Source organism: Candidatus Binataceae bacterium (genome assembly GCA_035650475.1).
Lineage (GTDB): Bacteria > Desulfobacterota > Binatia > Binatales > Binataceae > JAKAVN01.
Map to the genome: position 1 here is coordinate 225210 of DASRHP010000009.1, position 230686 is coordinate 455895.

206 protein-coding genes and 4 tRNA genes (2 of these 210 only partly in view) are annotated in these 230686 nt (G+C 67.3%); 119 read left to right on the forward strand and 91 right to left on the reverse strand.

The genetic code is table 11. The annotated features are described in order from the left end of the window. Positions 1-391: the 5' portion of an acyl-CoA carboxylase subunit beta gene (locus tag VFB33_07310; protein ID HZO81489.1), read on the reverse strand. 1160 nt of this gene lie to the left of the window's left edge; 391 of the gene's 1551 nt are visible here — the first part of the coding sequence; the start codon lies at positions 389-391; its stop codon lies beyond the left edge, outside the window. Between the two features lie 200 nt (positions 392-591). Here VFB33_07310 and VFB33_07315 point away from each other — a divergent pair, with 200 nt between their 5' ends. Next, positions 592-945: a hypothetical protein gene (locus VFB33_07315; protein HZO81490.1), complete on the forward strand. Its 354-nt coding sequence runs from the start codon at positions 592-594 to the stop codon at positions 943-945. Between the two features lie 9 nt (positions 946-954). On the opposite strand, the gene VFB33_07320 is transcribed toward VFB33_07315, so the two are convergent. The 4 genes from VFB33_07320 to VFB33_07335 all read right to left on the reverse strand — a co-directional run bounded on the left by VFB33_07320 (position 955) and on the right by VFB33_07335 (position 4506). After that, entirely contained in the window at positions 955-1443 is a 489-nt protein-coding gene (locus VFB33_07320) for a DUF192 domain-containing protein (GenBank protein ID HZO81491.1), read from the reverse strand. A 13-nt stretch (positions 1444-1456) separates the two neighbouring features. Continuing rightward, positions 1457-2662: a cytochrome P450 gene (locus VFB33_07325; protein ID HZO81492.1), complete on the reverse strand. Its 1206-nt coding sequence runs from the start codon at positions 2660-2662 to the stop codon at positions 1457-1459. A 123-nt stretch (positions 2663-2785) separates the two neighbouring features. Continuing rightward, complete coding sequence (locus VFB33_07330; protein ID HZO81493.1) at positions 2786-3604, reverse strand: enoyl-CoA hydratase; 819 nt, start codon at positions 3602-3604, stop codon at positions 2786-2788. 38 nt (positions 3605-3642) lie between these two features. Continuing rightward, entirely contained in the window at positions 3643-4506 is an 864-nt protein-coding gene (locus VFB33_07335; GenBank protein ID HZO81494.1) for an LLM class F420-dependent oxidoreductase, read from the reverse strand. 171 nt (positions 4507-4677) lie between these two features. On the opposite strand from VFB33_07335, the gene VFB33_07340 reads away from it, so the two are divergent. The 3 genes from VFB33_07340 (at position 4678) to VFB33_07350 (ending at position 6573) form a co-directional block, all read left to right on the forward strand. Beyond that, positions 4678-5553 carry a TIGR03620 family F420-dependent LLM class oxidoreductase gene (locus tag VFB33_07340; protein ID HZO81495.1) on the forward strand — a complete coding sequence of 292 codons (876 nt, stop codon included), beginning with the start codon at positions 4678-4680 and terminating at the stop codon, positions 5551-5553. Between the two features lie 6 nt (positions 5554-5559). Beyond that, positions 5560-5865, forward strand: coding sequence for a hypothetical protein (locus VFB33_07345; protein ID HZO81496.1), 306 nt, complete (start codon positions 5560-5562; stop codon positions 5863-5865). 63 nt (positions 5866-5928) lie between these two features. Next, on the forward strand, positions 5929-6573 hold the full coding sequence (locus tag VFB33_07350; protein ID HZO81497.1) for a glutathione S-transferase family protein: 645 nt from the start codon (positions 5929-5931) through the stop codon (positions 6571-6573). Positions 6574-6601: 28 nt separating this feature from the next. Here the strand turns inward: VFB33_07350 and VFB33_07355 are convergent, their stop codons facing one another. Next, positions 6602-7672: an LLM class flavin-dependent oxidoreductase gene (locus VFB33_07355; GenBank protein ID HZO81498.1), complete on the reverse strand. Its 1071-nt coding sequence runs from the start codon at positions 7670-7672 to the stop codon at positions 6602-6604. A gap of 131 nt (positions 7673-7803) precedes the next feature. Between VFB33_07355 and VFB33_07360 the strand changes: the two genes are divergently transcribed. Then, complete coding sequence (locus VFB33_07360) at positions 7804-8835, forward strand: LLM class flavin-dependent oxidoreductase (protein ID HZO81499.1); 1032 nt, start codon at positions 7804-7806, stop codon at positions 8833-8835. A gap of 121 nt (positions 8836-8956) precedes the next feature. Then, positions 8957-9715, forward strand: a complete 759-nt coding sequence (locus VFB33_07365) for an SDR family oxidoreductase (protein ID HZO81500.1) — start codon at positions 8957-8959, stop codon at positions 9713-9715. 538 nt (positions 9716-10253) lie between these two features. On the opposite strand, the gene VFB33_07370 is transcribed toward VFB33_07365, so the two are convergent. Beyond that, complete coding sequence (locus tag VFB33_07370; protein HZO81501.1) at positions 10254-13088, reverse strand: vitamin B12-dependent ribonucleotide reductase; 2835 nt, start codon at positions 13086-13088, stop codon at positions 10254-10256. A gap of 295 nt (positions 13089-13383) precedes the next feature. Here VFB33_07370 and VFB33_07375 point away from each other — a divergent pair, with 295 nt between their 5' ends. From VFB33_07375 to VFB33_07395, 5 genes are all read left to right on the forward strand, one after another. After that, positions 13384-13833, forward strand: a complete 450-nt coding sequence (locus VFB33_07375; GenBank protein HZO81502.1) for a DUF721 domain-containing protein — start codon at positions 13384-13386, stop codon at positions 13831-13833. 200 nt (positions 13834-14033) lie between these two features. Next, positions 14034-14414: a hypothetical protein gene (locus VFB33_07380; GenBank protein HZO81503.1), complete on the forward strand. Its 381-nt coding sequence runs from the start codon at positions 14034-14036 to the stop codon at positions 14412-14414. A 188-nt stretch (positions 14415-14602) separates the two neighbouring features. After that, the gene (locus tag VFB33_07385) at positions 14603-15058 is read left to right on the forward strand and encodes a hypothetical protein (protein HZO81504.1); all 456 of its coding nucleotides are present in this window, start codon (positions 14603-14605) and stop codon (positions 15056-15058) included. 157 nt (positions 15059-15215) lie between these two features. Further along, entirely contained in the window at positions 15216-16838 is a 1623-nt protein-coding gene (locus VFB33_07390; protein HZO81505.1) for a DUF1800 domain-containing protein, read from the forward strand. Between the two features lie 31 nt (positions 16839-16869). Continuing rightward, the gene (locus VFB33_07395; GenBank protein HZO81506.1) at positions 16870-18171 is read left to right on the forward strand and encodes a DUF1501 domain-containing protein; all 1302 of its coding nucleotides are present in this window, start codon (positions 16870-16872) and stop codon (positions 18169-18171) included. Positions 18172-18292: 121 nt separating this feature from the next. Here VFB33_07395 and VFB33_07400 read toward each other — a convergent pair whose 3' ends face one another. Continuing rightward, positions 18293-19252, reverse strand: coding sequence for a hypothetical protein (locus VFB33_07400; protein ID HZO81507.1), 960 nt, complete (start codon positions 19250-19252; stop codon positions 18293-18295). Positions 19253-19516: 264 nt separating this feature from the next. Here VFB33_07400 and VFB33_07405 point away from each other — a divergent pair, with 264 nt between their 5' ends. After that, on the forward strand, positions 19517-19966 hold the full coding sequence (locus VFB33_07405) for a hypothetical protein (protein ID HZO81508.1): 450 nt from the start codon (positions 19517-19519) through the stop codon (positions 19964-19966). 140 nt (positions 19967-20106) lie between these two features. Here the strand turns inward: VFB33_07405 and VFB33_07410 are convergent, their stop codons facing one another. Continuing rightward, a complete protein-coding gene (locus VFB33_07410) occupies positions 20107-20781 on the reverse strand; it encodes a HEAT repeat domain-containing protein (GenBank protein ID HZO81509.1) in 675 nt (224 codons plus the stop codon). A gap of 127 nt (positions 20782-20908) precedes the next feature. Between VFB33_07410 and VFB33_07415 the strand changes: the two genes are divergently transcribed. From VFB33_07415 to VFB33_07445, 7 genes are all read left to right on the forward strand, one after another. After that, entirely contained in the window at positions 20909-21817 is a 909-nt protein-coding gene (locus VFB33_07415) for a DUF3108 domain-containing protein (GenBank protein HZO81510.1), read from the forward strand. 39 nt (positions 21818-21856) lie between these two features. Beyond that, positions 21857-22459, forward strand: a complete 603-nt coding sequence (locus tag VFB33_07420; protein HZO81511.1) for a 2-hydroxychromene-2-carboxylate isomerase — start codon at positions 21857-21859, stop codon at positions 22457-22459. Then, positions 22459-23076, forward strand: coding sequence for an RNA 2',3'-cyclic phosphodiesterase (thpR, locus tag VFB33_07425; GenBank protein HZO81512.1), 618 nt, complete (start codon positions 22459-22461; stop codon positions 23074-23076). The genes VFB33_07420 and thpR overlap by 1 nt, the downstream gene beginning before the upstream one ends. A 106-nt stretch (positions 23077-23182) precedes the next feature. Further along, positions 23183-24268 (forward strand): recombinase RecA, encoded by a 1086-nt coding sequence (gene recA, locus VFB33_07430; protein HZO81513.1) that lies wholly within the window; start codon positions 23183-23185, stop codon positions 24266-24268. A gap of 217 nt (positions 24269-24485) precedes the next feature. Next, positions 24486-25691 (forward strand): DEAD/DEAH box helicase, encoded by a 1206-nt coding sequence (locus VFB33_07435; GenBank protein HZO81514.1) that lies wholly within the window; start codon positions 24486-24488, stop codon positions 25689-25691. Between the two features lie 374 nt (positions 25692-26065). Further along, on the forward strand, positions 26066-26650 hold the full coding sequence (locus VFB33_07440) for a TIGR00730 family Rossman fold protein (protein HZO81515.1): 585 nt from the start codon (positions 26066-26068) through the stop codon (positions 26648-26650). A 95-nt stretch (positions 26651-26745) separates the two neighbouring features. Further along, positions 26746-27297, forward strand: a complete 552-nt coding sequence (locus VFB33_07445; protein HZO81516.1) for a hypothetical protein — start codon at positions 26746-26748, stop codon at positions 27295-27297. Positions 27298-27759: 462 nt separating this feature from the next. Here the strand turns inward: VFB33_07445 and VFB33_07450 are convergent, their stop codons facing one another. Both VFB33_07450 and VFB33_07455 read right to left on the reverse strand, forming a co-directional pair. After that, positions 27760-30201, reverse strand: a complete 2442-nt coding sequence (locus VFB33_07450; GenBank protein HZO81517.1) for an MMPL family transporter — start codon at positions 30199-30201, stop codon at positions 27760-27762. A 188-nt stretch (positions 30202-30389) separates the two neighbouring features. Then, positions 30390-31793, reverse strand: coding sequence for a tetratricopeptide repeat protein (locus tag VFB33_07455; GenBank protein HZO81518.1), 1404 nt, complete (start codon positions 31791-31793; stop codon positions 30390-30392). Between the two features lie 456 nt (positions 31794-32249). Between VFB33_07455 and VFB33_07460 the strand changes: the two genes are divergently transcribed. From VFB33_07460 to VFB33_07475, 4 genes are all read left to right on the forward strand, one after another. Continuing rightward, positions 32250-32900 carry a glutathione S-transferase family protein gene (locus VFB33_07460; protein ID HZO81519.1) on the forward strand — a complete coding sequence of 217 codons (651 nt, stop codon included), beginning with the start codon at positions 32250-32252 and terminating at the stop codon, positions 32898-32900. A 130-nt stretch (positions 32901-33030) separates the two neighbouring features. Next, positions 33031-34053: a phosphotransferase family protein gene (locus VFB33_07465; protein ID HZO81520.1), complete on the forward strand. Its 1023-nt coding sequence runs from the start codon at positions 33031-33033 to the stop codon at positions 34051-34053. A gap of 61 nt (positions 34054-34114) precedes the next feature. After that, complete coding sequence (locus tag VFB33_07470; protein HZO81521.1) at positions 34115-35821, forward strand: alpha/beta fold hydrolase; 1707 nt, start codon at positions 34115-34117, stop codon at positions 35819-35821. Positions 35822-35876: 55 nt separating this feature from the next. Further along, positions 35877-36245, forward strand: a complete 369-nt coding sequence (locus VFB33_07475; protein HZO81522.1) for a hypothetical protein — start codon at positions 35877-35879, stop codon at positions 36243-36245. 265 nt (positions 36246-36510) lie between these two features. Here VFB33_07475 and VFB33_07480 read toward each other — a convergent pair whose 3' ends face one another. The 6 genes from VFB33_07480 to queG form a co-directional block, all read right to left on the reverse strand. Continuing rightward, complete coding sequence (locus VFB33_07480) at positions 36511-37233, reverse strand: (Fe-S)-binding protein (protein ID HZO81523.1); 723 nt, start codon at positions 37231-37233, stop codon at positions 36511-36513. Further along, positions 37226-37930 (reverse strand): LUD domain-containing protein, encoded by a 705-nt coding sequence (locus tag VFB33_07485; GenBank protein HZO81524.1) that lies wholly within the window; start codon positions 37928-37930, stop codon positions 37226-37228. The genes VFB33_07480 and VFB33_07485 overlap by 8 nt, the downstream gene beginning before the upstream one ends. A 17-nt stretch (positions 37931-37947) precedes the next feature. Next, a complete protein-coding gene (locus tag VFB33_07490; GenBank protein HZO81525.1) occupies positions 37948-39387 on the reverse strand; it encodes a LutB/LldF family L-lactate oxidation iron-sulfur protein in 1440 nt (479 codons plus the stop codon). Between the two features lie 20 nt (positions 39388-39407). After that, positions 39408-40232: a tetratricopeptide repeat protein gene (locus VFB33_07495; protein ID HZO81526.1), complete on the reverse strand. Its 825-nt coding sequence runs from the start codon at positions 40230-40232 to the stop codon at positions 39408-39410. Positions 40233-40312: 80 nt separating this feature from the next. Next, the gene (locus tag VFB33_07500; protein ID HZO81527.1) at positions 40313-40900 is read right to left on the reverse strand and encodes a DUF2585 family protein; all 588 of its coding nucleotides are present in this window, start codon (positions 40898-40900) and stop codon (positions 40313-40315) included. Further along, complete coding sequence (queG, locus tag VFB33_07505) at positions 40900-42024, reverse strand: tRNA epoxyqueuosine(34) reductase QueG (protein ID HZO81528.1); 1125 nt, start codon at positions 42022-42024, stop codon at positions 40900-40902. The genes VFB33_07500 and queG overlap by 1 nt, the downstream gene beginning before the upstream one ends. A 158-nt stretch (positions 42025-42182) precedes the next feature. Between queG and VFB33_07510 the strand changes: the two genes are divergently transcribed. Then, the gene (locus VFB33_07510; protein ID HZO81529.1) at positions 42183-42569 is read left to right on the forward strand and encodes an iron-sulfur cluster assembly accessory protein; all 387 of its coding nucleotides are present in this window, start codon (positions 42183-42185) and stop codon (positions 42567-42569) included. Between the two features lie 119 nt (positions 42570-42688). Further along, on the forward strand, positions 42689-43435 hold the full coding sequence (gene fabG / locus VFB33_07515; protein HZO81530.1) for a 3-oxoacyl-[acyl-carrier-protein] reductase: 747 nt from the start codon (positions 42689-42691) through the stop codon (positions 43433-43435). Positions 43436-43545: 110 nt separating this feature from the next. Here the strand turns inward: fabG and VFB33_07520 are convergent, their stop codons facing one another. After that, positions 43546-45552, reverse strand: coding sequence for a transglycosylase SLT domain-containing protein (locus VFB33_07520; protein ID HZO81531.1), 2007 nt, complete (start codon positions 45550-45552; stop codon positions 43546-43548). Between the two features lie 118 nt (positions 45553-45670). On the opposite strand from VFB33_07520, the gene VFB33_07525 reads away from it, so the two are divergent. From VFB33_07525 to VFB33_07555, 7 genes are all read left to right on the forward strand, one after another. Beyond that, positions 45671-46183, forward strand: coding sequence for an alpha-isopropylmalate synthase regulatory domain-containing protein (locus tag VFB33_07525; protein HZO81532.1), 513 nt, complete (start codon positions 45671-45673; stop codon positions 46181-46183). Between the two features lie 5 nt (positions 46184-46188). Next, on the forward strand, positions 46189-46635 hold the full coding sequence (locus tag VFB33_07530) for a DUF393 domain-containing protein (protein ID HZO81533.1): 447 nt from the start codon (positions 46189-46191) through the stop codon (positions 46633-46635). A 67-nt stretch (positions 46636-46702) separates the two neighbouring features. After that, positions 46703-48136 carry a cysteine--tRNA ligase gene (gene cysS / locus VFB33_07535; protein HZO81534.1) on the forward strand — a complete coding sequence of 478 codons (1434 nt, stop codon included), beginning with the start codon at positions 46703-46705 and terminating at the stop codon, positions 48134-48136. A 63-nt stretch (positions 48137-48199) separates the two neighbouring features. Further along, on the forward strand, positions 48200-49069 hold the full coding sequence (locus VFB33_07540; protein HZO81535.1) for a CbbQ/NirQ/NorQ/GpvN family protein: 870 nt from the start codon (positions 48200-48202) through the stop codon (positions 49067-49069). 11 nt (positions 49070-49080) lie between these two features. Then, complete coding sequence (gene ltaE / locus VFB33_07545; protein ID HZO81536.1) at positions 49081-50139, forward strand: low-specificity L-threonine aldolase; 1059 nt, start codon at positions 49081-49083, stop codon at positions 50137-50139. 1 nt (position 50140) lies between these two features. Beyond that, positions 50141-50920 (forward strand): SDR family oxidoreductase, encoded by a 780-nt coding sequence (locus tag VFB33_07550; protein HZO81537.1) that lies wholly within the window; start codon positions 50141-50143, stop codon positions 50918-50920. Between the two features lie 30 nt (positions 50921-50950). After that, a complete protein-coding gene (locus VFB33_07555) occupies positions 50951-52399 on the forward strand; it encodes an amino acid permease (protein ID HZO81538.1) in 1449 nt (482 codons plus the stop codon). A gap of 90 nt (positions 52400-52489) precedes the next feature. Here the strand turns inward: VFB33_07555 and VFB33_07560 are convergent, their stop codons facing one another. The 6 genes from VFB33_07560 to VFB33_07585 all read right to left on the reverse strand — a co-directional run bounded on the left by VFB33_07560 (position 52490) and on the right by VFB33_07585 (position 56754). Then, positions 52490-52732, reverse strand: a complete 243-nt coding sequence (locus tag VFB33_07560) for a hypothetical protein (protein HZO81539.1) — start codon at positions 52730-52732, stop codon at positions 52490-52492. Between the two features lie 248 nt (positions 52733-52980). Next, positions 52981-53493 (reverse strand): DUF992 domain-containing protein, encoded by a 513-nt coding sequence (locus VFB33_07565; protein ID HZO81540.1) that lies wholly within the window; start codon positions 53491-53493, stop codon positions 52981-52983. Positions 53494-53748: 255 nt separating this feature from the next. Then, entirely contained in the window at positions 53749-54963 is a 1215-nt protein-coding gene (locus VFB33_07570) for a vWA domain-containing protein (protein HZO81541.1), read from the reverse strand. 126 nt (positions 54964-55089) lie between these two features. Beyond that, on the reverse strand, positions 55090-55575 hold the full coding sequence (locus VFB33_07575) for a biopolymer transporter ExbD (GenBank protein HZO81542.1): 486 nt from the start codon (positions 55573-55575) through the stop codon (positions 55090-55092). A gap of 80 nt (positions 55576-55655) precedes the next feature. After that, positions 55656-56123, reverse strand: coding sequence for a biopolymer transporter ExbD (locus VFB33_07580; GenBank protein ID HZO81543.1), 468 nt, complete (start codon positions 56121-56123; stop codon positions 55656-55658). Next, positions 56113-56754, reverse strand: a complete 642-nt coding sequence (locus VFB33_07585; protein ID HZO81544.1) for a MotA/TolQ/ExbB proton channel family protein — start codon at positions 56752-56754, stop codon at positions 56113-56115. Before VFB33_07585 ends, VFB33_07580 begins: the two co-directional genes overlap by 11 nt. A gap of 408 nt (positions 56755-57162) precedes the next feature. Between VFB33_07585 and VFB33_07590 the strand changes: the two genes are divergently transcribed. The 6 genes from VFB33_07590 to VFB33_07615 all read left to right on the forward strand — a co-directional run bounded on the left by VFB33_07590 (position 57163) and on the right by VFB33_07615 (position 61782). Next, positions 57163-58104 (forward strand): SDR family oxidoreductase, encoded by a 942-nt coding sequence (locus tag VFB33_07590; protein HZO81545.1) that lies wholly within the window; start codon positions 57163-57165, stop codon positions 58102-58104. A gap of 9 nt (positions 58105-58113) precedes the next feature. Continuing rightward, a complete protein-coding gene (locus tag VFB33_07595) occupies positions 58114-58674 on the forward strand; it encodes a hypothetical protein (GenBank protein HZO81546.1) in 561 nt (186 codons plus the stop codon). Positions 58675-58705: 31 nt separating this feature from the next. After that, complete coding sequence (locus tag VFB33_07600) at positions 58706-59134, forward strand: CoA-binding protein (protein ID HZO81547.1); 429 nt, start codon at positions 58706-58708, stop codon at positions 59132-59134. A gap of 21 nt (positions 59135-59155) precedes the next feature. After that, a complete protein-coding gene (locus VFB33_07605; GenBank protein ID HZO81548.1) occupies positions 59156-59719 on the forward strand; it encodes an NUDIX hydrolase in 564 nt (187 codons plus the stop codon). 418 nt (positions 59720-60137) lie between these two features. Continuing rightward, entirely contained in the window at positions 60138-60644 is a 507-nt protein-coding gene (locus VFB33_07610; protein ID HZO81549.1) for a GNAT family N-acetyltransferase, read from the forward strand. Between the two features lie 46 nt (positions 60645-60690). Next, positions 60691-61782, forward strand: coding sequence for a GNAT family N-acetyltransferase (locus tag VFB33_07615; protein HZO81550.1), 1092 nt, complete (start codon positions 60691-60693; stop codon positions 61780-61782). A 20-nt stretch (positions 61783-61802) separates the two neighbouring features. Here the strand turns inward: VFB33_07615 and VFB33_07620 are convergent, their stop codons facing one another. From VFB33_07620 to VFB33_07650, 7 genes are all read right to left on the reverse strand, one after another. Beyond that, a complete protein-coding gene (locus VFB33_07620) occupies positions 61803-62429 on the reverse strand; it encodes an MSMEG_1061 family FMN-dependent PPOX-type flavoprotein (protein ID HZO81551.1) in 627 nt (208 codons plus the stop codon). Between the two features lie 71 nt (positions 62430-62500). After that, on the reverse strand, positions 62501-63370 hold the full coding sequence (locus tag VFB33_07625) for a hypothetical protein (protein ID HZO81552.1): 870 nt from the start codon (positions 63368-63370) through the stop codon (positions 62501-62503). A 9-nt stretch (positions 63371-63379) separates the two neighbouring features. Continuing rightward, positions 63380-64615, reverse strand: coding sequence for a hypothetical protein (locus VFB33_07630; GenBank protein ID HZO81553.1), 1236 nt, complete (start codon positions 64613-64615; stop codon positions 63380-63382). A 114-nt stretch (positions 64616-64729) separates the two neighbouring features. Continuing rightward, positions 64730-67063, reverse strand: a complete 2334-nt coding sequence (locus tag VFB33_07635; protein ID HZO81554.1) for a glycosyltransferase — start codon at positions 67061-67063, stop codon at positions 64730-64732. Between the two features lie 29 nt (positions 67064-67092). Next, positions 67093-67881 carry a methyltransferase domain-containing protein gene (locus VFB33_07640; GenBank protein ID HZO81555.1) on the reverse strand — a complete coding sequence of 263 codons (789 nt, stop codon included), beginning with the start codon at positions 67879-67881 and terminating at the stop codon, positions 67093-67095. Positions 67882-68246: 365 nt separating this feature from the next. Then, positions 68247-69347, reverse strand: coding sequence for an aminotransferase class V-fold PLP-dependent enzyme (locus VFB33_07645; protein ID HZO81556.1), 1101 nt, complete (start codon positions 69345-69347; stop codon positions 68247-68249). Between the two features lie 2 nt (positions 69348-69349). Further along, on the reverse strand, positions 69350-70783 hold the full coding sequence (locus tag VFB33_07650) for an APC family permease (protein HZO81557.1): 1434 nt from the start codon (positions 70781-70783) through the stop codon (positions 69350-69352). 194 nt (positions 70784-70977) lie between these two features. On the opposite strand from VFB33_07650, the gene VFB33_07655 reads away from it, so the two are divergent. Genes VFB33_07655 through VFB33_07675 form a run of 5 tightly spaced genes read left to right on the forward strand, consistent with a single transcriptional unit; the run spans position 70978 to position 77405 of the window. After that, the gene (locus VFB33_07655) at positions 70978-72747 is read left to right on the forward strand and encodes a tetratricopeptide repeat protein (protein ID HZO81558.1); all 1770 of its coding nucleotides are present in this window, start codon (positions 70978-70980) and stop codon (positions 72745-72747) included. Between the two features lie 34 nt (positions 72748-72781). Beyond that, positions 72782-73573: a DUF4292 domain-containing protein gene (locus tag VFB33_07660; protein ID HZO81559.1), complete on the forward strand. Its 792-nt coding sequence runs from the start codon at positions 72782-72784 to the stop codon at positions 73571-73573. A gap of 9 nt (positions 73574-73582) precedes the next feature. Then, entirely contained in the window at positions 73583-75301 is a 1719-nt protein-coding gene (locus VFB33_07665; GenBank protein ID HZO81560.1) for an ABC transporter substrate-binding protein, read from the forward strand. 14 nt (positions 75302-75315) lie between these two features. Continuing rightward, positions 75316-76296, forward strand: a complete 981-nt coding sequence (locus VFB33_07670; protein ID HZO81561.1) for an ABC transporter permease — start codon at positions 75316-75318, stop codon at positions 76294-76296. A 2-nt stretch (positions 76297-76298) separates the two neighbouring features. Further along, on the forward strand, positions 76299-77405 hold the full coding sequence (locus VFB33_07675; GenBank protein HZO81562.1) for an ABC transporter permease: 1107 nt from the start codon (positions 76299-76301) through the stop codon (positions 77403-77405). Between the two features lie 38 nt (positions 77406-77443). On the opposite strand, the gene VFB33_07680 is transcribed toward VFB33_07675, so the two are convergent. Continuing rightward, complete coding sequence (locus VFB33_07680; protein ID HZO81563.1) at positions 77444-78286, reverse strand: isocitrate lyase/PEP mutase family protein; 843 nt, start codon at positions 78284-78286, stop codon at positions 77444-77446. A 199-nt stretch (positions 78287-78485) separates the two neighbouring features. Beyond that, the gene (locus tag VFB33_07685) at positions 78486-78905 is read right to left on the reverse strand and encodes a hypothetical protein (protein ID HZO81564.1); all 420 of its coding nucleotides are present in this window, start codon (positions 78903-78905) and stop codon (positions 78486-78488) included. 135 nt (positions 78906-79040) lie between these two features. Between VFB33_07685 and VFB33_07690 the strand changes: the two genes are divergently transcribed. From VFB33_07690 to VFB33_07720, 7 genes are all read left to right on the forward strand, one after another. Further along, entirely contained in the window at positions 79041-80144 is a 1104-nt protein-coding gene (locus VFB33_07690; protein ID HZO81565.1) for a hypothetical protein, read from the forward strand. A 24-nt stretch (positions 80145-80168) separates the two neighbouring features. Continuing rightward, the gene (locus VFB33_07695) at positions 80169-81521 is read left to right on the forward strand and encodes an acyl-CoA reductase (protein HZO81566.1); all 1353 of its coding nucleotides are present in this window, start codon (positions 80169-80171) and stop codon (positions 81519-81521) included. Next, positions 81518-82735 carry an aminotransferase class III-fold pyridoxal phosphate-dependent enzyme gene (locus VFB33_07700; GenBank protein ID HZO81567.1) on the forward strand — a complete coding sequence of 406 codons (1218 nt, stop codon included), beginning with the start codon at positions 81518-81520 and terminating at the stop codon, positions 82733-82735. The genes VFB33_07695 and VFB33_07700 overlap by 4 nt, the downstream gene beginning before the upstream one ends. 15 nt (positions 82736-82750) lie before the next feature. Further along, complete coding sequence (locus tag VFB33_07705) at positions 82751-84070, forward strand: HAMP domain-containing sensor histidine kinase (protein ID HZO81568.1); 1320 nt, start codon at positions 82751-82753, stop codon at positions 84068-84070. Between the two features lie 176 nt (positions 84071-84246). Then, positions 84247-85776 (forward strand): 4Fe-4S dicluster domain-containing protein, encoded by a 1530-nt coding sequence (locus VFB33_07710; protein HZO81569.1) that lies wholly within the window; start codon positions 84247-84249, stop codon positions 85774-85776. 5 nt (positions 85777-85781) lie between these two features. Beyond that, complete coding sequence (locus tag VFB33_07715) at positions 85782-88622, forward strand: molybdopterin-dependent oxidoreductase (GenBank protein ID HZO81570.1); 2841 nt, start codon at positions 85782-85784, stop codon at positions 88620-88622. Continuing rightward, positions 88622-89278 carry a hypothetical protein gene (locus VFB33_07720; GenBank protein ID HZO81571.1) on the forward strand — a complete coding sequence of 219 codons (657 nt, stop codon included), beginning with the start codon at positions 88622-88624 and terminating at the stop codon, positions 89276-89278. The genes VFB33_07715 and VFB33_07720 overlap by 1 nt, the downstream gene beginning before the upstream one ends. Positions 89279-89360: 82 nt before the next feature. On the opposite strand, the gene sixA is transcribed toward VFB33_07720, so the two are convergent. The 4 genes from sixA to VFB33_07740 are packed head-to-tail and all read right to left on the reverse strand — an operon-like array spanning position 89361 to position 92862. Further along, on the reverse strand, positions 89361-89864 hold the full coding sequence (gene sixA, locus VFB33_07725) for a phosphohistidine phosphatase SixA (protein ID HZO81572.1): 504 nt from the start codon (positions 89862-89864) through the stop codon (positions 89361-89363). Positions 89865-89877: 13 nt separating this feature from the next. Then, entirely contained in the window at positions 89878-90627 is a 750-nt protein-coding gene (gene tmk / locus VFB33_07730) for a dTMP kinase (GenBank protein ID HZO81573.1), read from the reverse strand. Further along, complete coding sequence (locus tag VFB33_07735; protein HZO81574.1) at positions 90602-91414, reverse strand: thymidylate kinase; 813 nt, start codon at positions 91412-91414, stop codon at positions 90602-90604. The genes tmk and VFB33_07735 overlap by 26 nt, the downstream gene beginning before the upstream one ends. Further along, positions 91327-92862 carry a Ppx/GppA phosphatase family protein gene (locus tag VFB33_07740; GenBank protein ID HZO81575.1) on the reverse strand — a complete coding sequence of 512 codons (1536 nt, stop codon included), beginning with the start codon at positions 92860-92862 and terminating at the stop codon, positions 91327-91329. Before VFB33_07740 ends, VFB33_07735 begins: the two co-directional genes overlap by 88 nt. Positions 92863-93093: 231 nt before the next feature. Here VFB33_07740 and VFB33_07745 point away from each other — a divergent pair, with 231 nt between their 5' ends. Further along, the gene (locus VFB33_07745) at positions 93094-94695 is read left to right on the forward strand and encodes a DHA2 family efflux MFS transporter permease subunit (protein HZO81576.1); all 1602 of its coding nucleotides are present in this window, start codon (positions 93094-93096) and stop codon (positions 94693-94695) included. 11 nt (positions 94696-94706) lie between these two features. Beyond that, on the forward strand, positions 94707-96305 hold the full coding sequence (locus tag VFB33_07750) for a DHA2 family efflux MFS transporter permease subunit (GenBank protein HZO81577.1): 1599 nt from the start codon (positions 94707-94709) through the stop codon (positions 96303-96305). Between the two features lie 36 nt (positions 96306-96341). Here the strand turns inward: VFB33_07750 and VFB33_07755 are convergent, their stop codons facing one another. Next, complete coding sequence (locus VFB33_07755; GenBank protein HZO81578.1) at positions 96342-96863, reverse strand: macro domain-containing protein; 522 nt, start codon at positions 96861-96863, stop codon at positions 96342-96344. Positions 96864-96968: 105 nt separating this feature from the next. On the opposite strand from VFB33_07755, the gene VFB33_07760 reads away from it, so the two are divergent. From VFB33_07760 to VFB33_07770, 3 genes are all read left to right on the forward strand, one after another. Next, on the forward strand, positions 96969-98573 hold the full coding sequence (locus VFB33_07760) for an ABC transporter substrate-binding protein (GenBank protein HZO81579.1): 1605 nt from the start codon (positions 96969-96971) through the stop codon (positions 98571-98573). Beyond that, positions 98570-99490 (forward strand): ABC transporter permease, encoded by a 921-nt coding sequence (locus VFB33_07765; GenBank protein ID HZO81580.1) that lies wholly within the window; start codon positions 98570-98572, stop codon positions 99488-99490. Before VFB33_07760 ends, VFB33_07765 begins: the two co-directional genes overlap by 4 nt. 63 nt (positions 99491-99553) lie before the next feature. Then, positions 99554-100300, forward strand: coding sequence for an ABC transporter permease (locus tag VFB33_07770; protein ID HZO81581.1), 747 nt, complete (start codon positions 99554-99556; stop codon positions 100298-100300). Positions 100301-100321: 21 nt separating this feature from the next. Here the strand turns inward: VFB33_07770 and mtnA are convergent, their stop codons facing one another. From mtnA to VFB33_07785, 3 genes are all read right to left on the reverse strand, one after another. Next, on the reverse strand, positions 100322-101356 hold the full coding sequence (gene mtnA, locus VFB33_07775; protein HZO81582.1) for an S-methyl-5-thioribose-1-phosphate isomerase: 1035 nt from the start codon (positions 101354-101356) through the stop codon (positions 100322-100324). A 134-nt stretch (positions 101357-101490) separates the two neighbouring features. Then, complete coding sequence (locus tag VFB33_07780) at positions 101491-101826, reverse strand: hypothetical protein (protein HZO81583.1); 336 nt, start codon at positions 101824-101826, stop codon at positions 101491-101493. 422 nt (positions 101827-102248) lie between these two features. Next, complete coding sequence (locus VFB33_07785) at positions 102249-103007, reverse strand: SDR family NAD(P)-dependent oxidoreductase (protein HZO81584.1); 759 nt, start codon at positions 103005-103007, stop codon at positions 102249-102251. Positions 103008-103537: 530 nt separating this feature from the next. Between VFB33_07785 and VFB33_07790 the strand changes: the two genes are divergently transcribed. After that, on the forward strand, positions 103538-103828 hold the full coding sequence (locus VFB33_07790; protein HZO81585.1) for an RNA-binding protein: 291 nt from the start codon (positions 103538-103540) through the stop codon (positions 103826-103828). 184 nt (positions 103829-104012) lie between these two features. Here VFB33_07790 and VFB33_07795 read toward each other — a convergent pair whose 3' ends face one another. Genes VFB33_07795 through thyX form a run of 3 tightly spaced genes read right to left on the reverse strand, consistent with a single transcriptional unit; the run spans position 104013 to position 105930 of the window. Next, positions 104013-104696, reverse strand: coding sequence for a uracil-DNA glycosylase (locus tag VFB33_07795; protein ID HZO81586.1), 684 nt, complete (start codon positions 104694-104696; stop codon positions 104013-104015). Further along, positions 104674-105060: a DUF309 domain-containing protein gene (locus tag VFB33_07800; protein ID HZO81587.1), complete on the reverse strand. Its 387-nt coding sequence runs from the start codon at positions 105058-105060 to the stop codon at positions 104674-104676. Before VFB33_07800 ends, VFB33_07795 begins: the two co-directional genes overlap by 23 nt. Positions 105061-105099: 39 nt before the next feature. After that, a complete protein-coding gene (gene thyX / locus VFB33_07805) occupies positions 105100-105930 on the reverse strand; it encodes an FAD-dependent thymidylate synthase (protein ID HZO81588.1) in 831 nt (276 codons plus the stop codon). 123 nt (positions 105931-106053) lie between these two features. Between thyX and VFB33_07810 the strand changes: the two genes are divergently transcribed. The 3 genes from VFB33_07810 to VFB33_07820 are packed head-to-tail and all read left to right on the forward strand — an operon-like array spanning position 106054 to position 108739. Then, the gene (locus tag VFB33_07810; GenBank protein HZO81589.1) at positions 106054-107148 is read left to right on the forward strand and encodes a quinone-dependent dihydroorotate dehydrogenase; all 1095 of its coding nucleotides are present in this window, start codon (positions 106054-106056) and stop codon (positions 107146-107148) included. A 26-nt stretch (positions 107149-107174) separates the two neighbouring features. Further along, complete coding sequence (locus VFB33_07815; GenBank protein HZO81590.1) at positions 107175-107984, forward strand: rhodanese-like domain-containing protein; 810 nt, start codon at positions 107175-107177, stop codon at positions 107982-107984. Positions 107985-108010: 26 nt separating this feature from the next. Next, positions 108011-108739, forward strand: coding sequence for a pyroglutamyl-peptidase I (locus tag VFB33_07820; GenBank protein ID HZO81591.1), 729 nt, complete (start codon positions 108011-108013; stop codon positions 108737-108739). On the opposite strand, the gene VFB33_07825 is transcribed toward VFB33_07820, so the two are convergent. After that, a complete protein-coding gene (locus VFB33_07825) occupies positions 108687-109655 on the reverse strand; it encodes a cyclase family protein (GenBank protein ID HZO81592.1) in 969 nt (322 codons plus the stop codon). The genes VFB33_07820 and VFB33_07825 overlap by 53 nt on opposite strands. Positions 109656-109967: 312 nt before the next feature. Here VFB33_07825 and VFB33_07830 point away from each other — a divergent pair, with 312 nt between their 5' ends. Both VFB33_07830 and VFB33_07835 read left to right on the forward strand, forming a co-directional pair. After that, complete coding sequence (locus VFB33_07830; protein ID HZO81593.1) at positions 109968-111086, forward strand: beta-propeller fold lactonase family protein; 1119 nt, start codon at positions 109968-109970, stop codon at positions 111084-111086. Positions 111087-111159: 73 nt separating this feature from the next. Beyond that, positions 111160-112362 carry a beta-propeller fold lactonase family protein gene (locus VFB33_07835; GenBank protein HZO81594.1) on the forward strand — a complete coding sequence of 401 codons (1203 nt, stop codon included), beginning with the start codon at positions 111160-111162 and terminating at the stop codon, positions 112360-112362. A gap of 36 nt (positions 112363-112398) precedes the next feature. Here the strand turns inward: VFB33_07835 and VFB33_07840 are convergent, their stop codons facing one another. Continuing rightward, on the reverse strand, positions 112399-113535 hold the full coding sequence (locus VFB33_07840) for a PAS domain S-box protein (protein ID HZO81595.1): 1137 nt from the start codon (positions 113533-113535) through the stop codon (positions 112399-112401). A gap of 77 nt (positions 113536-113612) precedes the next feature. Continuing rightward, positions 113613-113759, reverse strand: coding sequence for a hypothetical protein (locus VFB33_07845; GenBank protein ID HZO81596.1), 147 nt, complete (start codon positions 113757-113759; stop codon positions 113613-113615). A gap of 206 nt (positions 113760-113965) precedes the next feature. Between VFB33_07845 and VFB33_07850 the strand changes: the two genes are divergently transcribed. The 8 genes from VFB33_07850 to VFB33_07885 all read left to right on the forward strand — a co-directional run bounded on the left by VFB33_07850 (position 113966) and on the right by VFB33_07885 (position 126087). Continuing rightward, positions 113966-115276: a VWA domain-containing protein gene (locus tag VFB33_07850; protein ID HZO81597.1), complete on the forward strand. Its 1311-nt coding sequence runs from the start codon at positions 113966-113968 to the stop codon at positions 115274-115276. A 95-nt stretch (positions 115277-115371) separates the two neighbouring features. Further along, entirely contained in the window at positions 115372-115986 is a 615-nt protein-coding gene (locus VFB33_07855) for an FHA domain-containing protein (protein ID HZO81598.1), read from the forward strand. Between the two features lie 84 nt (positions 115987-116070). Beyond that, on the forward strand, positions 116071-117918 hold the full coding sequence (locus VFB33_07860) for a protein kinase (protein HZO81599.1): 1848 nt from the start codon (positions 116071-116073) through the stop codon (positions 117916-117918). Between the two features lie 24 nt (positions 117919-117942). Beyond that, positions 117943-120096, forward strand: coding sequence for a Stp1/IreP family PP2C-type Ser/Thr phosphatase (locus VFB33_07865; GenBank protein HZO81600.1), 2154 nt, complete (start codon positions 117943-117945; stop codon positions 120094-120096). Continuing rightward, positions 120096-122459 (forward strand): serine/threonine-protein kinase, encoded by a 2364-nt coding sequence (locus VFB33_07870; protein ID HZO81601.1) that lies wholly within the window; start codon positions 120096-120098, stop codon positions 122457-122459. The genes VFB33_07865 and VFB33_07870 overlap by 1 nt, the downstream gene beginning before the upstream one ends. Before the next feature lie 121 nt (positions 122460-122580). Then, positions 122581-123450: an FHA domain-containing protein gene (locus tag VFB33_07875; protein HZO81602.1), complete on the forward strand. Its 870-nt coding sequence runs from the start codon at positions 122581-122583 to the stop codon at positions 123448-123450. 9 nt (positions 123451-123459) lie between these two features. Continuing rightward, positions 123460-124242, forward strand: a complete 783-nt coding sequence (locus VFB33_07880; GenBank protein ID HZO81603.1) for a hypothetical protein — start codon at positions 123460-123462, stop codon at positions 124240-124242. 216 nt (positions 124243-124458) lie between these two features. Beyond that, the gene (locus tag VFB33_07885) at positions 124459-126087 is read left to right on the forward strand and encodes a DUF4382 domain-containing protein (protein HZO81604.1); all 1629 of its coding nucleotides are present in this window, start codon (positions 124459-124461) and stop codon (positions 126085-126087) included. A gap of 179 nt (positions 126088-126266) precedes the next feature. Here the strand turns inward: VFB33_07885 and VFB33_07890 are convergent, their stop codons facing one another. Then, the gene (locus VFB33_07890; GenBank protein HZO81605.1) at positions 126267-127181 is read right to left on the reverse strand and encodes a Ku protein; all 915 of its coding nucleotides are present in this window, start codon (positions 127179-127181) and stop codon (positions 126267-126269) included. 150 nt (positions 127182-127331) lie between these two features. Here VFB33_07890 and ligD point away from each other — a divergent pair, with 150 nt between their 5' ends. Then, positions 127332-130007 (forward strand): DNA ligase D, encoded by a 2676-nt coding sequence (gene ligD / locus VFB33_07895; GenBank protein ID HZO81606.1) that lies wholly within the window; start codon positions 127332-127334, stop codon positions 130005-130007. Positions 130008-130046: 39 nt separating this feature from the next. Here ligD and VFB33_07900 read toward each other — a convergent pair whose 3' ends face one another. From VFB33_07900 to VFB33_07940, 9 genes are all read right to left on the reverse strand, one after another. Beyond that, the gene (locus tag VFB33_07900; protein HZO81607.1) at positions 130047-130508 is read right to left on the reverse strand and encodes a MerR family transcriptional regulator; all 462 of its coding nucleotides are present in this window, start codon (positions 130506-130508) and stop codon (positions 130047-130049) included. Next, positions 130505-130801, reverse strand: a complete 297-nt coding sequence (locus VFB33_07905) for an integration host factor subunit alpha (protein ID HZO81608.1) — start codon at positions 130799-130801, stop codon at positions 130505-130507. The genes VFB33_07900 and VFB33_07905 overlap by 4 nt, the downstream gene beginning before the upstream one ends. A gap of 44 nt (positions 130802-130845) precedes the next feature. Next, positions 130846-133338 carry a phenylalanine--tRNA ligase subunit beta gene (gene pheT / locus VFB33_07910; protein HZO81609.1) on the reverse strand — a complete coding sequence of 831 codons (2493 nt, stop codon included), beginning with the start codon at positions 133336-133338 and terminating at the stop codon, positions 130846-130848. Continuing rightward, positions 133335-134384 carry a phenylalanine--tRNA ligase subunit alpha gene (locus tag VFB33_07915; protein HZO81610.1) on the reverse strand — a complete coding sequence of 350 codons (1050 nt, stop codon included), beginning with the start codon at positions 134382-134384 and terminating at the stop codon, positions 133335-133337. Before VFB33_07915 ends, pheT begins: the two co-directional genes overlap by 4 nt. A gap of 84 nt (positions 134385-134468) precedes the next feature. After that, a complete protein-coding gene (gene rplT, locus VFB33_07920; protein ID HZO81611.1) occupies positions 134469-134834 on the reverse strand; it encodes a 50S ribosomal protein L20 in 366 nt (121 codons plus the stop codon). 44 nt (positions 134835-134878) lie between these two features. Further along, positions 134879-135076 carry a 50S ribosomal protein L35 gene (gene rpmI, locus VFB33_07925; protein ID HZO81612.1) on the reverse strand — a complete coding sequence of 66 codons (198 nt, stop codon included), beginning with the start codon at positions 135074-135076 and terminating at the stop codon, positions 134879-134881. Between the two features lie 33 nt (positions 135077-135109). After that, positions 135110-135646, reverse strand: a complete 537-nt coding sequence (gene infC, locus VFB33_07930) for a translation initiation factor IF-3 (protein HZO81613.1) — start codon at positions 135644-135646, stop codon at positions 135110-135112. A 106-nt stretch (positions 135647-135752) separates the two neighbouring features. Further along, entirely contained in the window at positions 135753-137693 is a 1941-nt protein-coding gene (gene thrS, locus VFB33_07935) for a threonine--tRNA ligase (GenBank protein ID HZO81614.1), read from the reverse strand. Positions 137694-137827: 134 nt separating this feature from the next. Beyond that, positions 137828-137902, reverse strand: a tRNA-Val gene (locus VFB33_07940). Between the two features lie 128 nt (positions 137903-138030). Here VFB33_07940 and VFB33_07945 point away from each other — a divergent pair. The 3 genes from VFB33_07945 (at position 138031) to VFB33_07955 (ending at position 142042) form a co-directional block, all read left to right on the forward strand. Then, complete coding sequence (locus VFB33_07945) at positions 138031-139098, forward strand: AI-2E family transporter (GenBank protein HZO81615.1); 1068 nt, start codon at positions 138031-138033, stop codon at positions 139096-139098. A 92-nt stretch (positions 139099-139190) separates the two neighbouring features. Next, entirely contained in the window at positions 139191-140525 is a 1335-nt protein-coding gene (locus VFB33_07950) for a CCA tRNA nucleotidyltransferase (protein ID HZO81616.1), read from the forward strand. A 14-nt stretch (positions 140526-140539) separates the two neighbouring features. Further along, positions 140540-142042, forward strand: coding sequence for an ATP-binding cassette domain-containing protein (locus VFB33_07955; protein ID HZO81617.1), 1503 nt, complete (start codon positions 140540-140542; stop codon positions 142040-142042). Positions 142043-142130: 88 nt separating this feature from the next. Here VFB33_07955 and VFB33_07960 read toward each other — a convergent pair whose 3' ends face one another. After that, positions 142131-143060 carry a hypothetical protein gene (locus VFB33_07960; protein ID HZO81618.1) on the reverse strand — a complete coding sequence of 310 codons (930 nt, stop codon included), beginning with the start codon at positions 143058-143060 and terminating at the stop codon, positions 142131-142133. A gap of 148 nt (positions 143061-143208) precedes the next feature. On the opposite strand from VFB33_07960, the gene VFB33_07965 reads away from it, so the two are divergent. Next, a complete protein-coding gene (locus VFB33_07965) occupies positions 143209-146160 on the forward strand; it encodes an AAA family ATPase (protein ID HZO81619.1) in 2952 nt (983 codons plus the stop codon). On the opposite strand, the gene VFB33_07970 is transcribed toward VFB33_07965, so the two are convergent. Then, positions 146150-146866 (reverse strand): hypothetical protein, encoded by a 717-nt coding sequence (locus VFB33_07970; protein HZO81620.1) that lies wholly within the window; start codon positions 146864-146866, stop codon positions 146150-146152. The genes VFB33_07965 and VFB33_07970 overlap by 11 nt on opposite strands. A 146-nt stretch (positions 146867-147012) precedes the next feature. On the opposite strand from VFB33_07970, the gene nthB reads away from it, so the two are divergent. Genes nthB through VFB33_07990 form a run of 4 tightly spaced genes read left to right on the forward strand, consistent with a single transcriptional unit; the run spans position 147013 to position 149101 of the window. Next, a complete protein-coding gene (gene nthB / locus VFB33_07975) occupies positions 147013-147768 on the forward strand; it encodes a nitrile hydratase subunit beta (protein HZO81621.1) in 756 nt (251 codons plus the stop codon). Further along, positions 147765-148424, forward strand: coding sequence for a nitrile hydratase subunit alpha (gene nthA / locus VFB33_07980; GenBank protein ID HZO81622.1), 660 nt, complete (start codon positions 147765-147767; stop codon positions 148422-148424). The genes nthB and nthA overlap by 4 nt, the downstream gene beginning before the upstream one ends. Before the next feature lie 2 nt (positions 148425-148426). Continuing rightward, positions 148427-148780, forward strand: coding sequence for a nitrile hydratase accessory protein (locus VFB33_07985; protein HZO81623.1), 354 nt, complete (start codon positions 148427-148429; stop codon positions 148778-148780). A 27-nt stretch (positions 148781-148807) separates the two neighbouring features. Then, on the forward strand, positions 148808-149101 hold the full coding sequence (locus VFB33_07990; protein HZO81624.1) for a hypothetical protein: 294 nt from the start codon (positions 148808-148810) through the stop codon (positions 149099-149101). Positions 149102-149141: 40 nt separating this feature from the next. Here VFB33_07990 and def read toward each other — a convergent pair whose 3' ends face one another. Continuing rightward, entirely contained in the window at positions 149142-149684 is a 543-nt protein-coding gene (def, locus tag VFB33_07995) for a peptide deformylase (protein HZO81625.1), read from the reverse strand. Positions 149685-149881: 197 nt separating this feature from the next. On the opposite strand from def, the gene VFB33_08000 reads away from it, so the two are divergent. Then, entirely contained in the window at positions 149882-150652 is a 771-nt protein-coding gene (locus VFB33_08000) for a sulfite exporter TauE/SafE family protein (GenBank protein HZO81626.1), read from the forward strand. Positions 150653-150715: 63 nt separating this feature from the next. On the opposite strand, the gene VFB33_08005 is transcribed toward VFB33_08000, so the two are convergent. After that, positions 150716-152245, reverse strand: coding sequence for a thymidine phosphorylase family protein (locus VFB33_08005; GenBank protein ID HZO81627.1), 1530 nt, complete (start codon positions 152243-152245; stop codon positions 150716-150718). Then, complete coding sequence (locus VFB33_08010; GenBank protein HZO81628.1) at positions 152245-153660, reverse strand: MBL fold metallo-hydrolase; 1416 nt, start codon at positions 153658-153660, stop codon at positions 152245-152247. The genes VFB33_08005 and VFB33_08010 overlap by 1 nt, the downstream gene beginning before the upstream one ends. A gap of 146 nt (positions 153661-153806) precedes the next feature. Between VFB33_08010 and VFB33_08015 the strand changes: the two genes are divergently transcribed. Next, positions 153807-154988, forward strand: a complete 1182-nt coding sequence (locus VFB33_08015) for an acyl-CoA dehydrogenase family protein (GenBank protein ID HZO81629.1) — start codon at positions 153807-153809, stop codon at positions 154986-154988. Positions 154989-155026: 38 nt separating this feature from the next. Here VFB33_08015 and VFB33_08020 read toward each other — a convergent pair whose 3' ends face one another. Next, positions 155027-156271: a hypothetical protein gene (locus VFB33_08020; GenBank protein ID HZO81630.1), complete on the reverse strand. Its 1245-nt coding sequence runs from the start codon at positions 156269-156271 to the stop codon at positions 155027-155029. A gap of 244 nt (positions 156272-156515) precedes the next feature. Between VFB33_08020 and VFB33_08025 the strand changes: the two genes are divergently transcribed. Both VFB33_08025 and VFB33_08030 read left to right on the forward strand, forming a co-directional pair. Beyond that, complete coding sequence (locus VFB33_08025) at positions 156516-158222, forward strand: PQQ-dependent dehydrogenase, methanol/ethanol family (protein HZO81631.1); 1707 nt, start codon at positions 156516-156518, stop codon at positions 158220-158222. A 10-nt stretch (positions 158223-158232) separates the two neighbouring features. Then, positions 158233-158619 carry a cytochrome c gene (locus tag VFB33_08030; protein ID HZO81632.1) on the forward strand — a complete coding sequence of 129 codons (387 nt, stop codon included), beginning with the start codon at positions 158233-158235 and terminating at the stop codon, positions 158617-158619. A 234-nt stretch (positions 158620-158853) separates the two neighbouring features. On the opposite strand, the gene VFB33_08035 is transcribed toward VFB33_08030, so the two are convergent. The 10 genes from VFB33_08035 to VFB33_08080 all read right to left on the reverse strand — a co-directional run bounded on the left by VFB33_08035 (position 158854) and on the right by VFB33_08080 (position 168655). Beyond that, positions 158854-158928, reverse strand: a tRNA-Glu gene (locus tag VFB33_08035). A gap of 34 nt (positions 158929-158962) precedes the next feature. Further along, positions 158963-159038, reverse strand: a tRNA-Gln gene (locus VFB33_08040). Between the two features lie 61 nt (positions 159039-159099). Then, entirely contained in the window at positions 159100-159639 is a 540-nt protein-coding gene (locus VFB33_08045; protein HZO81633.1) for a ferritin family protein, read from the reverse strand. A gap of 106 nt (positions 159640-159745) precedes the next feature. Then, positions 159746-161305: a ribonuclease Y gene (gene rny, locus VFB33_08050; GenBank protein HZO81634.1), complete on the reverse strand. Its 1560-nt coding sequence runs from the start codon at positions 161303-161305 to the stop codon at positions 159746-159748. Next, positions 161296-161934: a 5-formyltetrahydrofolate cyclo-ligase gene (locus VFB33_08055; GenBank protein ID HZO81635.1), complete on the reverse strand. Its 639-nt coding sequence runs from the start codon at positions 161932-161934 to the stop codon at positions 161296-161298. The genes rny and VFB33_08055 overlap by 10 nt, the downstream gene beginning before the upstream one ends. 259 nt (positions 161935-162193) lie before the next feature. Beyond that, the gene (locus VFB33_08060; GenBank protein ID HZO81636.1) at positions 162194-162460 is read right to left on the reverse strand and encodes a cell division protein ZapA; all 267 of its coding nucleotides are present in this window, start codon (positions 162458-162460) and stop codon (positions 162194-162196) included. Positions 162461-162471: 11 nt separating this feature from the next. Then, positions 162472-162729: a cell division protein ZapB gene (locus VFB33_08065; protein HZO81637.1), complete on the reverse strand. Its 258-nt coding sequence runs from the start codon at positions 162727-162729 to the stop codon at positions 162472-162474. 31 nt (positions 162730-162760) lie between these two features. After that, entirely contained in the window at positions 162761-164101 is a 1341-nt protein-coding gene (gene ftsY, locus VFB33_08070) for a signal recognition particle-docking protein FtsY (protein ID HZO81638.1), read from the reverse strand. Between the two features lie 217 nt (positions 164102-164318). Then, a complete protein-coding gene (smc, locus tag VFB33_08075; GenBank protein HZO81639.1) occupies positions 164319-167870 on the reverse strand; it encodes a chromosome segregation protein SMC in 3552 nt (1183 codons plus the stop codon). A gap of 140 nt (positions 167871-168010) precedes the next feature. Next, on the reverse strand, positions 168011-168655 hold the full coding sequence (locus tag VFB33_08080; GenBank protein HZO81640.1) for an HNH endonuclease: 645 nt from the start codon (positions 168653-168655) through the stop codon (positions 168011-168013). Positions 168656-168921: 266 nt separating this feature from the next. Here VFB33_08080 and VFB33_08085 point away from each other — a divergent pair, with 266 nt between their 5' ends. Continuing rightward, positions 168922-170691: an Rne/Rng family ribonuclease gene (locus VFB33_08085; protein ID HZO81641.1), complete on the forward strand. Its 1770-nt coding sequence runs from the start codon at positions 168922-168924 to the stop codon at positions 170689-170691. A gap of 245 nt (positions 170692-170936) precedes the next feature. After that, positions 170937-171128 carry a hypothetical protein gene (locus tag VFB33_08090; GenBank protein ID HZO81642.1) on the forward strand — a complete coding sequence of 64 codons (192 nt, stop codon included), beginning with the start codon at positions 170937-170939 and terminating at the stop codon, positions 171126-171128. 28 nt (positions 171129-171156) lie between these two features. Here VFB33_08090 and VFB33_08095 read toward each other — a convergent pair whose 3' ends face one another. Then, positions 171157-172083 carry a ParB/RepB/Spo0J family partition protein gene (locus VFB33_08095; GenBank protein HZO81643.1) on the reverse strand — a complete coding sequence of 309 codons (927 nt, stop codon included), beginning with the start codon at positions 172081-172083 and terminating at the stop codon, positions 171157-171159. A gap of 199 nt (positions 172084-172282) precedes the next feature. After that, entirely contained in the window at positions 172283-173353 is a 1071-nt protein-coding gene (locus tag VFB33_08100) for an LLM class flavin-dependent oxidoreductase (GenBank protein ID HZO81644.1), read from the reverse strand. Positions 173354-173493: 140 nt separating this feature from the next. Between VFB33_08100 and VFB33_08105 the strand changes: the two genes are divergently transcribed. The 3 genes from VFB33_08105 to VFB33_08115 all read left to right on the forward strand — a co-directional run bounded on the left by VFB33_08105 (position 173494) and on the right by VFB33_08115 (position 175765). Then, the gene (locus tag VFB33_08105) at positions 173494-173817 is read left to right on the forward strand and encodes a hypothetical protein (protein HZO81645.1); all 324 of its coding nucleotides are present in this window, start codon (positions 173494-173496) and stop codon (positions 173815-173817) included. A gap of 128 nt (positions 173818-173945) precedes the next feature. Further along, the gene (locus VFB33_08110; GenBank protein HZO81646.1) at positions 173946-174752 is read left to right on the forward strand and encodes an enoyl-CoA hydratase/isomerase family protein; all 807 of its coding nucleotides are present in this window, start codon (positions 173946-173948) and stop codon (positions 174750-174752) included. Then, positions 174749-175765 (forward strand): alcohol dehydrogenase catalytic domain-containing protein, encoded by a 1017-nt coding sequence (locus tag VFB33_08115; GenBank protein ID HZO81647.1) that lies wholly within the window; start codon positions 174749-174751, stop codon positions 175763-175765. The genes VFB33_08110 and VFB33_08115 overlap by 4 nt, the downstream gene beginning before the upstream one ends. A gap of 302 nt (positions 175766-176067) precedes the next feature. On the opposite strand, the gene VFB33_08120 is transcribed toward VFB33_08115, so the two are convergent. Next, positions 176068-178449 carry an MMPL family transporter gene (locus VFB33_08120; protein ID HZO81648.1) on the reverse strand — a complete coding sequence of 794 codons (2382 nt, stop codon included), beginning with the start codon at positions 178447-178449 and terminating at the stop codon, positions 176068-176070. A 227-nt stretch (positions 178450-178676) separates the two neighbouring features. Between VFB33_08120 and VFB33_08125 the strand changes: the two genes are divergently transcribed. From VFB33_08125 to VFB33_08145, 5 genes are all read left to right on the forward strand, one after another. Beyond that, entirely contained in the window at positions 178677-178955 is a 279-nt protein-coding gene (locus VFB33_08125; GenBank protein HZO81649.1) for a hypothetical protein, read from the forward strand. Positions 178956-179101: 146 nt separating this feature from the next. After that, positions 179102-179392 carry a hypothetical protein gene (locus VFB33_08130; protein HZO81650.1) on the forward strand — a complete coding sequence of 97 codons (291 nt, stop codon included), beginning with the start codon at positions 179102-179104 and terminating at the stop codon, positions 179390-179392. Positions 179393-179561: 169 nt separating this feature from the next. Next, positions 179562-179762 carry a cold shock domain-containing protein gene (locus tag VFB33_08135; protein HZO81651.1) on the forward strand — a complete coding sequence of 67 codons (201 nt, stop codon included), beginning with the start codon at positions 179562-179564 and terminating at the stop codon, positions 179760-179762. A gap of 150 nt (positions 179763-179912) precedes the next feature. After that, positions 179913-181532, forward strand: a complete 1620-nt coding sequence (locus VFB33_08140) for a glycosyltransferase family 39 protein (protein HZO81652.1) — start codon at positions 179913-179915, stop codon at positions 181530-181532. A gap of 37 nt (positions 181533-181569) precedes the next feature. After that, positions 181570-182571, forward strand: coding sequence for a glycosyltransferase family 2 protein (locus VFB33_08145; protein HZO81653.1), 1002 nt, complete (start codon positions 181570-181572; stop codon positions 182569-182571). Between the two features lie 45 nt (positions 182572-182616). Here VFB33_08145 and VFB33_08150 read toward each other — a convergent pair whose 3' ends face one another. Next, positions 182617-183942: a YhjD/YihY/BrkB family envelope integrity protein gene (locus VFB33_08150; GenBank protein HZO81654.1), complete on the reverse strand. Its 1326-nt coding sequence runs from the start codon at positions 183940-183942 to the stop codon at positions 182617-182619. 283 nt (positions 183943-184225) lie between these two features. Then, on the reverse strand, positions 184226-186673 hold the full coding sequence (locus VFB33_08155) for a glycosyltransferase (protein ID HZO81655.1): 2448 nt from the start codon (positions 186671-186673) through the stop codon (positions 184226-184228). A 306-nt stretch (positions 186674-186979) separates the two neighbouring features. Here VFB33_08155 and VFB33_08160 point away from each other — a divergent pair, with 306 nt between their 5' ends. The 3 genes from VFB33_08160 (at position 186980) to VFB33_08170 (ending at position 190527) form a co-directional block, all read left to right on the forward strand. Next, positions 186980-188758, forward strand: coding sequence for an ATP-binding protein (locus tag VFB33_08160; GenBank protein ID HZO81656.1), 1779 nt, complete (start codon positions 186980-186982; stop codon positions 188756-188758). Further along, complete coding sequence (locus VFB33_08165; GenBank protein HZO81657.1) at positions 188755-190245, forward strand: sigma-54 dependent transcriptional regulator; 1491 nt, start codon at positions 188755-188757, stop codon at positions 190243-190245. Before VFB33_08160 ends, VFB33_08165 begins: the two co-directional genes overlap by 4 nt. A 66-nt stretch (positions 190246-190311) precedes the next feature. Then, positions 190312-190527 carry a twin-arginine translocase TatA/TatE family subunit gene (locus VFB33_08170; GenBank protein HZO81658.1) on the forward strand — a complete coding sequence of 72 codons (216 nt, stop codon included), beginning with the start codon at positions 190312-190314 and terminating at the stop codon, positions 190525-190527. Between the two features lie 319 nt (positions 190528-190846). On the opposite strand, the gene VFB33_08175 is transcribed toward VFB33_08170, so the two are convergent. Together VFB33_08175 and moaC are read right to left on the reverse strand one after the other, a co-directional pair. After that, entirely contained in the window at positions 190847-192049 is a 1203-nt protein-coding gene (locus VFB33_08175) for a class I SAM-dependent rRNA methyltransferase (protein HZO81659.1), read from the reverse strand. A 7-nt stretch (positions 192050-192056) separates the two neighbouring features. After that, a complete protein-coding gene (gene moaC / locus VFB33_08180; protein HZO81660.1) occupies positions 192057-192611 on the reverse strand; it encodes a cyclic pyranopterin monophosphate synthase MoaC in 555 nt (184 codons plus the stop codon). Positions 192612-192731: 120 nt separating this feature from the next. Between moaC and trxB the strand changes: the two genes are divergently transcribed. From trxB to VFB33_08195, 3 genes are all read left to right on the forward strand, one after another. Next, the gene (trxB, locus tag VFB33_08185; protein HZO81661.1) at positions 192732-193673 is read left to right on the forward strand and encodes a thioredoxin-disulfide reductase; all 942 of its coding nucleotides are present in this window, start codon (positions 192732-192734) and stop codon (positions 193671-193673) included. 61 nt (positions 193674-193734) lie between these two features. Beyond that, complete coding sequence (locus VFB33_08190) at positions 193735-194715, forward strand: potassium channel protein (GenBank protein HZO81662.1); 981 nt, start codon at positions 193735-193737, stop codon at positions 194713-194715. A gap of 49 nt (positions 194716-194764) precedes the next feature. Beyond that, positions 194765-195511, forward strand: a complete 747-nt coding sequence (locus tag VFB33_08195) for an isoprenylcysteine carboxylmethyltransferase family protein (protein ID HZO81663.1) — start codon at positions 194765-194767, stop codon at positions 195509-195511. A 71-nt stretch (positions 195512-195582) separates the two neighbouring features. Here VFB33_08195 and hemB read toward each other — a convergent pair whose 3' ends face one another. The 6 genes from hemB to VFB33_08225 form a co-directional block, all read right to left on the reverse strand. Next, positions 195583-196554, reverse strand: coding sequence for a porphobilinogen synthase (gene hemB / locus VFB33_08200; GenBank protein ID HZO81664.1), 972 nt, complete (start codon positions 196552-196554; stop codon positions 195583-195585). 113 nt (positions 196555-196667) lie between these two features. Then, positions 196668-198212, reverse strand: coding sequence for a uroporphyrinogen-III C-methyltransferase (gene cobA, locus VFB33_08205; GenBank protein HZO81665.1), 1545 nt, complete (start codon positions 198210-198212; stop codon positions 196668-196670). Beyond that, positions 198205-199224: a hydroxymethylbilane synthase gene (locus tag VFB33_08210; protein HZO81666.1), complete on the reverse strand. Its 1020-nt coding sequence runs from the start codon at positions 199222-199224 to the stop codon at positions 198205-198207. The genes cobA and VFB33_08210 overlap by 8 nt, the downstream gene beginning before the upstream one ends. A gap of 36 nt (positions 199225-199260) precedes the next feature. Continuing rightward, the gene (gene hemA / locus VFB33_08215; GenBank protein HZO81667.1) at positions 199261-200610 is read right to left on the reverse strand and encodes a glutamyl-tRNA reductase; all 1350 of its coding nucleotides are present in this window, start codon (positions 200608-200610) and stop codon (positions 199261-199263) included. A 3-nt stretch (positions 200611-200613) separates the two neighbouring features. Beyond that, a complete protein-coding gene (gene ccsB / locus VFB33_08220; protein HZO81668.1) occupies positions 200614-201444 on the reverse strand; it encodes a c-type cytochrome biogenesis protein CcsB in 831 nt (276 codons plus the stop codon). Between the two features lie 15 nt (positions 201445-201459). Then, a complete protein-coding gene (locus VFB33_08225; GenBank protein ID HZO81669.1) occupies positions 201460-202161 on the reverse strand; it encodes a bifunctional precorrin-2 dehydrogenase/sirohydrochlorin ferrochelatase in 702 nt (233 codons plus the stop codon). A 124-nt stretch (positions 202162-202285) separates the two neighbouring features. On the opposite strand from VFB33_08225, the gene VFB33_08230 reads away from it, so the two are divergent. The 11 genes from VFB33_08230 (at position 202286) to VFB33_08280 (ending at position 213187) form a co-directional block, all read left to right on the forward strand. Continuing rightward, on the forward strand, positions 202286-202663 hold the full coding sequence (locus VFB33_08230; protein HZO81670.1) for a DUF192 domain-containing protein: 378 nt from the start codon (positions 202286-202288) through the stop codon (positions 202661-202663). 287 nt (positions 202664-202950) lie between these two features. Next, entirely contained in the window at positions 202951-203250 is a 300-nt protein-coding gene (locus VFB33_08235; protein HZO81671.1) for a hypothetical protein, read from the forward strand. Between the two features lie 351 nt (positions 203251-203601). Further along, on the forward strand, positions 203602-204120 hold the full coding sequence (locus VFB33_08240) for a hypothetical protein (protein ID HZO81672.1): 519 nt from the start codon (positions 203602-203604) through the stop codon (positions 204118-204120). Between the two features lie 156 nt (positions 204121-204276). Continuing rightward, complete coding sequence (locus VFB33_08245) at positions 204277-204468, forward strand: hypothetical protein (GenBank protein HZO81673.1); 192 nt, start codon at positions 204277-204279, stop codon at positions 204466-204468. Positions 204469-204830: 362 nt separating this feature from the next. Then, on the forward strand, positions 204831-205328 hold the full coding sequence (locus VFB33_08250; protein HZO81674.1) for a TadE/TadG family type IV pilus assembly protein: 498 nt from the start codon (positions 204831-204833) through the stop codon (positions 205326-205328). Positions 205329-205415: 87 nt separating this feature from the next. Further along, positions 205416-206531, forward strand: coding sequence for a Flp pilus assembly protein CpaB (gene cpaB / locus VFB33_08255; GenBank protein ID HZO81675.1), 1116 nt, complete (start codon positions 205416-205418; stop codon positions 206529-206531). Positions 206532-206551: 20 nt separating this feature from the next. Beyond that, the gene (locus VFB33_08260; protein ID HZO81676.1) at positions 206552-208636 is read left to right on the forward strand and encodes a pilus assembly protein N-terminal domain-containing protein; all 2085 of its coding nucleotides are present in this window, start codon (positions 206552-206554) and stop codon (positions 208634-208636) included. Between the two features lie 30 nt (positions 208637-208666). Continuing rightward, positions 208667-209893 carry an AAA family ATPase gene (locus tag VFB33_08265; protein HZO81677.1) on the forward strand — a complete coding sequence of 409 codons (1227 nt, stop codon included), beginning with the start codon at positions 208667-208669 and terminating at the stop codon, positions 209891-209893. A gap of 14 nt (positions 209894-209907) precedes the next feature. Then, a complete protein-coding gene (locus VFB33_08270; GenBank protein ID HZO81678.1) occupies positions 209908-211251 on the forward strand; it encodes a TadA family conjugal transfer-associated ATPase in 1344 nt (447 codons plus the stop codon). Positions 211252-211266: 15 nt separating this feature from the next. Then, positions 211267-212217: a type II secretion system F family protein gene (locus VFB33_08275; protein ID HZO81679.1), complete on the forward strand. Its 951-nt coding sequence runs from the start codon at positions 211267-211269 to the stop codon at positions 212215-212217. Positions 212218-212245: 28 nt separating this feature from the next. Then, a complete protein-coding gene (locus tag VFB33_08280; protein ID HZO81680.1) occupies positions 212246-213187 on the forward strand; it encodes a type II secretion system F family protein in 942 nt (313 codons plus the stop codon). Positions 213188-213375: 188 nt separating this feature from the next. On the opposite strand, the gene VFB33_08285 is transcribed toward VFB33_08280, so the two are convergent. Together VFB33_08285 and VFB33_08290 are read right to left on the reverse strand one after the other, a co-directional pair. Further along, positions 213376-214764 (reverse strand): sigma-54 dependent transcriptional regulator, encoded by a 1389-nt coding sequence (locus tag VFB33_08285; protein HZO81681.1) that lies wholly within the window; start codon positions 214762-214764, stop codon positions 213376-213378. A gap of 613 nt (positions 214765-215377) precedes the next feature. Further along, a tRNA-Asn gene (locus tag VFB33_08290) sits at positions 215378-215453 on the reverse strand. 157 nt (positions 215454-215610) lie between these two features. Between VFB33_08290 and VFB33_08295 the strand changes: the two genes are divergently transcribed. Further along, a complete protein-coding gene (locus tag VFB33_08295; GenBank protein HZO81682.1) occupies positions 215611-215889 on the forward strand; it encodes a hypothetical protein in 279 nt (92 codons plus the stop codon). A 13-nt stretch (positions 215890-215902) separates the two neighbouring features. Here VFB33_08295 and VFB33_08300 read toward each other — a convergent pair whose 3' ends face one another. After that, on the reverse strand, positions 215903-216670 hold the full coding sequence (locus VFB33_08300) for an RNA methyltransferase (protein HZO81683.1): 768 nt from the start codon (positions 216668-216670) through the stop codon (positions 215903-215905). Positions 216671-216774: 104 nt separating this feature from the next. Here VFB33_08300 and VFB33_08305 point away from each other — a divergent pair, with 104 nt between their 5' ends. The 5 genes from VFB33_08305 (at position 216775) to VFB33_08325 (ending at position 221478) form a co-directional block, all read left to right on the forward strand. Continuing rightward, positions 216775-217431, forward strand: a complete 657-nt coding sequence (locus tag VFB33_08305; protein HZO81684.1) for a metallophosphoesterase — start codon at positions 216775-216777, stop codon at positions 217429-217431. A 178-nt stretch (positions 217432-217609) separates the two neighbouring features. After that, positions 217610-218326: an HAD-IA family hydrolase gene (locus tag VFB33_08310; protein ID HZO81685.1), complete on the forward strand. Its 717-nt coding sequence runs from the start codon at positions 217610-217612 to the stop codon at positions 218324-218326. Positions 218327-218486: 160 nt separating this feature from the next. Continuing rightward, a complete protein-coding gene (locus VFB33_08315; protein HZO81686.1) occupies positions 218487-220841 on the forward strand; it encodes a hypothetical protein in 2355 nt (784 codons plus the stop codon). Between the two features lie 10 nt (positions 220842-220851). After that, a complete protein-coding gene (gene mce, locus VFB33_08320; protein HZO81687.1) occupies positions 220852-221256 on the forward strand; it encodes a methylmalonyl-CoA epimerase in 405 nt (134 codons plus the stop codon). Between the two features lie 6 nt (positions 221257-221262). After that, complete coding sequence (locus tag VFB33_08325; protein HZO81688.1) at positions 221263-221478, forward strand: zinc ribbon domain-containing protein; 216 nt, start codon at positions 221263-221265, stop codon at positions 221476-221478. A 126-nt stretch (positions 221479-221604) separates the two neighbouring features. Here the strand turns inward: VFB33_08325 and VFB33_08330 are convergent, their stop codons facing one another. After that, complete coding sequence (locus VFB33_08330; protein ID HZO81689.1) at positions 221605-222762, reverse strand: VWA domain-containing protein; 1158 nt, start codon at positions 222760-222762, stop codon at positions 221605-221607. A 337-nt stretch (positions 222763-223099) separates the two neighbouring features. Here VFB33_08330 and VFB33_08335 point away from each other — a divergent pair, with 337 nt between their 5' ends. Beyond that, positions 223100-224317 (forward strand): LLM class flavin-dependent oxidoreductase, encoded by a 1218-nt coding sequence (locus tag VFB33_08335; protein ID HZO81690.1) that lies wholly within the window; start codon positions 223100-223102, stop codon positions 224315-224317. 183 nt (positions 224318-224500) lie between these two features. Here the strand turns inward: VFB33_08335 and VFB33_08340 are convergent, their stop codons facing one another. Beyond that, on the reverse strand, positions 224501-226096 hold the full coding sequence (locus VFB33_08340) for a GNAT family N-acetyltransferase (GenBank protein ID HZO81691.1): 1596 nt from the start codon (positions 226094-226096) through the stop codon (positions 224501-224503). A gap of 268 nt (positions 226097-226364) precedes the next feature. Here VFB33_08340 and VFB33_08345 point away from each other — a divergent pair, with 268 nt between their 5' ends. The 3 genes from VFB33_08345 to VFB33_08355 form a co-directional block, all read left to right on the forward strand. Next, entirely contained in the window at positions 226365-228497 is a 2133-nt protein-coding gene (locus tag VFB33_08345) for a cation:proton antiporter (GenBank protein ID HZO81692.1), read from the forward strand. A gap of 13 nt (positions 228498-228510) precedes the next feature. Continuing rightward, positions 228511-229446 (forward strand): NAD(P)H-binding protein, encoded by a 936-nt coding sequence (locus VFB33_08350; GenBank protein ID HZO81693.1) that lies wholly within the window; start codon positions 228511-228513, stop codon positions 229444-229446. A gap of 109 nt (positions 229447-229555) precedes the next feature. Further along, positions 229556-230686, forward strand: partial view of a M20 family metallopeptidase gene (locus VFB33_08355; GenBank protein HZO81694.1) — the 5' portion only. 36 nt of this gene lie beyond the right edge of the window; only the first 1131 of its 1167 coding nucleotides appear in the window; its start codon is at positions 229556-229558; its stop codon lies beyond the right edge, outside the window.

The following is a 230686-nucleotide window of genomic DNA, read 5'->3' on the forward strand; positions in this document are numbered from 1 at the left end:
CGGAGTCGTTCAGCCCGATCACCGGGCATCCGGTCTTCATCGCCAGGTCCATCACCTTGCACACCTTCTCGGCAAACGCGCCCGAGAGGCTGCCACCGAAGACCGTGAAGTCCTGCGAGAATACGCACACCTGGCGGCCGTCGATGGTGCCGTAGCCGGTGACCACGCCATCGCCCGGAATCCGCCGCTGCTCCATCCCGAAGTCGTTGCAACGATGGGTCTTGAATTTGTCGAGCTCGACGAAAGAGCCGGGATCGAGCAGGAATTCGATGCGCTCGCGCGCCGTCATGCGGCCCGACTCGCGCTGGCGGCGCAGGCGTTCCTCGCCGCCGCCGAGCTCGGCTTGGCGCGAAAGTTCGCGCATCCGTTGGATATTTTCCTTAAGTCCCATCGTCAGAATTCCGCGCAAGCGAGCATGATACGGGTTGCCGCCCGCGCCGTGCAAGCGCCGCCCGCCGGCTGTGGGCGTTCGGTTTGCGCCGCTTGCCAGGCGGCAGAAGTGCGCCGCGGCGCCTTGAAATCTTTCCGCCCGAGGCTGCGGCGTACGATAATAACCCGCCCTGAGGGCTGCCGGTTAAGGAGTGCCCTGACGTGATCGACAACAGGATGGCTGAGCGGATGGTGGCTTGCGGATGGGCCGCGGCGGCGGCTGCGGGGCTCTTCATGTTCGGGTGGAGCTTTTTCCAACGCGGCCCATTCATCTGGACGGGGGTAATTGCGGGCGCGATCCTGCTGGCGCTGGCTTGGGGGATGTACCGCCGCAGCCGCATCTGTGCACTGCTGGTTTTAATCAATCACGTCTCGGGCTTCACGGGACTGATGCGGCAAGGCCGGTCTGTCCCGCAAGGCGAGATCGCCGTCGCGCTTGTCCTCGGCGTGCTCTACGTGCTCGGCATCGTCGGCACGTTTGCCCATCACGCGCGCCGGCGCGAGCAACCAGCGTAGCGGCGCGGCTCAGTCGGCGGCGCGCGGCTCGAAGCCGACGAAGCGCATCCGGTCGCCCACCTGTACGCGGTGGCGCGCGCAGAAGCCGCCGTTAACCTCCAGCACGTACTGCGCGTCGGCGTCGGGGCCGACCGATTGCTTGGAGTAGGGTTCGGCGTTGGCGACGATCCCGACGATCTTCCCCGCAGGGTCGGCGAAGATCATGTCGAGCGGAATCTCGGTGTTCTTCATCCAAAAGCGCAAGCGGCCGGCGGTGGGAAAGACGAACAGCATCCCGGCATCCTCGTCCATGTGATTGCGGTACATCAGTCCCAGCTCGCGTTTGGCAGGAGTCAGCGCCAGCTCGACCCGCAACGCCGCGCGCCGGGCGCCGTCGGGAGCGTCGATCACCGTTTGGGGATCGCGTGCGCATCCGGCTATCACGGCGGCCATCACGAGCGCAGCGAGCGCGCGCACGACCGGCGCGCGCGGAAGGGCAGTGCGCGCGTCTTCGGCCATCGGCGGGGCGGCGTCAGCCAACTTCGAGCGGCAGCGAGGTCAAGCCGCGCAGGAAGAACGATCCCTTGTATCGAAGCGGCGCCTCCGGCGTCGCGGGCCGGATGCGCTTGAAGCGCTCGAGCAGCGAGCTGATCGCGATCGCGCCTTCCATCCGCGCCAGCGGCGCGCCGAGGCAGAAATGGATGCCTTCGCCGAAGGCGAGATGGTCGTTGGGCGAGCGTGCGATGTCAAAACGTTCAGGCTCGGGGAACTGCGCGGGGTCGCGGTTGGCCGCCGCCACCAGCACGAAAATCATCGTTCCCGCTGGAATCGTCATGCCCGCGAACTCGGTGTCCTGGCGGATGTGCCGCACGGTCGATTGGACCGGGCCGTCGTAGCGCAGCATCTCCTCGACCGCCGACGCCGCCAGCCCGGGTTCGCGGCGCAGGCGTTCGAGCTCGCCCGGATGGCGCGTCAGGGCGAGCATCCCGTTGCCGATCAGATTGGTCGTGGTTTCATTGCCGGCGAGCAGCAGGATGACCACGAAGGCGATCAGTTCCTCTTCGCTCAGGGTTTCCTCGGAGTCCTCGTGCGCGGCGACCAGCACGCTGACGAGGTCGTCGCCCGGGCTGCGCCTGCGCTTTTCGATCTCGGCGACGAAGTAGGCGCGCAGTGCGGCGAAGGCCTCGCGCACCTCCTGCGGCAGCGGCATCCCGGGTGGCGTGTTGTCGGACTCGATGACCGTGTCCGACCATCGCTTGAACATCGGGTAATGCTCGGGCGGCACCCCCAGCATGTGTGCGATCACCATCACCGGCAGCGGATTGGCGAGGTCGGCCATCACGTCGAGTCCGCCGCGCGCGGCGGCGCGGTTGAGCAGCGAGTTGGTGAATTCGCGGATTTTCGGTTCCAGCTCGCGGATGCGCCGCGGGGTGAAGGCGCGGCTCACCAGGCGGCGCAGGCGGGTGTGGATCGGGGGGTCGGAAAAGACCACGCGCGGCGCGTTGCCGAAGACGCTGATCCGCTCTTCGATCAGCGGACTGCGCGGCGGCACGCTGGAGAAATGCTCATGGTCGCGCAGGATCGCGCTGCAATCGGCGTAGCGCGCGACCAACGCCATCGGCACGAACACGTTAAGCAGCCGCGGCGGCCCCTGAAACAGCGGTCGGTAGTACGGGTATGGATTGGCGCGGAACGCTTCGTCCCACGGGTTGAAGTAGATTTCGCCGGCTTCGCTCATCGCAGGGCCACCGCCTCCGCGTGTCCAGAAGGGACGTGCCCGTATGTTAGCCCGCCCGGCGGCGGCAAATACAGCGGGGAGCGCGGCGAGCCGGACCCGCTCCATGTCGCGGACGATCCGCCGTCAGCGGCCCATGAAACGGGGTCGGCGCTTTTCGAGGAACGCGCGCACGCCCTCGCGGTAGTCCTCGCTATCGTAGCAGCGCGAGACCAGCTCGGCGACAAGCCCGAGGTCGCGCTCGGCGGCGTCCTTGAGTCCCTCGCGGACAGCGGCCTTCGCCGCCGCCATCGTGAGCGGCGCATTGGACGCCATCCGGGTCGCGTACTCGCGCACGTAGGGCTCCAGCTCTTCCGGCCCGACAACCTTGTTGACCAAGCCCATCGCGTACGCCTCGTCGGCGTCGAAAATCCGCGCCGACATCAGGATGTCGCGCGCGTTGGCTGGCCCACAGACCTGCGCGAGCGCCATCACGCCGTCCAGCGGATAGGCAAGACCGAGCCGCGCGGCCGGGATTCCCATCTTCGTGCCGCGCGCGGCGATCCGGATGTCGCACGAGAGTGCAACCTGGACGCCGCCGCCGATGCAGATGCCGGCGATCATCGCGATTACCGGCTTGGGGCAGTTGAGCAGCGCGTTGGTGGCATTACCTGGAGCGTCGCGATAGATGCGCGCCTGCTCGGCGTTGGCGCGCAGGCTCGGAAACTCCGAGATGTCGGCGCCGGAGATGAAGGCCTCGGGGGTCGCCCCGCGCATCACGATCACGCGCACGTCAGGATCGTCCCGGAGCTCCGCCACGCCCTTGACGATGAGCTGCCAGGTGCGCAGGTTGAGCGCGTTGCGCACCTGCGGGCGGTTGATGATGAGCCAGCCGAGCGGCGCCTCGCGACGCACCAGCAGCGGCTCGGCCTCCTGTGCGTTGACGTTCACATCCTGTGTGGCCATCGCTTCGACGCTCCTGGCTTTCGGTTTGCGCCTCGCGTTCACAACCTGGCGAGCACTTCGTTGGCGAGCTTGTCGAGCCCGCGCGTCAGGCCCTCGGCATCGAAGGCCGGCGGCGCGATTACGAGGCGCGACACGCCGATATCCTGGAGCTGCCTGACCGTATCGAGGTTGGCGCGGCCGCCGCTGGAAAGCTCGATCGTCGCGGGGTCGCGGCCAGCCTGCTGCGCCTCCACGCGCATGATCGCGAATAGCTCCTTGAGCTTTTCGATGTCGCCGATCGCGGGGAAGAAACCGTCGCCGAGGCGGCCGGCGCGGCGCGCGGCGGCCGGCGAGTGGCCGCCGATATGGATCGGTACGCCGCCCGATTGCGCCGGCTTCGGAAAGCTCTTCACTTCGCGGAAAGCGAAGTGTTTGCCGTGGAAGGTCGAAGTGGCGTCGCGCCACAACGTGCGCAGCGCCGCGATCGCCTCGTCGGTGCGCCTGCCGCGCTGACGGAAATCCAGGCCCAGCGCGTCGAACTCCTCCTTGAGCCAGCCGCTGCCGATGCCCAGGATCACGCGCCCGCGCGAGAGCACGTCGAGCGTGGCGACCTCCTTGGCGGTGTAGAGCGGATGGCGCTGGGGCAGGATCAGGATGCCGGTGGCGAGGCGGATGCGGCTGGTGACCGCGGCGGCGTAGGCGAGCGGAAGCAGCGGGTCGGGGATCGCAACGTCCTCGCCGCCGGGAATCTTGCCGTCGCGCGAGTACGGATAGGGGGTTTGGTAGTTGTGCGGGATGACGACGTGCTCGACCGTCCACAGCGACTCGAAGCCACGCTCCTCAGCGCTTGTGGCCAAATGGGCCAGCAGCTCGGGATTGGCGAACGGCCCCGCATTGGCGAACATCAGCCCCAGCTTCATCATCGGCTAGCTCCACGCCTCGCGTTGGTTTACTGAATCCGCGGGCTTGAAGACTTGTAGCCCAGCTCGCGCGCCGAGGTAAACCGCGCGCGGCGTCGGTGCGAGGCGCCGGAGGTGCGGACGGTCGGGTTGCGAGCTTGTCCGCAGCGCGCGACAAGGTTAAGTAGAGGAGTCATGGATATCGGCAAATACGGAGTGTGGTTCTTTTACGACGGGATGAGCGCGGAGCAGAGCGTGGCGTTCGCCCAGAAGGTCGAAAAGGCTGGCTACGGCGCGCTCTGGATCCCTGAGGCGGTCGGGCGCGAGCCCTTCGCGCACGCGGCCTATCTTGCCGCGCACACCGAGCGGCTGGTCTTCGCCACCGGGATCGCCAACATCTACGCGCGCGACGCGGTGACGATGGCGGCGGCGTCCAAGACCGTGGCTGAACTTTCGGGCGGCCGTTTCCTGCTCGGCATCGGTGTCAGCCACAAGCCGCTGGTGAGCAATTTGCGCGGCCACAGCTACGACAAGCCATACAGCTACATGCGCGAGTACCTGCCGCGGATGAAGAGTGCGCTATACCGCGCGCCCGAACCCAAGGAGCGCGTGCCGGTCGTGCTCGCCGCGCTGCATCCCAAGATGCTCGCGCTATGCGCCGCCGAGGCCGACGGCACCCATACCTACTTTGTGCCGCCCGAGCATACCCAGAAGGCGCGCGCCGCGATTGGGCCCAAGCCGATGATTTGCGTCGAGCAGGCAGTGGTCCTTTCCACCGACGCGGCCAAGGCGCGCGCCACCGCCCGCGAGTACATGAAGACCTACGTGCCGCGGCTGCCCAACTACACCAAGAACCTCAAGAACCTGGGCTTCGCTGACAAGGAATTCGAGAACGGATGCAGCGACCGGCTGGTCGATGCGATCGTCGCCTGGGGCACCGAGACTCAGATCCGCGACCGCGTCGAGGCCCATCTCAAGGCCGGCGCAACTCACGTCTGTATCCAGCCGCTGAGCACCGAGAGCGCCACGATGCCCGACGAGCGTGCGATGCAGGCGCTGGCGCCGCGGTAGTGCGCGATGCGGCCGGGCTGGGCCGCCGTGGCCTTCGCCGCGCTGGCGCTGGGCGCGCCGCTGGTGCTCGGATGCGGGCCGTCGGCCGAGGACAGCGCGGTCCAGGCCGAGGCGGCGGCCGCCCAGGCCCGGGCCGCGGCGGCCAATGCGCAGGCCGCCGCGCTCAAGGCGCGAGCGCAGGCGCTTGACGCCCAGCGGCGCGCCGACCATGCGGCGGAATTGTTCAGGGCCGCGGCGGCCGAGTTCGACGACGCGGCGCGAAAACTCGCCCAGCACCAGCGCGAGTTGCAGCAGAACGACGAGCAAAAGTAACGAGCAGAACCCCGCGGCGCGCGGCGCCGACATTTGGCCAACCGGGAAAGGACGGGCGTAGCGATGAAGCTCTACAACATGAACCTCTCCAACTTTGCCACCAAGTCGCGCATCGCGATCTACGACAAGGGGCTCAACATCGAGATCGCGCCGGTCCCCGGCGGCAATCTGAAATCGCCCGAGTACCTCAAGATCAATCCGCTCGGCAAAATCCCCGCGCTCGACGCCGACGGCATGATCATCGCCGAGTCCGAGGTCATCAACGAGTACCTCGAAGACAAATTTCCCAGCCCTCCGCTGCTGCCCAAGTCGCCCGAAGGACGTGCACGGGTGCGCGAGTTCACCCGCTTCCATGACCTTTACCTCGAGCCGCCGCTGCGCGCGCTGTTCGGCCAGCTCAATCCCAAAAGTCGCGACGAGAAGGTGGTCAACGAGCGGCTGACCGAGTTCAACCAGCGCCTCGACCAGCTCGAAGCGATGCTTGCGCCGAGCGGCTTCGCCAGCGGCCCCGACTTCACGCTGGCCGACTGCGCGCTGGCGCCGACGATGTTCTTCGCGACCAACATGCTGCCCGGCTTCGGCGCCAAACCGCCGCTGGAAGGGCGGCCCAGGCTCGCCGCCTGGTGGGCGCACGTGCAGACGCGCCCGTCGGTCAAGAAGGCGCTGGACGAGATGGCCGAGGCGCTCGCCGCGATGATGAAGCGCTAGGCGAGGCGCGCAAGCGGGGTCGAAACACCTAGCGCGCCGGCGCGGCGGCGCGCGCCTTGGGCTGCTCCGCCGCGCGTGCCTTGCGCCGAAAGTGTGGGATCACTTCCCTGGCGAACAGGCGCATGCTCGCGCGCACCTTTTTCGGATCCAGCCCCGGCAGCGACATCCCGAGCGCAAGATGGGTATGCCCGGTGTAGCGCTCGAGCATCTCGATCGCGTCGTCGGGGCTCCCGATGATCAGCGGCTCGCCCAGAAAACGCGTGTCGTTGAGCTTGCGCAACTCGCCCACCGGCGGGACCTGCGCGAACCGCTCGTCGCCCGGGACGTCGGCCGCCTCCGCGATCCACTGCCCGTACTTTGCCATCAGGTGATGGATCGCGTACTCGGCGTCGTCCCACGCGCGGTCACGGCGCGGCGCGATATAGCCGAAGCGCAGCTGGGCGATGTTGAAATGGTCGGGGTCGCGGCCGGCGGCGCGCAGCGCCTCCTTGTAAATCTCGGCCTGGCGCGGACCGGTGCCCGCCAGATGGTAGCCGTTGCGCGCGGCGCGCTCGGTCGCGCTGCGGCTGCGCGCGCCGATCCAGATCGGAATATGCGGCTGTTGCGCGGCTTTGGGATACAGCGTCGCGTTGCGCACGGTGTAGTGTTTGCCCTCGAACGTCACGTTGTCCTCGGTGAACAGGCGCCGGATTATCGCGACCCCCTCGCGCAGGCGCGCGGCGCGCTCGTTGCGCGGGACGTTGAAGCCGTCGAATTCCTGCGGCCGGTAACCTTGGCCCAGCCCGAGGTCCAAGCGCCCGCCCGACAGCACATCGACGGTCGCCGCCGATTCGGCCACGTGCAGCGGGTGGTGCAGCGGCATCAGCAAGACGAAGGTCCCGATGCGGATTTTCCTCGTGCGTGTGGCGATCGCCGCCGCCAGTGGAAGCATCGCCGGCGAGTAACCGTCCTCGACGAAGTGATGCTCGGTCAGCCAGATGGTGTCGTAGCCCATCTCCTCGGCCTCGACCGCGAGGTCCACGTGGCGGCGATAAAGCTCCGAGTAGGAGAGTTCATTGCGGTCGGAATTGCGGAAGGATTCGAGCAGCCCGAAGTTCATCTCGCTCCTCCTTGGCGATGCGGCCGGGGCGCGCCGATTTCATCGGCACAATACCGCGAAGGCGCAACTATGCGTCAACAGCTTGCGCATTGCGGAGTCGCCGCCATCCGCGCGATAAATAAACAGCCGCCGTGAAGCTCTCGGTAATCGATCAGTCGCCGGTCTCCGCCGGATTCACTCCGGCCGCCGCGCTGCGCAACTCGATCGAACTCGCCCGTCTGGCCGACCGCCTCGGCTACGAGCGCTACTGGATCGCCGAGCATCACGCGATCGAGGCGCTCGCGAGCCCGGCGCCGGAAATCCTCATCACGCGCGTTGCCGCCGAAACCTCGGGCATCCGGGTCGGCTCGGGTGGCGTGATGCTGCCCCATTACAGCCCGCTGAAGGTGGCCGAGGTCTTCCGGATGCTGCATGCGATGTATCCGGGGCGGATCGATCTCGGGCTGGGGCGCGCCCCGGGCGGCACAGCGCTCGATTCCTACGCGCTCCAGCGCGACCGCAGCCAGCAGCGCACGGTGGACGACTTTCCCCAGCAGCTCGTCGAGCTGCTGGCCTTCCTGGGCCGCGATTTCCCGCCGCGCCATCCGTTCAGCCGCATCCACGTCTCGCCCGACATGCCCGGCGCGCCCGAGGTCTGGCTGCTCGGCTCGAGCCCGTGGAGCGCCTCGGCGGCGGCGCAGCTCGGATTGCCGTACGCCTTCGCGCACTTCATCGATCCCCATCCGACACGCACCGCGCTCGAGCATTACTTCGCCCGCTTCACGCCGTCAAAGTATCTGCCGGTGCCGCGCGCGATCCTTGCGCTGGGCGTGGTCTGCGCCGAGACGCGGGCCGAGGCCGAGCGGCTGCTGATGAGCGCGCGCCTGTTCCGCCGCCGTATCCGCCAGGGCGATGTCCGTCCGATTCCGACCCCGGAGGAGGCAATCGCGGAGTTGGGCGCGGAGCCGCGGCCGGCGGCGAGCGAGTCCGGCGAATGGCCGCGTTACGTAGTCGGCGCGCCCGAGGCGGTGCGCGACCAGTTGATAGACATGGCGAGCGTGCTGCGCGTGGAGGAGCTGATGGTGGTGACGGTCGTGCACGACCATCGTGCCCGCATGCGCTCCTATGAGCTGCTCGCTGAGGCCTTCAGCCTCCCGCCGCGTCCGCCGCGCGTCCAACGATGACTGCTGCGCAAATTAAAATTCCCGTTCCTCTTTTCCCCCGGGGAAGGCGTCAGGCCGCGGTGCGGCTTTCGCCGCCACCACCAGGCACGTCTCTGAAACTCCCAGCGCAGGAGGCCACCCCATGAGCACGTCCGCCAAAGTCGCGATCGTAACCGGCGCCGGCACCGGGATCGGTAAGGCCAGCGCGCTCGCCCTGATGCGCGAAGGATACGCGGTCGCGCTGGCCGGGCGCCGCAAGGAGCCGCTCGAGGCGACCGCCGAGCAGGCGAAGGCGATCGGGGCCTCCGCGCTGGTCGTTCCCGCCGACGTAAGCGATGCCGCCTCGGTCAAGGCGCTCTTCGCGGGCACGGTCGAGGCTTTTGGGCGCGTTGACCTGTTGTTCAACAACGCCGGCATCGGCGCGCCCGCGATTCCGCTCGAAGATCTGACCGTGGAGCAATGGAAAAAGGTCGTCGATATAAACCTGACCGGCGCGTTCCTGTGCACGCAGGAGGCGTTCCGCGTGATGAAAGGCCAGAATCCGCGTGGCGGACGGATCATCAACAACGGCTCGATCTCCGCTCACGCGCCGCGTCCGAACTCCGCCCCCTACACCGCGACCAAGCATGCGATGACGGGGCTGACCAAATCGACCTCGCTCGATGGGCGCAAGTACAACATCGCCTGCGGCCAGATCGATATCGGCAACGCAGCGACCGAGATGACGGCGCGGATGGCGCGCGGCGTGCCGCAGGCCAACGGCGCGATCGCGGCCGAGCCGACCTTCGCCGTCGAGCACGTCGCGCGCGCGGTGGTCTATATGGCGAGCCTGCCGCTGGAGGCCAACGTGCAGTTCATCACTGTGATGGCGACCGCGATGCCCTTCATCGGCCGCGGCTGAGGTTTGCGTCGACGACCGCCTGACTTCCGTCCCCTTCCCTGAAGGAGGGTGCCGCGCGAGGGGTCAAGGCGTCTTCCGCGTAGGGGCGGTTCGCGAACGGTCCCTACGCAGAGATCACAGCGCTTGTGCGCGGCCCAATGCGCGAGGTGCGCTGGGCAGTCGCCGCACTTGCACCCTCCTCCGCTCGTGACGCGGGCAAGGGGTCAGAGCGGAGGCAACACTCCTCAATAATTCGGGGGGCCGGGCGTTTGCCCGACCCCCCTACCGCCTCCACATCCGCAACCCCACACCACGCCTGAGCGGGGCCGCTCACCTCATCGCCATCCGCACCTCGTCACGCTCGCCCGCTAAACCAGACCCCGGAGGAGTCCACCGCCTCTCTCGCCGCCGCCAAGCGCCTCTCCCGGACGCGCCCGCCGATCGCGCCGCTCCGCTAAGCGCGCCCAATCGCCTGTCCTGCCGTTCCCCCTCCTGCCAAGCTTTTCCGCCGCCAGCCCCCGCGCCCTTCACTCCCCCGGGGTCTTCCGACCTGCTCGGTTCACGAGCATCCGCTCGTCGCCCCGCAATTGAGGCATTTGTAACAGGTACCGTTACGCACCATCAGGCATCCGCAATCCGGACACGGCGGCGCGTCGGCCTGGTTGATGAAGGCCTGGCGCGAGCGCGCATGCGCGGCCACGTCACCGATCGCCGCGCTGATCGTCGCCGCCGCCTCCTCGATGTACGCCCGACCCGCCGCCGGCGTCGCGCTCTGTTCGGCTGCCGCCGCTGAACGTTCCGCCGCGACCACCCCGACCTCGCGCTTGGCTTCCTCGTCGAGGAACTTCGAGGCGAGCCAGCGGAAGAGGTAATCGACGATCGACTTCGCGTACGGGATCTCGGGATTCTTGGTGAAGCCCGAGGGCTCGAAGCGCATGTGCGAGAACTTGTCGACCAGGAACTGGAGCGGCACCCCGTATTGCAGCGCGTAGCTGATCGCGGTTGCGAACGAGTCCATCAGGCCCGAGATCGTCGAGCCCTGCTTGGACATCATCACGAAGATCTCGCCGGGCTTGCCGTCCTCGTACATGCCGACCGTGATATAGCCCTCGTGGCCGGCGATATCGAACTTATGCGTGATTGACTTGCGCTCGTCGGGCAGCTTGCGCCGGTTGAGCGCGCGATCCTCGCCCGCCGCCGCGCGCACCGCCGCGGCCTGCGTCGGCGCCGTCGCCTCGGTCCTGCTCTTGCCGGTGTTGAGCGGCTGGGTGCGCTTGGAGCCGTCGCGGTAGATCGCGACCGCCTTGAGCCCCAGCTTCCACGCGGTCATGTAGGCCTCGGCGACGTCGTCGACGGTGGCCTCGGCGGGCATGTTGATGGTCTTGGAGATCGCGCCCGAGATGAACGGCTGCACCGCGCCCATCATCCGCAGATGCCCGAGGTAGTGGATGGTGCGCGAGCCGGCGCGCGGCTTGAACGCGCAGTCGAAGACCGCCAGATGCGCGTCGGCCAGATGCGGCGCGCCCTCGATCGTTTCGTGCTCGTCGAGGTACTCGACGATCTCCTGGACCTCGCGCGAGTCGTAGCCCAGACGCTTGAGCGCGCGCGGCACGGTGCCGTTGACGATCTTCAGCATCCCGCCGCCGACCAGCTTCTTGTACTTGACCAGCGCGATGTCGGGCTCGATGCCGGTGGTGTCGCAGTCCATCATAAAGGCGATGGTGCCGGTGGGCGCGATCACGGTCGCCTGCGAGTTGCGAAAGCCCGCCGCCGCGCCGAGCTTGAGCGCCTCCTCCCACGCCTCGCGCGCCGCGCTCAGAAGCGGCAGCGGCACGTGGGCGGGATCGAGCTCGCGCGCCTTGTCGCGATGGTGCTCGATGACCTTGAGCATCGGCTCGCGGTTAGGCGGGTAGCCCGCAAACGGCCCCATCACCTGCGCTACCCGCGCCGATTGCAGGTAGGCCTCGCCCGTCATCAGCGCGGTTATCGCGCCGGCGTAGCTGCGCCCCTGGTCCGAGTCGTAGGGCAGCCCGAGCGCCATCAGCAGCGCGCCCAGATTGGCATAGCCCAGGCCGAGCTCGCGAAAGTCGCGCGCGTTGCGCGTGATCTCTTCGGTCGGATACGAGGAGTTGTCCACCACGATGTCCTGCGCGGTGATCATCACGTCCACCGCGTGGCGCAGCGCGCGCACGTCGAACTCGCCGCGTTCGTCGAGGAACTTGAGCAGGTTGAGCGAAGCGAGGTTGCAGGCCGAGTTGTCCAGGTGCATGTACTCGCTGCACGGATTGGAGGCGTTGATCCGCCCCGAATTCGGGCAGGTGTGCCATGCGTTGATCGTGGTGTCGAACTGCATCCCGGGGTCGCCGCAGGCGTGCGCCGCCTCGGCGATAAGCTTCATCAGCTCGCGCGCGCGGTAGGTGTCGGCGACCTGTCCGGTGGTGACGAAATGGGTGCGCCACTCGCCGTCGCGCTCGACCGCGCGCATGAAGTCGTCACTCACCCGCACCGAGTTGTTGGCGTTCTGGAAGAAGACCGAACCGTAGGCCGGGCCGTCGAGCGAGGCGTCATAGCCGGCGTCAATCAGCGCCCACGCCTTGCGCTCCTCCTCCTGTTTGCACTTGATGAAATCGACGACGTCGGGATGGTCAACGTTGAGCACCACCATCTTGGCCGCCCGCCGCGTCTTGCCGCCCGACTTGATCACGCCCGCCGAGGCGTCGGCCGCCTTCATGAAGCTCAGCGGCCCCGAGGCGGTGCCGCCGGCGGAGAGCTTCTCGCGGCACGAGCGTACAGCCGACAGATTGACCCCCGAACCGGAGCCGCCTTTGAAGATGATTCCCTCGTTGCGGTACCAGTTCAGGATCGAGTCCATGTTGTCCTCGACCTTGAGGATGAAGCAGGCCGAGCACTGCGGGCGCGGCTCAATCCCGACGTTGAAGTAGACCGGGCTGTTGAACGCCGCGCGCTGGGTCACCAGCAGCGCGGTCAGTTCGGCGTGGAAGGTGTCGCGCTCCTCGGCCGAGGCGAAGTAGTGCTGAGCCTCGCCCCATCCGGTGATCGTATCGACCACGCGCGCGATGAGCTGGCGGACCGAGGACTCGCGCTTGGGGCTGCCGAGCGGCCCGCGGAAGTACTTGGAGACCACCACGTTGGTCGCGGTCTGCGACCAGGCGCGCGGAACCTCGACATCACGCTGTTCAAAGACGACGCGCCCGTCCTCGCCGGCGATCACGGCCGAGCGCAGCTCCCACTCGACTTCGGACATCGGATCAACGCCGGGCCGGCTGAAAAAGCGCTCCAGCGCGAGGCCCTGCCGGGCTCCCGTCGAAGCGTGTTCAGCCGCTTTTGCTGGTTTCTTGTCTAGTCCTGGCATCGCAATTTCACCCGCCGCCATCTCCTCCACCTCCCCGGCTGCCCTGCGCCTCGGCTGGAACGCAAATTACTCCGGTTCGTGGTTGTGTCAAGGACCACACCCCAAGATATTGTATAGGATAACTTGTGGACAACCTATAGAAAGGGCTGTTAGTAAGTCTTCGTACTAATTTCGCCTCTATAGGAATGCCTTATTCTTCAAGCACATACTCGATGAGGGCTTTGATTGTCGGCCTGTTGATGAACGATCTGATTTTTCTGCCGTCATTGGGCGGACACAATTGCACTGCCCACCGACAGGCGTATCGTAACCCGCGATGGCGCTGCGCAAACGCAAGGCTCCCGAGCCCATCGCCAGCACGCTCGGCGCGCTAATCGACCGGCTAGACTCCGAGGGCCACTTCGCCATCGTACGCCTTATCTCGGCCTGGCCCGAGGTGGTCGGCGAGGCCGTCGCGCGCCGCACCGAGATCGTCGGCCTCAAGTTCCACACCGCTGTGGTCAAGGTCTCCGGCGCGATGTGGATTCAGGAGCTCAACCTGCTCAAGCCGCAGATTCTCGATCGCTTACGCGCGCGGATCGGTGACGACGCTGTACGCGACCTGCGCTTCGTTCAAGGGCGGCTCAGCCGCCGCCAGCCGCGCACCCGTCTGCGTCCGGTGCCGCGCGCGCCGCGCCGCGCGATCGAGCTGCCCGAGCTCAAGGACCCCGAGCTGCGCCGCGCCTTCGAGAGCCTCATCGAGGCCTGGGGCCGCGCCTCGCGCTAGCGCAATTCTCTCCTGTCCGTGCGCTCTCGCACGGCCGAAATCGTGCGCAAGACAGGCGCGATGCGCTGGCCTCGGACGCGCGCCATGCGTAAGATGCGCCGAAGCGGACGCACGCAGCGGCGCCGAGGGCGTTGCGGCGCGGCGCGGCGGCATGATACGTCGCTCCGAACGAACCAACTCACTATGGGAGGGGACGAGGAATGAAACGGATCACTTCGATGTTGGTTGGCGCACTGTTCCTTGGCGCCAGCTGGGGACTGGCGCAGGCCCAGGGCGAAGCGCCCGCGGCCCCGGCCGCAGCGCCCGCGGCCTCGGCGGCGGCGCCCAGCGCGCCGGCCAAGAAGAAGCACAAGAGCGAGATGCAGGCCTTCAGAGAACTGCGCGTGCAGCATCACCGGATGACCCGCCGACTCAAGCAGAATCCCAACCTCGCGCAGGACTCCGGCTTTCTGGCGAAGTATCCCGACCTGCAGCAGTTCTTCAACGACTATCCGGGTTCGCAGAAGCGCTTCCTTGCCAACCCCGGCAAGTACCTCGGAATGTCCGAGGCCAAAGCCAAGCATCGCGAGGAAACCCGCTAGGCTGCGGATTCCACGCAGTCCGGATCGCCTCGGCGGGGCGGGGGAAACTCCCTCGCCCCGCTTTTGCCCCATCGCCGCTGCAACGCTAAGCTAAAGCTGCGCAAAGTAGTGCGCCACAATCCAGGCCCGGTTATGCGCGGGCCTGCCAACCGCCTAATGTTTTCACCGGGCGCAGGGAGGACATCTACATGAGACGGACCTTATCGCTGGCTGTTGCGCTGCTGATGGCGGGCGGAATTGCGGCGCCTGCATTTGCCCAAGCCCAGCAACAGGTCACCATCGTCGGCGAGATGGACACGAAGGGCATCGCGATGGAGGAGCTGCACGACTTCGGCCAGCTCGCGATCGCCCATCGCAAGATGGCGCGCCGGCTGGCCACCAATCCGAGCCTCGCCGACGACAATGACTTCCTCAAGAAGTATCCAGAGCTGAACCGCTTCTTCAGCAAGTACCCGGGCTCCAAGGAGCGCTTCCTGGCCAACCCGGGCAACTACCTCGAAGGCGTCCACGGCCATCCGCGCAAGGTGGCGATGCATCATCGGGCCAAGGCCAAGCAGATGGAGAAGAAGTCCGACGGCAACGCCGCCGAGGCCAAGCCGTCCGAATCGGCCGCGCCGCCCGCGGCGGGCTCTTCCAATCCGTAGCGCGCTCCGCGTCTGACGCACGATTCGAAGGCGGGACGGGGTTCATCTCCCGTCCCGCTTTGCTTTGCGCGCGCCGCGCGCTGGTGGGGCGGCGAAACCGTGCACACCGCCCTTCGTATTGTGGAACGGCCGGGCCGGACGCCCGGCGAGGCGCTCGATGCTCCAGGTCGGCAACATGCCGCAGCACAAGCGCGCGCTCCACGCGCTCAACCGGCTCGCCTACGGGCCGCGACCCGGCGACGTCGAGCGAGTCAATCAGATCGGCGTCGAGCGCTATATCCGCGAGCAGCTCAATCCCGAATCGATTCCCGAGCCGCCCGCGCTGGTGCAGCGGATCGCCGCGATGCGCACGCTGCACATGACGCCGGTCGAGCTGTTTGAGGCCTTCCAGCTCCCGGTGCGCCAGGCCAAGGGCGACAAGGACGCGCAAAAGGCGGCGCGCCAGCGCGCGCGCGTGATCTTGCAGGAGGCGGTCGAGGCGCGGTTGATGCGCGCGATCTACGGCCCGCGGCAGTTGCAGGAGGTGATGGCGGCCTTCTGGTTCAACCACTTCAACGTCTTCGCCGGCAAGGGCCTGTGCCATCTGTGGGTCGGCGCCTACGAACAGGAGGCGGTCCGGCCGCATACGATGGGCCGCTTCCGTATGCTGCTCGGCGCGACCGCGAAGCATCCCGCGATGCTCTTCTACCTCGACAACTGGCAGAACACCGGGCCCGACAGCCCCGGCCGGCGCGGCAAATTCGAGGGCATCAACGAGAACTACGCGCGCGAGGTGATGGAACTGCACACGCTGGGCGTAAACGGCGGTTACACGCAGGCCGACGTCACCGCGCTCGCCCATATTCTGACCGGATGGGGCCTGCGCAAGCCCGGCGGCGCGGCGATGCGGATGGGCGCGATGCGTCCGGGGGCGATGGGCATGGAGCGGAGGCGATGGCGGACGTGGCGTGCGCACCGCCGCCTGCCGCCGGCGGGCGCCGTAGGCGACCAGTACGGCTTTTATTTCGATCCGCGCCGCCACGATTTCAGCGATCAGATCTTGCTTGGCGCGACCTACCGCGGCGCGGCCGGACTCGCTGAGGGCGAGCAGGCGCTTGACCTGCTCGCGCGCGCGCCCGCCACCGCGCGCCATCTGAGCTTCCAGCTCGCGCAGCACTTCGTCGCCGACGATCCGCCGCCCGCGCTGGTCGCGCGGATGGCCGAGCGCTTTGTGCAGAGCCAAGGCGACATCCGGGCCACACTCCAGACACTCTTCTTGAGCCCCGAGTTCTGGGACGAGCGCTACTACGGTGCGAAATTCAAGACCCCGTACGACTACGTCATCTCGGCCGCGCGCCTGGCCGGCGTGGACCACATCACCAACTACCGCCCGTTGTTCGGCGCGATGGCGATGATGGGGATGGCGCCGTATGGGCATGAGACGCCCGACGGCTACCCCGACGTGCGCGAGGCGTGGCTCAACCCGGACGCGATGATGATGCGACTGAGCTTCGCCGCCGCGCTCGGCCAGGGGCATCTGCCGCTGCTCGCCCCGCCGTTCGAAACCGCCGCCGGCGCGAAAGCCTTCCACGTCAGGTTTAAGCGGCCCGCCGCGAGCGCGGGCGGCGCGATGATGCGCGCGGGCGGAGTCGCGAGGATGCAGCCGCTCGATGCCGGCGCGCTCCAAGCGACGCTCGGCGCGGGCGCGCTCTCGGCCAATACGCGCGAGGCGATCCAGGCTGCGCCCGCGGAGCTGCGCGCCGCGCTCGTCCTCGGATGCCCGGAGTTTATGGTCTGCTGAAAAATCGCGGCGTGGATATGGAGCCAGTGGCGTGAGCAGATGCGAAGGCGAGCGATGGGGCGGCGCGGCGGAAGCCTGCGCCGGCGCGCATAGCCGGCGCGAATTTCTCAAACGTGCGGCGATGCTCGGCGCGGCGGGCGGCGTCCTAATGCTGAGCCCGTACGCATGGGCGGCGCGCGCCGCCGCCGGCGATACCAGCCGCAAGCGGCTGGTCGTGATCTTCCTGCGCGGCGCGGTGGACGGCCTCAATGTCGTCGTGCCGCACGGCGAGCCCGACTACTACGACGCGCGCCCGACGATCGCGCTCCCGCGCGCCGGCGGCGAGGGCGGCGTAGTCAACCTCGACGGCTTCTTCGGACTCCATCCCGCGCTCGCCGCCCTCGAGCCGCGCTGGCGCGAAGGCACACTCGCCTTCGTTCACGCCTGCGGCTCGCCCGATCCCACGCGCTCGCACTTCGACGCCCAAGACTACATGGAAAGCGGCACGCCCGGCATGAAGAGCACTGCCGACGGATGGATGAATCGCGTGCTAGGCGCGCTGCCCGGCCAGCACGGACCGACCGAGGCGCTCAGCCTCGGTCCCGCAGTGCCGCGTATTCTGTCGGGCCGTATGGCGGTCGCCAACCTCCCGCTCGGCCGCGCGGCGGCGCGTCCGATGCCGCTGGATCGGCCAATTATCGAAGCCGCCTTCGACCGCATGTACCAGGGCGGCGACGCGCTCAGCCGCGCGTATCGCGAAGGGCGCATGGCGCGCAAGCGCCTGCTCGCCGAGCTCGAGGCGGACATGCGCGAGGCCGACAACGGCGCGCCATCCCCGGCCGGCTTCCCCGACGACACCGCGCGGCTGGCGCGGCTTATCGCGCACGACCCGACGATCCGACTCGCCTTCCTAGCGCTCGGCGGATGGGACACCCACGTAAATGAGGGCTCGTCGCGCGGCCAACTCGCCAATCATCTCAAACCCTTGGGCGAGGGGCTGGCGAGCTTAGCCGCCGCGCTCGGCCCGCACTATCAGGACACCGTCGTGGTGGTGATCTCCGAGTTCGGACGCACCGTGCGCCAGAACGGCAACGGCGGCACCGATCACGGGCATGGCAACGTGATGTGGGTGATGGGCGGGCCGGTGCGCGGCGGCAAGGTTTACGCCGCGTGGCCCGGGCTCTCAACGCAGCATCTCTACCAGGAGCGCGACCTCGCGGTGACGACGGATTTCCGCGAGCCGATCGCGGCCGTGCTCAATACCCATCTGGGGCTCGGCGACGCCCAGATCGATCGGGTTTTCCCCAGACGCCCGCGTCCTACCGGCCACACCGCGACGCTCATCCGCGTCTGAAGAGACCGAGGATTCCCCGCGCACGTCGGGCACGGGCGCCGCAACGACGGCACGATGAGAACGGCACCCTATACCCAGCGGCGCGTCTCAGCGGACGGGCGTCTCTGCGCGCGCGGACAACTCAGTGTGAAACGCCCGCCCCGGCCGGGCGGTACGAAACCAGCTCCTGGCTTTTGAAGTCGGGATCGGTGGTGTCGCATTTGGCGAGCGCGGCTACCTCCGGCGCGTACCAGCAGCTCATCTTCACGTCGGAGAGCCCGGTCCGGTATTCGATCTCGACCTTGAGCGCGTCGAGCGTGCCCGCCGGCACGGTTACCTTCTCCCAGCCCAGCGCCTGTCCGTGCGTGGTGCCCGCGATCCGCCCCTGGTCCGTCTTCAGCATCCAGTCCTTCGACCATTTCTTGCCCGGCCACAGCGGAAAATCGAAGGTGCCGAGATCGGGATCGAACGAGCCCTCGATCAGCCCGACGTGGCCGGCGATCAGGTTGCCGTCGGCCGTGTAGAGGTTGCGGTGGCCAAACCAGTTTATCGTCACGCGCTTGCCCGAGACGCCGGTCACCTTGATCGCGCCGTCGGTGGACGCGCCATCGGCGCCTTCGAGCCTCACGACCCAGGTGTCGCCGATCGCGAGCATCGGCGCCGCAACTTCGCGCTGGGCGGGATTGGGCTCGTCGACGCGGAGCACTTCCTTGTGGCGGCAGAAGGCGCACGGCCCGATGACCTCGACCGCCTGCGCGGAGACCTCGAAGATGCTGCCGTCGCCGCTCGGGCCGCTCGTCAAATGTGTGATGGCGTCGACGCGGTCCTGGTAGCGCTCGATCGCGATGCTGCGCAGCCTGCGATCGATGTGCGAGGTATCGATCGCCTCGGCCGAGAGCGGCTCGCTGTACCTGATTTCACCCAGCAGCCTGTGCGGCAGCGAGAGGTCGCCGGTCATCACCATGATCTGCGACTCGTTGAGCACGGTGACGGTCTGGTGCAGCATCTCCTGGCGATGCTGCGCCGCCGCGACGCATCCGCCGAGCAGCGCCGGCCCCGCCAACAGCGCGGCGGTGATGGTCCTATGCGCCGGCCAACCCACAGGCACAGCCTACCATGCCTCTTGCTGGCGCGAGTCTCGTCGCCCGCGCCCGATTTCTGGCGCGCGTGATGTCGCTCGCGCGGCGCTGCCGAACACGGGCCGCGGTAGAAAGCCGCCGCCAAGCGGCGACGGCCATTCGCTCAGCGCGCAGCAGGCGGGCCCCGTCTGGCGCTTCTCAAGGCGCGTAACCGTGCGGTCGGCATTTCGTACTCGTCGATCGAGCGGATGCGCTCGATACGACTCGACCGGGAGGTACCACAACAGATGCGCAAGGCGATAGTCGCGATGGCGGCCGCAGGGATGCTCGTGCTGGCGGGCGTCGGGATGGCCCGGGCGGACGACGGGATTGGCTTCGGCAACGTCAATTTCCACGGCGTCTATCCGTTCGCGCTGCACGGCACGACGATCGATACGCCCGACGTGCCGATGGCGGGCGGCGGAATTCTGCGGCCCGACGGCAAGGGCAACTTCAGCGGCTCGCTCAACGTCAACGTCGGCGGCATTGTGTGCTCCAGCGATATCGCCGGCACCTATTCGATCGCCGCCAACGGCACCGGCACGCTAGCGATCACTTCCACGTCGAACACCTGCACCGGCGTGCCTGCTGATTACGACCTGGTGATGTTCAACGGCCGGCACGTTGACCTGTTCAGCACCGACAGCGGCTCGGTGGTGAGCATCAACGCCGCTCGCCGCCGCGCTGACTTGCGCTAGTTCTGTCGGGCGGGGCTGGAGTTTCTCCCCCTTACGGTCCCGCCCTTTTCTTCTGGGCAAAGCGGTGAGCGCGCGCCGCCGCGGGCCCCGCAGTTGAAACGAAACCGGAGTGGAATTTGGTTGTGCCGCGCGGCGAGGCGCTACTGGCCGAGCTTGTGCAGCTCCTGATCCATCTGGCGCATCTTGGACAGCCGCTGATCGGTCGGGATCATCTGCTTGAGGCGCTCGGCGGCGATCTGCTGGCTGTGCGCGGTGGGCAGCTCGCCGTCGATCTTCTCGAGCGACTCCTGGGCCAGCTTGCGCACCATCGCGCTCTTATCGTTGGTGACGGTCTGGATCAGGATGTCGTTGGCGCGCGGGTCGCCGATCTCGCCCAACGCGAAGACCGCGGTCCCGCGGCTGCGCGCGTCGTCAGCCTCCTTGAGAAAGCTGATGATCGGCAAGGTCCCGCGCGAGTCGCCGATCCGGCCCAGCGCCGCGACGATATGCACCTTGACCACCGCCGGAGTATCGCGCAGGAACAGCTGCTGGGTCATCAGCGGCACGGCGGCGGTGTTCTGCTGCGCGCCCAGGATGTCGATCGCGCGGATCCTGACCCGGATGTCTTGGTCCACCAGACCCTGCATCAGCAGCCCGCGCGCCTTAGGGTCGCTCACGTCGCGCAGCTTGTCGAGCGCTTCGGCGCGCACCCGCGGATCGACGTCGGCCATCCCCTTCTTGGCCTCGGTAATGAGCTCGTCGGCGGATTTGCTGTCCGGACGCTGCATGCCGGTGGGGCCGTTCATCAGCGTGCTCAGCATGTTCTGCTGTTGCATCGCCGCCGGGCCTCCGTACTGTGCGCGCGCCAGTCCGGGAGCGGCTGCGAGCCCAACCGCCAGGGCTGCACCAAAAATGAGCCGCTTTGACAATTCCATGCTCCCGCGAGTTTGGGCAGAATCATCGATGAAAGTGGCTTTCATTGCAAGTACGTGGAAGCGCGGGGGGCGCGCGGCCGCGGCGCTGGCGTTCGCCGCCCTGATGATCGCCGGCGCGGCCACGGGCGCGCCGCCAGCGCGTCGTGGCGCAAAACGCGCTGCGCCCGACCCGGCCGCGCAGCCCAAGCCGCTGCCCGACGGCGTCCTGGTGCCCGATTACTCGCCCGGCCCGCTTCCATTTCATCCTGGCGAGCAGCTTATCTACCAGGCCTCCTGGATCGGGATTCCGGCCGCTGGCGGCAAGGTCGTGCTCCATCCGGACTACGCGAACCCGGCGATGCTGACCGCCGAGATCTGGATCAACACCAACCGGCTCACCGACAAGCTCTACCGGATGCGCGATTATCTGCGCGAGAACTTCGCCGCCGACTCGCTCGAACCCGCCGAACTGTACATCCGCCAGAACGAGGGGCGCCGCCACGATACCTTCGATGTAACCTTCAACCATCGCAGGGGCGTCGTCACCCTAATCAAGCATGGACCGCGCGGCGTGCAGCGGCGCGCCTTTCTCTCCGACAATCCTTCCGGGCCGGTGTCGGCGGCGCTGATGGCGCTGAGCCAACCGCTCGCGGCCGGCGAGACGTTCACCTTTGACGCCTTCAGCGGGACGACCCGCTACGTCTTCAACCTGCGCGTCGTGCGCCGCGAGCGCATCGGCACGCCGCTCGGCGAGTTCGACGCCTGGCGGATCGTGCCGTCGGTCAGCTACCTGAGCGACGGCGAGGTCAACGACAAGGCGCACGATACAGTGCTGTGGGTATCGGCCGACGCGCGCCGCCTCCCGCTGCGCGTGGAGTCGGCCGTATTCATCGGCAGCGTGCGCATCGACCTGGTCAAAATCATCGACGGCGCGCGCCCGGAGTCGGCGCAGGACTGAAGTTTTAGCGCGCGCGGCGGCTGTGCTATGGCTCAGGGTATGGCCAAGCAACTCGAGTTTTTTTACGACTGCTCCAGCCCGTGGACCTACCTCGCCTTCAGCCGCATCGAGGAGGTCGCCCGCCGCCACGGCGCCGCGCTCGTCTGGCGGCCGATCCTGGTCGGCGGCGTGTTCAACGCGGTCAACCCGTCGGTCTACGAGAGCCGCGAGCGGCCGGTCAAAGCCAAGGCGCGCTACTCCCAGAAAGACCTTCAGGACTGGGCACGGTTGTACGGGCTGAAGATCGGCCAGCCGACTGTGTTTCCGGTCAACTCAGTCAAGGCGATGCGCGGCGCGTTCGTTGCCCACGAGCACGGCAAGATCTCGTCCTACTCGCGTCGGGTGTTCGAGGCCTACTGGGGCGAGGACCGCGACATCAGCCGCGACGACGTCCTGCGCGACGTCGTGCGCGCGGTGGGGCTGGACGAAGACGAGTTCTTTGGCAAGATCGCCGCTTCCGAATACAAGGAGAAGCTGCGCGCGAACACCGACGAGCTGGTCGCGCGCGGCGGCTTCGGCTCGCCCACGATGTTCGTCGACGGCGACATGTTTTTCGGCAACGACCGCCTGGTGCTGGTTGAGCATCGGCTCTCCGCCGGCTGATGATCGACACAGCGGCGCTGCCCGAGACGGTACGCGCGTTCATCGCGCTCAAACTCGATCCCGCGGTGGAGGCGGCGATCACGGCGCTGATCGACCGGCTCAAGGCGCCCGACGACGGCATCCGATGGGTGCGGCCGTCGAACTTCCATCTCACCCTGTTCTTCCTGGGCCCGGCGGTGATTCGCGAGCGGCTGGTGCCGGTCGCCTATGCGCTGGAGGAGATAGCGGCCGAGACCGCGCCATTCGACCTCGAGGTGCGCGGGGCCGGCGTGCTGCCCGACGCGGCGCGCCCGCGTGTGCTGTGGGTTGGCCTGCACGCCCCGGAGCTGATTGCGCTGGCCGGACGGGTCGCCGAAGCGGCCGAGCGGTGCGGCTTTCAACGCGAGCGGCGCGGCTACCTGCCTCATCTGACGATCGCGCGCGTGCGCACGCCGCGCGCGTGGCGCGCGCTGCGCCCGAAGTTCGAAGCCGTGGCCGCGCTGCGCTTTGGCGTCTCGCGGGTCGAGCGGTTAGTGCTCTATCGCAGCGAGCCGGGCCCGCAGGCCTCGACCTACACCGAGCTTGCCGTCTTCCCTTTTGGCGGCGGCCGGCCGGCGGGCGTGGCGGGTGAAAACTAGCGGCCGGCGCTGTGGACCGATTTGCGGACACCTAGCGCTATCCGCCGCCGTTTGTGGCAAGATTCGCTTACAGAAAAAGTCAAAGGCCCGCCCGGCGGGGTAAGTCATGGCGCAGGACATCAAGAGTAAAGCGCTTGACCTGGCGCTCAGCCAGATCGAGAAGCAATTCGGCAAGGGTTCGATCATGAAGCTCGGCGAGCAGGCAGTCGAGGCCGACCTCTCGGTCGTCTCGACCGGTTCGCTGGGGCTGGACCTCGCGCTCGGCGTCGGCGGACTGCCGCGCGGGCGGGTGGTCGAGATCTACGGCCCGGAATCCTCGGGCAAGACCACGCTCGCCCTGGAGTGTATCGCCGAGGCGCAGAAGCAGGGCGGCATCGGCGCCTTCATCGACGCCGAGCACGCGCTCGACGCCGCCTACGCGCGCAAGCTCGGCGTCAACGTCGAGGACCTGCTCATTTCGCAGCCCGACAACGGTGAGCAGGCGCTCGAGATCGCCGAGACCCTGGTGCAGTCGGGCGCGGTGGACGTGCTGGTGATCGACTCGGTGGCCGCGCTGGTGCCGCGCGCCGAGATCGAGGGCGAGATGGGTGAGCCGCAGATGGGTCTGCAGGCGCGGCTGATGTCGCAGGCGCTGCGCAAGCTGACCTCGATCATCGCGCGCTCGCGCACGATCGTGATCTTCATCAACCAGATCCGGATGAAGATCGGGGTGATGTTTGGCAATCCGGAGACCACCACCGGCGGCAACGCGCTGAAGTTCTACAGCTCCATCCGCATCGACATCCGCCGCATCGGCACGCTCAAGAACGCCAACGAGGTCATCGGCTCGCGCACCAAGGTCAAGGTGGTCAAGAACAAGGTCGCGCCGCCTTTCCGCGAGGCCGAGTTCGATATCCTCTACGGCTCGGGAATTTCCAAGGAGGGCGAACTGGTGGACCTCGCGGTCGAGCACGGGATCATCGAGAAGCTCGGCGCGTGGTACTCCTACAACGGCGAGCGCATTGGCCAGGGGCGCGAGAACGCGCGCGACCTGCTCAAGGCCAATCCCGCCTTGGCCGACGAGATCGAGTCCAAGGTACGCCACAAGCTGGCGGTCAAGGGCGGCCCTGCGCCCGTGCTGCCGTCATCCGAGGACGGCCACGGCGAGGCGGCCGAGGCGCCTGCGCCCGCCGCCCCGCGCCGGCGCGGCTAGCGCGCGGGCGCCTCAAGGGTATGGAGGGCGGTTGCACGCTGTCCGCGGCGTATGCGCCGACCGCCGTTGAATTGGCCGGGCGGGCTCTGTAAGCTAATAAGACAAGATGCCTGCTGAGGCCGACCCAGGGCGCTGGTTTAGACCGCGCCGCACCACCAGCTTCAAATCAACGGAAAGGCCGCGCCGCGATTCGCGCGCGACGGCCGAAGTGTAAGCTTTGCCCTTCAATTCGTTTCACCTCGCGCCCGAACTCAAACGTGCCATCGGCGACTGCGGCTATCATCAGCCCACGCCGGTCCAGAGCGAGACCATTCCGATCGCCCTTGAGGGGCGCGACCTGGTGGTCAGCGCCGAGACCGGCAGCGGCAAGACCGCGGCCTTCCTCATCCCGCTCATCGAACGGCTCCATCGCAAACCGCGCCGGCCGCAAAGCGCGCTGGTAATAACGCCGACGCGCGAGCTGGCCGCCCAGGTCGCCAACGAGTTCAAGCTGCTCGCGCGCCACACCGGACTGCGCGCGGCGGTGATCGTCGGCGGCGAGTCGATGCGCCGGCAGATCGACGAGCTGCGCGCCGGCGCGCAGGTGCTGATCGCGTGCCCTGGCCGGCTGATCGACCTGATGGAGCAGGGACACGTCAAGCTCGCCCACGCCGAAGTGGTGGTAATCGACGAGGCCGACCGCCTGCTTGACATGGGCTTCCTGCCGCAGTTGCGGCGCGTGATGCGGGCGGTGCCGGGCGAGCGACAGACGATGATGTTCTCGGCGACGATGGGTGCGGGGCCGGAAGCGATCGCGCGCGAGTTCCTGCGCCATCCGGAGCGCATCACCATCGGCAAAAAGGCCGCGCCGCCGCCGACCATCCGCCAGACCATCTATCCGGTCCAGTGGGCCGACAAGGAGGCGATGTTGCTGGAGATCCTGGCCAAGCCCGAGGTCCACAGCGCCATCGTCTTCACCCGCACCCGCGTGCGCGCCGATCATATCGGCAAGGTGCTCAAGCGCAACGCCGTGCGCGCCGCCGTGATCCACGGCGAGCGCTCGCAGGCCGAGCGCAACGCTGCGCTCAAGTCGTTCAAGCAGGGGGCTTGCCGCGTGATGGTGGCGACCGACGTCGCCGCGCGCGGGCTCGACATCCCGGGCGTCTCGCACGTCATCAACTTCGACCTCCCCGAGGATGCCGAAAGCTACATCCACCGCATCGGGCGCACGGCGCGGATGGGGCGCGAGGGCGAGGCGATAAGCCTGGTCACTCCGCAGGAGCGCGTCGCGCTGGGCCAGATCGAGCGCTCGCTGGGCGAGGAGATCAAGCGCCAGAGCCTCGAGGGCTTCGAGGCGCCCGAGGTCAAGGCGCCGCGGCCGGTGACGTTGTTCAGCTCCTCGGGCATCCGCTCGCGCGCCCGCGTCCGCTCGCGCTGGGGCTAGCGGGCCCACTGCCGCGCTGCTATCCGCGCCAGGTAATCCGCGCGCCGAAGAGGTTCTCGGCGTCGAGCACCTATCGAGATGGTCGGCCATGCAGGCCTGACCGCTTGCGCGTTTGCACCCAACGACGACCGCGGTTACGGCTTCGAACTTCGCGCAGGCGGAAAGCTGAGCCAGAGTGTGTGCGCGCCTGGAAGTCAGGCGCAATTCTGAACGATGATTGTCTAATTGCCAGGTTGTGCGCCGCGCGTCGCCTTCATGCATCCGGGAAAGCACGAGCGCAAGACGACCGTTGTCATGCCGGCGATGCGCGCCTGAGTTGCGGCCGCGCTTATTCATCGCTTCAAGCGGGGCGGCGGCTTCGCTACGATCCGTCCATGACGATCCGGCGGGTATGCGTTTATTGTGCCTCGAGCCGCCAGTGTGATCCGACCTACCATCAGGCCGCCGCGCGGCTCGGACACGAGCTGGCGCGCGCGGGAATCACCGTGGTGTATGGCGGTGGCAGCGTGGGCTCGATGGGCCATCTGGCGAGCGCGGCGCTGGCCGCCGGCGGACGCGTGGTCGGAGTGATTCCGCAATTCATGTACGACCTCGAATGGGCGCACCCCGGGCTGAGCGAGCTGGTCGTGGTCAATGACATGCACGAGCGCAAGCGCCTGATGATCGACGCCGTGGACGCGGTGGTCGCACTGCCCGGTGGATGCGGCACGTTCGAGGAACTGTTCGAGGCAATTACATGGAAGCGGCTCGGACTGTTCGGCGGCGCGATCGTGATCGTCAACACCGCCGGCTTCTACCGCCCGCTGGTCGAGCTGCTCGAGGCTGCGGTCGCAAAGCGCTTCATGGACCGCCGCCATCTCCAGATGTGGTCGGTGGTCGAGGAACCCGAGCAGGTGCTGGAGGCGATCCGGAGCGCGCCGGCGTGGCCACACGACAATCGGCGTTTCGCTGCGCTATGAGACTGGTAGAGCAAATACAGCCGCTTAAAAGCTCTATCTTTTAGTCCGGATGGCATATTATAATCGCGTGCGAGGGGGCTTGGGGGTGAGCTTCGATGGCTTCATCGGCACGCAACGAGCGTGCGCGGCTGGCCGCCGCGCTTAAGCAGCTGAGCGCGATCAGGACCGCCGACCTCGCGCGCGACGACTTGCGCGAGCGCGATCTGAGCTTCCGCGGCGGGCTCGCCTATTTCGAGAAGACCCTGGAGCTGTTCCGTCAGCTTGAGCGCAGCAACCTGCGCCAGATTCCTTCGCAGTATCTCAAGATCGTGGCCGACCATGCCGAGCGCGTGCTGGCGCAGTTTCACGAGATCCTGCGCTTTAGCGGCGAGGGCGTCGAAGACCCCGCCGCCGTGCGCAGCCATCTGATCGGCGAGGTGCGCGATTCCTACCGCAATATCCACGACGACGTCGCGCTGGTCGTCCAGCGCCCGCTCTCCGAGCTGGAGCGCTCGATCACCGCGCCGTGGTACGCCGGGATGCCGCTGGCGGCGCTGCTGCTGGCGGTATTCGCCGGATGCGTGTGGGTCGCTTATCGCTTCACGCCAGCCGCGCAGATGGCACAGGACTTCATGCACATGCTGCGCAGCCTCGCGCCTCAGCAGTAGTCGAATTGCCGCGCGTCGCGTGGCTTCTGCCGGCGCGGCGCCAAGGCCGCGCGGGCGCATCTCCGCGCGCCGCTCAGCTTGCCGCGCCCGCCGCCGGCGCCGCGCCGCTGCCGTCCGTCGCCACCTGGCGCGCCGCGATCATCGCGTTGCGCGGAATGTCGGGTGGTCACCGAAGAGACGCAGCGCGGATGGATGCCGGCGCTGGCGCGCTGGTGTCTGGCGCCGGATGCTGGTGCGCGGGCATCAGGGCTGGCTCGAAGAGCTGCGCCGCGTCGCCGAGCAGGGCGAGCCGCAGTAGCGGCGCACCTCGGAGGACTCCACAAAGGCAGCCTTGCCTAGGTGGCTTCCTACAGTGGTCTAAAAAGCAGGAACCTCTTTCTCGCTTTTTCGATCCAATCAGGCGGGGTGGCCGCCGCAGGATGTTGAGCCATTCTGGCTAAGCCGGGGTAGGCCGTCACCGCGCTAGCGGGAGCGGGCGCCGGCTAACACGGCGGACGGCGCGGCGGCGGACAAACTCGCGGATTCGTACCGCACGATAAACCGCGGGCGGCGCCAGGCGACGAATGCGGGCAGGATGAACAGTCCGACGATCAGGTTGGCCGTCATCAGCAGGATGAGCATCGAGCTCATCTCGTTGTGAAACAGCAGCGGCGAGAACACCCACGGCGCCATCCCGCCCGCCATCACCACGTAGGTCGCGAACACCCACACGCCGGTTGTGCGCAGAGCGGCCACGGTCGCGTCGTCCAACGCGCGCCCTTGGCGCACTTCGTCGCGGATGCGCGCGACCGTGTAGATCGCGTAGTCGATACCCAGTCCGACACCCAGTGAGATAACCGGGATAGTATCGACGGTCAGGCCGATCCCGCGCGCGTTCATGTAAAGGAAGGCGCCGAAGTTCGCCATCACGCACGCCAGCGCGAAAACAATCCCCGCGGCGAGCGAGCGGAAAATCAGTGCGCAGCACAGCAGGATCGCCGCTAGCACCAGTTCGAGGTTGGTCCGGTTGATCCGCGCCATCACGTCGTCGGTGGCCAGATACAGCCCGGCCTCGCCGCCGAGATAGCGCACCTTTACCTGGTCGAGCGCAGGGTCGTTGGCGACGCGCTCGCGGGCGAAAGCGTCGAGGTCGCGGCGCAGGCGGATCAGGCGGGCATTGGTATGGTCGGGCAGGAGCAGGCGGATACAGGTGTTGTTCATCGCCGGCGCGTAGGCGAAGTAGGCCTGCGGCTCGTCGGGGGCGGCCGCCGCGAAGAAGAATCCCCACAAATTGGCGCTGAGCTGATTGGTGTTGGGCAGTGCAAAGTACTTGGGATAGCCGTTGTGCAGCAGCATGTTCATCGGCTTGCTCGCCAGCGTGCCGAAGCCGAGCACCGCGACCGCGTCGCCGCGCGCCATCAGGTAGCTGGCGAGGTCGTCGGCCATCCGCAGGGTCTCGATCCCTACCGCCGATTGCGAGCTCGGGTAGCCGGGTCCGTCCACGATTACCCATCCCGAGTTGGTCGGCAGAAGCTTGCCGATCTCGGCGGTGTCGCGGTTAATCTTCGCCTCGGGCCGATAGATCGGAGTGCCCGCGGTCTGGTAGCCGACGCGCACCTCGCGCGCGGCCGCGATTGCGGCGATCATCACCCCGACGCCGGCGGCGATGAGCACGCCGCGTCCAAAGCCCGGACGAGTCGGGAAGGCGGCCAGCCGTCCGACCGGCGCGCGCCATCGAGCGGCCGCGCCGTCCAAGCGGTCGAGCAGCGGCGATCTGCGCCGCTGTGGCGTCGGCAGGTAGCTCATCAGGAGCGGCTGGAAAACGAACACCATCGCCAGGCTTGCGCCCAGCCACACCGCGCCGCCAAGTCCGATCTGGCGCAGGGCCGGAACGTCGCTGAGCGCGACGAACACGATGCCGGCGACGTTGGCAAGCACCGCGAGCAGCCCCGGCGCCGCCATCGCGTCGAACGTCGCCGCGCAGGCGCGCAGATTGTCGCCGTGGCGGTCGAGTTCCTCGTAGTATTGGCCGTGCCACTGGATGCCGTGGCCGAGGTCGCGCGCGGTAAGGATAAACGGCACCACCAGCATCACCGGGTCGAAGTTGAAGCCGCGCATCCCGACGAAGCCGAGCCCCCAGATCGTCGAGCACGCCCCGGTCGCGAGCGGCGCCCACCATCCGGTGCGCCGTCCCAGCGCGACGAACGCGAGCAGCGCCATCAGCGCGGCCGAGAGCAGGAAGATTAGTCCGATGCGGGCGAGGTAATGGTAGCCCCACGCCGCGAACATCGCGGCGCCGCTCGCGTAGATCCGCGTGTTAGCGTCCTCATGCTCGGCGATTATCCGCTCGACGCCGTCGAACAGCGCCTTGTAGTCGAGCCCGCTCTCGTTGAAGCTCGCGATCACAACCGCGCCGCGCTCATCGCGCGTGACTAGGCCGGCGAGCTGCTGGAGATGGGAGCGTACGACGCCTTTGAGCGCGTCGAGCTGCTGCGGCGTGCGCGGCACGTGCGGATACATATAGGGCGAGGAGACCAGCGCGCCGGGCTCGGCGCGCGCGTAGAGTACGCGGTAGGAAGCGAGCGAGAAGACCTCGTTATGATTGACGCCGGGCAGCTTGTCCACCTCGCGCGTCATGTCCTGGATCGCCTGCAAGGTGCGGAAGTTGAAGATGTCGCCGCGGCCGACGCGCAGCATCAGCACCAGCTGCTGCGCCCCGCCGTACTGGCGGCGGAACTTACGATAGAGCAGCACGTTGGGGTGGCCGGCGGGAAACAGATCCTCGAAGCGGGTAGCAATCGGGACGTGCGCCGCCCAGAACGCCATGAACAGCGTGATCGCGAGCAGCACGCCCCCGACGGGCGCGCGATTGCGTACGATGAATGCGCCCATCCCCCGGTCTTGCTCGCCGCTGGCAGTCGCCATCGCTAGCGCCCCGGCGGACGGTCGAATGGTTCCCCCCTCATAGCACGTTTTTCGGGGGCGCGTATGGCGCCTACCCCCTTCCCCCTTCAGGGAGCGGGAAAGGAGAAGCGGGCGATGCGCGAGCGCGGCGCCGCGCGGTATGCGTGTCAGTTTCCCTCCTCTGAAGAGCGAGGGGACAAGCGGAGAGGCTACTCGCTGACGGATTCCATCACGCGGCCGCTTTGGGCGTCGGCGAGATCGACGGTCACCGTGCCGGTGACGTTGTGCGCGGCCTTGGCGGTTTGCAGGCCGGCCTTGATGTCGGCGATGAACTTGTCGCGCGCAAACGGCGGCATCGCGCCCATCGGAAAGTTGTCCATCATTACCCGCGCCCGCGTTTTCGACGCCCACTGGACCGCGGCGACTTTGCGGCCCGCCACCGGCAGATTGCGCATCATCGCGGCAACCGCGTCCTGGAATGTCGCCGAGGATGACGGCGCGGAGGCGGCCGAGGCGACATTCGAGGGAGCGGCGGCGTCCGCATCGACGGTCAGCGAGCGCATCACGCGGTTGCTCGCCGCATCGGCGATCTCGACCGTCACCGGGCCGGCGACGTGATGGTCGCTCATCAGGTCGCGTGTGCCCGAGCGCAAGTCGTCAAGAAAGCGCTTCGCGGCGAACGGCGGCATCTGGTCCATCGGAAAATTGTCCATCAGCATCCGCGCTTGGTCGTCGCCGGTCCATTGCACGGCATGCACCTTGGCGCCCGCGATCGGCAGCGCCCGCACCATCCGCTCGAAGGCGCCCTTGAACGTCGCCGCGCTCTCGCCGCTCGCACTGCCGGCCGCGCCCGCTTGTGCGGCGACGGCGGTCTCGCCGCCCTCGACGCCACCGACGGTTGCGAGCATCTGGTCGATCTCGCTGCGCGTGCGATCGTCGGGCGCAAGCTCGCGCGCCTTCAGGAAGTAGCTGCGCGCGGTCGGCTTGTCCTCCTGTTCGGCGTAAGCCACGCCGAGGTTGAAGTAGGCTTCGAAGAACTTCGGATGCTTCGCGATGACCTTCTTGTATTCGACCATCGCGAGATCGGCGTTGCCGCTGGAGAGGTACATTGTGCCGAGGTCGGTGCGCACGCGCGGGTCGTCGGGCTTGCGGTCGAGGTAGTGCTCGTACGCCGCAATCGCCTCATCGTAGCGATGGCGGTCGTAGTCGAGGTTGCCCGTCCCGCGCAGGGCGTCGAGGTTGTCGGGATCGAGCTTGAGCGCATGGGCGAAGGCGCGCTCGGCGGTCGCGTAGTAGGCCTGGTCGAACATCGCGGCGCGCTCAGCGACCTGGCCGAGGCGGTTCCATGCGGCGACGTCGTTGGGGGCGGCCTCGGCCTTGGCCTGGATGTCGGCGATGAGCTTGCGGGCTTCGTCGGGGAGCTTGAGCTGCGGATGGCCGGGCGGCAGGTTGCTGGCGGTAGTGGCGCGGCTGGCGGCGCTGGCTAGTTCCTGCTGATGCTGGGGTAGCTTGCGCAGAATGAAAACGGAGGCGGCGAGTCCCACGACCAGGATGCCGCCGAAGACGGCGGCGAAGGCCGGGCTGACGCGCGATGCGGAGAGGGTAGAAGCCATGTCGGACGCCGCCGAGGACATGATGTCAGCGGCGGCAGGGGCATCGGTCCTGCCGCCGGCGCCGACCGACGCCGACGCATCCAGCGCGGTTCCGCACCCGACGCAGAACTTTCCGCCGGCCACCACCGGCGTACCGCATTGCGGACAGAATCGCATCTTGTCGACGTGTACGATGCCTGGGCCTTGCGCGGGCGGGTACTCGCTCCGTGCGGTGGGGCAGGCGCCGGGCCGCCACGGCCGGGCACCTGCCCCACTGACAACCCCTCACAGAATCACAGCGATACGGTGGTGCGCAACCGTCGCCGGCGCGCGTGCCGCGCCCGCCGCGTGCGCTTCGTCGATCCCCGCGCAACCGTGTACACGGATCCGGCGATGACGTAGCTTATGGAACGCCGCTGACGGGCGCGGACGCCGCGGCGGCGGAAAAAACCGAGTCGACCCAAGGAGAACGCCATCATGCTGCTCTATGATTCTTTCGGACCCAACCCGCGCGCAATGCGGATGTTCATGGCCGAAAAGGGGATCACCCTGCCCAAGCGCGAGCTCGACATCATGGGCGCGGAGAACCGCCGCGCGCCCTATACCACCGCCAATCCGGGGGGCCAGATTCCGGCGCTCGAGCTCGACAACGGCAAGACCATCGGCGAAACTGTGGCGATTTTCGAGTACCTTGAAGAGAAGCATCCCAGCCCAGCGCTGATCGGTTCGACGCCCGAGGAGCGCGCCGAGACTCGCCAATGGCAACGGCGGGTCGAGCTCAACATCACCGAGCACGTCTACAACGGCTTCCGCTACGCCGAGGGGCTGGAGCTGTTCAAGAGCCGGATGCCAGTCTATCCCGAGGCGGCGGCCTCGCTTAAGTCGTTGGCGCAGAAACGGATGGAATGGCTGAACGGGCTGATCGCAGGGCGCGACTGGATCGTGCCCAACCGTTTTACAATCGCCGACATCATCCTGTACTGCTGCCTGGATTTCGCTGCCGGCGTCGGCCAGAAGATTCCCCCCTCCTGCACCAACCTTCAGGGATGGTTCAAGCGGGTCGAGGCGCGGCCGAGCGCGACGGCCAGTCTCCATCCGAACTGGGCCAAGGTGAAGATGCGCGGATAGCAATTGGCGCATAATGGATTCGCGCCGTGCGGCTCGCGGCCCCGTCGCGCGGGGCCGCGAACCTGCGCGGTGCGGACGAGCTGCCGCGAGCGCGAACGGCAACTGAATAGGTACGGCAGTCCCCTACACGATGGATCAGGAAGTCCAGCGGATTACGCGGCAGTTGACCGAGCTGGTGCGCGAGAAGACGTCCGACCCGCGCGCCACAGTCAGCGCTCTGAGCGCGCTGCCCGGCCATGCCGGCGTCAGTTATTCCTTCGAACTGACGACTAGCGCCGCCGGGGCGCCCAAGAGTGAGCGCTTGGTGATCCGGCTCGCGCCAGCGGGGGTGCCGGTTGCCGGCCCCACCGACGTCGTGCGCCAGGCGAGGATAATGGAGTCGCTGGCGGGTACCGCAGTGCCCGTGCCGCCGATCAAGTGGTACGACAACGACCCGCGATGGTTCGGGCGGCCGTTCTTCGTCGCCGGCTTTGTGGCCGGCGACAAGCTCGCGCTGGGCGAACACACCTACGCAGAGGCGGAGACCCGCGCGATGGTGGAGCACGCGGTCGGCGCGCTCGCCGCCCTGCACGCCCTGCCATGGGAGCCACGCCGGGCGGTTTGGGGCGAGCCGTCTTCACTCGCCGACGAGATGAAGCGGCTGGACAACCTGCTCGACCGCCCGACGCTCGATCCGAAAGTCGTCGGGCGCGCGCCGCTTCTGCGCGAGCGGCTGCGTCAGAGCCTGCCCGCGCCCGCGACGGTCCACTTGGGATGCGTCCATGGCGACTTCCAATGGTCCAATTGCCTGTTCGAGCGCGGCAAACTCAACGCGGTCATCGACTGGGAGTTGGCTCAAATTGGCGCGACACTCATCGATCTCGGGTGGTTGTGCCTGTTTTCCGACCCACAGAGCTGGGAAACTCTCGACCTCGTGCCCCAGCACGTCCCGCCGCCCGAGGAGATAGCCGAGCGCTACGCCGCAAGTGCAGCAGCCAAGGTTTCAGCGGGACAGGTGCGCTGGTTCCGGGCGTTTGCGGGGTATCGTTTCGGAGTTATAACGGCGTTCAATTTGATGCTGCACAGACGCGGAAAGCGACTCGACCCGACATGGGAGGATATCGCGTTGTCCGGTCCACGCTTGTTTGAACGCGGTTTGGAGTTGCTAGACTAGCTGAGCTTTGCTAAGCCTGATAGCCTTGGGGCTGTTCCTCGCGTCCATGGAGGGCGACGGGATGGAAGCCAAAGTTCGCCATCAGGAGGACATCCCGGAGGAGGTCGCGGCCGCCGCCAATGCCATCCTGGGGGCGAATCCCTTCGTAGGCATCGATGCCCGCCAGTTGCTCGGCACCTATGGGACATTCCTTCGCGAGCTCTTCAGGCATCCAGAGGCTCTCGGCGACCGGCTAGCTTCGTTGGTCAGCGAGCTCGTCCGGATAGCGGTCGGAGTCTCCGAGGTTGCCCCCGACTCGGGCGACAAACGCTTCGCCGATCCGGCGTGGTCCGACAACCCGGCCTACCATCGCCTGATGCAGACCTACCTGGCGTGGCGTTCGGCGATGCAGGAGCTGATTCCGCCGGCTGACGCGCGCGACGGCAATTGGAAAGAGGCCGACCAGCAGCGCTTCGCAATCCGGCTGCTGACCGAAGCGCTCGCACCGACCAACACGCTTGCGGGGAATCCGGCCGCGCTGAAGCGGGCGTTCGAGACCGGCGGAATGAGCCTGCTGCGCGGGGCGCGCAACTTCCTCTACGATTTGTGGAACAACGGCGGGATGCCGCAGCAGGTGGACAAGCGGCCCTTTACGGTCGGCCGTACCATTGCGGTCACCCCCGGCGCAGTTGTCTACCGCTCGGAGCTGATCGAGCTGCTTCAGTACAGCCCAACGACCCGGCAGGTCTATGAACGGCCCGTCCTGCTGGTGCCGCCTCAGATCAACAAGTTCTACATCATGGACCTCGCGCCCAAGCGCAGCTTCACTGAGTATGCGGTTGCTCACGGAGTGCCATTCTTCACGGTGAGCTGGCGCAACCCCAAGCCCGAGCATCACGACTGGGGAATCGATCAGTACGTCGGCGCCTGCAAGGACGCCCTCTCGGTGGTGTGCGAGATCAGCGGCAGCCGCGACGCCAACCTGGTCGCCGTATGCGCGGGCGGGATCACTTCGACCCTGATGCTGGCGCATCTGGCGGCGCTCGGCGAACCGCGGGTGCATGCGGCGACGCTGATCGTGACGATGCTGGATTCGACGGAGCCGTCGATGACGGCAATGTTCGCGACCGAGGAGGCGGTGGAGGCCGCGCTCGCGCGTTCGCGACGCAAGGGCGTGCTCGACGCGGGCGAGCTGGCGCGCACTTTCGCATGGCTTCGGCCGAACGACCTGGTCTGGAACTACTGGGTCAACAACTACCTGATGGGCAGCGACCCGGCACCGTACGACGTCCTGTTCTGGAACGCCGACTCGACCAATCTGCCGGCCGCCCTCCACGCCGGGTTCCTCGACCTTCTGTTGCACAACCACCTGATGCATCCGGGGGCGATGACGGTGCTTGGCACGCCCGTTGATCTGCGCAAGATCGGCTGCGACATGTTCGCAGTCGGAGGGATGACCGACCACATCTGCAGTTGGCGCGCGGTTCACCATGGCGCGCGGCAGTTCGGCGGCCGCGTCGAGTTTGTGCTCAACTCCAGCGGCCACGTGCAGACCCTGGTCTGTCCGCCGGACAACTTCAAGGCGCGCTACTATCTCAATCCGCAGCTCGAAACCGACGCCGAGAAGTGGCTCAAGGGAGCGCGTGAGCACAAGGGCACGTGGTGGGATCACTGGCTCGAGTGGATAGATCTCCGCTCGGGCGACAAGCGCGAGGCGCCGGCGACGCTGGGCAGCGCGCGCTTCCAGCCACTGGGCCCGGCGCCCGGACGCTACGTTACGGAGGCCTGACGGCGGCGGTGACGCCGGCGGACTCGATGAGCGAATACGCCAGAGGGGAAATGCGATGGCCGATATGCAGGAGTTGCTCGAAAGCCAAGTAGTGCAGGAGGAGCCGCCGCAAGGCGGCGATGCGCCCGCCGACGCGCAGGTGGCCGAAGCGCCGAAAAGGCCGCGGGTCAAGCGGTCGTCGGTCAAGGCGGTCGAAAACCGCGCCGCCGAGCTCGAACAGCGCATCGAGGCGCTGGCCGAGCAGGTCGCCCAGTTCAGCCGCCGGGTCGTCGCGCTCGAAGAGAGCCGCCATCAGTCGCAGACCCACGGTGGCGCGAGCCACAACGGCGGCGATCTGGCCGAGCGCGTGCGCCAGCTCGACGAGCGCGTCCAGAAGCTGGCCAACTACCTGACCCAGCAGAACTGGGGAGTGAACCGGGTTTAACCCGCCCGGCGCCAAGCGCCTGGCCGGGTCGTTTTACCCGGCGGCGCCGCGGATATTGTCCTGTGCCCGGATTCCGGATAGCGCCGGGGCACGGCACCCTTCGGGTTTCCCTTCGCTCGAATGTTACCGATAAGGCGGCTCGGGCGTAGTGGCCTAACAGAGCTCGATCCCGAGCGCGGAGACAGCCAGCTTACCAAAAGCTCGTCCCTTGCCCGGGCAAACGGTACCGCTATCGGCGCGCGCGCCGCGGAGCTGCACGCGCTCGCTAACGCGCGGCGAGGACTTCGGCGAGGTGGCGGGTTTCGATCCTGAGCCCCGCCCGGCTCAGCCCGCCGCCGATCTGCATCAGGCATCCGGCGTCGTTGGCGACTACGGTGTCGGCGCCGCTGTCGCGAATCGCCGCCAGCTTGTCGGCCATCATCGCGGCCGAGATGTGCGGAAATTTGACCGAAAACGTCCCGCCGAAGCCGCAGCACTCCTCGACGTTGCGCAGTTCGCACAGCCGGATACCGCCGACCGCGCTCAGCAGCAGGCGCGGCTCGTCGCGCACGCCCATCTCGCGCAGCAGATGGCACGAAGGGTGGTAGGCGACGGCGTGCTCGAAGCGCGCGCCGAGATAGCGCACCTTCATCACGCCGACCAGGAACTGCGAGAACTCATAGACCCACGGCCGCAGCGCCGCCGCGCGCGCGGTCAGCGCCGGATCGCCCGCGAAGAGATCGGCGTAATACACGCGCACCATCGCCGCGCACGAGCCCGACGGCACCACCACCGGCACGCCCGGCTCGCAGGCGGCCAGCAAGCGCCGTCCGAGCTCGGCCGCTTCCGCGCGCATCCCTTCGTTGAACGCGGCCTGCCCGCAACAGAACGCGCGGCGCACCCGGCGCACCTTCAGCCTGAGTCCGGCGAGCACCCGCGCCGCGGCGTCCAGCGCGGAGGGATAGAATTCCTCGGCGAGGCAGGTGCCGAACAGTCGCACTTCAGTCATTGCTGTGCCAGACGACCGCGACGAAAAGCTCGCGCGGGCCATGGACGCCGCGCACGATGCGCTTTTCGATGTCGGCGGTCCGCGAAGGGCCGGTGACCAACGCCACGCGATGGCTCGCGATGGCGTCGGCGCCGAGCGCCGCAAGCGCCGCGGCGAGGTCGGGCTTCATCCGCGCCGCATCGACGATGATCACGTTGGCGGGCGGCAGCAGCGTGAGCGAACTGGGCCGCGCCGGCGTCGCGACCATCACCAGCGTCCCAGTCGAGGCGATCGCGTAGTGGGCCTCGACGACCGCGAGGTCGCATTGCGCAAACCGCGCGCGCAGCGCGGCGCGCGCCTGGTCGTCGTTGACCGCCGCAGTGCGCATAACCTCGATCCCGGCGCGCTCGAGGGCCGCCGCGATCGGCGCCGGATCGTTAACGACGCCCTCGCCGACGGCCGCAGTCTTCGTCTTGAGCGAGCCCGCGACCTCGGCGATTCGCGCCGCCGTCTCGGCCGGCGTGAGCGTGCCGAGGAAGCGGCCGCCGAGCGCTTCGAGCTCGCGCGCGAAAGCCGAGAAAAGCTCGGCGCGGCGCGCGGTCTCGGCGACCGGCACCACGACGTGCGGGGCGTCAGCGGCGCCGTCGTGATGGGCGGGAGCGCGGCGGCGTTCGAGCGCGTCGCGCAGGCTGGCGATCAGTTTGTGGAACTCCGCCACGGCTCGGATGCGCCCGCCTACGGTTTGGCCGCGCGCCGGCGGTGCAGGCGCGGGACCGGAAAATCGCGGTTGCCGCGGGTCCAGTTGCCGAACGGCGGCGGCATGCGGCGCACGTATCCGCGCCGCGCAAACGGACGCATGACGACCGCCGCGATCCGTCCCAGGACGCGCACGGTCGTCGGATGGTTGGCAAGCCGGGCGAACCGGCGTATGCCCGCGCGCGCGCGGTTGGCGGCACGCGGCCACTTCGGCGCCGGCAGCGCGCCGTCGGCGGCGCGCCCGCGCTCGGTCGCTTTCCATCGCAGATGGAGCAGGATGCGCGGGATGTCGATCTTGACCGGGCAGATCTCACGGCACGCGCCGCACAGCGTCGAGGCGAAGGGCAACGCGGCCGCCGCCGCGCCGAACAGGCTCGGACTGACGATCGATCCGATCGGCCCCGGGTAGGTCGAGCCGTAGGCGTGGCCGCCGATGCGCCGGTAAATCGGGCAAACGTTGAGGCAGGCGCCGCAGCGCAGGCAATAGAGCGCCTCGCGCAATACCGGGTCGGCAAGCATCCGGCTGCGCCCGTTGTCGAGCATCACCACGTGGACCTCGCGCGGGCCGTCGGCTTCGCCCGCGCGCCGCGGGCCGCTGATGAAGTTGGTATAGGTGGTCAGCTTCTGTCCGGTCGCGGTGCGCGCGAGCACTTCGAGGAAGTGGCTGAGGTCGGCCATCGCGGGGATCACCTTCTCGATCCCCATCACGGCGACGAAAATTTCGGGCAGCGTGCTCGACATCCGGCCGTTGCCTTCGTTCTCGACCAGCACCAGCGTGCCGCTCTCGGCGATCGCGAAGTTCACGCCGGTTACCCCCATCTCGGCGGCGAGGAACGTCTCGCGCAGCCGCGCGCGGGCGGCGGCAGTCAGCACCTCGGGCTCGGCGGTGTACGGGATGTGCAGCTTGTCGTGAAAGAGCGCGCCGATGTCTTCCTTGGATAGATGGATCGCGGGGGTGATGATGTGCGAGGGGCGCTCGCCGCGCAGTTGCACGATATACTCACCGAGGTCGGTCTCAACCACGTCGCATCCGGCCTCGGCCAGCGCGGCGTTGAGCTCGATCTCCTCGGTCGCCATCGACTTGCCCTTGACCACCCGGCGCACGTTGCGCTCGCCGGCGAGGCCGACGATGTACTTGCGCGCCTCAGCGGCGTCGGCGGCGACGAACACCCGGCATCCGTTCGCCTCCAGGCGCTCCTTAAGCCGAGCGAGCAGCTCGTCGAGGCGCGCGATCGCGTCCTCCTTGATGAGCCGCGCGGCGGCGCGCTCAGCGTCGTAGGCCGGGAACTCAGCGCGGGTCTCGGCGACGTGTTCGAGATGGCGTCCGCTGGCGTTCTCCAGCTTGCGCCGCAGTTCGGCGTCGCGCACGGCCGCCTGGGTGGCGGCGAAGAAGTCGTGCGCTGTGGGTCCGCTCGCCAAGGCCGCGCCTTTCCGCCGTCTCAGTTGATGCGCGCGACCTGGCGCGCCAGGCGCACCGCCGCCTCGCGCGCGGCGTCGGCCGCGGGATGCTCGGGGGCCTGAGTAAGGAAGCTCTGGAAATCCTCGAGCGCGGCGGCGAAGCATTCCAGCCGTTCGTAGAGCGTCGCGCGCTCGAGGATCTCCTCGACCGCGCGCGGTTCGAGGAGCAGGATTCGGTCGAGCGCGCCGAGCGCGCGCGGCCAGTCGGCCCCGCTGAGGTGGATCGCCTTGAGGTTGCGCAGCATCCGCGCCAGGATCTGCCGCGCGCTCGCCGCCTTGAGCATCGCCGGATGCAGCTCGACCGGGCGCCCGTAGATCCGGTTGAGCCGCTCGCGCAACTCGTCGAGGCCAAGGATCGCGCCGCCGTTGAACGGGTCGATGATCAGCTCGCCGCGCCGGTCCACCGCCTTGACCAGGAAGTGCGAGGGAAACGAAACCCCGTGGAGATTGAGCCCGGCGCGCCGTCCGACCTCGAGATAGACCACGGAAAGCGTGATCGGGATGCCGAGCCGGCGTTCGAGGACTTCGTTGAGGAACGAGTTGCGCGGGTCGCCGTAGTTCTCGCGGTTGCCCGCGAAGCCGGTTTGCGCAAACAGGAAGTCGGAGAGCAGCTGCACGCGTTCGACCGTGTCGGCGCCTTCGCTGACCGCGCGCGCTGCCGCGCGCCCGAGCGAAGCCAGATGGTCGAGGTAGCGCTCGACGTCGAGCTCAGGATACTCCTCCTTTGCGATCAGGAGCGCGGCGCGGGCGAGCGGAATCGGCTCGCGCTCGATCAGCCGCACAAATTCGGTCCGCGCGGGGTTCATCAACGATATATAACGCCTCGCCTGATTTTCATCCAGTGCGCCTCGCCGGCGCGCGTCCCAGCTGCCGGCCGCAAGGCGCGTCAATGGCGCATCTGCCAGGCTGCGATCGCATGCATCGGCCGAATCAGCATCACGATGTTCAGCACCAGGCTGTCGTGGATCCAGAGCGCCAGCGTGACCTCGAGCGCGAGCGCGACCGCCACGGTGGCGCGCGGCGGAAGGACGGCGGCGAGCGCGATCCCGACGAGACTCGCGGCGATGTCGCACATCGAGTTCATCACGCTGTCGCCGTAGTAGTTCAGCGAGATGGTCGCCGCGCGGTATCTGCGGATAACCATGTCGGTGTTCTCGACCACCTCCCACGCCGACTCCATTCCCACCGCCATCGCCGCCCGCGCGCCGCGTGCAAGGCCGGGCGCGATCAACCATGCCAGGCCGTAGAGCAGGATGCCGTGGGTGATGTGGCTGAAGCTGTAGGGGTCGAACATGTACTGCGAGTTGTGCGCGCTCCAGATGTCGCCCGACCATAGGCCGGGCTGTCCGCCGATTCCCCAAAGCCGGCGGCCTATCACGAGTTCCCCAAGCGCGGCCAGTGCCACGAAGCCGGCGCCGACGCCGACACATGCCCATCGCGGCGGCTCCCTCCCAATTGCGCTTCGGAGGTCCATCAGATTTCCCCGTCGCGCGGCGCCGCCAGCGCCGTCTCGATCTCCGCCGCCACCGACGGGTCGTTCTCACCGCGACGGCGGCGCTCGAGCGCGTCATGTGCGGCGCGGCCGCCGAGCTGGCCGAGCGCCCACGCCGCATGTGCCCGCACCAGCGGCTCGGGCTCGCAGGCCAGCGTGCGCGCGAGCACCGCGACAGCGTCGCGATTGCCGGTATTGCCAAGTACGACTGCGGCGTTGCGCAAGAGCCCGCGCCGCCGGGTGCGCATCACCGCGCTGCCTTTGAAGCGGCGGCGAAAGCCGTCCTCGTCGAGCGCCATCACTTCCGGCAGCGCAGGCATCAACGCCTCCGCTCCGGGCCCGCGCGAGGGGACGTTCCACGGACAGACTTCCTGGCAGACGTCGCATCCGAAGATCCAGTTGCCCAATCCGGCTCTCAGTTCCGGCGCAATCGCCCCTCGATGCTCGATCGTCAGGTACGAGATGCATCGCCGCGGCTCAATAACGTAGCCCTCGGCGAGCGCGCCGGTCGGGCACAAGTCGAGGCAGTGGCGGCAGCTGCCGCAATGCTCGCGATAGGGCCCGGCGTTGGACGCAAGCTCAACGTCGGTCAGGACTTCGGCGAGGAAAAAGTAAGAGCCATGGTAGCGGTTGAGCAGATTGGTGTTGCGCCCGAACCATCCGAGCCCCGCGCTCGCCGCCCAGTCGCGCTCGAACACCGCGCCCGTGTCGACGTAGACGCGCGTGATGGCGCCCGCTCGGGCCTCGGCGAGCCGCGCCGCCACCGCGCGGGCGCGCGCGAGCACGGTGTCATGGTAATCCGGCCCCAGAGCGTAGGCGGCGATCCGCCCGCGCATCTCGGCGCGCCAGTCAACCTCGGGAAGCGCGGGCGCGGCGTAGGGATACCCGAGGCTGATGACCGTGCGCAGGCGCGAATCGATCCGGCGTGGGTCCAGCCGCCGCTCGCAGTCGCGCCCCAGCCATCCCATCTCGCCCGCGCGTCCTTCGCCGAGCCATCGCGCGAAGAACTCCGCCCGCTCATCGAGTCGGCGCGTGCGGGCGAAGCCGACCAGGATAAAACCCTGCTCGTAAGCGGTCCGGATCAGCGTTTCCTCGAGGCTCGCCATCCCGAGCCCTATTATTTCGCAAGTGCGCCGCGATTGCGCGGGTCGCGCAGCAGCGTGCAGAGCAATTGTGGGATTTGCCGACCGGCTAATCCATGATTAGAATAGATCGCGAACCGGGCGGTCAGTACGATTCTGGCCGTCCGTTGGAGGATTGGAGAATGTCCGAGGAACCGCGGCACGAGCATCAGGAGACTCACGGCGAAGCAGCAGTCGGCGTACCCGGCGTGATCCTGACGCCCAAGGCGCTCGAAATGGTCAAGGCGATGCACGCCAAGGAGGGGCTCGGAGCCGAGCAGGGGCTGCGCGTGGCCGTGGTCGGCGGCGGATGTTCGGGGTTTCAGTATTCGCTGAGCTTCGACGCCCGTAAGGAGGGCGATACGGTGGAGGAGTTCGACGGCCTCAAGGTCTTTATCGACGAGGTGTCGCTCCCCTACATCGCCGGCACCACGCTCGACTATGTCGAAGGGCTGCACGCGGCGGGCTTTCGCTTCGACAACCCGCGCGCGAGCCGCACCTGTGGCTGCGGCTCGTCCTTCAGCGCCTGAGCGCGGCGCAAATCCGATTCGAACCGGCCGTCCGCGAAATCTGCGGGCGGCCCTTTTTTTTGGCCAGCCGCGCCCCATTTGCTATTAGGAGCGAGCGGGCAACCGCGAAGGAGAGCAGGGTGCGAGAGCTCGAGGGCAGGGGAATAATCATCACCGGCGCCACGCGTGGCATCGGACGCGCGATCGCGCTGGAGGCCGCGCGCCGCGGCGCCAACGTCGCCTTCAACTACGTCAGGAGCGAGCAGCAGGCGAGCGAGTTGTGCCGCGAGATCGACGCGCTGGGGGTTAAGTCGATGGCGTTTCAGGCCGACGTCGGCGACCTCAAGGCGGTGCGCCAGATGGTCAACGCGGCCAAGGCCGAGTTCGGCCGCCTCGACGCGGTGGTCAACAACGCCGGGCTCACCCGCGACAAGCTGCTGGTGATGATGAGCGAGGAGGACTGGGCAGCCGTGATCCAGACCAATCTCACCGGCGCGTTCAACGTCGCTCGCGCCAGCGCGTTCATCATGATGAAAGCCAAGCGCGGCGTGATCCTCAATGTCACCTCAATCTCGGGGCTGGTCGGGATGGCGGGGCAGGTCAACTACTCGGCGTCCAAGGCGGGGTTGGTCGGGATGACCAAGGCGATGGCCAAGGAGTTGGGGCCGCTCGGCGTGCGCGTCAACGCGCTTGCCCTCGGCTTCATCGAGACCGATATGACTGCGGCGCTGCCCGAGCAGAACCGTGCCAAGGCGCTCGAGATGATCCCGCTGGGGCGCTTCGGTAAGGTCGAGGATGTGGCGCCGGTCGCCGCGTTTCTGCTCTCTGACGCGGCCGCCTACATCACGGGCGCGGTGATCCAGGTCGACGGTGGCCTCGCGATGTGACCGGCGCCGGCGCCGCCGTCAGGCCGCCTGCTCATTGAAGCTTGCCGCGGAACTTGCGGACTCGCTTTCGCTGCGTGAACCTGAGCAACCGGCGCACATTCGATTTTCAATCAATGGCCGGGCGATTTGCCCCAATCGGCGGCGCAGCGCAGGATGTCGATCGAGCCGCCCGCGCTGAGCGCGCGGTACTTCTGCCAGAACGCCTCGTCGATCAACCGCCGCTGGGCCGGCTCGTCGCCCCGCCGCCATCGATCGAGCTCGTCGGGGCCGCCGTTGTAGCCGGCGTAGGCCGAGCGCGCGAGCGCCGCCGGATCGGTCTCGCCCGGCTTCGCGGCGGCGCGCGCCGCCAGACGCGCCAGGATCTGACTGCCCGCGCCGGCGTTGTAGGCGATATCCCATTCCAGGTGCGCGACGCTGTAGAAGCCGCGCCAGACGTGCTTGTTGACCTGCATCAGACCGACGTCGCCGCTGGATGAGAGCAGATAGCGCAGGCGTCCGTTGCTAACCACGAACTGCCGCCAACAGCTTTCCTGCCATGCGGTTGCGCGCACCATCGTGCGCCAGTTCGGCGGCAGCGGCGCGTCGGCCGCCTCGGCCACGTTCTGGGCGGCGGTGTCGAGAAGCGCGCCGAGCAGACGCCGGTAGGGATCGACATTGCGCTCGGTCACCACCGCGCGCCGCAGCTTGTGCCCGAGCTCGCGCAAACGATCGCCCATCGGCGGCGCGTCGGCCATCGCCTCGGCCGGGCCGATAAGCCGCAGCGCCACCCGTATGAACGATGCGGCCGACGACGGCCCGGGACTCGGCGATGCCCCGGTTGCTGGAGTGGGCGCCGTTGACGGGGCCGCCGAGGGAGCGAGCGTCGGGCTGGGCTCCTCGGTCGGCGCGGGCTCGGAGCCGGCGGCGTCGGACGGCACGACGGTGTCGGGCGTTTCTGGCGGGGGCGTGAAACCGAAGATCCGTTGCAGCTCGGGATCCGGCTTGTAGTTGAACTGGAGCGGATCGGCGGTGTTCGTCGGCGCCATGATCCGCGCGAGCCGGCGCAGATCGGCGGCCGAGATGCGCACGCCGAGCGCGGGTGCCGCCTCGTCGAACGCCATCAGCGCGTCGCCGGCAGAAACGAACGACAGGAACTCCAGCGCGTGATCGCCGAGCTGGCCGCGCGCGGCCGCCGCGCGCACGATATCACGCAGCGTTCGCCATTGATCGAGGAAGAGCGCACGCACCGGATCGGGGCCGCCTGCCGCCGGCGGTTGGTTCATCGCGGCCACCAGCTTGTAACGCCCGTCGAGCAGCACGTCGAGCAGCCGCGCGCGCGCCTCCTTGTCGGCGATCGCCGAGCCCAACTGCTTGACAGCGAAGACAACGAACGCGTCCCATTCGTCGAGCCGCTGGTTCCACGCCGCCAGCTCGGATGGGCTGAGCGGCCCCGAGGGCGCCGGCGGCGGTGGGGGCGCCGCGGCGGGCGCTTGGAACGCGAGGCTCAACCGGACGCCCTCGTCGGTCGCGACTACCGGCGCGACGCCGCGGATCGTGGCCAGCGCCTGGCGCAGGCGCGCGGCGTCGGCAGGGGGCGCGGCCTCCGCGGCCAGCGCGCGGAACTCGTCCACCGCCGGCGCGAGGTCGAAGTGAAAGGTTTGCAAGCGCGCGATGAAGTTCTGCTTGATCAGGTCGAAGCCGCGCCCGACGATGAGCGTCTTGTGATGCTGCGCGTCGTAGAGGTTGATGTCGGTGACGCGAAACATCAGGCGCAGGTTGGGCGCGAGATAGGGCTGAGCCGAGACCTCGATTATCCCTTGCCAGGCGATCGGGCTTACGCAGCTCTCGCCCATCGGCACGCCCAGGCTGAGCGTGCCCGCGCTCGCCAGCCTGACCGCGAGGCCGTCGCGCCCGAACGATGGGTTCTGCGCGTAGAGATATTCGCAGCGGTTGGCGCCGCTCCACAGCTCAGCGCGGTCGCCGGGCCCGTCGTAAATCTGGCGCTTGAGGGCCTCGCGCAGAGTGACGTAGTCGATCGTGAGCGGGACCGTAATCTGGGCCGCGGCGGCGGCGAGCGTGCAGCCGAGCAGCCATGCCGCGGCGGCCGCGGCGGCAACGAGTTTCGCGCCGGACTTCATCGTCTGCTTTCAAAATTAGCCGCGCACGCGCTCGAAAGCGACGCCGCCGGGCCGCGCTGCACCTTGAAAGGGCGGCTGGGGGAAAAGATAATTGACAGGATGATCGTTGAGTTGGGCGATGAACGAACCGAAGTCGATTTTTTACGAGACCGAGATTCCCCAGGCTTCGCGCGAGCTTGACGAACTGCGCCGCTCGGGCAGCTACGTGCCCCCCTTCATCGTCGAGCGCCGGCGCGTGATCGACGACTACTACGAAGGGAAGATGACGATCGACGCCACCGTGGTGATCCGCGTCGGCGCCTTCGAGGAAACCGAGGCCGCGCGCGGCGTCGGCGTGGTCCATGCGCTCGACCTCGCGCTGCGCAAGGCGCTCCTCAAGTACTTTCCGTTCCTCGAACCGGTGCGCGTGATCGAGACCTATATGCACGCCAGCGGCGAGTCCACCGAGGCCGAGGTGATGTCGATCAAGAAGTTTTCCGACGGCCAGAGCGTGTGGACCACGCTCGCCAAGTCGGCCAACACGGCGGAGGCCGGATGGCAGTCGCTGGTGGACGGCTACGAGTGGCGGATTAACGCCGAGAGCCACAAGGCGCAGCGGGTAACCCACAATCCGCGGCTGTCGAGGCGCTAGACGCGATGGGACGGCTGTTCGGAGAGCCCGAGCGGATCGCGGCGCGCGCCCGCCCGGGCAAGGTCGCCGTGCTGTACGACGGCGGATGTGCGATGTGCCGCGCGGTTGCCGACGGCATCCTCGACTACGACAACTCGGGCGCGCTCGAATTGATGGACCTCCACGCCGACGAGGCGCGGGTGCGCTTTCCGCAACTGCGGCTCGACGACCTGCTCTACGAGCTGCACGTGATCGACGACGCCGGCCGGGTCTATCGTGGGGCGCGCGCAATCAACGAGATTCTGCGCCGGCAGTCCGGGATGCGCGGCCTGCTCGCCTATCTGTGGTATTTGCCCGGCTACGCCTGGCTCGCGGATCGCCAGTACAAGGCGATCGCCGCCTCGCGCCATCGCTTCGGCGACGGCCGCGGGCGCACGCGCGCTGCGAGCACCGCGCCGGTCGAGGAGCCGTGAGCGCGGCGGCGCGGGGCGGCGCGCTGCGGCCGTTCCGTATCGCGCGGACGCGCCGGGCACGAACAAGGTGAAGCCCTTTTACATCTTCAATACGCTGAGCCGCCGGGTCGAGGAGTTCCATCCGCAAAGCCCGCCGACGGTGACTTACTACTCGTGCGGGCCGACGGTGTATTTGCCGCAGCACTTGGGTAACATGCGCGCCTACGTCTTCGTCGATACGCTCAGGCGCGCGCTCGAATTCAACGGCTACACCGTCCGCCACGTGATGAACATCACCGACGTCGGCCACATGACCTCCGACGCCGACACCGGCGAGGACAAGGTCGAGAAGACCGCGCGCAGCCAGGGCAGGACGCCGCGCGAGGTCGCCGATTTCTACATCGCGCAGTTCAAGCGCGATTGCGAGCGGCTCAATATCATGCTGCCGGCGCCGCCGATGCTCTGCCGGGCGACCGACCATATCCCCGACATGATCGCGCTCATCGAGCGCATCGTCGGGCACGGCTACGGCTACGTCACGCCGTCGGGGGTGTACTTCGACGTCGAGAAGTGGCGCGGGCCGGGCCGTGTCGGCAGGCTCTCGCGCCAGAGCCTCGACGAGCAGCACGCGGGCCAGCGCCTGGAGCACTCGCCCGACAAGAAGAGCCCGCACGACTTCGCGCTGTGGGTGCTCAATCAGCCGCAGCATCTGATGCAATGGGACAGCCCCTGGGGACGCGGCTATCCCGGATGGCATATTGAGTGCTCGGCGATGTCGATGCGCTATCTGGGCGAGACGCTCGACATCCATTCGGGCGGCCTCGACCATATTCCGGTCCATCACGAGAACGAGATTGCGCAGTCTGAGAGCGCAACCGGCAAGCCGTTCGTGCGCTACTTCATCCACAACGCCTTCCTGGTCGGGATGGAAGGGGCGAAGATCAGCAAGAGCGCCGGCCGCTTCCCGGTGCTCGACGATCTCATCGCCGAGGGGATAAACCCGCTCGCCTTCCGCCTGTTCTGCTTCGGCGCCAAATATCGCTCGGAGCTCGCGTTCTCGCTCGACGCGGTGCGCGCCGCCGAGCGCAACCTCGAATACTTCGTCGAGTTCGCGCGCAACCTATCGGATGAGGACGCGCGGGCCGACGATTCGCCATGGGCTCGGGAATTCGACGAGCGCTTCGTGGAGGGGCTCAACAACGACCTCAACACCGCGCAGGCGCTGGCCGCAGCGCTTGAGATGGTCGCGGAAGCTTATAGGAGAAACGATCGCAGAATTTGGCAAACTCTGAAGAGCTTCGACAGGGTGCTTGGCCTTGAACTGGAGGCTAAGCGAAGAGAGACAGCCCTTGCGCAGTTTCCCCAAGAGATACTAGAGATGCAGCGGCTGCGTGACGAGGCGCGGGCCGCCAAAGACTTCAGGCGTGCGGACGAGCTGCGCCGCGAGCTTGAGGGTCGTGGCTACGAGGTTAGAGACTCCCGCGGCGGCTCCACTATAATGCCGCGCAGAAGTGCAGGTTGAAGAAGGGACGGTGCTTGAAAATTTGCGCCACCCGCGTGGCCGCTCACGCCCAGAAGGTAAACGATGTCGATTGAACTGAGACGGTTCGACAGCCGGACGCAGGCCGAGGGGCCCGAGGTCCGCCACCTCGACCCGCACAACGCTCCCTATTACCTGCCGATCGGCGACGAGGTCGAGATCTTCGAGGCCGCCTACAAGGCCCGCCTGCCGGTGCTGCTCAAGGGGCCGACCGGCTGCGGCAAGACGCGCTTCGTCGAGCACATGGCGCATCGCCTGGCCAGCCTGCCCGACGGCCCCAACGAGCTGATCACGGTTGCCTGCCACGAGGACCTCACCGGCTCCGACCTCGTCGGCCGCTACCTCATCCAGGCCGACGAGACGGTGTGGGTGGACGGGCCGCTGACCCAGGCGGTGCGGCGCGGAGCGATCTGCTACCTCGACGAAATCGTCGAAGCGCGCAAGGACACCACCGTGCTCATCCATCCGCTCTCCGACCATCGGCGTATCCTGCCGGTCGAAAAGCGCGGCGAGACGCTCGAGGCGCACGTCGGCTTCCTGCTCGTGATCTCCTACAACCCCGGCTACCAGAGCATCCAGAAGAACCTCAAGCATTCCACGCGCCAGCGCTTTGTCACCATCGAGTTCAACTATCCGCCGGCCGACAAGGAGGTCGAGATCATCGCGCACGAGTCGGGCGTCGACCGCGACATGGCGATGCAGCTCGCGATGCTCGGCGAGAAGGTGCGCAACCTCAAAGCCTCGGGGCTGGAGGAAGGCGTCTCGACGCGCCTGCTGATCTACGCCGGCGAGCTTATCCGCCAGAGGATTCCGCCGCGCCGCGCGGCCACCGTCGCTGTCACCTGGTCGCTGACCGACGAGGCCGACAGCAAGCGCGCGATCGACGAAGTGGTCAAGGCGATCTTCCCCGAGTAGAGCGCCAGCGCGTGATTGATCTGCGCAGCGACACGGTCACTCTGCCGACGCCCGCGATGCGCGAGGCGATCGCGCGTGCCGAGGTGGGCGACGACGTTTACGGCGAGGATCCCACCGTCAACCGGCTCGAAGCGATGGCGGCCGACGCGATGGGCAAGGAGGCCGCGCTGCTGGTGGCCAGCGGCACGATGGGCAACCTGGTCGCGATGCTGACGCATTGCGCGCGCGGCACCAAGGCGGTGCTCGGCGCGCGCGCCCATACCTATCTCTACGAGGCGGGCGGCGCCGCCGCGCTCGGCGGCGTCGTGATGACGCCGGTGCGCAACACCGACGACGGCGAGCTCGACCCCGACGAGCTGGAAGCCGAGCTCGCCACGCCGGCGGACGTGCATTTCGCGCCGCACGCGCTGGTCGCGACCGAGAACACGCACAACCGATGCGGGGGCGCGGCGGTGGGGCTCGCGCACATGGCGGTGGTCGCCGACGCGGCGCATCGCCGCGGCCTGCCGGTCCATCTCGACGGGGCGCGCATCTTCAACGCGGCGCTCGCGCTGGAGACCACCGCGCGCGAGATCGCCGGCTACGCCGATACGATCTCGTTCTGCCTTTCCAAGGGGCTGGCCTGTCCGGTGGGGTCGCTGCTATGCGGGCCGCGCGCGTTTATCGAGCGCGCGCGCCGCGTGCGCAAGCTGGTGGGTGGCGGGATGCGGCAAGCGGGGATAATTGCGGCAGCCGGTGTCGTCGCGCTGGAGACGATGGTCGAGCGGCTGGCCGAGGATCACGCGAACGCGCGCATGCTGGCCGAGGGCCTGGCGCGCGTCGCGGGAGTCCGGGTGCTTCCGGTGCGCCGGCGCACCAACATGGTGTTCTTCGAGGTCGCCGGCGGAGCCGAGCGCGCGCGCCGCTTTGCCGCCGCGCTCAAGGAGCGCGGCGTGCTGGTCGGCGCGCGCGGCGCAACCGAGTTCCGCGCGGTCACCCACTACGGTGTGAGCGCGGCGGACGTTGCGGCGGCGGTGGCGGCGGCGGCCATGGCCGCCGCCGCCACCGCCGCCCCGGCTTCGCGGGAATAGAATGGACTCGCTCACCTCGCTCTTCTCGCTGCGCGGCCATGTCGGCTTCGTCACCGGCGCCTCCTCGGGACTCGGCGTCGAGTGCGCAACCGCGCTCGCGCTCGCCGGCGCCGACGTCGCGCTCGCCGCGCGCCGCGGCGAGCGGCTGGAGAAGTTCGCCGCCGAGCTGGCGTGCGCGTACGGCGTGCGCACCGCCGCGATCCCGCTCGACGTGACCGACGACGCCCAGCTCGACGCCGCCCTGGGGCGCGCGCGGCACGAGCTCGGCTTGGTCGACATTCTGGTCAACAACGCCGGCATCTCGCCCACCGGGCGCGCGGAGAATTTGCCGCGCGCGACCTGGGACGCCACTATCGCCACCAACCTGACCGCGCCGATGATGCTCGCGCAGCGCGTAGCGCGCGCGCTCATCGCGGCCAAACGCCCCGGCCGCATCATCAACATGGTCTCGATCTACGCAAATGTCGCCAGCTCGATCTATCGGCTCTCCGCCTACGCCGCGGCGAAGGCCGGGCTCGCCAATCTCACCCGCCAGCTGGCGGTCGAATGGGCCGGCTACGGAATTCTGGTCAACGCGCTCGCCCCCGGATGGATTCCGACCGAGGCGACCGAGGCCGGCATGGCCAAGGGCAATCGCGAACGGATGGAGCGGGCGACGCCACTGGGCCGGGTGGGACGGCCGGAGGAGATTCGCGGCGCGGTGATTTTCCTCGCCAGCGAGGCGTCGAGCTACGTGACCGGCTCGGTGCTCGCGGTGGACGGCGGCTACGTGGCCTGGTGACGCGCCGCGTCGGCGCGGGAAGGCGGAGCGGTGAGCGCCAAGCGCAACAACGATCTGCGTGCGCAGTTAATGCGGCGCAAGCCGGTAGCCGTGCTGATGGCCGAGGCCGGGCCGCATCAGGGCGGCCTGCGCCGCGCGCTCGGCGCGCTCGACCTCACCGCGCTCGGCATCGGCGCGATCATCGGCGCCGGCATCTTCGTGATGACCGGTGTGGGTGCGCGCGAGGCCGGGCCAGGGTTGATCGTTTCCTTTATCCTGGCCGGCGTGGCGTGCACGATGGCGGCGCTGTGCTACGCCGAGTTCGCCGCGATGATTCCGGTCGCCGGCAGCGCGTACTCCTACTCGTACGCTACGATGGGCGAGCTGGTGGGATGGATCATCGGCTGGGACCTGGTGCTGGAGTACGCCGTCGGCGCGGCGGCCGTCGCGGTCGGGTGGTCGGGGTACTTTCGCGTAATCCTCGACGGCGTCGGGCTCCATCTGCCGCGCGCGCTCGCCTCGGCGCCCGGCGCCGAGGCCGGCGCGCTAATCAACCTGCCCGCGCTACTCATCGTGCTGCTCATCTCGGCGGTACTTTACATCGGCATCCGCGAGAGCGCCTCGCTCAACTCGACCATCGTCGCAATCAAGCTCGGCGCGGTGGCGATCGTGATCCTAGTCGGGATGTTCTTCGTGCGCCCCGCCAACTGGACGCCTTTCGCGCCTTTCGGATGGTCGGGGATCTCCAAGGGCGCGGCCTACATCTTCTTCGCCTACATCGGCTTCGACGCGGTCTCGACCGCGGCCGAGGAGGTGGTGGTGCCCGAGCGCGACCTACCGCGCGGCATCCTGTGGTCGCTCTTCATCTGCACGTTTCTGTATATCGCGGTCTCCGCGGTGCTGACCGGGATGGTGCCGTTCGGCGAGATCGACAAGAACGCGCCGCTCGCCTCGGCGTTCGTCAGCCGCGGGCTCGACTTCGTCGGCGGCATCGTCTCGCTGGGCGCGGTGATGGGACTGACGTCGGTGCTGCTGGTGCTGCTGCTGGGGCAGTCGCGGATCTTCTTTGCGATCTCGCGCGACGGCCTCCTGCCCGAAGCCTTCGGCCGGGTGCATCCACGCTTTCAGACGCCCTACATCCCGACCGTCATCACCGGGGTCGCGGTGGGAATCGCCGCGGCTTTTCTGCCGATCCAGGACATCGCCGAGCTGACCAATATCGGCACACTCTTTGCGTTCACGTTGGTATGCTTGGGCGTATGGATCCTGCGCTACGTCGATCCGGATCAGCATCGACCGTTCCGCACGCCGTTCATGCCGGCGGTGCCAATTCTGGGCGTGCTCTCCTGCCTGTACCTGATGGCGAGTCTGCCGATGGTGACGTGGATCAGGTTCTTCGTCTGGATGGGGGTCGGATTGCTGATCTACTTCAACTACGGCCGCTACCACAGCCGCATTGCCGTCAGCGCCGCATCATCGTCGCCCGCCGCCGCCGGCTAAGCAGCCGTTGTAGATGGCACAGGCGCACCGCGGCACATGGGTGGGCGTGGCGGCGCGGCCCACCAGGAGCGAGAGAGGCGTAGGAACAGACTACGACGAAATTGGAGGCCGCGGTTGGAGGCCGGGCGGCAGCTTGGGCGGAACGACGCAGATGTAGCCTTCGCCCGGGCGCAGCGACGGGCACCACACCGAGCCGTCGTTACCGAGCCGGCAGTCGGTGGGCGAAGGGATATTTGCCTTTGCCAACTGTCGCGCGCTCCCGGGATGCATCGTGGCGAGCCGGTTGCGGACCAGCGGGCGGCTGACATAGCCGGCGAAGAAGCCGACGGCCAAGGTTATGAATAACAGAGCCGAAATTGTTGCAATCGATGCGCGCGGAGCGTCCAAGGGCGCTTTTTCAACCTCAAGCTGCCTAAGCTGACGTGGCGACCCGAACCTAATAGCACTCCGCGGTTCTTTTGCACAAGCCCACTTGCAAAAAAGGTTAAAAAATTCGGACGCTTAGCGCGCCCGACGCCAAAAAGCCGGGGAGGTCGAAACCGCCCCGGCCTTTCTGCCGCCGCTACATCTGGATGAGGGGCCTACTTCTTCACCTCTCCCGCATACTCCAGGTTCATCATTGCCACGCCCGCCGCCACGTTGAGGCCGGTGTTGCCCTCGATGCTCACCGGCTGCAGCGCGATCGAGCTGTCCATCCCGCCGACCAGCGCGTTGGCGCCCGCACCGAGCCCAACCGTAGCGCTGGCGGTGCCGCCGCCATAGTGACCGGCGAGCAGACCGGTCTTGTGGCTGACTTCGTGAGCCGGCGCAAACACGGTCCATAGGATCACGCCCGAAGCCAGGTAGCCGATGTCAGCGCCAAACTTGGTAATCGAGCCCTTGTAGTGCTCGACTTCCGGATGGCCAGCCACCGCCGAGGTGAACGTGCAATCCAGATCACGCGACGAGCCGAAGATGATGCCCCAGCCGCTGGCGACGTTGCAGCTCAGATAGCCGACCTTCGTCGTCGCCTCGTCCGCGCGCGCGCTGGGCACGGCGGACAGCGTCACGGCGAGCGCCGCGAACGCAACCAATGCAAGTGTGAACTTACGCATAGACAGTTCCTCCTGCACGGGCCAAAACGCAACTCCTGTGCCACGGTGAAGCTGACCAAGGGCAGGATCAAATTGTCGAATTGACGCTCCGCGCACGTTCCGCCGGCCCCCGCGGAGGCAGCCATGTCTCCCCCGGAGCCAAGGAATTAGCAAGCGACACAATCCTGACGCTGAAGCGGCGAAACGCGCCCTTGTGCGAGAGGCGCATTGCCGCACTCCCGCTAATCCCACGCTACGTTGGACAAGCTTGCAGACTTAGGGGTCGCTGCTGCGCGAGGTGATACCACGGCCGAACGCCGCCACCTCCGAGCGCCACTTCTCGCCGAAGGCCAAGATCAGCACCTGCTGGTTGATGTGTTGATCCTTGGTCAGGCTGCGCCATACGCCGCCGCCCGCCCGCGCCATCGCCTGATACGCCGCCTGCGTCTCGAGGTAGAACTCAGGCAGGGTGTTGACCGACATCGGCGCGCCGCCGTTGGTCTCTTCCCATTCCTTGACGAAGGCCTCGTGTTCCTCGACCGTCAGGTCCACCGTATTGAAAGTGCCGTTCTCGTTGTGGAACTGGCGGATGAGTTGGAGGCAGGGATCGAAGTCCTCCTTGAACGGCGGGGTGTCGCCGACCAGCACGATCACCTTGCGTGCGTACGACCGCCAGCCCATCGTATCGACCGCGGTCCGAATCGCGCCGAGTGTATTCTCCTGCCATTCACCGCCGTTGTGTGCGCGGATGTTATTGAGAAAGTTGATCAGCGGAGCGGTCTGCGTAGTGAGCGCCTGGACCTCCATCGGCTCGCCGCGTCCGCCGAAGACCACCACTCCGATACGCGCAGTCGGCACCAGCCGATGGATCGCGAGCATCAGCGATCGCATCTTCACCTTGACCTGGTCGATCACCAGGCGCATCGAGCCCGTGCCATCTATCACGATCACGACGTCGAGGCCGGTGCGGCGCAGTCCGCTGATAAACCCGCCGAAGCTGTTGCCGATACCCTGGCCGTAGCCCGAACCGATGCCGCCGCCACGGCCGATGCCGATGCCGCCGGTGGTTGCGCGAACGTAGTTGTTGGCCGTGGTCACGATTTCGCGCGCCGCGGTGTTGAGCTCCGTGGGACGCTCGATCGGCAGCGCCGCCATCTCGGGCAACTGCGTTTCGGGCAGGTTGGTGTCCTCGCCGGGCTTGGACTGGCCACCTCCCCCGCCCGCCTGGAGGCTAACCGGGATGAAATTCGGAGCGCTCTCGATGTGCACGGCGAAGAGCAGAAAAAGCAGCACGACGACGTGCAGGCCAATCGAGAGCGGGAAGGGGCCGAGCAGAAAGCGCAGGCTCTGGCGCAAGGCGTGCCGCAGCCCGGGCTTCTCCTGGTCGGGATCCTCTTCGCCCAGATGCGCCCGGCTGCTGATCCAGAACAGACCCAGCGCGACGACCACCACCGAGACCGCGAGGAGGCCGATTTCTTGCGCGACGCTCACAAATTCCTTTTTTTGTCGGCGGCGCTCGCCCGGCTCCCCCGAGAGGTCCGCGCCTGAGCTCTTATTATGCGCCCGCAGGCGCGTTTGCGGCCAGCGTAACTATTCTTACCTCGTCGCCCCGGCAAGCTACGTCCCCGGGCCTTCTGCCGCCGGCTCCGGCGGAGCAATCGGCCCGCTCGGAACCGGCGCCCCCGCGGCCGGCCCCGGCAGCTTGGCCACCGCAAGTGCGATCTGCTGCGCGCCGGCGGTCTTGGCCACGTCGAGAATGTGCACGGCGTCGGCGAGGATCACCGCCGGGTCGCCCTGGAAGACCACCAGCTTGTCCGGATCCTTGGTAATCGCGTCCTTCAGCGCCGTCGGCAGCATCGCCTCGGGAATCTCGGTCTGGTTGACGAAGATGCGATGGTCCGAGGTGTACATCACGAGCACGCCCTTGGGCTTCTCGCTGCTCGATTGCGCCTGGACCTTGGGCAAATCGACGTGCGCCGCCGACTCGATGGTGATTGCTGTCGCCACCATGAAGATGATGAGCAGGACGAGGAAGATGTCCGTAAGCGGCGTGATATTGATGTCGGCGAAGAGGCCTCCGCCCTGATTGCTGCTGATTGCCATCGTCTGGAGCTATCCGCTTACAACCGCTACTGGCCGTGCGCCGCTGTTCTCCGGCTGCAATGTGTTGACGCTGCCGCGGGCTAACCGCTGCGGGCGCCGGCGCCGCTCACTCCGCTCGTCTGCATCCGTTGCACCTGGCCCGGCGCAACCCGCTTGGCCGCGATCGCGATCTGCTGCGCGCCGGCCTCCTTGGCGATCTGAAGGATGCGGATCATGTCGCCCAGCAGCACCTTCTGGTCGCCCTGGAAGATGACGACTTTGGAGTCGACCCGGTTGAGCGCCTCGCTCAGCGCCGATTCCAGGTCGCGCTCGGTCACGTCCTTGGAATTGACGAACAGCTCGTGCTGTGCGGTGTAGGTCACGATCACGCCCTTGTTCTCGGGCGAGGTGTTCTGCGCCAGCGGCAGATCGACGTGGGAGGCGGCCTCGATGGTCACCGAGGTGGTGACCATGAAGATGATCAGAAGGACGAGGAAGATGTCGGTCAGCGGCGTGATGTTGATTTGCCAGAACATCTCGCCGCCGGTTTTGGGCCCGCTAACCGCCAACGGCTTGTCTCCCCTGGAGCGCGGCGTCGATCAGGCGCGCGGCGTTGATGTGGATGGCGGCGTTGATGTTTTCGATCTTGACCGAGAAGTAGTTGTAGAAGATGACCGCGATGATCGCGACCGCCAGACCCAGCGCGGTCGAAATCAGCGCCTCCGAGATGCCCGCTGCGACCACCGAAAAGCCGCCGGTCCCCATGATCGCCATCGATTGGAAGGCGACCAGGATACCAACCACGGTGCCGAACAGGCCGATGAACGGGGCCGAGGCACCCGAGGTTGCGAGCACCCAGATGTAGCGGCGCAGCTCGACCAGCTCTTGGAAGCGGCGCTCTTCGTCGAGTTCCTCCAGCCGATCGCGGTCGAGGTTGCGCGCCCCGCTGATGAGCGTATGGAAGACGCGGTCCGCGGCCGTGCGCCCGGCCTCGGTCTCTTGCAGGGCGGCATCGAACTTGCCCGCGCGCAGCGGGCCGACCAGGGCGTCGGCGGTCTTGGTCGCACGTGTACCGATGCCGCGCAAAGCCCACAGGCGCTCGAAAATCACCGCCAGGCAAACGATCGAGATGATGATCAGCGGGTAGGTGGCGTAATAACCCTGCTGGATCATCTGGATGATGCCGAACTGATTCTGCATTGCTTGTCCTTCCGCGTGAGAAACTTATCTGGAGACGCGCCGGCCCGCTCCCCCAGCGGCTCATCGGCTTCCCCGAGGCCCCTCATCATTACCCGCCCCTGGGCGGGTCCGCAATTGGGGCGCTAGCCTAATCGCAATATCCACGTTGCCTGTCAAGCCTTGGCTGGCGCTGCATCATAATTGGACGGCGCCCCGAAAAGGTTCCATTCGACCGCGCGCCCCGCCGGCCGGGCCATGCGCGGCGCTTGCGGGAGGACGGAGATACGGGATAAATCTGCCTAGGGCCGGGCCGGACCGCGCGCATCCCAGCCTGATTCGCGCCGGCCGGAACCCCGGGTCGCGCCGCGCGGCGCAATGCAGCCAGCCCCGCGCGCGCCCAACTACGACAAGGAGAGGACTCGGACGACAATGGCATTACTTGACGGAAAGGTCGCGATTATCACTGGCGCCGGCCGTGGCATCGGTCGCGAAGAGGCGCTGCTGCTGGCCAAGCAGGGGGCTAAGGTCGTGGTCAACGATCTCGGCGGCCACTTCGACGGCACCGGACAGTCGCGCTCGCCCGCCGAGGAAGTGGTCAAAGAAATCCGCGGCTTCGGCGGCGAGGCGGTGGCCAACTTCGAGAGCGTCAGCGACTTCAAGTCCGCCAAGCGCATCGTCGAATGTGCGCTGGACAACTTCGGCAAGCTCAACATCGTGGTCAACAACGCCGGTATCCTGCGCGACCGCATGATCTTCAACATGAGCGAGGAGGACTTCGACGCCGTCGTCAACGTCCATCTTAAGGGTACCTTCAACATGGCGCGCCATGCCTGCGCTTACTGGCGCGAGCAGCATAAGAACGGCAACCTGCTCAACGGCCGGCTGATCAACACCAGCTCCGACTCCGGGCTGCTCGGCAACGCCGGCCAGAGCAACTACGGCACCGCCAAGGCCGCGGTGGCTGCCTTCGCCATCATCGTGGACCGCGAGATGGCGCGTTACGGATGCACCGCAAACGCGATCGCGCCGGTCGCGCGCACCCGGCTTACCATCGACGCCACGCCGCAGACAGCGGCGACGATGCCTGCGGTCAAAGCCGGCGAGTTCGACCTTTTCAGCCCCGCGCACGTCGCTCCGCTGGTCGCCTGGCTGGGCAGCGACGACGCCAAGGACGTCCACGGCGAGGTCTTCCGCGTCGGGATGGGCCGCGTATGGATGATGCGCGGATGGCACTCAGTGGCCGTGCTCGCGGCACCGCCGCGCACGTTCTGGGAGCCGGCCGCGCTCGGCACCCGGGTCAAGGAAGAGCTGGCCAAGGGCGTCACCAAGAAGGAGAGCATGGCCGAGGTGATGTCCGCCGGGCGGGGTTAGCGTTCGCCAATGTCGAGCCGTTCGGCTAAGGGCGAGGCGAGCGCGGCGCGCCGGGCGCCGCGCTCGCGCTCCGTGCTGCTCGTCTGCGCCGCCAATACCGCGCGCAGCGTGATCGCCGAGCATCTGCTGCGCCGCGAACTGGGCGCACGCGGCGTCGACGGCGCGCTTGTGGTGCGCTCGGCGGGAATTGCGCCCTACGCGCGCGACGGCGCGCTGGTCTCGCTCGACACTCGAATGACGCTACGCACGGTGGGCATCGATCTTGGCGACGAGGCGACCTCCACCGACCTCAAGCGCCATCCCGAGCTGCTCGCCGAGGCCGATCTCGTGATCGCGATGACCGCCCAGCAGGCGCGCGAACTCGTCGAGCGCTTCGAGGGCGCGGCAAACCGCCCGGTCTTTACCCTGCGCGAGTTCGCGGGCGAGGCCGGCGATATCGAAGACCCCTTTGAGCAAGGCCACGAGGTGTTCGACGCCTGCCGCGAGGAAATCATGCGGCTTATCCCGAGAGTCGTCGACCGGCTGCTCGCCGACGAGCAGCGGCCGAAGGAGGCGCTCGCGGAGGACTGAGCGCAGGGGACGCGCGCCGAACGAGCCGGCGATGGAATTGACCAACCCCTCGGACGCTGAGATTCGCGCAATCCTATCGCGCCCGACGACGGTCGCGGTGGTCGGATGCTCGGAGAATCCGGCGCGCGACAGCCTGCGTATCGCGCTGTTGCTCAGGCGCAAGGGCTTTCGCGTGATCCCGGTCAATCCGCAGCTCGCCGCCGACGCGCTCCTCGGCGTACTGGGCGAACGATGCTATCCGGAGCTCGCCGCCATTCCCGACCCGGTGGAAATCGTCGACGTCTTCCGGCGCCCGGAATTCCTGCCCGCGATCGCCGAGGCCGCGATCGCCAAGGGCGCGCGCGTACTGTGGTGCCAGCTCGGCGTGGTCAATCTGGAAGCTGCCGCGCGCGCCCGCGCCGCCGGGATGACGGTCGTGATGGACCGCTGCCCGGCGATTGAGTACGCGCGCTTGTTCTGAGTGAGTGGCGTTCGACCGTCGATGGCGCGCAGGAAAGCCCGCCGCTGGGACACGCTGAGGAGCGAGCGCGTTTACTCGACGCCGATCTTCGACCTCCATCGCCATCAACGCGCCCATCCGCATCGCGGCGAGCATGCGTTCTTCGTCCTCGAGGCGCCGCCCTGGGTGAACATCATCCCGCTCACCGCAGCGGGCGAGGTCGTGATGGTGCGCCAGTTCCGCCACGGCGTGGGCGACTTCACGCTGGAGATTCCGGGCGGGATGGTTGACCCGCAGGATCCGAGCCCGCTGTCCGCGGCGCGGCGCGAGATGCGCGAGGAGACCGGCTACGACTCGGAGGAGATCGTCGAGCTCGGCCGCGTCCATCCCAACCCCGCCATCCAACCCAACTTCTGCTACTCGTTCATGGCGCGCAACGTGCGCCGCGTCGTCCGCCCGCAACTCGACAGCTCCGAGGAAACCGAAGTCGTGACCGTCGCGCTCGCCGACGTCAAGCGGCTCATCGCCTCGGGCGCGATCACCCATGCGCTGGTGATCGCGGCCTTCTCGTTCTTCCACGTTTACAACCCGCCGCGCCGCCGCTAGCCGGCGCGCGAATTACCGCCGCCCCGCAGCGTGCGCGATCCTCGCCGTGAGCGAGGCCAACTTTTGCTGATCGCAGGTAATTTTTGGATACAAAAGGTCCACACTCGGAGCCTAAAAGACCCCATCCACAACCTTACTTGCTTTGCATCAAGGCCATTTGAACTTTGGTTTTGCAGCATTTTGAGCCTTGGATTGCTCCGAAACGCGGCATGGCACGCCGGTTGCTGCTGACAATGCAACGGCCACTATGCTGGGCTCGTCTTTAGAGCGCGCCGGGGAAGAGACTGCCGAACCGCCACCAGGCGGTCGCGCGACGCCGAGCGCACGCTACTGTTTCTATTGCCGCAGCAGACGTTTCGCCAACTGCGAAATCGCGCCGCTATCGCCTCGCTATTCATGGTCGCTGTGGGAGCCGCCGATGCTGCCTGCGCCGCCTGCTGGATTGCCTGGACTGAGGCCTAAGCTAAGGTTCCTTTTCCGATGGCTGCTGCGTCGTGCCCGACTGTTCGCCGGCGCTGAGTGCGGCGCACTACTCATTCGTGATCGTGGCGCGGTAGTCCACTATTCGGGGTTCACCCCTCGCTATTGGCGCTTCCCCTTCATGGGCGACGACGACCTCCAGATTGGCGATACCTGGACCGCGCCCGCCCATCGCGGCCGCGGGCTCGCGCTCTTTGCGCTCGAAACCATCGTTGCGGCCGCCGCCCGGCCGGGCCGATGCTTCTGGTATGTCGTTGCGAATACCAACCGGCCGTCGATCCGCGTTGTGGAAAAGGCGGGCTTCACGTTGGCCAGCGACGGAGTGTGGATCAAACCGTGGGGGCTCAAGCTGCTCGGATACTACGTGCCGACCGCGCCGCGGCCGTCGATGGCTTTCAGCGACCCGGAACCGGATGGCACACGTGGCCCGGGCAGCGGTCGGTGACGCTATGAATCCGAACAGGCATTTCATCGAACAAGCTTCAGCGGGCATGAACGGAGGGCAGATCGGCCTGTCCGGGCCGCATGCCGCCTTGCACGATACCGCGCCGGAGGCCGAGCGGGTGACGATAGTGCCGCTGGAGCTGGCGGGGGCGCGATGGCGCGAGTTTGCCGACGCCCATCCCGCGGCGACCCTTTATCACGGCGCTCCGTGGGCCGAGGTTCTGGGCCGCGCCTACGGCTTCCGGATACTGGTCGCGATGGCCGAGCGGGGCCGAGAGGTCAGCGCCGGATGTCTCCTGAGCTCGAGCAAGATTCCCTTCGCCGGTCGCTTCATCGGGCTGCCATTTTCCGACTCGGCCGCGCCGCTCAGCGTCAACGCGCAGGCGGCCGCCGCGCTGTTGCGTGGACTGGCGGTAGCGGCGCCCCGCCGGCGCGCGAGCTTCGAGATCCGCGGGACGGCGGCACCGGCGCCATGGCAAACCAGCGAATGTTTCCGCCAATGGTCGATCGATGTCGCGCGGCCGTTCGCCGAGCTCGAGCGCGACGCGGACCGCAACTTTCGCCGCCAGGTCCGGCACGCGCTGGCGCAGGGGGTGGCGGTCGAGACAGGCGACAGCGAGGCGATGATGCAACGCTTTTATCGGCTCCAGCTCGAGACCCGCCGGCGCCTGGGCGTGCCGCCGCAGCCCTGGCGATTCTTCGCCGCGGTGCACGAGGTGTTCGCCGCCCGCGGCGCGCTGGAGGTCTGGATCGCCGCGCGCGACGGGCGCGATCTGGCGGCGGTCGTGGTCCTGCGCGAGCGCGACGCGCTGTACGCCAAGTGGTCGGCGCGCGCCTCGCACGGCGCCGACGGCGCCTCGCACCTGCTGTTCTTCTCGATGCTGAAGCGCTACGCGGGGCACGCCGCGCGGCTCGACCTCGGGCGCACCGACGCGCGCAACGCCGGGCTGGCCCGGTTCAAGGAGGAGATGGGGGCCGCCGCGTCGGTGCTGCCTTACAGCTACTTTCCGCGTATCCCGCAGCGCGCCAACGCCGAGGATCCCGAGCGCGCGACGGGCATGCTGGCGCGGGTCTGGCGCCGCCTGCCGCTACCGTTCACGCGCGCAATTGGCGCCACGGCTTACGGCTTTTTCGCCTGACGCGCGTGCAATCAGAGCTATCAGAGATTGCTCTTGTAATCGCGCTCGACGGCCTGGTCGATCTTGTGCGCGGTCTCCGCGCTGGCGCCGGCCTTTGCGGCGAGGTACCTGCCCCACGAGAAGTTGATTCGCTCGCCCCAGCTCTGGGGTTCCCACAGGCGCGCGCGCAGAAACGCCTTGGCGCAGTGGAAGAAGCACTCGCCCACGGCGACCCGGATCACGAGCTGCGCCGGCACGCCGCGCGCCGCGAGCCGCTCGAGCAGCGCGGGCTCGGCGCTGAGCTCGGCGGTGCCATTGACGCGCAACGTCTCCTCGGTGCCAGGGACCATGAAGATCATCGCGACATGCGGATTGGCCAGGATGTTCTGGAAGGTGAAAAGCAGCTTGTTGCCGCGGCGGTCGGGAATCAGAAGGGTGTGGCGGTCCTCGACCGCGACGAAGCCCGGCGCGTCGCCCTTGGGCGAGACGTCCTGGTTGCCGGCGGCGTCGGCCGTGCCAAGCACCAGGAACGGCGAACGCGCGATGAAGTCAATCGCGGTATCGTCGAGCGCGGTCAACAGCTTGCGTGGGGTCATCGGATTGGGCTCGCCGTAAAGCGCGCGCAGCCGGGCAATGCTGGTGATCCGGTAGTCGGCGCCGTTTTCCATCATGGTCCTCCGCCAATTCTGGGACGCGCCCGCCGCGGGCGACACTTCCTGTGTATCACCTCGGTCGCCAATCAATCGAGACTCGGCGCGAGATGGGCGAATTCGGACCGCGTCACCGCGTCCACCAGCTCCGCGTAATTGGAGAGCAGGCGCGCGTAAGGGACGTTGATAGCCTTGCGCAGGCGCGTCGCGTAGCGGAAGCCGCGGGTCACGCCGAGCGCGCGCGCGATCGAGCGCAGGGGCTCCGCCACCTCGGGGATATGCCCTGCGGGGTCGCGTTGCGCGATGGCGTTGACCAAATCCTCGTAGCAGGAGGTGACCACAGGCAGACCTTCTGAGCACTTCAGGAATTGCTCGCGCTGGCGGACGATCGCGCGCGCGGATGCAAGGCATTGCTCGGTATCGACCCGGTAGCTGCCGTCGATCACGCTGCCCGCGTAGTTGTGCCACACGCCGCGTTGCTCTGCGATCATGGCCGAGATTGCGCACTGGATCACGTTGCGGCGCACCGCGTGCACGATGATCGCGTTGCGCGCCCTCAGGTAGCCGAGCAGGTAAGGCGGCGCTTCGCTGCTCCACCCGGCCGGCGCGATCTCTCGCAACTGACTGTACTTGATGTCCATCCCGATCGCGGTGCAGCCGCGCTTGTCGCCGTCCACCCAGTGATTACGGATACGGTATTCGATGAATTCGAGATAGCGCCCGAGAAGCGACTCGGTATCGGCCAGGGTCGGTGGAACCCACCCGAGGCCGCGACTGGCGATAAAATTGCCCCAGTACGACGGCGCCTCACTGGGTGATAACACTTCGCCCAGCATCGCGATCCGTTCGTTGGTGTTGAGGATTTCGCGCAGGATATTGGTGCCGGTGCGTTGCGCGCCAACCACCACGAACAGGCAAGTCTTCGGCCTGCCGTTGTCCTCTGCGCGCTCTGATGGCAAGGGCTGCCTCTAGGGTTTGGCGATCTGGACCTGTGCGCGTCGCTTGCGTGCACGCCGGGCATGCCGACGCTCTCGCAGGTAGTTGTCGAGCGTGCGCCAGGGCCGGGTAAACCGCCAGTACCGCGATCTGTAGACCTTTGCCAGTTCCTCGCGTACACGCTCCGCCTCGGCGCGGTTGCGCACCAGTTCGTGGCGCACTTCGGTCAGCGCCACCTGCGTGTGGGCGCGCTCTGTGGTTGTGCGGCTCAACTCCTCGCGCAGCGTGCGCAATTCGCCGTGCGCTTGCGCCAGCTCGACGCGCGTGTTTGTCAGCTCGGCCTGTACGGCTGTCAGCTCGGCCCGCACGCCGGTAAGCGCGGCCTCCGCGCTCGCGAGTCCGGCGTCCCTTTGCTCGAGGCTGGCGCGGGCGGCCGTCAATTCGTCGCGCGCCCGCGTAAATTCATTTCGCGCCTGTTCCAGCGCGGCTCGCAGCCTTGCGTTTTCCAGCCCCACGTTTCTCACCCGTTCGAGCCAGCACGCGGACACGAAAGAATCGTATGGCGCGAGCTCGCGCCGCACACCGTCGAGAATTTCCTGCGCCCGATTGCCGGAGTCGTTCTCCTGTTCGAGCGCTCTGTAGGCGGCGACGATCCATTTGCGCAGCGGGGGCGCAAAATCGTTGAAGCGCGTGCTCTGGTGATGGCGTAGGTCGTCCTCGAGGAAGTCCGTGACGGCAGGGCCCGCTTCATCGTAGGATTTCGGCCAAGTGACGCCGAGGGCGCGGGCTACACGCAGCCACTCGGCCCGCCAGTCGCGCAGAAGATTGCCGTAGCGCAGCGTGACCCGCGGCAGGGCGCGCGAGTTGCGCTCGGCCTCCAGGAGGTAGCGCAGCCACAGCAGCCCGCTTTTGCCGGCGGCGAATCCGTTGCGCGCTTCCAGCGATTGCGCGACTTCCGCCGGGTGCCGCAGCACGCGTAGCGCCCGGACAGACACCGCGAGCCGCTCAAGCATCGGCAGCCACAACGGCAGCAAGCGGCAAAGCCGCGGGTCTTTGACGCCCCACAGCGGCGCCGTGATCAGATCCCGCCTGACTATCTCCGTCAATTGTTCGCGGAAGGGCCTCACGCGCCGGTCATGTTCCCATTCGTCGGGAAGCGGGCGCGGATCGTCCCACGAGGAATCAAAGGCCGCCATCAGTTCGTCGTGGATTGCCACGATCTCGGCATGCTCGAAATACCCCTTGGGCTGGGTCGAATCCTCGGCCATCAGATAAGGCCCCAGGTTGACCCCAAGCGCATGCAGGCATCCGGTGACCGCGGAGGTGCCGCTCCGATGCATCCCGAGGACCAGGATCGCCGTGCTTTCAGCCATCCGGACTGTTCACCGATCGCGCGACGGTTCCGACTGCCTCGGGGTGCGCCGCAGGTCGCGCAGCGCGCTTCCGAAGCCGTGGGCAAAGCGATGATAGTTGCCTTTGAACAGCTCGCGCGCGACGTGCGGGAGGCGCTCCAGGCGCCGTTCGGGCAAACCGAGGCGCACCCTGGTGTGATTCTGCCATTCGTCGAGGAAGGCGGCGATTCGGCGATTTCCGCCATTGGACAGGCGCTCCCGCACCGTTTTCAGCAGTTCGTCGTCGGCCATCATCACGGGATCTCTCCCGTTCGAGTGAGCTCCCGGGTCGTGCTGGGCATGTTTACTGAGGACCAGCGACAGCTTGAGCAGATCTCCGAAAGCGGGAGGCAAAATTTGCAGATAAGAGCGCAGCCGGCGGACCGCCATTCCATTGCCGTTGCCCAAAGAGCTTTCGAGGCCGTTTAGCCGGTACCAGGCCAGCGCCTTTGGCACTACCTTGAGGCGCAAATTCGCGAGCACAGCCTTGGTCAAAAATTCCCAGTCATCGCACTGTCGCCAGTCGTCGGCGGCGAAGCCGCCAACTCGTTGCAGAATCTCTTTGCGTAAAAAGATGACGCCCTGACCGTAGTAATTGCGGAAGATTCCAGGAATCGTCGCGGGTCCGAGAAACGGCTGCCAGCCGCAACCGGCGCCGTCAACAGGCGGGCTGTCACCGGTGTACAGGTCGAGGAACGAGGTCAGGATATCCGCATGCGTGCGCTGGAAGACTCCGTACAGAGTTCTGACCAGGTCCGGCTTTGCGACCGTATGTTCGTCGAGGAAAATCAGGCAGTCCCCGCGGGCCGCCGCCGCAGCCGCATCGCGCACGTTTTCCGCAGATCCCAGCCGCCGGCAAATCGTACGCAGTCTCGGCCCCTCGCCCGCGCTCTCCCCGCGTGCCAGCTCGATCTCGCTGTCGGAACCTCCGCTGGGGACAGCGAGGATGATCTCGAGGTTTCGCCAGGACTGGGCCTCCAGGGCGCCTAACGCCACGCGCAGCGATTGCGGGCGCGACGGCTGGGTCAGACAAACGCTGATGAGGGGCTCGCGCGACTCGATCGCACATTGAGCGTCATCCGCCGCTTCCGGCCGCAACTGATTGTGCCACGCGACCCATCGCTCACGGTTCTCCTCAGGGTCGACAGCCGGTCGCGCGGGTGCCACACCTTCGCGCAGCGCGATACGCAGACGCTGTGCAAGCGCAACTGGATCCAGAGGAAAAGTCACCCGCTCGACGTCCTCGGCGGCGATCGCTTCCGGGATTCCACCAGAGCGGGCAGCGATAAGCGGAATGCCGGCGCTGAGGCATTCGAGGACCGTGTTGGGAAGGTTGTCCACCAGCGAAGGGATCACGGCCAACCGTCCGCCTTCGCGCAGCAGCTCGAGCGCGCCCTGTTGATCACGGTCGGAGACAATCCGCCAGGCGAACGGCCAATGCCGGGCACGCTCCTCGATGTAGCTGATTGCGTCGCGGCCGGCGACTAGCGCGCATTTGCCCAGAAAGCTCACTGTGAAGCGCGGCGCGTTCATGCTGACCAGAAGGTCGAGGGCGTCACAAAACAGCGCGAGGCCCTTACGCTCTTCCAGTCGCCCGAAGAAGGTCAGCCCTGTGATTGGCTGCGGGGCCAACTCCGTGCCGCGCTCACGCCAGACGCTCCATAGCTCAGGCGAGAGGACGTATTGCTGGACGTAGGTGGCTTTCGGCAGACGCCATCCGTTGGCGCGCATCCAACCCAGCAGGTAGCGGCTGGGGCTGACGACCACGTCGGCCAGCGCGACCGACTCGCGCTCCATGAAATCGATCTCGGGCTCGTCGACGGTGTGCGGCAGCTCGCGATTGACCTCGCGAATCCAGGATATCGGGCTATGCACGCCGACGCAGATCAGCGTGTTGGCAAAAGCCAGACCCTGATGCTTGGCGAGCACGCTGTAATAGCCGTGTCCCAGCAGTTCGGGGAAATGAACCACGTCAAAGTCGCGGACTTTCAGCCACTGGTAGGCATCGAGCGCGATGGCGATACTTTGCGGGCTCCTGGTCAGGCGCGAGGCGGTCGGCAGAGGGCAGAATTGGATGCCGCGCTCGCGGTAGTACGCCTGCCATTCGGCAACGGTGCCGCTCTCGCACCAGGTGCCGAACAGATAGAGCAGGGTGACTTGGTGGCCGGCTTCGGCCAGCGCGCTGGCCAGAGCAGAATAGCCGGTCCCGATACCGCCATTGCGAGATGGGCCGCGCAATTCGTAGCTTGCGATGCAGATGCGCGCGCGGCCGGGGGGCCATGCCTGCCAGGACTCGTTGAGCGGGAGGTTGGGGAAGTCCGACATGAGCTTGTTGCGCCGCCGTTTCGCAGCACTCAGGGTACTTTACGGTACACGGCCTGGAAGGTATTGACCGTCTTTGTCAGCGAAGCATCGCTCCGCCAGCAGTAGCGGGTAAAACACCAGAGCAGGGGAAACATGAGCGCTTTGCCAAGCCGGCTGCGTTTCTCTTCCAGGTACTCCCACACGATCCAACCCAGCGTTTGTGCGATCGTATGAGTCGGATAGATCGCGAGCACCTCGAGACCGCTGTCTGTTCCGAGCTTGTACATCCCGGTGTGCGTGTAGCGGCGGAAATCGCCGGGGCACGGATGAAACGGCTGCAGGAACGGAACCGCCACCATCAGGTGGCCGCCGGGGCGCAACACCCTGACCATCTCACGCATCACCGGCTCGGGCGCTTCCACGTGCTCAAGCACCGCATTGCATAAGATCGAGTCGAACTCGGCCGTTCTGAACGGCATCCTCTCTAGCGGTCCGATAAGTGCGCCCGGTATTTCCGAAGCGATGTCGTAGTTGACGACTTCGGTTGCGCCGAACGCCTTCAGCGTCTCGGTGATGTCGCGGTTGCCACAGCCAGCGTTCAATGTTCGTCCGCTGAAATAGGAACTCATGGGTTCCAGCTCCTGTTCCAGCGGCTGAAAGTGAATCGGTCCGACGCGCGCAAAGCGTTGCTTTTTTGCCGCGGGCCGGCGGGACGCGAGCAGCGAGGTGAGCGGAGGCGAATCGTCGGCTACAGAGGTGCCGTTGGCGGCGAAGCCGGTCTCGATGATTGCCTCCGACAATGGTGATGACTGCTTTTCAGCAACGTTCTGGGCTTCCAAGATGAAACTCGCTGAGTCACTGTGTTGGACGGGCAGCCCCCTCCGGTTCGCCCCTTTAACACCGGCACCCACAAGGCGGTTCGGAAGCGAGACCAACCCGCTCTCCCCATCGCCGCATACTTCTTGCCGCTAGCCCTACGAGCCAACGGGCGATCAATTGCGGCGCAGGTGCGAGCTTAGGCTATCGGGTTTCAAGTTGTAAAGGGAGTTTGAAGTTGCAAGAAACAACTAACAGAAACTCAAAGTAGTTCGCGCTGCAAACATAGCCCGGTTTCCGGAAAATTTGCTCACAATAGCCCAACTTGGAGAACGATCGTCGTCTGGACCGCCAATTTTTTCCAAGTTGGAGACGTGGACGGAAGCCGTCAGACAGTATTCCGTGCAAGGTCTGACAGCGCGGCGGCGAGCAGGTCGATCTCGCGCGCGGTGGTCCGCGGCGAGAACGAGATGCGAAAACCGTTGGGCTCGCCCGGCGGGCGAAACGGCTTGATCGCCACGCCATGGCGCCGCTCCGCCGCTTCCGCCAGCGCCGCGGAGCTTTGCGAATCGCCGAGCGAGTAGGCGAGGATGCCGGGGGCGTGCGGTCCGTCCCATCGCACCCGCCGATAGAGCCGGTCGAGCCGGCGGTCTATCTCGTTGCGCATCCGCGCCATCGCGGCGACGCGCGCGCGGAACTCGGCCGTGTGGGTGCGGCACGCTTCGGCGAGCCCGGCGAAGAGCGCGCAGTTGATGCTCCCGCTTTCCAGCGCGGCGCCGCCCGGGCGCGGATGACCGCTCCAGGCGAGCGGGCTTCGACTGACGAACTCGTCGCTGGTCCACAGCCCGCCCGTGCCCATCGGGCCGAACAGCCATTTGTGCCCGGTGAACGCGTAGGCGCACGCCCGGGTCGCGCGCACGTCCACTGCGACCTGGCCCAGCGCCTGCGCGCCGTCCACCACGTACGGCACCTCGCGCGCGGCGAAGATCTCGCCCGCCTCCTCGACCGGCAGCACGCGGCCGTTTTTGTAGGAAACGTGGGAGAAGACGGCGAGCGCGGGGCGGCGTCTGGCCACCAGCGCGTCCACCAGTTCGAGAAACTCAAGCGGCGAGCCGGCGACGACGCGCTCGACTTCGATCCCGCGTGCGGCGAGGCGACCGAGCGGCAACTCGACCGCCGGATGCTCCTGGTCCGAGGTCAGCACCAGATCGCCGGGCTTGAGCGTTGCGCCGAGCGCACTGATCGCGAGGTTGAGCGCGGTCGACGAATTGGGCAGCAGCGAGACGCCGCCCGTTTGGCCGGCGCCGAGCGCCGCGAGCGCGGCGCGCCGGCAATCCTCGAGCACCGCCTCGTACATGCGCCAGCCGTCCTCGCTGAAGAGGAGCTCGGCGTACTCGCGCTCGATCGTTCGCATTCGGCGCGCGACGGCGGGCGTCGGGCGCGCGAGCCCGGCGTAATTGAAATAGGCCTCCACCTTGCGCGGACCCATCGCTACGACGTTGAATTCGCACTGAGCGCGCCGGCGACGTCCTCTCCCGCCGGCGGCCCGCCCCAAATTCCGCGGCACAGCGCGTAGGCGGGCCACACTGCGGCCGCGAGCACGATTGCGATGATGAAATCGACGCGGGCGCCGCCGTGCGCGAGCGCAAGGCTGAACGTCGCGAGCCAGGTCACGGTCGGCGCGAGCACGACCAGCCATAGCGCGGGCGTCCCGCCGCCGATCACGAACAGCCCCTCGCGCGCTGGATGCAGCCGGCGCAACCGCACCAATGCGCCCAGCTCAAGCATCAGCGCGCCCATATAAAAGAACACGTCGAGCACCACCAACGCGGTAAAGCCGAGCGGAACGAGCAGCGTGAACAGCACGCAGCAGGCGAAGATCGAGCGCCCCGGGGTTTCGGTAGCGCGCCACAGCTCGGCCAGCGACGGCGGCAGATAGCCTTCGCAGGCCAACACGTACGGCATCCGCGACACCCACAGCATCGCGGCCTCGAAGATCGCGAACGACGAGACCGTGCCGCCGAGCGCGAGTGCCCCGCCCAACAGCATCCCGCCCATCCGGTAGCCCTCTTCGGAGAAAAATCCGGTCTCCCACTTCGCGCCGCCATGGGCGCCGGAGAGCGAAACGCCGAGCGGCAGCAGATATCCGAGCACCACCAGCGGCAGCGCGATCCCCAGCGCGCGCAGATAGGTGCGGCGGGCGTCGCGAATCTCGCCCGCGACCACGCTGGCGTTCTCCCATCCGCTGAAGTTCCAGATGACCACGCTCAGCCCGGCGCCAAGGGCAGTGGCGAAGTCAGGGCCGAAGAGCCGGCCGGCGGGCGGATGCCAATGGAGCAACCGGCCGAAGCCGACCGCGACCAGCGCCGCAAACGGCGCGCTCAGCAGCGCCATCAGCAGGATCGACACGTTGCCGGTCGGGCGCACGCCAAGAAAGTTGAGCAATCCGGCGATCCAGACCAGCGCTATTCCGACCGCGAGCTGGCCGCCGCCGCCAAGCGGGTAGAGGAAGGCGAGATAGGCGGTGAAAAGAACCGGGTAGATCGCCATATCAACCACAGTGTAGAGGAGCGTCAGGTAGGCCTCGGCGAAGCCGGCGAACGGCCCGAAGGCCTCCTTGACCCAGAAGTAGAAGCCGCCCTCGACGGGCATTAGCGCATTGAGCTCAGCCGCCATCAGCGCCGTCGGCAGGCTCAGCATCAGCGGCACCATCAGGCACAGCAGCAGGGTCAGCCGTGGCCCAGCCATCCGCACTGCGTCCTCCATCCCGTAGGCACCGCCGCTAACGATCAAATAGATCACGCAGGTGAGCGCGAGCAGCCCGAGCTTGCGCGTCCCGGTCGCGCCGGACGCCGAGGATAGCCTGGGCGCGGAAGCATCCCCTTTTGCGCTGGAGAATGCCGCGGAGCTGCTGGACGTTGCCATAGAGGCTACGCTGTAGTCGAGCGGGTTAGCCGGCACAAGGCGCGGGGATTGCGCGTCGGCAGGCGTGCGGGCAACATTTATAAGCTGAGCCGGTATCCGTATAGTAGTAGCATCCTGTCCGCTGAAGGCCGGCGCTGACAATCAAACCCACTGTGTTAACTGCGAAGCAATCGGTCCCCGCTGACAAATCAAAGTTGGCAAAATTTCCGCGGTTGCCGGCGCTTATCGCCGCGCTGGCGTTGGCCCTTGCGGGATGTGCCCGTGTGGGTGCGCGGCCCAAGGGGCCTCCGGCGGCGGTCGTCCTGATTCCGCGGTCGTCCTTCGGCGGCCGGCCCGCGGTCGAGATTCCGGAGCAGGCCAAGGCGATGGGCGCGTTTCTCCAAGCCGAGGTCGCCACCGAGAACGGTGACCGCGCCAAGGCGCTGGAGGCGCTGGAAGAGGCGGTGCAATACGACCCGGGCAACGCCACGCTGCGCGCGACGCTGGCCACGATGTACATCCGCAACGGCCGCCTGCAGGACGCGCTCGCCCAGATCAACGAGGCGCTTAAGCTGGAGCCCGGCTTCGCCCGCGCCCATCTGCTGGCCGCCGGCATTGACACCGCGACCGGCGACGACGCCGGCGCCGAGCAGCAATACAAGGAAGTGCTGCGGCTGCGGCCCAAGAACCAGGAGGCCTACCTGTTCCTGGGCACGCTGTACGCCAATCGCGGCGACTACGAGCAGGCGCGCAAGACCTTCGAGAAGCTGATCGAACTCGATCCGCAATCGTTCCTGGGCTACTACTACGCTGGGCGCACGATGCTGGCGGCGAAGGACTATCCAGCCGCCGAGCGCTATTACAAGCGCGCGCTCGAGCTCAATCCGCAGTCTGAACTGGCGCTGCTCGACAAGGGGTCGCTGCGCGAGGCGCAGGGCAAGCGCGACGACGCCGTCGCGATCTACAAGAAGATCCTCCAGCTCAATCCCGACAACGACCGCGCGCGCAAGCGCCTGGCCGAGCTGTACTTCGCCGCTCACGCTTCGGCCGAAGCGCCGGTTTCGCAGGCGCCGGCGCCGGCGAAGATCGAGATCAGCCCGAGCGATACGCGGACCAAGATCGGCCTGCTGTACTTCGAGCGCGGCGACTTCGAGCGCGCGGCCACCGAGTTCAACCTGGTGCTCGGCGCGCAGCCCGACAACTACCGCGTCCACTACTACCTTGGCACCGCCTACAGCGAGATGAACGAGTTCGGCAAGGCGGCGGCCGAGTTCGACCAGGTTCCCGCCGACAACGTCCATTACGTCGAGTCGCGCCTTCAACTGGCCTACATCTACGATAAGCAGCAGGACTACGACCGCGCGCTCGGCGCACTCCGCCAGGCGCTCGACAAGAAGCCCGACAACGCCGAGATCATGCGTTTCATGGTCGGGGTGTACGAGGAAAAGAAGGACTACCCGCCGGCGATCGAACTGGCCAAGAAGATGGTCAGCCTCGAGCCCAACAACGACAAATACCACTTCACGCTCGGCGCGCTCTACGACGAGACCAAGCAGAAGCAGCTGAGCATCGCCGAGATGCGCAAGGCGATTTCGCTCAACCCCGATAACGCCCAGGCGCTCAACTACCTCGGCTACACTTACGCCGACGCCGGCGAACGCCTCGACGAGGCCGAGAAGCTCATCCGACGCGCGCTCAAAATCGAGCCCGAGGACGGCTTCTACATCGACAGCCTGGGCTGGGTGTATTACCGCAAGGGCGATTACAAGAAGGCGGTCGAGCAACTCGAGAAGGCGGTCAACCTGACTGGCGACGATCCCACGATCACCGAGCATCTGGGCGACGCCTACGCGCGCCTGGGGCGCTACACGCAGGCCGGCCAGCAGTACGAAGACGCGCTCAAACGGACCAAGGATCCTCAGCAAGCCGCGCAGCTCAAGCGCAAACTGCAAGCCCTGCGCAATGTCGGCAGCGCGAGCCATTGAGCGGGCACGCCGCGCGCTGCGCGCGGTTGTCGGCGTGGCCGCCCTCGGCGCGCTGGGCCTGCTGGCCGGATGCGCGCTGACGGCGCCCGCGCCGCCCGCGCTCGGCGCTCACGCCTCCGCCGCGCTCAAGGCGCTCGCCGCGCGCGAGGGCTCGTTGCGCTCGATGCAGACCGGGGCCGTAATGGAGTACAGCGCCGCCGACGGCCATCATTTCAAGACTCACGAAGAGCTTGCTCTGATGCGCCCAGCGAGCCTGCGCGTCGAGGCGCTCTCGCCTTTCGGGGCAACTATGGTGCTGGCGGCCAATGACGCGGGCCGCCTGATGATCTTCGACCCGGCGCACAACACGATGCTGGCGGGCGAGGCCAACGCGGCGACGCTCGCGCGCTACGTCCGGATCCCGATGGCGCCGGCGGAGGCGATCGATCTCCTGATGGGCCTGGCGCCGGATCCCGCCGAACTTGCCACGGCACCGGACTCGAGCGCCGAGGAAGACGGGATGACCGTGCTGGGCTGGCGGCTCAATGACGGCGGCACGCGCGAGTTGGGCTTCGCCGGCGGCGAGCTCGGAATGGTGCGCGAGCGCGACGGCGCGGGCGCGCGCCGCTACGAAGTACGCTACGCCGACTGGCGCGCCGCGGGCAACGTCAGTTTCCCGCACAAGGTCGAGGCGCAGTTTCCCACCAGCCGCATCACGCTGCGCTACGAGGCGCCCGCGCTCAACACCACGCTGCCCCCCGCGCTCTTCGTCCTGACGCCGGGGCCGGCGACCAAGCAGATTTCGATCGACGCCGGCGCCGGAGCGGGAGCGGGATCGGCGGGCTGAGTTGCAGCGGTGAATCCGCAGAAGAGCCGGCGCTTCGCGCTTGCGCTACTGCTTGGTGCGACGCTCGCGCTGGGCGCGGTGGCCGGATGCCGGGTTGAGCGGCCGTCCAATCAGCACGAACGCGAGCAGATTCTCTACTCCGCGACCACCAGCGACCCGCGCACGTTCAATCCCATCCTGGTCACCGACTCGGCCTCGGGCGACGCCGTCGGCAACCTGTTCGAGGGGTTGGTCAGGATTAATCCGTTGACCAATCTGCCCGAGCCAGGCCTGGCCGAGAGCTGGCAGGTCAGTGAGGGCGGCAAAGTGGTGACCTTCCATCTGCGTCACGGCCTAAAATGGTCGGACGGCCGGCCGCTGACCGCGCACGACGTGGTCTTCACGATGCGCGTGATCTACGACCCGCACGTGCCCAACAGTGTCCGGCCGACGCTGCTGGTGGACGGCAAGCCGATCAAGGTCGAAGCGCTGGACGATTACACCGTGCGGATGGCGATGCCGCGGCCGTTTGCGCCGCTGCTCTACTCGATTGGCTTCGACATCATCCCGGCGCACGTGCTCGGGCCGGCCTTTGAGGCCGGCCGCTTCAACCAGGCCTGGAGTATCGACACGCCGCCGTCAAAGTTGGTCGGCCAGGGGCCGTACCGGATGACGCAGTACGTGCAGAGCCAGTACGTGCGCTTCGCGCGCAATCCGGATTACTGGATGCGCGACGAAAACGGGCGGCCGCTGCCGCGGCTGAACGGCCAGACCCTGCTCATCGTGCAGGATCAGAACGCCGCCTACCTGCGCTTTCTCTCCGGCCAGATCGATGTTTACACGCCGCGGCCCGAGGAGGTCGTCGATCTGCGCGAGCGCCAGAAGCGGCTCGGCATTACGCTCAAGCGGATCGGCATCGATACCGGTTCGCTGTTCTTCGCCTTCAATCGCAATCCGCGCCACTACATCCACAATGGCGTCGTCGATCCGCGCTACCGCTGGTTCACCGACATCCGCTTCATGCGTGCGCTCGCCCATGCGGTGGACAAGCAAGGGATGATCAACCTGTGCTTCCACGGGCTCGCGGTGCCGGCAGTCTCCGATGTCTCACCCGCCAACAAGGTCTTTCATAATCCCAATCTCAAGGATTACGACTACGACCTGAAGGAAGCGGCCGGGATTCTCGAGGCCGCGGGCTACCACCTGATCAGGCCCGGCGTGCGGGTCGATCCGCAGGGCCACCGGCTCGAGTTCAACCTTACCACCAACACCGGGGTCAACGTGCGCGACCAGATGTGTGCGATCTTCAAGCAGGACCTCGCCAGCCTCGGCATCAAGGTTAACTACCGCCCGCTGGAGTTCACCACCCTGGTCGAGAAGCTCGACTCGAACTACGACTGGGATGCGGTGCTGATCGGTTTCGGCGGCGGCGGCGTCGAGCCGAACAACGCGGCCAACTTCCTGCGCTCGTCCGGCAATCTGCATCTGTGGTATCCGCACGAGCCCCAGCCGGCGACCCCATGGGAAGCCGAAATCGACCGCCTGCTGGATGAGGGCACGACGGTGATGGATCCGCTCAAGCGCGCGCCTTACTACTGGCGCATCCAGCAGATCCTGCACGACGAGCTGCCGATCATCGAAACCGTGCGCCAGGTGCATTACCAGGCGTGGAAGAATTCGCTGCGCAACTTCCAGCCCACCGTCTGGGGCTTCTACAAGCCCGAGTGGATCGAGTTCACGCCCGACTGAGCGCGCGCGGCCCGATGGCTAATTTCCTGGTCAAGCGTCTGCTCAACATGATCCCGCTGATCATCGGGATCACCTTCCTGTCGTTCCTCGTGATGTCGCTGGTGCCGGGCAACTTTCTTTCCTCGCTCAAGCTCAACCCGTCGATCTCGCCCGAAGTGATTCGCCAGATGGAGGCGCAGTTTGGCCTGGACCAGCCCCTGATGGTGCGCTACGGCAAGTGGCTCTGGCAGGTGCTCCATCTCAACCTCGGAGTCTCGCTGACCTACCGCGTTAACGTGACCTCACTCATTGCCGCGCGCGCGCTCAATACGGTGATTCTCGCCGCCGCTAGCATGCTGTTCGCCTGGCTGGTGGCGATTCCCATCGGGATCGTGGTCGCGGTCAGACAAAACTCGATCTGGGACCGGGTGCTGTCGTTCCTCGCGTTCTTCGGGATGTCGGTGCCGAATTTCTTCCTTGCCTTCCTGATGATGTATCTGGCGCTGCGCACGGGATGGTTCCCGGTGGGCGGCACTTACTCGGTCTATTACTCGAGCCTCGGCGAATGGGGCCGTTTAGCCGACCGCCTCAACCATCTCATTCTGCCCGTGCTGGTGCTGGGCACGGCCGGGATGGCGTCGTTGATGCGGCTGATGCGCTCGCAGATCCTGGAGATCAAGAACTCCGAGTTCGTCCGCACGGCGCGTGCCAAGGGGCTGTCCGAGCGGGTGGTAATCTACAAGCACGTGCTGCGCAACGCGCTCAACCCGTTTGTCACGCTGGCCGGCTACGGGCTCGCCGACCTGCTGGGCGGCGCGGCGCTGGTCGAGGCGGTGATGAATCTCCAGGGGCTGGGACTGCTGCTGCTCGACGCCGTGCGCTCGCTCGACATCTACCTGGTGATGGGCTCGGTGCTGATGGGCACGGTGCTGCTGCTGGTGGGCAACCTGCTGGCCGATATCGCGCTGGTCGCGGTCGATCCGCGCGTCGATTTTTCCTCGCTCAGTGCGGAGTGATGATGACGGCGGAACCGGCGACAATTGCCGCAACCCGCGGCGCCGACGGCGAGCCGGCCGCGCGCCCGTCGCGCGTGCGCGCCTTTGGCGCCGCGCTCGCGCGCGAGTGGCGGCTTGCGCCGTGGGTGGTGCGGCTGTCGGTAATCTGCCTGCTGCTGTTTTATTTCCTCGCCGCCGCCTCGCCGTTCGTCGCGCCCTACGACCCGACGCAGCAGTACCGCAACCTGCCCGATTGCCCGCCGATGCGGCTGCATCCAGCGCCGCCCGCCGAGTGGCGGCGCGGCTTCTTTTTTGCCTATCCGATGCGGATGGTGGATTCGGAGGCGCGGATTTTCGCACCCGACCGCACGCGCAAGACCTACGTGCGCCTGTTCCATCGCGGCCACCTGTTCACCACCGATTCGGCGGCCGAGCCGGTTTTCCTGATGGGCAGCGACGGGCTCGGCCGCGATCTGTTCTCGCGCATCGTGTACGGCGCGCGCGTCAGCATGTGCGTGGGACTGATCGGCGTCGCCATCAGCTTCTCGCTCGGTATCGCGGTCGGCGCGTTCTCGGGCTATGTCGGCGGGCTGGCCGACAACCTGATCATGCGCTGGTCGGAGATCGAGATGTCGCTGCCGTCGTTCTACTTTCTGCTCGCGCTGGCGGCGGTGATCCCCTCGGGCGTAAGCACGGTGATGACGTTCTTCATGATCGTAGCGATCATGAGCTTCATCAGTTGGGCCGGCTTCGCGCGGATTATCCGCGGGATGGCTGCCTCGGTGCGCTCGCGTCCCTACGTCGAGGCGGCGCGCGCGCTCGGCGCCTCGCGCCGGAGGGTGCTCCTCCACCACGTTATTCCGTCGGTGCTCGGCTACGCGATCGTCGCCGCGACGCTTTCGATCCCCGGTTTCATCCTGGGCGAGAGCGCGCTCTCGCTGCTCGGCCTGGGAATCCAGGAGCCAGCGGCGAGTTGGGGTAATCTGCTCGCCCAGGCGCAGGACGTGCAAAGTCTGGCGCGCTACCCGTGGATTCTCATCCCGGGCGTGTTCATCTTCCTCACGGTGATGGCGTTCAACTTCATGGGCGACTACCTGCGGGACCGCCTCGACCCCGGCCAAATCCGTTAACCCGTAAGGCCGTCGGGAGGCGTCGGCGGGCAGCTTGGTCACGCGCCGTACTTCTTGCCGAGCGCGTCGAGCTCGGGCGCACCGAGCAGGTGCAGGACTTCATCGAACGCCTTGCCCTGGCCCTCGCGGCGCACCGCGCCGGTCTGTTTGAGCTCGACTAAGATTTCGCGGACGCCGCGGTAGTAAGCGAGCAGCGTGCCGCTGTAAATGGTCAGCTTGAAGCCGTAGCGCGCGAGCTCCCCCGCGGGCATCAACTGGCCGTTGTACAGCAGGGGCAGGTCGCCGAGGCGGCGGGCGTAGGTTTCAAGGTCGTCGCGCGTGCGGATGCCGTCGACGAAGATGAGGTCGGCGCCCGCCTCGCGGTAGGCGCGGCATCGGCGCTCCGTATCCTCCCATCCGTTGACCGCCAGCGCGTCGCTGCGCGCGATGATCACCACGGCGGGGTCGCGCCGCGCCTCGCACGCCGCGCGTACCTTGGGCACCATCTCTTCGATCGCGATGACCTGCTTTCCGGCGAGAAAGCCACAGCGCTTGGGCCATACCTGGTCCTCAATATGGAGCGCCGCCGCCCCCGCGTCTTCATACTCGCGCACCGTGCGCCAGACGTTGAGCGGATTGCCGTAGCCGGTGTCGGCATCGCAGATCAGCGGCACATCGACCGCGCGCGCGATCGCGCGCACGTTGTCAACCATCTCGCTCATGGTCAGCAATCCAAGGTCGGGATAACCGCGCGCGGCGGCCGTTCCGAAGCCCGTCATGTACACCGCGTCGAAGCCGAGCTGCGCAGCGACCTTGGCCTGCAGGGCGTCGTATACGAACGGCGCGAGCACCATCGCCGGGCCCTCAAGCATCGCACGAAGCCGCGCTGCTCTTTCGCCCATCGCGAGTTCCTCCCTTGGATTGAGGGATGCAGCGAACCTAGGTCCCGGCGGCGAGGATTGTCAAACCTCTGGCGGGAGCGCGATGCCTGGCGCTCGGCAGAGCTGCGAACGACTTGGCCGCCCGCCTTTTCGGCAAACGACCGGCTCGCTAGGAGGCTTGCGAGTTTCGTTGAGAGCGCCCGACGCTCGGCGCGGAATGCTACTTGCTCGCCGCGGCTGGAGCCGGGGCGCTCTTGTCCGCAGCCGCAGGGCTCCGAATCGCGAGCAGCTGAAGCGCCGTGCCGAGGTCGAGCTCGGCGTACTTGCGATCGGAGTAAAGCTCGTCGAGGCGTTTCACCGCCTCTTCCGGCTTCTGCTCCGACATCGCCAGCTCGTGCGATAGCTGGTGAATGATCTTGTCGGCGCCCTTCCAGTGAAACAGGCTGGCGGCCGTCGTCAGGATGTTGAGCTTGCCGACGCTGACCTGCATCGCGTCGCTGTAACCATTGACGTAACCGGCCTTGGCCGACGCGTTCAGCTGGTTCCAGTACGTTCCGTTGTGATCGAAGCTGGGTGCGGCGAATACTCCCGCGCAGCTCAGCATAAAGCCAACCACCACACCCGCTATGAACTTTTTCATCTGAGAGACCCGCTTCCGGCTAACAGCCCCGCCACTCCACAACCCCGCGATCTTCTATCAGATCGCTGAGCAGGATTGAATACGAGCTTCGCGGGATGCCATCATGTCCAGTGGCTGGCGCCCCGGGAGCCCCGGATGGCGATTTACGACCGAGTTCTGTCCTTCATCAGGATGCCCAAGGCTGAGCACTTTGAGGCGCTTGCGCTTGAGGTTTTTCGCCATCAATTCGACTCCGTCGCTTCGTATAGAGAATTTTGCCTGAGTCAGGGCGTACGTCCCAACGGCGTGAAATCGCTCGCCGATATCCCGGCGCTCAGCACGGCCGCCTTCAAATACGCTGAGCTCAGCGACTCGGTTTCGGTTGCGGAGGATAGCGGCATTGCGGAATCGCGCGTTTTTATGACCAGCGGCACGACCGCCGGGCGCAACACTCGTGGCCGCCATCGCGTGCCCCGTCTCGATATCTATCACGCCTCGGCTCTCGCGCATGGCGAGCGGATGATGTTTCCCGACGGCGCGCGGATGCGGATGCTCAGCCTTCATCCGACCGCCGAACGGATGCCGGAGTCGTCGCTAGGCCAGATGATAAGCTGGTTCATCGAGCGCTTTGGCGCCGGCGCGGCGCTCTGTGTTGCCGACCGCGCCGGGGTTGACGCCGCTGCGGCGGTGGAGTTCCTGCGCACGGTGCAGCGCGACGCCGAGCCGGTGTGCGTGATGGGCACGACGGCGGCCATCGCCGAACTATTCGCGGAACTGGACGGACGCGGCGAACGGCTTGCACTCGCGCGCGGGTCGCGCCTGATGGACACCGGCGGCGCCAAAGGCCAGGCGGTGCCACTGGCTGCGGATGAGGTTATCGCGCGGGCGCACGCAATGCTCGGGATCGAACCGGCGCTGGTGATCAACGAATACGGCATGACCGAGATGTGCTCGCAGCTCTACGACGCGACCCGGTTCAACTCGCGCCGCGACGACGCGCCTGGCGCGCGCCGCAAGTTGGCGCCCCCATGGCTCGCTGTGTCCGCGGTCGATCCGGCGACGCTCAGGCCTGTGCCCGACGGCGCCACAGGCCTGCTGCGATTCTTCGATCTGGCCAACGTCGGGTCAGTGTCGGCGATCCTGACCGGCGATCTGGGCGTGGTCGAGGCAACAACAGTGAGGCTGCTCGGACGAGCCGCCGACGGCGAGGCGCGCGGCTGCGCGCTTGGCATCGAACAGTTCGCCGCCCGCGAAGGCTGAGTTTTGAGGCGCGCGCCCGCGCAGATGAATTCCATTGCATCGCCGTCCGGCACATGCCGGCGCCAGCGGCCGCCGAGCCCTTCTGATGGCGCTTCGCCTGAGCCGTCGGGGCGCGGCAGCGAAGCAGCCGCCGCGATAGATGCTGCCGCCGAGCGGCTGCGAGGCGTCGTGCGATGCGCACCGTCGCGTGTAGCCGCGGCGCTCGCTGCCAACGCCGAGCTGTGGCGCGCGCGCGCGTTTGCGTCGCGGCGCGAAACCGTCGCGACCATCGCCGCGACGTCCGGTATGGCGCCGGCCCTGCTCGATGAGTCGCTCGATGCGCTGCTCGCGCCGCTGAGCCGCGCGGCGCTTGAGACGCGAGCGGCCGAGGTGCCTTCGACCTCGCGCTTGTATGGCTTCGTGATGGCGGGCAACGTGGCGGGAGCGGGAATCCACGAGCTGTGCGCCGCGCTACTGGCCGGTGCGCGCGTGATCGTCAAGCCGGCGAGCGCGGAGCCGGTCTTTTTCGCAAATTTTATCGGCACGCTGCGCGACATCGATGCTCGGGTGGGCGCGTTGGCCGAACCGGTGCAATTCGGTCGCAGTGATACCGCCGCGATGCGTGCGCTGTGGGCGCGGTGCGATGGAGGCATCGTCGCCTACGGCGATGACGCCTCCATCGCTGCCCTCGGCGCGGCGCGTGAGGACCGCGCCTACCTCGGCTTCCCAAGTCGGCTGAGCGGCGCGCTGGTGATGGCCGATGTGGTCGCGGCGCCGGCGGCCGCCGACGCGGTGGCGGCCGCGCTGGCGCGCGACGTGACGTTGTTCGAGCAGCGGGGATGCCTCTCGCCGCATCACGTCTTCGTCGCGGGCCGGGCAGGCGCGGGCGCGGCGCGTGGCTTGGCCGCGCGCCTCGCCCGCGCGCTGGAGGTGCTGGCGCGCCGGTTGCCGCCGGCGCGCCTCCCGCTCGAGGCGGCGGCGGCGATTCGCGCGCAGCGCGAGCGCGTGCGTTGGCGCGCGCTCGCGCTGCGCGGCGCGGCTCCCGCCTCGCCGACGCCGGACGACGAGGCCGTCGCCCTATGGGAGGGCGACGGCCTCGGATGGACCGCCATCTACGACCGCGACGCCGGTTTTTGTCCGTCGCCCGGTTACCGCACCGTCGTTGTGAGCTGGCTTGAAGACCTCGCTGAGCTGGGCTCGCGCCTGGGTGCGGTCGCGGGTCGGCTGGAGGCATTTGCGCTCGTTGCGCCTCCAAACCAGCGTAAGGAGCTCGCCTCGACGCTCCGTGCCTTGGGCGTCTGGTACGTCTGCGAGCCCGGGCAGATGCAGTCGCCGCCACTGGATTGGCCGCATGGCGGCGACGCCTTCATCGAGATGTTGCGGGACGCCGCACGATGAGCGAGTTGCGCGAGGCTTTTCTTCGCCATCTGGCTCAGACTTCGCCGCTGCCTATCGGCCTGGAAATCGCGCGCGCGGAGGGTTCCTGGCTCTATACCAGGGACGGGCGCCGCTATCTCGATTTGATCGCGGGCATCGGCGTGGCCGCCCTGGGCCACGGCCATCCTGCGGTGCTCGAAGCGATCGCGAGGCAGGCGCGCCGCCATCTACACGTGATGGTTTATGGCGAGTACGTGATCGAGACCCAGGTGCGGCTAGCCGAGCGACTGGCTAACCTGCTGCCGTCGGGGCTCGGCCGCGTGTACTTCACCAACAGCGGAGCGGAGGCAATCGAGGGCGCGCTCAAGGCTGCGCGCAAACACACCGGCCGTGCGCGCTCGATCGCCTTCGACGGCGCTTACCACGGCGACACGCTGATGGCGCTCGCGCTGATGGGAAATCCGGCGTTCCGCGCGCCGTTCGAGCCGCTGCCCGGTCCTGTCAGCCATCTACCGTACGGCGACATCGCCGCGCTGGAGGCGATCGATTCGACCGTTGCGGCAGTGGTCATCGAGCCTGTGCAGGCCGAGGGGGGTGTGCGGATTCCGTCGGTTGAGTTCATGCGCGCGTTGCGTGAACGATGCGATCGGACGGGCGCGCTGCTGATATTCGACGAAGTTCTCACCGGATTCGGCCGCACCGGGCGGCTGTTTGCGATGGAGCATTTTGGCCTCGTGCCTGATATCGTGGTGCTGGCCAAAGCGCTCGGGGGCGGGCTGCCGCTGGGGGCGTTCTGCGGAAGCGACCAGATTATCGGCGCGCTCGCCGACAATCCGCCGCTGGGCCATATCACGACCTTCGGCGGCCATCCGCTGTCCTGCGCCGCCGGCCTCGCCGCACTGGAGGTTATTGTCGATGAACGGCTGTGGGAGCAAGCGAGCGCGATCGGGGATCGGCTGGGACGCGGCTTGCGGCATCTAGTTAGCTCGAGGTTGGCCGAAGTGCGCACAATCGGCGCACTGCTGGGGATTGAGTTCGCCACGGCGGCCGCGGCGCAGAGCTTCACGCACGCGGCGCTGGCGCGCGGCGTAGTCGTCAACTGGACGCTCAACGCGGAGTGCGTGGTCAGGTTGGCGCCGCCGCTCACGATGAGCGCGCAGGAGGCGGATTTCGCCATCGAGACGATGAGCGCTGCGCTTGAAGCATCTCGCGCCATCGGCAAAGCTAGTGGGTGACCTTCCGGGGGGGGTATGGCCACAGCCCAGGTTGTTGCAGCCAAAGAGCCCGGCGCCGAGCAGCCGCAGACCGGGGCCGTACTGGCACCGCGCCGCCCGGTCGCCGCCGACCGCCGCGTACTGCTCGAAATCGACCACGACGCCGAGGCCATCAGCACGCTGAAGGTCGCGGGACCGATCGCGATCCTCTTCATGCTGGCTTATGCCGTGCTGTACACCCTGCTCGGCGGCGGACGCCGTCCGTTGACGGTCTATCACTACGCGGCTTTCGCGCTGATCACAGCGTTCTTCGGAATCACCTGGCTCAGGGAATTTCGCAAGCGCTGGAAGGTCTGGACGCTGCTGTGCTGTGTCGTCCTGATCGCGTTGTTCATCAAGATCGCTTCGCTCGAACGCAACTTCGAGTTGGCGTTTATCGCGATCGTGCTGTGCCCGTTTGCAACCGCCGCCTTCGTGATGTGGGGGCCGCGCTGGCAGGCGCTGCTGAATCTCGGATGCCTGGCGCTGTTTGCCGCCGCGGCGCTCGCGGTTCCCTACCGCGATGAGTACACGCTCTACCGATGGCTCGGCTTCATCGCGGCGCTCGTCCTGTCGTGGTTCACGGCGTTGTTCCTCGATCGCTACCGCGGCAAGTTGCGCGCGCAGATGGAACAGTTGGCGGCGGCGGCCAAGTTCCGCGAGCGCCAGATCGGCACCATGACCCACGACATCCGCAACCCGCTCGCGACTCTGGTCGGGCTGGTTACGCTGCTCGAAGAGGACGAGCTCAGCGAAAAGGAAACCGCCCATCTGCTGGCTCGCGTCGGCTCCACCGCGCGCGCGCTGGACCTGCTGGTCAAGAACGTCCTCGACATGTACTTGCTTGAGGAGGACAACCTGACGCCCCATCCGCGGATCGTCGATCCCAACACCATCGTGCAGGAGGTCGCCGACGTTTACGGGCGTGAGGCGCGGCTCAAGGGGCTGCGGATGCGCACCGAGCTGGGCGGGATGCCGCGCGGCAGCCTCGACCCGCTGCATCTGGAGCGAATCGTCGCCAATTTGCTGAGCAATGCGGTCCAGCGCACTGAGACCGGCGAGGTCGTCCTACGCACCTTCCTTAGCGGGGATAAGGTAATAATGGAAGTCCAGGACACCGGCCAGCAGCTCAGCAGCGAGCAGTTCGCCCATCTTTTCGAGCGTCCGGTGCAGGATCGCCAGGGCATGGGCTCCTCGGCCTGGAAGCTCTACATCGCGCGCGCGCTGACCGAGACCAACGGTGGACAGGTGAGCGCGCGCTCGCACGTCAATCGTGGCCTGACACTGATCGCCGAGCTTCCGTTCTGGGAATCCTGAGCCGCGCTCCGCGTAGGTGCGCGAGCGTTCGGTTGCGCAAGCGGTCTCTTGGCCGGCCCGCTTTGACCCCCTCGGCGCGCGTATAGTAAAGCGAGTCATTCCAGGTGATTTGAGCGGAGTCGCATCAAAAAGAGGCGCAGTCGCGACTCGCCAAGCGCCAACCGGGAGGCTCGCGCGTGCGTTACGGCTTTGTGATCGACCAGAACCGCTGCATCGGATGCCACGCGTGCACGGTCGCCTGCAAGGAAGAACATAACGTCGCCGTCGGCGTCTTCCGCACCTGGGTCAAATACATCGAGAAGGGCGCCTTTCCCGACGTGAGCCGCCACTTCGGCGTGATGCGCTGCAACCATTGCGAGGCGGCGCCGTGCGTCGAGATCTGCCCGACCCGCGCGCTGTTCCGGCGCGACAACGGGATCGTCGATTTCGACAACAGCCGCTGCATCGGATGCAAATCCTGCATGCAGGCCTGCCCCTACGACGCGCTCTACATCGACCCCAACACCGAGACCGCCGCCAAGTGCAACTTCTGCGCGCATCGCGTCGAGCGCGGGCTGGAGCCCGCCTGTGTCATCGTATGCCCGACCCAGGCGATCATGACCGGCGACCTCGATGACCCGCAAAGCCGAGTCAGTCGCATCGTCGCGACCCAGAAGGTCGCCGCGCGCAAGCCGCATAAGGGCACCCGGCCCAAGCTCTTTTATGTCGGTATCGATGGTGACCTCTTGCAGCCTTCAATGATGCGGCCCGAGGCGAGCGCGATGTGGGCCGACCATAACCCGGCGGGCGACGAACGCCCGCCCACCGACGAAGACGGCTCCGCGGTCCCGGGCGGCGCGCGAATCGTGTACGACGTCGCGCGCGCGGCGCCATGGGGCGCAATTCCGGCCGCCTACCTGTGGACCAAGTCGATCGCCGCCGGCGCGCTACTGGTTGCGGCGATACTGCTCGGATGGAGCGGCGGCGCGAGCGCCACGACGCTGCTCGCAGTCGCAAGCCCGCTTGTGGCCCTGGGCTTTCTCGCAATCACGGTTGTCCTGCTGATCGTCGACCTCACGCAGCCGTGGCGATTCTACTATCTGCTCACCCGACCGAACCCGCGGTCATGGCTGGTGTGGGGCACCTGGATCCTGATCATCTACGGCGCGCTCGGCGCGGCATGGCTCGCGTGCGGCCTGCTGCTCAATTCGATTCCGCCGATGCTGGCGCTCATAAGCGCGCTCTTCGCGATTTGCGCCGCGTGCTACACCGCGTTCCTGTTCGCACAGGCCAAGGGGCGCGAGCTCTGGCAGAGCCCCGTGTTCGTCTGGCACCTGCTGGTGCAGGCTCTGATCGGCGGCGCGGCGATTGTGGTCGTGGCCGGTGTTACGCTCGGCGCTGACGACACGTCGGTTTTCCTCGGCGCGCGCATCCTAGCCGGCGCCCTCGCGCTCGGGCTGGTGATGGTCCTGGTCGAGCTCGCGCTGCCGGCGATGAGCGAGGACTTTCGCCGGGCCGCGGACCTGATCTCGCGCGGCGCGCTCAGCGCGCGCTTTTGGCTGGCGGTCGTCGGGCTCGGGACGATCGTGCCATTGGTTCTTATCGGGGTAGGACTGGGATGGCGCAGCCCCGCGCCGATCGCCGCCGCCGCGCTGCTCGGCCTTGCCGGGCTGTGGGTGTTCGAAAATATCTGGATCAAGGCGGGCCAGGCGGTGCCGCTGAGCTAGGAGAAATGGCCCCCGCATCCAAAGATATGCTCCCGCTCAATCCGGAGGCCGCCGGCCTCGAAGCGCCCGTCGGCGGGCTCGATGCGTTTCCTCCGGCCGAGCGATGGGAGGACTGGGTCGAGTTCGACCCTGCGGCATGGCCGCGCAAGGTCGAGAAGCACTACACGCTGGTGCCGACGGTCTGCTTCAACTGCGAGGCCGGATGCGGCCTGCTCGGATACGTGGACAGGCGCGACTTCTCGGTGCGCAAGTTCGAGGGCAATCCCGCCCATCCGGGCAGCCGCGGACGCAATTGCGCCAAGGGGCCTGCGACGGTCAACCAGGTCAACGATCCCGAGCGGGTCCGCTACCCGCTGCGCCGCGCGGGGGCCCGCGGCGAGGGCAAGTGGAAGCGCGTCACATGGGACGAGGTGCTCGACGATCTCGCCGCGCGCATCCGCAGCGCGCTGGTCGAGGGGCGACACAACGAGATCGTCTATCACGTGGGCCGTCCGGGCCACGAGCTGATCTATAACCAGCGCATCCTCCACGCCTGGGGCATCGACGGCCACAACAGCCATACCAACATCTGCTCGGCCGGTGCGCGCACCGGCTACGCGTTCTGGCACGGCGCCGATCGCCCGTCGCCCGACCATGCCAACGCCCGCTTCATCCTGCTCCTGAGTTCGCATCTCGAAGCCGGCCACTACTTCAATCCGCACGCCCAGCGGATCATCGAAGCCAAGGCGCGCGGCGCCAAGGTGTGCGTGATCGACACCCGGCTGTCGAACACGGCGACCAAGGCCGACTGGTGGCTTTCGACCTGGCCGGGCAGCGAAGCGGCCGTACTGCTTGCGATGTGCCAGGTGATAATCCGCGAGCGGCGGTACGACCGCGAGTTCCTCCGCCGCTGGGTCAACTGGGAGGAGTTCCTGCGCGAGGAGTATCCGGGCCGCCCGCAGACCTTCGATACGTTTCTCGAAGTCCTCGACCAAATTTACGCCGAATACACCCCTGAGTTCGCCGCGCGCGAGTCGGGCGCCTCGGCGGAGACGATCGTGGAGGTCGCGCGCGCCATCGGCGACGCGGGCTCGGCGCTCGCCGCCCACGTCTGGCGCAATGCGGCGGCGGGCAACCTTGGAGGATGGCAGGTTGCGCGCGCGCTCGAGCTCCTGGTCGTGCTGATGGGCGCGGTGGATGCGCCGGGCGGCACCGCGACCAATGCGTCGAACAAGTTCATCCCGGCGCCGCCGCTGATGCCGCCGCCGCCTCGGCGCTGGAACGAGCTGATGTGGCCGCGCGAGTTTCCGCTGGCCTTCTTCGAGATGAGCTTCCTGCTGCCGCACTTCCTCGCCGACGGCCGCGGCAAGCTCAGCGCCTATTTCACCCGCGTCTATAACCCGGTGTGGACCAATCCCGACGGCATGAGCTGGATCGAGATGCTCACCGACGAACGCAAGATCGAGCGCCACGCCTGCCTGACTCCGACCTGGAGCGAGACCGCGTGGTTTGCCGACTATGTGCTGCCGATGGGCCACGGGCCGGAGCGCCACGACCTGCTCAGCCAGGAGACCCATGCCGCGCGCTGGATCGGCTTTCGCCAACCGGTGGTGCGCGTCGCACTCGAACGCGCCGGCAGGCGCTTCGCCACGACCTGGGAGGCCCATCGCGAGGCCGGAGTTGGCGAAGTCTGGGAAGAGGACGAATTCTGGATCGAGCTTTCGTGGCGAATCGATCCCGACGGCGGGTTGGGGATCCGCAAGTACTTCGAGTCGCCCTACCGTGCCGGCGAAAAGCTCACGCTGGAGGAATACTACCGCTGGATCTTCGAGAACAGCGTGCCGGGATTGCCCGCGGCCGCCGCCGCCGAGCGGCTGACGCCGCTCGATTACATGCGCAAGTATGGCGCGTTCCTGGTCGAGCAAGGCGCCTACCGGGCGCATGAGAAAGAGCTTACGCCCGACGTCCTCAAGGGTGCGGCGGTCGATGCGCAGACGCGCGTGATCACGCGCGGCGGCGCCGCAATCGGTGTCGAGATCGACGGTCGCCCGTACGTCGGCTTTCCGACTCCCTCGCGCAAGCTCGAGCTCTATTCGCGCACGCTCAAGGAATGGAAGTGGCCCGAATACTCACTTCCGACGTACATCCGCAGCCACGTCCATCGGGAAAATATCGATCGTGAGCGCGGCGAGATGCTGCTGCTGCCGACCTTCCGCCTGCCGACGCTGGTGCACACGCGCTCGGGCAATGCCAAGTGGCTGTATGAAATCTCCAACCGCAATCCGCTCTGGATGCATCCCGAAGACGCCCGGCGCTTCGGTGTGAGGACCGACGACTTGCTCAAGGTCGCCACCGAGATCGGGTATTTCATCGACAAGGTATGGGTTACCGAGGCGATCCGCCCGGGCGTGATCGCGTGTTCCCATCACCTGGGCCGCTGGCGGCTTCAAGAGGAAATCGGCGGCGAGCGCTGGTCAACGGCGTTAGTGGAACTGACGCGCAAGGGGGAGGGCGCCTGGGCGATGCGCCAGGTGCACGGCGTGCGGCCGTTCGAAAGCGACGATCCCGACTCGCGCCGCATCTGGTGGCAGGATGCCGGCGTGCATCAGAACCTCATCTTCCCGGTGCAGCCCGATCCGATAAGCGGCGCGCATTGCTGGCACCAGAAAGTCACTGTCAGCCGGCCCGGACCCGACGATCGCTACGGCGACATCCGCGTTGACACGCGCAAGGCGCACGAAGTGTACCGGCGATGGCTCGCGATGACGCGGCCGGCGCCCGGTCCGGGCGGGTTGCGCCGCCCGCTATGGCTGGCGCGCGTCTATCGTCCGGCGCCCGAGGCGTTCTACATCACAGAGAGCGGCTGATGGACCGCTGGTTGCGCACACTGGCGGCCGCCGTGGGCTCGGCCGGAGTGACGGTCGCATTCGCGTGCAAACCGCCCGCGCCACTTGCCGAGAATACCGCGCCGCTGGTCAGCGAGACCGAGGTTGTGATGTACGAGCCCTCGGTTCCGTCCGGGCCGCATGAGAAGGGAGCGTGCTGGAGCAGTTCGATCGCGGTGCTGAGAGCGGGTGCCTGGCGATGCACCGTGGGCAACCTGATCCACGATCCTTGCTTCAGCATTCGGGCGCTCCATCGGGCCGTCGTGTGCGGCGCCGACCCGGCGACGGCGAAGCCGGGCTTCGTGATGGAGCTGGCCAAGCCGCTGCCCGACGCCGACCTGTCGGCGCAGGTGAAACCCGAGCCGTGGCTAATGCGGCTGGCCGACGGGACGGTGTGCGAGAAAATGACCGGCACCGTTGCTGATATTGACGGCGTCGCAGTGCCGTGGGGATGCAACGATTCGCGCGCGAACCCGAGGCCGGGCGAAGACGAATACTACAGCGGTGTGCTTGAAAACCTGCGCCGAGGCAAAGTCTGGATGGCTAACAAGGTCAGGTACGCGCCGACGCGCGATCCCGCGCACCCGCTCAGGGTGCTCAAGCGCCAGACCGTCGCGGTGCGCACGGTCTGGGAGTGACGAAGCTCGCCGCTGGGGGGACAGGCGGGCGCGATAGATTACAATCCACTGCCGACACGCGCGGCTATCGCCTGGCTGGCCGTTACTTACGCAGGCGGCGTAGCTGGCGCGGTGTGAGCATCCAGCACAACTGCGCCCGACCGCGTCCGACCCCGTCAGGCAGTTTTAACGCGATAAGCCCGCATTTCTTGAGGTCGATCGCCAGGCTGTTCGCCGAGCCGGTCAGCAGGAGCGAAGCGATCGAGCTCAGCCCCGGTTCGTGGCCGACGATCATCACCTGATCGTGGCGCTCGTAGGATTTGAGCGCGGAGACGGTCTCCGCGGGCGAGACACCCGTGGCGAGCGCGGCAAGCGTCTCAGGCTTCGGCGCGTTCGACCACGCCGCGGCGACCAGCTCGGCGGTTTCGGCAGCGCGCACCAGAGGACTGGTGAGGAGCGCGTCCAACTTGAGCCCGAGTGCGCGCATTCCGACCGCCGCGGCGCGTACCTTGTCGCGCCCGCGCGCGGTGAGCCGGCGCGCGCCGTCGTCGCCGCCCGCCGGCGGCCCGTCCTCGGCGATTCCATGGCGCAGGATGTAGAGAATCATGCGAAGGGGGCAGCTAGCCCTTGCGGTCCGACGCATCGAGCTGGACGACCGTTGCGGCCTGAGCGCGATGCAGGTAGTCCGAGACGTGATGGCGCAGCTCGGCCTGGATCTCGTCGATCGCGCGGCGCGCGTCCACCGTGACGAAGCCGAACTCGCGAGCGAGGCGGTTGTACTCGGCGATGAGCCGGCGCTGGTAATTCTGGAAGGAGTCGAAGATGTCGCTGGAGAGCGCGAGATGCAGTCCTGACTCCCAATAGTCCATTCCCTTGCCGCGCACCACCCGCGGCACCAGCGTGTCAATGTCGATTTCGAGATACAGCACGAGGTCGGGCACCAGCGCCATCCCGAAAACCTCGTGCGTCCACTCCGGATCGGCGCCCATCACGGCGTTGCGCGCAAACGCCGTGTACATGTAGCGGTCGGCGATCACGATGAAGCCGGCCTGGAGCGCGGGCAGAATCTCGTGCTCGAGGCGGTCGGCGAAGTCGGCGGCGTACAGCAGGCTGAAAGTCAGCGGGGTAAGCTGATGGCCGGCCTTGGCGTCGGTGATGGTTTCCGAGAGCAGCGGCGAGCGGGTCCATCCCGTGTTGCTGACCGCGTAGCCCTCCAGCTCCAGCCATCCGCGCAGCAGCTCGATCTGGGTCGAGCGGCCGACGCCGTCGGTGCCCTCGATCACGATAAGATGGCCGGGCAGCGGTTTGTGCTCGAGGTAGGGCAAACCGTGGCCGTACCAGCGCTTAGTCTGGGGCGGACGATCGGACATGGCTGTGGTTGACGCGCGGATGGTCGTACTCGCGCAGGACTTCGTTGGTCATCCGGCGCACGATCTTTTGCTGGGCGGCAATGTCCTGGCTGGCGTCGATCACCCGCATACCGAACTCCTCTGCGAGCTGGTCATAGATCCCCAGCACGCGCGCCTGAAACAGGCGGAAGCTCTCGACGGGGTCGCTCGACAGCCCAAGGTCCATCCCGGCCTCATAGTATTTGAGCTTGGCGCGTCCGGCGAGCAGGCGTTCGGCAGACACTTCGATCGGCACCCGGAACAGGAATGTGAGGTCGGGGCGCGGTGCAAAGCGATAGACCGCGCGCACCCAGTCGGGATCCACGCCGCGCGCGACGTCGCGCGCGAAGGCGGTGTACACGTAACGGTCGGCGAGCACGACCATCCCGGCCCGCAGCGGGGGCAAGATCTGGTAGATGAAACGGTCGGCGAAATCGACCGCGTGAAGCAGGCTGAACGTGCTCGGCGTCAGCAGGTTGCGCCGCTTACCCCGACGCATCGAGGTGCGCACCAGGCGCGAAGAGTTCCACTCGGTGAAGTGAACCGGGTAGCCACGCGCGCGCAGCCAGCGCTCGAGCAGTTGCAATTGGGTCGATTTGCCCGAGCCGTCGATTCCCTCAACCGCGATCAGCCGGCCCGGATAGGGATGGGGCGAGCTGAGCAGCGTGGGGCGATGCCCGTTCAGCGGACGCGCCGCGTCGCTGGTCTGACCGTGACCTGACGGCCGAGCAGCTTCGCCAGCAAGTCCGACCTTCTCTCGCACGTCCATAATTCGAGATCCGCCTGCCCCTTCGCAGCGTCAATTGTCACGGTGAAACGGCCCGGCGAACGCCTGACGTGTATATCTTTAACCACACCGAAGTGACTTCGGTCCAGCGCGTCGGCCAGGCGCAGGAGCGCGGCCAGCGAGCGCACCAAATGGCGCTTTGCCGGGCTCAGTGCCCGGAACTCGGGCGAATCGAGCCGCGCCGCCGGCTTGCGATGGCCGCGCGCGGCCTGCGCGATGATTTCGATTTCGAGCGGGTCGAAGCCCAGCAGCTCGGCGTTCTTGACCAGGTAGTAGGTGTGGCGGTTGTGGCGGTCATGATCGATCGCGCGCCCGATATCGTGCAGGAGCGCGGCGTGCTCGAGCAGCTCGCGCGCCTGCCCGTCGAGCTTGAGTATCGGCGCCGCCGCGTCGAACAGCTTGAGCCCCAAGCGCGCGACCTGTGGGCCGTGCCCGTTGAGCGCCACGAAGCGCCGCGCCAACGCCCGCACCGAGCGCCGACGCGCCTCAAGCCTGCCCTGTGCGCGGGCGCCCGCATTGACCATCGCGAGCAGAATACCCTCGCGCAGCGCCCACGTGCAGGCGCTAAGCTCGCGCACGCCCGCGCGCTCGAGGATGAAATCGGTGAGCATGGCCGCGGCGGGCAGCAGATCGGAGCGTTTGGGGTCGGCGCCGGGAAGCTCGGCGCGCTCGGCGGCCTCGAGCTTGAGCAGGCGCTCGCGCAGACGGCGGATGTCGCCGGCAGCGGCGCTCAGCCCATGCAGGCGTTCCTGCTCGCCGTCGCGCGCCACGCGCACCATCGCGACCAGCGCGTTGATCGTCCCCGAGGTGCCGATCGCGCGCTCGACGCCCGCGCGCCGCGCCTTGCGCATCAGCGCGTCGAGCTGGCGCTCGAGATGTTTCTCCAGACGGCGCACCTGCGAGGCGGTGGGGGGATCGGAGGCGAGGTAGCGCTCGGTCAACCGCGCCACTCCCAGCGGCAGGCTCGCCATCCACTGCGCCTGGCCGTCGCGCGCGAGCGCGAGCTCGACGCTGCCGCCGCCGATGTCGACGAGCAAATGGGGGCCGCCGTCGAGGCCGAGCGCCTGGCGCACGGCGTTGAAGATCAGCCGCGCCTCCTCGTCGCCCGAAATCACCCGGACCCGCAATCCGGTCTCGCGCCGGATGCGCGCGATGAAGGCGTCGCGGTTGCGCGCCTCGCGCACCGCACTGGTGGCCACCGCGCGGATGCGCTCGACCCGGCGCAGGCGGGCCAGGCGCACGAAATTTTTGAGCGCGCGCACCGCCAGGTCCATCGACACGCGCTCCAGCCGTCCGCTGGTAAACGTGCGCCGGCCCAGGCGCACCATTTCCTTGACGCGGTCGATGACTTCGAAGCGGCCGTCGTGGCGCGCCTCGGCGATCACCATGTGCACCGAATTCGAGCCGACATCGATCGCCGCAAGGCGCATAATTGAAGCCTACGTCGGGCGGCCCCCCTTGTCAGCCCGGTTCTGCGCGTGACTGCACAGTGCGCGGGCGGCGCTGTGGAAAATGCGCGCGGACGTCGCGCGCTTTCAACCCGTCCTCGGCTGCGCCATAGTTGGCGCCTTGGGGAGACGCCGCCGATGGCGGAGGGGACATTATGATCGCGCCAGTGCGCCGGCCGGCTGAGGGGTCGCGCGGCTAGGAGACCGGGACGCGTGGAAAGCGCAGCCGCAGCTGCTGCTCCCCAGGCGCATTCCGCCGCCGCTCACAAGTGGCTGGTCGCGATCGCGGTGATGCTCGGCACCGCGCTCGAAGTGCTCGACACCTCGATCGTCAACGTCTCGCTGCCGCACATGCAGGGCAGCTTCTCCGCCAGCATCGACGAGATCGCCTGGGTCGTCACCAGCTACCTCGTTGCCAACGGGATCATGATCCCGATGACCGCCTGGATCGCCGGGCGCTTCGGGCGCAAGCGCTACTTCCTGACCTCGGTAGCGGCCTTCGTTGCCTCGTCGGCTGCGTGCGGCGCCGCGCGGACGCTCGGCCAGATGGTGCTCTTCCGGCTGGCGCAGGGGGCGGCCGGCGCCGCGATGATCCCCTCCTCGCAAGCGATCCTGATGGAGACGTTCCCGCCCGAGGAGCAGCAGATGGCGATGGCGACCTGGGGCGTGGGCCTGATGGTTGCGCCGATCATCGGGCCGACCGTGGGCGGCTGGATCACCGACAACTGGAACTGGCGCTGGAACTTCTACATCAACGTGCCAATCGGGGCGCTCGCTTTCCTGATGGTTTCAGCGTTCGTCCACGACCCGCCCTACCTGCGCCAGCGCCGGGCGCGCGGCGGCGCGGTGGACTACTTGGGCATCGCGTGCCTGATCGTCGGCCTTGGCCTGCTGCAAATCGTGCTCGACCGCGGGCAGCGCGCCGACTGGTTTGCCTCGCGCTGGATTGTCGCCGGCACCGCATTGGCTGTGCTGGCGCTGATCACGCTGGTGTTCAATGAGCTGTGGTGCGAGCACCCGATCGTCGATTTCCGGATCCTTAAGGATCGCATCTTCTCGCTGGCGGTCTTCCTGATTGTCGTGATGAGCGCGACGCTGTGGGGCACCGGCTTGCTGACGCCGGTCTTTCTCCAGGAGCTGATGGGCTACACGGCCTGGAAGGCGGGACTGGTGATGGTTCCGCGGGCGCTCAGCGCAATGTTCTCGATGTTCGCGGTGGGCCAGCTCGCGCGTGTGCGTGTTGATACTCGCCCGATGATCGGCCTGGGCTTTCTGCTTACGGCAATCGGGCTGTGGCTGATGTCGCATTGGAACCTCGAAGTCAGCATGTACGTGATCGTCATCGACAGCATCGTGCTCGGCAGCGGGCTGGGGATGCTGTTCCCGGTGCTCTCGGCAGTGGGGTTTTCCGGCGTGAGCCGCGAGCGGATGGGCGAAGCCGCCAGCCTCTACAACCTGATGCGCAATACCGGGGCCGCGGTCGGCATCTCGTATCTGACCAATATGCTGGTAAACTATGAGCAGGTTCACCAGTCGAGGCTGGTCGAGCACCTGTCGGTGTTCGACGCCTGGCGCCTCAGCCAGCGCGCCCCGCGCATGCCGGGCGGTCCGCAGTTTCATTTCATGAGCCAGCTCGTTACCGGACAGAAACAGCAGCTCGGCATGGTGTACGGGATGATGATGTCGCAATCCGCGATCATGTCGTTCGACGATCTGTACCGGATCCTGTCGGTGATGATGCTGATCATGGTGCCCGCCTTTCTCGGGCTCCGCTGGGCCGTCCGGCCGCAGGCTGCTCCCGCGCACCTCGAATAGGTCGCGCGCCGATGGAAGCAGCACCTGTCGCGACGGCGCCGGCGGCGTCGGCCCTGCCGTCGCATAAGTGGCTGGTCGCGCTCGCTGTGATGCTGGGCACGACGCTCGAGGTGCTCGACACCTCGATCGTCAACGTCTCGCTGCCGCACATGCAGGGCAGCTTCTCGGCCAGCGTGGACGAGATCGCGTGGGTGCTGACCAGCTACCTGGTCGCCAACGGGATCATGATCCCGATGACCGGCTGGATCTCCGCGCGCTTCGGCCGCAAACGCTACTTCATGACCTCGGTCGCGGTCTTCGTCGCCGCCTCGGCGCTGTGCGGCGCGGCCGTCTCGCTGGACCAGATGGTGGTCTTTCGCCTGCTCCAGGGCGCGGCGGGGGCCGCGATGGTGCCGTCGTCGCAGGCGATTCTGATGGAGACTTTTCCGCCCGCCGAGCAACAGCTCGCGATGGCGACGTGGGGCGTGGGGCTGATGGTTGCGCCGATCATGGGGCCGACGCTGGGCGGCTGGATCACCGACAACTGGAACTGGCGCTGGAATTTCTACATCAACGTACCGATCGGCATTGTTGCCTTCCTGATGGTTTCAGCGTTCGTTCACGACCCCGCCCATCTGCGCCAGCATCGTGCGCGCGGCGGCAAGGTCGATTATGTCGGCATTGCGTGCCTCGTGGTGGGGCTGGGCGCGATGCAGATCGTGCTCGACCGCGGCCAGCGTGCCGACTGGTTCGCCGCGCCGTGGGTGATCTGGACTACGGTGCTGTGCGCGGTCTGCTTCGTCGTGCTGGCGCTCAACGAGCTGCGCTTTCCCGATCCGATCCTCGATCTCCGCATTCTCAAGCTGCGCCCGTTCGTCGTCGCGCTCACCCTAATCGTCGCGATGAGCTTTGTGCTCTACGGCACCGGACTGCTGATGCCGATTTTCCTCCAGGAGTTCATGGGCTACACGGCGTGGAAGGCGGGGCTGGTGCTGGCGCCGCGCGGGCTGGCCACGATGGCCTCGATGGTGATCGTCGGGCAAATCGCGCGCCGGCGCGTCGACACCCGGCCGCTGGTCGGGGCGGGCTTCGTCCTGATGACGATCGGGCTATGGACGATGGCGGGCTGGAACCTGCAAGTTGATCTGTGGACGGTGATCGTGCCGAGCATCGTGATGGGCGCGGGGATGGGGATGATCTTTCCCACGCTTTCGGCGACCGCGCTGGCCTGCGTCGCGCGCGAGCGGATCGGCTTCGCCGCCAGCCTCTACAACATGATGCGCAACACGGGCGCGGCGGTCGGGATCGCGTGGATGACCACGATGCTCGTCAATCACGAGCAGCTCCATCAGTCGCGCCTGGTCGAGCACCTCTCGGTGTTCGACGCATGGCGGCTCAGCCGGGGAGCGGCACGGATGCCCGGCGCGCCCGGCTTCAACTATCTGGCGCAGATGGTGAGCGGGCGCCATCAGGCTTTCGGCGCGATGTACGGTCAGATCCAGGCGCAGGCTGCGATGTTGTCGTTCAACGACATTTACCGCATCCTGGCACTGCTGATGGCGGTGCTGATTCCGGGCTTCCTGCTGCTGCGCCGCGGCCAGAGTGCGGGTGGCGGCGCGGCGTCGCACTAGACGGCGCCGCTTTTCGGAAGCGCTGCGGTGGCGGTTTCAGTCCGCCATCTTCGCGAGTGCCTCCTCGAAGGCCTTGAGCGCACGGGCGTCGAAGAGCACCATCTCAACCCGCTTGAGCGAGGTCGCGCCGCGCAGATGGTCGCGGATCTCCTCGAGCATCACCTCCGCGCAGCGCTCCATCGGAAAACCCGCGATGCCGGTGCCGATCGCCGGGAAGGCGATCGATTCGAGCCGTTTCTCCTCCGCCCGCCGCAGCGCATTGCGGGTCGAGTTGCGCAGCGCCGCCTCGGTGGTGCGCCCGCCCAGGCGCATCGAGGCTGCATGAATCACCCATCGCGCCCTGAGCTTGCCGCCCCCGGTTATCGCAGCCTCGCCAATCGGGACCGGCCCGAGTTTGTCGCATTCGGCCTGGATTGACGGACCGCCCTTGGCGCGGATTGCGCCGGCCACACCACCGCCCAATACCAGGTCGTTGTTCGCCGCGTTGACGATCGCGTCCACCGCCGCTTCGGTCAGGTCGCCCTGCCTGAGAATCAACTTCGAGCGCCATCCGTCCATATGCGCCTCCGTTCTGAGCCGAGCTCGTGCCGCCTTTGGGGCCGCCGCGGTCGCAAGGGGGACCGCCGCTTTATGCTATTATCCCCACCCATCCGAGCGCACCCGATGATTGAGACGAAGAGCAGGCAGGTGGCGTGGCCGGGTGCGACCTACGTTCCCGCTCGCCCGCGCGTGGCCGCGGTCTGCGCCGCCGCGCTCGCACTTCTGGTTGCCGCCGGATGCCATCGCGTGCCTGCGCGGCGCGTGCCCACCGGCTCGCTCCAGGTCGATATCGAGACCTCGCCGATTGCGCTCGACCCGCGCTTCGACACCGACGCGATTTCGGCGCGTATCGACGAACTGGTTTACGCTTCGCTGGTCAGGGTCGACGCGCACGGCAGCTTCGTCGGCGAGCTGGCTGAGAGCTTCGAGCGTCCGACGCCGACGACGATCATTTTCCATCTGCGCCGCGGCCTGCGTTTCGCCGACGGACGCCCGCTTACCGCCCGCGACGTAAAATATACATACGACTCGGTTCTTGATCCCGCCACCCGCTCGCCCAAGCGCGCCGGAGTTGAGGCGCTCGCCTCGATCGCCGCGCCCGACGACGCGACGGTGCTGATGACGACGACGCGGCCGTACGCGCCGGCGCTGGAGATGGGAACGCTCGGCGTGGTGCCCTACGGAACCCCGGCGGGCAAAGCGGAGACGCGCTGGCCCGCGGCGAGCGGCAGGTTTCGGATCCGGAGCTTCGCCCGCGACGAAGCGATCACGCTCGAGCGCAATCCGTATCGCGCTTTTACGCCCAATCGCATCGCTGAAATCGTCTTTAAGATCGTTCCTGACCCCACCGTGCGCGCGCTCGAGCTGGCCGAGGGGGTATGCGATCTGGCCGAGAACAACATCCAGCCCGACCTGCTGGGCTATCTTGGGATGCGCCCAAACCTGGCGATCGAGGTGACGCCCGGCACTACTTACTTTTATCTGGCCTTCAACTTTCGCAACCCGCATCTGCGCGACCTGCGGCTGCGCCGCGCGATCGCGTACGCGATCAACCGCCGCGCGCTGATCGGTTCGCTCTACAAGGGCACGGCGCGCGTGGCGAGCGGGATGCTGGCGCCGGAGAACTGGGCGTACACCGCTCACGTGACGCAATACCACTACGATCCGTTCAAGGCATCGCGCCTGCTCGACGAGGCAGGCTACACCATCGGGAGCGACGGCACTCGCCCGCTCAGCCTGGTTTACAAGACGACGCCCGAGGGGCGGCGCCTCGGCGAAGCGATCCAGGGCATGCTCAAGCAGATTGGCGTGCACCTCGACATTCGGACCAACGAGTTTGCAACCTTCTACGGCGACATCCAGCGCGGCAACTTCGACCTTTTTCCGCTCCAATGGGTGGGAATCAACGACCCGCACCAGTACTTCCTCGTCTTCGACTCGAGGATGGCGCCGCCCGCGGGCAACAATCGCGGCGGCTACTCGAATCCCGCGATGGACCGTCTGTTGGAGGCGGGCGACGCAACGCTGGACCCCCAGGCGCGGCGCCAAATCTACGCCCGCGTCCAGCAGCTTGCCGCCGACGACCTGCCGTACGTCTCGCTCTGGTGGGTGGACAACGTGGTAGTGCGCAACCGCCGTGTCAGGGGCTTCAAGCCGTATCCCAACGGCAGCCTGCGCTCGCTCGACGCCGTCACCCTAGTCCCGGCGTCCGACCCTCGCAGGCGATGACCAATCTCGTCCGCCGCCTGCTCGCGCTGATTCCGGTGGCGCTGGGCGTCGCGACGCTGACCTTTGCGCTGATACATCTCGTGCCCGGCGACCCCGTAGTGGCGATGCTTGGCGAGACAGCCGCGCCGGCGGATATCGCGCGCATGCGCCACGAGTTGGGGCTCGACCGCCCGCTCCTTGCGCAGTACGCGAGCTTCCTGCGGGGAGTTGCGCACGGCGATCTGGGCGAATCGATCTCGGCGCACGAGCCGGTCGCGCGGCTGATCGCACAGCGCTACCCGGCGACGCTCGAGCTCACGGGCGCGGGGCTGCTGGTGGCGGTCATGCTCGCGCTACCGCTGGGGCTCGTCGCGGGCGCCGATCCGGGTGGCGCCGCCGACCTCGGCGCGATGGGCTTCGCCATCCTAGGCATTTCGATACCCCATCTTTATCTCGGTCCGCTCCTGATGATCGTGTTCTCGCTCGACCTTGGATGGTTGCCGCTGACCGGGCGCGGCGGACTTGCGCATCTGGTGCTCCCTGCCGTGACGCTGGGGACGGCGCTGGCGGCAGTGCTTGCGCGGATGCTGCGCCAGAGCCTGGTGCAGGTGCGCGCGGCAGACTACCTGCGCACGGCTCGCGCCAAGGGACTCAGCGCCAGCAGCGCGCTGGTCCGCCACGGGCTGCGCAACGCACTGACGCCGGTGATCACGCTGCTCGGCTTACAGGCTGGCGGCCTGCTGACCGGCGCGATCATCGTCGAGATGATTTTCTCGTGGCCCGGGATGGGCCGGATGATGATCGCGGCGATAAGCGCGCGCGATTATCCGCTGGTGGAAGGATGCGTGCTCGTCTTCGCGCTCAGCTACGTCGTGGTGAACATGCTGACCGACCTCGTGTACGGGCTTATCGATCCGCGCATCCGGCTTGGAGCGTGAACGGTGGGCCCGCGGAATCCATCGCTGATTGCAGGCGCCGCCCTGGTCGCGACAATCGCGGTCATGGCGCTTCTGGGCCCGGCGCTCGTGCGCACCGACCCCCTCGCGATCGACCTTGCACTGGTGCTGGCACCGCCCGAGCATGGCCATTGGCTCGGATGCGACGCGCTGGGACGCGACATCCTGGCGCGCGTGCTGTGGGGCGCGCGGCTGTCACTCGGCGTCTCGGCCACGGTGGTGTTTGTCTCGCTCGCGCTGGGCAGCCTGGTGGGCGGAGCCGCCGCCCTCGTCGGCGGGCGGGTCGATGCCTTGGTGATGCGCACGGTCGATATCGTGCTCGCGTTCCCGGGCTTCCTCTTCGCGCTCGCGCTGGCCGCGATCCTCGGCCCCGGGCTGGTCAAGCTGGTGATCGCGCTGAGCGCGATGGGCTGGACGGGCTACGCGCGGCTGGTGCGCGGCGAGGTGCTTTCGTTGCGCGAGCGCGACTATGTCGAAGCAGCGCGCGCGCTGGGCGCGCCGCCGGCGCGGCTGCTCGTGCGCCATCTGTTGCCCGCGCTGGCCGGCCCGGTCGCGGTGCAGGCGACCTTCGGCGTGGGCGGGGTCATTGTGGCCGAGGCCTCGCTGTCCTTTCTCGGGCTGGGAGCGCGGCCGCCGACGCCCACTTGGGGCAACATGCTTGAGGCGGGACGCGCCTTCCTGCTCGTCGCGCCGCACCTTACTGCCGCGCCGGGGGTGGCGATCGGCGCGGCGGTGCTGGGCTTCAATCTTTTCGGCGATGGTATCGCGCAGGCGGTCGGCGTGCGCGGTTAGCCGCGCGGAGCCGGGCAGGTCCTACGGTTGCCGTTTGAGCGCGGCGAGGCTCTCGCCGTAGGGCGGGTAGGCGACGCCGCGCTCGGTGATGATCGCGCTGACCAGTTCGGCCGGCGTCACGTCGAAGGCCGGGTTGAAAACACTTACGCCTTTTGGTGCGACGAGCTTGCCGCCGACATGGGTAATTTCGGCGGGCGACCGCTCTTCGATCGGAATCTCGGCGCCGCTAGGGCAGTCGAGATCGATCGAAGAAAGCGGGGCGGCGACGTAAAATGGCACTCCATGGCGGCGCGCCATCACCGCCAGCGGATAGGTCCCGATCTTGTTGGCCACGTCGCCGTTGGCCGCCGTGCGATCGGTGCCGACGATGACGCAGCTTACGCCGCCGCGCGCGAGCACGCTGGCAGCCATGTTGTCGGCGATAATGGTCACCGGGATACGGTCCTTGCGCAATTCCCACGCGGTCAGGCGCGAGCCTTGGAGAAAGGGCCGCGTCTCATCGGCGATCACGGCCACGTGCTTGCCGGCTTCGCGCGCGGCGCGGATTACACCCAGCGCGGTGCCGTAGCCGGCGGTCGCCAGCGCGCCGGCGTTGCAGTGCGTCAGCACGATGGCCGGATCGTCAAGCAGTCGGGCGCCGAAGCGGCCGAGCGCGCGGTTGGCTTCCAGGTCTTGCTCGTAAATCCTGAGTGCTTCCTCGCGCAGACGGCGAAACAGCGCCGGCGCGTCAAGCGCGAGGTTCTCCTCGGCCACGCGGCCCATTCGCTCGACCGCCCAGGCCAGGTTGACCGCGGTGGGGCGAGTGGCGCGCAGGCCTTTTGCGACCTGAGCCAACCGTTTGCGAGCACGCTCGCCGCTGTAGCCCCGCATTCCTAGCGCGAGCCCCATTGCGGCCGCCACTCCGATCGCCGGGGCCCCCCGGATGACCATCGTGCGGATCGCATCGGCAACTTGCCGCCAGTTGCGACAGGTGCGGATGACCTCGCGCGTCGGCAGCAGGCGCTGATCGATCATGCGCACGGTGTCGTTGCGCCACTCGATAGTCTTTACGGCCATCGTCAGTCCGGGGTGATTACTAACCGAGCGCGGTGACGCGCGCTTGCGGGCGTTGCAACACGATAAGTCTTGGGAGCGGCCGCGCGGAATGGCGCGGCCGCTGTTCCCGGGTCGATTTGCTCAGCGGCGCGCCGCTAGGCCCGTTCGTAAAGGCCGCGCGACTTGCGCTTGACCAGACCGGCGTCGATCCAACGGGTGACCGCCGCGAAGATCTCGGAGGGGCGCTTGTCCTTGAGGCCGCGCACCTGGCGGATATTGGAGGCCTTGAACTGCTTGGGCAGCTGATCGAGCACCGCACGCCAGTTGATCCGCCGGCCGCCACCGCCGCCGCCATCACCACCTCGCGCGGCGCGCGGCCCGCGCGGAGCCATCCTGGCGCCCGCTATCCGGGCCAACGATTCCTCTTCCGCCTTCAGGCGCGTGAGTTCCACTTCCTTGCCGCGGATATCGCGGCGCAGCTTGTTGAGCATGCTGCGCGCCTGGCGCTGGAACTGACGAAACGCCGAAGCCGTGCTTCCGGCACTTTTCATTCGAGGCATTCAGTAATCTCCTTCGGTTGACCTGATAAAAGTCGAGTCACGCTACACGATACGCACGTGCCACGCAACTACCGCCAGTCCGGTTTGATACTAACAGCGGATAGCCATCGATGCTATCCAAAAATATATCGAGATGCGATGTAAGTGAACGTTCCTCCCAAGCGGACCGGATACGCAGGCGTCGCGTGAGATTCGTTTACCCGCGCAGTGGATGCTCGTATCGCGTCAAGGCGATAGTAGTAAAGGCGACTGTCCACTGCGGGGGTGCGGTTGCGGCATTGCCTAACGCGTCTTGCGGATGATCGAGCGCAGGCCGCGCAACCGCCGCGATCGGCCGGCGCCCGCGCGCAGTGTTATGGCACCACGACGGCGCCGCCACTTATCGAGACCACTTCGCCGGTGATATAGGACGACAGATCGCTGGCCAGGAACAACGCCAGGTTGGCCACGTCGTGCGGCTCGCCGAGGCGGCCGAGCGGATTCTGCTTGCGTGCCGCTTCGAACATCTTGGGCGGATAGATACGCTCGAGAAATTCATTGTAGATGACGCCCGGCGCGATCGCATTCACCCGTATGCCCTTGCGGGCGACTTCCGCGGACGCGGCCCGCGTCAGGCCCATCACGCCCGCCTTTGCCGCGCAGTAAGGCGCCTCGCCGTCGCGTGAGGCGATCCACCCCGCCGCCGATGCCATATTCACGATCGCGCCGCTGCCCTGTTTGATCATCTGCGGCAGCACCGCGCGCATCATCCAGAACGTTCCGCGCAGACAGACGTTGAGCACCAGATCCCACGTTTCGTCCTTGCACTCCCAGACATGTTCGAGCTTGTTGATACCTGCGTTGTTGAACAGGATATCGATTCGACCGAAGCGCTCGACGGTTTTTTCCACCGCCGTTTCGATCTGCTCGCGCCGGGTAACGTCAACCAGCATCCAGGGCACCGCGCGCCCGAATTTCGCGCTCAGCTCCTGCGCGGTTTCGGGCGTGCGCCGCGGATGCGCGTCGGTAAGCATCACTTCCGCGCCTTCTTCCATGAAACGGGTGGCTACAGCGCGCCCGATCCCGGCGCCCGCGCCCGCAGTGATTATTGCTACTCGGCCTTCGAGCAACATGTGGGATTCCTCCGTTAAACGGCTTTGGTTCGTATCTGACCGAGCGAGGCTGGCCTCGCCGCCACGTTGCGCCACGGCGGCTGCAACGAGCGGATTCTCACACAGTTGCGGCGCCGATTGACAGCGTACGCAAGAGGGCCGAAAAAGGAGATTCAATTCTGGCTGCGCGGCATTTGCCCGCTCCGCGGACGAATCGGACCTGCGGTTCGGTTGTTAATCCGAAGCGAAGGGTCTCCGACGCTATACTTGCCCCGCGCGCGCATGATACATCCGGGCTCAACCGCAACTCTTTTAAGCGTGTTTTAACGGCAAATTAATCGTGGCTGCGATACGTTTAGCTAGCTATTTTTAGGTGTGGCGCGATGGTATAAGAAGGCGAATTATTGACGAGGATGTGTGCCGCGCTGTCGTTTTCGGAGTTGAAAGCGTTCGACCGAATAGGAGCTTCGGCCGGGCGTCGTTTTGCTTGTGGGGACAAGCGGAATGCCGACGAGCGGCGACATCTGGTGTCAGGGTCAGGAGAGCACTGAATGGGCCGTAGACTGTATGTGGGGAACCTAGCTTGGACTGTCACCGACCAGGACCTGCACGACGTATTTTCGGAGGCCGGCAAGGTGGACAGCTCCCAGGTCATCATCGACCGGGCAACCAACCGGTCGCGAGGCTTCGGCTTCGTCGAGATGGCCACGGAAGAGGCCGCTGACGCGGCGATCAAGAAGCTCAATGGCAGGGACGTAAAGGGTCGTCCGATCCGCGTCAACGAGGCGCAGGCGCGCAGCAACGACCGCGGCGGGGGCGAACGGCGCGCCGGCGGACGCTAGCGACGACCTCGGCGGGCGCACCGAGGCGCGGGGAGCCCGGTCGCCACGCAGACCAAATTCAAGCACCGGCCTTGGCCTGCAGGTGCAGGCCAACAGCGGAAGACTGGTTGCTTCAACCACCCCCGGCCCGGCACGCCTGATCCAGGCTGCGCCGGAGCACTCACCAGGTGGTGAAGACTTCACATCATTCCAGAGTCGGATTCAGCCGCGCATGCGCTGCACGGCGCGCGCCCGGAGCCGGCGCAGTGTGCGCGGTGCCGACAGCCGCTTTGACGGCACCGGTTCTGACTAATTGCGCCAGGCGCGCGAAATCGCGCGCGTAGGCGGTTCGCGCACGCGCGCCGCGCACGATGTATCCCGGATGGTACATCGGATAGAGCAGCGCCGTCTCGGCGCGGCGCGCGCGCGGCCGCCGAGGCTCGAATCGCACGCCCTGCCCCGCAAGCTCGCGCCAGGCCAGTGCGCCCAACGCGACGATGATTCGGGGGCGGGCAAGCCCGAGCTCCGCGGCAAGATGCGTGCGACAGTTGGCGATCTCGTCCGCGCGGGGGTCGCGATTGCGCCCGCGCGCGTCGCGCGGGTTGCACCGTACGAGGTTGGTGATGAACACGCGCTCGAGGCCGCTGCGCGCGATCATCCGCCGCAGCAGCTCGCCCGAGCGGTCGCCGCTGAAGGGAAGCCCGGTGCGATCGCCGCCGAGGCGCCCGGGCGCCAGCCCGACGAAGGCGACCGTCGCGGGGACGGCGCCGTCGCCCGGCACCACCCGCGAGCGGCATCTCACGAGCGCCGCGCACCGCGCGCATCCGTGGATCGCTGCGCGCAGCGCCTCCAGCACAGCCGCACCGTCATTCCCGCCGTGCTGCGGCATTGATCCGGGGGGCGCGCCGGCGTTCGAGGAACAGTCGCGCGCGGTAACGCAGCCGGTCGCGCTCTTGGCGCGGGCTTGCGCGAATCTCATCGACCATCGCGGACAGCTCCGCGCACAGCAGCTCGACGTCGATTCCCGCCCGCGCCGGACGGAAATCCTCGAGCACGAGGAGGGCCTGTGAGAGCAGGTTGACCGCGGCCTGGCGTCCGCCGCGCTCGAACCGCAGATGCAGCGCGGCGGCGACGCGCACCAGCGCTCCAATCAGCTCGCGCTCCGCGGGCGCGGCCTTTGCCAGCGCCTGCTCGAAGCGTTCGCCCGCCTCGAAATACATTCCGCGGTTGAAAGCCGCGATCGCTTCGTCCAACTTGTCCGGCGTCCCGGGCACTTCGTGCGGAAAACTCGGCTAGAGCTGCTCTTTTTCTTCGACTGCGCGGAACTCGGCCTCGCCGAGCGCCTCGGTCTTGCGGTTGCTGTATTGCTCGTAGAGCTCGAAGAGTCTGGACTTGTGCGGGCGCACGCGGCCGAGCGGGCACTTCTGCCAGTCCTCCAGCGACTCGTCGCAGTAACCCATTCTGTTCTCGCCACACTTGGGCTGGAGAAAGACCGCAATCTCGGGCAGCACGCGTTTTATCTCGGCGCGCATCAGCGCGACCATCCGCCGGATCTCCCACTGCGCGCGCACGCACAGGCGCAGGTCGCAGATGTGCAGCATCTCGGCGAAGTTCACCATCACGTGGAAATTGGTCGGCGCGGCGTTGGGCAGCACGAAGCGCGCGTCCTCGGCTGGAATTCCCGCCTTTAGCGCCTTCGCGTACAGCTCCGAGGTGCGCGCGAGCAACCCGGCGAATTCGTCCTCCAGCCCCGCGCGCCGCCACGACTCCGGCATCACGAACGCCAGCCGCTCCTGCTTGAATTTGACGTAGCGCTGGCTCTGCTGCTCGAAGCTGATACCGATGCGGTGGCGGACGAACTGATGAGAGAGCGAGCGCGAGACGCCGGCGATCGCGAACCAGAAGACGATCTGCTCCAGCGGCGAGGCGTGGCCGGTCTTGAGCCGTTCGCCGATGAACTCGCGGATGCGCTCGTGGCTGATCTTCTCGGCCTCGATCTTCTGCCAGATCTCGATCGGCGAGTCGGACGAGTAGCAGGTGCGAAAGGCCGCGTAGAGTTTCTCGAGCGGCGCGCGCGCGTAGTCGACAAGCTTGACCTGCATCTCGGCGCGGTTGGTGTCCACCCCTCCAACTCTATGCCAGCGGCGGAGCCGGTGAAATCGGGCGCGCCGCCGTTATCAACTGCATCCACAGCCCGCGCCGCGGCGCGATTGCGCTGCGACGGCGAGCCTCTTAGAGTCCCGCTGATGCTCGCTGCGGGCGACGCGCTCTATCGCCGTATCCTGAGGCCGTTGCTGTTCCGGCTCGACGCCGAGCGCGCCCATCGCGTGACCCTCGCAATGCTCGCGATGCTGCCGCTGCGCGCGGCAGCGCAGCCCGATCCGCCCGAGCTTGCGGTAGCACCGTGGGGCGTTTCGTTTTCCAACCCGATCGGGCTCGCCGCCGGGATGGACAAGGATGCCCGCGCAGTCGGCGCGTGGCAGGCGCTCGGCTTCGGCTTTGCTGAGTTGGGGACGATAACCCCACGTCCGCAGCCGGGGAATCCGCGCCCGCGGATATGGCGCCTGCCCGAGCATCGCGCGCTCATCAATCGGCTCGGCTTTCCAAGCGCGGGGATGGACGCGGCCGCGCGGCGGCTCGGGCGCGTGCGTCGCAAAGGCCCGCGAATCCGGCTTGGGCTCAACTTCGGACCCAACAAGGACACCCCGCCCGAGCGGGTCGCCGCGGATTACGCCGCGCTGGTCGGGCGGCTGGGCGCGCTCGCGGACTTCATCGTGGTCAACGTCAGCTCGCCCAACACACCGGGGCTGCGCGACTGGCAGTCGCCTGAGCGCCTGTCGCCGCTGCTGCGCCCAATCCTCGAGGCCGCCGCGCGGTTCGAACCGCGCCGGCCGGTGCTGGTCAAGCTCGCGCCGGATCTCGAATCGTCAGTGCTCGCGGCGATCTGCGAGGCGACTGCCGCGCTCGACGTCAGCGGTATCGTCGCCTGCAACACCACGCTCGCGCGCGAGGCGGTCGGCGTGCGCTCGGAGCTTGCGGGCGGCCTCAGCGGCGCGCCGCTTTGCGGGCGCTCGCGCGCCGTGATCGCCGAGATTTACCGGCGCACGGGCGGCGCAATGCCGATCGTCGGAGTCGGCGGAATCGCCGGAGCAGAGGACGCATGGGGCCATATCCGCGCCGGGGCGACGCTGGTCGAGCTGTACACCGGGCTTGTCTATGAGGGCCCCGGGCTCGTGGAGCGGATCAAGGCGGGGCTGCTAGGATTGCTGCGGCGCGAGGGGATGCGTTCGATCGCCGAGGCGGTCGGCAGCGGCGCGAGTACCGTGCCGCGGCGCGGCTGAGCGGCACGGCAGGCAGGAGCGAAGTCGTGGCGGAGCAAACCAACTTCCTGGTCGATGCGCGATGGCTCGCGGGGCATCGCGCGGAAGCGGTTGTGATCGACACGCGCGCGGCAGCTGACTTCCGCGCCGGCCATCTCGAGGGCGCGCGCCATTTTGATCCTTTCCCCTTCCATCACGCGGACACCGGCGAGGCCGGGATGCGCGAGCTGCGCGCGCAACTCGAATGGATCTTCTCTGCGCTCGGGATTACCGGCGATGAGACGCTGGTGTTTTACGAGAACGATTCGGGGATGCGCGCGACGCGATGCGCGTGGCTGGCCGAGTACGCCGGCCATCCGCGCGCATGCATCCTCGACGGCGGCCTGAAGCTCGCCGGCACGGCGACGACCACGGTCGTCGAGCCGGTTACGCCGAGCGCCTTCGTCGCCGCGCCGCGCGATGAGATCTTCGCGGGTCATCAATACATCGTCGAACGCATCGGCCGCCGCGACGTGCAGATCTTCGATGTACGCACCGACGAGGAATATTTCGGCGAGCGCGTGCGCGCGCGGCGCGCCGGCGCGCTGCCCGGCGCGTTCCATCTCGACTGGATAAACAGCCTCGCGCCAAACGGTGCGTTCAAGACACCCGCCGAACTGCGCACAGCCTTCGAGCGCCTCGGACTGAAGCCGGAGAATGAAATCATTCCCTACTGCCAGGGCGGATACCGCTCGGCCAATGCCTACTACGCGCTCAAGCTTGCCGGCTTCGCGCGCGTGCGCAACTACATCGGGTCGTGGGGCGAATGGGGAAACCGCGAAGACCTGCCGATCGAGTATCCGCGCCGGCGCCGATGAGCCGGCGCACGGCGCGCGGAACGAAGATGCGACAAGTCGCCGCTGGCAGCGCCCCGGCGCCTGCGCGCGAGCGCGGGGTGCTGTTGCTCAGCGGCTTCGAACCATTCGGTGGCGAACGCAGCAACCCCTCGTGGGAGGTCGCGGCGCGGCTCGACGGGCGCGCGATCGGCGGCCTGGTCGTGCGCGCGATACGGCTGCCGGTGAGCACACCGCGCGCGGTGCGCGCGATCGAGGCAGCGATCCGGCGGATTCGTCCGCAGGCGGTGCTGGGGCTGGGCCAGGCGGGCGGGCGGCCGGCGATTTCGCTGGAGAAGGTCGCCCTCAACCTGGTCGAACGGCGCGCCGGGCGCGAGAGCGACGGCGGAACGGGTGGCGCGCCGGTGATCCGCGGCGGGCCCGACGCCTATTTCGCGCGGCTGCCGATCCGCGAAATCCTGCGCGCCCTGGAGCGGCGCGGGATCCCGGCCGCGCTCTCGCTCAGCGCCGGCGCCTATGTATGCAACTCCGTGATGTACGCCGCGCTGCACGCGCTGCGCGCGCGTCCCGGCGTTCCCGTCGGCTTCATCCATCTGCCCTACGCCACCCCGCAGGCCGTGCGCCGTCGCGGCGCTCCCAGCATGACTGTGGAGATGATGGCGGCGGCGGTGGAAGCGGCGGCCGCAGCGATCGCGCGCAACCTGCGGGCCGCCGCTGCGTCCCGCGCTACTTTATCGCCACCGCGTTGGGCGGCGAGGCGATCCCGCCCGGCACGTTGAGCGGGCACGACACCAGCATGAACTCGTACTGGCGGTCCTGATGGCAGTCGGCGGCGAGGTCGTCGAGCATGAACTGTTCGCCCAGCGGCAGGCCGAGCAGCGAAAGCGTGCGATAGTGGAGGGCGCCCTCGTTGCGGAAGTCCCATGGCCATTGCTCGACGGCGGGACAATCGGTGCCGATCGCGGCGACCCGGTTGTCCCACATCCACGCGACCATCTCGCGGGTGTCCTCGATGCCGCACGCCTTTAACGCGTTCATGGGCGCCATCGCGGCCTTCTGCTCGGGCGTCGCCTTGAGATAAGCCTGCATCCATCCGGTGCGCACCAGCAGCACGCTGCCCGGGCGCAGTTCGCTGCCCTGCGCCTTGAGAGCATCCTTGAGATCCTGGAGCGAGTAGCGCTCGGGGGTGAGCGGATTGATCGGGCGGCCTTGGTCGGCGCGGAACTTGAATGCGTCAATCAGATGAGCCTTGCCGACGAACTTGTTGGCCCATCGATGAATGCTGAGGCGGCCGGCGCGCACGTCGTCGTTGGTCTTGCCGTTGTAGAAGGCTTTGTGGCGAAGATTGCCGATGTGGCCGAAGCCGTCCCACTGGCTGCCTTCCTGGGTGTTGTAGTTGTCGAGGATGTCGTCGTAGCCCAGCAGCCCGTATTCCTCGAAGCTCGACAGGATGTGCTGAGTTGGCTTGCGCTGGAACAGCGGCGGGTTGGCGTAGTTGACCGGAGTGTCGAGGCGGAAGACCTTGCCGCGCTTGATCAGGCGTGCCGCCTCGACGACGCCTTCCTCGGTCAGAAAGTTGAGGCATCCGAGGTCGTCATCGTCGCCGAACACGCCCCAGCATGAATCGGGCGGCGCGTCCTTCTTGACCGGCAGTTGGGAGAACCTGGGGAGCTTGGCGAAATCGACTTTAGCCATGGCAGTGTCACCTTCCTCGCAGCCGTCGAGGTTTAGGCCGCGCGTGATGGGCAGGCGCCGTCCGCGGCGTATCCCGTGGCCGCCGCGGCGGAGTCCGCGATGAGCGATTTTCCGCTCCGATGGTCTTTCCAACAGGCGGGCAACTGTCAAGTGGCAGCGCGGGTTTTGCTTTTCGCGCCGCGCCCCCATCGGCTATCCTTGCGCCCGATGCGCACGCCAACGGGGACGACGCGGTGCGCGGCGGGGGAGGGCGCCGCAACACCCAAAATAACCAGAGGCATGGGGCTCGCACGGTTGGGCGCATTCGGATTGATGAGCGCGCTGGCCGTTGCGCTCGTGCTTGACGGATGCACGCGCAGGGGCGCCCCGCCGTTGACCGAGGCCAATCCGCCGGTCGGCTACGTTTATGTGACCAACAATGGTGACGGGACGATTTCCGCGTTCAGCCGGATGGCCGACGGCGGTCTTATTTTTCAGCGCCTGACCAAGGCCGGCGCGGTTGACGGCCCGACCGGGGTCGCGATTCATCCGTCCAACCGCTACCTGTACGTCGCCAACGAGGGCAACAACCGCGTCTACCAGTTCCGTATTCGCCGCCGCAATGGCGCCCTGATGCCGATCGAAGGCGGTTCGGTGGCAACCGGGCCTGCCAGCCGCCCGCAGCACATCGCGATTGTTCCCGACGGCCGGTTCGCCTACGTCACCAACGCAGGCCCGGGCAAGGGCGGCGCCGGCTCGATTTCGGCCTTCACGATCGACGCTTCCACCGGCGCGCTCGGTTTGCTGCAGACCTTCCGCGACAGCGGGCTCAAGCAACCCTTCGGGATCGTGGCCGCGCCGGGCGGCAGGTTCGTCTACGTCTCCGACCGCGGCGCCGGCGCGATACTCAGCCTGGCGGTCCAGTCGGACGGCACGCTGAAACTGCAGGCGAACGTGCCGAGCCTTGGAACCAAGGCGGGTGAACCCCAGATGATCGCAGGCGACAACGCGGGATTCGTCTATGCGGTTGACGGCCACGACGGGGTGGTCGCGGTATTCAAGGCCGGCGCTGACGGCAAGCTGGAGTTCCAGAAGAGCTACGCGGTCGGCGTCAGCACCGCCGAGCCGATGGCGATTACGCTTGCCGAAGCCGGCGGCCGCGAGTTCGCCTACACCGGCAACCGCTCGATCGACACGGTCTCCTACTTCATGATCCAGCACGGGGTGATGACGCTGGTGGGGCAGTCACCGACCGGACTGGGCGGCCCGAGCGGGATGGTGGTCGATCCCAGCGGGCGCTATCTGTATGTGGTCAATCGCGACGCGGCCACCGTCGCGCAGTTCAATATCGTGCCGTCGCGCAACGGCGCGGCGATGCTAAACGCGACGATCTTCAGCGAGGATCCGGCCAACGAGTCGAGCCATCCGTTGTACATCGCAATGACCCACTGAGACGGTCGGGTTCTCACAGCCGCAATCGCAAGTTCAGTAGCACGGCGGGCTCAGCTATCCTGTTCGAAGAACGATGGCTTCGGCGGGCGGGAGAGGGCGGTCGCGTCTGCGCGCGACCGCAAGGCTCGCGGGGTGGGCGGCGGCCGCCGGATGGCTCGGCGCTCTCCTGCTGCTGGCCGCGGCCTCCTGCGGCAAGCGCGCCTTTCTGACCGGTTTCGAAGTGACCCCGACACCGACTGGCGGCCCCACGCCGCAGCCCGGCGCGGGGCTGCTATTCGCGACCAATAACGCCGACGGAATGCTGAGCGAATTCAGCCGCGATACTGCCAGCGGAACGCTTACCCTGCTAGGCACCACTGCAGTAGGCGCGGCGGCCGGCCCCACCGGACTGGCGCTCACGCCGTCGAACGCCTTCCTGTACGTCGTCAACGCTGGCGATGCGCTGGTGCGGGAATTTGCCGTTAACCCTGGCAACGGCCTGCTCACCACGCTTGGCTCGGTCAGCGACGGCGCGGGCAGTGCGCCGCAGAACGTCGCAACCGATCCCTCCGGCAGCTTCTTGTACGTGACCAACTCCGGCGCGGGCGGCTCGATCTCCGAGTACAGGATTGCCGTCGGCGGCGCGCTGGTCGCCAACGGCAAACTGACCGGCATCGGACTGAGCGAGCCGATGGGAATTGCGGCGGCGCCCGGCGCCGGCGGGGCAGTCTATGTCGCGGATATTGGGGCGGGCGCGGTGATGTCGTTCCGTATCCAGCCGGGCGGTGCGCTTACGTTGGTGAGCAGCGTCCCCAGCCTGGGAACCGTCAAAGGGCAGCCGCGCGCAGTTGCGGTCGATCCCGGCGGCGGCTTCGTCTATGCCGCCGACGCCACCGGCGTGGTGTCGGTTTTCTCGGTCGGCGCCGGCAACTCGCTGGCCTTCGCGGCCAGCTATCCGACTTCGTCGTTCAGCAATCAGCCGTTCGCTCTCGCGCTGGCGGACAGCTTCGCCGGGCTCTTTCTCTACACCAGCAACCAGATCATTGATACGGTCTCGGATTTCGTCGTGACGACGGGGGTGCTGTCGCTGCAGACGTCGGTGAGCGGGCTCAACACCCCGGCGGGGATCGCGGCGAGTCCCGACGGCAACTTCGTTTACGTCGCGAACAAGGGAACCGGGCAGATAGTCGGTTACTCGATCGGCGCGGGCGGTGCGCCCACTTCGATCGGCGCGTTTGCGACCGAAAACCCGGCCAACCCTGCAAGCGAGCCGCTATTCGTTGCGATTACGCGCTGAGAGGTCCGACGCGCCGCGCTCGCGCATGACCGCGGATCAGGCCTGTGTTGCCGCAGCTGTCTTGGCCAGAGGCGCCTTGTGGCGCACATGGACCAGGAGTTCGCGCAGCTTGGCCGGATTGACCGGCTTTTTGAAGAGCGCGCCTTCCAGCCCGCGCATCCGGCTGCGCTTTATGATGTGGTCGCGGTCGTAATAGTAGGCGGTCATCAGGATCACCGGCAGCTCCGGCATCTCTTCCTTGACCCGCATGTAGAACTCGTAGCCGTCCATCTCCGGCATCACGACGTCGGAGATCACCGCATCCACGCGCACGTTGCGCAGGATGCCGAGCGCGGCGCTCGGGCGGGTCGCCGTGTGAACCAGGCAGCGCTCGGCGCGCAGGACGTCGGCGAGCGAGCTCACCACCGAGAGATCGTCGTCGAGCACCAGCACCGACATCCCGGCCAGCGGCCAGTCGCATCCGTTGGCGGTCTTGGCGACCGCGGCGCCTGCGTTGCCGTTTTCCTCGGGCTCGTTGCGCGGGGCGAGGTCGGCCATCTTCTTGCCCGCCAGGTAGTCGCGGGTTTCGTACACACCCTTGCGCGCCATTTCGTCCAGCCGGCGCACGATGCCCTGGACGCGGCGCAGTCCGGAGCGGATGGAGTCGAGCCGTTCGTGCTCAACCACCAGCTCTGCGTCGGTCAGGTGCGATTCGACGCATCGCGCCAGCAGTTCCAGGTTGTTGGTGATCGATTCGAGCGGGTTGTTGATCTCGTGGGCGAGGCTGACCGCGATCTCGCCTGCTGTCGCGAGCTGCTCGCGCTGGCGCATCAGGCGGATATCGCGGGCGAAGCCGATCGAGCCGGTCTCGGCCCCGCTCTGGTCGTAGATAATGGAACCCGAGATGGCGACCGGGATGAGGTCGCCGTCTTTGCTGCGCAGCACGGTTTCGAAGCTCGAGATGCGGCCGGCATCGCGCGACTCGCGCATCGCCTTCATCACCCGGCGCGCCTCGTCGAGAGAGAGGTAGATTGCGGTGACCTTCTGGCCGACGATTTCGGCCGACGAGTAGCGCAGGCTTTTGCGCGCGCCGTCGTTGTAGAAGACGATGGTGCCGTCGCGGTCAACCGCGATGATGATGTCGGGCGAGCTTTCAACCAGGCGCTGAAGATAGCTTTGGTCGAGTGATAACATGGCGGGTTGCCGCGGCTTAAAGCTGACCGTTCGCGGCGCGGCGCGCCAGGCGACGGGCTGATGATTTCATCGTGGATTTATGGGCAGTGATCCAGACGGCGGCGCACCAGCGCGGTCGAGCCCTCGCCTGCCGTCTCCACCACCGCGTCGTGCTCGTCCAGCGCCTCCGGCCCCCTGAGTATGGGCTGCGCCCCGGCCGGAACCGGATTTAAGTCCTTATCCATCCCCGCTCTCGCATAGTCTATCGCGCGCCGCAGTGCAATGCATCAAGGGGGCGGGAATCGACAGCCACCGGCCGGCTGAGCGCCCGGCCCGCCTTCTGTCCAGCCCGCCGATGACCGCCGGGCACGGGTTTCGTTGCCTGGCCGCCCCGCTCGGTTGCCATACCATTAGGCTTACACCTACAATTTGTGGCGCGGAGTACCTACAGATGGCAGAACCCCTGAGCTTCGAGGCGCTGGCGAGCCGCGAGTACGTCCTTTCGAGCGCGGAAAACTTCGTCCTCTACGTCTTGCTGGAGGCAGTCGCGCGCGGCGGCGCCGGCGCCGCCGGCGGTTCGCGCCTGCCGCTCAACCTGGGTGTGGTGATCGATCGCTCGGGCTCGATGTACGACGAGCGGCGGCTGGAATTCGTCGTCGAAGCGGTCAAGTTCCTCGCCGACAACGTCGCCCCGGAGGACAAGGTCGCGATCGTCGCCTTTGCCGATCGGGCCAAGGTGATCATCGCGCCCGACGAGATCCATGACAAGGGCGCCGTGCGCCGCGCGATCGATGACATCGACCTGCTCGAGATCGGCGGTGGCACGCAGATGGCGCTTGGGATGCGGGCGGCGATCGACGAGGTCAAGAAGAATCTCTCCACCGACCGTCTCAACCGCGTGCTGGTGCTGACCGACGGCCAGACCTATGAAGAGACCGCCTGTATCGACCTCGCCAACCAGAACCGCGATCAGATGTCGTTCTCGGCGATGGGCGTCGGTGTCGAGTTCAACGAGAAACTGCTGATGCGGATCGCGCAGGATTCGCACGGCAAATACCATTTCATCGGCGATCCCGCCGAGATTCCCGCCATCTTCGAAGACGAACTCCAGGGCCTGCGCGCGGTGACCGTGCGCAACGGTCGGATCGACATCACGCTCGCCCAAGGCGTGCAGGTGCGCGAGGCGTTTCGCGCCAGCCCCGAGATCTACGCCCTGGGTGCGCCGCTGGTCGGCGACGACCGCCGGGTCAGCTACGAGATCGGCGACCTCGAGGCCAACGTTCCCGGCTCGGTGCTGATGACGCTGGTGCTGCCGCCGCGCAAGCCCGGCACCGTGCGCATCCTGCAATCGACGCTGCGCTACGAGGTTCCTGGCGTCGGCGAGCAGAGCCTCGAACGCGACCTCACCGTGGAGTACACGCTCGACCGCACGCTCAGCGGCAAGGTCAACGCGCGGGTGATGAACCTGGTGGACCAGGTTTCGATCGCCAAGATGCAGGCGCGCGCCGAGGAAGAACTCAAGGCGGGCAACGTCGATCGCGCGACGCGGCTGCTGGGCAACGCCATCCAAGGCACTCAGCGGCTGGGCAACGTCAAGGCGACGCAGGCGCTGATGGGCCTGATGGACCAGGTCAAAAAGACCCAGACTTTGCAGACCAAGGCGGCCAAGACCACGCTGTTGCAGGCGCAAGCGGTGGTGCGCAAGACGCAGATGCTCGATCCGGAGGCGCTTAAAGATCTTTCCAAGTCCGACGGAGGGTGATTTAACCGCCCTAAGTGTCGGCCCAGAACCAGTCAGCCTAAGATGGCAATTCCAGACGGCGGTGCGGTGATGCCGGCCAGCGAGGTGCTTTGACGATGATCAAGTGCAGCGAATGCGGCTACGAAAATATTGACGGTCTCGATTACTGCGACGGATGTGGGGCCAAGCTCGAAGCGGCCGCCGCCGGCGCCGCGCCGGCCGGCAACAGTGGCGGGGCCGCCGCCGCTCCGCAGGAAGCTCCTGCGCCGCCTGCGAGCGCGGAGGCCGCCGCGCCGGCCCCAGGCGCGCCCGAGCCCACCGCGCCGCCACCCTCCGAGGCGCCCACCGGCGAGATTAAGCCGCAGCCCGAGACGGCGCCCGCGCCCGCCGCCTTTCGCGCCAAGCTGCAAATTATCCGCGGCGGACGCAAGGGACACGAGTTTCCGCTGGAGGACGGCAATAACCTGGTCGGGCGATGGGATCCCGAGACCGGCGCGTTTCCCGAGGTCGACCTCGACCAGGACGACCCCGAGGCCAAGATTTCGCGCAAGCATGCGCTTATTCGGATCGAAGGCGGTAAGATCACCATCGAGGACATCGGCAGTCTCAACGGCACCTACGTCAACCGCCAGCCGCGCCTGATGCCCGGCAATCCGGTGGAGATCAAAGCCGGCGACGAAATCATCATCGGCAAGACCTTCCTCAAGCTCATCGTCGAGCCGGTTTCCTAGGCGCGGGCGTGGCGGACGGCGCTGGGCGGCCGGATCGGTTGCCGCGCCTTCGGTGTCTCGGCGCCCGCCAGAATTGGTAGTGAAATGAAAGCGGGTGAGCAGCTTCCCGCAGGCCGGATGCTCGACGGTCGCTACCGCGTGCACAAGGTGCTCGGCCAGGGTGGGATGGGACGGGTCTATCTCGCCAACGACACCCGGCTCTCCAGTCGCCCGGTCGCCGTCAAGGAGATGATCATCGGCGACGGGATTGCCGAGAAGAAGGCGATCGAGGACTTCGCGCGCGAGGCGCGCGTACTCGCCGTGCTTTCCCATCCGGGCATCCCCAACGTCATCGACTACTTCGCCGAGAATAATCGCCACTACCTGGTGATGGAGTTCGTTGCTGGCGGCGATTTGCAGGGGATGCTCGACAAGCTCGGCCCCGGCGGCCGGCTGCCCGAGCCCAAGGTGCTGCGCTGGGCGCGCCAGATTCTCGATGTGCTCAGCTTCCTGCACGCGCAGGCGCCGCCGATCATCTACCGCGACCTCAAGCCCGGCAACATTATGATCGACAAGGACGGCCGCGCGATGCTCATCGACTTCGGCATCGCGCGCTTCCTGCCGCCGGGTGGCCGCGGGACTCAGATAGGCTCGGTCGGCTACGCCCCGCCTGAGCAGTACATGGGCAAGGTCGAGCCGCGCTCGGATCTCTACTCGCTTGCCGCCACGATGCATCATCTGCTCACCGGGCGCGACCCGCAGCTCGAGCCGCCGTTCAGCTTCCCGCCGCTGCGCGACCTCAACCCGGCCGTCTCGCTGAAGACGGCCGAGGTCGTAATGCGCGCGCTCGACAAGGACATCGAGAAGCGCCCGCGCTCGGCGCGCGACATGATGCATGAGCTGCCGGATCCGGGACAGGAGCCGAAGACCGCAGCTTCAAGCGGCATCGGCGCGGGTGCCGGTGCTAGCGCGGCAGCGCCGATCGCCTCAATGCCGACGGTCGTACTCGATCGCCCGCGACCGCCCGCGGCGGCTACGCCTCCCTCAACAGGCTCCGCGCCGGTGGTGCTGCCGGCCGCCACGCCCTCCGGAATGCGAGCGACACCGGCGTCCGGCGACAGAACCGATGCTGCGGCGCCGTCGTTAATAACGTCGATGCCGACGGTAGTGCTTAACCGGCCGGGGTCACCGCCCGCGCTTCCGCCGAGTCACGCGCCCGCGCGGATGCCGACGGTTGTGCCCGGGTCACCGCCCCCGATGCCCGCGGAGCAGGCGACGCCAGCGGCTTCCGCACCGTTGATGCCCGCGGCGGCCAAGGCGGCTAAGGTGCTCGCCCGCTCGGCCCGGGCGGTCGCCAAACGCGCGGCGTCTCGTCTCCAGGCGCAGCAGTCGTTATTCGCAAACAAGCCCGTCGCCACGCCCTCTTCGACCGCCAGGACGCAGGACTTGAGCCGCACGGGCCCGCCGCCCGCGTCGCGCTCGTCCTCTTCGTCCGCGCCACCGCCGACTCCGCGCTCTGCCTCCGGCGTGCCGGGCGTCTTTGCGCAAAAGGCCGACGTCGCACCGGCGCACCGCAACGGCGTCGCCGCCATCAACGTCAATCATGGAGCGGGCGTGGATGCGACTGTGGGCGCGGGCGCATGGCTGATCGCCAGTGGCAACTCGCCCCGTTTCGGCGTGGTCGGCAGCCGGACGGTGATCGGACGCGCGACGGCGGGACGGGAAGCGCCGGACATCGATTTGGGCATCCTCAAGAGCGGCGGCGATCGCGTCTCTTATCGCCACGCCGAGATAATCAAGCACGGTGCGGACTATTACATCCGCGATCTTGGCAGCCTCAATGGCACTTACATCACCGGCCGCGGCCGGCTTGGGCGCGACCAGCTTTACAAGCTCAAGGACCGTGACCAAATCGTGTGCGGAAGCGCTAAACTGGAGTTCAGGAAGAGCTAGGGCTGGCGGAAGGATCCAAGCGCAATGATCACGTGCCCGGAGTGCGGCCAGGCCGCGGCCGACGACGCCCGCTTCTGCGACCGTTGCGGCCAGGGATTAACCAAGTCCGCCGCTCCGAGGGCTGATTATGCGCTGTCCGCGCTTAATCCTGGCGCCGTGCTGCGCGCTGGCGAATTCCGCATCGTCGAGCTTATCGGCCGCACCGCGCTCGAAAACCGCTACCGCGCGGAGCGCCTGCGTGACGGCGCCGTAATCGGGCGCGTGCAACTGCGCGAGCGCTCCGGCCCCGCAGCGGCGGTCGAGGGGGCTGTCCCGTCCGCGCCGAGTCCCGGGGCCAACGGCAAGTCCGCCGACGAAGACCCCAGCGGACCGCGCGCCAAGACGGCGGAACTCAAGCGTCCGCCGCAGCCGGCCGGCGCGCCAGCGCCGTCGGCGCAACCGCAGCAAGGCGCGCCAACGGCTTCGGCGTGCGAGGAGAGCGGAGCGGGAGCGAGCGTCGGTGATCGCAACGGCTCCAGCGACGCTGTCGGCACGCTCCCGACGCCGGCGGGAGTCGCAGATGCCATCGAGGGCGGCGGCAACGAGATGGCACAGGCGCCGCTTGCCGCTCGCGGCTCGGCCGCGACCGAACCCCTTACGCTTAGCGAGGCGATGGCGGAGGTTGGCCAGGTACAGGTCGAGGCCGAAGCCACCGCGCCGCCGGCTGCCGTTTCAGAGAGAACGGAAGCGACGGTTTCCCCCGAGCCGCCAGAGGCGGCAGCGAGCGCAGCGCAAGCCGGCGCCGATCTGGGAGATCTGTTCGGGCGCGTGCTCGCACTTTCGCTCACCGTCAACCATCCAGCCTTCCAGCGCGCAAGCGAGGGCTTCGCGCAGAACGGCCGGGTTTATCTGGTCTGCCCGGACGAAGAATACACCGTGCTGGCGCATCGGCGCGGCGGTCTCAGAATGACCGAAAGCGAGGCGTTGAACGTCGCCATCCAGGTCTGCCAGGCGGTTTCCTTCCTCAATCGCCGCGCTCTGCGTCTCAACGATATCTGCCCGCAGTCGGTGGCTTGCGCGCCCGACGGACGGGTGAAGCTTTTAGGCCTCGATTACGTCAGCAACGATACCGAGCTCCAGGCCGAGCCGATCCTCAACGACGGCTACACGGCGCCGGAGATTTATCGCGGCAAGCGGGTGGACAAACGGGCGGACGTCTTTTCGATCGGAGCGTTGCTCTACAGCTGCCTGACCGGCGAACGCCTGGAGTCCGAGAGCTGGCGCGAAGAAGGGGGATTGATCCGCTTCTATCCGCCGCACGTGGTTTCGCCCGCGCTCGAACAGGCAGTGCGGCGCGCCCTGGCGTTCGACCCTGCGGGGCGCTGGCCGACCGTGGACGCGCTGAAGGCCGAGCTGGTCAGGCTTGGCGGGATACTGTCGATTCGTGCCGCAGCGTTGACCGACGTCGGGATGGTGCGCGAGCACAATGAAGATTCGGTGATGGCGGTCGAGTACGTGCGCCAGAGCCTGGTCGAGCCGGCCGAGCGCTACCTTTACGTGGTTGCCGACGGGATGGGCGGTGCGGAGGCGGGGGAAATTGCCAGCGCAATTGCCGTTGCGACAGTTCGGAATTATGTTGAGGACAGGATTTCAGGCGCGGAAGTCCACAATCCGGGGCAATTGGTGAGCGCGGCGCTCGAGGAGGCTAACCGCAAGATCATCGAGTACCAGGCCGCGCATCCCGAGTCCCGCGGCATGGGCTCGACCGCAGTGAGCGCGCTTATCGTGCCGCCCGAGGCGGCGGTGGCATGGGTGGGCGACAGCAGGGCTTACCTGTGGAACCTCTCCGGCTTGCGTCAGTTGACCCGCGACCATTCCCTGGTCCAGCGGCTAATCGAGATCGGACAGATCACACCCGAAGAGGCGCGCCATCACGAGCACAAGAACGTGATCACGCGCTCGCTGGGCGCCCGCCAAAGCGGGGCCGCGGGCGCCGAGGCGGTGGCGCTCAGGCTCAAGCGCGGCGACCGCCTGTTGCTGTGCAGCGACGGGCTGACGACGCACGTCGAGGACAAAGCGATAGCCGAGGTGATGCGCCGCCACGACGATCCGTACACGGCGGCGCGCGAGCTGGTGGTGGCGGCCAATGCGGGAGGTGGAACGGACAACGTCTCAGTTATCGTTGTGTTTGCTGACTGATGGCGAATTCCTCCACAACCGGCAACCTGCCAACCGAGGCACTTTCGCCCGGCACCGTTCTGCAAAACCGCTACGCGGTCGAGCGCCTGCTCGGCGGCGGCGGGATGGGGATGGTCTACCTGGCCCACGACCAGCGCCTGGCCAACCGGCCGTGCGCGGTCAAGGAGATGGTCGATCACTTCATCGACCCTCAGCAGCGCATCGAGGCCAACGAGTACTTCGCCCGCGAGGCCGACACGCTCGCCCAGCTCAAACACTCCGCGATCCCGGCGATTACCGACCGCTTCGACGACCATAACCGGCACTACCTGGTGATGGAGTACGTCGAGGGCCGCAACCTCGAAGAGGAACTGGCGGCCCGCGGCGGTCCGCTGCCCGAAGGGCTGGTGATCGATATCGCGCGCCAGCTGTGCGACGTGCTTGCCTATCTGCACGGATGCGTGCCGCCCATCGTGTACCGCGACATGAAGCCCTCCAACGTGATGCTGACGCCGAAGGGCAGGGTGGTGCTCATCGACTTCGGCATCGCACGCCTGTTCAAGACCGCGCGCAAGGGCACGATGATCGGCACGCTCGGCTTCGCGCCGCCCGAGCAGTATCAGGGCGCGGTCGACCCGCGCAGCGATATCTACTCGCTGGGCGCAACCCTGCATTACGTCCTCACCGCGCGCGACCCCGAGAAGTTCCCGCCTTTCAGTTTCCCTCCGGTGCGCGACCTGCGCCCGGAAACCTCAACCAACCTCGCCGCCGCCATCGACGCCGCGCTCGCCTACCAGGTCGAAGCGCGGCCGCAGACGATCCAGGACTTCCGCGACATGCTGCTGTACGGGCGCGGGATCGGTGCCGCGGCGGGCGCCGGAGCGCCCGCGGTCAGCGCGCGCGGCGGGACGGCAGACCTCTCGTTGCCGATGCCGGAGCCGGCGGAGACCCACGTCGCCCCGCACCATCGCCGTCGCCGCCGCAAGCATCGGCTGATCGCATTGGCCGCGTTTTCGGCGGTGATGGCAGGCGCGGCGTTCGGCGCGACCTACGTCTACAATAACCCCCAGCTTCAGGAGCGGCTCGGCGTAAAATCCTTCATCGACAGCCTGCCCTGGAAGATGCAGGAGCGTCTCGCCCGCGCCGAGCAGCATCCGCTCGACTTTCATCGCCTCACCCTTCAGCTCTCCACTCGTTCAGGGACTCCGCTAAGCGCGCCGCGGGCGAGCTTCACCAACGTCGAACTGTCGAACAACCGCTATCTGCAATGGGATGCTGCGTTCGCCAATCGCCTGGCCGGGCTCAAGGGCCGGAACGAAAAGGTCGAGGCGCGCTTCTACAGCCCCTCAGGGCTGCAAATCGCCTCCAGCAGCACCAGCCGTTTCGTCGGGCCGGGCGAGCAGAGCGCCGAGTTCAGCGGCGTGGCGCTGATGCCCGACCTGAGCGCGCTGTCGCCCGGCAATTACAAGGTCGGGCTGTATGTCAACGATCAGTTGGCGGCTGAGCAGGCGTTTACCGTCAACCGCGACGAGGCCGCGGTGGCCGCGGCCGCCGCCGCCGTGGAGGCTGAGAGAGCGCGCGAAGAGGCTGAGCAGCGCAGACAGCGCGAAGCGGCCCAGCGGCTGGCGATGCTCGATGAGCGCAAGCGTAAGCCGCTGCAATTGCTCAACATCGAGTTTCTCAACACCACCAAGTCGGGCACTCCGCTGAGCGGCCCCAGCGGGTCGTTCCCCGCCTCCAAGCTGCTCTTCGTCGATTGGCGGGTGACCTTCGAAAACCGCCTGTTCAACCTCGACACCGGGCAGTACCGGGTGGACGCCGCCTACATCGCGCCCGACGGACGCACGCTGGGCAGCGTGGACGATATCCGGATTGTCCCGCCGAGCGCGAAGACCGCGACGTTCAGCGGCCGGGTCGGCAATTCCGCCGGCGGCGCGTTTTTGCCCGGGCAATACACGGTCAACTTTTATCTCAACGGCCAGTACGTCGCGCAGAAAAAGTTCCGCGTGCTGGCCGATGCTCCGCGGTCTTACTCTCCCGTGCTCGGCACCGCGCCGCCCGCGCCCGGCGGTTCGATCGACGTGCCCACGCTAACCACCGGACGCATCGATGGGCTGGGCGGCGCGAGCAGCGTCCCGATGGAGTTGCGCTTGCGCCCGCAGCCCAACGGTTTCCTGCACGGCGAGTTGGTGATCCATCAGGCCGGCTACGGCGCTACGCCAATCCAGGGCTTCATCCGCGGCGACCATGTCGAGTTCCAGGTCCCATACGGGACCAAGACCTTGTACTTCGATGGGCGGCGCAGCGCCGACCAGCTCAGCGGCACCTTCTCCGCGATCCCGAGCGGCGAGCGCGGGACCTGGACCACAACCATGACCAACTGAGCGGCGCCGACTGTGCTGTACGGCAGCCGGCGGTACGATTTCACGCTCGGCGGCGGACAGGATGGCATCGTGCGCTTGAACCGCCGCGGCCGGCGCGCAATGCTCTAGACAGGCAGGCGGTATGGCCGTCAACGTTTCGCGCGAAAAGCTTCTGTTCTATGCGGCGGCGGGGGGCTTGGGCGGCTTTGCCGCCTGGGGAGTGCAGGAGTCATTCGCCGGCATCCGCTACTACTTCCTGCGCGACGCGGTCCAGGGCGTAATCATCGGGCTCTTCATCGCCGCCTTTCTCGCCTCGATCGAGGCGCTCAGCGTCAGCCAGTGGCGCCAGGTGCTGCGCGGCGCGAAGAGCGGCGCGATCTTCGGCGCGCTCGGCGGCGCCGCCGGCCTGGTCGGCGGCGAAATACTTTTCGACATTCTCCACGGACTGGTCGGGCGCGTCGTCGGATGGGCGCTGCTCGGCGTGGTCGTGGGACTGGGTGTCGGGTGGGCCTCCGGATCGGCGGCGCGCAAGCGCAACGGCGCGCTCGGCGGGCTCATCGGCGGCGCGCTCGGCGGGCTGTTCTACCAGACGCTCACCGCGAGCTTCCCGCAGGCGCTCGGACGCGCGATCGCGATAATCGTGCTCGGCGCGCTCATCGGCTTCTTCATCGGCCTGGTCGGCGAACTGCTCAAGCGCGGATGGCTGATGGTGGTCCGCAGCCAGAGCCGCAACGCGCGCGAGGGGCGCGAGTATCCGCTGACCAAGCCGGTCACGATCATCGGCCGCGCCGAGGAGAGCGATATCGGATTGTTCGGCGACCAGAGCGTGCTGGCGCATCATGCGATCATCCGCCGCGAAGGACGCAACTTCGTCGTGGCGCCTGCGGGCGGCGGCCAGGTGATGGTCAACCGCCGGCCGGTGGCCGGGCGTCAGGCCCTGCGCAGCGGCGACAGGCTCGAAGTCGGGGGAACGCTCTTCATCTTTCGCGAACGCGCGCAGGCGCAAGGCTGAGGCCATTCGGTGCAACCACGCGCCCTTCCCGCACGACTGCTCGCGGCTGCGCTCGCGGCCGCGGCGGCGGCGCTGACCGCGTGCGCGACGCGGGCGGTCCAGCAGGAAATCGCCAATACGCCTCCGACCTCGATCGAAACGCTTTCCTACTTTCCGTTTCTGGTGAAAGGCTATCAGAACAGCTACCCGCGCAAGCGGATTCTGGTGCTGATGCCGGTCGAGGCGCGTGATTTCAAAGACGCCGCCGGCCAGAGCCACGACCCGCAGGACGGCAATCCGGCGACCGGCATCGTACTTGGGCCCTCAGGGGAGGTCGTCCAGCGCATCTACAGCTCGCCGCTGGCCGCAATGGTGCAGCAGGCGATCGTGCAGTCGGCCGACGAGGCCGGGATGGTCGCGACGGCGTCCAGCGCGACACTGGAGGCCGCCCTCGAGCAGACGGGTGAGGACTACGTGCTCGCCAGCAAAATCACCCGATGCTGGGTGAACAAGCACGTAAGCACGAGCTCCGCCGCTCAGAGCTGGCTTACCACCGCCGACGCTGCGCTCGACGTCACCATCTACAAGCCGCCGTTCAACGTGCCGTTCTGGCAGGGCGTCAGCAGCGCGACCTACAGCGATCCCCCGGCAGACAACGGGTCCGGCACGGGCGATCAGGTGCCGATTTACGAACACCCCGGCGAGGTGCTCTCGGTTGCGATGACCCGTGCGGTGGCCGGGATTTTCAAGCGCGAGGCGCTCCACGCGCTGGTGCTTCAGGATACGATACGACCGCCTGCGGCGGCGAATTGAAGACCGCCAAAGACCCCCATCCTGGCGCTTTTTTTCCGCGCTTTTCCCGCCTGGAGCAAGCTGACGCATGGCACGCAATAAGTCTTGTCCAAATTTTGCTAATTGTTCTCTAAATTATCCCTGAATTGCACAAAGTAGTATCTTGTAATCCAACGAGCAAAATCCTAGACTTTGGTGCGCCATCAGACGGTCTGTTTTGCCTCGATGAGGGAAGCTATGAGCATCAAAAATAACTGCAATCGGGCCAGAGCGATGACGCTCGTCAGGATCGCTGCGCTCGCGACGATCATCTCGTTCATGGTGGTCGGGTTGTGGACATACGGGCCGCAGGGCTCGGTTGCCGCCTCGTCGGGACGTTCGGGACTGGTGCGCACGCACGTCAAGGATGTGGGCAAGGCGTGCATCGCGCCCAATGGCCCCTACGACAACGTATGGGTGACCATCACCGGCGTCCAAGCGCACATCGTGGGCCTCGGTTGGAAGAACCTGACGCCCAATATCATGCCGGGGCAGGCGATCCAGGTCGATCTGCTGGCCGAACCAAGCAACGAATGTTTCCTCGCGACGCTCGGAGTCAAAGACGGGCTGCCGGCGGGCAAGTACACCCAGTTGCGCGTCTTTCTCGCACCGAACAACGCCAGCGGCCTGACGCTGCTTGCGCCGAATACGGTCAATGCCTGCGATTCGGTCAAGGCATGGAATTGCGTGGTTGACGGCAACGGGACCCACGTCCTCAAACTCACCAGCGAGGCCAGGACCGGACTTAAGATTCCGTCGAGCCAGATCGCTCACGGCGGCCTCACGCTCAAGCCCGGACAGAACGCCGACATCGATGTCGACTTCAATGCGTGCAAGTCGATCGTCAGGGCCGGCGGGCCGCATAGCCATCACGGCGCCGGGCCGAAGTTCATCCTAAAGCCAGTGCTGCACGCCAACGAGATTGGTCTCAACGCGCTCATCGCAGGCACCGTCTATGAAGGCGCCGTCAGTGGCAACAACGTGATCGTGCCCACCGCGAACCCAACCGTAGTGCCCGGCGCGCAGGTATGGCTGGAGCAGCAGTCGGATACGTTCACGATCGGCGCTCCGGAGCCGACCAGTTCGCCTGCGCCGGAGATGGTCGAGAAGACCGAAGCGGTGGACATGACCGAAACCGACGCCAATGGCCGGTTCCAGTTCTGTCCGGCCGGGCCCGGACCCTACGAAGTGGTGGTCGATTCGGCGGGCCTGCCGAGTTCCGGCCTGCCGTCCAACGCGACGATTACGACCAACGTGGCGGGAGGCACCAGCGATCTCGCTATTCCGCTGTTGGCGGAGCCGTCGCCTACAGGCACGCCGGCCTTCGACTGGGCCAAGCTCGAGGGTGTGGTTTCTACCGACAGCACCACACAGGGCGAAAGCGTGACGTTGTGGGCATTGCAGCCGTTCGCCAACGCGAGCGCCCAGACGGTGCAGGCGCTGATCCCGATGTTCGACGCGACGCCGAACGGCACGATGCCAACGCCGGTGCCGCCGACGGTCACTACCGGCTCGAGTCCCACCGCGGCCAACTGCCCGGACATCGCCTCGCCGAGTTGCCCGGCCAACACCGACTGCGAGTGCTTCACGCTGGCGCTACCTGCGAGCAATCCGGTGGTGGGCGACGGGACGACCTACGCGACACCGGCGGCGACGCCGGCCGCCTACACGGTGGGCGCAGTAGTCAACACGGTTAGCGACAGCAACGGCACGCATAGCTGCTCGCCGTCGATGCTGGCGACGGATCCGAACAATCCGATCGACGTCACCGGCGGCGCGGCGACGGTGGCGCCGACGCCGACGCTGAGTTTCGTCAATTGCCAGTAGGCTTGTGAATGGTGCTGGGGGTCGAGCGCGTTACGCGCGCGACTCCCAGCGCCCAACCGCCAGAGACGGATGCGCCCGGCGCGCGCGGCGGGCATCCGCCGCGCGCGCCGGGCGCAGTGTCATTTGCGCGGGGCACGACCCTCGCGCCGACGGGCGCGCGGTCGTGCCCCGCGCTGACGCTACTTCTTGCCGCCCGCGCGCCGGCGCTCGCCCCGCGCGCGCGTAGCGCGCGCGGACGGCTTGCGCGCGCCGGCCTCGGTCGACGCGGCCGCTTCGATGGGCGCGCCGACCTGGGCGCCGTGCTCCTGCTCCACCCCCGCGCGCTTGGCCAGTGACGCCTTCAGCGCCGCCATCAGATCGATGACCTGGGCGCGGCGCGGTGTCTCGGGCGCCTCGGTCACCTGCTGGCCGGCGATCTTCTGCTGCGCCGCCTCCATCACGCGCTCACGGAAGGTGTCATGGTACTTCGTGAGATCGAGCTTCTTCGCTGTGAGCTCGTCGATCAGACGCTGCGCCAGCCGGAGCTCGCTTTCCTTGACCACCTCCTGGGTGCCGCGATCGATCTCTTCGACCGGCCGCACTTCGTCGGCGTAATAGACGGTGTGCATCATCAGACCTTTCTCGTACGGGCGAATCAGTACGAGGTGCTCCTTGCCGCGCATCGTGAAACGCCCCAGCGCGACGCGCCCGCTTGCTTCCATCGCCTCGGTCAGCAGACGGTAGGCCTTTGCCGAGCCCGGCTCGCATCCGAGATAGTAGGCGCTCTCGAAGTAGACCGGGTCGATTTGCGCGAGCGGCACGAATTCGGTGATCTCGATCACATGGTTGCTGCCGCGCGCTTCGAGATTCTTCAGCTCCTCGTCGGTGAAGGTCACGTAGCGGTCCTTGGCGACCTCGTAGCCGCGCACCAGTTCGCTGCGCTCGATTATCGCGCCCTCGACCGGACAGAAGATCTTCTGCTGGATCCGGCTCAGGTCCTTGGCGTGAAGCAGGTTGAAGCTCACCGACTTCGAGCGCGTCGCGGGGAACAGGCGCACCGGAATCGAAACCAGGCCGAACGAGATGTTGCCGTTGCCGACCGGACGTGCTGCCATCTGCGCTACCTCCCTTGCGGGCCCACGGGCACAGCTTACCGGCCCGGCGACAGCGCAGGCCATACCGTGGGACGGCGAAAAGGCGAATTTATGAGATCCAGCAGCCGCGGCGGAAGCCGACGCTGACGGCGAAAGCGAAGCGAAATCAGCATGCTCGAAGAGTACCATCGCAAGCGCAGCCCCCAACACACCCCGGAGCCGTTCAGTGGGTCGGCGCGCGTCGGCAGTTCCGGCGGCGGAATGTTCGTGGTTCAGAAGCATCACGCGCGCCGGCTCCATTACGACTTCCGTCTCGAGATGGAGGGCGTGTTGCGTTCATGGGCGGTGCCGCGTGGGCCGTCGCTCAATCCGGCTGACAAGCGGCTGGCCGTGATGGTCGAGGACCATCCGCTGGACTACGCGAACTTCGAGGGTGTGATTCCCGCTGGCAACTACGGCGCCGGGCCGGTCATCGTATGGGACCGCGGCGCGTACCGTGTAACCGATCCGCCCAACGACGCCGTCGGCGGCGTCCGCGCCGGCAAGCTCGACTTCGAGCTGCACGGCTTCAAGCTTCAAGGGGGGTACACGCTGGTGCGCACGCGCGGCGGCGGCGCGCGTGCGAGCGGCGACAAACCGCAATGGCTGCTGATAAAGAAGCGCGACGCCTTCGCCTCCGCCGAGGACGACGTCCTTGAGCGGCGCCCGCGCTCCGTACTGAGCGGACTTACGGTGGAGGAGATGCGCACCCCGGCCGCGCTCAGTGACGCTATCACGGCGGAACTCGAGCGTCTGCGCGCACCCGCGTTGAAGGCGCCGTTTGCGCCTAAGAGTTTCCCCTTCGGACTGGCCAGGCTGGAGCGCGAGCCCGTCAGCGGCACACAGTGGCTATACGAGTTGAAGTACGACGGCGTGCGCGCGCTTGCCTTGCGCGACGGCCGGAGTGTGCGCCTGGTCGGCCGCAGCGGCGCCGACTTCTCTGCCAGCTATCCGGAGGTCGTCCTCGCGCTCAGCGCGCTGCCCTGCGAGCGTTTCGTGGTCGACGGCGAGATAGTCACTCCGGGCGCCGACGGCCGGCCGAACTTCCAGCTTCTTCAGCGGCGAATCCAGGCGCGCGACCGCGACGAGATCGCGCGTCTGGCGCTGCTCGCGCCGGTACTCTACTATGCCTTCGACTTGATCGTCTTTGGTCGCTTCGACCTGCGCGGGCTTGCCCTCGAAGATCGCAAAGCGCTTCTGCGCCGTATGATCCAAGACGAGGGCCCGCTGCGCTATCTCGACCACCATCTCGGCGACGGACGCGCGTTTTACGACGCCGTATGCGCGGCCGGTCTCGAAGGCGTGGTAGCCAAGCTGCGCACGGCCGCCTATCCGTCGGGGCGGACCGGCGCGTGGCTCAAGATCAAGTGTCCGACGGTCGGACGTTTCGTTATCGGTGGATGGACCGAGCCGGGCGGCGCGCGCGCGCACTTCGGAGCGCTGTTGCTGGGGCAATACGAAGCACCGGGGGTTTTGCGCTTTGTCGGCCGGGTCGGCACCGGCTTCGACGAGGACGCGCTGCGCGCGCTGAGCGCGAAGATGCGTGCTTTCGCGGTGGACGCCTCGCCGTTTCGTCGCCCGCGCGCGGGTGAACCGGTGCCGCCGCGCGGCGCGCACTATTGCACGCCCGCGATGGTATGCGAGGTGAGATTCTCGGAATGGACCGACGACGGCGCACTGCGCCATCCGAGCTTCATCGCGCTCGCCGAGGATGCCAATCCGACGCAGTGCGTATATCAGGGTCCGCGCGCCGCCGGCTCTGATGGCGCTCGCGCCAAGCCCTCGCGGCAGACCCAGACTGCTCTCTCAGACATAGAGAGCCGCCCGTCGAACCCCATCCGCAACCTCCCCAACGATTCCCGCAGGGAGCGGACCAAGGCTTCACCGCGCGGGGGCGGCGTTCCCGCCGAAACGCGACGCGTCAAAGTCACCCATCCCGACAAGGTCTTCTGGCCCACCGAGGGCTACACCAAGGGCGAGCTGATTTCCTACTACGAGGCGATCGCGCCGTGGATGCTTCCGTATCTGAAAGACCGCCCAGTAGTGCTCACGCGTTATCCGGATGGGATCGCGGGCAAGAGTTTCTTTCAGAAGGATGCGCCCGACTATGCACCGGGGTGGATCCGCCGCGCGCGTATCTACTCCGAGGATTCCCGGCGCGAGATCAGCTTCTTCATCCTCGACAGCGCCGAGGCGCTCGCTTATGTCGCCAACCTCGGCGCGATCCCGATCCACATCTGGTCTTCGCGCGTGCCGACGCTCGACAGTCCGGACTGGCTATTGTTCGATATCGACCCGAAGGGTTCGACCACAGCGCAGGCGGTGCGTGTAGCGCTCGCCACCGGCGCGGTGCTGCGCGCGGTCGGGATGCGCCCGTACGTGAAGACGTCGGGGCAGGCGGGCTTGCACGTGATGGTCGGGCTCAGGCCCGGCTATTCGTACGCGCAGGCGCGGATGTTTTCCGAGTTGGTGGCACGGCTGGTCCTCGAGCGTCTGCCAGGCGCGGCGACGCTCGAGCGCGAGGTCGGCGCGCGCGCCGGCAAAGTGTATATCGACTACCTCCAGCTCGGCGAGGGCAAGACGATCGCGGCTCCCTTCTCTGCGCGGCCATACCCGGGTGCCCCGGTTTCGGCACCGCTGCGATGGAACGAGCTCAAGATGAATCTCAATCCCGCCCGGTTCAACATCAAGACCATGCCGGCGCGCATGAAGCGGCAGGGCACCGATCCTTTTCTCGGCGTGCTGAACGATCCGCAGGAGCTCGAGCCTGCGCTGGCGAAGGTCGAGTCAGTGCTGCATCCGGGTTAAAACTGATGCCGCTCAGCGGCTTCGGGCCCGCGCTCCCGCTTACTGCTCAAGCAACTTGTGCAGGGATTCGAGCTCGCGGCGGACTTCAGCGATCGTGCGCAGCATCGCCGCGTTGCCATCTGCGCGCGCGCTCGCCGCAGGCGTTGGCGCGGGCGCCGATTGCGCGGCGGCCGCCGGCCGGGTGACCATCGCGCTCTCCAGTCCGACCTCGCGGATGTATTTCCTGGCGCCCTCGATGGTGAAGCGCTCTTCGTGGAGCAGGCGCTTGATCAGCCGCAGCGTTTCGATGTCCTTGTCGGAGTAGAAGCGATGCCGCGAGCGAGCATGCCGCGGGCGCAGGAAGGGGAACTGGGTCTCCCAGAAGCGCAGCACATACGCCTCGACCCCGAGCAGCGCCGCCGCCTCGCCGATCTTGAGCAGGCGCTCCCCGACGGCGCCGGCCGCCGCAGGGCGCGGAGTCTTGGCGCGCGCCGGGCGCGCGGGATGGGCGGAGCGACTCACTGCGAGCGCTTATGGACGCCGTTGGCGATCAGGTCTTTGAGCACCTGGCTCGGCCTGAAGGATAGCACGCGGCGGGAGTCGATGATGATAGCGGCGCCGGTCTGCGGATTGCGCCCCCGCCGGGCCTGCTTGTGGTTGACCACGAAGCTGCCGAAGCCGGACAGCTTGACTTTGTCGCCGCGGCGCAAGCTGTCCTCGATGATTTGGAAGACCTCCTCCACGATCTCGCAGGCTTCCTTTTTTGACCAGCCCACGCGCTCGTAGATCAGGTCCACGAGATCGGCCTTGGTCATGTCTTGCGGAGTGAACCCCCAAGCCGCTCCCCCGGAGCGAGATTTTACTGCCGCAACTCCGCCCCCAGCCGCAGCCGCGCCGCCTCCACCACCCTACCGTGGGCGCGATTCACCTCCTCGTCAGTCAGCGTGCGATCCCTGGCCCGGTAGCGGCAGGCGAGCGCCACGCTCTTGCGCCCGGGCGCGATCGACTCTCCCTCGTAAATGTCGAATACTTCGACGCTTTCGAGCCACGGCGAATCGGTCTCGCGAACCGCAGCCACTACTTCGGCCGCCGGCAAAGCGCGATCCACCACCAGTGCCAAATCGCGCCGGACAGCGGGGAATCGCGGTGGAGCGACAACCACTAGGCGCGGCTGAGAACCGTAAGCCATCAGCAGTGCTAAGTCAAGTTCAGTAAGCGCGCATGGATGACTAAGTTCGAGTCGTATCGCTTCCGCCGGATGCAACTCGCCCACGCATCCGGCCAACTTGCCGTCGAGCATCACCCGCGCCGAACGTCCCGGATGCAGAAAGCGATGCTCAGTCTGGCCCGGCGGGGCGAAGGCGACGCGTGCGCTCAGCCCGAGCGCGCTCAGCCACTGTTCGAGCACGCCCTTGAGCGTCCAGAAACCCGCCATCACGGGTGGTTGCCCCACCGTGCCCATCGCGTACTCGCCGTAGCTGAGCGCGGCCAGGCGCTGATGCTCGCTGGGCGCGCCAGCCTCGAGCGCGAACACTTTACCAATTTCAAAGCCGTGGAAGGCCGTCGCCTGACGGTTGAGGTTGAAGCGCAGCGCGCCGAGCAGTCCGGGTAGGAGGCTTAAGCGCAGCTCGCTCAGCTCGGCCGAGAGCGGATTGTCAACCCGCACCGCTTTCCCACTGAGCCCCGGATAGCGCTGGTTGTCGGAGGGCGCGACGAAGGCGATGGTTTTGACCTCGGTCAGCCCAGCGCCGATCATCAGCTCGCGCGCCGCGCGGTGAAAGCTGCGGTTCGGATTCGGAGCGGCGGGAAGAGCGGCGCGCTCGGGCACGATCGCGGGGATTTCGGCGAGCCCGCGCAGGCGCGCCACCTCTTCAGCGAGGTCGGCGGTTTCGTTCAGATCGGGACGGAACGTCGGCGGGGTGACGATAAGCCGCCGCCCGCCCGCCGCTTTGACCTCGGCACCCAGCGCGCGCAGGCGCTCGCGCACCTCGTTGGCGGGCAGCGCGACGCCGAGCAGCGCGGCGAGCGCGTCAACCTCAAGCTCGATCTGCCGCTCGGCCATCGGGCGCGGTTCGGCGACCGCCGGTGGACCGGCAACCTTGCCGCCCGCAGTACGCACGATAAGCTCCGCCGCGCGTGCGAGCGCGCGCAGCTGCCCCGCGCGGTCGATCGCGCGCTCGAAGCGATAGCTCGCCTCGCTGCGCAGGCCCATCCGGCGCGCCGTGCGCGCCACCGTCATCGGTTCGAAGTAGGCGCTTTCGAGCACGAGCTCCGTGGTCGAGTCGCTGACCTCGGAGTTGAGCCCGCCCATGACGCCGGCGATGGCCAGCGGCTTTTCGGGATCCGCTATCAACAGGTCGGCGGGAGCGAGTTCACGCCGGACGTTGTCGAGGGTGACGAAGTCGCGGTCGAGCGCGCCGCCGGGCGCCTGGTCGGCGCGGCGGACCACGATCCGGTCTTGGGCAATGCGCGTGCGGTCGAAGGCGTGCAGCGGCTGTCCCAGCTCGAGCATCACGTAGTTGGTGACGTCGACCACGTTGTTCAGTGCCCGCATCCCGCACAGCTCCAGCCGCCGGCGCATCCAGATCGGCGAGGGGCCAATTTTCACTCCGCTGATCGGCAGCCCTGCGTAATGCGGGCAGAGCTCGGGCGCAAGAATTTCGACGCGCAATCCGGAGGAGTTGTTTCCCGTCCCGCTGCCCGAGCGCGTGCGCGGCTTGAGCAGCGCGCCTTTGATCGCCGGCGGTGTCAGCTTCAGGCCGAAGAGCGCGGCGACTTCGCGCGCGAGCCCGAGGACCGACAGGCAGTCGCCGCGGTTGGGCGTGATCGCGATATCGAGCACGGTGTCGTCAACGCGCAGATACGCGGCCAGCTCGACGCCGAGCGGCGCATCGTCGGGCAGCGCGAGGATTCCCGTATGATCGTCGGAAAATCCCAGCTCGCGCTCCGAGCAGAGCATCCCTTCCGAGCGCACGCCGCGAATCACCGCGGCCTGAAGCGGCGCCACCTCTTCCAGACGTTGCGCGCGCGGCCCGCTGCCGTGGCCGGCGCCGCTGAGCCGCGCGCCGACCCGCGCGAACGCCGCCATCATCCCGCTGCGCACGTTGGGCGCGCCGCATACCACGCTGAAACGGCCGACCGCGCCGGCGTCAACGTCGCACAGGCTCAGGCGGTCGGCGTTGGGATGGCGCTCGGCTTTGAGCACCCGCGCGACGACGACGTCGCTGAAGCCTGGCGCGAGCTTCTCGACACTCTCGACCTCCAGCCCAGCCAGCGTCAGGCGCGTGCACAGCTCGTCGACGTCGGCCTCCAAGGGGACGAATTCGCCCAGCCAACTCAGCGCAAGCTTCATGACAATCGCTCGACGAAGGAGGGAAACTGGCCCAAAAAGCGCAGGTCGTTTTCAAAGAACAACCGCATGTCATCGACCCCGAGCTTGAGCAGCGCCGTGCGTTCGACCCCCATCCCGAAAGCAAAGCCCTGGTACTCGGCGGGGTCGTAGCCGACCGCGCGCAGGACGTTGGGATGGATCATTCCGGAGCCCAGGATTTCGGTCCATCCGGTCTGCTTGCACACCCGGCATCCCGCGCCCGCGCACAACAGGCAAGAGATATCGACCTCGGCACTCGGCTCGGTGAAGGGAAAGAAGCTGGCGCGAAAGCGCACCGCGGTTTCTGCGCCGAAGAAGGCGCGCGCGAACTCGGTCAGCACGCCCTTAAGATGGGCCATCGTAACCCGCCCCGCACGGTCCACCATGAAGCCCTCGATCTGGCTGAACATCGGTGAGGCGCGCACGCTCAGCTCGTCGCGCCGGTAGCAGTTGCCTGGGCAGACCACGGCGAGCGGCGGCTTGCGGCTCTGCATCACGCGGATCTGGCCGTTGGAGGTATGGGTGCGCAAGAGCATCCCGCCCGGCAGGAAAAAGGTGTCTTGCATCTCGCGCGCCGGATGGTCGGGCGGAAAGTTGAGCGCCTCGAAGTTGTGAAAGTCGTCCTCGACATCCTGGGTGGCGGCGACCTCGAAGCCCATCGAGGCGAAGATGTCGAGCATCTGCTCCATCGCGAGGGTTATCGGATGGAGCCGGCCGCGCGGGATGCGCGCGCCGGGCAACGTGATGTCCAGGCGCGCCTCGTTGAGCGAGCGCTCCAGCGCCTGCGCGCGGATCCGCTCTTGGAGGACTTCGAGGCGCTGCTCGAGCTCGCGCTTGACCTGATTGATAAGCTGGCCGATTGCGGGGCGCTCGGGCGCCGGCACCTCGCGCATCCGCCGCATCAGCTCGGTGAGCTGGCCGGCGCGGCCGAGCACGCGCACGCGCACGGCCTCGATCTGTTCGGGGCCGGCATCGTCGCCCAGCTCGGCCATCGCGGCCGTGCGGATCGCCTCGATCTCTGCCTTCATCCTCTACCCCCGCGGCGATGGCGCGCGCCAAATAAAAGACCATGTGGCACGCCACATGGTCTTCGCCCGGTGCGCGGGCCGGCGTCAGGCCGCGGCCGCGCCGAGCGCCTTTTTGGCGGTGTTGGCCAGCTCTGCGAAAAGCCCGTCGCGCTCAAGGGCGAGCGCCGCGAGCTGCTTGCGATCGATCTCGACGCCGGCCTTGTTGAGTCCGTCGATGAGCCGGCTGTAAGTGAGCCCGTACTCGCGGGCGAGCGCGTTGATACGCGCGATCCAGAGCGCGCGGAAATCGCGCTTTTTCTGCTTGCGGTCGCGGTAGGCGTAGGTCAGCCCCTTCTCCAGCGTGCTGCGGGCCTGACGGTAGAGCTTGCGCCCGCCGACGAAGCCGGAGGCGAGTTTGAGCTGCCGCTTGTGGCGGCGGCGGGTCTTGGGGCCACCCTTGGCGCGTGGCATTGGAGATCAGTCCTTCCTTTGGATTTGGCGGCGCGCGCGCATCCTCACAGGTACGGCACCAGCGCGCGCATCGTGCGGGTGTCGGTCGGGTTGAGCAGGCCGGCGCTGCGCAGCCTGCGCTTGCGCGCGCGTTTCTTGGAGGAGAGCAGGTGGCGCAGGTAGGCCTTCTTGTGCTTGATCTTGCCGGTCTTGGTCACCTTGAAGCGCTTGGCGGCGCTGCGATTGGTCTTCAGTTTGCCCATCGGTTGCGGCTCACCATCCGGTTTCTCTTGCGCTCAGCGCGGGGTCAGCAGGACCGACATGTTGCGCCCTTCCATCCGCGGCGTTCCCTCGGCCTGCGCGATATCCTGCACCTGCGCGATGATCGTATCGAGCAGGTTCCGTCCCAGCTCGGGATGGGTTATCTCCCTGCCGCGGAACGAAACCGACAGCTTAACACGCTGGCCCTCGCTGACAAAGCGCCTGATGTGTTTGATCTTGAAGTCAACGTCGTGTCTTTCCGTACGCGCGCCCATCTTGACCTCCTTGATCGCCGAGGCCGCGGCGTGGCGCTTGGAGTCGTGGACCTTTTTCTTTTGCGCGTAACGGTACTTGTCGAAGTCGGTGATCCGGCAGACCGGCGGTTGCGCGGTGGGCGCGACCTCGACCAGGTCGAGGCCGCGGCTTTCGGCCACGCGGATCGCTTCGCGCGTACTCATGATGCCGGCCTGGCGGCCGTCGACGTCGATTACGCGAACCTCGGGCGCCCGGATCTGGGTGTTGACCCTTATCGCCGGTTCACGTGAGGGCGGGGTTCGAAAATCTCTACGGATAAATCACCTCCGTCGGCATCCCAGCCGACCTGCCGCCCGGCTGACCGTCCGCCGGCTCAACGGCACTGGCGAGTCGAATTGTTCCCTCCCGCCGCCGTCGCGCTCGCTAGCCCGGCAACGGTTCACTCTTGAGCAGCGCCACCAGATTTTCAAGCGGCATGCTCTCATTCTTGGCCCCGCGCAGCCGGCGCAGCGAAATCGCGCGCCCGGCGGCCTCGCGCTCGCCGACCACGACCATGTAGGGCACCTTGGCCAGCTCGGCCGCGCGCACCTTGAAACCCAGCTTCTCGTTGCGCAGGTCGGCCGCCGCGCGAAAGCCCTCGCGCTTGAGCACGCCTGCGACCTCGGCGGCGTAGCTCTCGACCTTCTCGCTCAGCGAAAGCACCCGCGTCTGCTCGGGCGCGAGCCAGAACGGCAGCACGCCGCCGGTATGCTCGAGGAGCACGCCGATGAAGCGTTCGAGCGAGCCCAGGATGGCGCGATGGATCATCGCCGGGCGCTCCTCGGCGCCGGCGGCGTTGGTAAACGTCAGCCCGAAGCGCTCGGGCATGTTGTAGTCGAGCTGGATGGTGGCGAGTTGCCATCGCCGCTTGAGCGCGTCGGGCACGTAGACCTCGATCTTGGGCCCGTAGAACGCGCCCTCGCCCGGGTTGATCTCCCACTGCAGGCCATTGCGCGTCAGCGCCTCGCCCAGGATCGCCTCGCTCGTGCGCCACAGCTCCTCACTGCCGAGATGCTTCTCCGGCATGGTGGCGACTTTGGATTCCAGGTGCTCGAAGCCGAGCGCCTCGTACACGTCGCGCACCATTCGCAGGTTGATGTCGATCTCGGCGGCGATCTGTGCCGCAGTGCAGAAGATGTGGGCGTCGTCCTGCGACATCACGCGGACCCGGGTGAGCCCGTGGAGCACGCCCGAGCGCTCGGCGCGATGAAGGCGCGAGAACTCGGCCACCCTGAGCGGCAGGTCGCGGTACGAGCGCTTTTCCGCGCGGTACACGAAGGTGTGCCCCGGACAGTTCATCGGCTTGACGCCGTAGCCTTTGCGCCAGCCCTCCGGGCCGGTATCGACCGCGCTCTCGCCAGACTCCGGGTCGGGCGAGAGAAACATGTTCTCGCGGAAGTTTTCCCAGTGGCCCGAGGTATGCCACAGCTCGTTGCGGAAGATCTGCGGCGTGATCACCTCGTCGAAGCCGTAACGCCGGTACAGCCTGCGCACGTAATCGACCAGCGCGTTGAAGATCACCATCCCCTTGGGCAGATAGAACGGCTGGCCGGGCGCGATCGGGTCGAACACGAACAGCCCCATCTCGCGCCCGAGCTTGCGATGGTCGCGGGTGCGGGCGAGTTCGAGCAGCTTGAGGTGCTCCTCCAGCGCGGCTGCGCTGGCAAAGGCGGTCCCGTAGATCCGCGAGAGCATCGGATTGCGCTCGTCGCCGCGCCAGTACGCGCCCGCCACGCTGGTCAGCTTGAAGGCGCGCAAGTGGCCGGTCGAAGGCACGTGGGGCCCGCGGCAGAGGTCCATCCAGTCGCCCTGGCGGTAAATCGACACGCGCTCGTCGGGAATCCCGCGCAGGATTTCCACCTTGTAGTGCTCGCCCATCTGCGCGAAGCGCTCGATCGCTTCGGCGCGTGGCAGCTCGATGCGCTCGACCTTGAGATCGGCCTTCGCCAGCTCGCGCATCCGGGCTTCGATCTTCGGCAGATCGTCAACCGTGAACGGTGCCGGCGGGGCGAAGTCGTAGAAAAAGCCATCCTCGATCGTCGGGCCGATCGTCACCTGGGTGCCCGGGTAGAGGCTCTGCACCGCCTGCGCCATCAGATGTGCGGTCGAGTGGCGCAGCACGTCGAGCCCCTCGGGGCTGTCGGCCCTGATCGGCTCGAGGACGGCATCCTCCTCCAGCGGGCGGCTCAAATCGACGACTTTGCCGTTGACCCGCACGGCGACGACGTCGCGCGCGCGGGCGCCGTTGAGAACCTCGCCGGCAGGGGTGCCGCGCGGCACCCTGCGGCGCTCGCCGTCGAGTGTTACGTTGACCAGCGAACTCATTCTGTGGCGAAGGTCAGCATCGGCAGGGCGCGACTGAGCGGGCGGAAGCCGGCGGCGCGAAGCTCGTCAGGAAGCGCGCGTGTCGCGCGCGCAGGAGGCGTTCAGCCATGCCGGCATTGTAGCGCAAGACAGGTTGGTAGGCACGGGCGGGTTTGAACCGCCGACCCCTTCCGCGTCAAGGAAGTGCTCTCCCACTGAGCTACGTGCCTTCGTAACGATCCGCGGCCGCATGGCACCGCAGCCTCGATCCGCTAACAAAATTCCCGCCCCGGAGCAACCGAGGCGCCGGCGCGGCGACCCGGGCTATCTGCTAAGCTTGCCCGCCAAACGGGACGCGATGGATCGCGAACGGATCGCGCGCATTTTCTTCTTCGGCTTCCTCGCCGTGATGGGCTACGAGCTGTACCTGCTGCTCAGCCCGTTTCTGGCGCCCATCGCATGGGCGATGCTGCTGGCCTTCATCGTGCACCCCGCGATGCCGGGGCTGTTGCGCGCCGTGCGCAGCCGCAGCGCCGCCGCGCTCCTGCTCACCCTGTTTTTGGCACTCATCCTCGCCCTGCCCACCGCGTGGCTCTCCGGCAAGCTCGCGGTCGAGGCGTCCAAGGCGGTTTCGCTGCGCGATTTCATGCGTCAGGGAGTCGGACCCGCCAGCGCACAGGCGCTGCCCGCGGGCTGGATGACGACGATAGAGGCGTGGCTGGAAAACCAGGGGTTGCACCTTGAAGATGCGCGGCGCTGGATGAGCGAGGGCAGCGCCTATCTCGCCAACTACTTCGCCGCCAACGCCGCAACCATCGCGCGCAACCTGCTCACCTTCATCATCGACCTTGGCATTATGCTCTTCAGCTTCTTCTACCTGCTGCGCGACGGTGAGGAGTACTACGAATTCGTGCGCGCGCTCACGCCGCTTAGCGAGGACGACAAGGCGATGGTGTTCGAGACGCTGCGCACGATGCTTTCCTCGACGGTGCGCGGGCTGCTGCTGACCGCGCTGGTTGAGGGGATCCTGCTCGGCCTCGGGTACCTCGTCACCGGCATCCCCGACTGGCTGCTGCTGGGCGCGGCGTCGGGCGCGGCGGGGCTCCTGCCGGTCGGCGGCACGGCGCTGGTATGGGTGCCGGCGGCGATCTACCTGTGGGCGACGACCGGATGGGGCTGGGCGATCGGGCTATTGATCTGGGGCGTGGTCGTGGTCGGCGTGATCGACAACATGCTCAAGCCGATGACGATCGGCCAGGACAGCGGACTGCCCGCGCTGGCGCTGTTCTTCGGGATCACCGGCGGGCTGGAAGTATACGGCCCGCTGGGAATTTTCGCCGGCCCCGCCGTGATCGCGATCTTCGCCGCGCTCATCCGCGTCTATCGGCGCAGCTACGGCGCGCCCCCGCCGCCGTCGCCGGTCTAGCGCCTGTCGCCACCGCGGCCGCCGTCCGGCGCCCCCGGCCTTGGCGGATGGCGCAGGGGCGGCGCGCGACGCTAGATTAGACTGCGGACCCGATGAGCGCGGTCAAGGAACAGAAGGCGATTGCGATAATCGCGCGGCTGCGCGAGCGCGGCTTCAACGCCTACCTCGCCGGCGGATGCGTGCGCGACCGCGTGCTCGGCGTGCCCGCGCAGGACTACGACATCGCCACCGACGCGCGCCCCGAAGTCGTGCAGGAGCTGTTCGACAACACGGTCGCGGTGGGCGCGCGCTTCGGCGTGATCATGGTGGTGGACGGCGACGACAGCTTCGAGGTCGCCACTTTCCGCGCCGACCTGCCTTATCTGGACGGCCGCCGCCCCTCGGCGGTGCGCTTCGGCGTGATCGAGGAGGACGCCCGCCGGCGCGACTTCACGATCGGCGGGATGTATTACGACCCGATCGAGGAGCGCGTGATCGACCTGGTCGGCGGGATGCGCGACCTGCGGGCGGGAGTGATCCGCGCGATCGGTGACCCTGCCGAACGCTTCGCCGAGGACCATCTGCGCGTCCTGCGCGGCGTGCGCTTCGCCGCGCGCTTGGGCTTCGAGATCGAACCCGCGACATGGCGCGCGATGCGCCGGGCAGCGCCCAAGGTCGCCGGTATCGCGGCCGAACGCGTCGGCGAGGAGTTTGTCATGATCATGACCGGCGGCCATGCCGCGCGCGGGCTCGACCTGCTGCGCGACAGCGGCCTGCTCGAGGTCGTGATGCCCGAGATCCTGCCGATGATCGGATGCGCGCAGCCCGAGAATTTCCATCCCGAAGGCGACGTTTACCGCCATACGCGGTTGGCGCTCTCGATGCTCGAGCCGGGATGCAGCGAGACGCTGGCCTTCGGCGTGCTGCTGCACGACGTCGCCAAGCCGCAGACCCGCGCCGAGGCCAACGGCAAGGTCACGTTCTACGGCCATACCGAACAGGGGGCCGAAACCGCGGCCGGCATTATGCGCCGCATGCGCCGCTCGCGCTTCGTCCAGGAGCGGGTCGCCTATCTCGTGCGCAACCATCTGCGGCTGTGCATGGCGCCGCGGATGCGCCCGTCGACGCTCAAGCGGATGCTCGCCGAGGACGGCTTCGGCGAGCTGCTCGAACTCGCGCGCCTCGACGCGCTCGCCTCCAGCTCCTACCTGGGCTTCTATCACTTCTGCGCCCGCGCGCTCGCCGAGCTGGGCCACGAGGAGATCCGGCCGCCGCGCCTGGTCAGCGGCGACGACCTGATTGCGATGGGCTTCGCGCCCGGCCCGCAATTCAAGACCATCCTCAAGGACGTCGAGGATCAGCAGCTCGACGGCGCGCTCGGCTCGCGCGACGAGGCGCTCGACTACGTGCGCCAGCGCTACGGCGCGACCGCCCGGCAGGCCGACTGAGTGCGAGCTTAAGGGTGCTTGTCGCCCGCAACATCACGCGCCGCTTCGGCCGCCTCGTCGCGCTCGACGCGGTGGACTTCGACGCCCGTCCGGGCGAAATCCACGCGCTGCTTGGCGAAAACGGCGCCGGCAAGACCACCCTGATGAACATCCTGGCCGGCCGCTTGCGCCCCGACGGCGGTTCGGTCGAACTCTTCGGCCGCCCGCTGCGCGCGGGTTCGCCCGCCGCGGCGCTCGCCGCCGGCGTCGCCGCGGTGCATCAGAGCCCGATGCTGTTCGAGCGGATGACTTGGGAGGAGAACCTCGCGCTCGGCGGCTTCGACGCGGCCGGCGCGCGCCTCAATCTGGAGAAGGTCGCCGGACGCGCGGGCGAATTGGCCGCGCGGCTCGGCTTTGCGCTGCCCGAGCCCGGCGCGCGGATCGAAGGGCGCACGATGACCGAGCGGGTGCGGCTGGAAGTTCTGCGCGCGCTGAGCTTCGCGCCGCGCGTGCTCATCCTGGACGAACCCACCGGCCTGCTTGCGCCGGGCGAGCTGGCGGCCTTCCTCGAGATGCTGCGCCGGCTGCGCGGCGAAGGCCGAATCGTAATCCTGGTCACCCACAAGCTCGCCGAAGCGCTCGCGGTAGCGGACCGCATTACCGTCCTGCGCCGCGGACGCGTCAGCGCGCGGCGCGCCGCTGGCGAGGTTACGGAAACCGAGCTTGCGCGTTTGATGATCGGTGAGCTTGGCGCTGCGGACGACTCCGCCCGGCATCCCGGCGCGCCCGGCGCCGCGGCGCTCGTACTCGAAGCTCTGGTCGTTGAGCGGGACGGGCGTCGCGCACTCGACGGTGTGAGCCTCGCCGTCAACGCGGGCGAGATCGTCGGAATCGCGGGCGTTGACGGCAACGGCCAGAGCGAATTGGTCGAGGCGCTGGCCGGGACGCGCCGCGCCGCTGCTGGACGGATCCAGGTCAGCGCCGGCGCGTCCGCCGAGACGGATGGGACCGACAATGCGGGCGCCACCGCGCTGGCGGTGATCCCGGAGAATCGCGATCTCGACGGGCTTATCCTCGACATGACGCTGTGGGAGAACCTGCTGCTCGCGCCGGCGCTGATGAAACGGGCGGCGCGAGGCGCGGGATGGCTGAGCGCAACACGCGCGGTTGAGCTGTGCGCGGCGCTGCTCGCGCGCTTCCGGATCCGCGCCGCCGGTCCGGACGCGTGCGCAAGGGAGCTCTCCGGCGGCAATCGTCAGCGGCTGTGCGTCGCGCGCGCACTGGAGAGCCGCCCGCGCGTGCTGGTCGCGCACAACGTGACGCGCGGCCTTGATCTCCGCGCCACCGCCGAGGTCCATCGGATGCTGGCCGATTTCGCGGCCGCCGGCGGCGCGGTGCTGCTCATTTCGAGCGACCTTGACGAGTTGCTTTCACGATGCGGCCGGCTGGCCGTAATCAGCCGCGGGCGTCTGCGCCCGCTCGGCGCGGCCGAGCGCGATCCCGTCCGGTTGGGCCTGCTGATGGCCGGCGCGTGGTAGGAGTCCGGCAGGGCGCGCAACGCGCTTATTGGCGAAGCGGTCAAGGAATAAGTCGACCGCCGTCGCCGGCGTACCTGGGCGGCTGCCGTCATGAACTTCCGCGGGATACGTGGAAGCGTGCGTGGTGTTGAAGCTCAACCCCAGTCTCGCGTCGATTAGGGCCGGTGATGGACGCCTTCTTCGGCGCGGTCCATGAGCTCGCGTTCGATCGCGCTGCCGCCCAAAGGACCGCGCGGCTTCGCGCGTCGATCGGCGCGTATGACGCTTTATCGCCGGCGTTGCGCTTGCCCACGAACTGATTCTGGTGACGTCGAACGTGCGCGAGTTCAGCCGGCTGACCGAGTTGCGCGTCGAGAACTGGCGGGAGTAGCCGGCGCCAACGCAGCAAGCGCATCGGGCGTCCGCCATCCTGGCCCACGCGCCTGGCGCGCCCGGGCTCGAGAAACCATCCGCCGAGCGACCCGCACGCGGCGATTGCCGCCAGGCCGAAGAGCATCAAGGTTACCGGGATTTGGTCAGTTGTCGGCCAGCCACTGCCGCCAGGGTCTGGGGGCTCGGAGGCGAAATCGGAGCCGCTCGGAACGAGCGGACCGTTCGAACTGTTAGCGGCGGCGTTGCCGCCGGCAGGGCTGAAAAAGGCCTGCGCCGGGCGCCGGGGCGCGCGCGCGTTGAGGCGCGCGTCGGCCGAACATACGCAGACGGCGTAATGGTAAAGCAGGAGCTTGAATTGGGTTGCCGGGGACGTGACATCGGCGCTCCGGTACATCCGAATCATGTTGTCGCGCTGTTCGTCGCAGCCCGCGGCGGTTGCGGCTGAATCCATCTCGAGCCACCGGCTGAGCGGCGCTTGAAGCTGGAGCGCGCCGGGCGGATCGCCGGCAGTAAACGGCGGCGCCATCAGGTACCAGGCCGCGCCGCGGGAACTTGCCTTGGCCGTGGCAGCCAAAGCGACACAGGCAAAACACCCGGCAGTGAGTAAACCAACGAGCAAGCCGGCGGACTTCTTTACGCTTGACATCGAAAATACTCCCCTGGCGCTTGGCGACGCGCGATTTTTCACGCGGCCGACGATTTGATCGACCTTGCCTGCCTTCGGACACAGGAGTAGCGAGGGTGAGGGCGGAAGTCGCAAGAAAATTCCGAGATTTGTGCAAGATTTCTCGGCGATGAAAGCGGAGCAAAGCTTTTTCGGCTCCTTTGAATTGGATTCCGCTAATGCATGTCTGCGGCAGGGCGAGCGCGCGATCTTCCTCACGCCCAAGGCCTTCGCGATGCTCCGATACCTGGTGGAGCACCCTGGCCAGCTCGTGACCAAGGACGATCTCTGGCGCGCCGTCTGGCCTGGGGTCACAGTGACCGACGCCGCACTCACGGTGTGCATGAGCGAAATCCGCAAGGCCCTCGGCGACGAGGCGAAGGCTCCGCGCTTCGTTCAGACCGTGCATCGGCGCGGTTATCGGTTCATCGCTCCCGTCGGCAGCCGGCCGGTGTCAGGCTGGGCGCCCAACGTCGGGAATCAAGATCACGCAGTATTTTCGGGCCCTCGGTCCCGTGCGGGCGGCTTCGTCGGGCGGGAACCCGAGTTGGCGCGGTTGCGCGAATGGCTGGAGAAAGCGCTGGCCGGCAAGCGTCAAATCGTCTTTGTCACCGGCGAGCCGGGAATCGGCAAGACGACCCTGGTAAACGAGTTTCTGCACAAGGTTGCGGGCCGCGCGAGCCTGCGGATCGGGCGTGGGCAGTGCATCGGGCACTACGGCATCGGCGAGGCCTATCTGCCGGTGCTGGAGGCGCTTGGGCGGCTGTGTCGGCAGCCGCACGGGGAACGCCTGATTGAGCTCCTCGACCGGCACGCGCCGACGTGGCTGGCGCAGATGCCGGCGCTCCTCGATGCCGGCGAATTAGAAGCGCTGCACAGAAAGGTCGCGGGCGCCACCCGTGAACGGATGCTGCGCGAGCTGGCCGAAGCAATCGAGGTAATCACCGCCGAAGTTCCGCTCGTATTGATCCTCGAAGACCTGCACTGGAGTGACTACTCGACGCTTGACTGGCTCGCGTGTCTGGCGCGCCGCGAGGAACCGGCAAGGCTGTTGGTATTGGGCACCTACCGGCCGGTGGAACTGGCCGTGCGGGAGCACCCGCTCAATGTGCTCAAACAGGAGCTTCGGGAACACGGCCTATGCGAAGAACTCTCGCTGACGCTGCTGAGCGAAGGGGCGGTGGTTGAGTATCTGGCGGCCCGCTTCGCATCGCTTTCCCGCGAGTCACTCGGCAAGCTGGCGCGCGCAATCCATCGGCGCACGGATGGCAATCCGTTTTTCATGGTCAATATAGTCCACTATCTAATCGCGCAAGAACTGATAGTCGAGACCGGCGGGCGATGGAGGATGCGAAGCGACCTGCAGAAGGCGGAACAGGATATACCCGAAGGCCTCATGCAGATGATTATGCGGCAGGCCGAGCGACTGGATTTCCGTGAACGCCGGTTACTCGAGGCGGCAAGCGCCGCGGGGGCAGAGTTTTCGGTTGCGGCCGTCGCGGCAGGCCTGGAAATGGCAGTGGCAGAAGTCGAAGGGTGGTGCCAGGCGCTGGCGAGGCAGGGACAATTCCTGCGCACAGCCGGAATCGGCGAATGGCCCGACGGCACGGTTGCGGCGCGTTACGCATTCATCCATGCGCTCTATCAGGACGTCCTCTATCAGGCAACGGCGGCCACCCGGCGCATCGATCTGCATCGCCGGATCGCTCGACGCGAAGAGGCCGGCTACGGCGCTCGCGCAGTCGAGATCGCGGCGCCGCTTGCCGTCCACTTTGAACGCGCCCGCGATTACTCGGCTGCTATTAGGTATTACCGGCTTGCCGGAGAGAATGCCGCCCGCGTATCCGCTCATCAGGAGGCGATCCAGGATTTCCTCGCCGCGCTGGATCTGCTGGCCCGCATGCTGCCGGATAACGCCGAGCGCAGCTCGCAGGAATTGGCCCTCCAGCTTGCCCTTGGTTCCGCTCTAAACGCCATAAAAGGATGGGCCGCGCCGGAGGTCGAGCGGGCCTACGCCCGCGCACAAGAGCTCTGCAAGCGGCTGGGCGAGCCGCCGGAGGGTTTCCCCGTCCTTCATGGACTCTGGTCGCTACATTACGTGCGAGGCGAGTTACCGACAGCCTATCGGTTCGCCGAGCAGCTTCTGTGCCGCGCGCGGACCGCGCACGATCAGACGTTGTTGCTGTTCGCTCACGGCGCTCTGGGAGATACCTCGTTCTCGATGGGAGAATGTCTCCTCGCCCGCAAGCAGCTTGAAACCGCATTCGCTCTGTACAATCGTGAGCGGCCGATGGCGATCGGTCATGATCCGGGGGTGAACTGCCTGTCGTACCTGGCGTTGACCCTGTGGACCCTGGGCTACCCGGACCAGGCGCTCGGGAGAGCCGATGAAGCGCTCGCGCTGGCCCACACGCTATCCCATCCGCCGAGCCTGGCATTTGCCGAGGGTGTCGTTGGATATTTCCGACAGTATCGGCGAGAGGCAGCCGCCGCCCAGAAGATTGCCGAGCATCTGATTGCATTCTCCGTCGAGCACGGGTTTGCCCACTGGCTGGCTCAGGCAACGATTACACGAGGCTGGGCGATCGCAGAACAAGGGCACAGCGAAGAGGGGATTGCACAGATACAGAAGGGACTGGCTGCATGGCGCGCGATCGGAGTCGAGTTTCTGCGCCCGCACGCTCTTTGCCTGCTGGCCGAGGCCTATGCACAGGCGGGCCGGCCGGACGACGGCCTGTGCGCGCTCACCGAGGCGCTGGCCGCCGCGGACAAGCACGGAATCCGTCACTACGAGGCTGAAGCATCTCGGCTTAAGGGCGAACTGCTGCTCAGGCAGGGTCGTTCCAGTGCCTCGCAGGCGCATGCCTGCTTTCAACACGCGATCGAGATCGCGCGCAAGCAGAACGCCAAGTCACTCGAACTGCGCGCCACCCTCAGCCTTGCGCATCTGCTCGAAAACCAGAACAAACGTGCCGAGGCGCGCGCGATGCTTGCCGCTGTCTATCGTTGGTTCACCGAGGGCTTCGGCACCGCCGATCTCAGGGACACCGCGGCGTTGCTCGGGCGGCTCGCTAGTGCCTGAAGCTCATCAGCTCGAGGTCGATCTCGACTGCGCGCTCCATCGGGCCTTCGCCCACGCTTTCCCGATGCTTGCCCTTGATCACGCCCACCCCGGGCGCCATCCAGTAGTAGTCCTCGACGCGAATCGCGCGCGTTGCGGCCGGCGCCACGCCGCCGGCTGCCGGACGGAAGTCCGCGACGCCCTTCAGCGGCGAGGCGATCCCGGTTTCACGCACTCGCACGCATGCGGTGAACGTGCCTGCCGGCACCGTGATCTTGTCGCTTACGCTTTCGATCATCGTCTTGGCGAAGAACACGGTGCCGTCGAGCGTGCGGTCCACTTCACGCCAGATCGTGCCGACCTTGATCGGGTACTTGATGACCCACGAATTGTCGTCGAGGTGCGGCTCGAGGCCGTCGGGCGACTCGCGGGCGACATAGCGGATCCCCTCGGGTTGGGCCGCGTAATACTCGGTAAACGTTTTTTCGCCGCCGCCGGTGTTGCGCTGCCCCACCGCCATCACGCCCAGGAGCTTGCGCGGCGCGAGGTTGGTCGCCGTCAGTCGCCCGCTCGCGCCGGTCGAGGCGCGATAGCGCAGCATCCAGGTCATCCCCTGCTCGAGTGGGAAATAGTCCGTCGCGCCCGGCGTGCCGCGATGGCAGGCCGAGAGGACGAGCGCAACAGCGATGAGCGCGGCGGCCGCCGCGCGAGCGATTTTGCGTTTCATGTTATCTCCCGGGCTGCGACAAGATCTGCCGTGCCGCGCCGCGGCGGTCAAACCGCCGCCCGCCGCTTTCGCCTTGACTGCCGCTGACGCGCGCGCTTAGCCTACAGCCGTATCCGGCGGCACCTCGAGCAAAGGCGGCAGGCGCGATGAACAGCGTTCATGACCTCGGCGGGATGCACGGCTTCGGACCGGTCGTGCGCGAAGAGCACGAGCCGGTCTTTCATGCCGACTGGGAAAAGCGCGTCTTCGCGATAGCGCTCGCGCTGATGGGGCGGCGGGTCAATAACGTGGACGAGTTCCGCCGCGCGATCGAGCACATGCCGCCGGCGCGCTATCTCGCCGCCACCTACTACGAAAAATGGCTGCACGCGATCCAGTCGCTGCTAATCGAGAAGGGCGTCGCCACCGCCGATGAGCTCGCAAGCGGCCGCGCAAGCGCGCCCGCGCCGGCGCGCGGGACCGGGCCGCTCGGTACCGGCGGCGGCGACGGGGTGGAGTCGTTCGACAGCGCCGCGGTCAAGCTGCGCTTCGACAAGAGCTTCCGCCCGCGCTTCAAGCCGGGCGACCGCGTCGTCACCCGCAACTTCAACCCCGAGCATCACACGCGCCTGCCCCGCTACGCGCGCGGCAAACGCGGCGTTATCCGCTACGACCAGGGCGTCTTCGTCTTTCCCGACACCCACGCGCACGGCCGCGGCGCCAGGCCGCAGCACGTCTACACGGTCGCCTTCGAGGCGCGCGAGTTGTGGGGCGCCGACGCCAATCCGCGCGCGCCGGTTTATCTGGACTGCTGGGACGACTATCTCGAGCGCGACCGCGCGGCGGCAAAGCCGGCGGCGCGCACACGCCCGACGGCCAAACCCGCCCGCGCAAGCCGGGCGCGCAAGGGACGCAAGCGATGAGCGACATGCATGATCACGACCACGGCCACGACTACCATAATGCGCCGCTCTCCGAACCGGCGCAGCGGGTAAAGGCGCTGGAGTCGCTGCTGGTCGAGAAGGGATTGGTCGATCCGCAGCTTCTCGACCAGCTCATCGACACCTACGAGCGCAAGATCGGGCCGCGCAACGGTGCCCGCGTCATCGCCCATGCCTGGGTCGACGGCGAGTACCGCAAGCGCCTGTTCGAAAACGCCGCCAAGGCGATCGAGGAACTCGGCTACCCGCCGGGCCCGCAGGGCGAGCACATGATGGTGGTCGAGAACACGCCGCGCGTGCACAATCTCGTCGTCTGCACGCTGTGCTCGTGCTATCCGTGGTCGGTCCTGGGGCTGCCGCCGGTGTGGTACAAGAGCCCGGCTTACCGCGCGCGCGCGGTCATCGATCCCCGCGGCCTGCTCAAGGAGTTCGGTGTCGACGTGGGCGACAAGGAAGTGCGCGTGTGGGACAGTAGCTCTGAGATGCGCTACGTGGTGATGCCCGAGCGACCGGCGGGCACCGAAGGATGGAGCGAAGACGAGCTGGCGGAGCTGGTCACGCGCGACTCGATGATCGGCACCGCGGTGGTCAAGGCGCCTGCGCGCCGGGCCCGCTCCGAGTCCCGCGCCGCCGGGTAGGGATGAGCCCGAAGAGCACCGAGGAGCTGGTCGCCGCCGCGCGCGCCCGCGTGCCCGAAGCGATCTTCAGCGAGCCGTGGGAGGCGCGCGCCTTCGCGGTCGCGGTCGCGTTGTGCGAGTCCGGGTGCTTCCCGTGGGCGGAATTCCAGCAAAGCCTGATCGACGAGATCCGCGAGGCTGAAGGTGCCGGCCGAGCCGCCCCCGGCGGCGCCGACTACTACCATCGCTGGCTCGGCGCGCTCACTCGCCTGCTCGCCGCCAAGGGAATCGTCGGTGCGGCCGAGCTCGAAGCGCGAATCGCGGTCGTCGGTCCGCCGCCGCCCCCGCAGGACCCCAGGCAGGGACAGACGAAGTAGGCCGACTCCTCCGGCCCGGACTCCGCGATGTATCGCTATGTGATCGGCGCGATTGTCGTGGCAGTTGCCGCCGCGCTCATCGGGTGGAAATGGAACCGGCGGCAACAGGCTGAGCATGCACGCGAACAGGCGCAAATCGCCGAACTCTCCGAGCACGTTCGCCAGCTGGAGCAGGAAAATTCCGATCTCAAGGCCGCACTCGCCAAGGTCCAGGCGGAAGAGAACCGGCTCGTTACCGAAAATCAGATCCTGACCAAGACGCTGGAGCAAGCGCGCCTGACCGGCAAGATTCCCGACAAGCTGCCCTATCCGCCCAAGTGACGGCGCGACCACGAGCGTGGGCGCAGGACCTGCGCGTCGGTCACCGCTCGGCCGGCGGCGACGCCGCGAAGCGCTGCCATTCGGCGAGGAACGCGAGCGAGCGTAGGTTCGGCATCCGGTCCAGATAGACTTCGCCGTTCAGATGATCGTGTTCATGCTGGACGACGCGGGCATGGAAATCGGCGGCCACGAAGTCCAGCGTCTCGCCCTTGCGCCCGAGCGCGCTGACCCGCAGCCGCCGGTATCGCGGGACCAACCCCCGCAACTCCGGAATACTCAGGCATCCCTCCCAGTCGTCGACGGTGTCGCGCTCCAGGATTTCGATCTGCGGATTGATGAGGAACGTCAGGGGCACCGGCGGCATCTCGGGATAGCGCGGATGGTGGCCGACCTCCAGCACCGCCACCCGCAAGGGCAGATGGATCTGTGGCGCGGCCAGTCCGACGCCGTTGTACTCGCGCATCGTGTCCACCATGTCGTCGAGCAGGCTTTGAAAGCCGGGCGTCGCGATGCGCTCGGGCGCGACGGGCTGCGCCTGTGAGCGCAGCACCGGATGGCCCAGACGGCTAACCTTGAGAATCATCTCTGCACGACCCCCTTGCCTGGCGGGGCGATTCTAGCGCATCGCGGACGCATCCGCGTGAATCCTGACCGCCGCCGCTCTCCTGCGGTACACAATCTCCGGCGGGGTCTCCTTTTGCTTGACCGCCCGATGTACACCGGATAACTTACAGAAAATTCATGAGAAATATGACTATTTAAGTCTTTTATTTTTCCAGAATGATCGAAATTCATGCCGTTTTGGTTGGTTTTCTCGTCGCGGCGCTGGTCGCTATGACCGGGATCGGTGGCGGCTGCCTGATGGCGCCGATACTAGTCGCGGGGATGGGGGTTCCGATGCCGGTCGCGGTGGGTACGGACCTGCTGTACTCGACCGCGACCAAGCTGGCGGCGTTGGCCTTCTATTGGCGCCGAGGCAAGGTGCGCTGGCGGGTTGCCGCTTTGATGTTGACGGGCAGCCTGCCGGCCGCGGTGCTTGCTTTGGGCGCTATCTGGTGGATGCGGTCGAGCGCCGAGGGCCTCACAACTCTAATGAGCGTGTCGCTGGCTGCCGCGTTGACACTCAGCGCCGGCGCGATTTTTACTCGCGAGCGGCTCTATGACGTCAATGGAGATACGTCAGGCGGCGGTGGGCGATCGGGGCGGGCGGCGGTGATTACGGCGGGGGCGGCGGTGGGCGCGCTGGTGAGCCTGTCCTCCGTCGGCGCGGGCGCGATCGGGGTTGCCGCGCTGCTGCTTATCTACTCGAGCCTTGAGCTCGGTGAAATCATCGGCACCGACCTCGCGCATGGTGTCGTGCTCGCGGCGCTCGCCGCGGTGGGACATGCGGCGCTGGGCAATGTGGATTTCGCCCTGCTCGCTAATTTACTGGCCGGCATGATCCCCGGGATATGGCTGGGCGGGCGGTTGACCGGCTGGCTGCCGGAGCCGATGCTGCGGCGGACGATCTCGCTCCTGCTGCTCGGCAGCGCGCTCCGGCTCGTCGCCTGAGCGACGGATTCCTTCGCCGACGGCCGCTGCAAGCCGCGCACGGCCGCGCCAGGCATGGCGCGGTCAGAAACCGTAGCCGACGAGTTCCGGATGGCTCGCCGCATACGAGCGCGCGAAACCGAGTTGCGCCTCGCTTTCCGCATGGATCTCAAGTAGCGGCTCGCCTCTGGCGACGATGTCGCCGACGGTCCTGAGCAGGCGCACTCCCGAGGAGATGTTGGCCGGCGCGCCGGCGAGCTTGGCCAGCCGCGCGACGCGCCAGCAGTCGATCTGGCGGATTCGACCGTCGGCGGGCGCGCTGACCACTGCGCGGAACGGGGCCTCGGGCGGCAGCTCGCGCGCGCCCTGCGCCTCGACAATCTGCTCGAACTTGCGGAGCGCCGCGCCCGAGGAGAGCGCCGATTGCGCCGCGCGATAGCCTTCCAGCGCCTCGACCACGCCGCTCATCTCGAGCAGCCGCGCGGCCAGAAAGAGCGACTTTTCGCGCAAGTCGACCGGCGCGTCGGGCTCGCGCCGCAGCACCGCGAGGACGTCGAGCGCCTCCAGGCGCGGGCCGACCCCGCGCCCGACCGGGCCGCGCGCCTCGGTCAGGAGGGTTTCGATTCGCAGCTCGATCCGCTCGGCGACCGCGCGGAAGAGCGCCGCGAGCTGCTGGGCGGCGGCGGTGGTGCGCACCTTGGCCGTGGGGCCGACCGGGATGTCGATCAAGACATGCGTGGCGCTGACGCTTTTCTTCTTGGCCAGAATCGACGCCACCATCTGCTGCTCGGTGTCGAGCTCCATCGGCCGCTCGACGGTGATCAGGATGTCGTCGGCGGGGGCGAGCTCGAGCGCGCCGCCCCATGCGATGCAGGCGCCGGTCTTCTCGACCACCGCACGCAGTTGTTCGGCGCTCAGCTCGACCTCGGCGACCGCGCCCATCGTGTCGGCGGTGCCGGCGGGCGAAGTGATCGCGCGCGACGAGGTCTTGGGCACGACCAGGCCGTGGGCGGCAAGGATCGGCACCACCACCATCGTGGTCCGATTGCCAGGCACGCCGCCGATACAGTGTTTGTCGAGGACCGCGGTGGAATCGAAGCGCAATTGCGAACCGGTCGCGATCATCGCCCGTGTGTAATCGACCAACTCGTCGAGATCGAGCGCGCGCAGCGCGCACGCCATTACGAACATCGCGAGTTCGACCTGCGAGTAGCGCCGATGGACGACGTCGGTGAGGATGGCGTCGAACGCCGCGCGGTCCAGCCGCCGCCCGCGCAGCTTGTCGCGCACGCGGTCGACGCTGCGCGGCGGCACCGCCAGGGTGGCGCTAACGGCCGCGCCCTCGGGCAGGCCGAGGTCGCGAAAGGCATCGCGCGTAAGCCCGATCTCGTCCGCGCTGACCATCTCGTCGTCGCAGAAGTCGAGCACGCCGGTAACCTCGCGCGTTTGGCCGGTCTGCGGGTCGACGCCGATGATGCGGGCGCGGTCCATCGGGTTGAATCCCAGGTTGCCGCGGGTGACCGCTTTGCGGTTGATTACCACCACGTGCTCGCGCAGGGTGTCGATATGCAGACGGCGGATGCGGAAGGTTCCGCCTTTGCTCCCATCGTCCATCAGAGCCGAACTCCTTCGAGATGGCGCGCGACCGCCGCCTTCCACCCGAGCTCCTTCTCGATCGCCTCGCGCAGCGCGGCCGCTGCCGGCGGTTCGCCGTGGACCACGTACACGATCTCGGGTCGGCGCACCGCCGCACGCAGCCATCCGATTATCTCACCTTGGTCGGCGTGAACGGAGAACGCCTCGACGTTGACCACCTCCGCCTTCACCGGCACGTAGCGCCCGAGCATCTTGACCTCCGGTTCGCCCGCGAGCAGTCGGCGCCCGCGCGTACCGTCGGCCTGGTAGCCGACGAGGATCACCGTGTTGCGCGGGTCGGGCAAGCGGTTGGCCAGATGGTGGAGCACGCGCCCGCCGGTCGCCATCCCCGAGGCTGAGATAATTATTGCCGGCCCGCCGACGAAATTGAGCCCGATCGATTCCTCCACCGTGCGCGTCTCGATTATCTCCGGGGGGTCGAACGAATCCGGTTCGCGCGCGACCTCGGGGCGCAATCCGCTGTCAGTGCGCTCGGCCGCCGCCCGATAGACCTTCAGCGCCGCCGACGCCATCGGGCTGTCGATATAGACCGGCGCCGCCGGCAGCCGGTGCGCGCGCACCAGCCGACGCAGATGAAACATCACGACCTCGGTGCGGTCGACCGCAAACGACGGAATTACCGCCACCCCGCCGCGCCCAAGCGTGCGCGCCAGCGCCTGCTCGAACAGCGCCAGCGAGGCGGCGTCGTCATGGCGGCGGTCGCCGTAGGTCGATTCGACCACGACAACGTCGGCCGCCGGCGGCGGATCGGGCGCTCGGAGCAACGGATGGTGCGGGCGGCCGAGGTCGCCGCTGAACAGCACGGTGCGCGGGCGCGGATGGCCAAGTTCGACCGCGACGCTGGCCGCGCCCAGGATATGTCCCGCGCGGCGCATCGTGGCGAACACGCCGTCGGCGACGGCGAAACGCTCGCCGAATGGCCGCGGCTCGAGCGCCTCCAGCGCGCGCAGGGCGTCGTCTTCGGTGTAGAGCGGGCGCGCCGGCGCATGCTTGGAATAGCCGCGGCGGTTGGCGTAGGCGGCTTCCTCCTCCTGAAGATGACCGCTGTCGGGGAGCAGGATGCGGCAGAGCGCCTGCGTGTCGGCGGTGGTGAAGACTTTTCCGCGGTAGCCGTCGCGCCAAAGCGCCGGCAGATAGCCGGAGTGGTCAAGATGCGCGTGCGAGAGCACCAGCGCGTCGATCGCGCGGGGCTCGATCGGAAAACGATCCCAGTTGCGCAGGCGCAGCGCCTTGAGCCCCTGGAACAGCCCGCAATCGACCATCACGCGCGCCTGCGCGGTCTCGATCAGAAACCGGCTGCCGGTGACGGTGCCGGCCGCCCCCAGGAAGCGCAGCGTCGGCGCAAAGCCGGATTTCGCTGTCAGTTCTGACACGTTTCGATGATATCTCAAGCGCGCGCCTGATCGGCGAATCCGCGCGCGCGCGTTTCAAGAGATTTACGCTCGACCCCGGGCGCCGTTGCCTAATCGGGTGCGGGCGGGAGAAAATCGGCCGGTGCGCAAAGCGCAAGGGGGTAACGATGAGCGAAGGCGCAAACGAGGGTGAGCGACTGATCGCGGCCGCAGCCGCACTGAAGCCGAAAATCCGCGAGGCCGCGGCGGAGATCGAGCAGGGCCGCCGCCTGCCCGCGCATATCGTCGACGCGATGCGCAAAATCGGCATCTTCCGAATGGCGATGCCGCGCGCGTGGGGCGGGCCCGAGATCGACCCCATCGCGCAACTGCGCGTGATCGAGGTGCTCTCGGAGGCCGACGGCTCGGTCGGCTGGTGCGCGATGATCAACTCCGACAGCGGCTACTTCAGCGCGTTTCTGGACCAGGACGTCGCGCGCGAGATGTACCGCGACATCGACGCTTCCACCGCTTCCAGCCTGCTGTGGGCCGGCCGTGCGCAGCCGGTTGACGGCGGCTTCCGGCTGAGCGGGCGCTGGCCGTTTTGCAGCGGCTGCACGCACTCGCAATGGTTCGTCGGCAGCAGCGTGGTCCACGACGGCGACGCGCCCCGCGTGGGCGCCGGCGGCGTGCCCGACGTGCGGCTGTGCTTTGTGCCGATCGCCGAGGGCGAAATCCTCGATACCTGGTACAGCACCGGATTGCGCGGCAGCGGCAGCAACGACTTCCAGGTCAGGGATATCTTCGTTCCCGCCCAGCGCGTATGCAGCCTGATCGAGCTGCCGGTGCGCCGGCCGGGCCCGCTGTACGCGTGGCCGTTGATGTTCGCCTACAATTTCCCCGGCATCACGCTCGGCATCGCGCGCAGCGCGCTCGACACGTTCGCCGAGATGGCCGCGCGCAAGCCGGTCACCGCTGCCAATCTCATCGGGCGGCGGGCGATGCTGCGCGAGGAGGGCTACGCGCAGACGGCGCTCGCACGCGCCGAGGCGCTGGTGCGCTCCGCGCGCGGATTCATCTACGAGACGATGGAAGAGATCTGGGCAACGCTGGTGCGCGGCGAGCCGCTGCCGCTGCGTCTGCGCGCGCTCTACCGGCTGGCGATGGTCCACGCACATGAGGCCTGCACCAGCGCGGTGGACATGCTTTACAAGGCCAACGGCGGCGGCTCGGTTTACCAGAGCGGCCCGCTGGACCGCTACTTCCGCGACATCCACACGATCAACCAGCACACGCTCAACGGGCTGAAGACCTACGAGAACGCGGGCGCCGCTCTGATGGGGCTGACTCCGCTCGATCCTCTGTTCTAAGGCGAGCCACGCGCGGGCTGCGGGCTGTATTCAGCCGGTCACCAGGCCGCCCTGCGAAGGAAGCTTTCCCATGCCGCCAGCGCGCGCGCCGCCAGCTCGCGACGCAGCGCGGCGCCCGACGCCGCACGCGCGTTGAAGGCCGCCCGCAGTGCGCGGGCGAGCTCAGCATCCGAGTCGCTGAGCTCGCTCCAGTAGAAATGGAGCAGGCATCCGGCGGCGTAGAGCGCGTTGGTGGGCGAGCCGACATCGAGCGCGGCAGCGGCGCGACGCAGCTCGCGCGCGCCGTCGTCCGCCACGAAGAGCCATCGCATCCAGTCGCGCAGCATTCCGGTGGTCCCCGCCGCGCGGCGCATCCGGCGCACCACCGTCCGCCAGTCATCGCAACCCTCGTCCGCGGAGGCGCCGGCGAGCGCGGCGCTTTCCAGATGCCAGAGACTCGCGGCAAAGCGCGCCGAATCTTCGAAATCGGCCGCGCTCGGCCATCGCGCCGGATCGAGCTTTCCGGTTCGCAGCAGAATCGCGTCGTCCAGCTTTCGCAGCAAGTCGTTGCCGACGACCGCCGCGCGCGCGCCAGCGTCCGCGACCAGAGCGGTTTCTACCGCGAACACGCGCTCACGCAGATTCGGCCGGTAGCATCCAAGGTGCAGCGAGAGCGACGTCGCCAGCTCCGTCCAGTATTTGGCGAGGCCGTAGCCGGCCTCGATTGCGTCAGCCCATCCGTCGGCATGCCTCACGCGCAGCGCGACCTGTTCGACGATTCGGTTGTTGAGCAGGCGAAAGGCCTCGCCCGTGTCCGGAACGTCGGTGCCCGGCGGCCATGTTGGCAGCGCGATCTCGTTCGGGCGCCCCCATACCAGCTTCCCGTGCGCGACAAGCTCGCAGGCGAACAGAGTAGGGCCGGTCGCGGCGAGAGCGGCGGCCGCTACCGGCCAAAGCTTGATCTGCACCGCGTCGTCATGCGAGCGCGCCTCGATCTCCAGGCGCGCCGCGATTGCGGCCAGCGCTGTTTCGAGCTGGTCGCGCGATGCGCGCGCGCGCCGCGGAATGACCACGATGCACTGCAGGTCGCTCAGCCATCGGCGCAACCGCCGCTCGCCGACGATGAGCGCTTCACCGCGCGCCGCGCTGCCGACGACAATCACGCCGAGCGGCGCAAAGCCGGCGGCGCCCTGGACGACCGCGTCGATCACCCGGCGCAAGCGGAGCACCGCGTGCTGCTCATAGGCAGGGTTTGCGCACAGCCGGAAACTGCCCGGCGGACGCAGTTCGAGGGTCGCGGCCACGCTCTGAGCGCCGGAGCACGTTACATGCCGGAGCGAATCGGCGATCTGCGGCTTGCTTTGAGCGGCGTCGACGCCGGGCAGGATTTTCCCGCCCGGGAGGGCATCAGAATTGAGACATGCAGTGTCACGATATGCGACGTCGATTCAGAAGAATCGCCGTTCGGCCAAGGTTTGAACAAACCCTTACAAATCGCTATTCTCGCGCCGGTTTGCACCACAAGGCGTGCGGAAGGGGACCCCGATGATGCCCAGGACCCAAGCTCGAAATCTCGTGTTCGCGGCGGCGATCGCGCTGCTGCTCGCGACGCCGGCGGCGGCGCTGGCCGCCGAAGGCGCGGCGCAGGACGTGGGCTGGCCGATCTACGGCAACAGCTATGGCAACACGCATTACAGCTCGCTGGCCCAGATCACGCCCGACAATATCTCCAAGCTGCACGTCGCCTACGCCTTTTCGCTCGGTACCCTGCGCTCGAACGAGTCCACGCCGCTGGTGATCGGGGACACGATGTACGTCTCGAGCTCGTGGGGGCCGCGCTTCGTCTATGCGCTCGACGCGGCGACCGGCGCGCTGAAGTGGCGCTACAGCTCGCATATCGGGGAGAGCGTAATCCGCTACGCCTGCTGCGACGTGAACAACCGCGGGGTGTCGTACAGCGACGGCAAAATCTTCGTCGGCCAGCTCGACGGCACGCTGGTCGCGCTCGACGCCAGGACCGGCAAGCTGCTGTGGAAGACCACGGTGGTCGACGTCAAGCAGGGCGCGGTCATCACCTCGCCGCCGCTGGTCGTCGGCAACAAGGTGATCACCGGCTTCGGCGGAGGCGAATACGGCGTGCGCGGCTATATCTCGGCCTACGACGCGGCGACCGGCAAGCGGCTGTGGCGCACCTACACCATCCCGGGCCCCGGCGAGCCCGGCAACGAGACCTGGAGCGGCGACAGCTGGAAGCACGGCGGCGCCGCCGCATGGCTGGTCGGCTCGTATGATCCCAAGCTCAACATGATCTACTACGGCACCAGCAATCCGAGCCCGTGGTACGCGCCGACCCGCTCGACCAACGCGCCCAACGACAAGTTCGCCAACCTCTACAGCTCCAGCGTGATCGCGCTCAACCCCGACAACGGCAAGATCCTCTGGCATATCCAGTACACGCGCGCCGACGCCTGGGACTACGATGGTGTCAACGAGTCGGTGCTCGCCGACCTCGATATCGACGGCCAGCCGCTGCCGGCCCTGATGCATGCCGACCGCAACGGCTTCTTCTACGTCGCCGACCGACGCACCGGCCGGCTGATTTCGGCCGAGCCGTTCGTCCACGTCACCTGGGCTAAGGGCATCAACCTCGAGAGCGGCGATCCGATCGAGGTCGCCGGGATGCGCCCCACCCAGACGAAGATGGTCGATAACATCTGTCCCAGCGCGCTTGGCGGCAAGAACTGGCAGCCGATGTCGTACGACCCCGACACCCGCCTGGTTTACCTGACCGCCAACAACCTCTGCATGGACGCCAAAGAGGACAAGGTCGAGTATCACAACGGCCTGCTCTATCTCGGCCTCAATCCGTTCAAGATCTACGCCGGGCCGGGCGGCTTCGAGGGCCAGCTCATCGCGTGGGACCCGGTCAAGCATTCGCCCGCGTGGAGCGTAAAGGAGCCGATCTGGTTCAACGGCGGCGTGCTGACCACCGGCGGCGGAGTGGTCTTTTACGGAACGTTTGACGGATGGTTCAAGGCGGTCGACGCAAAGAGCGGCAAGGTGCTGTGGAAGTTCCGCGTCGGCAGTGGCGTCGGCGCCGCGCCGATGACGTACGAGATCGGCGGCAAACAGTACGTCGCGCTGGTGGCCGGCCGCTCGGTGACGATCCCCGGATGGCTGGGCAAGCTGGGCGCTGAAGCGGCGGCCAAGACGCCGGAGTCGGGGATGCTGTTTGTCTTTGCGCTCGATCAGTAAAGTCTGACCGATGAGAAACGGGTACGCGCGGCTGCTCGTCGCGATCATCCTGCCGGCGGCGCTGGTGAGTCTCAGCGCCGCCGGCGCATTGGCGGGACACGCGCAGGCTTCGGACAAGCAGGCGGTCGAGCGCGGGCGCAATACCTTCAACGGCAACTGCGCGCATTGCCACGGCGAGGACGCCGCGACCGACGATCCCTACTTCAACCTGCCGCAACTGCTGAGCGACAAAAGCGACGCGTTTTTCTTCAAGACGGTCTCCAACGGGCTTGCGGACAAGGGGATGCCGCCGTGGAAGACCGTCCTCAAGCGCCGCCAAATGGAGGACATCTTGTCCTTCCTGCGCTCGGTCGAGCAGGAGCAGGGACTCACCGACAACAGCGGCGGCGGCGATTAGCACAAGAATCTTGCGTCAAGTGGCGGGGTCTTCCGTGCCCGCCCTGGTTTAGCGGATCACCGGCGATCCCACGCACGATTTCCGAAGGCCTTTCCCTCCGGGCTCAATCCGCAGCGTCGTCTTCGCCCCGAGCGGTTTGCCGCCGCAGCCCAGGCGGATTCTGGGATCAAGTTTGAGCCGGCGCATCGAGTCCGCATTCGCGCGCGGATGAGGTCGTTTTCAAAGTCGTGCGTTTGGTGATCCCAGCGGGAGTCGAACCCGCGTTCCCGACGTGAGAGGCCGGTGTCCTAACCACTAGACGATGGGACCCGCCGCGGCGTGCGCCCTCCCGCTCAGGGAGGGTTGGCTGAGGAGGGAGGACTCGAACCTCCAATCGCCTGATCCAGAGTCAGGTGGCTTGCCAATTAGCCGACTCCTCAGCGCGAGGCGCTATTCTAACCGACGCACGCGCTTGCGTCCATGCGTTGCGGCCGCCAGCGCTCAGCGCACGGCCGAGCGCCGCAGGGTCTCGGCGTGATGGTTGACCAGCTCGTCGCATCGCTGCAGCATCGCCGGGTCCTGGCAGTATTGCTCGATCATGTAGCTCAGTTCGCCGAGGTCGTGGACGAGCAGCCGCATGCAGCGCTCGTACTCGTCGTGCTGCTGGAGCGCCTTGAGCAGGTCGCCGACCTTGTCCTCGAGCTCGGTCTCCTCGACCTCCAGCGCCAGTCCGAGCGCCTGCTCGATATCGATCCCGCTGCGCGCGGCCTCGACCCCGCGCCTTAGAATCGCGTCGAGCTTGGCGACCGTCGCCTCTTCGAGGGTCACCGGGCTGTGGCGGTCGAGCACCCCTTCAAGTTCGAGCACGGCGCTGACGAGGTCGAGCGCGCCGACGTGGCGCGCCTCGTCGCGCGCCATGTCGAACCAGAAATCGTGCACCCGCGGATTGCCGGCGAAGGCCTTGGCCAGCCGCGCGTAGAGCGCCATGCTGCGCCTCTCCAGGGCGATGGTGGCTTCGAGCACTTCGCGCGTGGTCGGCATCCTAAACCCGATGATAGCCCGCAAGACGCCAGCGCGCCAAGCACGCCCGCATCGGCGCGGCGGCGTGGTTTGCCCCTGCCGCCGTCCGCGCCGCGAGTGGCTTGCGCTAGCGCGCGACCTCGGTCGCGCGCGTCTCGCGGATGACCGTCACCCGGATCTGCCCGGGGTAGGTCATGTCGGTTTCGATCTTCTTCGCCACTTCGCGCGCGAGCAGGGTGGCGTCGTCGTCGGAGACCTGCCCGGGCTCGACGATGATCCGCATCTCGCGCCCGGCCTGGACGGCAAAGCACTTGTCCACGCCCTTGAACGACTTGGCGATCTGCTCGAGGTCTTCGAGCCGCTTGACGTAGCTTTCGAGGACCTCGCGCCGCGCGCCCGGGCGCGCGCCGCTGAGCGCGTCGGCGGCGTCCACCAGCGGAGCCAGGATCGTTTCGGCCTTGACCTCCTCGTGATGGGCCGCGATGGCGTTGACGATCTTGGCCGACTCGCCGTACTTGCGCGCGAGCTCGGCGCCGATCAGCGCGTGCGAGCCTTCGATCTCGTGGGTCAGGGCCTTGCCGATGTCGTGCAGGAGAGCGGCGCGACGCGCCTGCTTTTCGTTAAGCCCCAACTCGGCCGCCATCGCGCCGCACAGAAACGCCGCTTCCAGCGAGTGCATCAGCACGTTCTGCGCGTAGCTGTAGCGGTACTTCAGCATCCCGAGCAGCTTTACCAGCTCGGGATGCACGCCGTGGACCCCGACCTCGAGGATCGCGCGCTGGCCCGCCTCGCGCATCGATTCCTCGACCTCCTGCTCGGCCTTGCGCACGACCTCCTCGATGCGGCCGGGATGGATGCGGCCGTCGGAGATCAGGCGCTCGAGCGCGATGCGCGCGATCTCGCGCCGGATCGGGTTGTGGCAGGAAATGACGACCGCCTCGGGGGTATCGTCGATGATGATATCGACGCCGGTGGCGGCCTCGATCGCGCGGATGTTGCGCCCCTCGCGGCCGATGATCCGGCCCTTCATCTCGTCGTTGGGCAGGGCAAGCACCGACACCGTGCGCTCGGTGACGAACTCGCCGGCCAGGCGTTCGATCGCGATCGAGACGATGCGCTTGGCGCGGCGGTCGGCTTCCTCGCGCGCCTCCTCCTCGACCACCCGGATCTGGCGCGCGGCGTCATGGCGCGCCTGCCCGACCATCTCGTCGACCAACTGGCGGCGCGCCTCCTCGCGGGTCAGCCCGGCGACCGCCTCGAGCTTGGCCCGCGCGGCTTCAATCAGCGCCTGCTGCTCGCTCTCGCGCTCGCCGAGCGCCTTTTCGCGCGCGCGCAGGGCCTGGTCGCGGCGGCCGAGTTCGGCCTCGCGCCGCTCGAAGTTCTCCAGGCGTTTATCGATGCTTTCCTCGCGCGCGGCCAGCTTGCTCTCCAGCGCGGCCAGCTCACGGCGCTCCTCGCGCACCTCTCGCTCGGCCTGCGCGCGCGCGTCCACCAACAGATCTTTAGCCTTGAGTTCCGCCTCCTTGATTATCAGTTCGCCCTTGGCCTTGGCTTCTTCGATGAGAACCTCGACTTCGTGCCGCGTAGCTTCGGCGCCGGCGACGAACGAGCGTCGCCGCGCCAGATAGACCGCGAAGACCCCCATCGCGGTAGCGATTATCGCCAGGACGCCGATTATTACGTCCACTTGGTTGTACCTCCTTGGTCCGCCGGTTGCGCAGCCGCGCCCGGCGCGCGACCGGCCGCGTAAACGGCGGACTCCGTCACGATCAGATCCAGCCGCCGGTCGCAAAGCTCCTCCGGTAGCCGGTCAAGTAGTTGGAACGAATAGGCGAGCCCCACGGCGATCGCGCCCTCTCCCGCCTCGGCAAGCGCCCGGTCGTAATAGCCGCCGCCGCGGCCAAGCCGTGCGCCGGCGGGGGTAAAACCGAGGCCGGGAACGCAAATCAACGCGTCGCGACCGAGATCCCTCGCCTCCACGACGGCGGCGCCGGTTGGAGGTTCGGGAATCCCATAGGCCCCTGGGCGCAGTTCGGAAGGGGCCGACACGGCGCCAAAAGCCATCCGCCGGCGCGCGCGCTCGACGATCGGGTAAAGAAGTGCCTTGCCCGAGGCGCGCGCGTCGGCGGCTATGATCGCGGTATCGACCTCGTTGTCGTGCGGAGCGTAAAGCGCGACGCGCGCGGCAGCCCGGTAGGCCGCCGAGGTCAGCAGACGCTCCTGCACGCGAGCCGAGAACGCAGCCGCGCTGCGCGGCGGCAGATTGCGGCGCGCCTCGGAGAGGATTTTGCGTAGGCTTTGCTTTTCGTCCGCCACTGACATTTGCCGGTGGCGGGCGCGGGCTAATTCGGCGGGTGCCCGGAGCTAATCATCGCCGTGGGCAGTGCTGTGGGCCACCGCCGGGCGCTTGATCGCTGTTCGGAAAACCGCGGCATGCAGCCGCGCGTTGCGTTCCGCCCATCCGGCACAGACTCTGTATGGTGCAAGCGCATCATCGCGCCTTTGCTGGATATTCCGGCCCCCCGCCGATTTCGCCCGAACCCGCCAGCCCGAAGCCCCCACAAACCGCGCCAGCCTACGAATCGATCGCGCTCGAAAGCCGCCGGTTCAGTGCCTCGATCTGGTCGATTAACGCCTGATGGTCCTGCCTCAAACGTTCAAGTTCGTCGGCAAATTTCAACGCTGCCAAAATCGCCACGCTGACCGTGTTGACCGCGCGGCTGTTGGCGCGAATTGACTTTATCCTTTCGTCAACTGTCTCCGCCAGTGCCTTCGCCCATTCATCGCCGTGGTCGCTGGTGACGGTCAGGCTCTGGCCGAGGATTTCCACGTTGACGCCCATCGCGCTCCCATCTAGCCGAGGTCGAGGCCGTCGAAGCGCGCTAGGATGCGCTCGATGCGCGCCTTGACCTCGTTGCGCTCGGACTCGTGTTGCTCCCGCTCGGAGTTATAGCGGGCGCTGATCTCGTTATAACGCTGTTCGCTTTCAGCCAGCCGCTTCGCCAGCGCCTCGTTTTCGCGCTGGAGCTGCTGGATGCGGTCGACCGATGCCTGGATTCTTTCTTCGAGCTGCTTAAGAGCCTCAAGGGTCATGGCGGATGCGTTTTCCACTTTTCAGTTTAATTTTGGATTAATAAAGCTGTCAAGCTGCATAAGAACCGCTGGGCGCTTCTGCCCGCGCCTCGTCCTCGGCGAACAGCGCTTCGACGAACTCACGCGGATCAAACGCCCGCAAATCTTCGATATTTTCCCCCAGCCCGACGAAGCGCACCGGGAGCTTGAGCTGCTCGGCAATCGCGACCACGACGCCGCCCTTCGCCGTGCTGTCGAGCTTCGCCAGGATTACGCCCGTCAGCGGTACCGCCTCACCGAAGAGCTTCGCCTGGCTGAGCGCGTTCTGGCCGGTGGTGGCGTCGAGCACAAGCCAACACTCGTGTGGTGCGCCGGCGAGTTCGCGTCCGACGACGCGCGAAATTTTCTTCAGCTCCTCCATCAGGTTGACCTTGGTCTGGAGCCGGCCGGCGGTGTCGATGATCACCGTCGAGGTATCGCGCGCAACTGCCGCCTTGACCGCGTCGAAGGCCACCGCCGCCGGATCGGAGCCCTGCTTCTGCTTGATGAGATCGACGCCGACCCGCCCGCACCAGACTTCGAGCTGCTCGATCGCCGCCGCGCGAAAGGTGTCGGCCGCTGCGACAATCACCGCGCCACGCTCGGCTTTCATCCGCGCCGCCAGCTTTGCCACCGTCGTGGTCTTGCCCACTCCGTTGACACCGGCGAGCATGATCACGAAGGGGCCCTCGGCCGGGACGTTCATCGGACGCTCGGTCGCCGCCAGCATCCGCGCGATCTCGTCCTTGAGCGCGTCGCGGATAGCGCCGGACCGGCTGCCGTCCTTGACGCGGGCGCGTACGGCCTCGACAAGCTTAAGGCTGGCATTGACGCCGACGTCGGCGGCGATCAGCGCCTCTTCGAGGCCCTCGCAGATTTCGTCGAGTCGCGCGCTGCCGGAGATCGCCGCGCGGATACGTGCAAGAAGATTCTCGCGCGTGCGCCGCAGCCCAAGCCCGATCCTTGCCGGCGCTTTCTCCCCAGGCGGAGGGAACGGAGGGGCACAGGGAGCAGCGGCGGTTTCGGCCGTCGCTGCTTCGGACCGCTCGGCAGCAGAAGGGGGCCCGGCGGCAGGGGGCGGAGCTTCGACGCGCGACGGCGGTGTCGGAGCGCGCGCGGCCCGCGCTTCGGTTTCTTCAAACTTCGGACGTTCCCGCGCGGGCGGCGGAGCGGCAAGCGGCGGCGCGGCCTCCTCGGCGGGCGCCGCGACCGGCGCGGCTTTCTCCGGAGCAGTCACTGGCGCGGCAGCCGGAACCGCCGCGCGTTCGGGAGAGGCGACGCGGCGCCGCTTGCGCGCGCTGAACTCGATGAGCGTCGCGACGATCAGCAGGACGGCCTGGAGTGCCGCCGCTTCCAGCGCGAGGCGAACCATCAATGACACCGGGACCGAGACCTCGACGATCTATTGCGGCGCGCGGCGCGCACGCCGACACGCGCCCCGCCCGAGTTCGTGGGGTACGCGCGAGCAGTGGATGCGCCGGATGCCTGCAACACAATAACAGGCTCGTGCCACAACCGAAACCGAGGCGCACCGGTCGCGCCGCTTGGATCGGGCCAGGCGCCCGCGAGGCGCCGTGCACGGAGCCCTGCTACGCCGCGCGCGGAATCTCGAGCGAGATCAACCGCGAGACGCCCGGCCGTTCCATCGTCACACCATGAATGTGGTCGGCGCGCTGCATGGTGCGCTGGTTGTGCGTGATCACGATGAACTGCGAGCGCTGCTTGAGCTCGCCGATCAGGCTGGTGAAGGCGGCTAGGCTGAACTCGTCGAGCGGCGCGTCCACCTCGTCCATCACGCAAAACGGGCTCGGATTGAGCAGGAAGAGCGAGAAGATGAGCGCCATCGCGCACAGCGCCTTCTCGCCGCCTGAAAGCAGGCCGATCTCCTTGACCTTCTTGCCCGGCGGCTGAACCAGGATGTTGACACCCGCCTCCAGCACGTCGTCGGCGGGCATCAGCTCGAGCCGGCCCTTGCCGCCGCGCAAAAGCTTGGGGAAGAGCTCGGCAAAGTTGCGCGCCGCGCCCTCGAAGGTTTCATTGAAGCGCCGGCGCGCCTCGCGGTTGAGTTTCTGGATCGTTTGGCTAAGGTCTTTGAGCGCGGCTTCGAGGTCGGCGCGCTCGCTATTGAGCACCGCGGCGCGCTCCTCCAGTTCTTTGACCTCGCTTTCGGCCGCGAGATTGACCTCGCCGAGCCGCTCGGCCTTGGCGCGCAGCTCGACCAGGCGCGCCTCGTCGGCGGCGACGTCGCGCGCCGCGAGCGCGGCCGTGAGGTCGCTCTCGACCTCGGCGAAGGCGATCTGGAATTTCTCGGCGAAGGTGCGCTCCAGCTCCTCGGCCAGCGTGCGCGCCCGTTCGCATCCGAGCGCGCATTCCATCGCCTCGCGCTCAAGCGCCGCGCCGCGCTCACGCGCCTGGGCAAGCTCGGTTCGGCGCTCGGCCAGCGCCGCCGCCGCGGCTTCGCACGCCGCGCGCATCGCGGCGGTCTCCGCTGCGAGCTCAGCCTCGCGCGCCGCGGAGGCCCGGTCCTGTTCGTCAATCTGCTCGACTTCGCGGGCGAGTTCGCCGCGCTCGGCGCCCAGGCGCTCGAGCGCGGCGCGGTCCTTGGCGATCTGCGCCTCATGCTCGTCGGCAAGGCGGCGCAGATGGCCGAGCTCCTGTTCGATTGCACGCAGATGGGTGCGGCGGGCCTCGACGCGCCCGGCCGCTTCGAGCATCGCCGCCGCCGCCCGCTCGGCGCGATGCTTGTGCTCGGCGAGGCCGGTGCGCAGGGCGCCGAGGCGCTCGCGGCCCGCGGCTTCCGCGTGGGCAAGCTCCTCCAGCCGCGCGTTGCACTCGGTCATCAGGCGCGCGATTTCGTCGAGTCGCGCGCGCGCCTGCTCGTGCTGGCTGCGCGCGGCGGCGGACTCGGCTTGCGCGCGCTCGATAGCGTTCTGCCGCTCGCCAATCGCGCGCTCAGCCTGCGTGAGGCCCGCGTGCGCCGCGCCCAGCTCGCGCTGGGCCACCTCCAGTTCTGCGTGCGCAGCGTCGAGGTCGGCGCGCAGCCGGGCGGCGTCGGCCTCGGTCTGCTCGACCCGCGCGGCCGCCTCCTCCAGCGCGTGCGCATCGAGCGGCTCGTCGTCCGCGCCGGCGCCGTCAGGCAACCCCACGCTGCCGCCGGCGATCATGCGCCCGGGCCATACGAGGTCGCCCTCGCGGGTGACGAAAAGGGTGCCGTGGCCGTTGAGGTTGGATGCCGCGAGGGCGGCGCGGAGATCGTCGGCGACGATCACGTGGCCGAGCATCGCTTCGGCGGCGGGTCTGAAGCGCGGCTCGACTTCCAGCATGTCGAGGAGGCGGCCTGCGATTCCTGGGGCCTCGATCGCCGGATGAGAATCGACGGGGCCGGGGTCGGGGATGAAGCTGAGGCGGCCCGCACGGTTCTCCTTGAGAATTTCGATCGCGCGTAGCGCGAGATGGGGCGAATCGACGATCACCGCCTCGGCCTGCTCGCCGAGCACCGCGCCCAGGGCGTGGCGCAGCGCGGCGGGCGCGCGCAGAACCTCGGAGAGCATCGCCGGGCGTTCGGCGGGGCCGTCGCCGTTGAGCGATTCGAGCACGACACGCAGGCGCTCGGCAGCGGCCCCGCTGCCGGCGCGCGCGGCGAGCCGCTCCGCGCGGGCGCGGGCGACGCCCAGCGCCTCGCGCAAGAGCGCGAGGCGCGCAGCGCTGGCGTCGAGTGCGGTGCGGGCGGCGTTTTCGCGCGCGCGGGCCGCGCGCTCGCGCTCCTCGGCCCGCTCAAGCTCGCTGCGGCGTGCGGCGAGCTCGCCGCCCGCCGTGCCGAGCGCGTCATGGGCGGCACCGACCGCGGCTTCCAGCGCCGGCATCCGCGCCTCGGCGAGGCCCAGGCGCTCGGCGAGTTCGGCGCGCTCGCCACCGAGCGCGCCGAGCCGCCCGCGCAGCGCGGCCGCCTCGCGCATCTGCTCGGCGACCTCATCGCGCGCCTCCTCGGCCGTCCTTTCGGCCTCGCGCAGCGCGGCCGCGGCGGCCTCATGCAGCACGCGCAGCTCGGCGAGCGTAGCCTCGCCGCCGTCGTCGGCATTGCGCTCGCGGGCAAGGCGCGCGCCGGCCTCGGCGCGCGCCGCACGCGCGGCGGTCGCCTTCGTCTGGAGTTCGTCCAGGCGCGCGGCGAGCTCGGGCGCAGCGGCCTCGGCCGCGCGCAGACGCCGTTCGAGGAAAGCGCGCGTATGGCCACGCTGGGCGATCGCCGCACGCAGGTTGTCGAGCTCGTTGCTCAGAGCGGCGAGGCGATCGCGGTGCGCCGCGAGCGCGACGGCGTCGGCATCGGTTTGCGATTGAAGCCCGGCGAGGGCGGCGCTCAACTCCCCGCGCTGCGCCTCGAGCGCGGCGGCGCGCGCGCGATGGTGTTCCAGGCGCGCGCGCTCTTCGAGCAGGCGGTGCGCGGCGCTGAGCCGCTCGAGTTCGTCCAGTTCCTGGCGGATTGCCTTGTAGGCCTCGGCCTTGCGTGCCTGACGGCGAGCAAAGGCCAGTTGGCGCTCGATCTCCCCGAGCACATCGTCAACGCGAGCAAGGTTCTCGCGTACGCGCTCCAGTTTGCGCTCGCTCATCTCGCGCCGGCCCTTGAAGAGTGACAGCCCGGCAGCTTCCTCGACCAGGCCGCGCAGTTCCGTGGGCTTGGCCTGGATGATCTCCTCGATCCGTCCCTGCTCGATTAAGGCGTAGCCGCGGCTATGGATCTGCGCGGCCATGAAAAATTCGGTGATGTCTTTGAGGCGGCAAGGAATGCGGTTGAGCAGATATTCGGACTCGCCCGAGCGGTAGACGCGGCGCGTGACGCAAACCTCGCTCAGCCCCGCGTAAGGCTCAGGCAACGGCGAACCCTCTTCGGCTTCGAGCAGCAGCGACACCTCGGCCATCCCGGCCGCCGGGTTGCTGTCGTTGCCGGCGTAGATCAGGTCTTCGGCGCTCTTGCCGCGCAGGCGGGTGGGCGCCTGTTCGCCGAGCACCCAACGTATAGCGTCCACGACATTGGACTTGCCGCATCCATTGGGTCCGACGACCGCCGTAATTCCGGGAGTGAAGCCGATTGTCGTCGGCTCCAAGAACGATTTGAAGCCGACTAGGTCAAGGCTTTTGAGCCGCATACCGCCATCGTCCTCCACCTCACCACATCATCAAGGCGAGCTTAACCCAAAGCGCGCGGGCGGGGAACCATGCGCTCGCCGATCTATCCCCGCAACTCGCCGACGCGCTGTGGATTGTTGAAAACCGCGTCAGGGCGCGGTTATTCCTGCAATTCAGTGTTCCAGTAGGCGCTATCCACCGCAGTCAGGTAGGGCATCCATTCCCGGTAGCGACGCAGGCTGAACATCTCGCTGCTGAAGGGCGTCCATTGTGGCCGCTGCGGCTTGCGGATGAGTGCCATCCCGGCCTCTTCGGGTGTACGGCCGCCCTTGCGCCGGTTGCAGATATGGCAGGAACAAACGATGTTCTCCCAGGTCGAAAGCCCTCCGCGCGATCGTGGCTTCACGTGGTCAAGATTAAGCTCGGTGCGCGGAAAACGCCGACCGCAGTACTGGCAGGTGTTGCCGTCGCGAGCGAAGATGTTAAAGCGCGAGAAGCGCACGTGACGGCGCGGCACCCGCTCGTAGGCCGTCAGCAGCAGCACCCGCGGGACGCGGATAAAGCCGCCGACAATGCCCAGCCGCTCGTGATGGAGCTCGATCGCGAGATCGCGCCAGCTCTCGAAGTCGAACGTGCGGTACTGTTCGTCCACCGCACGCGCCACCCCCTGGTAAAGCAGGGCGAAGGCGCGCTTGACCGAGGTGACATGGACGGGCAGGTAGGATCGGTTAAGGACGAGAACCTTGCTGTTGAGCAAGGTGATTCCCGAGCTCGGCAACCCCGCGCTTTGGACGGCGGCAGCCATTAGGCACAACGACTATCGGCAGCGGGTGGGTATGTCAAGGTTAGCGGCCGCGGACAAACTGCGTTTTCCCCAGCGCGACAGCGCCTTGCGCACTTTGCGGCCCGCCCGTATGATTCGTCTCAAACAAGATGGGTGGAAGGGGCAGCGACACAATCACGACCGCGCACGAGCCGCCCGGCGGCTGTCTCCGCCACCCCGGCGCTTTACACGCCGCACGTCGGCGCCTGGCTTGAGCGCCCCCTTCATCCGCGGCCCACGGTCCACTCGTGAAACGTGAAATCGTCATCAACGCGAGCGCGCTCGAAGTGCGCGTGGCGGTGCTTGAGGATGGCGCGCTGACGGAATTGTTCCTCGAGCGCGGGCCGCGCCGCGGGCTCGCTGGCAACATCTACAAAGGCAAAGTCACCCGCGTCCTGCCCGGGATGCAGGCGGCGTTCGTCGATATCGGCTTGGAAAAGGCCGGCTTCCTCCATGTCTCCGATTTTTATGACACCGCGGGCTCGATGGCCGCGGTGATCGGTGAGGAGGAGGTCGAAACCGAGCCCGTGCGCGAAACCCACGGCGCCGCGCCCGACAGCGAACGCGCCGAGGCCCATGCGCCGGGCGATGAGCCGTTCGACTCCGAAATCGCCGCCTCGGCGTCGGGCGACCCGCTTTCGCCCGACGATCTGCCCCACGACGTAGCGGGTGCCGGCGAGGCAGCGCCGGCGGGCGAAGGCGGACAGCGCGGCGGGCGGCGGCGCGGCAGGCGGCGCGGACGGCGCCGGCGCGGCGGGGGGCGCGCGCATGCGCAGGTCCATGCGCGGATTCAGCACAAGGCGCTGCCGATCGAGCAGCAGCTACGCCGTAATCAGGAGATCATCGTTCAGATCGCCAAAGAGCCGATGGGGACCAAGGGGGCGCGGCTGACCTCGGCGGTCTCGATTCCGGGCCGCCACTTGGTTTATATGCCGACCAGCAATCATATCGGCGTCTCGCGCCGCATCGCCAGCGCCGAGGAACGCGCGCGCCTGCGCAGCGCGGTGACCGAACTCGGCCCCGTGCAGGGCGGCTTTATCGTGCGCACCGCCTGCGAGGGCGTCAGCAAGCGCGAGATCCAGCGCGACGCCAACTTCCTCACCCGTCTGTGGGCATCGATCCTGCGCAAGGCGGAGACCAGCCCGCCGGCGTCGATCCTCTACAGCGACCTCGACGTTGCCCTGCGCACGGTGCGCGATCATTTCTCCAGCGACGTCGAGCGCCTGTGGTGCGACGACCCGGAAACCTACGAGCGCATCGTGCAGTTCGTTCAGCAGTACCTGCCGCGCCTGCGCTCGCGGGTCGCGCTTTACCAGGGCGCGGAGCCGATCTTCGATCACTTCCGGATTGAGGAGCAGATCGAACGCGCGCTCGACCGCAAGGTATGGCTGAAGTCGGGCGGCTACCTGGTTTTCGACCAGGCCGAGGCGCTCACCGCGATCGACGTCAACACCGGGCGCTTCGTCGGCAAGACCAGCCAGGACGAAACCGTGCTGCGGACCAATCTCGAAGCGGTCGAAGAGGTGGTCAAACAGCTGCGCCTGCGCAACATCGGCGGCATCATCATCGTCGACTTCATCGACATGTCGCGCGAGGCTGACCGCAAGAAGGTCAGCGACGCGTTGCGCGAGGCACTGCGCCGCGACAAGGCGCGCACCTCGGCGCTCAAGATCTCCGAGCTCGGCCTGGTCCAGATGACCCGCAAGCGCACGCGCGAGAGCCTCGAAGAGCTGCTCACCGAGACCTGTCCGCGCTGCCACGGCCGACGCGTGGTCAAATCGGTGCCGACGCTCGCCGCCGAGGTCCTGCGCGCGATCCATCGCGAGGCCGGCCGCCGCCGCGGCGTCGATATGCTGGTGGTCAAGCTCAACCCCGACGTCGCGCGCTACCTCTACGACCACGGCGCGCGCGACCTCGAGACGCTCGAGCGCCGGCTGGGTTTCAAGATCGTGCTGCGCTCGAAGGAAGGGCTCGAGCCCGGCGCCTTCGAGATGTCGCAGGCGCCCGCCGCGGCGTGAAGCCGGCGTCGGGCGCCGCAAGCCAAAGCCAAATAAAGCCGAAACTTGGCGGCAGTAGTCGCCGATACAATCCATCGGCGTCCAATGGCTAGTCCATTCTGCATCAACTGAAATTTATTTCGAATTCCAACTGGATCGGTGCGCGCGCAACTGACTATAATGCGCGGCGCGCTCTGGGATTCGCGGCCCTAAAGGGGGGCGGTGCGGACGGGGCGACTATTCGAACGGTGGAGGAGGGCCGCGCGATGAAGAGAGTGCTCTCGATTGTTATCGGGTTTTCGCTCTTGGTACTGTGTCTGGTGAGCGCGATCCGCGCGGACGCGCTGCTCAAGCGGGAAAAGGCGCTCAACGTGCCGCGCGCGCTCAACGCGGCGCCGCGCCATAAGTTGACAATTCCGCCGCTCGCCGCGGCCGTGTTCCGGGAGATTATTCGCTAGAGGCGCACGCAGCGTGCTCGCGCACTGACTATTGATGCTCGACCGTCGCGGCGGCGACCAGTTGTGCCGCGCTTTGCACCTGGCCGAAGTGAATCCGGCCGAGGTCGAATTCCTCGAGCGCCTTGACCAGGCTGTTAAGCGCCGTGCGGCAGGCGGGCAGGTTTTTGCGCGCGCGAGTGAGCGGGTTACACCGCGCGACGATATAGTTCTTCAGATAGGGATGGGTCAGGCCGCGCTTTTGTGCGCGCGCGACCAGCGCGCCCAGCACCTCATCGGCATGCGCGACCTGCGCGGCGCGCTCCGCGCGTTCCTCCATCGCTTCGCGCATCGGCTTGGCCATGAAGTTGTCGACCCGGCTCAGCAGCGGCGCGTACACGCCGCCTGAGAAGCGCGGCGTCTTGTCATAGAGCAGACCGAGTGTGACGAAGTATGCGCGCTCGAACTCGAATGCATACTCTTTCTCCGCCGTGCGCGGCGCCGCCTCGAGCCGCGCGCGGTACATCCGGATCACTTCGAGCGCCTTGTCCTTGAGGTTGTGCGCCTTCTCGGTATTGAGCGCGAGGATCTGGAAGGCGACGGCCGGCTCGGGGATCACGATTGCGGGGATGGTTCTGGCGCCGAGCTTGGTCGCGGCGGCGCGGCGATGGTTGCCGTTGGGAGTCCAGTAGGCGCCGTCGTGGCGCACTACAACCACCGGCTCGGTGAAGCGGTCGAGCTTCTTCATAACCTCGCCCAGGCGCTTGATGTGGGCGGGCGAGAGGTCGCGCTGAAAGGGCGTTGGCTTGAGCATCGCGGCCGGGATCAGGGCAAAGAGCTGCCAGTGGTCTCCGATCGGCTCGCGATAGGCGGCGAGGGCGGCGCCGCCGTCGGCCTCGATCGCATTTGCCAATTCGTCGATCGCGGCGGGCCGCCTCGCACCGCGCGGAAAAGTGGCTATTTCCGAAGCCTCAGCCATGGAATGAATACATCAGGTAATACCCCCGGCATCAAATCAGATTTCCATTGCCCTGGGTCGAAGAGGCCTGTGGGGGCGTCAGGCCGCTCGCTTTATCAGCGGCGCAGGGCTAGAGCCCGTGCCACCCGAGGGAATCGTTGTATTCGGCCAAGACGCCGCGCGCGCGAGGATGACCAGCGCCCCGGGTCATGCGCAACCGTCAGCCGCGCTCGCCCAGCCCGCGCACGGCCGGCATCACCTTGGCCGCAAAGCGCTCCATCGTCGCCATCACCTCCCGATGCGGAATCAAGCCACCCGCGTTGAACCAGCATACGAGCTGGTTGATCCCGCCGCGCTCGTGGATCTCGCCAATGCGCGCGACGCACTCCGCGGGCGGTCCGTACACCGCCATCGTCTGCTCGACCATCTCCCACGTGATCGCCTGCGCCCGCTCGCGCACCTGCTTGAGGTAGGCGTAGGAGCCCTCGTACTGGCCGCGTCCGCCGACCAGGGTCTGCTCGACGATCGTCTGGAAATAGTGCATCAGGCTGCGCTCGGCCTCAGCGCGCGCGGCGGCGCGCGTCGGCTGCGGGTTGACGAAGAAGAGTGCGGCGACGTCGCCGCGGCGCTCGGGATGCGCGCCGGCGGCGAGCGCTTCGCGGTAGACGCGCACGTGTTCGTAAAAACCGGGCGTCGGGTTGATCGGCGAGGCGACCAGCACGTCGTAACCGTGCGCGCCGGCGAAACGCGCGGTGTCGGGGCTGTTGGCGGCGATGCGGATCGGCGGATGCGGCTGCTGGAGCGGACGCGGCGCGGGCGCGATGCCGTCGATGTTGAAAAAGCGGCCATTGTAGGTGACGGCGCCGCCGCCCCATGCGCGCAGGATTATCGCCAGCGCTTCCTCGAAGCGCTCGCGGCTTTCGTCGCGCGGGACACCGAAGCCCTGGAAGTGGACCGCGATGGTGCCGCGCCCGACGCCGTATTCCAGCCGTCCGCCGGTCAGGATATCGGCGGCGGCGGCCTCCTCGGCCGCGCGCAGCGGATGATGAAACGGAAGCAGCGCGACCGCGGTGCCGAGCCGGATGCGGCGGGTGCGCTGGGCGGCGGCCACCGCCACCATCAGCGGCGACGGCATGATCGAAAAGCCTTTGAAGAAGTGCAGCTCGGCGAGCCAGGCAACGTCGAAGCCGAGCTCGTCGGCCAGCGCTATCTGTTCGAGGGTCTCGCGGTAGCGCGTCGGCTCCGACTGGTCGGGAGCACACGGCAGTTGGTAGAAAAGGCCGAACTTCACGATTCGTCGCCCTCCGCGCCGGCGCGGAACCCGGGCGCGCCGCGCGGCTCAGAGCTTCATTGCACACCCGCCCGCGCCCGGCAACCCGCGCGCCGCGCGCGGGCGCCGGCGGCCGCGCGCGATGCGCGAGGGCGCGCGGGATGCTATCCTCGGCTCGGATGGCCAGCGTGGATTTGAGCCTGGTCGAGCGGCTTGCGCGGCTCGAAGAAGACGCTCTCTGCGTGCTGGTGGCGCGGCTGGAGTACTATCCCGCCGACGCGCCGACCCATGCGCCCAGCTCGCCCGAGCTGATGATCCTTGACGTCGCGATCAACCTGCGCGCGATCATGCTGCGCGGCACGCCGGTGAGCGCCGAGCGCGAATGGCTGGAGCTGGCGGGGCGCCCGGAACTGGTCGAGCTGGCGCAGCTGGTCAACGACATCGCGGCCACAAGCCTCGCCGTTGGCGTACGTGAACGCCGCTGAGTTTTCCTGACGGAGCAGGGGCCCGGGGGCAAGTCGTTCGCGCCGCCGCGCCCGCTTCGCGCTGCGGCTTTGAGAATTGTGCGCGCTGCGCTAAGGAATGAGCGCAGCCAAGCGAGTCGGAGGCTCCGATGAAATACGAGGAATATCAGCATCTGCTCTTCGAGCGGCACGAGGACGGCATCCTGCTCATCACGATCAACCGCCCCGAGGTGCTCAACGCCACCAACAACCGCCTGCACTGGGAGCTCAGCCGGGTCTGGAAGGACGTCGACGAGGACCCGGAGACCCGCGTCGTGATCGTCACCGGCAAGGGACGCGCGTTTTCGGCCGGCGGCGACCTTGAAATGATCGAGAAGATGAAGGGCAGCGCCGCCAACATCGGACAGGCGTGGCGCGAGGCCGGCGATATCGTTTACAACATGCTCAACCTCGACAAGCCGATCATCTCGGCGATCAACGGCGTCGCGGTCGGCGCGGGCCTCGCGGTCGCCTTCATGGCCGATATCCCGATTGCCTCGGAGAACATGCGCATCACCGACGGCCACATCCGCCTCGGCGTCGCCGCCGGCGACCATGCGGTGATCATCTGGCCGCTGCTGTGCGGGATGGCCAAGGCCAAGTACTACCTGCTCACCGCCGACTTCATCGACGGCAAAGAAGCCGAGCGCATCGGGCTGGTTGCGGCGTGTGTGCCCGCCGAGCAACTGATGGACAAGGCGTTCGAGGTCGCGCGCAAGCTCGCGCGCGGCCCGCAGCAGGCGGTGCGTTTCACCAAGCGCGCGCTTAACAACTGGCTGCGCATGTTCGGCCCCGCCTTCGACGCTTCGCTCGCGCTCGAGATGCTGGGCTTCTTTGGCGACGACCTGGCCGAGGGTGTGGCAGCGCTCAAGGAGCGGCGCGCGCCGTCGTTTCCGAGCGCGCGCGCTGGCCGATGAAGGCGTGCGTGTACCGCGCGCCCGGCGCGCCGCTCGAAGTTGTCGAAGTTCCGGATCCGGTCGCCGGCGCGGGCGAGGTGGTCGTGCGGGTCAAGGCCTGCGGCGTCTGCGGCTCCGACCTGCATGCGGCCGGGCGCAACTTCCGGCTCCCGCCCGGAACCATCATGGGCCACGAATTCTCCGCCGTGGTCGAGACCGTCGGCGCAGGCGTCGAGGGCCTGACGCCCGGCGACCCGGTGGTCGTGATGTCGTATCTCGGATGCGGCGACTGCGAGCCGTGCCGCACCGGCGACGCCCATCGATGCCGCTCGGTCAAGCTGGTCGGCTTCGGCGAGGTTCCGGGCGCGTACGCCGAGCTGATGAAGACGCGGCCGGGGAGCGTATTCAAGATGCCGCCCGGGATGGACTTCCGCGCGGCGGCGACGGTCGAGCCGCTGGTGGTCGGCCTGCACGGCATCCATCGCGCGGGCCTGCGCGCGGGGGAGAGCTGCGTGGTGATGGGCGCGGGGCCGATCGGGATCGTCACGATGCTGTGGGCCCGCTTCGCCGGCGCGCGCGCGGTCGTGGTCTCCGAGGTCGCCGAGCATCGCCGCCGGCTCGCGCTCCAGATGGGCGCCGACGCCGCGGTCGATCCGCGGATGCAGAATCCGGCGGGCGCGGTCGAGAAGCTGACCGGCTCGGGGCCCGACGTGGTCTTCGAATGTATCGGCGCGGCGGGCACGATGGCGGAGGCGATCGCCTACGGCCAGCGTGGCGGCCGCGTCGTGATCATCGGCGTGTGCACCGAGGAGGACGGCTTTCAGCCGATGGCGGCGCTGAGCAAGGAGCTGGATTTACGCTTCAGCCTTGGCGTGGAGCGCGCCGAGATCGAGACCGCGATCGCGACGCTGGCGGCGGGCCGGATTTCGACCGCGCCGATGATCACGCACACGCTGGGAATCGACGAACTGCCGCGCGCGTTTGCTGCGCTCAGCCGCCCGACCAATCAGACCAAGGTGATGGTTGAATTCTAGGCGAAAGCAGCGTCTGCGCGCGGCCGATCCGGTTAGACGCCGAGCTGGTCAAGCAGCGCTTTGGCTCGCACAGGCCCGCCGCGTCCGGGGCGTCGGCCAACCAGCCAAAAATTCCAGTAAGCGCCGCACGCGCTTCATCGCGCCCTCCGGTCAGCCGCGCCAGACTCATCACCGCCCGCAATTCCGCCGACCCCGCTTTTTGCTCGCGGGCGAGCGCGAGCGCCCTTTCGAAACCGCTGCGCGCCCGCGACCAGACCAAGGCGGTCGGGCTTTATGTCCGTTTCAAATGCGGTGGCGGCGCTTCAATGCGCGCCGGCCGCCCGCGCGAGCGGCGCTGCCTCGGGCTCGGAAGGCGGCTCCAGGTCGCGTGCGACGAAGCGCGGCCGCATGATCGAGAAGATCGACGGCACCAGCGCGATCGCCGCCAGCCAGTGCGTAAGCATCAGGAGCGCGAGCAGCAGCGCCATCTCGGCCGAAAAGCGCAGGCTCGACATCCAGTACCACGGGATAACGCCGCCGACCAGGGTGGTGGCGGTGAACGTGACCGCCATCCCCGAGGTGCTGATTGCGCGCCTGATCGCGGCGTCGTAGTCGCCGAGCCGCCCGTATTCGCGCTTTATCCGATCGACGATATACAGTATGTAATCGACGCCGATACCCATTCCGACCGCGGTCACGGGCAGAGTATTGATATTGATTCCGACGCCTTTGAGCCCGATGTATAAGAAGCTCACCACGCCGGCCGCCACCAGCGTCAGCAGCACCATCCCGCCCGCCGCGAACGAGCTGTAGCTCGCCGAAACCAGCAGGAAGATCACCGCCATAATGAGCAGCGTGCTGGCGCGATCCGAGTAGGCAATCTCCTCGTTGAGCGCTGCGGTCAGTCCGACGCTGCCGCCCGCCAGCACGAACCTGACGTGGGGAAAGGGATGGGCCGCGATAAAGCGCCGCGCGCGCTCGAGCGCCTCCATCACGGTCGAGCCGCGGAGGTCCTTGTAGTAGATGACGAACTGGCCGTCGCGCGCCCTGTAGTCCATGTATTGAAGTATTGTGGTGCGCGAGGGCGTCGAGGTCTGGTACATGAAGACCATCTGGCCGACGCCATCGAGCGTGCGCGGAATCAGCTCCCAGAGCGGGTCGTTGTAATGAAAGAGCGTGTTGAGGCTGCGCACCAGGCTCGCGGTCGAGCGGCTGCCGGTCGCCTCGTGCTGCTCGAGCAGGTAGTGGCTGAAGTTATCGAGCAAGGCGAGCAGCGCGGGGTCCTTCATCGCGTTTTCATGGTCGCCTTGCAGGTAAATCACCAGTTGGTTGTAGCCGCCGAAGGTTCGGTTGATTTGGCGGGAGGCGAGGTTGAACTCGGAGTTCGGCCATAGGAGCGGCGAGCCCGCCTCCGTGTAGCCGATCGGCAGCTTGAGCGCCTGCTGGACGCCCAGTGCGACAATCGCCGCGCTGACGCCGAACACGGTCCATCGCCCGCGCCGGCTGGTGCAGCTCTGGCCGACCCGCCGCAGCGACTCCGCCATCCAGTGCGGCACGTAATGGCGCGTGACAGCGGGCGTGGGCAGCAGGTCAAGCAGCACCGGCAGCAGAATAAGGATCGTGAAGATGTTGGAGAAGCCCCAGAAGCTCGCGAAGAAGGCGACCTTGCGCACCAGCGGGATCGTCGCCACCGCGAGCGCCAGAATGCCCGCGGCATCGGCCAGGATTCCGATTGCGCCGGGCAGAAACAGTTCGCGCATCGAGTTGCGCACCGCCTGATGGCGGTCGCCGGTGCGCTCGAGCTCCTCGAAGTAGCGCTCCATCAGCTGCACGCCGTGGCTGGCGGCGCGCGCGGTCACCAAGAGCGGAATCACCAGCACCAGGACGTCGAGGTTGTAGCCGAGCAGGCCCAGGAACCCCAGCCCCCAGATAACCTGCGCCGCCGCGCCGACCATCGGCAGCAGCACGCCGTAGGCGCGGCGGAAGTAAAAGACCAGCGAGAGCACGATGAAGAGTCCGGTGACGGCGAAGATAAGGGCCAGTTCGCCTTCGTAGTACCAGCACCAGGCCTTGAGCACCGGTTCGCCCACCGCGCGCAGGACGGTGTTGCCGTCTTCGACCTTGAGCTTGATGCGCTCCAGCGCGCGATGCATCTGGGCGTAATCGACTCGCCCCTCGCTGAACGGCGCGGTTACCAGCGCGCTCTTGCCGTCGGGCGAGAGCAGCACGCCGTAGGCAAGGCTGTGCAAGACGTCGTTCTTCAGCCTGGCCAGCGCAGCAGGAGAAGTCGGGATCCGCTCGGGCATCAGCGGGCGCGAAATGATCAGTCCGCCGCTGGTGGCAGTTACCTTGCGCAGGTTGCTGCCGACGATGGAGTTGATCGCGTTGTGGTCGACGCCGTCGAGCAGGTCAACCTGCGAGGCGATGTAGCGCAGCTTGTTGAGCGTCGGCGCGGTGAAGACGTCGCCGCGCCGGACCTGCAACTCGAGCGTCATTAGGTTGGCGCTGCCGAAGATCTGTCTGAAGTGGTCGTAGGATCTGACGTACGGGTGGGCTTGGGGCAGCAGGTCGCTGAACTTGCTGTACATCCGTACCGAAAGCGCCTGCCAGCCGAAGAAAATAGTAACCGCGACGAGCCAGGCGAGCGTCAACCAGCGATGCTTCAGGGTGTGGCTGACAATCCACTGAACCAGGCGTTCGGCCATCGAAACTCCATCGCGGGATTCATCCTGCAGGCCCGCGATTGTTAGAAGATCGCGAAATTCGTGTCAACGCGTGCGCCGCGCATTGCCCAATCGCCGGGCGGGCTGCGAGGTGCCTGGCTGCCGAGCGTGGAAGGATGGCGAGGCGCCGAACAGGTCTTCTCGGAGTTGTGCTTTTTTGAAATACTGCATGCAATCCGGTCGAAATTCTGCAAGGCGGAGGGAGCACGATGAAGAAGCTCGCCCTAATCGCTCTGCTCGTGTTCGGGGCTGCGATAAGCCTCCAGTTTGCGGTGCCGAGCACTGCGATGGCCGCGCGCAAGAAGGTGAACTGCGCGAAGGTGATGGAAGAGCTGGGTGGCGGCAAGAAGGTCGCCGACGTTGCCAAGGACCTCAAGATATCGCGCTCCAGTGTCTATCGCTGCCGCAGGGCGGCCAACAAGAGCGCCGGCAAGATCGCCAAGGCACAGGCCAGCCCCGCCGCGACGCCTGAGGCTTCGAAGAAGTAGCGCGCTCGGGCGCTCGCCGAGCCAAGACGCGCCGCGCTCTGTGGCGACGGCGGAGCTGTCGCTCGCCGGCCACTCCGCGGCGGAGATTCGCCGCCGACGTGCCCGCGCTCTTGTTGCGCGCTGCGCCGCGGGCTAAGTCCTAGGCCATGGCCAAGTGCGAACTGTGCGAGCTGCGCGAGTACACCCAGCACTACGCGCGCTTCATCTATCCGGTGAAATTCACCGTGCTGGACTGCGATTCCTGCGACACCCCGATGGCGGTGCTCGGCGAGCATCGCGTCGCCGCAACCGAAGCCGAGCGGGCGCTGATGATCGACGTGCTTTCGGCGATCGGGCGGGCCAAGTACGGCGCGGACAAATTCGTCATCGATGACGTGATGCGGCAGATTCCCGACCATTGCCATATCCACGTCCGGCCGCGTTTCTGGCGCGGCTGATCGTCCTGCAAATCCGCTATCGATGCCCGCAAACAGCGGGAGCGATCGTACGAATTCGCTTGGTTGAGTTCTGGCGTTGTGCTATATGCGCGCCGGTACACGGCAGAGGCCCGAGGCGGGCCGGCCATTAGGATCCACTCCGCATTCATCCAGGGAGGTCCTCGGGGAGATGGCTACTGGGGTAGTTAAGTGGTTTAGCTCGAAGAAGGGCTATGGTTTCATCACGATGGAGGACGGGCAGGAAGTCTTCGTCCACTACACTTCGATCGACGGCAACGGCTTCCGCTCGCTGGAGCAGGGTGAGGAGGTTCAATTCGAAGTCGCCCAGGGCCCCAAGGGTCTCCAGGCCTCAAAGGTCGCGCGCCGCTAGCGGCATCCTTCCCTTACTATCTGGGGCGGGCCCGGTTCGGGCCCGTATCCCGAAAAAGCAACTCTCCCGCGAGCCATAGGCTGCACGGCCCAAAGGCCGCAGCCCAACCGTTTGCTCCGCCGGCGTCCGCCAGTACGATAGCGGGACGCTATGGAGCTTGCGGCTGAGGGCACTTCGCCGACTGCCGCCGCGCCCGATGGCGCGGCGGAGAGCCGGCGCATCACCGGCTGGCTGGCACGCTGTTCGGAGCGACAGGTGGTGTGTGCGGTCACCGCGCTGGCGGCGCTTATCCGGCTTTACCTGGTCGCGACCAGCTATTGCATCGCGGCTGACGGCGTCGCCTACCTGGCGATGGCCCGCGAGTTCGCCGCGGGCCGCGCGCGAGACGCGCTCGCATGGGTCTTCTCGCCGCTTTATCCGTGGCTTGTCGCGCAGGTCCACTGGGCGATTTCGAACTGGGAGCTGGCGGGCGAGCTGCTATCGGTCGCGCTCGGCAGCGCCGGCGTGGCGCTGCTCTACTATCTGATGCGCGAGGCTTTCGGGCGGCGCGCCGTCGCCGCGGTCGCGGCGACGCTCGCCGCGATCCATCCGATGCTGGCCGCGTTTTCCGCCTCGGCGCGCACCGAGGCGGGCTACGTCGCGCTGGTCACCGCGGCGCTGGCGCTCACGATGCGCGCCGGGCGGCGCCAAAGCCTCGAGCTGGCCGCCGCCGCCGGCGCGTTATGCGGCCTTGCGTACCTCTACCGCACCGAGGGCGTCGGAGTGCCGGCCGCGGCGGCCGTGATGCTCGTCGCGGGCGCGCTGGTGTGGCGGCAATGGGCGCTCCGATGGGGAATCGGCGCGGCTGCGATTCTCGTCGCGGTGTTCGTCCTCGTCGCCTCGCCCTACCTGCTCTGGCTGCGCCAGTATACCGGCCACTGGACGGTCGGACGCGAAGTGGGCGTGGTCACGATGGAGGCGACAGGCTCGACGAAGGGCGAGCTCGAGCGCTGGCGCCATCTGGGCTACCGGCGCGAGAACTCCTGGCTGAGTGCGGTGCGGATGGATCCCGGCGCCTACCTGCGCAAGGTCGGACGCGACTTTGTGGGCTCGTGCTATGCCTTCGTCCAGGCGACCGATCCGCTGCTGTTCGCCGCGCTGTTGGTCGGTCTGTGGGCCGGCGGGCGGGCGCTCCTCGTGCGATGGGAGGAGGCGACGCTGGCGTTGATCGTCGCGATGTACTTCATCGGCTTTGTCCTCACCGATACAGGGCCGCGGCTGATGTCGCACGTCGTGCCGTTTGTCTTCGGATGGATCGCGATTGGCCTGGAAGTGGCAGCGGGACGGCTCGACGCGCACCTGCGCCGCGCGCGCCGGCCGATACTGCGGCGCGTGGGCGGGGATGTCATAGTCGCAACGGTGGTGGCGCTCGTGCTGCTGCCGCGTACACTCTTTCCGCTCGGCTACGATCAGCGCGGACTGCGCTATGCGGGGCAGGAGCTCGCACGCCGCGGCGCAGGCGCGGTCACCGTTGCGGGCACCGACGTGCGCGTGGCGTTCTATGCCGAGGCGCGATTCATCCGCCTGCCAGCCTATCCCGCCGGGCCCGGCGGACTGTGCGGGTGGCTTGCGGAGCATCGTGCCGCCAACTATCTCATGATCGATGACCGCACCGAGCGGCGTTGGGGCGGTGGCGGGGGGAGCCCATGCCTGAGCTTGATCAAGCGTTATCCACGCGTCGGATCCACCTGGTACGACCTGTATGCGCTGCGCGAGCCGTCGTCCTCCTGATTAGGCCGCGCGGCCGCCGGCAGGCCGCTGAGCCGCTATGAAGCAGGCCGCTTCGCAAACTCCGGCCGAGAGCGGAGCGCAGGCGAGCCTCGGCGCCGACGCGCCGCCCGAGCTTTCGATCGTCGTGCCGATGTTCAACGAGGCGGCGGTTATCGACCGCTTCTTCGAGCGCCTGGGCCGCGTGCTCGAGCGCCTGGGCCTGAGCTACGAAGTCGTGGTAGTCAACGACGGCAGCAGCGACGACACGCTGGCCCACCTGCTCGAGCATCGCGCGCGCAACCCGGCGATCAAGATAATCAGTCTCTCCCGCACCTTCGGCAAGGACGTCGCGCTCAGCGCGGGTTTCGACCATGCGCGCGGCCGCGCCGTGGTGCCGATTGACGCCGATTTGCAGGATCCGCCGGAGCTGATCGAGCAGATGGTGGCGCGCTGGCGCGAGGGCTACGACGTAGTGTACGCGACGCGGATGCGGCGGCCGGGCGACAGCTGGCTCAAGCGCACCACCGCGCATTTCTTTTATCGCGTCTTCGAGGCGATCGCCGACGTCCCCATCCCGCGCGACACCGGCGACTTCCGCCTGCTCGACCGGCGGGTGGTGGACGTGATGATCCGGCTGCCCGAGCGCACGCGCTTTATGAAGGGGCTGTTCGCGTGGGTCGGCTTCAAGCAGACGGCGATCTACTACGAGCGCGAGCCGCGCCCGGCCGGCGGCACCAAGTGGAATTACTGGCGGCTATGGAACTTCGCGATGGACGGGATCACCTCGTTCAGCTCGGTGCCGCTAAAGATCTGGAGCTACTTCGGCTTCGTAGTCTCGCTCTTCGCCTTCCTCTACGCGGTCGTGCTCGCGGTAAGGAAGCTGCTCAACGACGTTGATGTGCCGGGCTATACCTCGCTGATGGTGGTGGTGCTGTTCCTCGGCGGCATTCAGCTCATCACGCTCGGTATCCTCGGCGAGTACATGGGGCGGGTATACAACGAGGTCAAGGGCCGCCCGCTCTATGTCGTGCGCGAGCTCTACGGCTTCGACCGCGACTAGCGCGGGCGCCGCGCCGCGCGCGTTGAATCATACGGCCGCTGGAAGCTAGCCGGCAGTGCTGCCGCTGGAGGGTGCGTTCTGTTCGGCGGGGGACGGAGGCACCGTCGTGGGCGAGGACGCTGCGCGCTCGACCATGTCCTTGACCGTGAGCGCGCCCAGCGCCTCGCGCTCGGCCGCATGCACCCGCTCGACTATCGCGGCCACCCGCCCGTCGACGGCGATTGCCTGCGCGTGCTCGTCGGCGCGCATGCAGTCGATTACTTCGCCCAGTCCGATCGTTCCCGAGTCGCGGGCGAGGAACAGGCCGCCGCCCGCGCCGTCGCCACTGGTTTCGATTACCAGCCCGCCGCGCTGGAGCCGGCGCACTACCTCGGTCATCGTCGGCTCGTCGATTGCGAACTCGGCCGCAAGGCTCGCTCGCGTAACCGCGCCCGGCCGTCCCGCCATCCGCTCCCCCAGCCGTAGAACCGCCATCAGCGCGGCCGCTCGCTCGCTCTGCATCCAGGGCTCCATGGCGAGCGGCTGGTTGCGCCGCTCGAAGGCCGCGGTCATCTCGCCGCCGAGCAGGACGACCACCCACGTCATATATATCCAGGTCAGCAGCACGGGCACCGCCGCGAGTGCGCCGTAAATGGCGGCGTAGCGGCTGATGCCGAGCTGAAAGTAGATGAAGCCCCACTGCGCGATCTGGAGAAGAATCGAAGCCGCGAGCGAGCCGAGCGCCGCCGCTTCCAGCCGCACGCGGCGATTGGGGAAGAACACGTAAAGGAAGAGAAAGCCGGCCCAGATCGCAATCGTCGAGCTGATCCATCCCGCGCCAGGAACCTCGGGCAGACGGTTGACGAGGAACTGGCGCACGCCGAGCGCTCCGGCGAGCAGCACCGGGACCGCAAAGGTCACGCTGAGGTAGTCGGCGAAGCGCCGGCCGAGGCTGCGGCCGCTAACGACGCGGAAGATCTGGTTGAAGGCCTGCTCGATCGTGCCCAGCGTCAAGACCACGGTGACCAGCAGGGTGGCGGCGCCGACCGCGCCGAGCGTGCGCGCGTTAGCGCGCGCGACGAACGACAGCAGGCGATCGGTAATCTCGGGCGAGTGGGCGCCGACGAAGCGCTCAATCAGCGGACGGATAACCTCGGCCCCGCCCAGCCCCTTGAGCGCCGAGAGCGCGACCGCGAGGATCGGCACGATGGACAGTCCGGTAGTGTAGGTCAGCGCGGAGGCCCAGAGCAGGTCGTTGTTGCGCTGGAAGCCCTCGATGACGCGCTCGATCACGCCGGCGGTGCGCGAGCGTAGCGCGCGGGCCAGGCGTGAGTCGCGTGCCTGGGCGCGGGCGTAGAGTTCGCCAAGCAGGTCGTGCGGCGAGTCGCTCATCGGAGCCCCCCGGCCGGCGGCATGCGGCGTGTCTGGCCCTCGCGCACGTCGCGCCGGCATTGCCTTGCGGCGGCCGGGCAGTAAAAAGCCACCCCGGGGTCGCCGCAAGCGACAGCGCTAATTCGGGATATATCGGATGAGGCGGGGTGGGGGAAATCCACACTGCAAAGCTGCGGGGCGGGCGGCGCGCGCGCCGCCCGCCCCGCCACCCACTCCACCTCTGCCACCCATCTGGGCCGCGCGGGGCGCCTGCGCGGCCGTAGCTCAAAGGGCGGGGTATCTTCTAGTCTGCGAGGGTCTGGTTGTCCACCAGCAATTTCGCCGGCGTCGCCAGCGGACGCGCCGCTGCCGCGGACGGGCGTGCCGCGGCGGCTGCGGCGCGCCGCGCCGCTGCCGTGGGTTTGCCAAGCGGCGTCAGATTTAACTCGTGTGCGGATTGCTCGACCGCCAGCCAGGCAAGCCGCGCCGACTCGATCGCATCGGCGGCCACGAACAGCGCGCCCGCAATCGTCATCGCGGTGAGCGCCGCGGCGACCAGCGGCTGGCCGAGCGCGATGCCGAGCGCTGCTGCCACGGCCGCGGTCAGGAGGCCGGCGCGGCTCAGCCAGCTCAGCCGCACGCGCACGGCGACGTGATTACGCAGACGCGCGCCTTCATGTTCCTCGTCAGCGGTCTTGAAGCGCAGCCGGGTCCATGGGCCGGGCCGCGCTTCGAGGTCAAAATCGTTCCATCCGCTATCGGTAATGACTGCGGCGCCGGCGCGTGAGAGATGGCGCGCCAGGCGTTCGAGCAGCGCCTCGCGCGTGGTCCACGCCTCGTTCCAGTACGACAGACCCAGCGCGCGGGCGCGCAGCCGGAGCGAGGGGCGCTGGCGCGGCTGCGCTTCGCCGCCGGCGGCGCCGCCCGCGCCCAACCGCGTTTTCCATCGCGCCCACGTCCGCGCCATCGGGCCGCTCCAGGCGAGCGCCGCGACCAGCAGCCGCGCGCGCCACGTGTCATGGCACTGCTCCAGCGGCGCGCGCGCCGCGTAGTAGAGCGCCCATAACGGCCCCATGCCGAGCATCGCCAGCGCCGGCAACGCCGACAGTCCACCAAGCCACATCAGGGCCGCCGCCGCGCTCCAGAGCAGATGCCACTCCAGCGTCTGCGGCAGGAAATTGGCGATTCCGGGTGGCCGCTCCTTGATCGTCTGCCATCCTGCCGCCGCATGCGTCCATCCGATCCGTGGGCGTCCGGCGCCGGGCACGGTCGCCGCGAGGCCGGGGATGATGCCGCGCCATTTGATCTGGCCCAGCGCGTTGAAGCGCTCCGGATACTTGAGGTAAAGCATCGCCTCGGCCCGCCCGTATCCACGCTGTTGACCGTAATAGGCCCTTATCGTGTTGCGCCGGAAATGCCAGACGAAAGCGGAGGGGCAATAGCCCAGCCGGTAGCCCGCGTCGAGCAGGCGCCAGCACATGTCGACATCGTCGCCTGCGGCGGTGAACCGAGGATCGAAGCCGCCGAGCGCGACCAGGGCCGGCTTGCTGAACGCCATATTGCATCCGGCCAGATGCTCGGCGCGGTCGTCAGCGGTCAGCACATGGCAGGGCGCGCCGGGCGACGCCGCAACGCAGGCCTCGATGCGCCCCTCCTCGTGCGGAGCGTAATTGGGACCCCCGCAGCCGTCCAGACTATCCTCGACTATCGCCCGCACCATCAGGGTCAGCCAGTCGGGATCGACCACGCAATCGGAGTCGGTGTAGGCCACTATTTCGCCGTGCGCCGCATGCAATCCGACGTTGCGGGCCACGCTCAGCCCCTTGTTGGGCTGGCGGATAAGCCTGAACTGCGGGAACTCCATCGCGATCTCGGCGGTGCGATCGCGCGAGCCGTCGTCCACGATGACGACTTCGTAATTGGGGTACCGAAGCCGGGTGAGCGACTCCAGGCAGGCGCGCATCGTGCGCTCGGCGTTATAGGCGCAGATCACCACCGACACCATCGGGCGGCGCGCCGGCGCAGGCGGAACACTCCCGTTCAGCACCAGGAAAGGCGTTGCTTCGTCGGCGCGCAGCATCTTCAGGCCGAGCAGGCCCGAGGAGGCGGTGCCACGCTGGACCAGCGGCGCGATCACGCCGGCCGCGCCGACACCGAAGGCGGTCGCGACCAGTTCATCCTGATCCGCCGCCGCCATGGGAAACTCGATCACCACCGGACGCGCCATCGCCAGGTTGTGCAGCGCGACCACGAAGCGCGCCAGTTCAGCCGGCGCAAGCCCTTCCACCGAGGCATAGAGGAAGTCCTCGACCGGCATCGCTAGCGCGAGCGTCTGCGGGCGATGTCTTAGCGCAACCAGTGCGCGTGCGTCGCGCAGGCGAATCGCGCGTACGAGCCGCCGCAACCCGCGCTGCAGACGCGTCAAACCGAACTCCTTGAGCTGTGCGGAAGCGAGCGGGCAGTCAATCAGGTAGCCGATGAGCGCCGGATGGTTGCGCCAGGCGTTCGCAGCGTGGGAGACGCGGGAGAGTGCGCCGCGAATTGCATCGGCTCCCGTGAGCTCCGAGGGGTCGATCACCAACTCGATCAGCGCGCTCAGATCAGCCTGCGCGGCAAGGTCGAGCACTGGCTCACTCTGGGCTTCGCTGAGGACGAGCGCGGTGGTGTGGGCGTTGCGCAGAGCTTCGAGGCGGGCGCGCAGGTCGAGCTTTTGGCTCAGGTCAAGCGTCGCACCGACCTCGGGCAGGCGCATCGCCTTCAAAAAGAACTTCTGGCCGCAACGGGAAAAGAACTTGCCATGACAGAGGATCGCCGGAGGCGGGTTATTTTCTGGTCGCACGTTGGGGCTAGGGAGCCAAAGCTATGCCATCAAAAAATGCCCGTGGCGCCTTAGGTTTTTGCCTGATCGGCGGGCGTGGAGCCGAACGAATTGGGATGGCGGCTAACCCTTTTGCGACTTTGCACAATCAAAGACAGCCGTTTTGCGGCTTGCAAATCGGAGCCGGGGCTCCTAGAAGGCTTTTTTAGCCGGTGTTATAAGAAATCCTGGGAAATCGTCGTGGAGCAGCACCCCAAGGTCCATCGCCCGGCGCGCGTCACCGAGTCCACAGCCGGTTGTGCCAGCGTGCTCGACACCTGCGGGCAGAAAGCGAAGAAAGTCCGTCCGGGCCATGCGGCCAGGGCGGCGCGCCGCCCCAGCGACGCGCCCATCGAGGCGACCCCCGAGGAGCTGGACGCCATCCGCCGGCAGCTCGGCGCGATCGAGCATTCGCTGGCGACCCTGTTCGGCGACTGTTACGCGCGGGGGCCGCAAAGCGAAAGTTCGCGCCGCGCCGCCGCCGACATCGTCGAAGGCGACTTCGACGCGATCGTTGCGCAATGGACTGGCGCGATCCGCGGGATGTTCAATCCGCAGGCGATCCCGCAAAACGATCAAATTCCCGAGAACTGCACCAACGCGCTCATCCGCTTCATCGACAACCTGCGCGACCGCGACGACCTCGCCACTTACGTCTATCTGCGCCGCCACTGCCAGGAGGGGATGCTGTCGCGGGTCAAGCCGTCGGAGTTCAACGTCCTGCACATCGCGCTCAAGCAGATCATCCTCGAGCGGGTGCGCGCGACGCTCAAGGGGCGGCGGATGGAGCGGGTGCGCGACGCGGTGGTGGCGGCGATCGACGAGCGCCGGCTGATGGTCTCGCAGTTCTACATCGAGTCGCGCGAGCGCGCACTGCGGGTTTCCGAAGAGAAGTACCGCAACTCGATCGACCACGCCCCCGACCCGATGTACGAAATCGAGCCGCACACCTGGACTGTGCTCGGCGCCAACGCCGCCGCCGAGGAGCTCCATCGGATCGTTCCCGGACAGCAGGATACGCCGCTGGTCGGCCGTTCGCTGGCCGAGCTGGGGCCGCCGCCGGAGCGCCCGCACATCCTCAAGCACGTCGAGAAGGTGGTGCGCGAGGGCTCCGACCAGATCCTCGACTGGCCCCTGGCGGGCCGCTACTTCGACGTCAACTCGGCGCTGATCTCGTTCGGCAACCGCCAGTTCGTGCACATGATCCTGCACGACGTGACTCAGCGGCGCGAGATGCTCGACGAGCTGCTGCGCGCCGAGCGGCTGGCCGCCGCCGGCACCTTCGCCGCCGGGGTCGCGCACGAGGTCAACAATCCGCTCGCGTCGATTTCCTCGCTCGTGCAGTCGCTGCTCTCCGAGGAGTGCGACTCGGCGCGACGCACCACCCTGCACACCATCCTGGGCCAGATCACACGCATCTCGGGCACCCTCAAGGACCTGGTCAACTTCGCCCGCCCGGCGCCCGCCCAACGCACCCGGCTCGACCTCAACGGCCTGGTCACCGAGACCATCCGCCTGGTCGGGTACAACAACCGCTTCCACGGCATCAGCTTCGAGCCCCATCTGGCGGCGGACCTCAAGCCCGCCTTCGCCGACAGCAACGAGATCCAGCAGGTGCTGATTAACCTGCTCTTCAACGCTGCCGATGCGACCCATCGCGAGGGCGGCGCGATCCGCATCGTGACCGAAAACCTGCCCGCGCGCGACAACGGCGGGCCGATCAGGAAGGTCTCGATGCGCGTCGTGGACAACGGCATCGGCATCCCGCCTGAGCATCTCAATCGCGTCTTCGACCCCTTTTTCACCACCAAGCCGGCGGGCGCGGGCGTCGGACTGGGGCTGTCGCTCTGCCAGCGCATTATCCTGGCCAACCACGGCACCATCCGCATCGACAGCGAGCTGGGCAAGGGCACCGCTGTGACCATCTGTCTGCCGGTGTACGACGGCGATGCCGCGGCGGCCGCCGTCACAGCGCAATGAACGAGAGCGAGCCGCTCAAGCCCGAGGCCTACGCGGCCGAGCCGCGGCCGGCGCCGCAGCGCGGGCCCTGCCATGTCCTGGTGGTCGAGGACGAGGAACTGATGCGCTCGATCATCGCGCAGCTCCTGCGCAGCGAGGGCTACGTGGTGTTCGAGGCGCACGCCGCTGAGGTCGCGCTGGGCATCTTCGAGCGCGAGAAGATCGATTTGGTGATAATCGACGTCAACCTCGGCGGCGCGACCAACGGGCTGGGTCTCCTAAGCCGGGTGCGCGCGCTCGACTCCGAGGTGATGGGAGTCATCGTGACCGCCTACCCCAGCGTGGAGTCGGCGGTGCACGCCCTGCACGAGGGCGCCTACGATTACATCACCAAACCCTTCGCCAACGACCATCTCAAGGCGGTCGTGCGCAACGCGCTGGCGCAGAAGGCGCTGTTCCAGGAAAACCGCTTCCTGCGCCGCGAGCTGCGCGAGAAGTACCGCTTCGAAAACATCATCGGCAAAAGCGACGCGATCGAGCGGGTCTTTCGCGTGATGGAGAAAGTCGCACGCACCGATTCCAGCGTGCTCATCACCGGTGAGTCGGGCACCGGCAAGGAGCTGGTGGCGCGCGCGCTGCATTTCAGCTCCGAACGCGCCAACGCTCGGTTCTTGCCGATCAACTGCGGGGCGCTGCCCGAAAACCTGCTCGAGAGCGAGCTGTTCGGCTACAAGCGCGGCGCCTTCACCGGCGCGGCGCAGGACAAGGCGGGCCTGCTCAAGGCCGCCGACAAGGGCACCGTGCTGTTCGACGAGATCGGCGAGATGCCGCTCGCCCTGCAGGTCAAGCTCCTACGCGCGCTCCAGGAACGCGAATGCTATCCGCTGGGCTCCAACGATCCGGTCGGCTTCGACGTCCGCGTGATCTGCGCGACCAACCGCGACCTCGAGCGCGAGGTCAAGGAAGGGCGCTTTCGCGAGGAGCTGCTCTACCGCATCAACGTCATCACCATCAAGCTGCCCGCGCTGCGCGAGCGGCGCGACGATATCCCGCTGCTCGCCAATCACTTCCTGCGCAAGTACGAAAAGCAGCTCGGGCGCGCCGGGATGCGGTTTTCCAAGGGCGCGATGCGCACGCTCGTCAGCTACGCCTGGCCGGGCAACGTGCGCGAGCTGGAGAACACGGTCGAGCGCGCGGCGATTCTCGCCGAGACCGATGTTATCCACGCCCACGACCTGCCCGACAAACTCTCCGACAAATCGGTGGCGACGCCGGTCGGCGACGGTTCGGGGATGACGCTGGAGGAGCTCGAGCGCGAGCACATCCGCCGCGTCCTCACGCGCGTCCAGGGCGACAAGGTGCGCGCGGCGCAGGCGCTCGGCATCCATCTCTCCACCCTCTACCGCAAGGTCCAACGCTACCGGCTCGAAGGCGTGGGCGCGGCAGCGGCCGCCCCGGCCTCAGCCGCGCCGGGCGGCGCGGCTCCGGTGCGCGGGCAGGCGGGGTAGCAATCGAACAGGGCGCGCGATAAACTTTAGCGAGCGCGGAATCTGTTGAGCCGCGCGGAGAAAACCATGGACATTTTCGCTCCATCCCATCTGCTGATTCTGCTGGTCATCATTCTGATTATTTTCGGGCCGAGCAAACTCGGCGACGTGGGCGGCGCGCTGGGCAAGGCGATCAAGGACTTCAAACGCGCGATGAACGAACCCGACGCGCAGACGCCGCAGGCGCAGAAGAGCGCCGAGGCCAAGCCCCCCACTGAGGCCAACCCGGCTAAGCCCGCGTAGTCGCGTAACCAGGTCCCACCCGCGGCCGGTGGCCGACAGAACCTTCCCACCGCTGCAAGCCGGCGTAACCTGCAATCTGCTCTCCCTTTCGTCATCCTGAACGAAGTTTGCGAAGTGAAGGATCCCGCACCGGGCGCGCGCGGGGTCCTTTGCTGCGCTCAGGATGACAGGCAAGAGCCTGAGCGGGAGGAAAGACGGCGCGGCAGTCGACGCGCCCAGCGCTCTAGATGATTCTTCCCCACCTGCTGTCCCGCATACGATGCGTCCGAGACGTCGGGCAGAAAACGGCAATCCGTTCTGGCGCAGCCTTCCTCCGAGTCTAGTTGAGCGCGTGGAGCAGGAAGCCCGTGAGGTACTCGCCTTCGGCGTGGCCGAGCAACACCGGATGGTCGGGGCCGGGGCCGAGCCGCTCGAGCAAACGCATCCGGCGCCCGGCGCGCGTCTCGGCCATCCGCACCGCGCGCAGGAAATCCTCGCCGCGAAAGTGCGACGAGCAGCTGAACGTCATCATGAAGCCGCCCGGCGCGAGCGCGCCGAGCGCGAGCGCGTTCAATTCGAGGTAAAGATGGGCGGCGCGGGCGGCGTCGGCGCGGCTGCGCGCGAGCGGCGGCGGGTCGAGCGCGATCAGGTCGAAGCGCTCCGTGTTGTGCCTGAGGAACTCGCCGGCCTCGCCGAGGACGAAGCGCACGCCGTCGGCCGGATGGGCGTTCAGTTCCACATTGCGCCGCGCCCACCCAAGCGCCCGCGCCGACGTATCCACCGCGACCATCGCGCCCGGCGCGAGCGCGGACTTTGCGCAGGCGGCCAGCGCGGCGAGCGTGAAGCCGCCCGCGTAGCAGCAGAGGTCGAGCACACGCGCGCCGTCGCGCACCAGCGCGGCGAAGCGCGTGCGGTTTTCGCGCTGGTCGAGAAAGTAGCCGGTTTTCTGGCCATGCGCGAGGTCAACCTCAAGCCGCACGCCATTCTCGCGCACGACGATTTCCTCGATCCGCTCGCCGGCCAGAACGCCGACATGATCGGCGAGCCCTTCCTGCCTGCGCACGGCGCCTTGGCTGCGCTCGATGATCGCGCGCGGGCCGAGCATCCGGCCAAGCTCGGCGACAATCTCGCGGCGCATCAGTTCGGCGCCCGCGGTCAGCAACTGGACGACGGCGATGTCGCCATAGCGATCGACGACCACGCCCGAAAGTCCGTCGCCGTCGCCGTTGACCATGCGGTAGCAGTCGGTGTCCGGGCCGATCACGCGCTTGCGCAGCGCGCCTGCGCGCTCAAGCCGCCATCGCACGATTTCATCGGGGCCGGGTTCGTCGTCCAACGCGAGCATGCGCACCGCGATCGTCGTGGACGGATTGTAGTAGCCGTGGCCGATCGTTGCACCGTCGGCGTCGCTGACCCAGACCCGCGCGCCGGGCTCGATCGCGGCCGGCTCGACGCGCTCGATCGCCTGAGAGAAGATCCACGGATTTCCGCCGCGCACCGGGCCTTCGCGCCCGCGCCTGAGAATCACCCGCCCGGCGGCCATCGGCGCATCAGCCGGCGGGCCAGCTCGGCTCGCCCGCCCGCTCGAAGACTCCGCTGCGCCCGCCCGACTTGCGGATCAGGCGAATCGCGTCGATCGTCATCGCGCGGTCGATAGCCTTGGCCATGTCGTAGATGGTGAGCGCGGCAGCGCTGGCGGCGACCAGCGCTTCCATCTCGACACCGGTGCGCGCGGCGGTGGCCGCGCGCGCCTGAATCTGGAGTGCGGAGCGCGCGTGGTCGGGATGAAACTCGACCTCGACCACTTCGAGCGCAATCTGATGGCAAAGCGGAATCAGCTCGTGCGTGCGCTTGGCCGCCATGATTCCGGCCAGGCGCGCGGCGGCGAGCGCCTCGCCCTTCTTGAGCCGGCCGCCGACGATCGCCTCCAGCGTCTCGGGGTGCATCCGCACCGCGCCGCGCGCGATCGCCTCGCGCCGCGTGACCGGCTTCTCTCCCACGTCGACCATGCGCATGCGGCCGCGGCGGTCGAGATGGGTAAGCGCGGCGGCGGTAGAGGCCGCGCCGCGCGTTGAGCGCTTGCGAGTGGGCGGCTTGCGTGGCATCGGCGGCGACGGCTAAGAGCTTATGTTGACGCGATGCGTCGCGGCAATAAAGCTGGAGCTTGTCCGCGCAGTTGCCCGCGGCGCGCGCATTCTCGCAAAGGCGGTTGCTAAGCACGGTTCATGGCAGACAAAACCCATCGCCTCGTAATTCTCGGCTCCGGCCCCGCCGGACTCACCGCGGCGCTCTACAGCGCGCGCGCCAATCTCGCGCCGCTGCTGATCGAGGGCGCCGAGCCCGGCGGCCAACTCACGATCACGACCGAGGTCGAGAACTACCCGGGCTTCGAGCACGGTATCCAGGGCCCGGAGCTGATGAACATCTTCCGGCGTCAGGCCGCGCGCTTTGGCACCGAGTTCGTGATGGGCGAGGTGACAGCCGCCGATCTCGGCAAGCGGCCGTTCGTGCTCAACGTGGACGGCAAGTCCGTCCGCGCTGACGCGCTCATCGTCGCCACCGGCGCCTCCGCCAAGCTTCTGGGACTGGAGTCGGAAAAGCGCCTGATGGGCTACGGGGTCAGCGCATGCGCGACCTGCGACGGCGCCTTCTTCAAGGGCAAGGAGGCGGTGGTGGTGGGCGGCGGCGACACCGCGATGGAGGAGGCGACGTTTCTGACCCGCTTCTGTACCAAGGTGACGATCATCCATCGGCGCAGCCAGCTTCGCGCCTCCAAGATCATGCAGGAGCGCGCGTTCAAAAACCCGCGCATCGCGTTCATCTGGGATTCGGTCGTCGAGGAGGTCTTCGGCGAGCAGAAGACCGGCGTCAGCGGAGTGCGCTTGCGCAACCTCAAGACCGGCGCGACGAGCGACTTCCGCACCGACGCGCTCTTCGTCGCGATCGGCCACCAGCCCAATACCCGGGTCTTCGCCGGCCAGCTCGACATGGATGAGGCCGGCTATATCAAGGTGCGTGCGGGCTCGACCCATACCAGCGTCGAGGGCGTCTTCGCCGCGGGCGATGTCGCCGACCGCGTCTATCGGCAGGCGGTGACTGCGGCGGGCACCGGATGCATGGCGGCGCTCGACGCCGAGCGCTGGCTGGAGGCGCGCGAGGCGGGCTGAGCCGTCTGCGCATGGGGGGGGCGGCGAATTTCGCGTCGGCGGCGGGCGGGAGCCGCGTCGGATGAACCCGGGGCGCAGGTTTCTCGCCGCGCTGGCGGGGATTGTCGTGCTCACGCTCGGCGGCACTGCCGGCTACATGGCGATCGAGCGCATGACGCCGCTCGATGCCCTCTACATGACCGTCATCACGATCTCCACCGTCGGCTATCACGAGGTGAAGCCGCTCGACACCAGCGGCCGGCTGTTCACGATGGCGCTCATCATTACCGGAGTCGGCGCCGCCTTCTACCTCTTTGCCGCGATTACCCAGTTCGTAGTCGAGGGCCAGCTGCGCGAGTTTCTCGGGAGGGCCGCGATGAAGCACAGGATCGATCAGCTCGAAGGCCACATCGTGATCTGCGGCTACGGACGGATGGGCCGGGTGGTGGCCGAGGAGATGGCGGCGGCGGGACTGCCGATGGTGGTGATCGAGCGCGACGCGGTGCGCGAGGCTGAGCTGCGCGAGGCCGAGCTCCTTTACGTCATCGGGTCGGCGCTCGAAGACCGCGTGCTTGAACAGGCGGGTGTGCGCCGCGCGCGCGCGATCGCGGTGGCCACCGCCTCCGACGCCGACAACGTTTACATCACGCTGTCGGCGCGCACGATGAACCCGACGATCCGGATCCTCGCGCGCGGCGAGTCGGAAGCCGGACTACAGCATCTGCGGATGGCCGGGGCGGACGTGGTAATCTCGGCTTATCAGTGGGCCGGGATGCGGCTGGCGGCGAGCATCCTGCGCCCGTCGGTGGTCGATTTCCTCGAGCTGTCGATTCCAGGGCGCGGGGCCGAGATCGATCTCGAAGAGGTGCGGGTGGCGGCCGGCAGCACGCTCATCGGCCAGCCGATCTCGGCGGTCGAACGCAGCGCGCCGCGCCTGCGGATAATCGCGCTCAAACGCGGCAACGAGCCGACCGCGCTGATTCCCGATCCTGCCACCCGCATCGCGGCCGGCGATTTCCTTGTCGCCATCGGCGACCGCGAAACCCTGCGCCGGCTCGCCTGACGACGGCGAACCTTTGAATCGCGCGTTTCATCCTGCCACAGTTTGCGCCATGGACGAGGCAGGACCGGCGGGGGGCGTTGCCAAGGCGACCGGCGGGTTGAAGGTGCCAACGGGGGAATTGGCTTCCGCCCCGGCGCGGCGCTGGCGGCGGATCGACGTTCGGCTCGCTGAGATCATCATCTTTCTAGTTGCGGTGGTCGGCGCGGTCGCGCTCGGCCTCGGCATTACCGACTACTTCCGCGACCATCCCTACATCTGTGCCTACCTTGTCGCCTACGTGGGCTTCCGCCTGGCCGATGTCCTCGTGCGCGAGGACTTCGAGCCGCCGCCCGACACCGCGGGGCTGTCGGGCTCGATTCTGCGCCAGTTGCCGGTGTTGCTGGCGTTCGCGGCCGCGCCCTTCGAGCGCACCTATCTCTATGGTTCGGAGCCCGCGCACTGGGTGCAGGCGTTGGGATTCCTGCTCGAACTGCTGGGGCTTTGGCTTGCGCTCGGCGCGCGCATCCAGCTCGGCTTTTTCAGTTCGGCGCCCACTCCGGGCGCGCCCGCGACGCTGGTGCGCAACGGGCTCTACCGCTACGTCCGCCATCCAATCTACCTCGGCGAGTTCCTGGTCGTCTTCGCATGGAGCTTCGAATGCGGCGCGCCGATTGCCGCGCTCATCACGATCGTGGTGGGGGCACTGATGGGACGGCGGCGAATCGCCGTCGAGGAGGCGGAGATGCTGGCGCAGTTCGGCGAGGAGTACGCGCAGTATATGCGCGAGACCGACGCGTTCATTCCCAACGTCTGGTAGCGCGGCGGCGCCGGCTGGCGGCGTGGTATGCGATGGCCCGTCGGCGCGCCGCTTTCGGCCGCCGCGCGCGCCTATTTGAGCCGGCGGGCGACTTCGGTCGCGAAGTAGGTGAGGATCAGGTCGGCGCCCGCGCGCTTGATCGCCCCCAGCACCTCCATCACCGCGCGTTCCTCGTCGAGCCATCCGTTGAGCCCGGCCGCGCGCAGCATCGCGTATTCGCCCGAGACGTTGTAGGCCGCCAGCGGCACATGGAATTCGTGCTTGGCGCGGTAGATGAGGTCGAGATAGGCGAGCGCCGGCTTGACCATCACGATGTCGGCGCCCTCTTCGAGGTCGAGCGCGATCTCGCGCATCGCCTCGTCGCCGTTGGGCGGGTCCATCTGGTAGGAGCGGCGGTCGCCGAACTGCGGCGCCGACTCGGCGGCCTCGCGGAACGGCCCGTAGAAGGCCGAGGCGAACTTGGCCGAGTAGGCCATGATCGGCACGTGCGCGAAGCCGTTGTCGTCGAGCGTTTTGCGGATCGCGCCGACCCGCCCGTCCATCATGTCCGACGGCGCGACCATGTCGGCACCCGCGCGCGCGTGCGAGAGCGCCTCGCGCGAGAGCAGCTCGAGGGTGGCGTCGTTGTCGATGTCGTTGCCGACCACCATCCCGCAATGGCCGTGGTCGGTGTATTCGCACATGCAGACGTCAGTGACCACGGCCAGGCCGGGGACATGCTCCTTGATTTCGCGGATCGCGCGCTGGACCTCGCCCTGATCGTTCCACGCCTCGCTGCCGCGCGGGTCCTTGCGCTGCGGGATGCCGAACAGGATCACCGCGGGGACACCGGCACCATGGGTTTCGCGCGCCGCGCGCACCACTCGGTCCACCGACATCTGGGCGACGCCAGGCATCGCGCCGATCGGGCGGTTCACGTCGCGCCCGGGGCAGACGAAGAAGGGCTGAATGAAATCGTCGGGCGCAAGCCGCGTCTCGCGTACCATCCGGCGCAGGGTTTCGGTCCGTCGCAACCGGCGCGGACGATTGATCGGGAACGCCATCGTTGACGTGCACCCCCTCGGAGGGCTTCGCCGCCGATTATATTGATGGGGCGGCGCTATGCGAAGTCGGACCGGCGGTGTGCATCGCCGCCCGGTCCAAGGTTGCCATCGGTCTATCCAGCGCTCCGCGCCAGATAATCCCGCATTGCTTCGATGAGTGCGGGCACCGTGTAGCTCGGGGCTTCGACGACGACCTTAAGGCCGGCCTCGCGCGCGCTCGCGGCGGTGATCGGACCTATAACCGCCGCCGGCAGTCCGCGCGACGCCTCGCCGACCATCGCGCAGAAATTGGTCACCGTGCTCGAGCTGGTGAAGGCGACAAGGTCGATCGCCCCCGCTGCGGCAAGCGCACGCACGCGCTCGACCGGCGCTCGCGCGGGCGCGACTGTTTTGTAAACCGGGGCGACGATGACCTCTCGCGCTCCCGCCTCGCGCAGCATCGCGGGCAGGACCTCGCGCGCGACTTGAGCGCGGGGGATGAGAATACGCGCACCGCCGAGCCGTGCGCCGCCGATCGCGTCGAGGATCGCCTCGGCGCGATATTCGAGGGGCTGGGCCGCGACCGTCAGCGCACGGGCGGCGAGGCGTGCAGCGGTCGCGGGGCCGATCGCGGCGAGCTTCGCGCCTGCCATCGCGCGCACGTCAACCCCGCGCTCGCGCATCCGATCGACGAAGCGTTCCACGCCCGTCGCGCTGGTGAAGATCACCCAGTCGAAGGAGTCCAGGCGCGCAAGCGCCGCGTCGATTTCGGCGTAGCTGTCCGGCGCCACAGTCTCGATCGTCGGAAACTCGATCACCTCGGCGCCCATCGCGCGCAGCCCGTTTGCGAACGCGGAGGCGGCCGAACGCGCACGCGTGACCACGATTCGCCGGCCGAACAGCGGCATCCGCTCGAACCATCCGAGCCGTTTGCCCATCGCGGCGGTCTCGCCCACGACGACCACCGCCGGCGCGCCGACATTGGCTCGCTCGGCCTCGTCGGCGAGCGTGGCGAGCGTGGCGATGAGCGCGCGATGCGCCGCCACGCTCGCCCATTGCACGATTGCCGCCGGCGTCTCCGCCGCGAGTCCCGCCGCGGTCAAGCGCGCCAGCGTTTCACGCAGCCGCGCCCGTGCCATCAAGAGCACCAGCGTGCCGCCCTTGCGCGCCGCGGCGGCAAGCTCGTCGAGCGGGGCGCCGCCGCCGTCGGCGCGCTTGAGCCCGTCCAGATGCGCGGTCAGGAAGGCGACGAAGGAGCCGGCCCGGCGATGGGTCAACGGGATGCCGGCGAACGCGGGCGCCGCGATCGCCGAGGTCACGCCGGGCACGACTTCGAATTCGACGCCGGCTGCGCTCAACGCCTCGGCCTCCTCGCCGCCGCGGCCGAAGATGAAGGGGTCGCCGCCCTTGAGCCGCACGACGCGGCGACCGGCACGCGCGTGCTCGATCATCAGGCGGTTGAGCTCGGCCTGGTCGATATTGCCGGGCGCGCCGGCGCGCTTGCCCGCATAAATCAGCTCGGCGGCTTGGGGGGCCAGCAGAAGCAGCTCGGGGCTGACCAGCGAGTCGTGGATAACGACCTCGGCGCGGCGCAGGGTCCGTTCAGCGCGCAGCGTGATCAGGTCGGGCGCGCCGGGTCCTGCACCGACCAGGTAAACCTTTCCCGCCCGCTCAGCCATCGCCGAGCAGCTCGCGTCCGCCGCGCTCCAGCATCCGCCGCGCCAGCCGCGCGCCTGCCTCGGCGGCCCGCGCGGGCGACGCATCCGCTGCCCGCGCTTCGCTCAATTCGTCGGCCAGGTGGCGGGCGCCGTCGACGCTGAACACGAGCGCGCGCACGTTGAGGACGCCGTTATCGAGGCGGGCGCGCACGCCGACCGGCGAGACGCACGAGGCGCCGAGCGCGGCCAGAAAGCCGCGTTCGGCGCTGACTTCGCGCCGCGCGCGCGCATCATCGAGCCTGGCGAGCGCGGCGGCGAGCTCGGCCGAGCCGCCCAGCGGCTCGCCGGCGCGCGCCTCGACCGCGAGTGCGCCCTGCCCGCCAGCGGGGACGAAGTCGCGCTCGTCGAGCGGGAAGAGCGTGACGCCGGCGGGGCGCGCGCGCGCCAGCCGTGCCAGCCCCGCCATCGCAAGGATGATCGCGTCGAAGTCGCCCGCCACGAGGCGTCCCAGACGCGTATCGACGTTGCCGCGCAGCGCTCCGACGTCGAGGTCGGCGCGGATGCGCAGCGCCTCGAAGCGCCGGCGGGGGGACGAGGTACCCAGGCGCGCGCCGCGCGCGAGCGGGGCCAACGCTTGGGCGGCCGGCATCGCGTCGGCCGCCGGAATGCCGGGCGCGGGCTGCTGATGCGCGCCGCCGCCGGCGGCGCGCATCAGCAGCGCGTCGCGCGCATCGGCGCGCTCGGGCACCGCCGCGATCTCCATCCCCGGTGCGGCCACCGCCGGCAGATCCTTCATCGAGTGCACGGCCAGATCGATCCGGCGCTCCGCCAGCGCCTGCTCGAGCTCCTTGACGAAGAGCCCCTTGCCCCCGACCTGCGCCAGCGCGGCGCTGCCGAGCTTGTCGCCGCTGGTGCGGATTGGGACGATTTCGATCTCCACCGACGGCATCAGCGCGGCGAGCTCGCTGCGCACGAGCGCGGCCTGGGCGAGCGCGAGCGCGCTCGGGCGGGAACCGATGCGCAGCGTGGCCATCCCTGATCTCAGCGGCGTGCGCGGACGCCGCGCCGTTCACGATTTTTCGTCGTCGTCATCGAGGTCGAGCGCGGCGCCGGCGGGCGCGTCGAGCGCCAGCGCTCCGCCTGCCAGCTCGCCGCAGAGCAGCCGGCGCGCCACCTCGGCGGTGTAGGCCGGGTCGGGAACGCCGCCGCCAGCGCCGCGCAGGCCGCTCAGGATGCGATGGAGCAGCTTGTTGACGAGCGCGCGGGTGAGTGACTCGATGCGCGCGCGTTCGGCGGGCTCGAGCCCGGCCAGCCATGCGCGGTGGCGTCCGAGCTCGGCCTCGCGCAGTTGCTCGATACTCACGCGGATGTCCTTGATTGCGGGCACCAGCTCCAGGCCGCTCATCCAGCGCATGAAGGAGTCAAGCTCGGCGGCGACGATCGCCTCGGCCTTGTCGGCCTCGCGCGCCCGCTCATCGCGCGACTCCGCGACCACCGCGCCGAGATCGTCGATGTCGTAGAGGTAAACGTTCTCCAGCGCGTTAAGGCTCGCGTCGAAATTGCGCGGCACTCCAACGTCGATCAGGAACATCGGGCGGTAGCGCCGCTCGCGCAGGATCGCCTCCAGGTCGGCGGACTCAAGCACCGGACGAGCTGCGGCGAGCGAACCGATCACGATGTCGGCGAGCTTGAGGTAGGGTCGATGGTTTTCGAACGGAACCGCGGTACCGCCCAGCGAACGCGCCAGCGCCACCGCGTTATCAAACGTGCGGCTGGTCACCAGCAAAGTCTCGGCGCCGAGACCGCGCAACTGGCGCGCGGTCAGTTCGGCCATCTGCCCCGCGCCCATCAGCATCACGGTCTTGTCGGCCAGAGTGTCAAAGATCCGTCCCGCAAGGCGCGCGGCGGCGGAGCTGACCGACACCGAGCCGCGCCCGATGAACGTCGCCTTGCGCACGCGTTTGGCCACCGAGAAGGCGCGATGGAAGGCGCGATGGAGCACCAGGCCCACGCTGTGGGCTTCGGCCGCCTGCGCATAGGCGGTCTTGAGCTGGCCCAGGATCTGCGGCTCGCCGACCACCATCGAGTCAAGGCTCGCGCCGACGCGGAACAGATGGCGGGCGGCTTCGCGCCCCTCGAAGCGGTAAAGCGCGGGCCGGAACAATGCCGCATCCACATCGCGGTCGGCGGCGAGGAAGTCGGCCGCCTCGGCGCCCGCGCGCGCAGGCTCGGCGGAGACGCCGACGATCTCGACGCGGTTGCAGGTCGAGATCAGCGCGGCTTCGCTGAGCGCCGGCGCGCGCAGCTTGAGCCGGCCCAGGGCCGCAACGATCTCCTGGTCGGGATAGGCCAGCCGCTCGCGGACCGCGACCGGCGCGGTGCGATAGTTGACGCCGACGATGAGCAGCGCTTCGTCCATCGCCTAGCCGAAAGTGCCTCCATGCTTGCCGGGAAAGACCAGGCTTACGCCCAGGAACGATCCGAGCAGGACCGTGAAGACCGCCAACGTCAGCGCCGCCGCGCGCCGGCCGCGCCATCCCACCGTGATCCGCGATTCGAGCAGCGCCGCGTACAACAGCCACGTCAGCAGCGACCACGACTCCTGCGGCTCCCACGACCAGAAATGCCCCCAGGTCGCCTCAGCCCAGATCGCGCCGCTGACGATCGCCAGCGAGAGCATCACGAAGCCCCACTCCAGCAGGCGGTAGTTGATGCGGTCGAGCTTCTCGAGGCTCGGCACCGGCTGGCCCGCCGGCGCCAACGGGCGCTTCGCCTTCAGCCGCGATTCGTACACCAGGTAGGCGAGACTGACCCCGGCGGCGACCACGAACAGCGCGTCGCCGAGAAAGGCGAGCGTCACATGCACCGGCAGCCACGCGCTGCGCAGGCTCTGGGGGATTATCAGGCGCCCGGGACGCGTCAGGACGTACGCCGCGCCCGCGGCCAGCAGCACGCCGGGCGCGACGAAGGCGCCGAGCACCTGGATGCGCATGCGCACGATCAGCGCGAGGCTTACGATCGCCGTAAGCCAGGCCAGGAAGGACAGCGACTGCGCGAAGTTGGTGACCGGGATGTTGCCGGCCGCCAGGGCTCCCACCACCAGGTCGAGCGTATGGAACAGGACCGCCGCGCCGAGCAGCGGCACCGCCTGCTCCGACCATCGCGTGCGGTTCGTAACTCGCCCGCCCACGAATCCCGCGGCGCTCAGCGCGTAGCAGACCAGGGCAGGCGGCAACCAGATCGTCGTGTTCATCGCGGCGGTATGGATTCAGCGCGCGGCGCGCTCGTCGCGCCCGCGCCCGATGTTAAATAATGCCGGGTCGATGCCGAGTTCAACCGCCCCGAAGCCGACGCACTCGACGAGCAGCCGTTCGATCCGCTCCGATTCGCCGCGCGCGATACAGTTCGCGAGATCGGACTCGGCCAGCCGTTTGAGCTTGCGCGCGCGAAGTTGAGGATCAGGTTCACGCTCGCGCAGCAGGCGGCGCGCCGCGCGCATCAGCTCGAGCGCCGGCGCGTATTCGGGTCCGAAGCGTGATTCCAGCTCGGCGCGCAACCGGCGCGCCGTCGCGGGGCTGGCGCCCGAGGTCGAGACCGCTATTTGCAAGGCCCCGCGCCGCATCACCGCCGGCGAGATAAAGCTGCACGCCTCGGGCGCGTCGGCGACGTTGACCGGGATGCCGCGCCGATTTGCTTCCGCAACCACTGCGCCAGCGAGCGTGCGGTCGTCACTTGTTACATAGACCAGCGCGGCGCCGTCGAGGTCGCTAGCTTGAAAATCAGGGCCGCGATAGACCAAAGTGCCGGCCTTCGCCATCGCGGCAAGTGCCGGCGTGATCGCGGCGCCGACCAGTACGGCCTGCGCGTCAGTCTCCAGCAGGTCGCGCACCCTGCGTTCGGCCGCTGCGCCGCCGCCGACCACGACACATCGGCGGCCGTCGACTCTGAGGAATACGGGCAGATAGCGCATTGATCGCACGGCGATTGTATTACATGAACTTTCCCTGAGACAGGCCGCCTCGTCGGCGAATGGCGCCCGCGTGGTTGCGCCACACGCAGACGCGCGAGCGGAGCGGAGAGGAGAGAGGAACCATATGGCAGCGAGCGGCATGCGCGCGATCAATCAAACTCGTGGCACTGTGCTTTGCGCGCGCTTGGAGGACGCGGGCGGCGTTAGCGGCAAGAGCCGCGGATTGCTTGGCCGCGACGCGCTGGAGGCTGACGCGGGGATGCTGTTCGAGGCCGGGCGCTGGGAGCCGTTTATGTGGATGCACATGATGTTCATGCGTTTCGCGATCGACATCGTCTTCCTCGACCGGCGCGGCGTCGTGATCAAGATCAATCGTAATCTGCGGCCGTGGCGGTTCTCTTCTTTGGTCTGGGGCGCGCGCAGGGCGCTCGAACTGGCGGCCGGCGGGGTCGGGCGCAGCGGCACCGAGGTCGGAGATCAGGTCGTGATCGAACACGGCTGAGTGTGGCAGAGATTTCCGCTCAAAAATCGTTGTTTTGCAATCGATTTCGCCATTATTTCGCAAAAACCGCGGTTGCGCTGCAGCCATTTCGGCGGTTGCGAGAATGCAACTTTTGGTTACTCGTCGCGCTAAATGGCGACAGAAATCATCAGGGATAGGGTCAAAAAAATCGCTGGCATGGTTGGTGCTATCAGACAACGCCAAGTCTAGCCAAAAGCAGAAGCAGTTTAGTACTTGATAGCACGTTAAAATTAGTATAGAAGAATGATGCTGCGAGAGGCGATGCCATGAAGACAGTGACGCATCTCAAGGCCGGATTGGTTAGCCGAGCAGCGATAGAACCGATGCTGGAGCACTCCAGCTCGGATAAAAAGGAAAGCAAGGAGGAGAGTCGAATGGAGTTTCTGAACAGGTGGTACCTCAAGGCCCGCGAGCGCGTTGCCCGCTTCCAGCGCGGTCAGGACATGACCGAGTACGCGCTCATCGTGGCCGCCATCGCGATCGTCGTCTTCGCCGCCTACGAGATCATGGGCCAGAGCATCAGCAAGCTGGCCAGCGGTGTCGACTCCTCACTGACGAACGCGTAAGCAAGCCTCGAAGAAACGGTTCCATGTTTTTGCCCGGCGGGCGGTCCGATGGCCGCCCGCCGGGTCCCGCCAGACCTGCGCAGTACCCCATACAGCTTTGTGATTGTCCTCCGGGCCACTAGCCCGTAAGAACCGGAGCATCTGAAAAAGGGCAGGCGAGAGGCGCTCCTCGAGCCAGGAAGCTGTTGCGCGCCTGCAACCGGCCTTGGTGCGACGGCGGAACGTTCGCTGTCGCTAATCGCGCCAATCTGTAGTGATTGTGGCGAGCGGCGATGGCGCGCGATCTGCATGGGCGTCCCTGTTCCCGTGTCGTGGATGGGGGAGTGCTGTGGGCATCGGAGGGGAGGTTCGATGAGGGAGTTGACCAAAGGCCATAGTACTATCGCAATCACCCTTGCATTGCCGCTGATCGTCGGAGCCGTGTCTCTGGGTGGCGCGAGCGCCAGCGTTTACCGGCAGCGCATCGCTCTGCAGGAGGTCGCGGACGGCGCCGTTCTGCTCGGAGTCGCCTATCTGCCACACGATCCTGCCAACGCGGCGAAGCTCGCCTTGCGCTACGCAACCTTTCGGGAGCCGAAGTCGCGGGTCGTGTACGAGCAGGTTTCAGCCGATCGCCGTTCGCTTACAATCGTGATGAAGCGGAAAATCCACTACGTCTTTGGTGATTTGAGCCGCACCCACACCGATTTCGTGACCGCGAGAGCGACCGCCACCATAAGAAAAAGCCGCGGAATAGCGGTTCCCGCAGCTCCACCATCAATTACCGCCAAGCCAGCTTCATCAGAGAAAGATATGACGCTCAGCTGCAATGAAGCGCTGCTCAGGGATGCCTTTGCGCTTGCTAATCTTAAATCATCGACGGCTAGCTAGGTCTCGCCAAAGAATCGGGCTTTGAGCGCCGCAGTAGCACAGGTTAGGGCTCGGCAGACATTTCTCTTTGAAGCAGAATGACGCTCTTAAAAATGAATTAAGATAACTTGACATAATAAAGTACCTTGCGTAACATCGTCCCGCAGGAGGGATGTTATGGAACTGGTAGGAAAATGGTTCATTCGTACGCGTGAGCGTCTGGTTCGTCTGGAGCGCGGTCAGGACATGACCGAGTACGCGCTCATCGTGGCCGCCATCGCGATCGTCGTCTTTGCCGCCTACGAGATCATGGGCCAGAGCATCAGCACGCTTGCCAGCGGCGTCGACTCGACTTTGTCGAACGCATAATTCCCCCTCGGGTACGACGGAGCTCGCGCTCCGTCGCGCCCAACGTCAAGGCTCATAGTCACCGAAGGGTCTCAAAAAGTACTTCGCGAGAAATGCGTACAGGAAGGGCCATCATCGCTCGCCGCCGTCAAAACGTGCTGTCGCGCCGACAGCGTCATCGCGCTATGCTCTGGCTAAGATTCGGCGAATGGTGGGGTGGTTTGCTGAGGCCAGATGTCTTTCGAAGCTCCAACTGACACGGTCTTGCTTCCGACTGGTTAACCCCATAGTTTGTGGAACTAAAGGTAGGCCAGATAGGCGGTGTCAGCTTCAAGGCGGTTCCAAGTGACCCTTCGTTCGCATCCTCAGAGGCTACTACCGCTATGACAGAAAATGCGCCACGGCGTCGCTTCACAGGAACGATTTCTGGATCGCACCGGATAGCGCGAAATCGGGGCCAGGCCGCGGTCGAATTTGCGCTGGTGATGATCGTGGCGATGATCGTATTGTTCGCCGCGGTACAGATGGCCGTCATCGGTCAGGCCGCCTTGGCATTGGGCCAGATGAACTACCAAGGCGCGCGTTACGCCGCGGTGAACAGCAGCGCGAGCTGCAGTCAGGTCGCCACGTACATGGCCGGCGTCGGCTCGCCCACCATTACCAAGAATGGCGTCAGCTGCACCAGCTGTCCGGCAAGTGGTGGTGCGGTCGGTGTCCAGATGACGTGCAGCGGTGGTGCCTGCGGGACTCGCAACTTCGGCGACCCGGTGCAGGTATCACTCTGCTTCGACGCGAGCAATCTGTTGTTCCTGTCGCAGAACTTTCTCGGGGTCGTTTTTCCAACTCAGCTGAGCAGCACCGAGACGGCGATGACGGAATAGGGGCGCACACGCGCGCGAATGTATCGAGCGTTTTTATAGACCGGCCCCGGTGGGGGGGCCGCCCGCATCTCGGGGGGGAGGGGTCAGATGAGACGATCGCTGTTGTTCATGATGCTCGCCGGCGTCGCGGCGCTGGTGGCTGCACTGGTCGTCTACTCGGCGCTCAAGCGGCGCGAGCGCGAAGTCCAGGAGGCGATGGCGCAGTCGGTCAACGTGGTGGTGGCTGCGCACGATCTCCATATCGGCACCAAGCTTGATCCGGCGGCGGTCAAGCTCACCCGGTGGTCACGCGACAGCGTGCCGCCTGGCGCGTTCACTGACGTTTCCGCGGTGATCGGCAAGTTCACCAAAACGCCCTTCGTCGAGAACGAGCCGATCGTCGGCAACCGCCTGTTCACAGGCGTGAAGACTGCGGGCGTGATGCCACTATTGATCCCGCCGGGGATGCGCGCGATGTCGGTGCCGGTGGACGAAGTCAGTGACATCGCGGGCTTCGTTCTGCCCGGCGCGCATGTCGATGTCCTCGTGGCGCTCCAGGATCCGGCCACCAACAACCAGCCTTTCTCCAAGATCGTTCTGCAAAACGTCGAAACGCTGGCGGTGGCGCAGGAGATCGAACAGGGCAAGGACGAGCCGAAAGTGGTCAAGGTTGTCACCTTGCTGGTCACGCCGGAGGAAGCCGAGCGATTGGCTCTGGCCAGCCGCGAGGGCAATCTGCGTCTGGCGCTGCGCAACTACGAAGACACCAAGGTTGTGATGACCAACGGCGCCAACGTGCCGGCCTTGCTGCGCGGCACCAATGCGCCGCCGCTGATTGCGCAGCAGGCGCCTGCAGTGTCACGTGTCGCTGCGCCGCGCCATGCGCGTCCCAAGGCGGTCAAGATCGAAATTCTGCGCGATGGCAACAAGAGCGAATCGATTTCCTTCGTGCACGGCCGCAGCGCGCGTAACGCGTCAAGCCTGAACAACACCACCGTGGGCTCGGCCGCCGCAGAGTTCGAAACGGCCGGGATCGAGGCGGCGACTCCCGCGGTTGAATCGCGGCCGGCGGCGGCAGTAGCGGCCACTGGCGCGCGCCCATCCGCCGGCGCGCCCCGCGGCCGTGCGGCCTCGCCGTCGGACAGCGTGGGCTTTGCTTCGAGTGCGCCAGGCGCGATTCCATTCGCCTCGGAGCCTAATTCGAAGACTATCGACGTTCCGTGAGTCAGGGGGAGGATGGGACGATGGTCAAAGCAATAAAAGAAAGCGCGCGCGCCGCGCGCGCTTCGTACGGTACCGCTTTTCCGCGCCGCCTGCTGGTTGCAGCTGCGGCTGTGGCGGCACTGATGGTGGCCGGGCGGCCGGCGGTGGCCGCCTCGCATCGCAAAGTCTCGGTGGCGCTCAACGCGGGGGAGAGCTACACGATTGACAATATCGCCAAGGACTCGACCCCGGGCGTCAAGGTGCTCGACAATCCGCACGCGATGGTGGTCAACAGCGACGCGCCGGGCAAAATGGTCCTGCTCGGCGCCGAGCCGGGCGCCTGGAACATCGACGTTACGCTCGCTGACGGCGACAAGGTCACCTACGCAGTCGATGTTAAAGCGCTCGCCAAGCCCGCGGCGGCCGCCGCACATGCGGATTCGGCGCCTACGGCGGGCGAAGGCTCGTCGCGGCCAGAAACCGCGACGGCCGCTCCCATAGCCAAGCCAGGCGACGTCGGAAGCGGCTCGGTGGCGGGGACCCACGCTGCGATGGCGGCCAGTGCCGCAGCCAAGACCTCGCCGACGGGCGCTGATTCCGCTTCGGGCTCGACGGCGAGCGCGTCGGGCGCGCCCACGGATTCCTCCGCGGCCGCCGCACCGTCGAGCACGGTCGAACCGGTGAAAGTGGCTTCAGCCGCGCCCGTAGCGCCCATGGCCAGCGACGCCTCGGCGGATTCTCGAACCCCGGGTACGGCGCCCAAGCCTGCGGCGGGCGCCACGGCGCTTGCGGCGGCATCCGCACCCAGCGCCGATCCGTCGGCGGCTGGCACGAGCGCACCGGCCGCGCGGGCTGAGGCGGGCGCCACCATGGCGCCCAGCCAGACGGTAGCCGCAGTGCAGGCGCCGATCGAGAAATTCAGCACCAATCCGCCGGCGGTGATCCCGCCTCCGCTACCGCCCTCGGGCGAGAAGCACTTTTTGCCTGACGAAGGCATCGACATGATGGTGGGAACGTCGGAGGTGGTGGATTTTCCGACCCGCATTCGGCGCGTCTCGGTAGCCGACAGCAAAGTCGCCGACATCCAGGTGATCAACCCCTACGAACTCAACCTGGTCGGCCATCAGCCCGGGTTCACTACGCTGGCGGTGTGGGACACGCAGGGCCGCTACGTCGAGCGTCAGATTCGCGTCGACGCCAGCGGCAAGCAGCAAGTGCTGCTCAACGTGATCGTGGCCGAGATCAACCGCTCGAACACCGAGGCCTTCGGGATCAACTTCTCCTTTGCGCTGCCGCGATGGAACGTTTCGTTCGTCAACATGGTCGGCGGTGTGGCGACCCCGTACACCGCGACCAGCCCACTGACCGCTAACGCGCTGATCTCGTCCAATCCGCCGGTGACGGTTTCCTCGAGCGCGAACGGCACGCTGCCCGCGGAAGGTACGATCATTCCGTTGTTGCTCTCGCAGAACCTGACCTACGGCTTGGCGGCGTCCAACGACAACATCAACACCCAGAGCTTCTTCCAGTTCCTTGAAACCCATCAACTGGCTAGAATCCTGGCCGAGCCGCATTTGCTGGCGAACTCGGGCGAGAAGGCCGAGTTCCTCTCGGGTGGCGAGATTCCGATCGTGATCGCCCAGGCGCTCAACACCTCGATCGTTTTCAAGCAGTTCGGTACTTCGGTAGCATTCGTGCCGACGGTGGTCGGCCAGGATGACATCGAGCTGAAGGTCAAGCCCGAGGTTTCCGAGCCCGACTTCGCGCACGGCGTGCAGCTGTTCGGCTTTTCAATCCCGGCCTTCATCACACGGCGCGCGGAGACGATGGTACGGCTGAAGAACAACCAGACCCTGATTATCGCCGGTCTGCTGCTCAACGAGAAGCGCGAGCAGGTCAACAAGGTGCCCTACCTCGGCGATATTCCGCTCGTGCGGGGGCTGTTCCGCAATACGGCCTACAGCAACACCAACACCGACCTGGTCATGACGGTGACTCCACAGTTGGTGGCACCGGTGCCCGCCAACGGCCAGGTGGTGTTGCCCACCGACCGTGGTCCGCTCACTGACAGTGAAGTCCAGACGAGGAGGGTTTATCCGCCCAGTGCCGCCCGCCCGCGCTTCTAACAAGGGAGTGGTGCATTCTGGGAGCAACCTGTGGCAGTGCTAGGCCGAAAGACCGAAGGGCGCAAGGGTGCGCTGCGCGTCCTGCTGATCGGCGAGGACGAGGAACGGCGAGCCGAAGTTACCAGCGCCTTGGAGGCGCTCGGCGGCGACCCGCCGCTGGAAATTTACGCCGCCTCGCCGGCGGCGGGTTCCGAGAGCAGCAACGGAACCGCGCCTGCGGACGTCACGATGGTGGTGTTCAACGGCAACGAAGAGGCGTCGTTGAACTATCTTCAGAAGGAGGCCGAGCGCTCGCCGCGGCCGGCGCTCTTTGCACTGGTGCGCGAGCGCTCGCCTGGGCTGATGCGCCAGATCCTGCGGGCGGGCGCGGATGAGTTGCTGTTTCTGCCGCTCGACCCAGGGGAAGCGATGCGCGCGCTGCTCAAGGTCAGCGAATCGCATCGGCGCGAGGAGCTCGAACACGGCGGTATCGTATGCTCGGTGGTGAGCACCGTGGGCGGGGTCGGGGTGACCAGCCTCGCGGCCAACCTCGCACTGGCGTTGCGTTATACGCTGAGCAAGCGGGTTGGCCTGGTTGATCTTGACTTGCAGTCGGGCAGCCTCGCGGTGGCGCTCAATCTGGAGCCCGAGCGCACGATCATGGCGCTCACCGAGCAGGATAAGAAACTTGATTCGATCCAGCTCGAGGCGGCGCTCACCAAGCACAGCTCGGGAATCTACCTGCTGGCGGCGCCCAAGCGGATCGAGGACAGCGAGCTGGTTTCCGACGTGACGCTGGGCGCGGCGCTGGACCTGATGAAGCGCCTGTTCGATTTCATCGTGGTGGACTGCGGCGGCTATATCAACGAGAACGTGGTGGCGGTATGGGAGCGCTCCGATCATCTGTTCTACGTGCTGGAACAGTCGATCGCAGCCGCGCGAAGCTGCTGGCGGTTTATTGAGTTGTTCGCCCGGCTGGGGCTCAGCGGGGTGCAGCCGCACTTCGTCCTCAGCCGTTATGTTCCCCATCACCCCATCAGCGAGGAGCAGATCACCAACACTTTGGGCCGCCCGATCTTCGCCAAGATCCCGCGCGACGAGAAGGCGCTGGAGCGCGTGCAGTTGCGCGCCCAGGACCTCTGGCAATGCGCGCCCAACTCGGCGCTGACTAAAGCCTACGAAGATCTCGCGCGGCGGCTGGCCGCCGGCGACGAGGCCTCGGCGGGGGATCGCGGACTGATGTCGCGTCTGCTCGGAAAATTTGGTGCCCGCTCCTGAAGGTCGTGTGATTTATGAAACTGGTCGAACGGATATCGCAGAAGGAAGGCGCGCCGCAGCAGCAGCAACAGCGCTCGCTTATCGGCGGGCAACCCAAGCGCGAGCGCAACGTGCTCGCCGACGGTTTCCAGCAGCTCAAGCTCGCCGTCCATAACCGGCTCTTCGAGATGCTCGACGTTTCGCGCCTGGAGAGCCTCGAGGCCAACATGGCCTCGGCCAAGGTCACCACCGCAATAAGCGAGATTCTCGACGAAGAAGGCCGTCTGCTCACCGACGCCGACCGCGCACGGCTTATCGAGGAAATCAAGAACGAGCTGCTCGGCCTCGGTCCACTCGAGCCGCTGCTGTGGGATGACGAGATCACCGACATCCTAGTCAACGGCCCCTCGCAGGTCTACGTCGAGCGCGGCGGCAAGCTCTACCTGACCGACGTAAGCTTTCAGGACGACCAGCATCTGATGCTGATCATCGACCGCATCGTCTCGCAGGTCGGGCGCCGCGTTGACGAGGCCTCGCCGATGGTCGATGCCCGGTTGCCGGACGGCTCGCGCGTCAACGCCATCATTCCACCGCTCGCGCTCGACGGGCCGTCGCTCTCGATCCGCCGTTTCGGCAAGCGCCGCTACTCGGTGGACGACCTCGTGGCCAAAGAAACCCTGACTCCCGACATGGTCGAATTCCTTCGCGCCATTGTCCGCGCCCGACTCAACATCCTGGTCTGCGGCGGTACCGGCTCGGGCAAGACCACCATGCTCAACTGCCTATCGGCCTTTATTCCGGTCGATGAGCGCGTGGTAACGATCGAAGACTCGGCCGAGCTCGTGTTGCAGCAGCCGCACGTGGTGCGGCTGGAGACCCGCCCGCCCAACGTCGAAGGCAAGGGCGAAGTCACCCAGCGCGATCTGGTACGCAACTCGCTGCGCATGCGGCCCGACCGGATCATTGTCGGCGAGGTGCGCGGCGGCGAAGTCTTCGACATGTTGCAGGCGATGTCGACCGGCCACGACGGTTCGCTCGCCACCGTCCACGCCAACACTCCGCGCGACAGCCTGAGCCGGCTCGAGATGATGATGTTGCTGGCGGGATGGTCCATCCCGCAGCGCGCGATGCGCCAGCAGATCGCCTCCGCGCTCAACCTCATCGTGCACGTATCACGTCTGTCCGACGGCTCGCGCAAGGTCCTGCGCATCTCCGAGCTCGTTGGGATGGAAGGCGACATGGTCATGATGCAGGACCTCTTCGAATTCCACCGGACCGGCATCAACGCCCAGGGCAAGGTGCTCGGCCAGTTCCGCAAGACCGGCATCCGTTCCGCTTACAAGGAGCGGGTCGAAGCCTACGGCTACAGCATGGATTGACAATTGGGGGAGGCGATGAGCCTGATAGCTGCCAGCGCGGTCTTTGCTTTCGTCTTTATCGTCGTTCTGCTCAGTTCGAGCTGGATCAGCGAAACTACCGAGCAGAACCGCCAGGTCATGCGCCGGATGAGTCGGCCGATGGACGACATCGATGTCGACATCACCCGCCGGCGCAAGCCCGAGGAGCATTCGTTCTTCAGCACCTTCAGGGAATTCAACCTGCTGCGTACGCTGGAGAAGATGATGTGGCAGGCGGGCCTGTACATGCGGGTCTCCGAGATGGTCCTCATCATCTCGCTGCTGTTCCTCGCCGGCTTTTTCCTCGGCGAATTGTTGCTCAAAGGATGGCTTCTGGGCGCCCTGCTGCTTGGAGCCGGGCTGGGTTCGCTGCCGATCATGTACATCCGCTTCCGGCGTACACGCCGGATGAGGGCGTTCGTCGCGCAGCTGCCGTTCGCCCTCGACCTTATCAAGTCCTCGCTCGAGGCGGGCCATTCGCTTAACCGCGGCCTGCAGGTCGTGGTGCAAGAGTTCGGCGACCCGCTTGGCGGCGAGTTCCGCACCGTGCTCGAACAGACCCGGATCGGGCTGCCGCTGCCACGTGCGCTCGAGGACATGCTCAAGCGAGTGCCGGAGGACGACCTGCGGCTCCTGGTGGTGGCGGTCAAGGTCCAGAGCGAAGTCGGCAGCAGCTTGGCGGCGATAGTCGGGCGACTGGCCGAGATCGTGCGCACGCGCCAACGCCTGCGCCTGCAAATCCGTGCGCTAACCGCGCAGTCGCGCCTGGGCGGCATGATCGTGGGCTGCCTGCCGATCGTGGTGCTCGGCGCCTTCAGCCTGATCAACCGCCAGTACGCCGACGAACTGTTCTTCGATCCGACCGGGATCAAGTTGCTCAAGGTAGCGGGTGGCCTCGACCTTTTCGCTTTCATCACTATCCGCCGGCTCCTGCGGCTGGACTACTGAGCGGCGCCTATCCCCGCGGGGTGAATTTATGACTCCACTTTTGGTCAGCCTCATCGTTTTGTGTATGGCGGGAGTCGCGGCGACGGCGGTCTACCACGCCCTTTACGGCAGCCATCGCGCGCTTGAGGAGCGCTTCGCCGACCTCGCGCTCAGAGTGCGCGCCGCGCAGGGCGTCTGGGAGGATACCGAGGAGGACGTCCACGGATTGTCGCGTTTGATTTTGCAGTGGGCGGCCAAACGGGTGCCGGTCCCCAAGCCGGACACGCCCGAAGGAGAGAAGCTGGCGCGCACCCTGATCCAGGCCGGCTATCTGAAGTCCACGATGCCGCAGATGTTTCAGGTCATCCGCTTCGGCAGCGGCGCGGTGTTCGCCCTGATCGGAGCCTTGATTGGAATCATCGTGCACAACACCTCCTCGGTGCTGCTCTTCGGCCTCGGCGGCTTCGGCATCGGGCTTTTTCTGCCGAGCTACTACGTCGGGCGGCGCGCACGTAAACGCCAAAACGCGATCGCGCGACAGCTCTCCGATGTGCTCGACCTGCTGGTGGTGTGCGTTGAGGCGGGGCTCGGCCTGTTCGAGGCAATCAAGATTGTCGGCACCGAAAGCGAGCGCCAGAAGCAGGAGATCGGTCGCGAGCTGGCTTTGGTGGCGTCGGAGATTTCGGCTGGCGCCTCGCTCGGTCAGGCGTTGCGCAACCTTGCCGAACGCACCGCGGTCGAGGACATCAAGCCGCTCGCCGCGACGCTCATTCAGAGCGAGCAGCTTGGGGCGCAGATCGCCCCCGCGCTAAGCGCCAGCTCGGACGCGCTGCGCACGCGGCGGCGGCTGCGCGCGGAGGAGATGGCGCAGCGCACCACGATCAAGATCCTGTTCCCGCTGGTGCTGTTCGTGCTGCCCGCGATGCTGCTGGTGATCGTGGGACCGGCGATTATCCAGATCCTCCGCACGCTCGGCGGCGGTGGCGGCTGAGCCCGAGGCGGCGGGCCCACCCGCGGCCGATCTTTCAGAGGCCGCGCATGTCCGGTGGAGGGCCTGCGCGGCCTCTGCCTTTTTGGAGAGGCCCGCAAAAGGCGCCGCGCGCGTCCTGCTTGTGTCAGCGCGGACGCGCGCGGCGCAAGGACGAATCCAGTCGATCAGTTGATTGCGCTGCGGCCTGGCTACAGGCCGAGACGCTTCATGAGGCGGTAGAGGGTGGTGCGATCCACGCCGAGCGTGGTTGCCGCGACCGCGCGGTTACCTTTGGCCGCGTCGAGCGCCGCGCGAATGCGCGCGACGGCGGCGCGGTCGAGATAGGCCTGGAGGGTTTCGTTGGGCGCCGCGGGCTCATCGCTTTCGGCCGCCGGTTCGATGCTGCCGTCGAGGGCAAACGCGTCGGGTGTAAGCACCTCCGCTCCGCTCATCACCACCGCACGCTCGATCACGTTTTCCAGCTCGCGGACGTTGCCTGGCCACGAGTAGGTGAGCAGCGTGCGCTCGGCCTCGGGCGAGAGTGTGATCGGGCGACCGGCCTGTGCGGTGTAGAAGGCCAGGAAATGGCGCGCCAGCGGCAGGATGTCTTCGCGGCGCTCGCGCAGCGGCGCGATCTTGACCGGGATAACGTTGAGGCGGAAGTACAGGTCGGCGCGGAAGCGTCCGGCCGCGACCTCGTTGCGCAGGACGCGGTTGGTGGCCGCGACGATCCGTACATCAACCTTGCGCGGCTTGGAGGCGCCCACCCGCAGCACCTCTCCGTCTTCAAGCACGCGTAACAGCTTGGCCTGGAAGTCGGTGCCGGCCTCGGCGATTTCGTCTAGGAACAAGGTGCCGCCCGAGGCGCGCTCGAAGCACCCGGCGCGCGCCGCGATCGCGCCCGTGAACGAACCTTTCTCATGGCCGAAGAGTTCGCTTTCGACTACGCCTTCGGCGAAGGCCTTGCAGTTGACCGCGACGAATGGGCCCTCCGCGCGATGGCTCCAGTAATGAAGCATGCGGGCGACCAGCTCCTTGCCGGTCCCGCTCTCGCCTTCGATAAGCGCGGTCGAACGCGAGGGCGCCACCCGGCGCACCATCGCGACTAGGTTCTTGCTCTGCGAGCTTTCGGCGATAAAGGCGGCGGCCGTGCTGGCGACGTCGAGCTGCTGACGCAGGCGGCGGTTCTCGCGCTGGAGCGACCCCATCTCGATCGCCCGCGTCAGAATCTTGCTCAGCTCGTCGGCATTGAGGGGCTTGGTCAGATAGTCGAAGGCCCCCTCGCGCATCGCGGCCACGGCCGAGGTCACGCTGGGCTCGCTAGCCATCAGGACGACCGCGATATCCGGCCGCCGACCCCGCACCCGCCGCAGCAGATCCAGGCCGTCTAGCCCGTGCGTGCGCACGGCGGCAAGGATGACCTCGCATCCCTGTTCGGCAGCGGCCAGCGCCCCTTCGGCGCTCGGGCAGACGTCGCAGTCGAAACCCTCTTGCTCCAGGGCCATGGCCAGCGAGCGCGCCGCAACCTCGTCTTCGTCGACGATCAGGATGCGCGCCCGGTAGGGCTCCAAGGCTACTGCGCCTAATCCTTGAGACATTAGCGTATCGCCTAATCTGCTACGGTCTATCGAGCGTACTGTGGCATAATTGCGCAGGGCGCACCCCGTGTCAACAGGCCGCATGGGACGTCTGTGCATATCCGGATGACGGTCCCAAGGCCATGTTGGCAATCCGCAACGCATCGGAAATCCCATCTTTTACTCCAGAAGCAGGGCTAAGCTGCGACAGGTAAGCTGCCCGGGCCGGAATCGAACCGTCCGTCGGGTAACCGGTTATCTTCGCGGTGACGGTTGTTGCTCGCGTCGGTGCAATTTCGCTCTGGCCGCATCGCCGTTCATCCGGCAAGCACATAACGCCAGATACATGCCATCGTGCCCGCCCTGCATCGCGCGGCGCGGCGTTGACGAATCGCCACACCGTGCGCAACCGCCTTCTGGTACGAGATGCTCGGAGCCGTGCGGGAAAATTCTGGAAGCCCTGATCGGGCCGTTTCGGGCTTGAGCGTTTGTGCAACGCCGCATGAGACACCTCAGCGGCGGTCTTTCATTTAGGCGACCACGGCGCGTCCCAGAGTGTTACGGTCGCCAGCCGATTCGTGTAACGCTTCGTGGCAGTGCGATGTCTTGATTCGGTGCGCTCGGTTTGAGGAGATGGCTCCCCGGGCCGGATTCGAACCAGCGACTTGACGGTTAACAGCCGTCCGCTCTACCGACTGAGCTACCGGGGAGCACGCGCAGCGCGCAGGCCCTTCTTTCGTAACCGCACAGCGGCGTGAAATCAAGCAGTGCTCCCCCGTCCTGAGCACGCCGGCGGGGTTATCGGTTTGGATTGCCGCTGCGCTGGTTGCGCACGCTGCGATCGGCGATAATTCAAACAGTGGTGTTATGGGCGAGCTGATACGGCTCGAAGAGATTGAGCGGGCGCGCCGGCGCACCCGCGCGCGGGTTGCCGAGCGCGAGCATCTGGAACGCGCGGTCGCGATTCTCCGCGAGAACCTTGCGGCGGCGGCCCAAGCGCTGCGTGACGCGCCCGCCGACGAGCAGCCGGGGCTGCTTAGCCACGTCGAGAAACTCGCCGCGCTGGTGCGCTACGGGCTCAGGATGCTGGGCGAGGCGCCCGAGGCCGATACGCCCAACCCGGCCAAGGCGGTCGATCCCCAATAGCCCGTCGCTGCGCCTAGCGCAGCTTTTTCCCTGCGCCCCGCTTGGCTTCGGCAGTTTGGAGACCGCTCTCGGCGAACCACAGTATCTGGCGCGCGATACCGTTGAGGATCTGGAGGTCACGCGCGCCGAGTCCGGCGCGCCCCAGGAGCGCGCGCAGGGTGAACATGATATGGTCGGGATTATCGGCGGGCAGGAAGCCGATCGCGACCAGCGCCCGACTCATCCGCTGCATCATCGCCTCGACCTCAGCCGCCGGCGCATACGGCTCGGCTGCTGGCAGGTCGCGCACTGTTCCCGCCGCCATCACCAACTCGTACGCGACCACCATCACGGCCTGCGCCAGGTTAAGCGAGGGGTACTCGGGCGCCGTCGGAATCGTGATCAGGCGCTGGCAAAGTGCGAGGTCGAGATTGACCAGCCCGGTGTCCTCGGGGCCGAAGACGACAGCGATGCGATTATGCACGGCTTCGGCGACCAGTTGTGCCGCCGCCTCGCGTACCGCCATCGCGCCCGCACGATAAAGCCCCGGCCGGCAAGTGCTGCCGACCACCAACGTGCAATCCGCGACGGCGGCGGCCAACTCGTCATAGCTCCGCGCAGTGCTCAGGACGTCCGCCGCATGCACCGCCATCGCCGCCGCCTCGCGCCCCCGCCAAGCGACCGGTGCGACCAGCCGGAGGTCGCGCAAGCCCATGTTTTTAAGCGCCCGTGCGGCGGCGCCGATGTTGCCGGCTTGAAGCGGTCGCACCAGGACGAAGGTGAAATTGTCGAGCGGGACCATCGGTCGGACATCTTAGCTGAGGTGGCAGGGGGCGCCACCCGGATGCGATAGGCGCACAAAACCGCTATCCTTTGCCGTGCGGGCGAGCGCGCCCTGCGGCCACGATGAAGATAGTCTCCTTTGGTGACATCCATATGGCGACGCGCAACCTCGCTCTGATGGGCGAGGTGATGCGCGACACCGACCTGGTGATAATCTCGGGCGATCTGACCAACTTTGGCGGCGAGGACGACGCGCGCAAGGTGCTCGACGCGACCCGGCGCGCTTGTCCGCATGTGCTCGCGTTGCCCGGCAACCTCGACCGCCGCGAAGTTATCGGCTTTCTGGAGCGCGAGGGCGTCGCGCTGCACGGGCGCGGGATGGTGCTCGACGGCGTGGCGATCTTCGGCTGCGGCGGCTCCAACATCACGCCCTTCAATACTCCGACCGAATTTAGCGAGGACGAGATTTACGCCACCCTGATGGCGGGCTATGAGCAGGTGCGCGGTCATCGTCCGCTCCTGATGGTCTGCCATACGCCGCCCTTTGACACCCGCTGCGATCGCATCGTCGGCGGCCGCCCGGTCGGCAGCACTGCTGCCCGCCGCTTCATCGAGGAAGTCCGGCCCGAGGTCTGCCTCTCCGGCCATATCCACGAGTCGGCGGGCACCGACACTATCGGGCCGACCCGCGTGTTCAATGCCGGCCCGTTCAAGGGCGGCGGCTATGTCGTCGTGCGCAGCGCGGCGCAGGGGCTTGAGGCCAAGCTGGAGTTTCTTTGAGGTCCCGGCACTGGATCGCGCGCGGCAGTCGGCCGGCGTGTACTACGGAAAACTGGTCAACGGGCGGAGCTTGGTGCTGCGCGGATGGGCCGCGCTGGTGCGCCGCTTTGTCTTCGGGAGGATCTGAGCTGCGCGCCCGCGCTGACGCCACGGGCGCCACCGAGTGTAATCGTCCAGGATGCTGAAGGCGGTATTTTTCGACGCGGCCGGAACGATCTTCCATACCCGCGAGCCGGCCGGGATGAGCTACGCCAGAATCGCGCGACGCTTCGGGCTTGAGGCTGACGCTGACGCGGTTGTCGCGGCGTTTCGGCGCGCCTTTCACGCCGCCCCCGGGCTCGCCTTCGGCCCCGGCAGGCCCGGGGCGGAGCTGCGCCGGATGGAGCGCGAATGGTGGCGCGCGCTCGTGCTTCGGACATTTGACGGGGTCGGCCGCTTCGCGGATTTCGAAGCCTACTTCGATGCCTTGTTCACTTTCTTTGCCGACCCTGCCAACTGGACCGCGGACCCCGACGCGCCGGCGTTGCTCGCAACCCTCAAGGCGCGCGGGATGCTGCTCGGGGTTATCTCGAATTTCGACTACCGCATCTACCGTGTGATCGAGGCACTCGGGCTGGCGCAGTATTTTGATTCAATCACCATCTCGTCAGAGGCGGGATGGGCTAAACCGGCGCCGGAAATCTTCCGCGCCGCGCTTGGACGCCATTCACTGTCGCCGGCCGAGGCAGTCCACGTCGGCGACTCCGAGACCCACGATCTGAGGGGGGCGTGCGGCGTCGGGATGGGCGCCATTTTAGTTGATCCGCAGAGCGCCGAGGCGCTCGCAGTGGCCGGGCGATGCGCTCGGGTGCGTGCGCTGGGCGACACTGCGATCGCGGTTGAGCAAATCGGGTAGCCTTGATCGCGATGGACAGTTTAATCTTAATCAACACGCCTGCCGGCCGGCGCGGGGCTTGGGGGCCCCTCCGGGCAATTTCACGGGCAGTAGAGCAACGATGAAGCAAATTTCGGGTCTGCGCAGACTTGCACCCTTAATGGTCCTGGTGGCGATAGCCATGGCGGCCCCAGCGGCGTGGGCGGCCGGGCTGGGCGCGCTCAACTCACGCTTGAGCGCGCTCGAGCCGCGGGTTGACGAGGCGTTGGCGAACCCTTCGGTCGCAAGCGACGTTATCCAACAGCTCGACAACGCTGAGGGCGAATTCGAACAAATCGCCAACAGCGGGGGCGCCAGCCGCGGCCAACTGCTCGATGCCTACATGCGGCTGGAGTCAATGCTCAACCGCCTGTACACGACTTACCAGCGCAAGAAGGACGCCTGTGTCGCGCAAATCGACGCCGGCGGCCACTGCGACTACGACCAGCCCGAGCAACTCGCGCTGCGCGCGGTCTATCCGCTGTCGTGGCTGCATTACCGCGGTGCGCTGCTCTACTCCAACGACCCGGCGCTGGCGCGCCGGCTGCTCAACCAGGCGATCGATGGCTTTACTTCGGCCACTCTGGTGATCTTCTCGCCCGAGCTGGTGCGTGAGAACCTGCTCGGGCGTGCATTATGCGAGCGCGAGCTCGGCAAGTACGACCGCCAGGAGTACAACCACGCGATCACCGACTTCAAACGCATTCTCAAGGATGGCCCGGAAACCCGCCAGTATCGCGCCGCCCAGCAGGGGTTGGCCGCGACGTACGCTGCCATGGGCAAGGCGGGGCAGGCGGCCAAGCTGGCCGGCGAGCTCGCCGCCGGCGCCTCCGGCTCGCAGCGGGAAGGGCTGGAACTGATGCGGCTGCGCGAGCTGTTCGAGGCCGAGGCGGCGACGGCAGATCCGGCCAAGAAGCTCGACTTCCATCGCAAGGCCGTCGAGTACATCCGCGAACGCCAAGACAATAAGAACGACTGGGCGGTCGCGCTGGCGGCGGTTTCGCAGTACGTCGCCGACCCCGTGGCCGAGTTCGGCAACTCCTCCGACCCGTTCGAGAAATGGCTGCTCGCAAGTGTGTTGTATTACAAGCGTCAGCCGCTGCCTGCGGCGAAATATTTTACCGAAGCCGCCAACAGCGGCCGCTTCCCGAAGGGCTACAAGTACGCCGCCGACATCTACTACTCGCTGGGTCGGATGGACCTGGTCCAGAAGCTGGTTGATCAGATCGCGCGCGAGCCGGGCAATCCCGACGCCCAGTGGGCCGCCTACATGCGCTTCAAGCTGCCGCGCCTGCAGTGGGAGCGCGGCGGCAAACGCAACGGCCAACTCGAAAGCGCGTGGGTCGCTGCCGCCGAGCAGTATCTCAAGACCTATCCCCGCGGACCATACGCCTACGAGCCGCGCTTCCGGCTTGCCGAGCGGCTTCAAAAGCAGGGCAAGTTCGCCGACGCTGCCAGGCTCTACGAGCAGGTCACCGGCAACCGGGAGTATGAATACACGGCGGTCTTCAACGCCGCCGAATGCCGCTACATGATGGTGGCGGCGGCCGAGAAGGCGCGCGCCGGTGCGGGCAAGGACGCCAAGCCGAGCGCGGCTGAGACCGCGCTGCGCGCAGAGGCGATCAAGGGCCTGCGCCAGACGATCCAGGGCGAGACGCAGGCTGAGCGTGCGGCGCCCGCCCAGCGCCGCTTCTTTTACGACCTGCGCGGGCGCGCGATCTACATGCTCGCGAGCCTCCAGGAGCATCAGCCGCCCGTGGACAATCGTGAGATTGCCGAGCTGCTCGCGGGCTACGAGACCGCTTACCCAGGGATGAGCAAGCACTTCAACGAAGTCTTCGAATGGCGGCTCAAGTCGCAGAGCGCCCTTGGCCAATGGGAGGCGATCGCGCGCGACGTCCAGGCTCTGGTCAAGCGCAACCAGGGCAACCTCGCCAACAGCGACTTCATTAAGGAGGTCGGCGTCGATTTCTGGAAGGGCGCCCAGGCCGCCCAGGCGCGCGGTGACCAGAAGGCCTACCTCGCGCAGGCCCAGCTCACTGCGCTCGACTACGGCTACTTCGAGGACATGGTTAAGGCCGGGAAGATCCCGGCGAAGAACCTGACCGGCACGCTTTCGATTCTCGGCCAGGCTTACGCCGCGCGCGGCCAGACCGACAAGGCCGAGGCGACCTTCAGCCAGGTGGTCAAGGCCGACGCCGCCTCGCCCGACGCCAACGCGGGGCTGGCGCGGATCGCGCAGGCGCGCAAGGATTATAAGAACGCGCTCGACCTGTGGACGCGAGTCGAGGCGACTGCCGCGCAGTCGGACAACCTCTGGTACCAGGCCAAGTACAACCTGGCCGAGATCCTGGCGACCGAGGGCAACGTCGCGGCGGCGTGCAACAAGCTCGCGGTCACCCGCAGCGAGCATCCGAGCCTGGGTAGCCCGCAGATGAAAGAGCAGTGGATCGATTTGCAGCGCAAGCTCTGCCTCAAGCAGTCGGCGCAATCATAGGGTGGGAACGATGCTGAAGCGGATCCATCACGTGGGCGTGGTCGTGCCGAGCCTCGAAGAAGGGCTCAAGTTCTGGCGCGACGCGCTTGGGATGCGGCTGACGAAGAGCGCGACGATCGAGGAGCAGGGCGTGCGCGCGGCGCTGCTCGAGGTCGGCGGCAGCGAGATCGAGCTGCTCGAGCCGCTGAGTCCCGAAGGCGGGGTGGGCAAGTTCCTCGCCCGGCGTGGCGGCGGATTGCATCACGTATGCTTCGAGGCGGACGACGTCGCGCGCGAACTGGCCGCAGCCAAAGCCAAGGGCCTCCAGCTCATTGACCAGGCGCCGCGCAAGGGGCTGGCCGGAATGATATGTTTTCTCCATCCGAAGGCGACGCGCGGCGTGCTGGTCGAGTACGCCCAGCCATTCGAGGAGTAGAGAACGATGCCGATCTACGAGTACCACTGCGCCGATTGCGACCACTCGTTCGAAACCTTCGTCCGCCCGGGCGAGATCGAGAGCGAATGCCCGACCTGCCACGGCTCCAACATCGCGCGCGAGATGTCGGTGTTCGCTTCGGCGCGAGCGTCCGATAGCGCCGGGCCGACGGGCGCCGCAAGCGGTGGCGGGTGCTGCGGCGGCTCCTGCGGCTGTGGTTAAGCGGCGAGCTCTGTGACCATTCCTTAGCGCCGCGCTGCGCGCGAAGGAATCCTGGGAGGCGGTTCCACGATCGGCGCCTAGAACCGAGAAACGGGCTGCGTCAGGAATGGTCGGCCCTGGTGCCACCTATGGTGCGGTTGCGGGGCCGGCATATTCGGTGCCCGGGCCGACGGTCACCCCCTTACGCACGCGCACGTGGAGTTCGGGGCGCGCAGGGACGTCCACGCGCAGGCTGCGGTAGCCGCCGCGCGAGGGGTCGGGCGCGACGAAGCCGGCGGTGTACTGTTCGCGCAGTTCGTTGCTGATCGCGGCGCAGTCCTGGCGCAGCGCCTCGCCGTCGCCGACCTCCCGCACCAGGAAGGTGCGCGCGCCGGTTTCGCTGGACAGCGCGCTCAGCGTGCGGGTATCGACGTGGTCGATGTCGCCGCCGAACATGAACGGCCCGATAGCGATTCCCACGCCGCCCGAGTTGGGATCGCCGATACCGATCGAGTAGATCAGCACGCCCATCCGGCGCGCCTGGCCGATCACCTGCGCCAGCGTCGCCTGGCTCGCGTTATCCATCCCGTCGGTCACCACCAGCAGCGCCTTTTTGTCATAGCGGCCGTGCTTGACCATGATCAGGCCGTCCATGATCGTGTCGAACAGCGCCGTCTGGCCGTAGGCGTGGAGCAGGGCGAGGCGGCTGGTGACCAGGAAATGGTTGGTGGTGAAGGGCTGGAGCAGGAAGGGGCGGTTGGAAAAGGCAAAGAGAAAGACGTCGTCGCGCTGGTTGAGGTCGCGGATGAACTGGCCGATCGCCGCCCGCAGCTGCATCAGCTTGGGCTCCATGCTGCCCGAGGTGTCAGCCAGGATGCCAATCGAGACCGGCGTGTTGAGGTCTTGGCGCAGGAACTCGATCGGGCGCTGGATGCCGTCAACATAAAGCCGGAAGTCGCTCTTCTGGAGCCCGGTGACGTAGCGCCCGTTCTGGTCGGTGACGGTGACAGTCACCTGCTCGTAACCGGACTGGTTGCGAAGCGCGCGCGAGGGCAGCTCCAGCTCCTGGCCCGGCTGGCTCTTGAACTGCGGCACTGTGAGCGCGTCGCCGCCCTGGCGCGACGGCGTCGTCGGCGCCAGTTCGAGCACTGATCCGCCGCCCTGATTGGTGTTGATCGGGGGGGGCGGAACGAACGGGCGCTGCTGCGCTGCCGCCGGTCCGGCCTGAGCAAGCAGCGCCGCCAGCACGATCGCCGCCGCTGCCGCCGCTCGGCGGCAGATCGGGCGGCCCTTTGAGGTCAGCATCGCAACTGTCCTCGACTTGGAAGAGTCAAACCCCCGGCCCTCGGATACTTCGATCTTCCTATTTGCCTGTGACTTGAGCAAGCGGGGCGGATTCGGGGCGCGCCGTGGGAGTTTAGCAGCGCCTTGACAAATCCTCCCGAGCCTTCGCGCGATTCACCCATCCGCACAACCGTATAGACGTAATCGAGTCTCCGCTGTTTCGCGATGGCCGAAGCGCCGTGGCCTCCCCTTCGACCCGCAACCGCCGGACGTTCGCTATTGTTCCCGATCGCGGGGCGTCGTAAGGTGCCCTAGGGCCTCGCCGGAGCAAGCTCGTCCCAGGCCAAGGAGAACCGTGATGAAATTTGGCATTTTCATGGCGCCCTTCCATCGCGCAGGCGAAAACCCCACGCTCTGCTTCGAGCGCGATCTTGAACTTATCGAATGGCTTGACCGGCTGGGCTACGACGAGGTTTTCGTCGGCGAGCATCACTCCTCGGGATGGGAGATCATTCCGTCGCCGGAAATCTTCATCGCGGTCGCCGCCGGACGCACCCGGCGGATCATGCTAGGCTCGGGCGTGGTCAGTATCCCCTATCATCATCCGTTCAACGTCGCCAACCGCTACGCCCTGCTCGACCATCTGACCCGCGGGCGTGTGATGCTCGGATGCGGGCCGGGCGCGCTCGCCGCCGATGCCCATATGCTAGCGATCGACACCACCCAGCAGCGCCGCCAGATGGTCGAGGGTGTCAAGGCGATCATCCGGTTGTTCACCGAGGAGGGCGGAATCACGATCGACGGTTCGTACTTCCGCCTGTACGACGCCCATCTCCAGGTCAAGCCGTATCAGAGGCCGCACATGCCGATCTTCGTCGCCAACACGATCTCGCCGTCGGGGATGGTTGCGGCGGGCGAGCTCGGATGTGGCGTGCTGTCGGTGGCGGCGTTCGCCACCGGCGGGCTCGACGGCCTACCTAAACGCTGGGCAGTGGCGGAGGAGACCGCAGCCGAGAACGGCAAGACGGTCAGCCGCGACAACTGGCGGCTGGTGATGCCGATCCATCTGGCCGATTCGAAGAAGGAGGCGCTCGACGACATCCGCGAAGGCGGCAATCACTGGATTCACAAGTACTTCATCGAGACCCTCGGCGCCCAGATCCAGTTCCAGGAGTATCCCAACCAGCCGATCGAAGAGATGACGGTGGACCGGATGGTCGCGCGCGGCGGCGCGATCGTCGGCACGCCCGACGACGCGATCGCGCGCATCCGCGAATTGCAGGAGGCGAGCGGCGGTTTCGGCGGAGTGCTCGGACTTGCCCACGAATGGGCCTCGCGCGAGCAGACGCTGCGCTCGTACGAACTGTTTGCGCGCTACGTGATGCCGCGGTTCCAGGGCACGGCCGCCGAAATCGAATTTTCCAATCGATGGGCGGCGCGCCAGCGCGAGATGCTGTTCAACAAGTCGGTGGCCGGAATCATGACCGCGATGAACGACTACAAGGAGCATCGCGAGGCGGCAGGCAAGAAGCCCTCGGAGATCGCCGACCAGCCGGTCACCCGTGTGCGCCCGTAAAGGGCCTGCTCTGCGAATCAACAGGGCGGCCGGATCCGGCCGCCCCTGCCGACTAACTTTCACCGACCCGCGCGTGACCCGCATCTCGCCGGTTTCCCGTGGCTCTGCCTGCCATGTCGGGTATCGCCGGCATTGAAGAAGTCCGCGACCGCGGGGTTGCCGTGTCCCGGCGCGGCGCGCCGATCAGCGCATCGCGGCGGCCGCTCTAAAGGCGCGCTCCGCACCCTCGATCGAACGCGCGCTTTTCGAGGAAAGTACCCGCTCGCGCGACGCGGTGACCGCCGCAAGCAGCGCAGCTCCGTGTGCGGACGCGGTATGGATATCTTGCGGATTCACCTCGACGTTGTGCAGCGATTGCAGGCACAGGAGATCGCCGCTGGCTGTGCCCGGAAAGACCGCGGCGAAGCTGAAGCCGAGCTCTTCGGCCGCACTGCCAAAGAGCGCGGTGAGCGGGTCGCCCAGCGGCATTTCCAGACGGATCACGCGCACGTTGTGCTGATGCAGGTTGTGGACGAGGTGCAGCACCTCGGCCAGGAAGTCGCGTCCGTAGAGTTTCACTCGCACCCTGGCGTGACTGGCCGCGCGCAGGATCGACACGTCGAGCATTGAGTGCTGCGGCAGGGCCTCGCGGCTGAAGTCCCGCGGAGCGTTGCCGAGCGTGCGTTGGATGCCGCAGTTGGCGTAGATCCCGGCGATGATCTCGCGGTGCGCCGCCGGTGGATAGCTGGCGGCGGCAAGGTCGGACCACGGAAAATAGAAGGCCACGATGGAGTGGCGCTCATGGCCTTGGCGGCCGCCAATCCCGCGCATCACGATCCGCGCCTCTTGCGCGGCGAGCAGCACGCCGACTTCGCGGCCGCCGTTGTCGAGCGAGGTCTTCTGGCTCGCCGTGTGTACGGTTACCGCCATCGCCAGCATCCCGCGCAGGCCCAGCCCCCGCCCCTCGGTGAAGCTGATCGCGGTCAGCCGCTCGGCGATCCCATGGCCGCGATAATCGGGGTCGACCACCAGGTAGCCGAAAGTTCCGATTGGGTCGTCGATCCGCTCGCGCTCGATCGCGGTGTGGCCTACGATCCGCCCCTGCGGGGCGACTGCGACCGTGGCCAGATGCAGCCCTGCGCGCACCCGCTCGGCGCATCGCTCCGGATGGTAGATGACTTCGTCGGCGCTCGGCCCGCTCAGCCCGTACGTGCGAAAGAAGCAGCGGGCGACCTCGAAGGCATCCTCGGGGCGCATCGAGCGATACTCGAGCTGAGCCGGCGCAACCGTCTGGCTTGGGGCCCCGGGCTCCGGGTGATCGTTCGCCGCAGTTCGGTCGGCCGCCGCCGCGGCGCGCTCGCCAAGCTGGTTGCGGATAAACTTGATCGCGCTGCAGCGATTGCCCTCGCGGCCGCGGAAGGAGGCGTGAAGTTCGTCAACAAACCCACGCTCGAGAAACTGCGCCATTATTCCCCGCGTGCCCGCGCCGGTCGCCGCGGGATCGACCGGCATCCCGGTATCATCCACCCAGGCGACGATTTCACCGGGACGATGCTCCAGGCTGATCTCGACCTGGGCGGCCTGCGAGGCGGCAAAGCCGTTCGCGATTCTATCTGCGCACAGTTCTTCGACAACGAAGCGAAAGCGGCTCGCCTCAAGTGAGGAAAGGCCGGCCCACGCCGCAAGCCGCTCTATCGCGATGCCTGCGGCGGGAACCGCGTCCGGCTCGTGCGCCTTGATTCGGAGAATTTCTCTGACGCGCCCTTTTCCGGGCGCATTCGATCCGTTTAGCTCTGCCATGCGACAATTGATCGGAACAGCACAATATTCGTTTGGCGTGCCAACCGGTGTGGCTTATAACTCGGCGCACGCTCGACGTGCAAACCAGCAGGCAAACTCGTCCCTCGTTCCTCACACGCCGGCGCGGGGACGAAAATCGTGCGGCCCAGCGAGATAATCACCTCGTAAAGTTGCTGCGTTGACCCGCCTGTGTTCGGCGGTTAGCGTGTTCCTAATCGTTGCGCGCCACTTCGCCATCGGCGCGCCCCCGCTTCATCGGAGTCATTGCTTGTCGCACCTGAGCGAGAGCCAGATTCTTCGCTTCGTCGTGCAGCTCGCCGTGCTGCTGCTCGCCAGCCGCACGCTGGGCGACTTGATGAAGCGTATCGGCCAGGCCGCGGTGATCGGCGAGCTGCTCGCCGGCGTGATTCTCGGCCCCTCCGTGCTGGGTACGCTTGCGCCCGGCGCTTTCAATGCGCTCTTCGGCGGCGATCCGCTGCCCGGCCATCTGCTCGAAGCCTTTGCGTGGGTCGGCGCGATCGTGCTCCTGCTCTATGTTGGCGTCGAAACCGACCTCGATATCCTGCGCGGACAGGGGCGTACGGCCGCATACGTCTCGGTTTGCGGGATGGTCATCCCGTTCGGTTGCGGCTTTGCCCTCGGACTGCTGCTGCCCGCGCAGTATCTCCCGGGGCCCGACCAGCGGCTGATCTTCGCGCTGTTCATGGCGGTGGCGATCGCGATTTCGGCGGTGCCGGTGATCGCGAAGATCCTCATCGAGCTCGGACTGATGCGCCGCGAGCTGGGGATGCTGATCCTGGCCGCGGGGCTGATCGACGACACCACCGGATGGCTTCTGTTGTCGCTGATCGCGGGCCTGGCCGGGGGCCGCGCGCTTTCGGCCGGCTCGTTCGCGTTGTTGCTGGGCGAGGCGGCGGTCTTCGTCGCGCTCTGCTATTTCGCGGGCGTGCGCGTGGTGGGCTGGTTGATGCGATGGGTGGACGACCGCGGCGCGGCCGAGCACGGCAAGTTCAGCGCGATGGTGTTGGTCGGCTTCGCCTGCGCGATCACGACCCAGCTCATCGGCCTGCACGCGGTATTCGGCGCCTTTGTCGCCGGCCTGATGCTCAGCCGTACGCCGCGCGTGCGCAACCGTGATCGCGCCGAGCTGGAAGCGGCCACGATGGGCCTGATGGCGCCGGTATTTTTCGGCTACTCGGGATTGCAGGCTAACCTGTCGGCGCTGCGCAGCCCAGTGGTGCCGTTGGTCGTGCTGGGCGTCGCGTGTGCGGCAAAGATCGCGGGCTGTCTGCTCGGCGGCAAGCTTGGGCGGCTGAAGTTCCGCGAGGCGCTGGCGGTCGCCATCGGGATGAACGCACGCGGCGGGATGGAGATCATCCTCGCCCTGCTGGGCTTGAGCCTGGGCGTGCTGACGCCCGCGATGTACACGGTGATCGTGGCGGTGGCCGTGGTGACCTCGGTGATCACGCCATCGCTGCTCAGATGGTCGCTCAAGGGCGTGGGCGAGCGGCCGGGCGACGCCGAGCGCGCGCAGCGCGAGCGGGTGATGGCGCGGCTGCCGCTGCGCGTGGAGGGCGCCAAGCTGCTGGTCCTCAGCGGCGGTGGTCCGCATGCCGAGCTCGCGACCCATCTGGCCGCCGCGCTGGGCGGCTCCTCGCACGCGAGCATTACGATCTTCCATGCGGCGGCGGCCAACGGCGGCGCGCCGGCGGCGGCGTTTGAGGCCGAGTTCGCCCGTCTGCGCGCGATCGCCGCGGCGACCGGCGCCGTCAACGTGTACCAGCGCGCGGGCGGCGGCGATTCAGTGGTTGACGCGATCGTCCAGGAGAGCGAACGCGGCTACGACGCGATCTTCGCCGGCGCCTCCCATCTACACGGCCACGACGTGCTCGGTGGCGAAGTGCTGCGCGGATTGCTCAGCGAGGTACGCGCGCCGGTAGTGATCGCGCGCAACGTGGGGGCGGCGATGCCGCTGCGCAGAGTGCTGGCGCCGGTCAGCGGCGCCGCCTGCGCGCGCCAGGGCGCCGCGGTCGGCGTCCTCTATGCGCAGGCGGTGGGCGCTGCGGCGACCGCGCTTTACGTCCGCCAGCGTCCGGTACTTGGCCTGCGGCTCGGCGCCGCCGAAGCGGGCGGCGCGGGCGAGGAGGCGGTGGGCGAGGTCCGCGAGTTGGGCGAGCAGCTCGGGCTGCGCGTCGCGACCCGCATCGAGGTTGGCCCCAGCCCCGAAAGCGTCATCCTACGCACGCTGCGCGAGGGCGGCTTCGATCTGCTGGTGATTGGCGCGCTGTACCGCTCCGCCGAGCAGCGGCTGTACTTCGGCCGCCGCGTCGATCAGATCCTGCGCGCGGCACCCTGCGCGGTTGCGGTGGTGGTGTCGCCCGCCCGTCCGCTTCGCCTCTGAGCGCTTCCGCGCGATGGCCGCCGCGGAGCTGAACGTCGTCACCGGAGCGCTCGGTTATACCGGGCGCTATATCGCGCAGGCGCTGCTCGCGCGCGGCCTGCGCGTGCGGACGCTGACCAACCATCCCGCGCAGGCTGATCCGTTCGCCGGACGCGTCGAAGTTGCGCCGCTCGATTTCAGCCGCCCCGAAGCCCTCGCCCAGAGCCTCGACGGCGCGACGACGCTGTTCAACACCTACTGGATCCGGTTCCCCTACGGCGCGACGACGTTCGATAGCGCGGTCGCGAACTCGCGCACGCTGCTGCGCGTGGCGCTCGCGGTCGGCGTCCGCCGCATCGTCCATATCAGCATCACCCACGCTGACGAGCGCTCGCCGCTGCCCTACTTCCGCGGCAAAGGGCTAGTCGAGCGCGCGATCGTTGAGTCCGGGCTCTCCTACCTGATTATTCGTCCGACGCTGATCTTCGGCGGCGCGGATATCCTGCTCAACAATGTCGCGTGGCTGCTGCGGCGCTCTCCGCTCTTCGCCCTGCCCGGACGCGGCGATTACCGCGTGCAACCGGTGTTTGTCGAGGACGTGGCGACGCTGGCGATAAGCGGCGCCGCGGAGTCCCGCGACCGCGTCGTTGACGCGGCCGGGCCGGAAATTTACACCTTCCGCAACCTGGTGCGCGCGATCGCGCGCGCGGTTCACAGCCGCGCGCTGGTCGTCCCGGCGCCAGCCGGTCTCGCGTTGCTTGCGGCGCGGCTCATCGGACACGCGCTCGGCGATATCACGCTCACCCGCGACGAGATCGCCGGGCTGAGCGCAGGCCTGCTGGTTGCGAGCGGCGCGCCGACCTGTCCGACGCGCCTGAGCGCGTGGCTCGAAGAAAACGCCGGGCGCATCGGGGAGGAATACGCCTCGGAACTCGCCCGCCGCGCCGCGGCGCAGCCGCGCCGGGCGTAACGCCGCACGGCCTGGCCGTTAACCGCCCTGGCCTCCGCTCTGGTAGCATCCACGCCCACGTCCCCCGGGGCGCCAAACCGCTGCCGGTGCGGCCGGGAAGGAGTCCGCAATGACTGTCCATGACGAGATCTGCGCCGCAGTCGATCGTTTCCGCGAGCGAGCGATCGATCTTGGCCGTCAGATCCATGCCCGTCCCGAGCTGAAGTTCCAGGAGCGATTCGCGGCCGAGGCGCTCTGCGCCGCGCTCCGCGACATGGGCGTCGAGGTCGAGCGCAGTGTGGGCGGACTGGAGACCGCCTTTCGCGCCTCAGTCGGCAAGGCGGGGCCGACCGCCGCGATCCTGGCCGAATACGACGCGCTGCCCAACGGGCATTCCTGCGGCCACAACCTCATCTGCACGGCGGCGTTGTCGGCCTTTGCGGGTCTCGCCGCGATACGCGAGCGGCTGCCGGGGCGAATCGTGATCGTCGGCACCCCGGCGGAGGAGGGCGGCGGCGGAAAGATCATCCTGCTCGAGCGCGGGGTGTTTGCGGGCGTGGACGCGGCGATGATGGCGCACGCGATGGACGGCGAGTACGCCACTTTTCCCGCGCTCGCCACGCGCCATCTGCGAATCAGGTTCAAGGGCCGCGCTTCGCATGCCGCCGCCGCGCCGTGGGCGGGCGCGAGCGCGCTTTCAGCCGTGCTCCAGACTTTCCAAAGCGTCGATGCGGCGCGGCTGCATTTGCGCGACGGCGCGCGCGTCCACGGCATCATCACCGACGGCGGTCAGGCGGTGAATATCGTGCCGGAGAGGACCGAGTGCGAGTTCCTCTGCCGCGCTTACACCACGAAGTACGCGCACGAGATCGCCGACCGCGTCGTGCGGTGCGCCGCGGCGGCGGCGATGGCGACCGGCACCGAGATGGCGCACGAGATCGTCGGCGGCTACCGCAACCTGATCAACAACACAACGATGGCGCGTCGCTACGCGCTCCACTCCGAGGCGCTCGGCGTCGGGACGCCCGACGCGCCGCCCGACCTGCCGACCGGTTCGACCGACATGGGGGATGTCAGCCACGCGATGCCGGCGATCCATCCGGTCTTTCGCATCGCCGATCCCGGCGCCGGCAACTGCCACGAGGACCGGTTCGAGAAGCACACCAACTCGCCGCGCGCGTACGCGGCGATGATCCGGGTGGCCAAGGCGATGGCGCTCACCGCCTACGATCTGCTGGCCGAACCGGGGCTGATGGAAGAG

Bases quoted from the DNA above. Each gene is read 5' to 3' on its own strand.
- VFB33_07540 (HZO81535.1), top strand. From the start codon at position 48,200: ATGTCGATTGAACTGAGACGGTTCGACAGCCGGACGCAGGCCGAGGGG.
- VFB33_08350 (HZO81693.1), top strand. From the start codon at position 228,511: ATGGCCGCCGCGGAGCTGAACGTCGTCACCGGAGCGCTCGGTTATACC.
- VFB33_08310 (HZO81685.1), top strand. From the start codon at position 217,610: ATGCTGAAGGCGGTATTTTTCGACGCGGCCGGAACGATCTTCCATACC.
- VFB33_07950 (HZO81616.1), top strand. From the start codon at position 139,191: ATGAGCGCGGTCAAGGAACAGAAGGCGATTGCGATAATCGCGCGGCTG.
- VFB33_08235 (HZO81671.1), top strand. From the start codon at position 202,951: ATGAAGACAGTGACGCATCTCAAGGCCGGATTGGTTAGCCGAGCAGCG.
- VFB33_07720 (HZO81571.1), top strand. From the start codon at position 88,622: ATGGACCGCTGGTTGCGCACACTGGCGGCCGCCGTGGGCTCGGCCGGA.
- VFB33_07410 (HZO81509.1), bottom strand. From the start codon at position 20,781: ATGCAACAGCAGAACATGCTGAGCACGCTGATGAACGGCCCCACCGGC.
- VFB33_08330 (HZO81689.1), bottom strand. From the start codon at position 222,762: ATGCTGACCTCAAAGGGCCGCCCGATCTGCCGCCGAGCGGCGGCAGCG.
- VFB33_07890 (HZO81605.1), bottom strand. From the start codon at position 127,181: ATGGCAGCACGTCCGGTCGGCAACGGCAACATCTCGTTCGGCCTGGTT.
- VFB33_08000 (HZO81626.1), top strand. From the start codon at position 149,882: ATGATCGAAATTCATGCCGTTTTGGTTGGTTTTCTCGTCGCGGCGCTG.
- VFB33_08120 (HZO81648.1), bottom strand. From the start codon at position 178,449: ATGGCCGAACGCCTGGTTCAGTGGATTGTCAGCCACACCCTGAAGCAT.
- VFB33_07765 (HZO81580.1), top strand. From the start codon at position 98,570: ATGACCAATCTCGTCCGCCGCCTGCTCGCGCTGATTCCGGTGGCGCTG.
- VFB33_07865 (HZO81600.1), top strand. From the start codon at position 117,943: ATGATCACGTGCCCGGAGTGCGGCCAGGCCGCGGCCGACGACGCCCGC.
- VFB33_07495 (HZO81526.1), bottom strand. From the start codon at position 40,232: ATGAACCCCGCGCGGACCGAATTTGTGCGGCTGATCGAGCGCGAGCCG.
- VFB33_08130 (HZO81650.1), top strand. From the start codon at position 179,102: ATGGCCAAGTGCGAACTGTGCGAGCTGCGCGAGTACACCCAGCACTAC.
- VFB33_08080 (HZO81640.1), bottom strand. From the start codon at position 168,655: ATGGCTGCCGCCGTCCAAAGCGCGGGGTTGCCGAGCTCGGGAATCACC.
- VFB33_07885 (HZO81604.1), top strand. From the start codon at position 124,459: ATGAGCATCAAAAATAACTGCAATCGGGCCAGAGCGATGACGCTCGTC.
- VFB33_07340 (HZO81495.1), top strand. From the start codon at position 4,678: ATGGATATCGGCAAATACGGAGTGTGGTTCTTTTACGACGGGATGAGC.
- VFB33_07620 (HZO81551.1), bottom strand. From the start codon at position 62,429: ATGGAAAACGGCGCCGACTACCGGATCACCAGCATTGCCCGGCTGCGC.
- VFB33_08060 (HZO81636.1), bottom strand. From the start codon at position 162,460: ATGGGCGTCAACGTGGAAATCCTCGGCCAGAGCCTGACCGTCACCAGC.
- VFB33_07785 (HZO81584.1), bottom strand. From the start codon at position 103,007: ATGTTGCTCGAAGGCCGAGTAGCAATAATCACTGCGGGCGCGGGCGCC.
- VFB33_07905 (HZO81608.1), bottom strand. From the start codon at position 130,801: ATGACCAAGGCCGATCTCGTGGACCTGATCTACGAGCGCGTGGGCTGG.
- VFB33_08145 (HZO81653.1), top strand. From the start codon at position 181,570: ATGAAGCAGGCCGCTTCGCAAACTCCGGCCGAGAGCGGAGCGCAGGCG.
- VFB33_07630 (HZO81553.1), bottom strand. From the start codon at position 64,615: ATGGCCGAGGATTCGACCCAGCCCAAGGGGTATTTCGAGCATGCCGAG.
- VFB33_08315 (HZO81686.1), top strand. From the start codon at position 218,487: ATGGCGGCCCCAGCGGCGTGGGCGGCCGGGCTGGGCGCGCTCAACTCA.
- VFB33_08270 (HZO81678.1), top strand. From the start codon at position 209,908: ATGAAACTGGTCGAACGGATATCGCAGAAGGAAGGCGCGCCGCAGCAG.
- VFB33_07550 (HZO81537.1), top strand. From the start codon at position 50,141: ATGGACTCGCTCACCTCGCTCTTCTCGCTGCGCGGCCATGTCGGCTTC.
- VFB33_08110 (HZO81646.1), top strand. From the start codon at position 173,946: ATGAAATACGAGGAATATCAGCATCTGCTCTTCGAGCGGCACGAGGAC.
- smc (HZO81639.1), bottom strand. From the start codon at position 167,870: ATGCGGCTCAAAAGCCTTGACCTAGTCGGCTTCAAATCGTTCTTGGAG.
- VFB33_08195 (HZO81663.1), top strand. From the start codon at position 194,765: ATGGACGAGGCAGGACCGGCGGGGGGCGTTGCCAAGGCGACCGGCGGG.
- trxB (HZO81661.1), top strand. From the start codon at position 192,732: ATGGCAGACAAAACCCATCGCCTCGTAATTCTCGGCTCCGGCCCCGCC.
- VFB33_08280 (HZO81680.1), top strand. From the start codon at position 212,246: ATGACTCCACTTTTGGTCAGCCTCATCGTTTTGTGTATGGCGGGAGTC.
- cobA (HZO81665.1), bottom strand. From the start codon at position 198,212: ATGGCTGAGCGGGCGGGAAAGGTTTACCTGGTCGGTGCAGGACCCGGC.
- VFB33_07480 (HZO81523.1), bottom strand. From the start codon at position 37,233: ATGACTGAAGTGCGACTGTTCGGCACCTGCCTCGCCGAGGAATTCTAT.
- VFB33_08135 (HZO81651.1), top strand. From the start codon at position 179,562: ATGGCTACTGGGGTAGTTAAGTGGTTTAGCTCGAAGAAGGGCTATGGT.
- VFB33_07605 (HZO81548.1), top strand. From the start codon at position 59,156: ATGGCGCGCAGGAAAGCCCGCCGCTGGGACACGCTGAGGAGCGAGCGC.
- VFB33_07385 (HZO81504.1), top strand. From the start codon at position 14,603: ATGAGACGGACCTTATCGCTGGCTGTTGCGCTGCTGATGGCGGGCGGA.
- VFB33_07590 (HZO81545.1), top strand. From the start codon at position 57,163: ATGGCATTACTTGACGGAAAGGTCGCGATTATCACTGGCGCCGGCCGT.
- VFB33_08155 (HZO81655.1), bottom strand. From the start codon at position 186,673: ATGCGCCTGCCCGAGGTCGGTGCGACGCTTGACCTGAGCCAAAAGCTC.
- VFB33_08015 (HZO81629.1), top strand. From the start codon at position 153,807: ATGAGCGAAGGCGCAAACGAGGGTGAGCGACTGATCGCGGCCGCAGCC.
- VFB33_07750 (HZO81577.1), top strand. From the start codon at position 94,707: ATGGAAGCAGCACCTGTCGCGACGGCGCCGGCGGCGTCGGCCCTGCCG.
- VFB33_08250 (HZO81674.1), top strand. From the start codon at position 204,831: ATGACAGAAAATGCGCCACGGCGTCGCTTCACAGGAACGATTTCTGGA.
- VFB33_07470 (HZO81521.1), top strand. From the start codon at position 34,115: ATGGAAGCCAAAGTTCGCCATCAGGAGGACATCCCGGAGGAGGTCGCG.
- VFB33_07420 (HZO81511.1), top strand. From the start codon at position 21,857: ATGGCCAAGCAACTCGAGTTTTTTTACGACTGCTCCAGCCCGTGGACC.
- VFB33_08045 (HZO81633.1), bottom strand. From the start codon at position 159,639: ATGCCGACCACGCGCGAAGTGCTCGAAGCCACCATCGCCCTGGAGAGG.
- VFB33_08005 (HZO81627.1), bottom strand. From the start codon at position 152,245: ATGGACGATGGGAGCAAAGGCGGAACCTTCCGCATCCGCCGTCTGCAT.
- VFB33_07695 (HZO81566.1), top strand. From the start codon at position 80,169: ATGAATTCCATTGCATCGCCGTCCGGCACATGCCGGCGCCAGCGGCCG.
- VFB33_08210 (HZO81666.1), bottom strand. From the start codon at position 199,224: ATGGCCACGCTGCGCATCGGTTCCCGCCCGAGCGCGCTCGCGCTCGCC.
- VFB33_07990 (HZO81624.1), top strand. From the start codon at position 148,808: ATGTATCGCTATGTGATCGGCGCGATTGTCGTGGCAGTTGCCGCCGCG.
- VFB33_08115 (HZO81647.1), top strand. From the start codon at position 174,749: ATGAAGGCGTGCGTGTACCGCGCGCCCGGCGCGCCGCTCGAAGTTGTC.
- VFB33_08165 (HZO81657.1), top strand. From the start codon at position 188,755: ATGAACGAGAGCGAGCCGCTCAAGCCCGAGGCCTACGCGGCCGAGCCG.
- VFB33_07600 (HZO81547.1), top strand. From the start codon at position 58,706: ATGGAATTGACCAACCCCTCGGACGCTGAGATTCGCGCAATCCTATCG.
- VFB33_08025 (HZO81631.1), top strand. From the start codon at position 156,516: ATGCCCAGGACCCAAGCTCGAAATCTCGTGTTCGCGGCGGCGATCGCG.
- rplT (HZO81611.1), bottom strand. From the start codon at position 134,834: ATGCCACGCGCCAAGGGTGGCCCCAAGACCCGCCGCCGCCACAAGCGG.
- ccsB (HZO81668.1), bottom strand. From the start codon at position 201,444: ATGAACACGACGATCTGGTTGCCGCCTGCCCTGGTCTGCTACGCGCTG.
- VFB33_08275 (HZO81679.1), top strand. From the start codon at position 211,267: ATGAGCCTGATAGCTGCCAGCGCGGTCTTTGCTTTCGTCTTTATCGTC.
- VFB33_08140 (HZO81652.1), top strand. From the start codon at position 179,913: ATGGAGCTTGCGGCTGAGGGCACTTCGCCGACTGCCGCCGCGCCCGAT.
- VFB33_08230 (HZO81670.1), top strand. From the start codon at position 202,286: ATGGCAGCGAGCGGCATGCGCGCGATCAATCAAACTCGTGGCACTGTG.
- VFB33_08340 (HZO81691.1), bottom strand. From the start codon at position 226,096: ATGGCAGAGCTAAACGGATCGAATGCGCCCGGAAAAGGGCGCGTCAGA.
- VFB33_07370 (HZO81501.1), bottom strand. From the start codon at position 13,088: ATGGCGGCGGGTGAAATTGCGATGCCAGGACTAGACAAGAAACCAGCA.
- VFB33_07985 (HZO81623.1), top strand. From the start codon at position 148,427: ATGAGCCCGAAGAGCACCGAGGAGCTGGTCGCCGCCGCGCGCGCCCGC.
- VFB33_07960 (HZO81618.1), bottom strand. From the start codon at position 143,060: ATGTCAAGCGTAAAGAAGTCCGCCGGCTTGCTCGTTGGTTTACTCACT.
- VFB33_07840 (HZO81595.1), bottom strand. From the start codon at position 113,535: ATGTTATCACTCGACCAAAGCTATCTTCAGCGCCTGGTTGAAAGCTCG.
- VFB33_07465 (HZO81520.1), top strand. From the start codon at position 33,031: ATGGATCAGGAAGTCCAGCGGATTACGCGGCAGTTGACCGAGCTGGTG.
- VFB33_07835 (HZO81594.1), top strand. From the start codon at position 111,160: ATGGCTTCGGCGGGCGGGAGAGGGCGGTCGCGTCTGCGCGCGACCGCA.
- VFB33_07525 (HZO81532.1), top strand. From the start codon at position 45,671: ATGAACGAACCGAAGTCGATTTTTTACGAGACCGAGATTCCCCAGGCT.
- VFB33_07670 (HZO81561.1), top strand. From the start codon at position 75,316: ATGGCTAATTTCCTGGTCAAGCGTCTGCTCAACATGATCCCGCTGATC.
- VFB33_08285 (HZO81681.1), bottom strand. From the start codon at position 214,764: ATGTCTCAAGGATTAGGCGCAGTAGCCTTGGAGCCCTACCGGGCGCGC.
- nthA (HZO81622.1), top strand. From the start codon at position 147,765: ATGAGCGACATGCATGATCACGACCACGGCCACGACTACCATAATGCG.
- VFB33_07650 (HZO81557.1), bottom strand. From the start codon at position 70,783: ATGGCAACGTCCAGCAGCTCCGCGGCATTCTCCAGCGCAAAAGGGGAT.
- VFB33_07810 (HZO81589.1), top strand. From the start codon at position 106,054: ATGCTCGCTGCGGGCGACGCGCTCTATCGCCGTATCCTGAGGCCGTTG.
- VFB33_08125 (HZO81649.1), top strand. From the start codon at position 178,677: ATGAAGAAGCTCGCCCTAATCGCTCTGCTCGTGTTCGGGGCTGCGATA.
- VFB33_08295 (HZO81682.1), top strand. From the start codon at position 215,611: ATGGGCGAGCTGATACGGCTCGAAGAGATTGAGCGGGCGCGCCGGCGC.
- VFB33_08300 (HZO81683.1), bottom strand. From the start codon at position 216,670: ATGGTCCCGCTCGACAATTTCACCTTCGTCCTGGTGCGACCGCTTCAA.
- VFB33_07970 (HZO81620.1), bottom strand. From the start codon at position 146,866: ATGAAACGCAAAATCGCTCGCGCGGCGGCCGCCGCGCTCATCGCTGTT.
- ligD (HZO81606.1), top strand. From the start codon at position 127,332: ATGCTCGAAGAGTACCATCGCAAGCGCAGCCCCCAACACACCCCGGAG.
- VFB33_07405 (HZO81508.1), top strand. From the start codon at position 19,517: ATGCGCAAGGCGATAGTCGCGATGGCGGCCGCAGGGATGCTCGTGCTG.
- VFB33_07500 (HZO81527.1), bottom strand. From the start codon at position 40,900: ATGGACCTCCGAAGCGCAATTGGGAGGGAGCCGCCGCGATGGGCATGT.
- VFB33_07415 (HZO81510.1), top strand. From the start codon at position 20,909: ATGAAAGTGGCTTTCATTGCAAGTACGTGGAAGCGCGGGGGGCGCGCG.
- VFB33_07685 (HZO81564.1), bottom strand. From the start codon at position 78,905: ATGAAAAAGTTCATAGCGGGTGTGGTGGTTGGCTTTATGCTGAGCTGC.
- VFB33_07635 (HZO81554.1), bottom strand. From the start codon at position 67,063: ATGTCGGACTTCCCCAACCTCCCGCTCAACGAGTCCTGGCAGGCATGG.
- VFB33_07680 (HZO81563.1), bottom strand. From the start codon at position 78,286: ATGGGCGAAAGAGCAGCGCGGCTTCGTGCGATGCTTGAGGGCCCGGCG.
- VFB33_08225 (HZO81669.1), bottom strand. From the start codon at position 202,161: ATGCGCTATCTGCCCGTATTCCTCAGAGTCGACGGCCGCCGATGTGTC.
- mtnA (HZO81582.1), bottom strand. From the start codon at position 101,356: ATGGCCGTAAAGACTATCGAGTGGCGCAACGACACCGTGCGCATGATC.
- VFB33_07520 (HZO81531.1), bottom strand. From the start codon at position 45,552: ATGAAGTCCGGCGCGAAACTCGTTGCCGCCGCGGCCGCCGCGGCATGG.
- VFB33_07445 (HZO81516.1), top strand. From the start codon at position 26,746: ATGGCTTCATCGGCACGCAACGAGCGTGCGCGGCTGGCCGCCGCGCTT.
- recA (HZO81513.1), top strand. From the start codon at position 23,183: ATGGCGCAGGACATCAAGAGTAAAGCGCTTGACCTGGCGCTCAGCCAG.
- VFB33_07860 (HZO81599.1), top strand. From the start codon at position 116,071: ATGAAAGCGGGTGAGCAGCTTCCCGCAGGCCGGATGCTCGACGGTCGC.
- queG (HZO81528.1), bottom strand. From the start codon at position 42,024: ATGGCGAGCCTCGAGGAAACGCTGATCCGGACCGCTTACGAGCAGGGT.
- VFB33_07705 (HZO81568.1), top strand. From the start codon at position 82,751: ATGGCCACAGCCCAGGTTGTTGCAGCCAAAGAGCCCGGCGCCGAGCAG.
- VFB33_07350 (HZO81497.1), top strand. From the start codon at position 5,929: ATGAAGCTCTACAACATGAACCTCTCCAACTTTGCCACCAAGTCGCGC.
- cpaB (HZO81675.1), top strand. From the start codon at position 205,416: ATGAGACGATCGCTGTTGTTCATGATGCTCGCCGGCGTCGCGGCGCTG.
- VFB33_07795 (HZO81586.1), bottom strand. From the start codon at position 104,696: ATGCCGCAGCACGGCGGGAATGACGGTGCGGCTGTGCTGGAGGCGCTG.
- VFB33_07700 (HZO81567.1), top strand. From the start codon at position 81,518: ATGAGCGAGTTGCGCGAGGCTTTTCTTCGCCATCTGGCTCAGACTTCG.
- VFB33_07740 (HZO81575.1), bottom strand. From the start codon at position 92,862: ATGCGCCTTGCGGCGATCGATGTCGGCTCGAATTCGGTGCACATGGTG.
- VFB33_08175 (HZO81659.1), bottom strand. From the start codon at position 192,049: ATGGCCGCCGGGCGGGTGATTCTCAGGCGCGGGCGCGAAGGCCCGGTG.
- VFB33_07460 (HZO81519.1), top strand. From the start codon at position 32,250: ATGCTGCTCTATGATTCTTTCGGACCCAACCCGCGCGCAATGCGGATG.
- VFB33_07610 (HZO81549.1), top strand. From the start codon at position 60,138: ATGCTGCCTGCGCCGCCTGCTGGATTGCCTGGACTGAGGCCTAAGCTA.
- def (HZO81625.1), bottom strand. From the start codon at position 149,684: ATGATTCTCAAGGTTAGCCGTCTGGGCCATCCGGTGCTGCGCTCACAG.
- VFB33_07915 (HZO81610.1), bottom strand. From the start codon at position 134,384: ATGAAGGCAGAGATCGAGGCGATCCGCACGGCCGCGATGGCCGAGCTG.
- VFB33_08095 (HZO81643.1), bottom strand. From the start codon at position 172,083: ATGGCTGAGGCTTCGGAAATAGCCACTTTTCCGCGCGGTGCGAGGCGG.
- pheT (HZO81609.1), bottom strand. From the start codon at position 133,338: ATGAAGCTTGCGCTGAGTTGGCTGGGCGAATTCGTCCCCTTGGAGGCC.
- VFB33_07715 (HZO81570.1), top strand. From the start codon at position 85,782: ATGGCCCCCGCATCCAAAGATATGCTCCCGCTCAATCCGGAGGCCGCC.
- VFB33_07615 (HZO81550.1), top strand. From the start codon at position 60,691: ATGAACGGAGGGCAGATCGGCCTGTCCGGGCCGCATGCCGCCTTGCAC.
- moaC (HZO81660.1), bottom strand. From the start codon at position 192,611: ATGCCACGCAAGCCGCCCACTCGCAAGCGCTCAACGCGCGGCGCGGCC.
- VFB33_07320 (HZO81491.1), bottom strand. From the start codon at position 1,443: ATGGCCGAAGACGCGCGCACTGCCCTTCCGCGCGCGCCGGTCGTGCGC.
- VFB33_07755 (HZO81578.1), bottom strand. From the start codon at position 96,863: ATGGACGGATGGCGCTCGAAGTTGATTCTCAGGCAGGGCGACCTGACC.
- VFB33_07845 (HZO81596.1), bottom strand. From the start codon at position 113,759: ATGGATAAGGACTTAAATCCGGTTCCGGCCGGGGCGCAGCCCATACTC.
- VFB33_07450 (HZO81517.1), bottom strand. From the start codon at position 30,201: ATGGCGACTGCCAGCGGCGAGCAAGACCGGGGGATGGGCGCATTCATC.
- VFB33_07735 (HZO81574.1), bottom strand. From the start codon at position 91,414: ATGGACGTGCGAGAGAAGGTCGGACTTGCTGGCGAAGCTGCTCGGCCG.
- VFB33_07390 (HZO81505.1), top strand. From the start codon at position 15,216: ATGCTCCAGGTCGGCAACATGCCGCAGCACAAGCGCGCGCTCCACGCG.
- VFB33_07875 (HZO81602.1), top strand. From the start codon at position 122,581: ATGGCCGTCAACGTTTCGCGCGAAAAGCTTCTGTTCTATGCGGCGGCG.
- VFB33_07760 (HZO81579.1), top strand. From the start codon at position 96,969: ATGATTGAGACGAAGAGCAGGCAGGTGGCGTGGCCGGGTGCGACCTAC.
- VFB33_07455 (HZO81518.1), bottom strand. From the start codon at position 31,793: ATGGCTTCTACCCTCTCCGCATCGCGCGTCAGCCCGGCCTTCGCCGCC.
- VFB33_07565 (HZO81540.1), bottom strand. From the start codon at position 53,493: ATGCGTAAGTTCACACTTGCATTGGTTGCGTTCGCGGCGCTCGCCGTG.
- VFB33_07380 (HZO81503.1), top strand. From the start codon at position 14,034: ATGAAACGGATCACTTCGATGTTGGTTGGCGCACTGTTCCTTGGCGCC.
- thpR (HZO81512.1), top strand. From the start codon at position 22,459: ATGATCGACACAGCGGCGCTGCCCGAGACGGTACGCGCGTTCATCGCG.
- VFB33_07575 (HZO81542.1), bottom strand. From the start codon at position 55,575: ATGGCAATCAGCAGCAATCAGGGCGGAGGCCTCTTCGCCGACATCAAT.
- VFB33_07820 (HZO81591.1), top strand. From the start codon at position 108,011: ATGCGACAAGTCGCCGCTGGCAGCGCCCCGGCGCCTGCGCGCGAGCGC.
- VFB33_08260 (HZO81676.1), top strand. From the start codon at position 206,552: ATGGTCAAAGCAATAAAAGAAAGCGCGCGCGCCGCGCGCGCTTCGTAC.
- VFB33_07365 (HZO81500.1), top strand. From the start codon at position 8,957: ATGAGCACGTCCGCCAAAGTCGCGATCGTAACCGGCGCCGGCACCGGG.
- VFB33_07345 (HZO81496.1), top strand. From the start codon at position 5,560: ATGCGGCCGGGCTGGGCCGCCGTGGCCTTCGCCGCGCTGGCGCTGGGC.
- hemB (HZO81664.1), bottom strand. From the start codon at position 196,554: ATGGCGTTCCCGATCAATCGTCCGCGCCGGTTGCGACGGACCGAAACC.
- tmk (HZO81573.1), bottom strand. From the start codon at position 90,627: ATGTCCGATCGTCCGCCCCAGACTAAGCGCTGGTACGGCCACGGTTTG.
- VFB33_07790 (HZO81585.1), top strand. From the start codon at position 103,538: ATGGGCCGTAGACTGTATGTGGGGAACCTAGCTTGGACTGTCACCGAC.
- VFB33_07375 (HZO81502.1), top strand. From the start codon at position 13,384: ATGGCGCTGCGCAAACGCAAGGCTCCCGAGCCCATCGCCAGCACGCTC.
- VFB33_07510 (HZO81529.1), top strand. From the start codon at position 42,183: ATGTCCGAGGAACCGCGGCACGAGCATCAGGAGACTCACGGCGAAGCA.
- VFB33_07330 (HZO81493.1), bottom strand. From the start codon at position 3,604: ATGGCCACACAGGATGTGAACGTCAACGCACAGGAGGCCGAGCCGCTG.
- VFB33_07325 (HZO81492.1), bottom strand. From the start codon at position 2,662: ATGAGCGAAGCCGGCGAAATCTACTTCAACCCGTGGGACGAAGCGTTC.
- VFB33_08030 (HZO81632.1), top strand. From the start codon at position 158,233: ATGAGAAACGGGTACGCGCGGCTGCTCGTCGCGATCATCCTGCCGGCG.
- VFB33_08190 (HZO81662.1), top strand. From the start codon at position 193,735: ATGAACCCGGGGCGCAGGTTTCTCGCCGCGCTGGCGGGGATTGTCGTG.
- VFB33_08150 (HZO81654.1), bottom strand. From the start codon at position 183,942: ATGAGCGACTCGCCGCACGACCTGCTTGGCGAACTCTACGCCCGCGCC.
- VFB33_08240 (HZO81672.1), top strand. From the start codon at position 203,602: ATGAGGGAGTTGACCAAAGGCCATAGTACTATCGCAATCACCCTTGCA.
- VFB33_08170 (HZO81658.1), top strand. From the start codon at position 190,312: ATGGACATTTTCGCTCCATCCCATCTGCTGATTCTGCTGGTCATCATT.
- VFB33_07965 (HZO81619.1), top strand. From the start codon at position 143,209: ATGAAAGCGGAGCAAAGCTTTTTCGGCTCCTTTGAATTGGATTCCGCT.
- nthB (HZO81621.1), top strand. From the start codon at position 147,013: ATGAACAGCGTTCATGACCTCGGCGGGATGCACGGCTTCGGACCGGTC.
- VFB33_07830 (HZO81593.1), top strand. From the start codon at position 109,968: ATGAGCGCGCTGGCCGTTGCGCTCGTGCTTGACGGATGCACGCGCAGG.
- VFB33_07825 (HZO81592.1), bottom strand. From the start codon at position 109,655: ATGGCTAAAGTCGATTTCGCCAAGCTCCCCAGGTTCTCCCAACTGCCG.
- VFB33_07945 (HZO81615.1), top strand. From the start codon at position 138,031: ATGGATCGCGAACGGATCGCGCGCATTTTCTTCTTCGGCTTCCTCGCC.
- VFB33_07770 (HZO81581.1), top strand. From the start codon at position 99,554: ATGGCGCTTCTGGGCCCGGCGCTCGTGCGCACCGACCCCCTCGCGATC.
- ftsY (HZO81638.1), bottom strand. From the start codon at position 164,101: ATGGTTCGCCTCGCGCTGGAAGCGGCGGCACTCCAGGCCGTCCTGCTG.
- rpmI (HZO81612.1), bottom strand. From the start codon at position 135,076: ATGGGCAAACTGAAGACCAATCGCAGCGCCGCCAAGCGCTTCAAGGTG.
- VFB33_08090 (HZO81642.1), top strand. From the start codon at position 170,937: ATGAAGAGAGTGCTCTCGATTGTTATCGGGTTTTCGCTCTTGGTACTG.
- thrS (HZO81614.1), bottom strand. From the start codon at position 137,693: ATGAGTTCGCTGGTCAACGTAACACTCGACGGCGAGCGCCGCAGGGTG.
- VFB33_07595 (HZO81546.1), top strand. From the start codon at position 58,114: ATGTCGAGCCGTTCGGCTAAGGGCGAGGCGAGCGCGGCGCGCCGGGCG.
- VFB33_07585 (HZO81544.1), bottom strand. From the start codon at position 56,754: ATGCAGAATCAGTTCGGCATCATCCAGATGATCCAGCAGGGTTATTAC.
- sixA (HZO81572.1), bottom strand. From the start codon at position 89,864: ATGATTCTCTACATCCTGCGCCATGGAATCGCCGAGGACGGGCCGCCG.
- VFB33_07780 (HZO81583.1), bottom strand. From the start codon at position 101,826: ATGCTCAACAAGCTGCGCCGCGATATCCGCGGCAAGGAAGTGGAACTC.
- VFB33_08335 (HZO81690.1), top strand. From the start codon at position 223,100: ATGAAATTTGGCATTTTCATGGCGCCCTTCCATCGCGCAGGCGAAAAC.
- VFB33_08325 (HZO81688.1), top strand. From the start codon at position 221,263: ATGCCGATCTACGAGTACCACTGCGCCGATTGCGACCACTCGTTCGAA.
- hemA (HZO81667.1), bottom strand. From the start codon at position 200,610: ATGGACGAAGCGCTGCTCATCGTCGGCGTCAACTATCGCACCGCGCCG.
- VFB33_07355 (HZO81498.1), bottom strand. From the start codon at position 7,672: ATGAACTTCGGGCTGCTCGAATCCTTCCGCAATTCCGACCGCAATGAA.
- VFB33_07850 (HZO81597.1), top strand. From the start codon at position 113,966: ATGGCAGAACCCCTGAGCTTCGAGGCGCTGGCGAGCCGCGAGTACGTC.
- VFB33_07475 (HZO81522.1), top strand. From the start codon at position 35,877: ATGGCCGATATGCAGGAGTTGCTCGAAAGCCAAGTAGTGCAGGAGGAG.
- VFB33_07440 (HZO81515.1), top strand. From the start codon at position 26,066: ATGACGATCCGGCGGGTATGCGTTTATTGTGCCTCGAGCCGCCAGTGT.
- VFB33_08245 (HZO81673.1), top strand. From the start codon at position 204,277: ATGGAACTGGTAGGAAAATGGTTCATTCGTACGCGTGAGCGTCTGGTT.
- mce (HZO81687.1), top strand. From the start codon at position 220,852: ATGCTGAAGCGGATCCATCACGTGGGCGTGGTCGTGCCGAGCCTCGAA.
- VFB33_08305 (HZO81684.1), top strand. From the start codon at position 216,775: ATGAAGATAGTCTCCTTTGGTGACATCCATATGGCGACGCGCAACCTC.
- VFB33_07870 (HZO81601.1), top strand. From the start codon at position 120,096: ATGGCGAATTCCTCCACAACCGGCAACCTGCCAACCGAGGCACTTTCG.
- VFB33_07855 (HZO81598.1), top strand. From the start codon at position 115,372: ATGATCAAGTGCAGCGAATGCGGCTACGAAAATATTGACGGTCTCGAT.
- VFB33_07690 (HZO81565.1), top strand. From the start codon at position 79,041: ATGGCGATTTACGACCGAGTTCTGTCCTTCATCAGGATGCCCAAGGCT.
- VFB33_07335 (HZO81494.1), bottom strand. From the start codon at position 4,506: ATGATGAAGCTGGGGCTGATGTTCGCCAATGCGGGGCCGTTCGCCAAT.
- VFB33_07645 (HZO81556.1), bottom strand. From the start codon at position 69,347: ATGGGTCCGCGCAAGGTGGAGGCCTATTTCAATTACGCCGGGCTCGCG.
- VFB33_08105 (HZO81645.1), top strand. From the start codon at position 173,494: ATGCTATCCTCGGCTCGGATGGCCAGCGTGGATTTGAGCCTGGTCGAG.
- VFB33_07675 (HZO81562.1), top strand. From the start codon at position 76,299: ATGACGGCGGAACCGGCGACAATTGCCGCAACCCGCGGCGCCGACGGC.
- VFB33_07530 (HZO81533.1), top strand. From the start codon at position 46,189: ATGGGACGGCTGTTCGGAGAGCCCGAGCGGATCGCGGCGCGCGCCCGC.